Annotated in this window: 219 protein-coding genes, 13 pseudogenes, 1 riboswitch and 2 other annotated features (2 of these 235 running past the window's edge); of the genes and pseudogenes, 188 read left to right on the top strand and 44 right to left on the bottom strand. The window is 34.3% G+C overall.

From position 1 onward, the window contains the following. The 11 genes from BAQ46_RS19990 to BAQ46_RS19940 form a co-directional block, all read left to right on the top strand. A protein-coding gene (locus tag BAQ46_RS19990) for a VWA domain-containing protein (RefSeq protein WP_071742574.1) crosses the window boundary here: on the top strand, window positions 1-408 show its end. It extends 699 nt beyond the left edge of the window; the window shows 408 of its 1,107 coding nt (coding positions 700-1,107); its start codon lies beyond the left edge, outside the window; its stop codon occupies window positions 406-408. Then, window positions 384-2,021 carry an SWIM zinc finger family protein gene (locus tag BAQ46_RS19985; protein WP_061131151.1) on the top strand — a complete coding sequence of 546 codons (1,638 nt, stop codon included), beginning with the start codon at window positions 384-386 and terminating at the stop codon, window positions 2,019-2,021. The genes BAQ46_RS19990 and BAQ46_RS19985 overlap by 25 nt, the downstream gene beginning before the upstream one ends. Then, a complete protein-coding gene (locus BAQ46_RS19980; protein ID WP_061131152.1) occupies window positions 1,993-2,271 on the top strand; it encodes a hypothetical protein in 279 nt (92 codons plus the stop codon). The genes BAQ46_RS19985 and BAQ46_RS19980 overlap by 29 nt, the downstream gene beginning before the upstream one ends. Window positions 2,272-2,864: 593 nt before the next feature. Continuing rightward, window positions 2,865-3,602: a DUF975 family protein gene (locus BAQ46_RS19975; protein WP_002194960.1), complete on the top strand. Its 738-nt coding sequence runs from the start codon at window positions 2,865-2,867 to the stop codon at window positions 3,600-3,602. Between the two features lie 440 nt (window positions 3,603-4,042). Beyond that, window positions 4,043-5,218, top strand: coding sequence for a DUF4272 domain-containing protein (locus BAQ46_RS19970; RefSeq protein ID WP_061131154.1), 1,176 nt, complete (start codon window positions 4,043-4,045; stop codon window positions 5,216-5,218). Window positions 5,219-5,634: 416 nt separating this feature from the next. Further along, complete coding sequence (gene deoR / locus BAQ46_RS19965) at window positions 5,635-6,585, top strand: DNA-binding transcriptional repressor DeoR (protein ID WP_000356563.1); 951 nt, start codon at window positions 5,635-5,637, stop codon at window positions 6,583-6,585. Window positions 6,586-6,891: 306 nt separating this feature from the next. Then, a complete protein-coding gene (deoC, locus tag BAQ46_RS19960; protein ID WP_001017431.1) occupies window positions 6,892-7,563 on the top strand; it encodes a deoxyribose-phosphate aldolase in 672 nt (223 codons plus the stop codon). A 104-nt stretch (window positions 7,564-7,667) separates the two neighbouring features. Continuing rightward, complete coding sequence (locus BAQ46_RS19955) at window positions 7,668-8,849, top strand: NupC/NupG family nucleoside CNT transporter (RefSeq protein WP_000876184.1); 1,182 nt, start codon at window positions 7,668-7,670, stop codon at window positions 8,847-8,849. A gap of 36 nt (window positions 8,850-8,885) precedes the next feature. Continuing rightward, window positions 8,886-10,187 (top strand): pyrimidine-nucleoside phosphorylase, encoded by a 1,302-nt coding sequence (locus BAQ46_RS19950; RefSeq protein ID WP_071742572.1) that lies wholly within the window; start codon window positions 8,886-8,888, stop codon window positions 10,185-10,187. A 33-nt stretch (window positions 10,188-10,220) separates the two neighbouring features. Beyond that, window positions 10,221-10,616, top strand: coding sequence for a cytidine deaminase (locus BAQ46_RS19945; RefSeq protein ID WP_000358536.1), 396 nt, complete (start codon window positions 10,221-10,223; stop codon window positions 10,614-10,616). A 230-nt stretch (window positions 10,617-10,846) separates the two neighbouring features. Then, window positions 10,847-11,326 carry a CcdC family protein gene (locus BAQ46_RS19940; protein ID WP_000561052.1) on the top strand — a complete coding sequence of 160 codons (480 nt, stop codon included), beginning with the start codon at window positions 10,847-10,849 and terminating at the stop codon, window positions 11,324-11,326. 47 nt (window positions 11,327-11,373) lie between these two features. On the opposite strand, the gene BAQ46_RS19935 is transcribed toward BAQ46_RS19940, so the two are convergent. Then, window positions 11,374-11,604 carry a DUF896 domain-containing protein gene (locus BAQ46_RS19935; protein ID WP_000789783.1) on the bottom strand — a complete coding sequence of 77 codons (231 nt, stop codon included), beginning with the start codon at window positions 11,602-11,604 and terminating at the stop codon, window positions 11,374-11,376. A gap of 188 nt (window positions 11,605-11,792) precedes the next feature. On the opposite strand from BAQ46_RS19935, the gene BAQ46_RS19930 reads away from it, so the two are divergent. Further along, window positions 11,793-13,076, top strand: a complete 1,284-nt coding sequence (locus BAQ46_RS19930; RefSeq protein WP_071742570.1) for an aminopeptidase P family protein — start codon at window positions 11,793-11,795, stop codon at window positions 13,074-13,076. A gap of 97 nt (window positions 13,077-13,173) precedes the next feature. On the opposite strand, the gene BAQ46_RS19925 is transcribed toward BAQ46_RS19930, so the two are convergent. Both BAQ46_RS19925 and BAQ46_RS19920 read right to left on the bottom strand, forming a co-directional pair. Continuing rightward, window positions 13,174-13,809: a pentapeptide repeat-containing protein gene (locus tag BAQ46_RS19925; RefSeq protein WP_000687263.1), complete on the bottom strand. Its 636-nt coding sequence runs from the start codon at window positions 13,807-13,809 to the stop codon at window positions 13,174-13,176. 281 nt (window positions 13,810-14,090) lie between these two features. Then, window positions 14,091-14,636: a hypothetical protein gene (locus BAQ46_RS19920; RefSeq protein ID WP_000458505.1), complete on the bottom strand. Its 546-nt coding sequence runs from the start codon at window positions 14,634-14,636 to the stop codon at window positions 14,091-14,093. A gap of 321 nt (window positions 14,637-14,957) precedes the next feature. Here BAQ46_RS19920 and BAQ46_RS30155 point away from each other — a divergent pair. The 13 genes and pseudogenes from BAQ46_RS30155 to BAQ46_RS19870 form a co-directional block, all read left to right on the top strand. After that, window positions 14,958-15,104: pseudogene (locus tag BAQ46_RS30155) on the top strand (DNA topoisomerase); the annotation flags it as partial. Window positions 15,105-15,328: 224 nt separating this feature from the next. Continuing rightward, complete coding sequence (locus BAQ46_RS19915) at window positions 15,329-17,197, top strand: hypothetical protein (RefSeq protein WP_071742568.1); 1,869 nt, start codon at window positions 15,329-15,331, stop codon at window positions 17,195-17,197. Between the two features lie 15 nt (window positions 17,198-17,212). Beyond that, entirely contained in the window at window positions 17,213-19,918 is a 2,706-nt protein-coding gene (locus tag BAQ46_RS19910; protein ID WP_071742566.1) for a site-specific integrase, read from the top strand. Between the two features lie 3 nt (window positions 19,919-19,921). Then, window positions 19,922-22,372, top strand: a complete 2,451-nt coding sequence (locus BAQ46_RS19905; RefSeq protein WP_071742565.1) for a tyrosine-type recombinase/integrase — start codon at window positions 19,922-19,924, stop codon at window positions 22,370-22,372. After that, window positions 22,369-23,184 carry a hypothetical protein gene (locus BAQ46_RS19900; protein ID WP_071742563.1) on the top strand — a complete coding sequence of 272 codons (816 nt, stop codon included), beginning with the start codon at window positions 22,369-22,371 and terminating at the stop codon, window positions 23,182-23,184. Before BAQ46_RS19905 ends, BAQ46_RS19900 begins: the two co-directional genes overlap by 4 nt. Before the next feature lie 58 nt (window positions 23,185-23,242). Continuing rightward, the gene (locus BAQ46_RS30920) at window positions 23,243-23,929 is read left to right on the top strand and encodes a reverse transcriptase domain-containing protein (protein ID WP_186292110.1); all 687 of its coding nucleotides are present in this window, start codon (window positions 23,243-23,245) and stop codon (window positions 23,927-23,929) included. Further along, on the top strand, window positions 23,863-24,078 hold the full coding sequence (locus BAQ46_RS31715; protein WP_186292111.1) for a group II intron maturase-specific domain-containing protein: 216 nt from the start codon (window positions 23,863-23,865) through the stop codon (window positions 24,076-24,078). Before BAQ46_RS30920 ends, BAQ46_RS31715 begins: the two co-directional genes overlap by 67 nt. A gap of 49 nt (window positions 24,079-24,127) precedes the next feature. Then, window positions 24,128-24,448 (top strand): IS66 family insertion sequence element accessory protein TnpA, encoded by a 321-nt coding sequence (gene tnpA / locus BAQ46_RS19890; RefSeq protein ID WP_071742561.1) that lies wholly within the window; start codon window positions 24,128-24,130, stop codon window positions 24,446-24,448. Then, the gene (gene tnpB / locus BAQ46_RS19885; protein WP_071742559.1) at window positions 24,445-24,822 is read left to right on the top strand and encodes an IS66 family insertion sequence element accessory protein TnpB; all 378 of its coding nucleotides are present in this window, start codon (window positions 24,445-24,447) and stop codon (window positions 24,820-24,822) included. Before tnpA ends, tnpB begins: the two co-directional genes overlap by 4 nt. 52 nt (window positions 24,823-24,874) lie before the next feature. Beyond that, a pseudogene (locus BAQ46_RS30910) lies at window positions 24,875-25,027 on the top strand (IS66 family transposase); the annotation flags it as partial. A 254-nt stretch (window positions 25,028-25,281) separates the two neighbouring features. Then, window positions 25,282-26,622, top strand: coding sequence for a phospholipase D family protein (locus BAQ46_RS19880; RefSeq protein ID WP_071742557.1), 1,341 nt, complete (start codon window positions 25,282-25,284; stop codon window positions 26,620-26,622). A 140-nt stretch (window positions 26,623-26,762) separates the two neighbouring features. Further along, window positions 26,763-27,413, top strand: a complete 651-nt coding sequence (locus BAQ46_RS19875; protein WP_071742555.1) for a hypothetical protein — start codon at window positions 26,763-26,765, stop codon at window positions 27,411-27,413. A gap of 68 nt (window positions 27,414-27,481) precedes the next feature. Next, entirely contained in the window at window positions 27,482-28,627 is a 1,146-nt protein-coding gene (locus BAQ46_RS19870) for an AlbA family DNA-binding domain-containing protein (protein ID WP_071742553.1), read from the top strand. An 89-nt stretch (window positions 28,628-28,716) separates the two neighbouring features. Here the strand turns inward: BAQ46_RS19870 and BAQ46_RS19865 are convergent. Further along, window positions 28,717-29,268: pseudogene (locus tag BAQ46_RS19865) on the bottom strand (Tn3 family transposase); the annotation flags it as partial. Window positions 29,269-29,740: 472 nt separating this feature from the next. Between BAQ46_RS19865 and BAQ46_RS31120 the strand changes: the two are divergent. The 8 genes and pseudogenes from BAQ46_RS31120 to brxL all read left to right on the top strand — a co-directional run. Next, window positions 29,741-29,969 (top strand): annotated as a pseudogene (locus tag BAQ46_RS31120) (helix-turn-helix domain-containing protein); the annotation flags it as partial. 262 nt (window positions 29,970-30,231) lie between these two features. Continuing rightward, window positions 30,232-30,432: a helix-turn-helix domain-containing protein gene (locus BAQ46_RS19855; RefSeq protein ID WP_071742549.1), complete on the top strand. Its 201-nt coding sequence runs from the start codon at window positions 30,232-30,234 to the stop codon at window positions 30,430-30,432. After that, entirely contained in the window at window positions 30,432-31,232 is an 801-nt protein-coding gene (locus BAQ46_RS19850; RefSeq protein ID WP_071742547.1) for a BrxA family protein, read from the top strand. Before BAQ46_RS19855 ends, BAQ46_RS19850 begins: the two co-directional genes overlap by 1 nt. Next, window positions 31,216-31,764, top strand: coding sequence for a hypothetical protein (locus BAQ46_RS19845; protein WP_071742545.1), 549 nt, complete (start codon window positions 31,216-31,218; stop codon window positions 31,762-31,764). Before BAQ46_RS19850 ends, BAQ46_RS19845 begins: the two co-directional genes overlap by 17 nt. 11 nt (window positions 31,765-31,775) lie before the next feature. Further along, window positions 31,776-35,396: a BREX system P-loop protein BrxC gene (gene brxC / locus BAQ46_RS19840; RefSeq protein WP_071742543.1), complete on the top strand. Its 3,621-nt coding sequence runs from the start codon at window positions 31,776-31,778 to the stop codon at window positions 35,394-35,396. Between the two features lie 14 nt (window positions 35,397-35,410). Beyond that, on the top strand, window positions 35,411-39,109 hold the full coding sequence (gene pglX / locus BAQ46_RS19835) for a BREX-1 system adenine-specific DNA-methyltransferase PglX (RefSeq protein ID WP_071742541.1): 3,699 nt from the start codon (window positions 35,411-35,413) through the stop codon (window positions 39,107-39,109). A 12-nt stretch (window positions 39,110-39,121) separates the two neighbouring features. Further along, window positions 39,122-41,359, top strand: coding sequence for a PglZ domain-containing protein (locus BAQ46_RS19830; protein ID WP_071742539.1), 2,238 nt, complete (start codon window positions 39,122-39,124; stop codon window positions 41,357-41,359). 77 nt (window positions 41,360-41,436) lie between these two features. Then, entirely contained in the window at window positions 41,437-43,488 is a 2,052-nt protein-coding gene (brxL, locus tag BAQ46_RS19825) for a protease Lon-related BREX system protein BrxL (RefSeq protein ID WP_071742537.1), read from the top strand. A gap of 215 nt (window positions 43,489-43,703) precedes the next feature. Here the strand turns inward: brxL and BAQ46_RS19820 are convergent. Beyond that, window positions 43,704-43,961 (bottom strand): annotated as a pseudogene (locus tag BAQ46_RS19820) (IS4 family transposase); the annotation flags it as partial. Window positions 43,962-44,145: 184 nt separating this feature from the next. On the opposite strand from BAQ46_RS19820, the gene BAQ46_RS19815 reads away from it, so the two are divergent. The 9 genes and pseudogenes from BAQ46_RS19815 (at window position 44,146) to BAQ46_RS19775 (ending at window position 57,818) form a co-directional block, all read left to right on the top strand. Beyond that, the gene (locus tag BAQ46_RS19815; protein WP_071742535.1) at window positions 44,146-44,970 is read left to right on the top strand and encodes a bacteriochlorophyll 4-vinyl reductase; all 825 of its coding nucleotides are present in this window, start codon (window positions 44,146-44,148) and stop codon (window positions 44,968-44,970) included. Window positions 44,971-45,251: 281 nt separating this feature from the next. Further along, a complete protein-coding gene (locus BAQ46_RS19810) occupies window positions 45,252-45,830 on the top strand; it encodes a recombinase family protein (RefSeq protein WP_071742533.1) in 579 nt (192 codons plus the stop codon). A gap of 46 nt (window positions 45,831-45,876) precedes the next feature. Continuing rightward, complete coding sequence (locus BAQ46_RS19805; protein WP_071742531.1) at window positions 45,877-48,045, top strand: DNA topoisomerase III; 2,169 nt, start codon at window positions 45,877-45,879, stop codon at window positions 48,043-48,045. Between the two features lie 177 nt (window positions 48,046-48,222). Further along, window positions 48,223-48,900, top strand: coding sequence for a hypothetical protein (locus BAQ46_RS19800; RefSeq protein ID WP_131801184.1), 678 nt, complete (start codon window positions 48,223-48,225; stop codon window positions 48,898-48,900). A 163-nt stretch (window positions 48,901-49,063) separates the two neighbouring features. Next, on the top strand, window positions 49,064-50,797 hold the full coding sequence (locus BAQ46_RS19795) for an ATP-dependent nuclease (protein WP_071742527.1): 1,734 nt from the start codon (window positions 49,064-49,066) through the stop codon (window positions 50,795-50,797). Continuing rightward, entirely contained in the window at window positions 50,790-52,319 is a 1,530-nt protein-coding gene (locus BAQ46_RS19790; protein WP_071742525.1) for a UvrD-helicase domain-containing protein, read from the top strand. Before BAQ46_RS19795 ends, BAQ46_RS19790 begins: the two co-directional genes overlap by 8 nt. Before the next feature lie 394 nt (window positions 52,320-52,713). Beyond that, window positions 52,714-54,726 (top strand): annotated as a pseudogene (gene topB, locus BAQ46_RS19785) (DNA topoisomerase III); the annotation flags it as partial. Between the two features lie 268 nt (window positions 54,727-54,994). Then, window positions 54,995-56,242 (top strand): DUF4153 domain-containing protein, encoded by a 1,248-nt coding sequence (locus BAQ46_RS19780; protein ID WP_071742523.1) that lies wholly within the window; start codon window positions 54,995-54,997, stop codon window positions 56,240-56,242. 133 nt (window positions 56,243-56,375) lie between these two features. Further along, window positions 56,376-56,481, top strand: a riboswitch (SAM riboswitch). A 107-nt stretch (window positions 56,482-56,588) separates the two neighbouring features. Next, the gene (locus BAQ46_RS19775; protein ID WP_000389106.1) at window positions 56,589-57,818 is read left to right on the top strand and encodes an MFS transporter; all 1,230 of its coding nucleotides are present in this window, start codon (window positions 56,589-56,591) and stop codon (window positions 57,816-57,818) included. 55 nt (window positions 57,819-57,873) lie between these two features. Here the strand turns inward: BAQ46_RS19775 and BAQ46_RS19770 are convergent, their stop codons facing one another. Next, entirely contained in the window at window positions 57,874-58,839 is a 966-nt protein-coding gene (locus BAQ46_RS19770; protein WP_071742521.1) for an arsenic resistance protein, read from the bottom strand. Window positions 58,840-59,133: 294 nt separating this feature from the next. Between BAQ46_RS19770 and BAQ46_RS19765 the strand changes: the two genes are divergently transcribed. From BAQ46_RS19765 to BAQ46_RS19745, 5 genes and pseudogenes are all read left to right on the top strand, one after another. Then, window positions 59,134-59,826, top strand: a complete 693-nt coding sequence (locus BAQ46_RS19765) for an FMN-dependent NADH-azoreductase (protein WP_000522508.1) — start codon at window positions 59,134-59,136, stop codon at window positions 59,824-59,826. Between the two features lie 239 nt (window positions 59,827-60,065). Further along, window positions 60,066-61,424 carry a branched-chain amino acid transport system II carrier protein gene (gene brnQ / locus BAQ46_RS19760; protein WP_000182722.1) on the top strand — a complete coding sequence of 453 codons (1,359 nt, stop codon included), beginning with the start codon at window positions 60,066-60,068 and terminating at the stop codon, window positions 61,422-61,424. An 83-nt stretch (window positions 61,425-61,507) separates the two neighbouring features. After that, window positions 61,508-61,927 carry a VOC family protein gene (locus BAQ46_RS19755; RefSeq protein ID WP_000750841.1) on the top strand — a complete coding sequence of 140 codons (420 nt, stop codon included), beginning with the start codon at window positions 61,508-61,510 and terminating at the stop codon, window positions 61,925-61,927. A 329-nt stretch (window positions 61,928-62,256) separates the two neighbouring features. Continuing rightward, a pseudogene (locus BAQ46_RS19750) lies at window positions 62,257-63,905 on the top strand (copper resistance CopC/CopD family protein). A gap of 89 nt (window positions 63,906-63,994) precedes the next feature. Then, window positions 63,995-64,615 (top strand): YcnI family copper-binding membrane protein, encoded by a 621-nt coding sequence (locus tag BAQ46_RS19745; RefSeq protein WP_000821410.1) that lies wholly within the window; start codon window positions 63,995-63,997, stop codon window positions 64,613-64,615. Window positions 64,616-64,667: 52 nt separating this feature from the next. Here the strand turns inward: BAQ46_RS19745 and BAQ46_RS19740 are convergent, their stop codons facing one another. Continuing rightward, entirely contained in the window at window positions 64,668-65,573 is a 906-nt protein-coding gene (locus tag BAQ46_RS19740; protein ID WP_061131161.1) for a DMT family transporter, read from the bottom strand. A 97-nt stretch (window positions 65,574-65,670) separates the two neighbouring features. Between BAQ46_RS19740 and BAQ46_RS19735 the strand changes: the two genes are divergently transcribed. The 7 genes from BAQ46_RS19735 to BAQ46_RS19705 all read left to right on the top strand — a co-directional run bounded on the left by BAQ46_RS19735 (window position 65,671) and on the right by BAQ46_RS19705 (window position 71,645). Continuing rightward, on the top strand, window positions 65,671-66,540 hold the full coding sequence (locus BAQ46_RS19735) for a LysR family transcriptional regulator (protein WP_000156778.1): 870 nt from the start codon (window positions 65,671-65,673) through the stop codon (window positions 66,538-66,540). Between the two features lie 120 nt (window positions 66,541-66,660). Next, window positions 66,661-67,092, top strand: coding sequence for an Rrf2 family transcriptional regulator (locus tag BAQ46_RS19730; protein WP_000704088.1), 432 nt, complete (start codon window positions 66,661-66,663; stop codon window positions 67,090-67,092). A 71-nt stretch (window positions 67,093-67,163) separates the two neighbouring features. Further along, on the top strand, window positions 67,164-67,814 hold the full coding sequence (locus BAQ46_RS19725) for a DsbA family oxidoreductase (protein ID WP_000216672.1): 651 nt from the start codon (window positions 67,164-67,166) through the stop codon (window positions 67,812-67,814). Between the two features lie 57 nt (window positions 67,815-67,871). Further along, complete coding sequence (locus BAQ46_RS19720; RefSeq protein WP_061131162.1) at window positions 67,872-68,474, top strand: nitroreductase family protein; 603 nt, start codon at window positions 67,872-67,874, stop codon at window positions 68,472-68,474. Window positions 68,475-68,599: 125 nt separating this feature from the next. After that, entirely contained in the window at window positions 68,600-68,731 is a 132-nt protein-coding gene (locus tag BAQ46_RS31415; RefSeq protein WP_000997344.1) for a hypothetical protein, read from the top strand. A gap of 111 nt (window positions 68,732-68,842) precedes the next feature. Then, a complete protein-coding gene (locus tag BAQ46_RS19710) occupies window positions 68,843-70,453 on the top strand; it encodes an amidase family protein (protein ID WP_071742519.1) in 1,611 nt (536 codons plus the stop codon). A gap of 178 nt (window positions 70,454-70,631) precedes the next feature. After that, window positions 70,632-71,645, top strand: coding sequence for an AI-2E family transporter (locus BAQ46_RS19705; protein WP_001006585.1), 1,014 nt, complete (start codon window positions 70,632-70,634; stop codon window positions 71,643-71,645). Window positions 71,646-71,699: 54 nt separating this feature from the next. Here BAQ46_RS19705 and BAQ46_RS19700 read toward each other — a convergent pair whose 3' ends face one another. Beyond that, window positions 71,700-72,644, bottom strand: coding sequence for an L-lactate dehydrogenase (locus BAQ46_RS19700; protein WP_000715321.1), 945 nt, complete (start codon window positions 72,642-72,644; stop codon window positions 71,700-71,702). Between the two features lie 201 nt (window positions 72,645-72,845). Here BAQ46_RS19700 and BAQ46_RS19695 point away from each other — a divergent pair, with 201 nt between their 5' ends. The 7 genes from BAQ46_RS19695 (at window position 72,846) to BAQ46_RS19665 (ending at window position 80,319) form a co-directional block, all read left to right on the top strand. Then, window positions 72,846-74,282 (top strand): flavin monoamine oxidase family protein, encoded by a 1,437-nt coding sequence (locus BAQ46_RS19695; protein WP_061131163.1) that lies wholly within the window; start codon window positions 72,846-72,848, stop codon window positions 74,280-74,282. Between the two features lie 104 nt (window positions 74,283-74,386). Next, complete coding sequence (locus BAQ46_RS19690) at window positions 74,387-75,310, top strand: CobW family GTP-binding protein (RefSeq protein WP_061131164.1); 924 nt, start codon at window positions 74,387-74,389, stop codon at window positions 75,308-75,310. A gap of 262 nt (window positions 75,311-75,572) precedes the next feature. Further along, window positions 75,573-76,790, top strand: a complete 1,218-nt coding sequence (locus tag BAQ46_RS19685; RefSeq protein WP_000061991.1) for a substrate-binding domain-containing protein — start codon at window positions 75,573-75,575, stop codon at window positions 76,788-76,790. A 191-nt stretch (window positions 76,791-76,981) separates the two neighbouring features. Then, window positions 76,982-77,755: an ABC transporter ATP-binding protein gene (locus BAQ46_RS19680; protein WP_061131165.1), complete on the top strand. Its 774-nt coding sequence runs from the start codon at window positions 76,982-76,984 to the stop codon at window positions 77,753-77,755. Continuing rightward, window positions 77,733-78,434, top strand: coding sequence for a branched-chain amino acid ABC transporter ATP-binding protein (locus BAQ46_RS19675; RefSeq protein WP_001196686.1), 702 nt, complete (start codon window positions 77,733-77,735; stop codon window positions 78,432-78,434). The genes BAQ46_RS19680 and BAQ46_RS19675 overlap by 23 nt, the downstream gene beginning before the upstream one ends. A gap of 21 nt (window positions 78,435-78,455) precedes the next feature. Further along, complete coding sequence (locus BAQ46_RS19670; protein ID WP_071742517.1) at window positions 78,456-79,316, top strand: branched-chain amino acid ABC transporter permease; 861 nt, start codon at window positions 78,456-78,458, stop codon at window positions 79,314-79,316. Between the two features lie 49 nt (window positions 79,317-79,365). Then, entirely contained in the window at window positions 79,366-80,319 is a 954-nt protein-coding gene (locus tag BAQ46_RS19665) for a branched-chain amino acid ABC transporter permease (protein ID WP_061536843.1), read from the top strand. Window positions 80,320-80,417: 98 nt separating this feature from the next. On the opposite strand, the gene BAQ46_RS19660 is transcribed toward BAQ46_RS19665, so the two are convergent. Then, complete coding sequence (locus BAQ46_RS19660) at window positions 80,418-81,206, bottom strand: LysR family transcriptional regulator (protein WP_071742515.1); 789 nt, start codon at window positions 81,204-81,206, stop codon at window positions 80,418-80,420. Between the two features lie 120 nt (window positions 81,207-81,326). Between BAQ46_RS19660 and BAQ46_RS19655 the strand changes: the two genes are divergently transcribed. The 15 genes from BAQ46_RS19655 (at window position 81,327) to BAQ46_RS19585 (ending at window position 97,436) form a co-directional block, all read left to right on the top strand. Beyond that, the gene (locus BAQ46_RS19655; protein WP_061131167.1) at window positions 81,327-81,866 is read left to right on the top strand and encodes a DUF4865 family protein; all 540 of its coding nucleotides are present in this window, start codon (window positions 81,327-81,329) and stop codon (window positions 81,864-81,866) included. A gap of 41 nt (window positions 81,867-81,907) precedes the next feature. Further along, on the top strand, window positions 81,908-82,315 hold the full coding sequence (locus BAQ46_RS19650) for a tautomerase family protein (RefSeq protein WP_061131168.1): 408 nt from the start codon (window positions 81,908-81,910) through the stop codon (window positions 82,313-82,315). Window position 82,316: 1 nt separating this feature from the next. Continuing rightward, on the top strand, window positions 82,317-82,640 hold the full coding sequence (locus tag BAQ46_RS19645; RefSeq protein WP_000980847.1) for a carboxymuconolactone decarboxylase family protein: 324 nt from the start codon (window positions 82,317-82,319) through the stop codon (window positions 82,638-82,640). Window positions 82,641-82,793: 153 nt separating this feature from the next. Further along, window positions 82,794-83,237 carry a MarR family winged helix-turn-helix transcriptional regulator gene (locus BAQ46_RS19640; protein WP_001205518.1) on the top strand — a complete coding sequence of 148 codons (444 nt, stop codon included), beginning with the start codon at window positions 82,794-82,796 and terminating at the stop codon, window positions 83,235-83,237. 120 nt (window positions 83,238-83,357) lie between these two features. After that, a complete protein-coding gene (locus BAQ46_RS19635) occupies window positions 83,358-84,413 on the top strand; it encodes an LLM class flavin-dependent oxidoreductase (protein ID WP_061131169.1) in 1,056 nt (351 codons plus the stop codon). A gap of 600 nt (window positions 84,414-85,013) precedes the next feature. Next, window positions 85,014-86,417, top strand: a complete 1,404-nt coding sequence (gene cydA / locus BAQ46_RS19630; RefSeq protein ID WP_000448876.1) for a cytochrome ubiquinol oxidase subunit I — start codon at window positions 85,014-85,016, stop codon at window positions 86,415-86,417. After that, window positions 86,404-87,420 carry a cytochrome d ubiquinol oxidase subunit II gene (gene cydB / locus BAQ46_RS19625; protein WP_061131170.1) on the top strand — a complete coding sequence of 339 codons (1,017 nt, stop codon included), beginning with the start codon at window positions 86,404-86,406 and terminating at the stop codon, window positions 87,418-87,420. The genes cydA and cydB overlap by 14 nt, the downstream gene beginning before the upstream one ends. After that, window positions 87,420-89,135, top strand: a complete 1,716-nt coding sequence (cydD, locus tag BAQ46_RS19620) for a thiol reductant ABC exporter subunit CydD (RefSeq protein WP_000824083.1) — start codon at window positions 87,420-87,422, stop codon at window positions 89,133-89,135. The genes cydB and cydD overlap by 1 nt, the downstream gene beginning before the upstream one ends. Window positions 89,136-89,137: 2 nt before the next feature. Next, window positions 89,138-90,862: a thiol reductant ABC exporter subunit CydC gene (gene cydC, locus BAQ46_RS19615; protein ID WP_061131171.1), complete on the top strand. Its 1,725-nt coding sequence runs from the start codon at window positions 89,138-89,140 to the stop codon at window positions 90,860-90,862. Between the two features lie 161 nt (window positions 90,863-91,023). Then, on the top strand, window positions 91,024-92,172 hold the full coding sequence (locus BAQ46_RS19610; protein WP_061131172.1) for a hypothetical protein: 1,149 nt from the start codon (window positions 91,024-91,026) through the stop codon (window positions 92,170-92,172). Window positions 92,173-92,278: 106 nt separating this feature from the next. Then, the gene (locus tag BAQ46_RS19605; protein ID WP_048557530.1) at window positions 92,279-94,840 is read left to right on the top strand and encodes a glycosyltransferase; all 2,562 of its coding nucleotides are present in this window, start codon (window positions 92,279-92,281) and stop codon (window positions 94,838-94,840) included. 19 nt (window positions 94,841-94,859) lie between these two features. Next, a complete protein-coding gene (locus BAQ46_RS19600; RefSeq protein WP_071742514.1) occupies window positions 94,860-95,990 on the top strand; it encodes a DegT/DnrJ/EryC1/StrS aminotransferase family protein in 1,131 nt (376 codons plus the stop codon). After that, entirely contained in the window at window positions 95,983-96,549 is a 567-nt protein-coding gene (locus tag BAQ46_RS19595) for an acyltransferase (protein ID WP_001084169.1), read from the top strand. Before BAQ46_RS19600 ends, BAQ46_RS19595 begins: the two co-directional genes overlap by 8 nt. Before the next feature lie 128 nt (window positions 96,550-96,677). After that, complete coding sequence (locus BAQ46_RS19590; protein WP_000459104.1) at window positions 96,678-96,899, top strand: hypothetical protein; 222 nt, start codon at window positions 96,678-96,680, stop codon at window positions 96,897-96,899. A gap of 90 nt (window positions 96,900-96,989) precedes the next feature. Further along, window positions 96,990-97,436: a DUF6376 family protein gene (locus BAQ46_RS19585; RefSeq protein WP_071742511.1), complete on the top strand. Its 447-nt coding sequence runs from the start codon at window positions 96,990-96,992 to the stop codon at window positions 97,434-97,436. Between the two features lie 35 nt (window positions 97,437-97,471). On the opposite strand, the gene BAQ46_RS19580 is transcribed toward BAQ46_RS19585, so the two are convergent. From BAQ46_RS19580 to BAQ46_RS19570, 3 genes are all read right to left on the bottom strand, one after another. Continuing rightward, window positions 97,472-97,810 (bottom strand): EamA family transporter, encoded by a 339-nt coding sequence (locus BAQ46_RS19580; protein ID WP_001089868.1) that lies wholly within the window; start codon window positions 97,808-97,810, stop codon window positions 97,472-97,474. Continuing rightward, the gene (locus tag BAQ46_RS19575) at window positions 97,803-98,144 is read right to left on the bottom strand and encodes an EamA family transporter (RefSeq protein WP_000805123.1); all 342 of its coding nucleotides are present in this window, start codon (window positions 98,142-98,144) and stop codon (window positions 97,803-97,805) included. The genes BAQ46_RS19580 and BAQ46_RS19575 overlap by 8 nt, the downstream gene beginning before the upstream one ends. 143 nt (window positions 98,145-98,287) lie before the next feature. Further along, on the bottom strand, window positions 98,288-99,289 hold the full coding sequence (locus BAQ46_RS19570) for a S66 family peptidase (RefSeq protein ID WP_071742509.1): 1,002 nt from the start codon (window positions 99,287-99,289) through the stop codon (window positions 98,288-98,290). A gap of 205 nt (window positions 99,290-99,494) precedes the next feature. Here BAQ46_RS19570 and BAQ46_RS19565 point away from each other — a divergent pair, with 205 nt between their 5' ends. Together BAQ46_RS19565 and BAQ46_RS19560 are read left to right on the top strand one after the other, a co-directional pair. Continuing rightward, window positions 99,495-100,448 (top strand): D-alanyl-D-alanine carboxypeptidase family protein, encoded by a 954-nt coding sequence (locus BAQ46_RS19565; RefSeq protein ID WP_000825888.1) that lies wholly within the window; start codon window positions 99,495-99,497, stop codon window positions 100,446-100,448. A gap of 243 nt (window positions 100,449-100,691) precedes the next feature. Beyond that, on the top strand, window positions 100,692-101,294 hold the full coding sequence (locus BAQ46_RS19560) for a nitroreductase family protein (RefSeq protein WP_001993708.1): 603 nt from the start codon (window positions 100,692-100,694) through the stop codon (window positions 101,292-101,294). Between the two features lie 108 nt (window positions 101,295-101,402). Here the strand turns inward: BAQ46_RS19560 and BAQ46_RS19555 are convergent. After that, window positions 101,403-101,574, bottom strand: a pseudogene (locus BAQ46_RS19555) (DNA mismatch repair protein MutT). 677 nt (window positions 101,575-102,251) lie between these two features. On the opposite strand from BAQ46_RS19555, the gene entFM reads away from it, so the two are divergent. After that, window positions 102,252-103,532 carry an enterotoxin EntFM gene (gene entFM, locus BAQ46_RS19550; protein ID WP_000755553.1) on the top strand — a complete coding sequence of 427 codons (1,281 nt, stop codon included), beginning with the start codon at window positions 102,252-102,254 and terminating at the stop codon, window positions 103,530-103,532. A gap of 98 nt (window positions 103,533-103,630) precedes the next feature. Here entFM and BAQ46_RS19545 read toward each other — a convergent pair whose 3' ends face one another. After that, window positions 103,631-104,395, bottom strand: coding sequence for an alpha/beta fold hydrolase (locus BAQ46_RS19545; protein WP_061130948.1), 765 nt, complete (start codon window positions 104,393-104,395; stop codon window positions 103,631-103,633). Between the two features lie 239 nt (window positions 104,396-104,634). Between BAQ46_RS19545 and BAQ46_RS19540 the strand changes: the two genes are divergently transcribed. The 3 genes from BAQ46_RS19540 to hitS all read left to right on the top strand — a co-directional run bounded on the left by BAQ46_RS19540 (window position 104,635) and on the right by hitS (window position 108,231). Further along, complete coding sequence (locus BAQ46_RS19540; RefSeq protein ID WP_000453240.1) at window positions 104,635-106,395, top strand: ABC transporter ATP-binding protein; 1,761 nt, start codon at window positions 104,635-104,637, stop codon at window positions 106,393-106,395. Between the two features lie 88 nt (window positions 106,396-106,483). Then, window positions 106,484-107,161 (top strand): envelope stress response regulator transcription factor HitR, encoded by a 678-nt coding sequence (gene hitR / locus BAQ46_RS19535; protein ID WP_000937025.1) that lies wholly within the window; start codon window positions 106,484-106,486, stop codon window positions 107,159-107,161. Then, entirely contained in the window at window positions 107,158-108,231 is a 1,074-nt protein-coding gene (gene hitS / locus BAQ46_RS19530) for an envelope stress sensor histidine kinase HitS (protein WP_061130947.1), read from the top strand. The genes hitR and hitS overlap by 4 nt, the downstream gene beginning before the upstream one ends. 24 nt (window positions 108,232-108,255) lie before the next feature. Here hitS and BAQ46_RS19525 read toward each other — a convergent pair. Beyond that, a pseudogene (locus BAQ46_RS19525) lies at window positions 108,256-108,754 on the bottom strand (DUF3139 domain-containing protein). A gap of 254 nt (window positions 108,755-109,008) precedes the next feature. Between BAQ46_RS19525 and BAQ46_RS19520 the strand changes: the two are divergent. The 4 genes from BAQ46_RS19520 to BAQ46_RS19505 all read left to right on the top strand — a co-directional run bounded on the left by BAQ46_RS19520 (window position 109,009) and on the right by BAQ46_RS19505 (window position 112,322). Next, the gene (locus BAQ46_RS19520; protein WP_000818985.1) at window positions 109,009-109,728 is read left to right on the top strand and encodes a 3-ketoacyl-ACP reductase; all 720 of its coding nucleotides are present in this window, start codon (window positions 109,009-109,011) and stop codon (window positions 109,726-109,728) included. 362 nt (window positions 109,729-110,090) lie between these two features. Further along, entirely contained in the window at window positions 110,091-110,963 is an 873-nt protein-coding gene (locus BAQ46_RS19515; RefSeq protein WP_071742505.1) for an aminoglycoside 6-adenylyltransferase, read from the top strand. 117 nt (window positions 110,964-111,080) lie between these two features. Then, a complete protein-coding gene (locus tag BAQ46_RS19510) occupies window positions 111,081-111,908 on the top strand; it encodes a peptidoglycan-N-acetylglucosamine deacetylase (RefSeq protein ID WP_061130945.1) in 828 nt (275 codons plus the stop codon). Window positions 111,909-111,983: 75 nt separating this feature from the next. Further along, complete coding sequence (locus BAQ46_RS19505) at window positions 111,984-112,322, top strand: SdpI family protein (protein WP_000271090.1); 339 nt, start codon at window positions 111,984-111,986, stop codon at window positions 112,320-112,322. Between the two features lie 48 nt (window positions 112,323-112,370). Here BAQ46_RS19505 and BAQ46_RS19500 read toward each other — a convergent pair whose 3' ends face one another. Beyond that, entirely contained in the window at window positions 112,371-112,979 is a 609-nt protein-coding gene (locus BAQ46_RS19500; RefSeq protein ID WP_061130944.1) for an NUDIX hydrolase, read from the bottom strand. A gap of 83 nt (window positions 112,980-113,062) precedes the next feature. On the opposite strand from BAQ46_RS19500, the gene BAQ46_RS19495 reads away from it, so the two are divergent. The 14 genes and pseudogenes from BAQ46_RS19495 (at window position 113,063) to bcbE (ending at window position 127,472) form a co-directional block, all read left to right on the top strand. Beyond that, the gene (locus tag BAQ46_RS19495) at window positions 113,063-113,701 is read left to right on the top strand and encodes a pyridoxamine 5'-phosphate oxidase family protein (protein ID WP_061130943.1); all 639 of its coding nucleotides are present in this window, start codon (window positions 113,063-113,065) and stop codon (window positions 113,699-113,701) included. Between the two features lie 238 nt (window positions 113,702-113,939). Beyond that, window positions 113,940-114,171: a binding site (T-box leader), on the top strand. A gap of 114 nt (window positions 114,172-114,285) precedes the next feature. After that, window positions 114,286-114,517 (top strand) — a binding site (T-box leader). Window positions 114,518-114,671: 154 nt separating this feature from the next. Further along, on the top strand, window positions 114,672-115,967 hold the full coding sequence (locus tag BAQ46_RS19485) for a homoserine dehydrogenase (RefSeq protein WP_061130941.1): 1,296 nt from the start codon (window positions 114,672-114,674) through the stop codon (window positions 115,965-115,967). Beyond that, entirely contained in the window at window positions 115,960-117,018 is a 1,059-nt protein-coding gene (gene thrC, locus BAQ46_RS19480) for a threonine synthase (RefSeq protein WP_061130940.1), read from the top strand. The genes BAQ46_RS19485 and thrC overlap by 8 nt, the downstream gene beginning before the upstream one ends. Beyond that, window positions 117,015-117,908, top strand: a complete 894-nt coding sequence (gene thrB / locus BAQ46_RS19475) for a homoserine kinase (RefSeq protein WP_061130939.1) — start codon at window positions 117,015-117,017, stop codon at window positions 117,906-117,908. The genes thrC and thrB overlap by 4 nt, the downstream gene beginning before the upstream one ends. Before the next feature lie 113 nt (window positions 117,909-118,021). Beyond that, window positions 118,022-118,231 carry a DUF6366 family protein gene (locus BAQ46_RS19470; RefSeq protein ID WP_000711907.1) on the top strand — a complete coding sequence of 70 codons (210 nt, stop codon included), beginning with the start codon at window positions 118,022-118,024 and terminating at the stop codon, window positions 118,229-118,231. Between the two features lie 211 nt (window positions 118,232-118,442). Then, window positions 118,443-120,740, top strand: coding sequence for a glycoside hydrolase (locus BAQ46_RS19465; RefSeq protein WP_071742503.1), 2,298 nt, complete (start codon window positions 118,443-118,445; stop codon window positions 120,738-120,740). A gap of 205 nt (window positions 120,741-120,945) precedes the next feature. Further along, window positions 120,946-121,947: an LCP family protein gene (locus tag BAQ46_RS19460; protein WP_002163688.1), complete on the top strand. Its 1,002-nt coding sequence runs from the start codon at window positions 120,946-120,948 to the stop codon at window positions 121,945-121,947. 69 nt (window positions 121,948-122,016) lie between these two features. Beyond that, window positions 122,017-122,481: pseudogene (locus BAQ46_RS19455) on the top strand (sensor histidine kinase); the annotation flags it as partial. A gap of 101 nt (window positions 122,482-122,582) precedes the next feature. Next, window positions 122,583-123,404: a peptidoglycan-N-acetylglucosamine deacetylase gene (locus tag BAQ46_RS19450; protein ID WP_000409387.1), complete on the top strand. Its 822-nt coding sequence runs from the start codon at window positions 122,583-122,585 to the stop codon at window positions 123,402-123,404. 14 nt (window positions 123,405-123,418) lie between these two features. After that, window positions 123,419-124,075 (top strand): YkyA family protein, encoded by a 657-nt coding sequence (locus tag BAQ46_RS19445; RefSeq protein WP_000873557.1) that lies wholly within the window; start codon window positions 123,419-123,421, stop codon window positions 124,073-124,075. 159 nt (window positions 124,076-124,234) lie between these two features. Beyond that, window positions 124,235-124,915, top strand: a complete 681-nt coding sequence (locus tag BAQ46_RS19440) for an MgtC/SapB family protein (RefSeq protein ID WP_000119508.1) — start codon at window positions 124,235-124,237, stop codon at window positions 124,913-124,915. Between the two features lie 93 nt (window positions 124,916-125,008). Continuing rightward, window positions 125,009-125,533, top strand: coding sequence for a GNAT family N-acetyltransferase (locus BAQ46_RS19435; RefSeq protein ID WP_048556916.1), 525 nt, complete (start codon window positions 125,009-125,011; stop codon window positions 125,531-125,533). A 266-nt stretch (window positions 125,534-125,799) separates the two neighbouring features. Further along, window positions 125,800-126,006 carry an alpha/beta-type small acid-soluble spore protein gene (locus tag BAQ46_RS19430; RefSeq protein ID WP_000113545.1) on the top strand — a complete coding sequence of 69 codons (207 nt, stop codon included), beginning with the start codon at window positions 125,800-125,802 and terminating at the stop codon, window positions 126,004-126,006. 236 nt (window positions 126,007-126,242) lie between these two features. Continuing rightward, entirely contained in the window at window positions 126,243-127,472 is a 1,230-nt protein-coding gene (gene bcbE, locus BAQ46_RS19425) for a bacillibactin exporter BcbE (RefSeq protein ID WP_061130949.1), read from the top strand. A 53-nt stretch (window positions 127,473-127,525) separates the two neighbouring features. Here bcbE and BAQ46_RS19420 read toward each other — a convergent pair whose 3' ends face one another. Next, window positions 127,526-128,140, bottom strand: a complete 615-nt coding sequence (locus BAQ46_RS19420) for a LysE/ArgO family amino acid transporter (RefSeq protein ID WP_061130937.1) — start codon at window positions 128,138-128,140, stop codon at window positions 127,526-127,528. A gap of 150 nt (window positions 128,141-128,290) precedes the next feature. Between BAQ46_RS19420 and BAQ46_RS19415 the strand changes: the two genes are divergently transcribed. Then, window positions 128,291-128,458 carry a DUF3933 family protein gene (locus BAQ46_RS19415; RefSeq protein ID WP_061130936.1) on the top strand — a complete coding sequence of 56 codons (168 nt, stop codon included), beginning with the start codon at window positions 128,291-128,293 and terminating at the stop codon, window positions 128,456-128,458. Window positions 128,459-128,564: 106 nt separating this feature from the next. Here BAQ46_RS19415 and BAQ46_RS19410 read toward each other — a convergent pair whose 3' ends face one another. Beyond that, window positions 128,565-129,530, bottom strand: a complete 966-nt coding sequence (locus BAQ46_RS19410; protein WP_048556914.1) for a patatin-like phospholipase family protein — start codon at window positions 129,528-129,530, stop codon at window positions 128,565-128,567. Window positions 129,531-129,618: 88 nt separating this feature from the next. Continuing rightward, entirely contained in the window at window positions 129,619-129,765 is a 147-nt protein-coding gene (locus BAQ46_RS19405) for a YjcZ family sporulation protein (RefSeq protein ID WP_061130935.1), read from the bottom strand. Window positions 129,766-129,989: 224 nt separating this feature from the next. Between BAQ46_RS19405 and BAQ46_RS19400 the strand changes: the two genes are divergently transcribed. The 4 genes from BAQ46_RS19400 to BAQ46_RS19385 all read left to right on the top strand — a co-directional run bounded on the left by BAQ46_RS19400 (window position 129,990) and on the right by BAQ46_RS19385 (window position 132,842). Further along, window positions 129,990-130,742, top strand: coding sequence for a YwqG family protein (locus BAQ46_RS19400; RefSeq protein WP_071742501.1), 753 nt, complete (start codon window positions 129,990-129,992; stop codon window positions 130,740-130,742). Between the two features lie 145 nt (window positions 130,743-130,887). After that, window positions 130,888-132,048 carry a transglutaminase domain-containing protein gene (locus BAQ46_RS19395; RefSeq protein WP_061130933.1) on the top strand — a complete coding sequence of 387 codons (1,161 nt, stop codon included), beginning with the start codon at window positions 130,888-130,890 and terminating at the stop codon, window positions 132,046-132,048. A gap of 103 nt (window positions 132,049-132,151) precedes the next feature. After that, entirely contained in the window at window positions 132,152-132,349 is a 198-nt protein-coding gene (locus BAQ46_RS19390) for a DUF4083 domain-containing protein (protein ID WP_001048092.1), read from the top strand. Between the two features lie 31 nt (window positions 132,350-132,380). Further along, the gene (locus BAQ46_RS19385; RefSeq protein ID WP_000035005.1) at window positions 132,381-132,842 is read left to right on the top strand and encodes an NUDIX hydrolase; all 462 of its coding nucleotides are present in this window, start codon (window positions 132,381-132,383) and stop codon (window positions 132,840-132,842) included. 49 nt (window positions 132,843-132,891) lie between these two features. On the opposite strand, the gene nadE is transcribed toward BAQ46_RS19385, so the two are convergent. Further along, entirely contained in the window at window positions 132,892-133,710 is an 819-nt protein-coding gene (gene nadE / locus BAQ46_RS19380) for an NAD(+) synthase (RefSeq protein ID WP_061130932.1), read from the bottom strand. Between the two features lie 272 nt (window positions 133,711-133,982). Between nadE and BAQ46_RS19370 the strand changes: the two genes are divergently transcribed. The 3 genes from BAQ46_RS19370 to BAQ46_RS19360 all read left to right on the top strand — a co-directional run bounded on the left by BAQ46_RS19370 (window position 133,983) and on the right by BAQ46_RS19360 (window position 137,492). After that, a complete protein-coding gene (locus BAQ46_RS19370) occupies window positions 133,983-135,863 on the top strand; it encodes an FtsX-like permease family protein (protein ID WP_071742499.1) in 1,881 nt (626 codons plus the stop codon). Window positions 135,864-135,979: 116 nt separating this feature from the next. Beyond that, window positions 135,980-136,267 carry an AbrB/MazE/SpoVT family DNA-binding domain-containing protein gene (locus tag BAQ46_RS19365; protein WP_000648330.1) on the top strand — a complete coding sequence of 96 codons (288 nt, stop codon included), beginning with the start codon at window positions 135,980-135,982 and terminating at the stop codon, window positions 136,265-136,267. Between the two features lie 274 nt (window positions 136,268-136,541). Continuing rightward, window positions 136,542-137,492: a serine protease gene (locus BAQ46_RS19360; protein ID WP_001089039.1), complete on the top strand. Its 951-nt coding sequence runs from the start codon at window positions 136,542-136,544 to the stop codon at window positions 137,490-137,492. A gap of 40 nt (window positions 137,493-137,532) precedes the next feature. Here the strand turns inward: BAQ46_RS19360 and BAQ46_RS19355 are convergent, their stop codons facing one another. Beyond that, complete coding sequence (locus BAQ46_RS19355; protein WP_001259894.1) at window positions 137,533-137,841, bottom strand: ArsR/SmtB family transcription factor; 309 nt, start codon at window positions 137,839-137,841, stop codon at window positions 137,533-137,535. Window positions 137,842-137,948: 107 nt separating this feature from the next. On the opposite strand from BAQ46_RS19355, the gene BAQ46_RS19350 reads away from it, so the two are divergent. Together BAQ46_RS19350 and BAQ46_RS19345 are read left to right on the top strand one after the other, a co-directional pair. After that, window positions 137,949-138,884: an aldo/keto reductase gene (locus tag BAQ46_RS19350; RefSeq protein WP_071742497.1), complete on the top strand. Its 936-nt coding sequence runs from the start codon at window positions 137,949-137,951 to the stop codon at window positions 138,882-138,884. 49 nt (window positions 138,885-138,933) lie between these two features. Further along, entirely contained in the window at window positions 138,934-140,109 is a 1,176-nt protein-coding gene (locus BAQ46_RS19345; protein WP_046197614.1) for an MFS transporter, read from the top strand. Between the two features lie 186 nt (window positions 140,110-140,295). On the opposite strand, the gene BAQ46_RS19335 is transcribed toward BAQ46_RS19345, so the two are convergent. Continuing rightward, window positions 140,296-140,520 (bottom strand): hypothetical protein, encoded by a 225-nt coding sequence (locus BAQ46_RS19335; RefSeq protein WP_000162601.1) that lies wholly within the window; start codon window positions 140,518-140,520, stop codon window positions 140,296-140,298. Between the two features lie 84 nt (window positions 140,521-140,604). Next, window positions 140,605-140,952: a DUF4257 domain-containing protein gene (locus BAQ46_RS19330; protein WP_000426313.1), complete on the bottom strand. Its 348-nt coding sequence runs from the start codon at window positions 140,950-140,952 to the stop codon at window positions 140,605-140,607. A 197-nt stretch (window positions 140,953-141,149) separates the two neighbouring features. On the opposite strand from BAQ46_RS19330, the pseudogene BAQ46_RS19325 reads away from it, so the two are divergent. The 6 genes and pseudogenes from BAQ46_RS19325 to BAQ46_RS19300 all read left to right on the top strand — a co-directional run bounded on the left by BAQ46_RS19325 (window position 141,150) and on the right by BAQ46_RS19300 (window position 146,214). Further along, window positions 141,150-141,668, top strand: a pseudogene (locus BAQ46_RS19325) (DinB family protein). A 191-nt stretch (window positions 141,669-141,859) separates the two neighbouring features. Further along, entirely contained in the window at window positions 141,860-142,909 is a 1,050-nt protein-coding gene (rsgA, locus tag BAQ46_RS19320; protein ID WP_001073059.1) for a ribosome small subunit-dependent GTPase A, read from the top strand. A gap of 122 nt (window positions 142,910-143,031) precedes the next feature. Next, window positions 143,032-144,153: pseudogene (locus BAQ46_RS31710) on the top strand (cache domain-containing protein); the annotation flags it as partial. Then, window positions 144,148-145,095, top strand: a complete 948-nt coding sequence (locus BAQ46_RS31705) for a methyl-accepting chemotaxis protein (protein WP_428839391.1) — start codon at window positions 144,148-144,150, stop codon at window positions 145,093-145,095. The pseudogene BAQ46_RS31710 and the gene BAQ46_RS31705, both read left to right, overlap by 6 nt. Window positions 145,096-145,288: 193 nt before the next feature. Then, on the top strand, window positions 145,289-145,594 hold the full coding sequence (locus BAQ46_RS19305) for a hypothetical protein (RefSeq protein ID WP_000539566.1): 306 nt from the start codon (window positions 145,289-145,291) through the stop codon (window positions 145,592-145,594). Between the two features lie 251 nt (window positions 145,595-145,845). Further along, window positions 145,846-146,214: a DUF3979 family protein gene (locus tag BAQ46_RS19300; RefSeq protein ID WP_000965080.1), complete on the top strand. Its 369-nt coding sequence runs from the start codon at window positions 145,846-145,848 to the stop codon at window positions 146,212-146,214. Between the two features lie 38 nt (window positions 146,215-146,252). Here BAQ46_RS19300 and BAQ46_RS19295 read toward each other — a convergent pair whose 3' ends face one another. Continuing rightward, window positions 146,253-147,293 carry a YkvI family membrane protein gene (locus tag BAQ46_RS19295; RefSeq protein ID WP_001990330.1) on the bottom strand — a complete coding sequence of 347 codons (1,041 nt, stop codon included), beginning with the start codon at window positions 147,291-147,293 and terminating at the stop codon, window positions 146,253-146,255. A gap of 241 nt (window positions 147,294-147,534) precedes the next feature. On the opposite strand from BAQ46_RS19295, the gene BAQ46_RS19290 reads away from it, so the two are divergent. The 3 genes from BAQ46_RS19290 (at window position 147,535) to BAQ46_RS19280 (ending at window position 149,760) form a co-directional block, all read left to right on the top strand. Continuing rightward, the gene (locus BAQ46_RS19290) at window positions 147,535-147,978 is read left to right on the top strand and encodes a Dps family protein (protein WP_000105198.1); all 444 of its coding nucleotides are present in this window, start codon (window positions 147,535-147,537) and stop codon (window positions 147,976-147,978) included. Window positions 147,979-148,133: 155 nt separating this feature from the next. Beyond that, window positions 148,134-148,589: a DUF3939 domain-containing protein gene (locus BAQ46_RS19285; RefSeq protein ID WP_000488187.1), complete on the top strand. Its 456-nt coding sequence runs from the start codon at window positions 148,134-148,136 to the stop codon at window positions 148,587-148,589. Window positions 148,590-148,815: 226 nt separating this feature from the next. Beyond that, on the top strand, window positions 148,816-149,760 hold the full coding sequence (locus BAQ46_RS19280; protein ID WP_061130927.1) for an alpha/beta hydrolase: 945 nt from the start codon (window positions 148,816-148,818) through the stop codon (window positions 149,758-149,760). A gap of 45 nt (window positions 149,761-149,805) precedes the next feature. Here BAQ46_RS19280 and BAQ46_RS19275 read toward each other — a convergent pair whose 3' ends face one another. Further along, window positions 149,806-150,807, bottom strand: a complete 1,002-nt coding sequence (locus BAQ46_RS19275) for an LLM class flavin-dependent oxidoreductase (RefSeq protein WP_048556902.1) — start codon at window positions 150,805-150,807, stop codon at window positions 149,806-149,808. Between the two features lie 105 nt (window positions 150,808-150,912). Next, the gene (locus tag BAQ46_RS19270) at window positions 150,913-151,104 is read right to left on the bottom strand and encodes a DUF3896 domain-containing protein (protein ID WP_048556901.1); all 192 of its coding nucleotides are present in this window, start codon (window positions 151,102-151,104) and stop codon (window positions 150,913-150,915) included. A gap of 177 nt (window positions 151,105-151,281) precedes the next feature. Between BAQ46_RS19270 and BAQ46_RS19265 the strand changes: the two genes are divergently transcribed. Further along, on the top strand, window positions 151,282-152,754 hold the full coding sequence (locus BAQ46_RS19265; RefSeq protein WP_001168138.1) for a flavin monoamine oxidase family protein: 1,473 nt from the start codon (window positions 151,282-151,284) through the stop codon (window positions 152,752-152,754). A 75-nt stretch (window positions 152,755-152,829) separates the two neighbouring features. Further along, on the top strand, window positions 152,830-153,414 hold the full coding sequence (locus BAQ46_RS19260) for a GNAT family N-acetyltransferase (RefSeq protein ID WP_001068763.1): 585 nt from the start codon (window positions 152,830-152,832) through the stop codon (window positions 153,412-153,414). Between the two features lie 24 nt (window positions 153,415-153,438). Here BAQ46_RS19260 and BAQ46_RS19255 read toward each other — a convergent pair whose 3' ends face one another. After that, window positions 153,439-154,341 carry an aldo/keto reductase gene (locus tag BAQ46_RS19255; RefSeq protein ID WP_061130926.1) on the bottom strand — a complete coding sequence of 301 codons (903 nt, stop codon included), beginning with the start codon at window positions 154,339-154,341 and terminating at the stop codon, window positions 153,439-153,441. Between the two features lie 165 nt (window positions 154,342-154,506). Here BAQ46_RS19255 and BAQ46_RS19250 point away from each other — a divergent pair, with 165 nt between their 5' ends. Further along, the gene (locus BAQ46_RS19250) at window positions 154,507-155,457 is read left to right on the top strand and encodes a CobW family GTP-binding protein (RefSeq protein WP_000613439.1); all 951 of its coding nucleotides are present in this window, start codon (window positions 154,507-154,509) and stop codon (window positions 155,455-155,457) included. Window positions 155,458-155,553: 96 nt separating this feature from the next. Here the strand turns inward: BAQ46_RS19250 and BAQ46_RS19245 are convergent, their stop codons facing one another. Both BAQ46_RS19245 and BAQ46_RS19240 read right to left on the bottom strand, forming a co-directional pair. Further along, a complete protein-coding gene (locus BAQ46_RS19245; protein ID WP_048556899.1) occupies window positions 155,554-156,024 on the bottom strand; it encodes a GNAT family N-acetyltransferase in 471 nt (156 codons plus the stop codon). Between the two features lie 136 nt (window positions 156,025-156,160). Continuing rightward, window positions 156,161-157,111, bottom strand: a complete 951-nt coding sequence (locus tag BAQ46_RS19240) for a metal ABC transporter substrate-binding protein (RefSeq protein WP_061130925.1) — start codon at window positions 157,109-157,111, stop codon at window positions 156,161-156,163. A 267-nt stretch (window positions 157,112-157,378) separates the two neighbouring features. Between BAQ46_RS19240 and BAQ46_RS30740 the strand changes: the two genes are divergently transcribed. Both BAQ46_RS30740 and BAQ46_RS19230 read left to right on the top strand, forming a co-directional pair. Continuing rightward, window positions 157,379-157,528, top strand: coding sequence for a hypothetical protein (locus tag BAQ46_RS30740; protein ID WP_000540927.1), 150 nt, complete (start codon window positions 157,379-157,381; stop codon window positions 157,526-157,528). A gap of 115 nt (window positions 157,529-157,643) precedes the next feature. Continuing rightward, on the top strand, window positions 157,644-158,303 hold the full coding sequence (locus tag BAQ46_RS19230; protein ID WP_001042754.1) for an oxidoreductase: 660 nt from the start codon (window positions 157,644-157,646) through the stop codon (window positions 158,301-158,303). 29 nt (window positions 158,304-158,332) lie between these two features. Here the strand turns inward: BAQ46_RS19230 and namA are convergent, their stop codons facing one another. After that, on the bottom strand, window positions 158,333-159,370 hold the full coding sequence (namA, locus tag BAQ46_RS19225) for an NADPH dehydrogenase NamA (protein ID WP_071742491.1): 1,038 nt from the start codon (window positions 159,368-159,370) through the stop codon (window positions 158,333-158,335). A 133-nt stretch (window positions 159,371-159,503) separates the two neighbouring features. Here namA and BAQ46_RS19220 point away from each other — a divergent pair, with 133 nt between their 5' ends. The 6 genes from BAQ46_RS19220 (at window position 159,504) to BAQ46_RS19195 (ending at window position 164,370) form a co-directional block, all read left to right on the top strand. After that, window positions 159,504-159,956 carry a methylated-DNA--[protein]-cysteine S-methyltransferase gene (locus tag BAQ46_RS19220; RefSeq protein ID WP_000283894.1) on the top strand — a complete coding sequence of 151 codons (453 nt, stop codon included), beginning with the start codon at window positions 159,504-159,506 and terminating at the stop codon, window positions 159,954-159,956. A gap of 25 nt (window positions 159,957-159,981) precedes the next feature. Beyond that, a complete protein-coding gene (locus BAQ46_RS19215; RefSeq protein WP_002163686.1) occupies window positions 159,982-160,965 on the top strand; it encodes a DUF2628 domain-containing protein in 984 nt (327 codons plus the stop codon). Between the two features lie 83 nt (window positions 160,966-161,048). Further along, window positions 161,049-162,710: a peptide ABC transporter substrate-binding protein gene (locus BAQ46_RS19210; RefSeq protein ID WP_061535805.1), complete on the top strand. Its 1,662-nt coding sequence runs from the start codon at window positions 161,049-161,051 to the stop codon at window positions 162,708-162,710. 58 nt (window positions 162,711-162,768) lie between these two features. Beyond that, window positions 162,769-163,185, top strand: a complete 417-nt coding sequence (fosB, locus tag BAQ46_RS19205; RefSeq protein WP_000911692.1) for a FosBx1 family fosfomycin resistance bacillithiol transferase — start codon at window positions 162,769-162,771, stop codon at window positions 163,183-163,185. Between the two features lie 15 nt (window positions 163,186-163,200). Continuing rightward, window positions 163,201-163,746: a short-chain dehydrogenase gene (locus BAQ46_RS19200; protein ID WP_061535804.1), complete on the top strand. Its 546-nt coding sequence runs from the start codon at window positions 163,201-163,203 to the stop codon at window positions 163,744-163,746. A 12-nt stretch (window positions 163,747-163,758) separates the two neighbouring features. Beyond that, window positions 163,759-164,370: a phosphoserine phosphatase 1 gene (locus BAQ46_RS19195; protein WP_061535803.1), complete on the top strand. Its 612-nt coding sequence runs from the start codon at window positions 163,759-163,761 to the stop codon at window positions 164,368-164,370. A 55-nt stretch (window positions 164,371-164,425) separates the two neighbouring features. Here BAQ46_RS19195 and exsB read toward each other — a convergent pair whose 3' ends face one another. Continuing rightward, window positions 164,426-165,004, bottom strand: a complete 579-nt coding sequence (gene exsB / locus BAQ46_RS19190; RefSeq protein ID WP_000817501.1) for an exosporium protein ExsB — start codon at window positions 165,002-165,004, stop codon at window positions 164,426-164,428. Window positions 165,005-165,185: 181 nt separating this feature from the next. On the opposite strand from exsB, the gene cotH reads away from it, so the two are divergent. The 8 genes from cotH (at window position 165,186) to BAQ46_RS19150 (ending at window position 173,039) form a co-directional block, all read left to right on the top strand. After that, window positions 165,186-166,262, top strand: coding sequence for a spore coat protein CotH (gene cotH / locus BAQ46_RS19185; protein WP_048556892.1), 1,077 nt, complete (start codon window positions 165,186-165,188; stop codon window positions 166,260-166,262). Window positions 166,263-166,367: 105 nt separating this feature from the next. Further along, window positions 166,368-166,985, top strand: coding sequence for an NUDIX hydrolase N-terminal domain-containing protein (locus BAQ46_RS19180; RefSeq protein WP_000216914.1), 618 nt, complete (start codon window positions 166,368-166,370; stop codon window positions 166,983-166,985). Between the two features lie 104 nt (window positions 166,986-167,089). Beyond that, entirely contained in the window at window positions 167,090-167,692 is a 603-nt protein-coding gene (gene uptA, locus BAQ46_RS19175; RefSeq protein WP_000881208.1) for an undecaprenyl phosphate transporter UptA, read from the top strand. Window positions 167,693-167,788: 96 nt separating this feature from the next. Next, window positions 167,789-169,168, top strand: a complete 1,380-nt coding sequence (locus tag BAQ46_RS19170) for a putative polysaccharide biosynthesis protein (protein ID WP_000678837.1) — start codon at window positions 167,789-167,791, stop codon at window positions 169,166-169,168. Between the two features lie 335 nt (window positions 169,169-169,503). Then, window positions 169,504-170,445 carry a magnesium transporter CorA family protein gene (locus BAQ46_RS19165; protein WP_000932396.1) on the top strand — a complete coding sequence of 314 codons (942 nt, stop codon included), beginning with the start codon at window positions 169,504-169,506 and terminating at the stop codon, window positions 170,443-170,445. 198 nt (window positions 170,446-170,643) lie between these two features. Then, window positions 170,644-171,540, top strand: a complete 897-nt coding sequence (locus BAQ46_RS19160; protein WP_000418725.1) for a permease — start codon at window positions 170,644-170,646, stop codon at window positions 171,538-171,540. 3 nt (window positions 171,541-171,543) lie between these two features. Continuing rightward, on the top strand, window positions 171,544-172,413 hold the full coding sequence (locus BAQ46_RS19155; protein WP_000488037.1) for a TIGR03943 family putative permease subunit: 870 nt from the start codon (window positions 171,544-171,546) through the stop codon (window positions 172,411-172,413). Window positions 172,414-172,532: 119 nt separating this feature from the next. Continuing rightward, complete coding sequence (locus tag BAQ46_RS19150) at window positions 172,533-173,039, top strand: acyl-CoA thioesterase (RefSeq protein ID WP_000141167.1); 507 nt, start codon at window positions 172,533-172,535, stop codon at window positions 173,037-173,039. Between the two features lie 126 nt (window positions 173,040-173,165). Here the strand turns inward: BAQ46_RS19150 and BAQ46_RS19145 are convergent, their stop codons facing one another. Beyond that, window positions 173,166-173,252 carry a YjcZ family sporulation protein gene (locus BAQ46_RS19145; RefSeq protein ID WP_000505094.1) on the bottom strand — a complete coding sequence of 29 codons (87 nt, stop codon included), beginning with the start codon at window positions 173,250-173,252 and terminating at the stop codon, window positions 173,166-173,168. Between the two features lie 160 nt (window positions 173,253-173,412). On the opposite strand from BAQ46_RS19145, the gene cls reads away from it, so the two are divergent. The 4 genes from cls (at window position 173,413) to BAQ46_RS19125 (ending at window position 176,174) form a co-directional block, all read left to right on the top strand. Beyond that, the gene (gene cls / locus BAQ46_RS19140) at window positions 173,413-174,597 is read left to right on the top strand and encodes a cardiolipin synthase (RefSeq protein WP_071742489.1); all 1,185 of its coding nucleotides are present in this window, start codon (window positions 173,413-173,415) and stop codon (window positions 174,595-174,597) included. Window positions 174,598-174,627: 30 nt separating this feature from the next. Then, window positions 174,628-175,086 carry a spore coat protein gene (locus tag BAQ46_RS19135; RefSeq protein WP_000340560.1) on the top strand — a complete coding sequence of 153 codons (459 nt, stop codon included), beginning with the start codon at window positions 174,628-174,630 and terminating at the stop codon, window positions 175,084-175,086. A gap of 186 nt (window positions 175,087-175,272) precedes the next feature. Further along, the gene (locus BAQ46_RS19130; protein ID WP_001045960.1) at window positions 175,273-175,452 is read left to right on the top strand and encodes a hypothetical protein; all 180 of its coding nucleotides are present in this window, start codon (window positions 175,273-175,275) and stop codon (window positions 175,450-175,452) included. Between the two features lie 101 nt (window positions 175,453-175,553). Beyond that, window positions 175,554-176,174 carry an NAD(P)-dependent oxidoreductase gene (locus BAQ46_RS19125; RefSeq protein WP_000861632.1) on the top strand — a complete coding sequence of 207 codons (621 nt, stop codon included), beginning with the start codon at window positions 175,554-175,556 and terminating at the stop codon, window positions 176,172-176,174. 24 nt (window positions 176,175-176,198) lie between these two features. Here the strand turns inward: BAQ46_RS19125 and BAQ46_RS19120 are convergent, their stop codons facing one another. From BAQ46_RS19120 to BAQ46_RS19110, 3 genes are all read right to left on the bottom strand, one after another. Then, a complete protein-coding gene (locus BAQ46_RS19120) occupies window positions 176,199-176,681 on the bottom strand; it encodes a DUF456 domain-containing protein (protein WP_061130921.1) in 483 nt (160 codons plus the stop codon). 1 nt (window position 176,682) lies between these two features. Next, window positions 176,683-177,990 carry a hemolysin family protein gene (locus tag BAQ46_RS19115; protein WP_000353728.1) on the bottom strand — a complete coding sequence of 436 codons (1,308 nt, stop codon included), beginning with the start codon at window positions 177,988-177,990 and terminating at the stop codon, window positions 176,683-176,685. A gap of 208 nt (window positions 177,991-178,198) precedes the next feature. Next, window positions 178,199-179,068, bottom strand: coding sequence for a hypothetical protein (locus BAQ46_RS19110; RefSeq protein WP_000055301.1), 870 nt, complete (start codon window positions 179,066-179,068; stop codon window positions 178,199-178,201). A gap of 244 nt (window positions 179,069-179,312) precedes the next feature. Here BAQ46_RS19110 and cbpA point away from each other — a divergent pair, with 244 nt between their 5' ends. From cbpA to BAQ46_RS19090, 4 genes are all read left to right on the top strand, one after another. Then, window positions 179,313-179,960 (top strand): cyclic di-AMP binding protein CbpA, encoded by a 648-nt coding sequence (cbpA, locus tag BAQ46_RS19105; RefSeq protein WP_001220513.1) that lies wholly within the window; start codon window positions 179,313-179,315, stop codon window positions 179,958-179,960. A gap of 443 nt (window positions 179,961-180,403) precedes the next feature. After that, on the top strand, window positions 180,404-181,741 hold the full coding sequence (gene brnQ4, locus BAQ46_RS19100) for a branched-chain amino acid transport system II carrier protein BrnQ4 (RefSeq protein WP_415823762.1): 1,338 nt from the start codon (window positions 180,404-180,406) through the stop codon (window positions 181,739-181,741). A gap of 66 nt (window positions 181,742-181,807) precedes the next feature. Further along, window positions 181,808-182,137 carry a chaperone CsaA gene (gene csaA / locus BAQ46_RS19095; RefSeq protein ID WP_071742485.1) on the top strand — a complete coding sequence of 110 codons (330 nt, stop codon included), beginning with the start codon at window positions 181,808-181,810 and terminating at the stop codon, window positions 182,135-182,137. A 17-nt stretch (window positions 182,138-182,154) separates the two neighbouring features. Further along, window positions 182,155-182,682, top strand: a complete 528-nt coding sequence (locus tag BAQ46_RS19090) for a DUF1572 domain-containing protein (protein WP_061130920.1) — start codon at window positions 182,155-182,157, stop codon at window positions 182,680-182,682. Here BAQ46_RS19090 and BAQ46_RS19085 read toward each other — a convergent pair. Together BAQ46_RS19085 and BAQ46_RS19080 are read right to left on the bottom strand one after the other, a co-directional pair. After that, the gene (locus BAQ46_RS19085; RefSeq protein ID WP_002091944.1) at window positions 182,655-182,960 is read right to left on the bottom strand and encodes a hypothetical protein; all 306 of its coding nucleotides are present in this window, start codon (window positions 182,958-182,960) and stop codon (window positions 182,655-182,657) included. The two genes, BAQ46_RS19090 and BAQ46_RS19085, sit on opposite strands and share 28 nt — an antisense overlap. A gap of 1 nt (window position 182,961) precedes the next feature. Beyond that, on the bottom strand, window positions 182,962-183,261 hold the full coding sequence (locus tag BAQ46_RS19080; RefSeq protein ID WP_000770753.1) for a hypothetical protein: 300 nt from the start codon (window positions 183,259-183,261) through the stop codon (window positions 182,962-182,964). 88 nt (window positions 183,262-183,349) lie between these two features. Here BAQ46_RS19080 and spoIIP point away from each other — a divergent pair, with 88 nt between their 5' ends. The 5 genes from spoIIP (at window position 183,350) to BAQ46_RS19055 (ending at window position 188,114) form a co-directional block, all read left to right on the top strand. Next, complete coding sequence (gene spoIIP / locus BAQ46_RS19075) at window positions 183,350-184,504, top strand: stage II sporulation protein SpoIIP (protein ID WP_071742483.1); 1,155 nt, start codon at window positions 183,350-183,352, stop codon at window positions 184,502-184,504. A gap of 228 nt (window positions 184,505-184,732) precedes the next feature. Then, on the top strand, window positions 184,733-185,230 hold the full coding sequence (locus tag BAQ46_RS19070; protein ID WP_000617586.1) for a GNAT family N-acetyltransferase: 498 nt from the start codon (window positions 184,733-184,735) through the stop codon (window positions 185,228-185,230). A gap of 11 nt (window positions 185,231-185,241) precedes the next feature. Beyond that, window positions 185,242-185,982: a M15 family metallopeptidase gene (locus BAQ46_RS19065; protein ID WP_000747655.1), complete on the top strand. Its 741-nt coding sequence runs from the start codon at window positions 185,242-185,244 to the stop codon at window positions 185,980-185,982. Window positions 185,983-186,005: 23 nt separating this feature from the next. Further along, complete coding sequence (locus tag BAQ46_RS19060) at window positions 186,006-186,452, top strand: NUDIX hydrolase (RefSeq protein ID WP_071742481.1); 447 nt, start codon at window positions 186,006-186,008, stop codon at window positions 186,450-186,452. Window positions 186,453-186,638: 186 nt separating this feature from the next. Next, entirely contained in the window at window positions 186,639-188,114 is a 1,476-nt protein-coding gene (locus BAQ46_RS19055) for an amidase family protein (RefSeq protein ID WP_071742479.1), read from the top strand. Window positions 188,115-188,154: 40 nt separating this feature from the next. On the opposite strand, the gene BAQ46_RS19050 is transcribed toward BAQ46_RS19055, so the two are convergent. Next, window positions 188,155-189,372, bottom strand: a complete 1,218-nt coding sequence (locus BAQ46_RS19050) for an MFS transporter (protein WP_071742477.1) — start codon at window positions 189,370-189,372, stop codon at window positions 188,155-188,157. A 275-nt stretch (window positions 189,373-189,647) separates the two neighbouring features. Between BAQ46_RS19050 and BAQ46_RS19045 the strand changes: the two genes are divergently transcribed. The 16 genes from BAQ46_RS19045 to BAQ46_RS18970 all read left to right on the top strand — a co-directional run bounded on the left by BAQ46_RS19045 (window position 189,648) and on the right by BAQ46_RS18970 (window position 203,088). Further along, window positions 189,648-190,076 (top strand): NfeD family protein, encoded by a 429-nt coding sequence (locus BAQ46_RS19045; protein WP_000741991.1) that lies wholly within the window; start codon window positions 189,648-189,650, stop codon window positions 190,074-190,076. A gap of 2 nt (window positions 190,077-190,078) precedes the next feature. Then, window positions 190,079-191,047 carry an SPFH domain-containing protein gene (locus tag BAQ46_RS19040; RefSeq protein ID WP_000226261.1) on the top strand — a complete coding sequence of 323 codons (969 nt, stop codon included), beginning with the start codon at window positions 190,079-190,081 and terminating at the stop codon, window positions 191,045-191,047. Window positions 191,048-191,296: 249 nt separating this feature from the next. Further along, window positions 191,297-192,769 carry a 4-hydroxyphenylacetate 3-hydroxylase family protein gene (locus BAQ46_RS19035; RefSeq protein ID WP_071742475.1) on the top strand — a complete coding sequence of 491 codons (1,473 nt, stop codon included), beginning with the start codon at window positions 191,297-191,299 and terminating at the stop codon, window positions 192,767-192,769. A 149-nt stretch (window positions 192,770-192,918) separates the two neighbouring features. Then, a complete protein-coding gene (locus BAQ46_RS19030; protein ID WP_000561976.1) occupies window positions 192,919-193,665 on the top strand; it encodes an IclR family transcriptional regulator in 747 nt (248 codons plus the stop codon). A gap of 16 nt (window positions 193,666-193,681) precedes the next feature. Further along, a complete protein-coding gene (locus BAQ46_RS19025) occupies window positions 193,682-194,230 on the top strand; it encodes an FAD synthetase family protein (RefSeq protein ID WP_000022929.1) in 549 nt (182 codons plus the stop codon). A 29-nt stretch (window positions 194,231-194,259) separates the two neighbouring features. Then, window positions 194,260-194,799, top strand: a complete 540-nt coding sequence (gene nbaC, locus BAQ46_RS19020; protein WP_000047733.1) for a 3-hydroxyanthranilate 3,4-dioxygenase — start codon at window positions 194,260-194,262, stop codon at window positions 194,797-194,799. Then, on the top strand, window positions 194,784-195,821 hold the full coding sequence (locus BAQ46_RS19015; protein ID WP_071742473.1) for an amidohydrolase family protein: 1,038 nt from the start codon (window positions 194,784-194,786) through the stop codon (window positions 195,819-195,821). The genes nbaC and BAQ46_RS19015 overlap by 16 nt, the downstream gene beginning before the upstream one ends. Beyond that, complete coding sequence (locus BAQ46_RS19010; protein WP_001190048.1) at window positions 195,799-196,257, top strand: RidA family protein; 459 nt, start codon at window positions 195,799-195,801, stop codon at window positions 196,255-196,257. The genes BAQ46_RS19015 and BAQ46_RS19010 overlap by 23 nt, the downstream gene beginning before the upstream one ends. Window positions 196,258-196,269: 12 nt before the next feature. Continuing rightward, on the top strand, window positions 196,270-197,739 hold the full coding sequence (locus tag BAQ46_RS19005) for an aldehyde dehydrogenase (RefSeq protein ID WP_001031170.1): 1,470 nt from the start codon (window positions 196,270-196,272) through the stop codon (window positions 197,737-197,739). Window positions 197,740-197,869: 130 nt separating this feature from the next. Next, window positions 197,870-198,643, top strand: coding sequence for a 2-keto-4-pentenoate hydratase (locus BAQ46_RS19000; protein ID WP_071742471.1), 774 nt, complete (start codon window positions 197,870-197,872; stop codon window positions 198,641-198,643). A gap of 30 nt (window positions 198,644-198,673) precedes the next feature. Beyond that, a complete protein-coding gene (locus tag BAQ46_RS18995) occupies window positions 198,674-199,573 on the top strand; it encodes an acetaldehyde dehydrogenase (acetylating) (protein WP_071742469.1) in 900 nt (299 codons plus the stop codon). Then, window positions 199,560-200,585, top strand: coding sequence for a 4-hydroxy-2-oxovalerate aldolase (gene dmpG / locus BAQ46_RS18990; protein ID WP_071742468.1), 1,026 nt, complete (start codon window positions 199,560-199,562; stop codon window positions 200,583-200,585). The genes BAQ46_RS18995 and dmpG overlap by 14 nt, the downstream gene beginning before the upstream one ends. A 3-nt stretch (window positions 200,586-200,588) precedes the next feature. Continuing rightward, window positions 200,589-201,377, top strand: a complete 789-nt coding sequence (locus BAQ46_RS18985) for a 2-keto-4-pentenoate hydratase (protein ID WP_001229803.1) — start codon at window positions 200,589-200,591, stop codon at window positions 201,375-201,377. 15 nt (window positions 201,378-201,392) lie between these two features. Continuing rightward, window positions 201,393-201,593: a 4-oxalocrotonate tautomerase gene (locus BAQ46_RS18980; protein WP_254916606.1), complete on the top strand. Its 201-nt coding sequence runs from the start codon at window positions 201,393-201,395 to the stop codon at window positions 201,591-201,593. A gap of 121 nt (window positions 201,594-201,714) precedes the next feature. Continuing rightward, the gene (locus tag BAQ46_RS18975) at window positions 201,715-202,305 is read left to right on the top strand and encodes a histidine phosphatase family protein (protein WP_071742466.1); all 591 of its coding nucleotides are present in this window, start codon (window positions 201,715-201,717) and stop codon (window positions 202,303-202,305) included. Window positions 202,306-202,311: 6 nt separating this feature from the next. After that, window positions 202,312-203,088, top strand: a complete 777-nt coding sequence (locus BAQ46_RS18970; protein WP_071742464.1) for a Cof-type HAD-IIB family hydrolase — start codon at window positions 202,312-202,314, stop codon at window positions 203,086-203,088. A gap of 7 nt (window positions 203,089-203,095) precedes the next feature. On the opposite strand, the gene BAQ46_RS18965 is transcribed toward BAQ46_RS18970, so the two are convergent. After that, the gene (locus tag BAQ46_RS18965) at window positions 203,096-203,557 is read right to left on the bottom strand and encodes a DinB family protein (protein ID WP_071742463.1); all 462 of its coding nucleotides are present in this window, start codon (window positions 203,555-203,557) and stop codon (window positions 203,096-203,098) included. Between the two features lie 171 nt (window positions 203,558-203,728). Between BAQ46_RS18965 and alr the strand changes: the two genes are divergently transcribed. After that, window positions 203,729-204,904, top strand: a complete 1,176-nt coding sequence (gene alr, locus BAQ46_RS18960; RefSeq protein WP_071742699.1) for an alanine racemase — start codon at window positions 203,729-203,731, stop codon at window positions 204,902-204,904. Between the two features lie 21 nt (window positions 204,905-204,925). Here the strand turns inward: alr and BAQ46_RS18955 are convergent, their stop codons facing one another. Genes BAQ46_RS18955 through BAQ46_RS18945 form a run of 3 tightly spaced genes read right to left on the bottom strand, consistent with a single transcriptional unit; the run spans window position 204,926 to window position 207,421 of the window. Further along, the gene (locus BAQ46_RS18955) at window positions 204,926-205,639 is read right to left on the bottom strand and encodes a class I SAM-dependent DNA methyltransferase (protein WP_071742461.1); all 714 of its coding nucleotides are present in this window, start codon (window positions 205,637-205,639) and stop codon (window positions 204,926-204,928) included. After that, entirely contained in the window at window positions 205,632-206,519 is an 888-nt protein-coding gene (locus tag BAQ46_RS18950; RefSeq protein ID WP_071742457.1) for a GNAT family N-acetyltransferase, read from the bottom strand. The genes BAQ46_RS18955 and BAQ46_RS18950 overlap by 8 nt, the downstream gene beginning before the upstream one ends. A gap of 23 nt (window positions 206,520-206,542) precedes the next feature. Next, window positions 206,543-207,421 carry a nitrate reductase gene (locus BAQ46_RS18945; protein WP_071742455.1) on the bottom strand — a complete coding sequence of 293 codons (879 nt, stop codon included), beginning with the start codon at window positions 207,419-207,421 and terminating at the stop codon, window positions 206,543-206,545. A 385-nt stretch (window positions 207,422-207,806) separates the two neighbouring features. Between BAQ46_RS18945 and BAQ46_RS18940 the strand changes: the two genes are divergently transcribed. Together BAQ46_RS18940 and BAQ46_RS18935 are read left to right on the top strand one after the other, a co-directional pair. Next, window positions 207,807-209,015 carry a macrolide family glycosyltransferase gene (locus BAQ46_RS18940; RefSeq protein WP_071742453.1) on the top strand — a complete coding sequence of 403 codons (1,209 nt, stop codon included), beginning with the start codon at window positions 207,807-207,809 and terminating at the stop codon, window positions 209,013-209,015. 167 nt (window positions 209,016-209,182) lie between these two features. Next, window positions 209,183-210,028 (top strand): YitT family protein, encoded by an 846-nt coding sequence (locus BAQ46_RS18935; protein WP_000755132.1) that lies wholly within the window; start codon window positions 209,183-209,185, stop codon window positions 210,026-210,028. A 46-nt stretch (window positions 210,029-210,074) separates the two neighbouring features. Here BAQ46_RS18935 and pdxR read toward each other — a convergent pair whose 3' ends face one another. Next, complete coding sequence (gene pdxR, locus BAQ46_RS18930) at window positions 210,075-211,475, bottom strand: MocR-like pyridoxine biosynthesis transcription factor PdxR (protein WP_071742451.1); 1,401 nt, start codon at window positions 211,473-211,475, stop codon at window positions 210,075-210,077. A 130-nt stretch (window positions 211,476-211,605) separates the two neighbouring features. Between pdxR and BAQ46_RS18925 the strand changes: the two genes are divergently transcribed. Next, window positions 211,606-212,028, top strand: coding sequence for a GNAT family N-acetyltransferase (locus tag BAQ46_RS18925; protein WP_071742450.1), 423 nt, complete (start codon window positions 211,606-211,608; stop codon window positions 212,026-212,028). Window positions 212,029-212,175: 147 nt separating this feature from the next. Then, window positions 212,176-213,303, top strand: coding sequence for a metallophosphoesterase (locus BAQ46_RS18920; RefSeq protein ID WP_000411328.1), 1,128 nt, complete (start codon window positions 212,176-212,178; stop codon window positions 213,301-213,303). A gap of 29 nt (window positions 213,304-213,332) precedes the next feature. Here the strand turns inward: BAQ46_RS18920 and BAQ46_RS18915 are convergent, their stop codons facing one another. Then, window positions 213,333-213,950, bottom strand: a complete 618-nt coding sequence (locus BAQ46_RS18915) for a DUF1648 domain-containing protein (RefSeq protein WP_001065185.1) — start codon at window positions 213,948-213,950, stop codon at window positions 213,333-213,335. Window positions 213,951-214,086: 136 nt separating this feature from the next. Here BAQ46_RS18915 and BAQ46_RS18910 point away from each other — a divergent pair, with 136 nt between their 5' ends. The 16 genes and pseudogenes from BAQ46_RS18910 to BAQ46_RS18840 form a co-directional block, all read left to right on the top strand. Further along, the gene (locus BAQ46_RS18910) at window positions 214,087-214,644 is read left to right on the top strand and encodes a GNAT family N-acetyltransferase (RefSeq protein WP_061130910.1); all 558 of its coding nucleotides are present in this window, start codon (window positions 214,087-214,089) and stop codon (window positions 214,642-214,644) included. Then, window positions 214,623-214,736, top strand: a pseudogene (locus BAQ46_RS31115) (2'-5' RNA ligase family protein); the annotation flags it as partial. The gene BAQ46_RS18910 and the pseudogene BAQ46_RS31115, both read left to right, overlap by 22 nt. Then, window positions 214,733-215,218, top strand: coding sequence for a GNAT family N-acetyltransferase (locus BAQ46_RS18905; RefSeq protein WP_000222818.1), 486 nt, complete (start codon window positions 214,733-214,735; stop codon window positions 215,216-215,218). The pseudogene BAQ46_RS31115 and the gene BAQ46_RS18905, both read left to right, overlap by 4 nt. A gap of 12 nt (window positions 215,219-215,230) precedes the next feature. Further along, window positions 215,231-215,602: a cupin domain-containing protein gene (locus BAQ46_RS18900; protein ID WP_000688088.1), complete on the top strand. Its 372-nt coding sequence runs from the start codon at window positions 215,231-215,233 to the stop codon at window positions 215,600-215,602. Then, a complete protein-coding gene (locus BAQ46_RS18895) occupies window positions 215,599-216,027 on the top strand; it encodes a GNAT family N-acetyltransferase (RefSeq protein WP_000570295.1) in 429 nt (142 codons plus the stop codon). Before BAQ46_RS18900 ends, BAQ46_RS18895 begins: the two co-directional genes overlap by 4 nt. A gap of 31 nt (window positions 216,028-216,058) precedes the next feature. Then, window positions 216,059-216,940 carry a phosphotransferase family protein gene (locus tag BAQ46_RS18890; RefSeq protein WP_001990263.1) on the top strand — a complete coding sequence of 294 codons (882 nt, stop codon included), beginning with the start codon at window positions 216,059-216,061 and terminating at the stop codon, window positions 216,938-216,940. A gap of 322 nt (window positions 216,941-217,262) precedes the next feature. Beyond that, complete coding sequence (locus tag BAQ46_RS18885) at window positions 217,263-217,559, top strand: WXG100 family type VII secretion target (protein WP_000918605.1); 297 nt, start codon at window positions 217,263-217,265, stop codon at window positions 217,557-217,559. A 127-nt stretch (window positions 217,560-217,686) separates the two neighbouring features. After that, window positions 217,687-221,085: a type VII secretion protein EsaA gene (esaA, locus tag BAQ46_RS18880; protein WP_071742448.1), complete on the top strand. Its 3,399-nt coding sequence runs from the start codon at window positions 217,687-217,689 to the stop codon at window positions 221,083-221,085. Next, window positions 221,057-221,560: a type VII secretion protein EssA gene (gene essA / locus BAQ46_RS18875; protein WP_000595664.1), complete on the top strand. Its 504-nt coding sequence runs from the start codon at window positions 221,057-221,059 to the stop codon at window positions 221,558-221,560. Before esaA ends, essA begins: the two co-directional genes overlap by 29 nt. Before the next feature lie 4 nt (window positions 221,561-221,564). After that, on the top strand, window positions 221,565-221,816 hold the full coding sequence (locus BAQ46_RS18870) for an EsaB/YukD family protein (RefSeq protein ID WP_001007567.1): 252 nt from the start codon (window positions 221,565-221,567) through the stop codon (window positions 221,814-221,816). A 72-nt stretch (window positions 221,817-221,888) separates the two neighbouring features. Next, on the top strand, window positions 221,889-223,088 hold the full coding sequence (gene essB, locus BAQ46_RS18865; protein ID WP_071742446.1) for a type VII secretion protein EssB: 1,200 nt from the start codon (window positions 221,889-221,891) through the stop codon (window positions 223,086-223,088). A gap of 39 nt (window positions 223,089-223,127) precedes the next feature. Next, entirely contained in the window at window positions 223,128-227,639 is a 4,512-nt protein-coding gene (essC, locus tag BAQ46_RS18860; RefSeq protein WP_000436727.1) for a type VII secretion protein EssC, read from the top strand. Window positions 227,640-227,651: 12 nt separating this feature from the next. Then, window positions 227,652-228,074 (top strand): YwqH-like family protein, encoded by a 423-nt coding sequence (locus BAQ46_RS18855; protein WP_000510393.1) that lies wholly within the window; start codon window positions 227,652-227,654, stop codon window positions 228,072-228,074. A gap of 3 nt (window positions 228,075-228,077) precedes the next feature. After that, on the top strand, window positions 228,078-228,368 hold the full coding sequence (locus BAQ46_RS18850; RefSeq protein ID WP_000503889.1) for a TIGR04197 family type VII secretion effector: 291 nt from the start codon (window positions 228,078-228,080) through the stop codon (window positions 228,366-228,368). 40 nt (window positions 228,369-228,408) lie between these two features. After that, window positions 228,409-229,890 (top strand): T7SS effector LXG polymorphic toxin, encoded by a 1,482-nt coding sequence (locus tag BAQ46_RS18845; RefSeq protein WP_000360014.1) that lies wholly within the window; start codon window positions 228,409-228,411, stop codon window positions 229,888-229,890. A gap of 29 nt (window positions 229,891-229,919) precedes the next feature. Then, a protein-coding gene (locus BAQ46_RS18840; RefSeq protein WP_000267166.1) for a hypothetical protein crosses the window boundary here: on the top strand, window positions 229,920-230,686 show its 5' portion. Its footprint extends 16 nt past the window's final position; 767 of the gene's 783 nt are visible here — the first part of the coding sequence; it begins with the start codon at window positions 229,920-229,922; its stop codon lies beyond the right edge, outside the window.

Here is a 230,686-nt window from a genome sequence, read left to right as displayed (position 1 = left end):
AGCTTACCGACGATTAAGACAAATCTGTTCATCTTTGATACAGCTGTTGTTGATTTAACGGATCGTATTGATGATCCGGTGGAAACGCTTATGAGTGTACAGCTTGGTGGAGGAACCTATATTGCTCAGGCGCTGCGTTACGCAACGAATCAAATTGAGATACCTCATAAAACAATTGTCGTACTTGTAACGGATTTATATGAAGGCGGTAGTTACAATGAAATGTACCGAGAAGCGATGAAGATTGTAGAATCAGGGGCGAAGCTGATTGTGCTTACTTCTCTCGATCCGACTGCACAGCCTTTTTATGATAAAGAGGCAGCAAAAAAAATGGCGGCACTTGGTGCTCATGTAGCAGCATTAACACCAGGGAGGTTGGCGCAATGGATCGCAACAATCATTTCTTAAATGTTCTTTCCTCTATCGATGAAACATATTTAATTGCCATGTCCAACAAAGGAACATATAAGAGAGCCATGAAGGATTTGGCAGTTGTGAAAAATATCAAAATAGATTTAGAAGAGGATATAGCGCAAATACATCTTGATGATGAAACTACTGTAACGTTTACGGGAGATATACGCAGTTACTCCTGTACTTGTGAAGCGCGCTCGATTTGTAAGCATGTCATGATGGCTTTATTAGAAGCGAAGAAGATGTACGAAGGTGAAGAAAATATAAAAGTTGATTTCTCTGCCCTTTTGAATGTGGATGTTCGCAATATTGTCTCCGAAAAAATGTGGGCTGAAATGATGTTCCGCAAAACATTTCATCAAAAAATTGTTTTGGAAGAGGAGGGTGCTTTAATTGTCTCTTTTCCAGAAGAGTCTATAACGGTTCGTTTTCTGACAGCTGAGTCGGTAGCTGATGCAATTTGTACATGTAAAACAGAGGGAATATGCCGGCATAAGGTGGAAGCGATATATTGGTATCAAAAAGAAAGAGGAATTTCGCATGAAACGAAACAAGTGCAGTGTCTTATTATTGAGTCGGATAAGCTATCTATTTTCAAAGAGATGATTGAGCAAATTGTTCACTTGGGCTTAACACGTCTTACAGAAAAAACAATCTATGAAATAGAACAACTTTCTGTAAAAGCGCGCTCTTTGAAACTAGCAAAGTTAGAAAATTTATTTCGCAAGCTCGGGACTGATATTAGGCTATACCGAATGAAACATGCCTCTTTTCAAATGGCATCCTATCGGCAAACGCTGTCCGCGATTTATGAATACATTATGTTGTTAGAAAAGCATCGTCTGCAAGAGAGTCCGTATCGTTCGGAATATTATGAAGTACCACCGCTTACTTTGCATGCCTTTGGCGCAGCCGGCTGGCAAACGAAATCTGGTTATGTTGGTGTGACCTATTATTTCTATAATCGAGAACAGGAAAAGTGGATTACATACACACAGTCACGCCCCATGTTTTATGAAGGGAGCAACATAACTTCTGAAGATCTCCATGAACAGCAAGTTCCATGGGGGATTGCTGGGAAGGGAAACGAACTGTCTCGTTCATGTCTATGGTTGAAACATGCAAAGCTTAACGTCGATTTTCAATTGTCATCTAGCTCACAAACAGTAGGAGAAGCAGGAGGGAAAACAAATGTAACAGAGTGGCAATCGCTCTTTATAACCACATGGGAAGAACTACTAAAAAAAGTAAAAGCAAACAGGTTAGAGACATCTAAACAAGGAGTCTTTTGTATTGAATTTACTGAAATGGAAGAATGGAAGTTTCAAAAGAAAGAGCAAAAATGGATTATACCTCTTATTGATAAAAAGGGGGAAATATTACAACTGCAAATGATGAAACAACCAGAAAATGAGTGGACAATTCGACTTGTAAAAATATATTTGGACTCATTACATGTAAAGAGAATGCTAGTTCATCCTTATCAGGAAGGAACAAAGCTCGTAGTTACACCTATTATTTTATATACAGAAGTAGGAGAAATTATAAATATTACACTTAATGAAGGGGAAACATTTTATGATAGAGTTAGTGCACATAATCGATGAATTGGAACAAGCTCTAGATGAGATGCTTGTCTCAGGAGCAGGAACGATACCTCCTTCTTTTTTTCAAGATATAAAACGAAAATGCGAAAAGTACGGTCTTTCTTATGCAGCTACGCAACTACTTGTCATAGAGGAAGAACGAAACAAGGCCCGCTTTCTTCATAAAGAAGAAGCTGGGGAATTAACGGAAGCATTTTGTAAGTTGCAGGAATATATTCGAGTTGTAAAGGCTGAAATGCTACATTTATAAAGATGTGATTGAATGAGAACCCGTATTAACGGGCAATAAAATTCCTGCCTCAAGATTTAGAGAAGTGCTAGGAAGTTAGGTAGGAGAGGACCTGTCCGTAAAAGTCCGAATGTTTCAACTAATAATGAGTGGGGAATGAGGAATCCCCACTCATTACAGTTTCGCTTTATTCATCATATTAGCAGTGGAGAACAAGTAATCGGAATACCCAAGCATAGACACCCTGACTTTGAAGAAACTTTCTAAATACCTAATTCAGAGTGTTTTTGATCATTTCGAACTTAATTAAAGCCATTATAGAATGATTTCAGTTTGGTAATGGATTTTATGTAGCGAGTATATTCACTGTGTTTTTAAATAAATTACATGATTAATAGATTGAAAATAAATACACAAAAATTAGTCAAGTAGTGTTAGAAAAACATTAGAAGTACTGAATTTGATACTTACTTAAAAATAACACTTTTGAAATAGTTACACTATTCATTTGGATATCAATAGGGTTGTATATAATGTGAATATTGTTAAAATATTCCGTTATCCCTTATGTAAAAGTAGTTCACATAAAAGAAAAAATGGAAGGTAGGATTAAAATGATTAGTGGCTTAAAAAAAGCGGCCGTATCTTCATTAAAAGACAAATGGGGATTGGCGGTATTGTCATCGTTTCTTTATCATATTATTTCTAGAATTTGTATGTTAATTATAGGATTTCCCCTTTTGTTTCTTGGTATCTTATTAAGTGAAATAATGAATGCTAGTTATTCCATTACAGGAGACGAAAAGTTAAATGCAGCAGGCGCTTTTTCTTATTTACTTGTTTTTGTTGTTCTATTTATCTGTTTAGTAAGTGTGCAAGGCATTATGAATTATGGGTATCTTAAAGTTACATTGCGTTTAGCGAAACACGAATCTACAACAATTGGTGAGTTATTTGAAGGATTTCGAAAAAGTAATGTGTTTAGATCTATAAAGGTGACTACTTTAATGACTGTATACACACTTTTATGGAGTGTATTATTAATTGTACCGGGTATTATAAAGTTTATCTCTTATTCTATGGCTTATTATATTTTGTTAGATCATCCAGAATATACGGCGAGTGAAGCAATTAAAAAGAGTCAAGTACTGATGAAAGGACATAAATTAGATTTATTCCTACTATCGTTAAGTTTTATCGGATGGTTTATTTTAGGTGTTATCATCGGATTTTTCACATTTGGTATCCCGTTTCTTTGGATCTATCCATACTACATTACAACAGTATCGCATTTCTATTTGAAAATAGTGAATAAAGATACTGTTATGCAGGAAAAAAAGTTAACTATTTGACTTTAATTTTGATTCGAAATATTGTATGTATCTTGATTTTATGAAAAACACAAAGACTCTATTTTGAAAAAGAAGTGATTAAAATGGAGTTCTTTCTTGAAAAGTGGTGTAAAGATTTTATAAAAAAGTTTGATTGTTTTGTTATTTGTTATTTTACTGACGTCCCCGTAAATTTAAGTGAGCTTCTTCATAATTATAATAGTTGTAATAAAAAATGTTTTTTCGTTTTGGGTGTTATAAAACCGTTAAATCGATAGCATATGGCGGCGCTCCTAACTGGGTAGTATAATTATTTATATGGATAACTAAGACAATCAAACGGATCTTAGTTGAAGAATAAGCCACAATAAAAGGCTGTTTAATATATTAAATAGTTTATGTTCTTTTATTTTTAAAATTTAATAGCTAAGAAGAATATAAGAATTATAGGAGGGGGAAAATTGAGATTTTTTACGATATTTGCATCAAGGAATGATACAAGTGATATAGAAGGCTTCATTACTCAAGTTTTTCAAAATGGTTTCAAGGTTGAACGCAATAAAAATGAATATACGATTCAATCGAAAAGGCTATTTGGCAAAAATAAAATTATTATTCGGGTGGATTCTGAAGAATCATCTCCTAATTATTTTTCCAATAATATTCCTGGAATGATGCACATGTACAATCAAATCGAATTTCAAGAAGAACATCTTAAGAAGATGGTTTTGGCACAGATTTCTGTAATTAATACCATAATCGCTATAGAGACGAAGAAGGATTATAGTGATGAATACGTGGAGCTGTTTCTTAAATTACTTAATGAGGTGAATGGTATTGGTTTTATCCCTGATCGAACTCTAATCGGGAAGGATGGAAAAGTAATCGTATTTCCGGATGGATCCTCTGGTCCTTCAGAATTTACTCCTCAAGCATGTACGAACAAAGTAAGGGGACAGAGTAGTGCTTCTACCGATGGGGAGAAAAGAAAACAGAAATCTATAAGCTACCTGCAAGATAAAGGGATTCCATATATCGAAGGATTGCCTCAATTGCCTCCTTTGACAAGCATTCAGTTAAGAAGTCGAGAAGAGATTGCGAAGAGAGCAGTAGCTTTGCTGATTGTTATACAATATGCTTGTGATGTTGCTCAAGAAGGTGATTTGAAAACTTCCAAAGAGTTCGTCATGGAGCTGCTGAATCAATTTGATGTGGTTGAATCATTAACGATGCAGGAAAGGAATTTTCTAAATTCAGAGCAACCTGAAGAGAAAGAAGCGATACAGATTGCATGGCAGTATGAAGCTCAATGGGTTTTGCTTTGGTCAATAGGTCTCGTGAATACACTGGAATTTCCAAAAGAAATCTGTGACTGTCATTATGCAATTAAACTGGTTTCTGATTGCAGTTCTTTTAACGAATTTTTCGGAAAAACAAAATTGCGAAATGCAGAAGAGATTTTGGACGAGGCTGACCTCGTTTATCGGCTTCATTGGGCTTGTGTACATGATAGAATGAATGCGAGAGAATCAACTGCAGGTATGCAGGAAAGTATTGTTATTGAAAGAAGAAGGGGCTTGTTTTGGCTAATCAATTATAAAAATGAAGAGTGGGATTGCATCTCTATGGATACATAATTTATATTCTTTGTTCAGTAGAACTTTTGTATTTTATATAATAAAATTATTGCTTTATTCGTTCAATCTCTTACAGAAAAACGAACGGAAATTCCGTAAGTATGAGAAAAACAGTCTTTGATATCCTAGGCCTCATATACAACTTTTCTATGTTAAATAACTTGATTCTATCGTACATTTTTGAATGGGCTTATTATCGTTATTGCAGAAAATGCGTGAATTAAATGATAATCGATTTACATGTTTCACGCGTAACTATATTGAGTTAATAAATCTACACGATAATGTTTCATTTCATAAAGTAAGTGTAGTTGAAGTTCAGTTAGATAAAATTCGATAGTCGAAATTTCTTGCATAAAGCTGTATAATGCTTGTAACGAAAAGGAAATACAGGAAAGGATATGTAATGAGTTACTATGGATAAAGATAAACAACAATTAAGTGTTGAAGTTGCAAGATTATATTATCAATCAGATTATAGTCAGCAAGAAATTGCTAACAAATTAAATATTTCAAGACCGACAATTTCTAGACTATTAAAGTACGCGAAAGAAAAAGGATTTGTTCAAATTAGTATAGCCGATCCATTCGCTGATTTAGATAATGTCGGCAATTTACTGAAAGAAAAATATAACTTGTTAGAAGCACATGTTGTATTTTCCCCAGTGCCAGAATATGCAACGATTACAGAGTATATAAGTAAATATGCAGCTGAGTATATGGAAAAGACGGTTAAAAACGGTGATATCGTTGGTGTAAGCTGGGGAATGACGATGTATGAAATCGCTAGAAAAATCGTACCACAACATGTAAAAGGTGTAGAAGTTGTCCAGCTAAAAGGTGGTATTAGCCATTCGAGTGTAAATACATATGCAAATGAAACCATTGCATTATTTGCAGATGCTTTTCAAACGACGCCAAGAAATCTACCTCTTCCAGTTATATTTGATAATGCAGTGACAAAAGAATTAGTAGAGCAGGATCGACATATTCATCACATTATCGAAATGGGGAAACAAGCGAATATTGCAATTTTCACTGTAGGAACAGTGCGAGACGAAGCGCTATTATTCCGATTAGGTTATTTCGATAAGGATGAAACGAGTTTACTCAAAAAACAATCGGTCGGTGACATTTGTTCACGTTTCTTTGATGGAGACGGAAATATTAGTAGTGAAGAAATTAATAAGCGAACCATCGGAATTGAGTTAGAAGAACTAAAATTAAAGAAACGCTCTATTTTAGTTGCAGGTGGTAATAGAAAAATAAAAGCAATTGATGGTGCGTTACGTGGCGGATATGCAAATGTATTAATTATCGATCAGCATACGGCGAAAGAATTGTTACATTATCAAAAAGAAGATTAGAAATAAAAGGCTTTCTCAAGATATTAATCTTGAGAAAGCCTTTTATTTTGTTATGTATGAATTATGGGATTATTTTTGAATACAAATTGCCTTTTTTAAAATAATTATGGATATTGAGATACATACTACCATTGTTAATATAAAAAATTTGAATTTATATATGAAGTATTTCTTAGTTAGAATGCGCTTTATTTACTAGAAGGAAATTCCTTTTTAAAAAGAATGAACAAAATTTCAAAAGTATATTTACATTTGTTCAACTAAGAGTTAGAATGAAGTTGTTAAAAGATATGAGGAGTGAAGATAATGAATATTGCAAAGTTAATTGACCATACAATTTTAAAAGCTAATGCTACAAAAGAAGATGTTATGAAAGTAATCGAAGAAGCAAAGGAATATAAATTCGCTTCTGTTTGTATTAACCCAACATGGGTAAAGCTAGCTGCTGAAGAACTAGCTGGACATGATGTAGATGTTTGTACTGTAATCGGTTTCCCATTAGGAGCAAGCACGACTGAAACAAAAGCATTTGAAACAAAAGATGCTATCGCAAAAGGTGCAACTGAAGTTGACATGGTAATCAACGTAGGCGCTTTAAAAGATGGCGACGACGAACTTGTTGAAAAAGACATTTATGAAGTAGTACAAGCAGCAAAAGGAAAAGCTCTTGTAAAAGTAATCATTGAAACTTGTCTATTAACAGATGAAGAGAAAGTACGCGCTTGTGAATTATCAGTAAAAGCTGGTGCTGACTTCGTAAAAACTTCAACTGGATTCTCAACTGGCGGAGCAACTGCTGAAGATATCGCATTAATGCGTAAAACAGTAGGACCAAACGTTGGTGTAAAAGCATCTGGTGGTGTTCGTACACGTGAAGATGCAGACAAAATGGTAGCTGCTGGAGCTTCTCGTATTGGAGCAAGTGCTAGTGTTGCAATCGTATTAAATGATGCAAAAGGTGCTACAGATAACTACTAATCATTAGTGAAGTCAAGGGCAATAGATACACAAAGTAAAGTGTATCTATTGCTTTAACAATTGAAAGAAATGTAAGCGGATACGAACACGGGAGGAGACGGCTTATGAAATACTTAATCGGTGTTTTTGGCCTCGTATTGATTTTAGGTATCGCTTGGCTTGCTAGTAATGATAGAAAGAAAGTCAAATATCGTCCAATCATAACGATGGTTATATTACAATTCATTTTGGGGTTTCTATTATTAAATACAAGTGTAGGGAATATATTAATTAGCGGAATAGCAGATGGTTTTGGAGAGCTATTAAAATATGCCGCTGACGGTGTAAATTTCGTATTTGGTGGATTAGTAAATCAAAAAGAGTTTTCATTCTTTTTAAGTGTATTAATGCCAATCGTATTTATATCAGCTTTAATCGGTATTTTGCAACATATTAAAGTGTTACCTATTATTGTGAAATCTATCGGTCTAGCATTAAGTAAAGTAAATGGAATGGGGAAACTAGAATCATATAACGCTGTTGCTTCTGCGATTTTAGGACAATCTGAAGTGTTTATTTCAGTTAAGAAACAATTAGGATTATTGCCAGAGAAAAGAATGTACACATTATGTGCATCTGCAATGTCTACCGTTTCCATGTCTATCGTTGGATCGTATATGGTGTTATTAAAACCGCAATATGTTGTAACCGCTTTAGTGCTTAACTTATTCGGGGGCTTTATTATTGCTTCTATTATTAATCCTTATGAAGTTACTGATGAAGAAGATATGTTAGAAGTACAAGAAGAAGAAAAAAAGACTTTCTTTGAAGTATTAGGGGAATACATTATTGATGGATTTAAAGTTGCGATTACAGTAGCAGCTATGTTAATTGGTTTCGTTGCTCTTATCGCATTCATTAATGCAGTATTTAAAGGTGTAATCGGTATTTCATTCCAAGAAATTCTCGGTTATGCATTTGCACCATTTGCATTTATTATGGGTGTACCTTGGCATGAAGCAGTTAATGCCGGAAATATTATGGCAACAAAATTAGTATCAAATGAATTTGTCGCTATGACAGATTTAGCACAAGGAAACTTTAATTTCTCAGATAGAACGACAGCGATTATATCTGTATTCTTAGTTTCATTTGCAAACTTCTCTTCAATTGGAATTATTGCAGGGGCAGTTAAGAGCTTAAATGAAAAGCAAGGGAATGTAGTCGCAAGATTTGGTTTGAAATTACTTTTCGGTGCAACATTAGTAAGCTTCTTATCAGCAACAATCGTAGGCTTATTATTTTAATAGATTCATATCATATAAAAAGGAATGGTGATTGTAATGAGAATGGTAGATATTATTGCGAAAAAACGTGACGGCAAAGAATTAACAACTGAAGAAATCAAATTCTTTATTAATGGTTATACAGACGGAAGTATACCTGATTATCAAGTAAGTGCACTTGCAATGGCAATCTTCTTTAAAGATATGACAGATCGCGAACGTGCAGATTTAACGATGGCAATGGTGAAGTCTGGAGAAACAATCGACTTATCTGCAATTGAAGGAATTAAAGTAGACAAACATTCAACTGGTGGTGTTGGTGATACAACAACATTAGTATTAGGGCCATTAGTAGCTGCTTTAGATGTACCAGTAGCAAAAATGTCTGGTCGTGGTTTAGGACATACGGGCGGAACAATTGATAAATTAGAAGCAGTAGAAGGATTCCACGTTGAAATTACGAAAGAGCAGTTCATTGATATTGTAAACCGTGACAAAGTAGCTGTTATCGGACAAACAGGAAACTTAACACCTGCAGATAAAAAGATTTATGCATTACGTGATGTAACAGGAACTGTTAACTCAATTCCTCTAATTGCAAGTTCAATTATGAGTAAAAAAATTGCAGCTGGAGCTGACGCAATCGTACTTGATGTAAAAACAGGTGCTGGCGCGTTTATGAAAACAGAAGAAGATGCAAAAGAATTAGCACATGCAATGGTACGTATCGGAAATAATGTAGGACGTCAAACTATGGCTGTTATTTCAGACATGTCACAACCGCTTGGATTTGCGATTGGTAATGCACTAGAAGTGAAAGAAGCAATTGATACATTAAAAGGTGAAGGTCCAGAAGATTTAACAGAATTAGTACTCGTATTAGGAAGTCAGATGGTTGTACTTGCGAAAAAAGCTAATACATTAGAAGAAGCGCGTGAAATGTTAATTGAAGTGATGAAGAACGGAAAAGCAACTGAGAAGTTTAAAGAATTCTTAAGCAATCAAGGCGGAGATAGCTCGATTGTAGACAATCCAGAAAAAATGCCACAAGCGAAATATGTAATTGATGTACCTGCTAAAACTTCAGGTGTTATTTCTAACATCGTTGCTGATGAAATTGGTATCGCAGCTATGCTACTTGGTGCTGGTCGTGCAACAAAAGAAGATGAAATCGATTTAGCAGTAGGATTAATGTTACGTAAAAAAGTGGGCGATGCAGTAAAAGAAGGCGAGCCATTCGTAACGATTTATGCAAATCGCGAAAATGTAGAAGATGTAAAAGCTAAAATTTATGAGAACATTTCTATCGCTGAAACAGCAGTCGCTCCTAAATTAGTTCATACAGTTATTACTGACTAATCATAATTACACTTACTTTGAGGGGGAAATAATATGGATAAGAAAAAATATATTGAAGAAGCAAATAAGATGTTGTCGAAAGCATATATTCCGTATTCAAAATTTCCTGTTGGGGCAGCATTAGTTACGAAAGAAGGTAAAATCTATACTGGTTGTAATATAGAAAATGCTTCTTATGGTTTATGTAACTGTGCAGAAAGAACAGCAATCTTTAAAGCAGTATCAGAAGGTGAGCGCGACTTTAGTTACTTAGTTATTACAGGAGAAACGGACGGACCGATTTCACCGTGTGGTGCTTGTAGACAAGTAATTGCTGAATTCTGTGATCCGAAAATGCCTGTATTACTAACGAATGTAAAAGGCGATGAAAAAGAAGTGACTGTTGAGCAATTACTTCCAGGTGCTTTTACAAATGACGATTTAAAATAAGTTAAAAGCCATTTTGCAATATTAATTGCAAAATGGCTTTTTTGTTTGAAAATTGAATGTAATATTTTGTTCATATTCCGTTCATAAACTTTGCGTAAAATGATTGCAGCGAATATGGAAAGTTTACAGCAGGAGGGATATAATGAAGAAATTCTATAATGGTGCTTGTAGTTACTTATTAATTTATGATTTTGCTCAAAAAGTCATTTAAATAGATAGGAGTGGAAAGTATGATAGCACTTTTATCAAGTATTGTAGCAGTCTGTATGGCTGTTGGTGTCATGTTTCTTCGCTTTAAAGCAGCGAAAAAACCGGTAACGAAAAAGAAAATTATATTGCCCCCATTTTTTATGAGTACTGGTGCTATGATGTACTTCTTACCAGCGTTTCGGTTAACGTCATTAGAAATAGTAGAAGCAATTACTGTAGGACTTATTTTCTCTATATTCCTTATTAAAACAACGAAGTTTGAAATAAGAAATGAACAAATATATATGAAACCGTCAAAAGCATTTATATTTATTTTAGTTGGATTATTAGCAGTGCGAGTAGTAATGAAATCGTATTTAAGTCAATCGATTGACTTAGCAGAGTTAAGTGGAATGTTTTTTTTACTCGCTTTTGCAATGATTGTATCGTGGAGAATTGCTATGTATCGCTCGTATGCTAAATTAGAAAAAACAATAAAAAGAGCTGGAATTTCTAAATAGGAAATCCAGCTCTTTTTATGTTTTATTGAAATTCTTTTGCGCGGAACTCATTTGCTTAATTTTAAACGTATTTGAGCATCTTGTAATGCGGCTGGTGTCACGTTAAGACCATTTTGATCAACAATTTTTGTGTTTAATAAAATGGAATCTAAGCTTCCACGAAATGTTTGTGTATAGTTTTGACGTAGCATTTGTTGTTCTTGTTTTTCATCAACTGTTAATCCAGTTGCTTTTTCTTTTTTTGATAATTCGTTAATACGGAATAAAATGTTTTTCATTTGTTTCACCTCTAGTTTAATTTAATTACATTAGTTGCTTACTAATGTATAGTTATTGTAACGTGTAATTTTAATTATGTCAACACCATCAAAAAAGGTTAAAAATTGACGAAAAATTGTAACAATAATAAAATGAATTGATTAGATAATTATTTTTTAATCATACATAGAACGCTAGGGGGATTATTATGAAATCAACATTTTTTGCTCAAAATAGAGAACGATTAGTAAACACATTACCAGATGAATCGATTACAATTTTATTTGCTGGTCAAGCACCTCATATGTCAGCGGATGCACATTATAAGTTTGTGCCGAATCGGAATTTTTATTATGTAACAGGAATCGATGAACCAAATGTTATTTTTATGCTGAAAAAGTTTGGGAATTGTGTAGAAGAGACACTTTTCATTGAAAAATCAGATCCAGTAATGGAAAAATGGGTCGGTAAAACAGTTTCTAAAGAAGAAGCAGAGAAAATTTCTGGTATAAAGAAAGTTGTATATTTAGATAGTTTTGAGAAGACAATGTCAAATATACTCTTCACAGAAAATGTGAAGCATCTATATTTAGATTTAGAGCGTCGTGAGTGGAATGGTACAGAGACAAAAACGCTAGCATTTGCTAAACATGTAAGAGAACAATATCCACACGTAACAATTGGTAATGTATATCCGAATATTTGTGAATTGCGAGTGTTTAAAACAGAAGAAGAAATTGAAATTATGAAAGAAGCGATTGCTGTAACGAAAGACGGTATTTACAATGTACTTAAGCATGCAAAAACAGACATAATGGAATATGAATTAGAAGCTCAGTTTGATTTCACACTGAAGTCATCTGGCATTAAGCATCATGCGTTCAATACAATTTTGGCAAGTGGGAAAAATGCTACAGTTCTTCATTATGAAGATAATGATGCGCAAATTCAAAATGGTGATTTAGTATTACTAGATTTAGGCGCTCAAAAAGACTACTATAACGCTGATATTAGTTATACATTCCCGGCAAATGGAACATTCTCTAGTCGCCAAAAACAAATTTATAATATTGTATTAAAAGCATTAAAAGAAACAACAGAGATTATTAAGCCAGGCTTAAAGTTCGCTGCATTAAATGAGCATGCTAAAAAAGTACTTGCAGAAGGGTGTAAAGCGGTTGGTTTAATTCAAGAAGATGAAGAGTTATCAAAATATTATTATCATGGTGTCAGCCATTTCCTTGGTTTAGATACGCATGATGTAGGGACATACAAAGATAGAGTATTAGAAGAAGGCATGGTTATTACAATTGAACCTGGTCTTTATATTGAAGAAGAATCAATTGGCATTCGTATTGAAGATGATATTCTTGTAACGAAAGACGGACATGAAAACTTGTCAAAAGATATCATTAGAGAAGTTGAAGAGATTGAAGCGTTTATGAGTGTAAATAATGAACATGTCAAAGGAAAACAAGCTGTAGTTAAATAATAAGAAAGTCATCGCTAATTTATTTGAACTTTATCTCGAATCGTGGACAATTAAAAAATCCATGATTCGGGATAGGGTTCTTTTTATCTTCGAAATACTAATCTTTAATTATTAATCCTAATAAAGTCGCAAACTGAACAGCTTGATATGTAGATACTTTACATCCCCTTAAATCGCTCACTGAAACTGTCAGAGTATTAAAATTAGAAGAACTAATATCGATCCCCTTCAGTGATGTCTGGTCAAAATTAGCTTCGTCAAGGCTACATAATTGGAACTCAACTTTTTTTAGTTTACAGTCAAAAAAATCTGCACTATTTAATGAAGTTTCATTAAATACAATCTTTTCTAGTTTAGAATTTCCAAATGCAGCTAAGTTCAAAATAGAATTCTCAAATTTAACATTTCCTAAGCTAGATTCTGCAAAATTAACCCCGATTAATTTACTGTTTTTAAATTCGACTCTGTGAACAGAAGAATTGCTTAAATTAACATTTGATAAATCACAGTTTTCAAAACAAACATCTGTAATATCAATATTGCTAAAGTCTGTATTCGTGAACTTACAATTCTTTATCACGGCATCATATAATCGTACTCTATCCACAGATTCATTTTCGAAAGTGGAATCGATAATTTCACACATTTCTAGTGTAGGATCTTCTTCATAAAAAATATCTTGAAAATTTTTTGAAGATAACTCTGGTGAAATTTTTGGTCTATCAATTTTCATGGTATATCAATCCTCTTCTATTTGATATATAAGTGTAATTTAGGTTTAGTGAATCCCCGAAAGGAACATTAGTTCTTATTATACACAATCATACGTTTTTTTGTGAAGAGGATTTTGGCTACCTTTTTCTAATTTAATAATCACAGTGTTATTGTTTCTTAAGAAATAAAGCCCTAATAAATAAGAGAACTGCTAATACATTCGTTACAGAGAAATCCTCTTGCATACCTAAAAGTATCGCTTCTTCTAAGGTTTCTGATTTAATAATTTTGTTTTAAGTGTTAGTGCATATGTTGTTTATACTCGTGTGAAGTTGAAGGAGTAAAATCGGGGAATGTTATGAATACCGAAACAATAATTACAACACTAATTGAAAGCAATAACAAAAAGCATCGGTGGATCACAGTAGAAAACCTTTCTGATAAAATTTGAATTATAAATGACATAGTAATCGTTATAGTAAATAAAAGGCTGATAAACAGTATACTATGAGCTTGTTGCGCATTTAGCATTTCTGTAATCATTGCCCCCATCATACTTGCCATTACCCCAGAGAACATTCCTTCTAAAGCAGTATATAGATGAAAACGTAGACCAACTAAAAAGCCGATACAACCACTAATTAAAATCGCAAGCAAAGTAGAATATAGCAATTCTCCTTTAAATAGAATACCTAAATAAAAACCTATACTTAAACCGATACTCATACTAAAAGACATAATAAATACCATATACTCCATTAGGGTACCACTACGTTTCGAAATATATGATGTAATAATAATTGAGATACAGCAAAGCATTAAGGCAGTTAATGTATAAGCAAACATCATGATACCTCCCTGTCCTATCATTCACTTCATCATATGTTCATATAGAGAGTACTTATGCTTATTTATATCTGCATATTATCTGCACAATTTCATAAATGAAAGCAAGGTGGCGTTTGATTTTTTTACGTGTGAACATGTGAAAGAAAGTGTTATATAATGAGTTTCTATTGTGAAGCAATAAAGAATAAGCGTATAATATTATAGTTATCCCATTACTCGGGACAACCCGCGAATGATAAATAAGATTGTTGTTTTATCATCGCTTCTAAACAGATAGACAATGAAAGTAACAGTGGAATACAGATAGGGAGTTATAAAATGAAATTAATTATTGCCGAGAAACCAGATCAAGGTTTGGCTCTTGTTTCACAGTTTAAATATCGCCGGAAAGATGGATATTTAGAAGTAGAAGCGAATGAGTTATTTCCAAATGGAGCGTACTGTACATGGGCAATTGGTCATTTGATTAATACACTATTTTAAAAATAACAATAAAACTTAGACACTTATTATTAAGTTAGGATCTATCAGAATAGATAAAATGATAGGCCTTTATTTATTTGAAAATTAAATTTATTTTGATTATTGTTTTTTTATATGTTATGAATAGTAATGTGAATGAATTCTACGCTAACTTAATCTGGTGGAAGTTGGATATTAATAATGGAGGATAAGAGAAGAGGTATGACATGAAAGAGATTAATTACTTAAGAAAGAGTGCTAGGAAGGTTAATGGTATGTATTATGTAGAAAGCGGCCATGGGATAAATAAAACATTTCAAGAAGATGAAAATGGGGTGTGGATTATTTTTCATCCTAATCATTATATAGTTAAACCAGCACTAGATTATTTGAGGTATAGATTGAAGGGTGGGATAAGTAAGACACAATTAAAAAAAGAGACAGATGCTATATGTCACTATTACAATTATTGTAGATTATGCGGTGTAGATATAGAAAAGGAGTTAACTAATACAGCACTTAATGGATTTATAAAATATTTAAGTGTAATTCCCAAAAGGATGTTTAAGCGGGTACGTATTCATCCTTCTGAGATTGAATTTCTACCTATTCATCCTTATATTACTGATGATGAGAAAATAATAAAACAAATTTACAATGAGTGGTACAATGAATGGTTGTATTCAGAAGAAAAAGGAAATGTAAGTGCCTTATACAACCCACGTATTACAAAGTTTAAAGAAGACAAACAATTATGGAGTTTTAATATTAAATATATTGAAGCAACTGTAAAGTATGTACTAGAATATTTAAATTGGCTAAGTGCTACACAGGAATGGTGGCATAGATATAAAATAATTAACCCTGAGGTCACCCGAAGATCAATTGAGTATAATCCTCGAAGTAGAAAAGAATATGTAACTTGGGATGTTAATCATAGAATAAAAAAGATAGCCGATGTAGAAGATTCTATGGTAAATCAGAGAAGAAAGAGAGTTTTTTATGAAACAGAATTAAAAAGATTTTTTGAATCCTATATGTTACAAAGTCATTCACAAAGAAAATTATTTTTTATTTTCTTATTGTTATCTGGTGCTCGTGTATCAGAATGTCTTAATTTACTAATTAAAAATGTAAAAGTTTCAATTCCCCGAAAAAATAAGTATCAACCATTCTCTGAAGAAACTATAGTTCATTGGGAAGATATGTTTGATGAACCGCAGAATGATGAAGACATTGATATACTCCTTAATAAATATCTTAATTTCACACTACGTTTTGCTAAAAGATCACTTTATGAATCTGCTAGGAGAAAAAATAAGACGAAGACACCAAGGATTACAGTATTAAAGGATTATTTTTCTCTTCCAGATTTATTAGATATTAAGTGTAAGAGCATCTTTATTACACAGGAAGATATAGAGAAAACATTTGAAAAAGAGCTAATTTTAGAAAGTAGAGAAAAAGCCCCAGCAGAATTTATAAAAGATATAATGGTTTACCACTATGAACAGAAGCGTAAGGGAATCTCAATATTTGATCCAGAGTATTCGTCAATCTATAGTTATAGAATTCAGAAAATTAGAAAATTAATTGATCGATCTTGGTTAGGAAATTTAATAAGACAATATTTAATAGAGAGACATTTGTTATTTGAAAAACACATTAATAATCAAATAAATAGAGATTATTTTTTTATAAATTTAAAAAATAATAAATGTAATCCTATTGAACCACAAACTGTAGAAATTCATTGGTTTGATAAGATTTGTAGTTCTATTGAGCCTAAAATAGTAAGGGATTTATATATACCCAATCGAGTTTTGCAACATGCCAAAAAGAAAGGATTGAGTGTACATTCCTTTCGGCATACCTATATTTCAGCTCGGATAACATTAGAAACAAAAAGTTGTATATATAATGATGCATTAATGAAACGAGAAATTGGACATGTTCCTACATCCACTGTAGCAGCAACGACATATTTTTTCTCAAATGGTGAAGTAATTAAGGAAGCTCAAACTAAGCTTTTTAATTATATGCGAGAGAATATTAATGAAGTAATTTTTTATGAACAAAGTAAGAAAGATGAATAGGAAAGAGGTGAAAATATGTTATTTAAGGACATTAAAGATAAGTTGATAAAAGATAAAAAGGAAATATTGGATATGGCTACGGAAATGGGAGTCAATAAAGAAACTTTTTATAGAATACTGAGAATCCATACACCTATGATATATCAAGGGCAAAATGGCTGGATAGCTAATGGGGAAATGGAAGGTGATACTAATATAACTGTACTGTACTGGTTAGGAAAAAAGATATTGAAGCCAATTAGAAAGATACAGTGGGGAGTTTCAAATAATTTGATTTCCAGAGCAGAGGTTATTGAAATAATAAATCAGATAGAAAAATATAAGGGGGCAGATTATATAAAATTAAATGCTACTCATAAATACCGTATAGCTGTATATATAACAGAATGTTTAGATCATGTTTTAGATTCGTTACTAGTAACAAAGAAAATGGTGGAAGCTAGTATTAAGGGGAAGGATGATTTTAAACCGCACATGACAATGTGTATTAATACTATCGGATTTTGTATAGCTTTAAAACATAATATCAAAATTCAAATGAATACTTCTATTGGTACTTTTAAAAAATTTTATTATAATTCTATCACTACAACTACTAATAAAACGAAAAGTTTAAAAACATTAGATAGCTTAAATATCAATTGCTATGTAAAAGTTATACTATCTTACACTAAAAATACAGATTCAATTGAAAAAGAACTAATATCTTTAATTAATGAGAAAAAGAAATTTACGTTATTAAAACGTACGAATAATTTATATTATTTTGTCATTGTTCTCCTTCTAAATGCTGGAGGTGAAATTAGAAATGATTGGGAGAAAATAGAGTTTAAAGATCTTGATATAAGGAAGTTGTTGGGCATTAAACACTCTGAACTATCAAAAAATAATGACGTAGTAGCTTTGAATTATATATATTATCAAAAGTTGGGGATTGAAGGGGGATTACAAGGAATTAATTCTTATGATCAAGAAATTTTGCTATTAGAGGATGAAATAGTATATGTATTTAAATCGTATAAAAACTATTTGATTATGAACCGAAGAGGAATAAATGCATACCAAAAAGCTCAAGAATTATTGAAACATAAGCCTAAAGATCTTAAAAAAATTGAATACTTAACAGTTGGAAATTTAAAAAGATGGATTGATTGTTATCTAGAATATGCAACCGTTAAGGGGCTAAAAAAACAAACAGCATGGAGAAGAGTAAACTATTTTTGTACGATTTTGCAAGAATTAAAAACAACATTTGAAACGGGGGCTTTTTTACAATTGATTGTAAACTTCCCTTTTCAAAATCATGAAATTAGATCAGAGAACAAGACTTATCGTTGGAATAATAATCTAAATAGATCAGTGAATACTGCCGATCAAACATTGAATGTGATGGAATATAGTATTAAAAAGCAAGGAGATATGAATGAAGAAATAAGAAAGGGTACATTGAAACATGATATTGCTGAAGTAGATCAATTAGTAAGAGCTATTTATAACTATAACATTCAAGAAGAACCAGGAACTATCAAGTATTTTAATGAATTACAAATGACAACTATGCTAAGGGTTATTGCAGATAGCGGTGTTCGGGTTAGTGAGGTTATCAATGCCCCGTATGGTGCATTATCATACTTAAAAGAAGAGGATGTTCACATTTGTGTGCTGGGCTGGTCAAAGTTATTTGAAAGGTTTGGTGTCGTACCCATTGGAAAAGAAACGGCTAAAATGATAGAGAAATGTATGGAAATACGAAGAGAATATCAATATAGTCTAATAGCACTGCCGATTTTAGATAGGACAAAAGGAAAGATAAAGTCACAAGCTGAGTATGTTTTACAGTTTGTACATATACATCCAAGGCATAAGAAAGTAACGTATATTAGCGAACAAACCCTAACGAGACATCTAGATAAAATTTGTAAACAAGCTAATGTATCTCGACAACCTGGAGAGAGATTTCATGCTTTACGACATAGAAGTGCAGAGTATTTTTTCTTTTGTATGAGCTATTATGATTTTGAATATAGAGACGACTATGAATATAAAGAAATGGTAGTTAAGAGATTACTGAGGCATAGAAGTAATTTAATGACAAAGGAATATAATTGGTCTGCACTACTAGATTTATTAACAGAAGGTAAATTAATTTTTATGAAAAGTTTACCTGATGTTATGCGATATTCGAATGTAGATGCGAAAATGCATACACATTCGATAAAAGAAAAAATAAAAAGAGATTTGGAAGTGGACTTGACTAATCCAAATATTGATAAAGTGATTAAAGTGCTTACTTTACCTTATGGTATTATAGGTGATGATATCTTAGAGAAATTATCTAGTAATAAATCATTTAAAAACATCTTAGATTATTTACCACATGTAGATGGAAATAAAGGACTTGTTCCAGAGGGAGCAGCATATTTTGGTATGTGTATTAACTTTAGTTGCCCTAAATTGAAAGAAAATATTACGTGTGTAAGTTGTGCGGATCATATTTTACAAGACAAAGATGTTCCTATGATGATTGATGAAATTCTCAGATGTAATGAAACAATTCAAGGGATTTATAAACTACATTCTGGGGATATTCGAGCAATAGACCACTTAAAATCTTTACGCAGTAGAATTACTTCTTTATCAGAACGATTAACAAAAGAACTTAATTACACGCCAACTCAAATATTGGAAATGCTTGCAAAGAAAAGAAAAGGGGAGGTGTGAAAATTGGGGAAAGTCATAAAAAAGGAGTTTGTAAAATCAGAGCTTCCTAAACGTAAACGTTGTGCTGGATTACTAACGATTGAAGAGTATAAAATTCTAAGAAAACATTTTGGGTTTGTGTCTAGTTCATTTGTTCCAAATATTAATTTATGTTTTGAGTCATGGGTCAAAGATGGACTCATCAATCCATTAATACTAACTTCGGTTGAAAGTGAAACTATTATTTCTTCGTATTCAAAAGGAAAAAAGAAGTTGTTTTTGGATTATATTTTGTTAAATATGATTTTCGATAGAATTGATATAAATAGAGAGTTTATTGAAAAATACATATATACCGAAGGGTTTATTGGGGTGGGGAGGTTTGAAGCATTATGCTATCTGTACGACTTATTAAAGCCAAGTGAACTTCCTGATATTAATTATATTAAGGAAAACAAAAACAAATGGTTTATTATATCTATTGTAATCTTTTATAAGTGGGATGCATTAGATGAGGAGACTATCGTTGTACAACTACTTTATTATTACAGGCTTCATTCAAATCGAGCAAGAAATTTAGGGAAACGATTTAATGAATTCACACAGCTGTTTTACCCGGTTTTTAAGGAACATAACTTGATAAGTGAAAAAGATAACGTTATAGAGTATTTATCTAAAAGGTGGGCTAATAAACCTATTGATATAGTGGAAGATGTAAGGATTTTTTTTAATAATAAAATGGGGAGCTATACTAACACGGAATTTTATGATGTGTGTACGAAATTTATAGAAGAGTGTCTATTTAAAAAAATATATGATTCTAAGAAAATAAAAGTAAAAATCACTCATTGGTCTCAACTTACAAGGATTTGTGTTGAACACAACATTACAAAAATTAGTGAGGTAAATGTTCAACATAGAGACTTTTTTGCACTGGTGAATAGTTCTCAAGCGCATGGGAAATTTCAGTCTATAAGAGATATTTTAAAGTTCTATAATGATGTGTTGTTTGAAGGGTATGATAATCAAAAGATTATTTCTCTATTTTCTTCAAGTAAATTACCTAGAAAGCCCATAAATGTAAATCATACAGGAATTATGGAAACTGGAATTAAAGCTTTAATTTCTTCAGTAGGAAGTGAAATTATTCAGTCAAGATTAAATAGGTTTTCGAAAATGAAAGAATCTGAAAAAATACATTTTATACATGTACGTCTTATTTGGCTCATCATGTTAACTGGAGCAAGGGTTGGAGAAATATGTAATTTGAAGCTTGATGATGTAAAAAGATCATTTGATTATAAGGAACCTTATATTTTGATTAAAACCTTAAAAGGGAATAATGATAGAGCATTTGAATTACATAGGGGAGAAAAAATTGGAGAAAATCGTTATGAGTTTGATTTAATACATTTTGAGATAATCAAGGAATCAATAGAAGCTGCTGAAAATATGTATCATGGTTTAGAGATGAAGGATAGATTTTTATTTCCTAATAGAAAGAACGGGAAAACCGATAAGACTTCAGTTTATAACAGACTAATAGAAATTCAAATAAAAAATGGGATAGTGTGTGGTTCCCATTACGATATTTTGAATAGAGAGCTATATGAAGGAATGCCATACTTACAAAGGAATTTGAAAAAAAGAAAGGCTTTATTTGTTACACATGATCTTAGACACGCAAAGATAAATTGGTTATTATTACATGGTGGTCTAAATAAATATGAAATTCAAGATTATATAGGACATAGGAATATAAATAGTCAGGACGAGTATCAAAAATCGACAGCAATGATGTTCAAAGTAGCAAAAATGATGGAAGAACATAGTCATTATGGGGCAAAAAATGAATTAGTTACTTCTAATTATCAAGTGATTGATAAGGAAGTTAATAGAAAAGAGTATGTCCTCTTAAAAGATATTGATGAATACTTAAGTGAGTTTGAAAAAAGGCATGATCGGATAGAGATAAGAGATGCAGAGGCCTATATTGATAAAAATACAGCTTGTGAAGTAATTATTTCTTGTTCAGCAACTGGTATTTCGTGTTTAGGGTGTAAGGATTTTAGAGCTGGACAGTATAGTGAGGAAAAGATAGACAATATATCTAGGATATTAGTAGAGCAAATAAAAGCGATTGATTATCAAATCAATAATATCAATAGATTTAAACGGAGCATGATATCCAAAAGAGGTAAAGTGATTTTGGAAAATGCTCTATTAAGCCTTGTGAGTCGTTTTGAAAGTATTGAAGCAGCTAAAGGGATAACACTTATTTCGAATAAAACGGGTTTTGGTATGGAAGAAGCTCGGGCAGATAAATTTACTTATCATCTAATGCTCAAGCATAGACAGAGTGATTTAGATAAAGAAATTATAAAACATATTAAGGGATTAAAAAAGAATGGGGAATTTGAAGATATTAATCTTTTATTATATCGCTCAAAAATAAACAGGGTGGTGTTTAAATGAATAATAAAAATGATTTACTTCGGAGAGAAAAAGAAGAAGGGATTAGGGCTGCCATTCGCCATTTAGATGGAAAAGGAATTCTGAATATTTCTAATAAAATGATATCGGATACAACAAGAGACTTATTTCCAAATGATTCGAACAAGCAAATAGCTGTTAATACATTGTCAAAAAAAGAGTACTATAAGTCTAATCTTCAGAAATGGATTGAAGAAGAAAGTGGATTGAAACTCAAAAAAATGGAAGAGGTTCGTAAAAAAGCTCTAGAAATTCGTAAAAAATTAGTTATGCAAAATTATAAAAAGATCGAACAGTCTGTGGATGAGATTGTTGATTCAATAATAAAAGGAAATTTGAAATGTGAAAAAATGTCAAAAATATTTCTTACAGACTTACTAATAAAAAAGAAGGAACAAAAAGGATTTAAAATAAGTAAAGCTACTTTGTCGTTGGAGACTTACAATTCTATTTATGAACGTGCTGTAAAGCGTTTAAATACAAGTTCGCTATTAACTAATGCAGATGATTCTGAAGAGGTTGTCTCTGTTAAAGAGTTGGCACATTTAAGGAGAGAAAATAAAAGGTTAAAAAAAGTAAATAAAAATTTAATAAGTGGTTTATTTCATATTAATAATGAAGAGATAAATGATGCTTTTTTTTTAGTAGGTGATGGAAATACCTTAACACAAACAACCATTGATAAAGATTTATTATATAGTTATTTAAATTTGTTTAAAAAGAAATTGCCAAAAGATATTAATGCTTATAGTTTTATGAAGGAAATAGTAGAATATTGTAAAAAACAAAAGTGAAATTAGGAGCACGCTTTTTAAGCTAGGTATTCCAACTATTAGTGGTAGAATTGCCTAAATGGTAGTTCGTATGAATTTTGAGCCACTTGTTGAACCGATATTCTGTGCTGATTCTTATGGATATAGACCTAATCGCTCTGCCATTGATGCAGTGGGAATAACTCGAAAAAGATGTTGGGAAATGGCATGGTTAATTGAATTTGATATCAAAGGGTTATTTGACAACATTGACCACGAGCTGATGATGAAAGCTGTCCATAGGCACACTAACAATAATTGGATAATTCTCTATATTGAACGATTCTTAAAGGCTCCAATATTAATGCCTGACGGAACGATAAGAGAACGAAATTCTGGAACACCGCAAGGTGGTGTTATAAGCCCTGTACTTGCGAATCTCTTTTTACACTATGTATTTGACCGATGGATGGAAATAAAACATCCATCGAACCCTTGGGCAAGGTATGCCGATGATGCAGTGATACATTGTCAAACCAAAGAGGAAGCAGAAAGACTCTTAGAAAAGCTCCAAGGAAGAATGATGTCATGTGAGTTAGAGCTACATCCAGAAAAGACGAAAGTCGTCTACTGTAGAAGTGATAATTTTTCAAAACGACATGAGCATGAATCGTTTGGCTTTTTAGGCTACACATTTCGAAGGAGATGGGCCAAGAGTAAATATGGAACATTCTTGCAGTTAGTAAAAGTGCTGGACAAGACCTTAAAGATAAAATCCGCGAGATAAGAAAGTGGAATAAACTATACTCATTAGAGGAACTAGCAGACATTATGAATCCAATCTTACGTGGTTGGGCAAATTACTTTATAAAATTCTGTGCAAGTGAGGCAAGAAAGATACGTAAGCGTCAAATAATCCTCACCTGCCATTTGTAAATAGCCCATGAGATAATCTCCTTACATACTACATGTGGAGGTTTTTTTTATGGAAAAACATCTATTAGAAAAAGAATGGAAAGCTTATATTCAAGACTATAAAAACAGTGGGTTATCAAAAGTTGCTTGGTGTAAAAAACAGAACCTACCGGCTCATCGGCTTCATTATTGGTTGAAAAAATTATCACCTCAAACGGAAGATCAGAATAAAAATGAGCGTGTGAATTGGATTTCTATGAATGTCCCTTTCGTAGAAGAAAAAATACGTGCCACCATTCGAATTCATATGAAAGAAGCAACCATTGAACTGGATGTGCCCTTTACTCCACAGGTGCTCCTACAAGTGATGCAGACGGTGAAACAACAATGATATCAGAAGTAGCGATTGAAAAAGTATATCTTGCACAAGGGGCAACAGATTTACGTAAATCGATTGATGGGCTAGCGGCTATTGTAAAAGAAGAATTTGAGTTAGACCCCTTTTCTTCTTTTTTATTTGTTATTTGTTATTTGTTATTTGTTTTTTGTAATCGCTCACGCGATAAACTAAAAATTCTTGTTTGGGAACATTATGGTTTCTGGTTGCACTATCGCAGATTGGAAAAGAGAACGTTTTATTGGCCAACTGGGCATCCAAGTGTACCACTTACCATATCAAGACGACAATTGAGATGGCTTCTTGCTGGGTTTGCTTTTCAACAAAAACAAGGGCATCAAGCTGTACATGCGAGAACCATTCTATAAAAAATCATATATGAAAAAGGAATTTGAATGATTTTGTCGAATGGATTTATCTATGAAAACAACACCTTCACATTCAAGCCAACCCACAATTGAATCACTTCAAGTTCAAGTAGAGGAACTCACGGCAAAAGTGAGATGGTATGAAGAACAATTTCGTCTTAGCCAACAAAAACGGTTTGGTACGTCTAGCGAAAAAACACCTAATAATCAACTCTATTTGATTGAAAGGAAGCTCAAACATGTCAAGCCTACCGAGCGATATAAGCAGAGAGTTGAAAGAAGCAGGCCCATTCTGGACCTTTTTCAGCATGGCTTCATGAACAGAAAGATCGTATTTTACCAAAAAGTACACTAGGCAAAACCATCACTTATTGTTTGAATCAGTAGTAAAATACACTAAGTTAATATGATGATATTAAAGTAATTTTAGACACTATTTTTTGATAATGGAGTGGTTAAATGAGTACATACTTTTGGAGACAGCATACTTTTTGGGATGATATCGAATATGAAGTGGTGAAAAATAAGCCAAAAAAGATCGTCATTTCAAGTGCATATTTATCACCAACAGGTATTGAATATCTAAGGGAATTGTGCAAAGAGATTAATCTTAAAAGGGATGACATCATTGTCTACTGTAGTATTGATTTTAATGACACAAAGCCAGCTGACATCTTAGAAGTAATGTGCTCATTTTCCAAAGCCTTTTTGGTCGTGGATCCTTTTCTGCATAGTAAGATTTATGAATTTCATTGTGAAGATAATGTAGTCTTTTACCATGGTTCTGCGAACCTGACCGAAGGTGGTATCTCTCGCAACTTTGAATGCATGTCAAAAGATGTTTTAGAGCATTCGCCAATATGTGATTTCTGGGAGCATCTTTCAGTTAATTGTATTGAAGTAACTGAAGAAGTAATAGCTCTTTACCAATCACATCAAAAAACGCTTCCTTCAAAAATTCAAAAGAATAATGAAACACTTCAGAGAGATCTTGAAAATATCAAAGAAAAACAATACAAAATGAAAACATATCCTGATTTGAGTGGGTTTTATTTTGATGTTGATGATTATATTACTGTTTCAAAGGAATGGTATAAGGCTTCTAACTCTGCGTCAATTAAGAGAAGAAAAGTGATTCAAGATAAGTTGTTAGCCCTTCATAAAGAAATAGAACCGATGGTTAAAAAATGGGATTTGCACCCGCATTATCACAAGGATTATATTGCGAGTGGAATTATCCCCTCTGTCTTTAATCATTGGCGTGTAGGGGCAATATGGGTCAGATATGGCAAGCACAAGGGCGAGTTAAATCCTTATGGAAGTGTAGTGCGAAAAAATAGGAGGGGGAATAAAGATCCGATTGAACAATTCCACAAACATGCATGTTTTCAGATTTCCTTCGTTTCTAATGGAATTGATTTGGGGATGTTTCATGGCACGGCGCATGATGGAATTGATCGTTATCATGTCCGTGAAAAATGGAATGAAATTAAAGATGACATCTCTGGGAACTATAACAGCCTCGTTGGAAATAAACTTATATGGCATTTTTATGATGCTAAAAACGATACGTCTAAGTACCGCTTTGAAATAGATAAAGGGACCCCGAATGAGTTCCTTGACTTTTATAATAAATACGATGAAGATGGACTCGAAAGTTTTTGTATGTGCCATTTTGAATTAGATGATGAGAGAATTAAAACAAGAGGAAGCATCCTTAAAGAAGCAATGAAACTATATGAGGTATTGATGCCTTTATACAAAGCAATGACTTTTAGAATACCAAGTTCTATGCGATAAAATTTTTGGCCACTAAATATATAAGCCTACGTTATCTAGTTTACCTGGAACACAAATAAAAAAGGATACGATTACAAAGACTTTTTTATAATCCATAGATAACATAATTAAGCAATAAGCTCATTGGGGAGGGTAAGAAGATGGTCACGTATACAGTTTTAGAAACAATGCCAAGCCTTTCAAGTCCAGAAAAAGCAATTTCCTATAAGAACCAATGTATCAGTGAAGGCATGTTTGCTCATGTCTCATTAGATTGGGTTAAACCTTTAGCTGATTGGATTGGAGATAAAAAGTGTTTAGAGGTTTTAGCTGGAAGAGGTTTTTTGGCTAAAGCATTATCGGAACAAGGTGTTACAGTCATTGCTTCAGATGATTACTCTTTATTTGAGAGTGATGATTGCCAAGAAGCAGGGACGCGAAAAAAGTTGAACATAAGTAAGAATCTTAAGCCTGTCTTTGATATTAAAAAGGAAGACGCATTAACCGCCATAAGAAATTATGGTAAGGATAGTAGTGTCTTAATTATATCTTGGCCATACGAGGGGCCCATGGCTGCAGCAATTGTTGAAGAATTTTATAAGGTTGTGTCAGATCCAGATAATGCTGGGGTTATTTATATTGGTGAATTTGGGCGTGAATCCAGGACAGCTAACGATACTTTCTTTGAAATGATGGAATGGGAAGAGGATGATGATGATTTTGAAGAGGCATCATCAAACTACACTCCGTTTGTCTATAATAAAGATTCATTGAATCTTGGAATTTTAAATAAGGATTTTCGAAGAAGGTAGTCTTAGAGTTAGGGTGTTAATTGAAAAAAACCTGTAAATAGAATCTCACTGAAAAGAAGGGTTAAAAAATGAAAATTTTTAATAAATCACCTCAATCAATTCAGGAGGAAGATATACAAGAATTAATTGATGGAAAAGTTATTGAAAATAAAAGAATTGAATATAAAAAAGAGTTGCCAGGACAAGGAGATAAGGATAAAGTCGAATTTGGGCGTGATGTTTCTTCATTTGCGAATGCTTCTGGTGGTTATATTATTTATGGGGTAGAAACTAATGATTCCGGCGAACCTGTAGGGTTTAGTCCTCTGCAAGTGAATGTAGACCAAGAAATCCTAAGGCTAGAGTCTATGATAAGAAGTAAAATAGAACCAAGAATTCCAGGAGTAACTACGGTACCAATAAACGTAGAAAAAGACGTATTAATCGTAATCTATATTCCTAATAGTTGGATATCTCCACATGCAACGAAGCTCACAAACGAACGGTTTGAAATTTATTCTAGAACTTCAAACGGAAAATATCCACTTGATTATAATGAGATAAGATCAACATTTGTAGCTTCTGAAAGAACCTTTGATAGGATTAGGGGTTTTCGCACTTCGAGAATCGGAAACGTAATTGCAAATGAGATGCCAATAACTTTAGAGGATAACCCTAAAATTATTTTACATAGTGTACCAATTTCTGCATATAGCTCTAGTAATGTAGTTGACTTGTCGCTCCTTCCTGAAAATTCCGTATATTTGGAACCAATAGGAGGTGGTATATCAGACTTAAGATATAACTTCGATGGCTATGTTACTTACTATAATAATAGTAATAAAGTATGTAATGATTCATACTTACAGGTATTTAGAGATGGAAGTATTGAATCAGTAAATGCTTCTATAATAAAAAAAGACAAACAAAATTTTAGAATTAACACTATTGAAAGAGAACTTATCTCAACTGTACAGCGTTATATAGAAATTCATAAGTTATTACAAACTGAACTACCTTTCGTATTAATGGTAAGTTTAATTAATGTTAAAGGATTTACCATTAAAGACTCCAGTCCTATTGAGAGGGATTTTTTAATTGTTCCAGAAATTATTGTCGAGTCCTTTGATATAGATATATCTCAGACAATTAAACCGATCTTCGATACAATATGGAATGCGACTGGATGGGCGTATTCCGCGAATTACGAAAGTGGCCGTTGGATACCTAGTTAAGTTTGATTTATATACGGGGTACCGTCAGAGAAATGCGGATTTACAACGCTAAGCCCATTTTTCTGACGATTCCCCCGTTTTTAACAACGTTAAGAAAGTTTTAGTGGTCTTAAAGAATATAATGAGATCAATTTATCCGAATTAAAATGGTATTCTCCTAACAAATTAATATGTTCCCAGCCTAAAGGTGACATATGGTGTAATAAGTCCTCATTAAAACTACCTGTCCGTTTCTGATATTCAACTGCTTTTGTTAGATGTAGAGTATTCCAGATACTAATGGCATTGATAATTATATTTAAAGTACTGGCTCTTTGAAGCTGATGCTGTATGGTTCTTTCCCTAACCTCTCCTTGTTTTCCAAAGGAAATAGCTCTTGCCAGTCCATTCATGGCTTCTCCTTTATTCAATCCTCTTTGTATTTTTCTTCTCAGAGATTCATCCGAAATGTAATTAAGAATAAAGATCGTTTTTTCTATTGGCCCCATTTCTCGTAAGGCTGTAGCTAAGCTGTTTTGTCTTGAGTAAGAACCTAATTTCCCCATAATAAGGGATGCTGAGACTGTTCCTTCTCTTATTGAATGGGCTAATCGCAAAACATCCTCATAATTATCTTCAATGACCTTTGTATTGATTTGTCCAATGGATGCTACTCAATTCCATTGTTCTTTTGTATCTTACGATATAAGGGGTACCGCCAGCGTTCTAATATAAAAACCATGCTAAGAAAAAGAAGGCTTGATATAAAAGGGTTTCTAGCGTAACAAAAAGGATTGTGATAAATAATGTTACGAATTATTTTTGATACAGTATTTTGTTACAGCTAAATTGGCTAAATAAAGGCTAACGCTTCTTGAAACCAATGTTGTAACAAAAGCGTTCGTTTTTGATAATGTGATTAAGCCTTATTGCCGTTCTTGTTCCATTACTACACAGACCTCGTATTCCAAATGTGTTCCGTAAACAAAATCTAATGTATCCGATTTGAAAAGTTAACGGAAGATCTGTTCTGTAATGAATTTACACATGAATAATAGCCACTCAAAAAGTGACCGTCTTGTAACGAAGATCTTTATAAAAATCTCTCTTGTTTTGAGTGGCCCCAAAAAGAAGGAATTCTTTCCCTATCCCATTCAAGATCGTTCTGTGGCTGGTCGCGCGGCTGCAAGGGCAAGAGGACGGATTAGGTGGAAGGCCAGAAAAGTTAGACAACAAGGAATTAGAGATGTTTAGAACCCTTACAGCGAACGGAACACCTATTAAGGATATTGCGAAAATGTGGGGAATTTCTCGTACCATGGTTTATCGTTACTTAGAAAACAGAAGTAGGCAGAACTTGTGAAGAAACTCTGTCAATTCCGAGATAAAATTGATAATTGGACATAATCTATGAAGTACTGTAAGGCTTAAGATTGGTTGATCTCAGGAAAATAGGGTTAACATCAGTGTCATCGGCACTATTCGACAATAATTAACTTGATTTGGGTCTACAATCAGTTATATTATAAGGATATATTAGGGGGATTACGTTCGAATTCAGATGTACTTCACTCCTGGCATCTGGAGTTAATGCAATAACCTCATGAATAAGAGAGGACGAGACTATGGAAGAACGATGGCTTACAGTCGATGACATTTGCAAATATCTCAGTGTGAGCAACGAGACTGTTTACAAGTGGATCGAGCAACGGGAAATGCCAGGCCACCGGGTAGGACGCCGTTGGATGTTTAAACAAAACGAGGTAGATAAATGGGTTCGCTCTGGTGGTGCAGCTGACAACCCGAAAAGGATGAACAATAATTAATGGAAGATTTTAATAACACAAGAGAACTTGGCGTATATGATACCGCAATAAACGTTATTGGTGGGCTGAGGGATATAACGGTCATTTTCAAGGCCATAGATTCACATTTCAGTCAATCCGATTCACTAGAAGAACTCGTTAATCAGCGGAATGAATTTAATCTGCGTACTGAAAAAAGCCGAACAAGGATTGAACGCGAGATAAGAAAAGGATTTTTGCAGTTTAAGAACGAGGATCATCAGGAGCTCATTAAGGGGATTTTTAGCGAACGCGTGCCACTACGGGACAAAGAGTTGATTCTGGTTTGGCAGTTTGCTTTGAACAATAGATTATTTCGAGAAATCACATCAAGGGTTTTTGTGAAAACTTTTTACTCGGGACGCACCAGCATCTCCAAGGATGATATTGGCGCCTATCTAAAAGAATTTCTTCTGCAAAATGAATCACAGCAGATCAGTTGGTCAGAAAACACAATTAACACGCTTTCGACCAAATACCTCAATTTGATGAGTAAGTTCGGTTTTCTAAGCTCCGAGAGGGTAAAGTCATACAAGCATATACGTCCATCTTCGGAAGCGCAAGTGCTCTTTCTTTACTTTGCAAAATTATTCTCTCCTAGCACTAGTAATATCTTGACTAATGAGCTGCTTCCTATCAGCTTTATTTCTTCAGAAGATATTCAGAACCGGCTTAAAAAGCTCTCTTTGAAAGGCTTCTTTAATATGAATTTCAACGGTGTTGCTTTGAACATCGAATTAACCCAAAGCTATAAAGGAGTATGTGATGTCTTATATAACTGATCATCAACAAAAATTTACAGACTTGAAATTTCATATAGCAAACCAAGATCAGCTTCGGCGGCAGGCAAATGGCGGGAACAGTATCTTGTTCTCATACCCGCCTGATGAAGAACAGTTGTATATAGAAAAGTCGAAAGAACTATATACTGATAAGGCTGTATTTATTGATGTCAGCAAGCTACTGGTTCAATTCATTGATGAGGATGGTTGGGAATCATTTAAAGAGTATTATAGTGACTTTAAGAATACTCCCCACCTAATCTTTCGTTCTGATGATCCTACAATTGATCTATTTGACCTGATTGTTGGCGAAATTGAGAAAGCTTGTCAGAATGACAAGATTCCCATTCTAATAAGAACCGGTTGTCTCTTTGGTACAGGAATCGAGAATGTAAATATCATGGAGAATAAGACCGTTATGAATCTGCCTCATCCTCTTCTGATATTTTATCCATCAAAAATTGAGAATGACAACATTTACTTTTTGAACTTCAAACATGCATCAAAATATCGTTGCATGTTGGTGAAATGAGGAGACTGTTCATGACAAAAATAAACGAAATACTGACACTGGATCTTCAGGAAGATATAAAAAATGTGATCGATCTAGAGGATCGTTCCGAACTGGAAATCCAGCAGGAAATTGAATCTTATATTGTAACCGAAGGGATTGGTCGGCATCTTTACAATTTCACCAACCAATTTACCTCCAATATAAAAGAAACTGGGGTTTGGTTGTCCGGCTTCTATGGGTCAGGTAAATCCTACTTCGGCAAGATGTTGGGATATATCATCGACAATCCGATTATTAACGGAACACCTGCCAGAGAGCGATTTATCCCACGACTGAAAGGCGTGGCGGACGAAAGTCTAATTGAAAACTCTATCCACAATCTTGGAACAATCAACAGCAGAGTCGTTTTCCTTGACATAGCCAAACAGAACACAGACAAAGGCCTAGCATTCACTCTTTTTGCCAACTTACTGAAAAACCTCGGCTTCCGCGACGATATCTATGGCTATATGGAGTTTGATTTGTTTATCGATGGTAAACTCGATGAGTTCAAAAGTAAAGCCAAATCTCTCGAGGGCCAGGAATGGGATCAGTTGAAAACCAGCAATCGTATGGTTGCAAAGGTCATGCGGAAAGTGTTTGCTGAAATGGGTTATAGCGAAGCTGACTACGCCGAAACATATCAAGTTTACAGTTCCGCTATTGAGGATTTCTCTGCGAGCAAGTTTAAATCAGAGCTTGAGAAATACTTGAAGTACCGGCCGGAGGAGACTCTTGTCTTTATTTTTGATGAAGCCAGCGAAGCTATAAGCCAGAAGAAATTCACATTATTGGATCTGGAGGGGATTAGTGAAGCTTTTTCAAGTATCAGCAACAAAGTTTGGACCATCGCGATTGCTCAGGAAAAACTCGATGATGTCATTAACAATGCTAATGTGAATCGAAGTCAACTGACCAAGGTAACCGATCGTTTTAAGACCAAGATTCATCTTGAATCAACAGAAGTTGATGTCATCATCCGAAGCCGCCTGCTTCATAAAACAGAAGCCGGGCATCAGCAGCTCGTTAATTACCACAAGAAAAATGAAGGACTGGTATCGGATGCAACCAACTTGAAATCATCATTTCCGACTAAAACGGCAAATGCGGATGAGTTTGCAACCTACTATCCATTCCATAAGTATCAGTTCGACATTCTTCAGAAGTTTTTATTCAGCTCCAATGCGCTGGTAGCCACTCAGATCGCCGCTCGTGGAATGATCATTACAACTTTTGATATTCTTCGAAAACAGATGCGGGATAAGGAATTTTACAGTTTTACCCCGGGCTACGCCATATGTACCGAGGCACAAACAGCTCCTCCCATTGGACTGGTTAATAAATACGATACTGCAAGAAAGATACTAAAAGAACGTAGCAACATCATTGACGGTGAAAAGCTGCTGAAGACTATTCACCTTTTGGCTGATTCAGAAGTTATTTCACCAACAGTGGAGAATATTACAAAGAGCTACATTTCCGACATTACAACCTACTATGATGTGAAGCCGGTCGTAGAAGGGGCTCTCGAACTGCTGCTTGAAGCAAAAGTCCTGCTGCTTTCAAACAACAACTACAAGATCACTTCTGACCTTGAAGGCAAGCTCCTTGAAGAGATGAAGGAGTTTGATGTTGAGCTATTCAGCAAGAAACGGTCTTTGATTAACTACATCAAGGACTACAAGTTGTTTAACACGGTAGCCACCTTTAATGACGGCACAGACAGTTTCAAATTCAGCGTTCTTTCCGATCAGGATGACGAGCTAACCGGCTCAGGCAACAAGCATCTGAAATTGACAGTCTACAGCCTGTTTAACATCAGTCAAAACCGGCAGGATTTTATCGAGAACCTCAAGCTGGAAACCCAGTTTCAAAAGGATCTCATCACGCTGGTACCAAACAACAATGAGTTTAAGTTCATTGATAAACTAATTGGTGAAATCAGCCGCTACTCATACATGGAAGAAAAGTATTCCAATGAATCTGATCCAGCCAAGCGTCAAATTATTCGGGATTTTTCCATCATTCGCGAGGAAAAGGAAAAAGAGCTTCGGATAAAGATTGAGAAGGCATATTACAATGCCTCATTGATCTATATGTTCGACGAGCATCTGCTTAATGCAGACAGTTTCAAAGGCACGATCAGTGAAATTCAGCGTAAAATGATCAAGAATATTTACACAAAAAGACTTGCTTCCGGGCTTTCTGAAGGTCTGGTTCCTAAAATTTTCAGCAGCCGTAAAGAAGATCTAAGCCGACTGTTTTCTGGTGATGACTTCAGATTTTTCGATAGCCACGGTAATTTTACCGGTGATCACCTGAAGGTGGTTGAAGAGATCAATTTCAAGATCAAAAGTCGTTACGTAGATGGTCGCACACTGGAGTCAGATCTCTCTGGTGCGCCATGGGGATATTCATTTGGAACGATTGTAGCTACCTTGGTAGCCCTCTTTCGAGCCGGTCGCTTGTCTGTAAAATACAATGGTGACACATGGTTTTCTCATAAGCAGAACGGTATTCAGGACGCCTTTACCAATGCCACGAAATTTAGGTCTGCTTCATTCAAGTCCATTACGGTGACGTTGACGGCTGCTCAGAAAAATCTGGCCGTTCAACTACTGATGGACCTTGAAATTGAAGTCCATACCGGGCAAAAAGTTGACTGGAACACCACCGACTTCGATCTTGCCGACAGCATTCGGAACATGGCAGATCATTTTATTAAAGCACTGGCGACGCTGAACGATACGGTCGACGGATTCGAGTCACTGTTCCCGAATGTAGCCGACCAGAAACAGACCTTACTAAGTTTTACTGGGAAGATCACTGAAAGCAATTACATCGAAAGGGTTGAATTCTTCCTTACGAATAGCGATCAGTTCTCAGGCGCTATTCAGACCATACTGAAAGCGCAGAAATTCATCAAGAAGAACTTTTCCAAGGTCAGGGAGTTTAAGAGATTCATTGAAGAGGTTACGAGTGAACTCAAAAAAGCAGACCGATCCGAGAATATGATTAATGAAGCGAACGAAGAATTTGTTCGGCTCTATAAGCGGGACATGGTCAAGAACTTCGGCAACCTCCAGCAGCAGGTGCAGAATGTTAAAGACAGTTACTACAAGCTGATTAAAAACGCTGCTGCTAGAATGAGCCATGAGTATCAGCTTCTCAGTGGAAAAATAGATGACGCGTTTAGAACACTGAAGGGGTATCCAGCTGAGCTGAATGTGCATAACCAGAAGATGCTGGATGAGCTTAAGCGCTACTGCTCGGACAGGATCATCAAAGAACCGGTACTTGAATATTCCATTAGTTGTAAAAATTGTGGATACTCACTCTCGGATATCCTGAACTATACAGCACTCGCTCCTACCAAGGAGAACGAGTTGCTAATCATTCAAAGCAGTTTTGTTACAGAAGCACCCCTGCCGGAACCAGAAACCGGTGGAGATCAGTCTCCTGTACCCAAAAAACCGCGCAAAGTTCGTTTTCAGGTCACCAACAAGGTTATGACCGTCCAGGAATACAAATCACTCCTAACAACTCAACTGGCGTTATTGACCACTGCCAGACCTGATGAAGAGATCGAACTGGATATAGAAACTATATGATAGGATGTTGATATATGAAACTACCAGAACATGTAGATAAGCTCAGGGACCTCATTGAGGTGGCTTTTGATAAATATTTCGCCCGACTGGGTATTAGCAAGAACAAACAGTTAGACATTGAAAAACTTCCTTCAGAAGTTAGAACCAAACGAATGCGTTTCGAGGAGATGCTCGAAAATCATATTGGTGAAACCGGTAATTACGAACATGCACGGGGTAAGCTCATTGATGAGCTTACCTTTACACTGTTCAACCGTCTGGCTGCTGTTAAAGTTATGGAAGCTGCTGCGCTATTCCCACCAGTGCTGACCAAACAGCCAGAGCATGGCGACCGCTCATTTGGCCACAAGGCATGGCTGGAAATGAACCCACACATGCGTTCCGAAGAACTGGAAGGCATTCGTGAATACCTTAAACACGCCTTTAATGAGCTAGGAGAAACTCTTCCGCTTTACAGTAAAGCCTATCCGTATGCTTTGCTACCTGATGCCATCAGTCTCAATGAAATCATCGACACCTTTAATGCAGTGGAAAAGGACACTCAGGTGGGCAGTGATATTTGGCAAAGTGATGATATCCTTGGCTGGATGTATGAGAGCTATAACAATGTAAAGAAGAAGGCTCACAAAGACAGCGGCGCTAAAACTGAATACCATAAGGTTTCCCTGCAGTCTCAGGTTTATACACCTCGCTGGGTCGTGCAGTTTCTGGTGGAAAACTCTCTGGGGAAACTTTATCTAGAAATGTATCCGAATTCCGAGATCAAGGAACGTTACAAGATTGCCAACGCTCCCCAAACCCAGGAGCGCAAGCCCAAGCTGCTGCATGAATTAAAGGTGATAGACCCGGCATGCGGATCGGGAAATTTCCTTCTTTACGCCTTTGACTTTTTCTATGAACTCTATGTCGACCAGATCGAAAACTATGGAGCTGATTATGATGAAAAGGATATTCCTAAGCTGATAATTGAAAACAATCTGCACGGAATCGATCTGGATGACCGGGCGGTTCAACTAGCCCAGCTTGGCCTCTTTATCAAAGCAAAGAAAAAACGCAGAACGATTAGCGAACTCGCCTTTAATGTGGTCTCCTCGGACTTTTATCTGCCGGATTATGCGGAAGTAGAGCATATTTTTACTGAAGGAAATAAACTAGATAAAAACCAGCAAGAACTCATTTCAGATGTCTGGTCAGACCTGCAATATGCATATAAATTTGGTTCGCTTATTCGATTAGACGAAAAACTCAAATCCAGAATACATGATATTCAGAACGAGATCGATGCCGGTGAATATTCACTATTCACCACAGCCTTTATTGAGGAGGAAAAGATTTTCGCGGCCACTTTCTTCAGCAACCTTAAGACCGCTGTCGAGCAATATGCACAAGCTAAAGGAAGTACCTTCCTGACCAGCAAGACGCGGGATGCCATAACTTTTCTTGAATTGCTTACCACAGAATACGATGTGGCTACCGCCAACCCGCCATATACTGACAGTGCCGACTTTGGTCCTGAGTTAAAGAAGTTCATCGAAGTCAATTACAAAAAGCCATACAAGTTCCACACCAACCTGTACGCCGCTTTTATTAAGCGATGTTATGAGTTGGTAAATGAAAATGGCATGATTGCTATGATTAGTCCAAGAACTTTCATGTATATAAAAACATTTGAGTCTATCAGAGAGTACATTCTTTTAAAATCAAATGTAAATCTTTTAGCCGAACTTGAAATGGGAGGTGTGTTTGAATTTTCTAATGTCGCTATCGATGCCGTAATGTATGTGTTTGAAAAAGGATTTTCAGATTCAATTGGCGTCTACTTTGATCTTAAGGAATATCATAATTACACAAAAAAAGGTGATATATTCCAAAAAATATATAATAATTACATAAATGGAATACAGGATGAGCATGTTTATAGGCTAAACCAATCAAAACTAAAGATCATCAAGTCCTGGCCCTTCATTTACTGGATTTCCGATGAATTTCGGGAGAAGTTTGAAAATGTTTCTATTGATAAATTCTTTAAAGTATCTCAAGGAATGTCAGTATCCAACGGAGAAAGGTTTCTTAGATTCAACTGGGAATTGAATTCTAATGATATATTTAGAGGAGAGAGCTCCCAGAAAAGTGATTGGGCTCGTTTTCCAAAAGGTGGGCCCTTTAAAAAGTGGTCTGGCAATTTGTGGCTTTGTGTAAACTGGAAAAACGATGGCGCTGAGCTTAAATCCTTCAAGAAGGCAGTGTTAAGAAATCAGCAGTATTACTTTGTTGAAGGATTGACCTACAGCAGTAGCGGTTCTAAAGGCACAACTTTTCGGACGCTTCCATCAAGTGCTGTAATAAGCGGAGGCGGCCCTGGAATACATCAAATCGACACCAAATACTCTAACTTCTATTGCTTAGGCTATTTAAACTCGAAGTTGGTTTCATATATAATCAACTGTTTAAACCCTACTGTTAACACGACTCAGGGGGACTTAAATAGGATACCTTTACTCGACATTAGGCAAACGGCTATTAGCCACATAGAGTCCTTAGTCGAACGAAACATCCAAATTTCTGACCATCTGCTCAGTTATTCCATTATTGAGGATAACTACACAAGGTCGCCATTGTTTTTTAAACTAGATGATTTTAAGGCATCTATTAAATCATTTTTCTGGACAGAAAATCATTTGTTGGCTCAAAGCTTAATTAACGAAGCCATAATTGATGGAGAGATTCTATCAAACGTAACGCTACCTGACATTGACAAAGCCATGGTACTGGCCAAAGAAGGAGAAAGTATTGGTGGACTTCCGGTACTTGCTGAAGCCAGGGAAGTCTATCTTGCAGAAACAGAAGCGACCAAAGAATATCCATTGGATACGATCCGCGATTTCATCGAGTCACTCCCAACCAGAGAATTCACTGCCGAAGAGTGTGAGGAGATCGAAAGCGGCTTCCCAACCCTTTACCAGAAGAACAACGATCTAGAAGAGTTTTGCATTCGCCATCAGGTCAACCCTATTAATGTCTGGTACTGGTTCAAACAGAGTAATGTGATTCCGCAGCAGCGGATGCACACACTGGCGATTGAGTTTCTGGCTGATATGGTCCGGGAAATCCTTATGGAGGATGAAGACGGCATCGTCCCGCTGGTACCTAATGCTGGGGAAAAGGTATTGCTGGATCGTATTGAGGGGAAATTTCGCGAAAAAGGTTTCAGTACGGCCCAATACTCCAGTTTTGATACAGTCCTCGGCCGTTCAATCCATGAGTACTTGAATAAGTTTTTCTTCGCGGAGCTATCTGATCACTTGAACCTGTTTATGTATCTACCGAAGACACCGTTTATCTGGCATCTTTCTAGTGGGCCAGAACAAGGTTTTGATTGTTACATTATCATCTACAAATGGAGCCGTGACAAACTGCTGCGCCTGCGCTCGGTCTATATCGAGCATCGGGAACGCTCATTGGTTAATCGTCAAAGCGATTTAGCAGGTAATGAAAGTGCCGAAGCACAGAACGAAAAAGACCGCATCTTCAGACAGCTCAAAGAGATTGAAGCCTTCAAAGTTAAGATTGATGAACTGCTTGCTGAAGGATACTCGCCTGTTCTCGACGACGGTGTCGGCAAAAATATTGCTCCATTGCAAAAAAAGAGAATGATTCCTTATGAGGTACTCAATGCAGGTCAACTTAAAAAGTACCTTAATGCGGATTGGTAGGGAGAGCCGACTATGATTGACATATTGTTTAAAAATGATCTGCTGAATATTTACGACCGTCATTCGGTGGCGGTGTTCATTGATGAATCGGGCGACGCGGAGTTTTTACTAAAAACTGTCGAAGGTGAGTTTACCATCTATCAAACAAATTCCGAGTTGGAAGAACTGCATGTGAAATATCTCATCGAGAAAACACAGCCCAGTAATGAGAGGTTCCTCATTTATACTCGTTCGAAAAAAGATGAGCTAAAGTTCATCCGTGAATATTGCGAGACCTGCGGGTGTCTGGAAATCCGCTACTTGCAGAGCTACATCAAGGACAAGGTTCATCAGACCCTGAATCTAAATATCAATCTCAAAAAGGAAGAGCTGATTGCCGCCGCAAAAGTCAGCGTTGGTAAAGATCGAGCTTACTGGATAGATCTTAGTCATAAGGGTGCGGCAGAAATTTTTGACCTAAACAAAGAGCTTCTGCCTTTTGTTCATGATCCTGATACCTACTCAAAAGAAAAATACGATGCGCAACTTCGGGAAGCATTTTACCAAAAAGTCAATGAGCTGCTTGGACAGGATTATCTGCTTAAGCCTGCAACTACACTTGCTGGTGAAGTAGTAAAGGCCATGCTTGATGGTTTGGCTGAAGGAAACTGCAACAAGACGCTCCAGTCTGTTTATCAAAACTGGCTCGACTCAGTTTCCTACCGAGATTCGTTTAACGAGTATCTTGGCGGTTATACACTCTCGACAGAACTGGATATCTGGAAAGTCAGCATACATCATCCCTTCATTCAGGTGGATGAAAGATGGATGGCTGAAATCGGAAAAAACCTTTCAGATAAAGCTTCGATTCCAAATATCCTTGCCAAATTACGCCAGCGTAATCAGAGCAGACAGGCTCAGACGCTTGGTATTCTCTTTTGGAATGATGTGATTGCACTACTGGAGTTTGACTCCAAGGATATTACCTACCTGAGTTCGTTCAGCGAGTGTGTCGAGTTCTATAAAAAACATTTCTGCAAGCTGGATACTGCCATTCGCAATCTGTATGCAGAGTTCCTTAATAAAAAAGAGCTCCTCGAACCATTTCAGGAGCTCTACAAAGAGCATAGCTCTGTTTTTCTGGACAAATGGTTTGAACACTGGAGCGACTATAAAGAAAACCAGACCGGGATACTGCAGCGGATCATTGATGCAGCTGGCGGCTTGAAGACGGCCGTTATTGTTGGGGATGGCGTTGCCTATGAAATTGCTGAGCTGGTAGCCACCAAAGTTAAAGGACCAGTAAATCTCAAAAGGGATTCAATTCTTGCCGATATCCCTTCCGAGACCGAAAACAACATGAGCCGCATCTACATGGACAATGGCGTTACCGAAGCGGTTCAGAGTAACCGAGAGAAATATCTGGCAGTGCAGAATTCCAATGTAACAATCGACTTTATTCGCCTTGATGAGGTCAATGAAGAAGCCCGGTCGGGACAGTTTCTGATTTGCACTTATAAAGATATCGATGACATGGGTGAAAAGCTTCAACAGAAAGCTCTTAAGTATATCCCGGAAACCATCGACTTCTTCGCTGAAAAGATTTCACTCCTCCTGTCCAGCGGTTACGGAAAAGTTTACCTGATTACAGATCATGGTTTTGTTCTGACCGGACTGTTAAGTGAAGCGGATAAGATTTCAATATCTCCGAAAGGCGAGTTTGATAAGGCAGAACGCTATATCCGCACGGAAAGTAAACAAACAGACCTCACTCCCGCATTGGTTGAGGCTAAAAAGAGCTATAAGCAATTCGAGTATCTTTACTTTGCAAAGAACATCAATCCTTTCAAGACTCCTGGATTATACGGATTTTCGCATGGAGGTGTATCACCTCAGGAACTGGTAACTCCTTATTTCTGTTGGGAGCGTTCCGGAGCTTCTATCGCGTCGCTGCCTGTTAGCATTGAAAATAAAGGAGACTTAAAAGATGTCACCGGCGAATTGTTTTCAATCAAAATTCAGGCCGACAAAGGCGCTGGGGATCTGTTCTCTATGGAGAGAAAGGTTTATCTGGTCTTCTTTGCGAACAAAACGCAGGTGAACAGAAGCGATATATTCATCATTCAACGGAATGAGCGGATTACCAAAGAATATACGTTTGACGGCTATCCGGAAATAGAAGTCCACCTTCTGGATGCTGCCACGAAACAGCAGCTGGACCGAGCCGTTGTTAAACAAAATAAAGATAGAGATTTAGGCGGGCTTCTCTAACGATAAGGAACCGATTGGAAATATCAGCGATGGCTTGGTAAAGCAACACGAAAAAGTGCTTATGGGAGGCATCTGTTATGACAGTATTGAATGACTTAGACATAAAACTTTTAGAACACTTCAGGGGGTACGTGGTCAAGAAAGATCTTGTCCGCTCAGTAAAGGTTGGAGCCAATGTGCCGGTGTTTGTGCTTGAATACCTGATAGCCAACTCCTGCTCTACTGATGACGAAGAAAAGATCCGCACCGGCATGGAGAATGTGAAAAGGGTTCTCAGCGAGCATTATGTGAATCCTGAAGAGAGCTCATTGATTCATTCCAAGATTCGTGAGAATGGCCGCTACAAGATCATCGATAAGATCTCCGTGGAACTGGATTCCAAAAAGGATATCTACTGGGCGAAGCTACAAAACAGCAACATCAAAAATGGAAATATCAGCGATGACTTGGTAAAGCAGCATGAAAAGATGCTTATGGGAGGCATCTGGGCTATTGTCGATGTGGAGTATGATCCAAACATTAAAGTCGGACAGAATATTTTTCCGTTTGTCATTACAGAGATCAAGCCCATCCAGCTTTCCAGCTTTGATAATACTAAGATCATCAACAAACGCAAGGAGTTTACAAAGAGTGAGTGGCTCGACATCCTTTTGAGAAGCTGCGGCTATGAACCGAGTGCAGAAGGTGTCTCCGATCGAATCAAAATGCTATTGCTATCCAGATTACTCCCAATGGTTGAATCGAACTTCAATTTCATCGAGCTGGGACCACGTTCGACAGGTAAATCCTTTGTCTATAAGGAACTAACGCCTTATGCTGTGTTGATATCCGGTGGTCAGGGAACGGTAGCAAAACTCTTTGTCCATGGCTCAACCGGTAAGGTTGGGGCTGTGGGTCAATGGGATGCAATCTGCTTTGATGAGGCTACGGACAAAATCTTCAAGGAACGAGACGCTGTTCCTCTGATGAAAGACTACATGGAGTCAGGGTCTTTCTCCCGGGCCGGTGCCGGTGGTGAAATCACTGGAGTCGCTTCCATCATTCTTAACGGTAACATCAATCAGCCTGTCGAGACGGTCCTGCAGACCTCGCACCTGTTCAGTCCGCTTTCAGATGAGGTCAACAGCGATACGGCCTTTCTAGATCGTATCCATTTTTATCTTCCCGGTTGGGAAATGCTCAAATTTTCGCCAAAGCATTTCACATCCAACTTTGGGTTCAGTACGGATTACTTCTCTGAGGCTCTAAAATCATTGAGGCGGGTTACCTATACCGATGCACTCGAAAAATACTATTCACTTGGAGCTCATCTGAAACAGCGTGATACCAAACCGGTTAAGAAGACTGTTTCCGGCTTGATCAAGCTAATGCACCCGGATGGCGAATACACCAAAGAAGACATTAAGGAGTATCTGGAAATCGCTCTCGAGATGCGTCGACGTGTTAAAGAACAACTGAAGCGTATCGGGGGTATGGAGTTCTGGGATACCAATTTCTCTTACATTGATAAGGAAAGCCAAGAAGAGTTTTTTGTCGGTCTGCCCGAAGAAAAAGGGTCACACCTCATTGAGAACACTCCGCTTCCTCCGGGGGTTTGTTATACAAGTACCAGTGATGGTGAGAACGTAGCGCTGGTGAGGATTGAAACCGTCGCAATAGCAGGATCTGGAAAGTTGAATATTACCGGGGTCAACAACACGGCCGTGAAGGAGAATATCAAAAACACCTACCAGTACATAAAGGCTAATGAGAAAACGATCCTGAGTGACAAACATTCGCTGAAAAATTATGATATCACCATTCAGGCAACTAATCTTCTGGGTTCTGCAATCTCGTCGGGTATCGGATCAGCAGTCTATATCGCGATCGTATCGGCCCTTTACAAAAAGAACCTGAAGGCTGGCCTTGCAGTCCTTGGAAATATCTCTGTGGGAGGTGCCATAGAGAGAGTAATTAACTTTGCTGACAAGGTCACCATGCTATCTGAAAACGGGGCCAAGAGCGTGATCGTTCCGATGGATAACCTCAATGAGCTTTCAAACGTACCGCCAACAGTCCTTGGTAACACAGATGTGCCGTTCTACCAGAACAATCAGATGCTAATGCAAAAAGTGATTCTGTTGGACTGAATGATATAAATAAATTGGAGAGAAGTAGAGAATTAGGGGGCTGTGTAGCAACGGAACCGGATTTGAGAACAAGTATTAGGGGTCACATCACACATCCATCAACTTAAGGTATATTTTTATACAAAATGTGGTCTTTCCATATAGTTTTTATTATCTTTTATAGATTTTATAAAAGTGGGCATATCAAATAAACCCTGACGGGTTTCAATTTTTTACTATGCTACCTGATGAGTAGAAGTGGTATACTCATACACAACACTCAAAATATCAAAGACTGTCTTTTTCTCGTATCGATGAGATTTTCGTCCGTTACGCTGTAGGAGGTTAAACAGACGAAAGAGAACCTTTGATAATTCTTGGGTGTTTTTGTGTAATGCTTGGTAAAAAAGTAAAAAATAATCCTTAATTATGTACATCGCTTTATATTCATTTAGCTCTTTCTGTTTCTTACGTAACAGAAGTTCTAGCATTTTATTCCATTAAAGGGCCAGATTATTGAAGTAGATTATTTAACAGGGCAAGGAGCGGATAGGTCATTAGCAGATGACTTATCTGCTCTTTTTACGTTTTGTTCATTATATAAAAATAAGTAATGCATCTGCTTTTATTGTAAAATATATGTATATCTATGGTTCTTAATACAAGGAGAGATAAATAGTGGCAAATGAATTTGGAATGATTGAAGTTTTAATAACAAATGCAGTTAAGTTACCGGGAGTTAAAGTTAATAGAGATGAATTTTTAGCCAAAAATTTTTCTAAAAATGTATCCCAAAATCAATTAGCAGAAATAATTGAAAAAGGTCCAATAAACGCTAATATCGATAAAAAAATAATAAATAAAGTCGCAAAAAAGGTTATCTCTAATCGAACTATGAAAAGTTCTAGTGTCTCATTTGCTGCAGGTGTACCAGGAGGATTAGCAATGGCTGCTACAATACCAGCTGATACAGCACAGTTTTTTGGCATGGCATTAAGATTATCTCAAGAATTAGGTTATATTTATGGATATGAGGATTTCTGGGATGATGATGGATTAGATGTAGAAAAGGTAAACGGAGACTTGGTATTATTTTTAGGTGTTATGTTTGGAGTGGGAGGAGCAACAGCAACAATAAAAGTGTTGTCATCTCAATTATCTAAGGAAGCATTGAAAAAACTTCCGAATAAAGCTTTAATGAAGACATTTTATTACCCAATAATAAAAAAAATAGCAAGCTATATTGGAGTGAAAGTTACTAAGGACTCCTTTGCTAAAGGAATATCAAAAGTTATTCCAGTTGTTGGAGGTGTAGTCTCAGGAGGTCTAACATTTGCTTCTATGACGAAAATGGGGAATAGACTCTCAAAATCCCTAGAAGAAAATATGAATCTTTCTTCAGAAGATGTTAGAAAAAGCTTTGAGGAACTTAAAAAGAATAATCCAGAAATTATTGATGTAGATTTTGAAGAACTAGATAATTTTGATGAGATTAAAATATAAATATAATATAAAACCGCACTTACATTAGTTATGGAGAACTATATCATATTTGGATAAAGTTATTCAACAATCGGGCGCTTTAATGGAGCAACGAAAAAAGTCCAATTTTTCGATTTTATTGAGAAATTGGACTTTTTATATTTACTTATAGTGCAAAATAGCGTTTAAAAAGTGTGCAATTTATCTCTTAAATTCACATAAAGAAAACTAATGTCTAGATAGAATGTCTAGAAATTAAGTGCTAAAATAGTAATGTCAGAATTGCTTAGGGGAGGCTTTAAATGATTTTAGGTTATGCACGAGTAAGTTCTGAAAAACAAAGTTTAGCTCGGCAATTAAAGCAGTTACAAGAATATAAATGTGAAAAAATATATCGAGAAAAGACTAGCGGAACTACAGCAAATCGAATCGTGCTACAAAAAATGCTAGGAGAGCTCCAAGAAGGAGATATAATAGTAGTTACGGATTTAACACGTATTACGCGTAGTACCCAAGACTTATTCTCTTTGTTGGAGTTAATTAAAAATAAAGGTGTTATTTTAAAGAGTTTAAAGGATACATGGTTAGATATGTCCAGTGATAATCCCTATAGTACATTTTTATTAACAGTCATGGCAGGAGTTAATCAATTAGAGCGTGACTTAATAAATACGCGTCAAAAAGAAGGGATTGCTATCGCGAAAGAAAAAGGGAAATATCGTGGCCGTGTGAAAAAATATCACGAAAAAAATAAATCTCTTCTACATGCAATTGAGTTGTATAAACAGGGAGAAAAAACAGTAAAAGAGATATGTGATATAACTAAAATTGGAAGAGCTTCATTTTATCAATATTTGAGAAGTAATAATATTACAAGATGAAAATGTAAAAGAGATGTGCTCTAGGTTTAAATCAAAGGAGAAAGACATGAAATTAATAATCGCTGAAAAACCAGATCAAGGTGCTAAACTGGCAGCGCCTTTTTCGCATAAAAAAAGAAATGGGTATATTGAAATAGCTCCAAATGATGTATTTCCTAAAGGAGCATATTTAAGTTGGGCAGTTGGACATTTATGCGAATTGATTCCACCTGAGGAATATGATCCAAAGTGGAAAAAGTGGAGTTTAAATACTTTACCCATTATTCCGGAAAAATTTAATCATAGAGTTACAAAATCAAAATGGAAGCAATTTAACATAATAAAGGAATTAGTTCATCACAATGAAGTTAATGAAATTATAATAGCGGGAGACGCCGAAAGAGAAGGGGAAGCTATTATTAGGCTAACATTAATGTTGTGTAGAAATAATAAACCGATGAAGCGCTTATGGATATCTTCATTAACTCAAAATGCGGTTACAAATGGATTTGAAAATTTGTTAGATGAAAAAGAAACTAGAAATCTTTACTATGAAGCATATAGTCGTTCATGTGCAGATTGGCTCGTTGGTATGAATGCTTCACGTGCATATACACTTTTATTACAGCAAAAAGGTATTTCAGATGTGTTTTCAACAGGACGAGTTCAAACACCGACACTTGCTTTGATTGTTAAACGCGAAAAGGAAATTGAGAATTTTAAGTCTGAACCTTTTTGGGAGGTTAATGCCAAATTTAATATGGATGGTAAGGTCTATATGGGGAAATGGCATAAAGATAATGACTCGAGAATAAAAGAAGCAGCTATGGCTCATAAAATTGCACAATTTTGTAACGGAAAAGATGCCGAAGTTCACGAGCTTGAAAAAGAAAGAAAGGAATTTCAGCCACCATTTCTATTTAATCTCTCCTCACTACAAGCTGAGGCAAATAAAAGATTTAAATATTCGCCACAACAAACGTTAGATATTGCTCAAAAGTTGTATATTAAGGGGATTATTTCTTATCCTCGTTCAGATTCAAGTTTTGTGACCAAAGAAGAAGCATCAATGTTTCCGGATATTCTACAGAAAATAAGTAATATTGAGGCATATAGTGCATTCTTTCCATTACCGTTTTCTTCAATTATGGAAAATAAACGTTACGTAAATGAGAAAAAAGTAACAGATCATTACGCTATCATTCCAACTGAACAAGTAACGGATCCGTCAAGATTATCTGGAGAAGAGCAAAAAATATATGATTTAGTTATTAGACGATTACTTGCGGCACACTACGATAAAGCAATTTTTGATTATACGACAGTTAATACACTAGTTGACGGTAGAGCAACGTTTATATCTAAAGGGAAAGAAGAAATTCAATCTGGTTGGCGTAAAGTTATTTTTGGAAATAAGAAAGAAAAAAATAAAGACGAGGACGAACAAGATCTACCTTCGTTAGAAAAAGGAGAACAGGGTATTGTTCAGGAGGTAACAGTAAAAGAGGGAAAAACACAACCTCCTAAGCGATATACAGAAGGACAACTTATTACGTTAATGAAAACGGCAGGTAAATATTTAGATAATGAAGAGTTAACAAAGGTTTTAAATAAGACAGAGGGACTAGGCACAGAAGCAACTCGAGCTGGTATTATAGGCGTTTTAAAAGATCGTAAATATATTGAGGTTAAGAAGAACCAAGTATCAGCCACCGACAAGGGGAAACTCTTAATAGATGCCATTGGTGATAGTATTTTAGCTTCGCCAGAGATGACAGCCAAGTGGGAACAAAGATTAGATGAAATTGGAGATGGAATTGCATCTCCAAGTGTGTTTATGGAACAAACGAAAAAACTTACACTCAAACTTATTGATGATGCGAAAGAGCAAAGTGGAGGATGGGATTTTCAACAATTTGATCTTACGCAATTTCAAGGTAAACCAGGTTCAAAAAAGAAATCAGCAATGGGAACAAAAGTTGGGAAATGTAAAAAATGTGATGGAGATGTCGTTGACAAGTCTACTTTTTACGGATGCTCGAATTATTCTACAACAAAATGTGATTTTACAATTTCGAAAAAAATATTAGGAAAGACAATCTCACAGAAGAATATGAAAAAATTATTAAATGGTGAACAGACAGATTTAATTAAAGGATTTAAGAAAAGTGATAAAACATTCGATGCGAAGTTAGGATGGAAAGATGATAAAATTAATTTTGTGTTTGAGAAGTGAGAGAAGGGTTACAAGTATTTGTAACCCTTTTTTAGGAAGGTAAAGAAATAGCACGCTAACACAGCTTTAGAATAGAACACAAATTTTCCTTATGGTTGGTGGATTAAGTAAGGGATATTAAATTTATTGATATTTGTTTAGTTAGGATTTTTGAATTATATGAAGGGAATGAACGTTTTGAGTATAGAACAATTACGTGAAGATATTAGACATGATTTTAATTTTGAAATAAAGGTAGTAAGTATTGAAGAGGGTAATAATAATTATGGATTAAATGAAGATAGCCCAGCCCAATTAAGATACAACTATGAAAGTAATTTGTGGACAATAGTTTATTTAGAGATTTTAGGTGAAGAGGAAAGAATTGAGGCTGAATCCCATGAATTAGGACATCTTTTGTTTTTAAGAGAAGAGACCAAGATAGTTGGACTAGGTACTGATAAAGATGAGTTGTTATATTTGATTGGACAAATTAATAATTCATTACCACACAAATATATTATTGAAACTTTAGACGAAACTTATAATTTAACAAGCAATTTGCATGTTAAATTATTATCTAATTCCTTAAATTTCTTTCCAGTACGAATTGAGGAAAAATGTGGAGATAGAGATTATTTAAATGCGATAGGAATTAGATTGTTTGATATTAATCGAACGGTTGATAATAAAGAATTTATCATCGAACAAATTGCAGCTTTAAATAATCATGTTTTGATGGCGTTTACATATGCGAAAGAAATACTTTCTCGAATTTCACCACAAACATCGATTATTGAACAAAAAAAACTGATAAGAGATTTTATGGATAAATTACAATATAGGGAAGATGTAGATTACTATTTTTACGAATAAATTATGCTATATGAATATACTTAAGTAACCATATGCTTGCATCATAAAAATAAAAAAGATATTTGATAACTTGCTCATTGGTCTTTAATATTGGATAGCATTGAAACTAATAATATTGTAGATATGATTTTCATTTTTATAACTTGAAAGGAAGATGTTTTTAATGAAATTGAAAAGCTTAGAAGTAAAGAACTTTAGAAACTTTGAAGAAATAAAAGTGGGAATGTCTAACCAAAGTGTTATTTTTGGTATGAATGATGTAGGGAAAACTAATTTGTTATTTGCACTTAGATTTCTTCTAGACAGGGATATACGTAAAAATGGTTTTGTTAAATCCGATTTTCATTTGAGTGATACAACTAAAAAAATAGAGATTTTGTTAGAAATAGACATATCTGATTATGAGGATGAGGATACGAAGAAAATTGTTTCAAAAGTAAAAGGTGCTAGAACAACAGAAAATCTTGATACTTTTTATTTTAAATTAGAAGGAGAGTTTGAAGAAAAAGAGCTATTTGGTAATCCCATTTTGCTATGGGGAAATGATTTGAAGAATCTACAGATGATACCACAGAGAGGGGATTTTTCGGATCTAGATAGGGTATTTAAAGTTGTATATATAGATCCAACAATAGAATTGGATGGAATTTTTAAAAAGAATAGGAAGAATTTATTTGATGAAACAAATAAATCTGCAAAAGATATCCAATTATCCGATGATATACAAGAAAACATTAGGGAGTTAAATAGTAATATTAGCAATATGGAGATGATAAAAGCAGTAGAAAAAAATCTCACCAAAAATTACAGAGCGCTAAAAGATGAAGAAATTAATATTGAATTGAAATCTGAATTAGTTGTTAATGGTTTTCTAAATAATTTAGTTCCCTATATAAAAAGAGATGGTGATAAAAACTATTATCCTACATCTGGAGACGGAAGAAAGAAATTACTTGCATATTCTCTATTAAACCATCTGACTTTGCAAGAATATCAAGATAAAATTGTTATTTATCTTATTGAAGAACCTGAAAATAGTTTACATAGATCCATGCAAATTGCATTATCTAAACAACTTTTCTGTAATAAAGTATATGATTATTTTATTCTCTCTACTCATTCTCCAGAATTACTTTATGAAATGGATAATACAGAGCTTATTAGAATTAGTTTTATAGGAAAAGTTGAAGGTTATTCATATTTATATAATGTTAATGATGAGTATTCGAAAGTTAAAAAGAAATTAAACAAATCATTAGCAGAAGCGTTGTTCTCAGAGAGAGTGCTATTAATAGAGGGACTTTCTGAACAAATACTTTTTGAACGTATATTAAGTGATGTTAAACCTAATTATGAATTAGAAGGAGGATATTTATTAGTTGTAAATGGTATTGCTTTTAATACGTACATAGAAGTATTTAAGAAATTGGGAATTGAGTGTTTTGTAAAAACTGATAATGATTTGAAAGCAAAAACATCAGATAAGTCGATGCATGATTTAATTGGTCTAAATAGGTGTCTTGAAATTGTGGGTGAAGAGAAAAAAGAGGCAGTTCAAATAGTTTATACTGATGGAGCTACTAAGAAAGATAAAAAAATTCAACAAAATGAGGAAAAGAAGAAAATAACTAATGTTTATAAAAAAGAGATTGATTCATTGAAAGATAAAGGTATTTACTTATCTGGAATAGATTTAGAGCATGATTTACAGGAAGCATTAGGAGAGAGAATGTCGGAAATTTTAGGGAAAACAGACCCAATAAACTATCTTCAAAATAAAAAACTTTATAATATGGTGGAATTTGTTGAGAAGATGGAAGAAAAAGATTCAAAAACTATTTATAGTCATCCATTATTTTGGTGCTTAAAAAAAATGTGTGGTGAAAATGATGATTAATGATAGCGAAACAAGGGAGCGTATTTTATTAGATAACAACAGCTTAGTCATTTTGGCTAGTGCAGGATCTGGAAAAACCACAATAATGACAGAGAAAATAAGAAGAGATTTGAAGGCTGATAAAAGTCATTACACTGTTGCAGCAATAACATTTATGAGAAAGGCTGCAAAAGAGATAAGAAGTAAACTTGGGAAAGGCTATTCTAATGTTTTTGTGGGGACGAATGATTCTTTTGTGGAGAAAGAAATAATTTTTCCTTTTATTTATGACGTATATCCAGATGTAGGAAATTTTTCTGTGCGTTATGATCAGAATTTTAATTCGTATAGTGATGGTATTAAATTATTAAAAACGGAAAATATATTAGGTGTATATGGTACCGATGTGAGAAAAAAGAATTTCAAATTTGACCTTGCACTGGATGTGTTAACAAAATCTAAAGCAGCTGCACAGTATTTGAAGGCGAAATATTCTAAAGTGTTTATTGATGAGTATCAAGACAGCGACCAATCAATGCATAAACTCTTCATGTTTTTAATAGATGAGTTAAACATCAAGTTATTTATAGTAGGAGATGAAAAGCAATCAATTTATAAATGGAGAGGTGCTTACCCTCAGAATTTTATAAGTTTAGCAGCTAATGAAAAGTTTAATTATTACCAACTAACTAGGAATTTTAGAAGTCATATTGATATTCAAAATTTCGCGAATTCGCTAAATAAAAATACCTCAGAAAATATTGAGTTACAAGATGAAGTTCAGAGTGTTGTTCTAGTGAAACCAAATAATGAATTAACACGTGTTGATACTGTTATAAGGCTTATAGAATCTTCAGAAATTGATATTGAAAAGGAGATTACAGTAATAATAAATGTAAATACTGAGATAACAGATTTTGTAACTGAAATAAATAACCTCGGATATAATTTTTTATGTGTTCCTAAAACACCTATTGATGATTCATTTGTTAATGGGAACTTTCTTCACGAGTTAGCTTCTTATTATTTTAATGAAGATATTAATGAATATGATTTAATAGAGGCATTAATAGGAAACTATACAAATGATCAAATGAAAAAATTGAAAGATATACTAAAGGATTTTAAAGTTAATAAACACACTGATAAAATTTTAGAAGAAACAATTCTTGATTTGTACAATTTTTTTGAAGTCACGATTAATATAGAAGAGATTGGAGCTTTGACACAAACTTTAGAAAATGAGGAAAATAGTATAGCATTTAATAATGCTAAAATTAAACATAAGGTTATGACAGTATTTTCTTCAAAGGGTTTAGAGTTTGAGCAAGTGATTAGTTTTTCTTCATTTTATTTTGGGAAAAATCATTATGGATATTACGTTAAGAGATTTGAAGATCATTATGTTTGTATTACAAGAGCGAAAGAAAAATTTATTATGGTTAATGAAAGTGTTGACTATGGTTTAAACGTTAATGGACTGATAGAAGAGAATACAGGATTATCAATAATCAATCTAATGAAGGCGTATAAAATAGGCTAAAGTTTTTAAATTAAATTATATGTGAAGAAGAAAGAATAAGAAGTGTAACAAGAGTCGGTGCATTTCAGTTTTAATAATAAGTAAGTGTTCTTTATATTTTATAAGCATGTATAAACTATTTTTATGGGATAAAAGATAAAAAGCATATCTTTTGAGGAGCGTATATTGAAAAGGATAATTATAATTAAGAAATCCTTGTATATTAAAAGTATTATTTAAAGAAAAAATATTTAGTGAATATCATGGTTTTTATAACAATATTTATGTTTAGGATATTTAAGGTGTCTAATTTTAGTGATAGTTTAGTAGGGTAGGATATTCCTTATTTTCTGTTAGATATTGAAGTAATAAATTTTGCTATATAAAAGTTTTACAGAAAATAAAAATATATAATAGTGTATTTCACCTTGCGCAGTTATGTAATCCAGAACATTATCATGCAGAGTGGAAAAAATGGTCACTTAATACGTTACCGATGATTCCAGAGCGTTTTCAATTTGAAGTAACAAAATCAAAGTATAAACAATTTAACGTTGTGAAACAGCTGTTACATAATCCTCAGGTAACAGAAATTATTCACGCGGGCGATGCTGGGCGTGAAGGGGAATTAATTGTACGAAACATTATTAATCTTTGTAACGTACAAAAGCCGATGAAGCGTCTTTGGATTTCCTCTTTAACGAAGCAAGCTATTTACCAAGGATTTAAAAATTTGCTTGACGAATCAGATACAATCAATACGTACTATGAGGCGTATACAAGGTCATGTGCGGATTGGGTTGTTGGTATGAATGCATCGCGTGTGTTTAGTATTTTGTTAAAGAAAAAAGGAATGAATGATGTATTTTCAGCTGGTCGTGTACAAACACCGACACTCGCGTTAATCGTAAAGCGTGAAAAGGAAATAGAAAACTTTAAGTCAGAGCCGTTCTGGGAAGTGTTCGCAACCTTTAATATAGAAGGAAAGAAGTATGAGGGGAAATGGGAGAAGGATAGTGAATCCCGCTTAAAAGACCCTGATATGGCGAATAAAATTGCGGCATTTTGCCAAGGTAAAACGGCAGTAGTGAAGGAAATGAAAACGGAGCGTAAAGAATTTCAGCCGCCGCTTTTATTTAACTTATCATCACTGCAAGCAACGGCAAATAAAGCCTTTAAGTTTTCACCGAAAAAGACGCTTGATATAACGCAAGCACTATATCAAAAAGGGATTGTTTCTTATCCTCGTTCGGATTCCAACTATGTTACACAAGGTGAAGCGGCAACATTCCCTGATATTTTACAGAAGTTAAGTCAGTTTGATGAATATAAAGGTTTATTACCAGCTCCGGTTGAATCGATTATGAATAATAAGCGTTATGTGAATGAAAAGAAAGTAACAGATCACTACGCCATTATTCCGACAGAGCAAGTTACAAACCCAAGCAGATTATCAGGTGATGAAAAGAAAATTTACGATATGATCGTAAGAAGGCTTATTGCAGCTCATTATGAAGTTGCAATCTTTGACTATACAACAATTGTAACGCTTGTAGATGAACGTGCTGAATTCATTTCAAAAGGAAAACAGCAAATTCAAGAAGGCTGGCGTAAAGTTATTTTCCAAGACGATAAAGATGACGAAACCATTCTTCCAATTGTAGCTGAAGGTGAAGAAGGAAAAGTTGTAAAGGTGAAAGTGAAAGAGGGAAAAACACAACCACCGAAGCGTTATACAGAAGGACAACTTATTACGTTAATGAAAACAGCTGGTAAGTATTTAGAGAATGAAGAGCTTGAGAAAGTATTAAAGAAAACAGAAGGTTTAGGTACAGAAGCGACCCGTGCAGGTATTATTACGATGCTAAAAGACCGTAAATATATAGATGTGAAGAAGAACCAAGTGTATGCGACCGATAAAGGGAAAGTATTAATTACCGCAATCGGTGACAAAATACTAGCTTCACCAGAAATGACCGCAAAATGGGAGCAACGTCTTGCGGAAATTGGGGAAGGTACAGCATCACCAGCAACTTTTATGGAACAAACGAAAAAATTATCAGCTAAAATTATTGAAGATGCGGTTGAAATGTCTGAGAAGTGGGATTTCACTGGATTACATGTTGAATCGATTGAGCGAAAAGGATCGAAATTTACAACAGGTAAAAAGGTTGGTAGCTGTAAAAAATGTGATGGCGATGTAATTGATAAGTCAACGTTTTACGGCTGTTCTAATTACAACACGACACAATGTGACTTTACCATCTCGAAGAAGATATTAAGTAAAACAATTTCGCAAAAGAATATGACAAAGCTCTTAAAAGGTGAGAAAACCGATTTAATTAAAGGCTTTAAAAAGGGCGAGAAAACATTTGATGCGAAATTAGAGTGGAAAGATAATAAGATTAATTTTGTGTTTGAGAATTAAGTTGTTTTAACAAATAAAAATATGATAATTAAATTATATCCTATAGAATAGACGCTTAAAAAAGTCTATTCTATAGGATATTTTTTTTGAATAAGTAGTACTATATATTTTTATTTGAAATAAAATATACAATAAAAAAATCTTTATAATTGATAATTATTTATTGTAAAACAATAAATAATGTATTAAAATCATTATCATAATAAATCGGTGAGATGCTTTTTATAGAAAGGGAACAAAGCTGTTTTTTATTAGAGGAGGTAAAGCTATGAACGATCAAAATTTGATTATCGAAAATATGGATAACCCTCATGAGTTGGAGAGAATGTATAGAAAAGACCCGAAAGCTTTTAAAAAGTCATTCTCACAAGCATGGGATGAAAACTCTGATTCTCAGGTGCTAGCTGCCTGGTATGAAAGATTGCATTTCAAGGGAAAGACAAATGCAGAAAAAATATCACTGTTTCAAAAAGGTTTCTTATTTATGGGCATGTTAGCTATTCTAGCTGGGCTAAGCACTAGAATCATTTTCCACTTTGTAGAGCAGGAAGCAATTGCTCCAATTAACCTAGCTTTTGGTGTAATTCCCTTTATCGCTGCTTATTTTGTTTACAATAATACCCCGAAAAAAAGTATTATTTATTTCCTTGCAGCGTTGTTCCTAATTGCTGGGTTGTATCTTAATATGTTGCCATTAAATTATAAAGACAGCAGTATCCTTGCTTATTTACATCTTCCTATATTGTTATGGGTCTTATTGGGACTTGCATTTACAGGAAATGAATATTCAAAAGGTAATACAAGATTAGCTTATATTAAATTTAATTTAGAATATGGTCTTCTCTACGCGAGCATGGCAGTGAGTGGAATGATACTAGCAGTATTCACCATGCGATTATTTAGTTTTGTTGACTTGGATATAGGAGAGTTCTATTTTAGTAATGTTGTTTTATTTGGAGCTGCCGCTCTCGCTGTAGTGGCTGCATACTTAGTATCATTGAATCTTAAACTTGCTAAAAATATTACACCATACATATCTAAAATTTTTAGTCCACTTGTCTTGATTACGTTGCTAATCTATCTTATAACGGTTATATGGGTCGGGAAAAATCCTTTCTTGGACCGCAATTTCTTAATGGCCTTCAACGGAATACTCCTTGGCGTGTTGGCCGTTACCATATTTTCTATCGTTGAGAGTGATTCGGATGAGAAAAAGAACATTTCAGATTATATAAATTTTGCCTTAATTGTTCTGGCGCTTATTATTGACACTGTCGCTTTATCAGCCATTGTATTCAGACTTTCTTCTTACGGGATTACACCTAATAGACTTGCTGTTTTAGGGGTAAACATACTGATCTGGGCAAATTTAATTTGGATTATGTTTTCCTATATGCGGTTCTTGCAAAGCAAATCAGGACCGACAGCTATCCAAGATGCCGTTACGAAGTATTTACCAATTTATGGACTTTGGGCAGCTTTCGTTATATTTACGTTTCCTATCATTTTTAATTAGAAAGGTCTTGTTAACGTAACGACAAAATTGTTAAAAGAAGATGATAGATGTCATCTTCTTTTAACTGTATAAAAAAACATATTGAAATTATTTTGATGTAAAATATAATGAATTTAGATAATTAAATAAAAACTTCTTATTAAGAGAGGTGGAGGGACTGGCCCTTCGAAGCCTCAGCAACCTTATGTGATATAAAGGTGCTAAATCCTGTAGGATCTAAAATTCCTAATAGATAAGATGCGGTTATAAGTAAACCTTCTTCTTATTTTGAAGAAGGTTTTTTCTCATTTAAATAGAGGTTTTGAAAGGTGGTGAGGAAGAATTAAAGAAAATATACAAGAGGAAAATGGAGGATGCAGTGAATAATGAAATTGAGGATTTAAAAGAGAATAGCACAAGTATTTGGAGCAATAAAATTTTTTCGTATTTTTTCTTAGCAAGTTGCATTTCTTTAATAGGTAATTCTATGGTTACGCTCGTTTTACCGTTATGGGTAATGAAATTAACGAACTCTCCATTACTTGTTTCTGGAGTAAACGTTGCAATTGCGACGACGGCGATTTTATTTGCACCTGTAACAGGAACGTTAGCAGATCGAATGTCGAGAAGAAAGCTTATGATAATTGCGGATGTTATGAGATGTATCGTCATGATTTTAATTGCAGTTATAGCATTTTATAATAAAATGCTATACATTCCGTTACTAATTTTACTTATAATACGCTCAATTGGGAGTGCTTTATTTACTCCGGCTTCAAATGCAGCATTAGTAACATATGTGGAAGAAAAGCATGTTCAACAGGCGATTACGCTGAGGCAAATATCAATACAAACCATATCGGTAGCCATTCCTTTAATGGCTAGCTTTTTAATTAGTATTTTTAATTTTCATGGAGTATTTTTGTTAGATGCAATTACATTTTTTATATCATTTTTAATTTTAATGAAAATTAAATTTCCACGTGAATTAAAAGTAGAAAAGAAAAAGCCTTTTTACGAAGACTTTAAAGAGGGTTTCTCCATATTTAATAGTAATCAATCATTGAAAACATTGCTTATGAGCGCTGCGCTTATTAATTTACTTGGAGCGGCGTGTATGCTTTCGCTACAAGTAATAGTTGTTAGAGAAATGGACCTTTCTACGGGATGGTATAGTATAGTTTTTGCGGCATCACCGATAGGGATTTTAATAGGAGCATTTATTACGAAAAAGATTCGTACATATAAAACGATTACGACTGCTTTTATATTTACAGCTATTATGGGGGTTTTTAATGCTGCAATGGGTACGACGTTAAATCCGGTATTATTTTCAGTTTATTATTTTCTGTCAGGAATTGCATTTGGGGTAAGTAATATATATTTTGGAGTGTTGTATAGAAAGTTAATTCCAAATGAAGTGCAAGGAAGATTTTTTGGTTTTTTAAATTCGTTATTATTAGTATCAACCCCGGTTGGAATTGCAATAACGGGATATTCCTTAGAGTCAATTTCAGCTTCTATTGTATTTATTATAATTGGTATTATTACGTTTCTAGTTTCGGTTATTTCATTTGTAATGATAAATAAGAAATAAATGTTGTATGAGATTTTTCAAAAATAAAAAACGTCCTGCTATAGGACGTTTTTTATTATATATATTGCCGTCTTTTCTTAATAAGTAACAACACTTGTGAAACACAAGCAAGTACTGGCAGTTCAATTAACGGTCCAATAACGAGTGCAAGTGCAATAAGAGGCTCGTCAGGGAAAGCAGTCACAGCAATAGCAAGAGCAACAGGCGAGTTTCTTGCTAACGTTGTTAAATTTAGACTTACTGTATCTTTATAAGATAAACGCATAACGCGCCCGATAAATTGTCCTAGTACAAAATTAATGATGAAGAACAATAGAACAGGAATGAGTAATAATAAAACGACATTCATATTTTGTAGTAAATATTTACCTTGTGATGCAAACATCGCTACGATTGCTAAACTTAAAAATACAATTTGGGCAGAGCTGAAAAACGGAATGAGTTTATTCTCGAGCGTTTCAGCTTTTTTCAGTTTATTCATAATGAATTTTGTAGCGTGTGCAAGTAAAAATGGTAAGACGATTACGATAACAATACTTTCTACTAAAACAGAAACCGCTACAGTCTTCATAACACCAGCGAATAAAAATAAATAAATGGGAAGTAGTAGTACTTGCAAAATTAAATTTACTGGTAAAATCGCTGTAGAAAGTGCTACATTACCTTTTGCTATTTCAGTAAAGATTAAGTACCAATCTGTACATGGAGTAACCATTAGCATTATAAATCCAATCCACAGTGCTGGGTGATCTGAAAGAAATAGTGCTCCTAATCCCCAAGCGAGTAAAGGTGTCCATAAAAAGTTAATAGTAAGACTTGTTCCAGCAAATTTTAAATTGTGAAATCCGTTTTTTATTTCTTTTAATGGGATGCTGAGGAATAATCCATATAGCATGAAAAATAAAAAGGGAACAATAAATTTGTCTGAATACATATGTATAACATTAAATTGTCCAAGTATGATGCCGCATGTAACAGCAAAAAGAATAATAAAAGTTTGAATCTTTTCTATCGTGCTCATGAATGAATCCTTTCTAAATATGAATTTTCCTCTCTAATTTTATTATACAAGTAATAAGGCTGTAATTTGGTGTTCAATTGTATTTTAGTAAATGTTTTTAATTTGAGATTTATTTTTTTATTAAAAGTTACTTGACTAAAGTAAGTGACTATATTACAATCACTTACATAAGGTAATTAAATAACAAAAAGTTTTAATTAACTTTCCTTAAGGTATCAATTGGAACTTTTTATTAGAATAAGAATTTTTATGATGTTGAATAATGAATATGATAAGAAAGTTTAGGTGAAGAAAATGGGATTATTTAGCTCGTTATTTGGTAAAAAAGAAGAAAATCAAAAAGTAGAGGAGAATAAAACAATGTCAAAAGTATTATTTGTAAAAGCAAACGATCGCCCAGCGGAGCAAGCAGTTAGTTCAAAAATGTATGAAACATTTGTAAGTACTTATAAAGAAGCAAATCCGAATACAGAAATTACAGAGTTAGATTTATTTGCATTAGATCTTCCTTATTACGGAAATATTGCTATTTCAGGTGGATACAAACGTAGTCAAGGTATGGAATTAACAGCAGAAGAAGAGAAGGCAGTTGCTACAGTAGATCAATATTTAAATCAGTTTTTAGAAGCTGATAAAGTTGTATTTGCATTCCCATTATGGAACTTTACTGTACCAGCACCATTAATCACATATATTTCATATTTATCTCAAGCTGGAAAAACGTTTAAATATACAGCTAATGGTCCAGAAGGCTTAGCTGGTGGTAAAAAAGTAGTTGTGTTAGGTGCTCGTGGTTCAGATTACTCTTCAGAACAAATGGCTCCTATGGAAATGGCAGTTAATTACGTAACAACTGTACTTGGGTTCTGGGGAATTACAAATCCAGAAACTGTTGTAATTGAAGGACACAACCAATATCCAGATCGCTCACAACAAATTGTTGAAGAAGGTTTAGAGAACGTTAAGAAAGTAGCGGCGAAATTTTAATTAATTGATAGTAAAAATGGAAAAACCAACATGGATGACCATGTTGGTTTTTTAGTCTATTTCTATGTTAAAAAATGTATATTTATAAAATGAATGAAAAGTTTGAAAATAGTATTGCAAAATATTATATATCAAACTATAATGAGTTCAAGAATAGTTGATACTTAAGTTAAATATTCAGAAAATTCAATTAGTTAAAATTGGAAATGACATAGGTTATATTGAATGGAGGTTATATTATGACGAATAAAGTACCGTTTTCGTTCATAGTTGTTATTGGTTTAATGTTATTTGCACTATTTTTCGGGGCAGGAAATTTAATATTCCCAGCAATGCTTGGTCAATCGGCAGGAGAGAATGTTTGGATTGCTAATGCAGGATTTTTAGTAACAGGTGTAGGTTTACCGTTGCTAGGGGTATTAGCATTTGGAATTTCAGGTAAAGAAGATTTACAATCGTTAGCAAGTCGTGTACATCCAGTGTTCGGCATTGTATTTACGACAGTTTTATATTTAGCGATTGGTCCACTATTCGCTATTCCGAGAACAGGCAGCGTTTCTTATGAAATTGGTATGAAGCCTTTTGTACCAGAAGCTATGGGTTCTTCAGCACTCATTCTTTTTACAATTATATTCTTTAGCATTACTTGTTTTTTTTCGCTAAATCCCGCGAAAATTGTCGATATTGTAGGAAAAATCTTAACGCCAATTAAATTAACGTTTATTGGGATTTTAGTAGTATTTGCTTTTATTCATCCAATGGGAGAAATGCAAGCACCTGCAGAGGCATATACATCACATGCGTTCTTTAAAGGATTCCAAGAAGGTTACTTAACAATGGATACGTTGGCATCATTCGTATTCGGTATTATCATCATCAATGCGATTAAAGAAAAGGGCGCAAAAACAAAAAAAGACATTATGATTGTTTGTGCAAAAGCAACATTGATTGCTGCATCTATTTTAGCAATGATCTATTCAGCACTTTCATTTATGGGAGCTTCAAGTGTTGCAAAACTTGGTCATTTAGATAATGGTGGTGCAGTATTAGCAAAAGTTTCAAACTATTATTTTGGGTCATACGGCGGAATTATATTAGGGATTATGGTTACAGCAGCATGTTTAACGACTAGTGTAGGACTTGTTTCAGCGTGTTCTTCATTCTTCCATAAACTATTCCCGAATGTTTCGTATAAAAAGATAGCAATCATCTTATCAGTGTTCAGTGCAGTTGTTGCGAACGTAGGTTTAACGCAATTAATTGCAATTTCTGTTCCTGTATTAATCGCGATTTATCCATTAGCAATCGTCTTAATTTTCCTAACGCTCCTTCATCCATTGTTTAAAGGACGAGCAGAGGTGTATCAAGGTAGCTTATTAATTACATTTATTGTAAGTGTGTTCGATGGATTGAATGCAGCTGGTATGAAGTTAGCAGTAGTAAATGATTTTCTTACTAAAATACTTCCAATGCATGAAGTTGGGTTAGGGTGGATTTTACCAGCACTTATTGGCGGATTGATCGGGTATGTCATTAGCATTGTGAAAGCAAAAAATCAAGTTCAACCAGCAGCTAGTGTGGATAAGAAAATAGGTTAAATAAAAAAGTTATAGAACTTGTTTCTATAGCTTTTTTTGTTACTATTAATAATGAAAGAAAATAAAGTAGTAGGGGAAATAAAATGAAAAAAACAATTGATCATATCGGCATCGCAGTTCGAGATATAGATAGTACGATACGTTTTTATGAAAAAGTGTTGTCAGGAACTTTAATAGATCGTTACGTAAGTGAAGCGCCTGGTGTTGAAAGTGAAGTAGCCATTCTTGAAGTGGATGGAGATAGAATTGAATTGCTTGCGCCGACAAATAATACCACTTCACCAATTGCCCGATTTATAAAACAAAAAGGTAAAGGTGTTCATCATGTTGCATATCGAGTAGATGATTTAGATGTAGCTTTAGAGGAATTGAAAAAACAAGACATTCGAACGTTAGAGCATACGCTTCGAATGAATAAACACGGCAGAAGATTAATCTATCTTAACCCAGCGGATACAGAGGGAACAATTATAGAGTATTGTGATTATCCGGAAGAGAAGTAGAAGAAAGATATTTTTAAGAAGGTATTACGTAATAACGTAATACCTTTTTATTTATGCATTTCACACTTTCTTCACAAATGATTCACGATAACTTTTCCTCTTCAAGAACTTACATAAATATATTTTATGATATAATAACAATCGACTTTAAAAATGTAAGTTGTATCTATCAAGGTAGTTACTATTGTATTGGAAGTTTAGAGGTGAGAGAGAAATAAATAGTTATACTGTATAGAAGATTATATTTAATCAGGTTAATATTTCGTCCAAGAATCCAACTCGGGAAGTAAAAATAATGAAAATATAGCGATGAGGAAGAAAGAAGTGAAATGAGTGTGAAAGTAATGAAAAGGTTAGGGACATTGTTATTTATTGTATGTGTGCTTATCGTATTGATACCGAAAAGTGCATCTGCTCATGCATACGTTGTGAAATCAAACCCTACTGAAAATGAAACATTGAAGAAAGCACCGTCTGTTGTGAAAATCGAGTTCGATGAGGACATACAAGTTTCAAGTTTTAATACATTGTACGTGAGAGATACATCAGGTAAAAGGGTCGATTTAAAAGATGCTCATATTGATAAAAATAATAAAAAGCTATTAGAAGCCGGATTAAAAGAGAATCTCAAAAACGGTCTCTATTCTATTCAGTGGAAAGTAATTTCAGCTGATGGACATCCAATTCAAGGAGTTATTCCATTCCGTATTGGATTAGCGGAAGCTGGAGCAGATGATATACAAGTAGAAGAGGTGGGATATGTTCCGCAAATTGATATGATCATGGAACGTGGAATTTTATATACAAGTTTCTCACTATTTATAGGAGTGCTATTCTTTAATCTTATTATGTATAAAGGGAATGCAACCTCGGTTCGATCAAGGAGTAAGAACATAATATGGATTTCTTTATTAGGGATATTTATTAGCTTGTTATTCAATCTACCACTACAAGCGAAAATAAATGCGGATGTTTCATGGCTAGAAGCATTCAATCCTTTACTATTAAAAGAAACATTACAGCTTTCTGTCTTTGGTTATATATGGATTACTCAAATGACTCTTATTAGTTCGCTTATAATCGTTACGTATTTTGCGATGAGGCGTGAGAAGCTGTCGTCGTTTCAAGTATGGAGCGTTCCAATAGTATTGTTTATTGGTCTACTTGTTATGAAAGCATGTAATAGTCACGCATATGGTTTAAAGTTTAAAGAAATTGCTGTTGTTATGGATTTTTTACATTTATTCGCAGCTTCATTATGGATTGGTGGTTTATCGTCCATTATTCTTCTGTTACGTAATGAGGATAACAAGTGGAATATGTATTGGGATATGATTAAGCGTTTTTCACCGTGGGCAATATGTGCTGTCATTGTGATTTTAATAACAGGTCTTTTTAACAGTACATTTTTATTCCAACAATCCACTCGTTATTTGATACGAAGTATGGATTAGCTTTATTAGCAAAGATACTTTTATTCATTTTCATGGGGATATTAGGAATTATTCATTATGTGAAAGGGAAAATGAGAGCGGAGCAAGGATTAGGTGCTACGGTGAAAGTAGAGTTTATCATTGGAATTATCATTTTCGTAATCGTAGCTTTTATGACAAACGTACAAACACCACCGATGCCTCCTACTGGACCTTTTACAGAGAGTAAACAATTGGATAATGGATATGAAATGACGCTAAATGTAAGTCCTAATAGAGTAGGACAAAATATATTCCATATTACTTTAAAGGATGAGAACGGACAACCTGTTACTGATATGGAACAAATCATATTAACAACTCAATCGTTAGATATGAATATGGGAAAGGGATCATTTAAAGTTTCGGCAGTTTCACCGGGAGAATATGAAGCAGAAGGTATGTATATTAACATGACAGGCAACTGGAATATACAAGTACATGGATTAACGAAATCGCTTGATAGCTTCGATACGGATTATAAATTTATTGTAGGTGGCAGATAAAGTGAAACTTTAAGCAGCCCTCATCAATTGGGCTGCCCGGCGAATAGCGGGATAAAGAGTAGGTATAGATAAAAAGGAGCTAATTGAAAATGAAACGCATAAAAAAATTAGGAACAACAATGATCGCAACAGTAATTGCAATGGGAATTTTTTCGTTACCTGTTAGTGCGCACGTCACTGTGAAGCCAGCAACTTCTGACATCGGCTCTTGGGAGACTTACACGATAAAAGTACCAGTTGAAAAGAATGTAGCAACAACAAAAGTTACACTGAAAATACCGTCTGGTGTGGAATTCCAACAGTATGAACCAGTGCCAGGGTGGAAAATGGAAGAGCAAAAAGATAGTGCCGGAAAAGTGAAAACTGTAGTATGGGAAGCAACAGGAGAAGGGATTTTACCTGGCCAATTCCAGCGGTTTACTTTCGTCGCTAAAAATCCGGATAAAGAACAAAAAATAGCTTGGGATGCATATCAACAATATAAAGACGGAGAAATTGTTGAATGGACAGGCGATGAGAAAGCTGAAAAACCGCATTCACTTACTACAATTGCAAAAGGTACGTCATTAACAGGAGAACATGGTGAAGTATCTAATGTAGAAAAGAATGAAGGTACTAGTAATATGCAATTGATAGCAATTGTTTTATCTATTTTGGCGATTGTATCTTCGGTAGGTACGTGTGTTTTTATGGTACGTCGTAAAAAATAAGTAATAACGATAAGAAGGAGCCTACAATCAGTAGGCTCCTTCTTATGTTAATTTACTTCACTTCAACCCGCTGCCCTACAGCAAGTGTTTTCGGCTTTATATTTACGAAACAAATACTCACTACAATAAATAATAGTCCGATAAATAAGCTAATAGTAATGGCCTCATGTAAGAAAATTGAACTTACAATAATAGCGATTAGAGGAATGAGAAATGTATAAGCCCCAACTTTACTTGCTTCACCAGCTCCAACGAGTGTGAAGTATGCAAGCCACCCCATTGCAATAACAAAGAATGAAATAAAGAGTAGTACACTAACAAACGGCATACTCCAAGCGATACTAGACCAACTTTCAAACTCTGATCCACATCCAATTAAGCAAAGTCCGCCAATAATAAGTTGTAGTGTTACCATCCAAATGGAATTAACGCGGTGCCCAGTCTTCTTAATAAATACGGTTCCAAGTGCCCAGCCAATAGCGCATCCTATCGCGAGAAGAATCCCGATAATAGAAATATGTCCAGTTAAACTGCTTGAGCTAATAACACCTACGCCAATAAATCCGAGTATAAGCCCGAAAATTTTTAAACCGTACATTGATTCTTCAAGCCATATCCACGAGAAAATACCAAGTAAAACGGGTTGTAGAAATACGATGGCGGAAAATAGACCAGCGGGCATATATTGAAGGCCGACAGTTTGTAATCCGTAAAATATAATGATATTAAGTAAAGAAGAAATAACGTATAAATGCCAAGTTTCTTTTAAGTGTAACTCTTTGTATTTCGGTAATGCGAACAGGAGTAAAATGAATCCTCCAATTAAAGTTCGAACGCCTGCAAATAAAACGGGTGGTGTATAATGCAGGGCAAACTTAGATAAAGGCCAATTGATTCCCCACATGAAAACGAGAAAGGTAAGGATGATGGCCGTCTTAGTTCGAGAAAGCTGTGTCACTGTAAGACCTCCTTGATGTTATTCATTTCACTATGATATGATATCGACTGTAATAAATAAAATGAATCTTTTTTATGAGGAGTATAAGCGATTAGTTATGACCATTACACAACTACAAGTATTAATAAAAACTGTTGAGTTAGGTAGTTTTACGAAGGCTGCTCGGGTGTTAAATATGACGCAGCCAGCAGTAAGTCATGCGATTTCAAGTATTGAGTCAGAGTTAGGAGTTACGATTCTTATACGTGATAAACGACAAGGATTACTCGTTACGGATGTAGGAAACAGAATTCTTGTACATATTAGAGAGATTTTGAACGGTGTAGAGAAGATTGAACAAGAAGTTGCGATGGAGAAAGGACACGAAGTGGGGACGATTCGAATTGGGAGTTTTCCGAGTGCTTCTGCACATTTCTTACCGAAAATGATAAACCATTTTAAGGAGAAGTATCCGAACTTAGAAGTCGTTCTTTGTGAAGGAACGATTAAAGAAGTTGAAGATTGGTTAGTATCGAGGGTTGTTGATATAGGGATTGTTATTTTACCTAATAAAGAGATGGAGATTGTTCCATTAACGAAGGGGAAAATGGTTGTTATTTTAAGAGAGGATCATCCTCTTTGCAAGAAGGACGCTATTACAATTCGTGATTTGGAGAATGAACCGATCATATTATGTAAAGGCGGATACGAACCACCCATCATTGATATGTTTAAACAAGCCAACGTACCACTTCGGGCTGAGTATGTAATTTCGACAGTTACGACAGCTTTAAATATGATTCAAGAAGGATTAGGCATTGCAATATTAGCTGAATTATCTTTAACGAATTTACCAAAAAATGTGCAAACGAGAGAATTGGAACCGCAAGTATGGAGAGAAATTGCTTTAGCTGTTCCTTCATTAAAGGATTCTTCAATCGCTGTGCAGCTATTTATTGAAGAATTTCAGGCGCTATTTGCAGAATAAAAAGAGGTGTCTCGTATATTATAATGGGACACTTTTTAATTTACTTATAAAAAATATGTGAAAAGGATTGACTTATTTTTCGGTTGTAACTATAATGATTACATCGAGGTGGTGATTACGATGAAAATTAGTAGCCGCTTTTCCATAGCTGTTCATATTTTATCTATTTTGAAAAACAATCCATCTTCACTTTGTACTTCAGACTATATGGCTGAGAGTGTCAATACAAATCCAGTAGTCATTCGTAAAATGATGTCGTACTTGAAACAAGCTGGCTTTGTTTACGTAAATCGTGGACCGGGTGGCGCAGGTTTACTAAAGGATTTACATGAAATCACATTGTTAGATGTGTATCATGCAGTGAATGTAGTGGAAGAGGATAAATTATTTCACATTCATGAGCAACCGAATCCAGATTGTCCAATTGGGGCGAATATTCAAGCGGTGTTAGAAATTATTTTAATTCAAGCACAATCCGCAATGGAAGAAGTTTTGAGAAATATTACGATGGGGCAGCTGTTTGAAACTTTGCAAGAAAAAATGAATGCTTAAATCATATTTATATTTTTTTAATATTAATGTAACTTATATAGTTACAACTATAAAGGTAAGGTGTAAAAGTTATGACTGTAAAAATGAAAGTATACTCAGATTTTATATGTCCATTTTGTTTTTTAGCAAAAGGTCCATTAGATGAAGTAGCGAAAGAGAAAGATGTAGAAATTGAATGGATGCCATTTGAATTACGTCCAAGTCCATATTCAAAAATAGATCCATGGAATGAGCCAGAAAAATTAGGTTCATGGGATGCTTTCATTCTTCCGACAGCGAAGAAGTTAGGAATTGATATGCGTTTGCCACGTGTTTCTCCGCATCCATATACACATTTAGCTTTCGAAGGGTGTCAATTTGCGAAAGAACGTGGACTAGGTAATGAGTATCATCACCGCGTATTCACAGCATTTTTCCAAGAAGAGCAAAACATTGAAGATATTGATGTGTTAACAAAATTAGCGGTAGAAGTAGGACTTCCTGAGGCGGAATTTAAAGATGCTTTAGTAACTCGTAAATATAAGGAAAAGCATCAAGAAGCAATTCAGCACGCATATGATGAAGCGAATATTATGGCTGTTCCAACTGTCATGATTGGAGATGAAATCATTCAAGGGCTTGCTAGTAAAGAAACGCTACAAAGGGTCATTGATAAAGAAATTGAAAAGGATAAAACAAATTCATTTGAAGGTATGCAATGTAATACCGATGGATATTGCTAATTCGCTTGTTATGAAATAACAAAATAAATTATAAAACAAACATTTGGAGGAATTAAAATGTCAGCAACTACAACAAACTTAAAAGAAGCAATCGTGAACCGCCGTTCCATTCGTAAAGTAACAAAAAATGATGCAATTACGAAAGAAAGAATTGAAGAAGTGCTAAAAACAGCTTTACACGCACCAACATCTTTCAACATGCAAAGTGGTCGTATGGTTGTATTAATGGATGGGGAGCATGAAAAGTTTTGGGATATTGTGAAAGAAACATTAAGAGCCCGCGTACCAGCAGAAAACTTTGAAGCGACTGTTGAAAGACTAAAAGGTTTTCATGCAGGTGTAGGGACTGTACTATTCTTTGAAGATCAAGCAACTGTAGAAAAAATGCAAGAAAACGCACCATTATATAAAGATCAGTTCCCATTCTGGTCTCATCAAGGAAATGCAATGTTACAACATACTGTGTGGATGTTATTATCTGCTGAAGGAATTGGGGCGTCATTACAACATTACAACCCAATCGTAGATGCTGAAGTGAAAGAAACTTGGAACATTCCAGCAGAGTGGAGTTTAGTAGGTCAAATGCCATTTGGTGAACCAAACGAACAACCAGCAGAAAGAACGTTCTTGCCTACTGAAGATGTATTGAAATTTTATTAAGATATACAATATGTAACGAGAAGGAAGCTGTACTTAAAAACAGCTTCCTTTTTGTAGTGGTGTTAAAGTATGCGCATTTAGGGAAGAAATATAAGAAATAATCCGGTGAGAAGGGAATTAGAAAAATGAATGATGAGAAAAAATATACAGTGGTAGGTACTGATGTCGAGGAAGTAAAGCGTTTAAATAAAAATTCAGGGTTAACGTATAATCAAGTGAAAGAAATGTTAGCGAAGCAAATGCAAAAAAAGAAGTAATTAGATTGAAATCTTTCATTTTTTCATTTGGCATTTCGATTGGAGAGAGTTAAGTAAAAAGTAACTCTCTTTTTCGTATAACGAAGCACCTTATAGAGTGGAGGAAGCAACATGAAGAAATGGGTAAAGGGAACGCTGTCTATCGCTGGAGGCGTTGTCTTATTAGCGTGTGCCGGCGGATATTACATGTATAAAAATTATTTTCCAAAGGAACCTGAGCGTATTGTATATGATAAAGAAAGAGTGCTACAACCGATACATAATCAGCTTAAAGGAATTAATATAGAAAATGTAAAGATGAAAGAAAAAGAAGTCGTAAATGCGATTGTAGATGAGCTTCAAAAAATGATTGATGATGGAAAGTTGTCATATGAAGAATTAACGAGTATTTATCTCTTTAGAATACAAGAACATGATCAAAATGGAATAACATTAAATGCTGTTACAGAGATAAATCCTAATGCGATGGAAGAAGCAAGAAAGTTAGATCAAGAGCGAGGTAGAAACAAAAAGTCGAATTTATATGGTATTCCTGTCGTTGTAAAAGATAATGTACAGACGGAAAAAGTGATGCCGACTAGTGCAGGAACATATGTGTTAAAAGATTGGGTTGCAGATGAGGATGCGACGATTGTGAAAAAGTTGAAAGAAGAAGGTGCTTTTGTTTTAGGAAAAGCGAATATGTCTGAGTGGGCAAATTATTTATCCTTTACAATGCCTAGCGGATATAGCGGGAAAAAAGGACAAAATTTGAATCCGTATGGTCCGATTACGTTTGATACATCAGGATCAAGCTCTGGATCTGCTACAGTAGTTGCGGCAGATTTTGCACCGCTTGCAATCGGGACAGAAACGACTGGATCAATTGTAGCACCAGCGACGCAGCAATCAGTAGTTGGATTACGTCCATCACTAGGTATGGTGAGTAGATCAGGCATTATTCCGTTAGCTGAAACGCTTGATACAGCAGGGCCGATGGCAAGAACGGTAAAGGATGCGGCAACGTTATTTAACATAATGGTAAGTTATGATGAAAAAGATGCTATGACAGAAAAAATGAAAGATAAAGAAAGAATGGATTATACGAAGGACTTATCAATAGACGGTTTGAAAGGGAAAAAAGTAGGAGTACTATTTTCAATAGATCGACAAGATGACAATAGAAAAGAAGTAGCACAAAAGATAAGAAAAGACCTTCAAGATGCAGGTGCAATAGTGACTGATGATATTCAGTTAAACGCTGAGGGTGTAGATAATCTACAAACATTAGAATATGAATTCAAACATAATGTTAACGATTTTCTTTCAAAGCAAAAAAATGTACCGGTAAAATCGTTAGAAGAGATTATAGCGTTTAATAAAAAGGATAGTAATAGACGAATAAAATATGGACAAACATTAATTGAGGGATCTGAAAAATCTGCTACAACGAAAGATGAGTTTGAAAAAGTAGTGCAAACGAGTCAAAAAAATGCAAGAAAAGAGCTAGATAGATATTTAGTAGAAAAAGGTTTGGATGCTCTAGTTATGATTAATAACGATGAAGTTCTTCTATCCGCTGTAGCTGGTTATCCGGAATTAGCGGTTCCTGCTGGATATGATAAAAATGGAGAACCAATCGGTGTAGTGTTTGTAGGGAAACAGTTTGGTGAAAAAGAGCTTTTCAATATTGGATATGCGTATGAGCAGCAGTCTAAAAATAGAAAACCACCTAAATTGTAAAAGGTTAAACGAAAAAAAGAGCTCAACTGAAGTAAGTAGGTGGGCTAATATAAATAGAATCTAACAATATAAAAAGAAAAAAAGGATTCTTTCTAATTAGTAAGAAAGATTGTCTATAGAAGTTCATAAAATGTAATATATTCAATTTCCATCCATTGAAGGGGGAGGTTAAATCTTAATGAATGAAGTGAAAAATTTTTTTCGAAGTAGAGGGTTTCAACGGTTTCTCGTTTTAATAATAGTAGCGCTTGTATTATATGGATTAAAAAGTATGATCAACTTAATATTAATTACGTTTATACTGACATTTTTAATGGATCGATTTCAACGTTTTATTTCAAAAAAATTGAAAGTGAACCGGAAAATTGTTATCGCCTGTTTGTATATCATATTAGTTTCCTTTATTGGCACGACATTGTATAAATATTTACCTGTGTTAACGATACAAATTTCGCAATTGATTTATCAATTTAAATTGTTCTTTCAAAACCCGCCTGATAATGAAATCATTAAATATGCACTTTCGACAATTAACGGAATGGAAGTATCAAAGTATATAGAACAAGGTGTAGATGTCATCTATCAATCGATAGCAAATATAGGGAAGGTAAGTTTACAAATATTATTGTCTCTCATATTAAGCTTATTTTTCTTATTAGAGAAGGAGCGTATTATTACCTTTACTTCTAAATTTAAAGAGAGTAAGCTAAAGATTTTTTATGAGGAAATCGCATATTTTGGCGAAAGGTTTGCAAGATCGTTCGGTAAAGTAATTGAAGCACAGTTTTTAATTGCGGTTGTAAATTGTATTCTTACTGTTATTGCATTAATTGTTTTAGGATTTCCGCAGCTTCTCGTATTAGCTGTTATGATTTTTCTACTAGGGTTGATTCCAGTTGCAGGTGTGATTATTTCTTTATTTCCACTTAGTATCATTGCTTATAACGTAGGCGGAGTTATGTACGTTGTATACATACTTATTTTCATTACAGTCATCCATGCTCTTGAAAGTTATTTTTTAAACCCGAAGTTTATGTCTGCGAAAACGAATTTACCAATCTTTTATACATTTATAATTCTCATCTTTTCAGAACATTTCCTTGGAATATGGGGGCTTATTATCGGGATACCAATCTTTATCTTTTTCTTAGATGTACTTGATGTAAATAATGAGGAATCGATTAAAAAATAGAAAATAAAGTAAAAAGCAATCCGAAATAATTTGGATTGCTTTTTGCTATACATATTAAAGAACAGGAGCCATTGTTTCTTTCAACACTTGAACTGAGTGATCGAATTTTAATTCTTCGTCTTCACTTAATTCTACTTCTAAAATTTCACGAACCCCGCCGCGATTTAAAACAGCAGGTACACCAATATACACATCTTTTTGACCATATTGACCTTCTAAGTAAGCCGATACAGTTAATACACTATTTTCATCATTTAAAATCGCTTTAGTAACACGTAGAAGTGACATACCGATACCGTAGTAAGTTGCACCTTTTCGCTCAATAATATGGTAAGCTGCATCACGAACGTTTATGAAAATTTTGTCTAAATCTTCTTGATTATACGTGTTGTCTTTTTCAAGCAGTGTCTGTAGTTTTTGGATACCAACGGAAACGTGGCTCCAAACTGGAAGTTCAGTATCGCCATGTTCTCCGATAATATAGGCGTGAATGTTGTGTGGACCAATATCGAAGTACTCACCTAACATATAGCGGAAACGAGCAGAATCAAGCGTTGTACCAGAACCGATTACACGTTCTTTCGGTAAACCAGATTCTTTCCAAGTTACGTAAGTTAAAATATCTACAGGATTTGTTGCGATTAAGAAAATGCCATCAAACCCGCTATCCATAATACTGCGAACGATTTGTTTAAAGATTTTAGCGTTTTTCTCAACTAAATCTAAACGTGTTTCACCTGGCTTTTGTGGTAATCCAGCCGTAATGACTACAAGGTCAGCATCTTTACAATCTTCGTAGCTACCTTTCCATACTCTAGTTGGAGCTGGAGCAAATGGAACGGCATGACTTAAATCCATCGCTTCTCCTTCAGCTTTTGCTTCGTTTACATCAACTAAAACAAATTCTTCAGCTACAGCTTGGTTAATCATGCAGTAAGCATAACTACATCCAACTGCTCCTGTTCCGACTAATACAACACGGTTAATACCTTTTTTCATTTCAAAATTCCTCGCAATTTCATTGATTTTATTATGTAAGATAATACGTCTTACTTCTATAGATTCATATCTAGTTTATTACATTTTATAAAAGATATTCAAGTATTTGAAAATGTATCCGTGCAATTTCTTGCATAAAACATAGGAAGTAAGTTAACCGAATATAATGCAATAAAATCCTTTATTGAAGGGGAAAAGGCCATGATGCAGCCATTAACGATGGAAAGAATGCTCCATATTATTCATGTGGGGCTCGTTAAAACGAAGGAGCCAAAACAGATTATTATTGTTGGTGCAGGAATTTCAGGATTAGTTGCAGCATCGTTATTGAAAGAAGCAGGTCATAACATAACAATTTTAGAAGCGAATAATCGAATAGGCGGAAGAATATATACGATCCGTGAACCGTTTAGCAGAGGTTTATATTTTAATGCAGGACCAATGCGAATTCCTGATACACACAAGTTAACTTTAGCTTACATTCGTAAATTTAAATTACCGTTAAATCTTTTTATAAATAAAACCGCTTCAGATATTATTTATACGAATAATATTAAAACGAGATTAAGCATATTCGAAAAAAATCCAAGTATACTTGGATATCCTATTTTAGAGAGGGAAAAAGGTAAAACGGCAGAAGAGTTAATGTTAGAGGTATTAGAACCGATTCTAAATTATATTAAGAAAGATCCTAATAAGAATTGGAGTATTGTTGAGAAAAAGTATAAAGCATATTCGCTCGGCACATTTTTAACTGAATATTATTCAGACGGTGCAATAGATATGATTGGTGTACTTCTTGATATGGAAGCGTATATGGGAATGTCTTTAATTGAAGTATTACGAGAAATGGTCTTCTTTACTTCAACGACGAAATATTATGAAATAACGGGCGGGATGGATGCATTACCAAAAGCATTTTTATCGCAGTTAAATGAGAATATATTTATGCGGTATAAGGTTGAAAAAATTATACAAGAAAATAGCAAAGTGATGATGCAAGTAAACTATGAACAAACTATTGAGAGATTTATGGTTACAGGTGATGTTGCAATTGTTACGATCCCATTTTCAGCTTTACGTTTTGTTGAAATTCAGCCTTACAATCTATTCTCTTATTATAAAAGACGAGCAATTCGTGAATTAAATTATATTGCTGCAACTAAAATTGCGATAGAGTTTAAAAGTAGATTTTGGGAGAAAGCGGGACAGTGTGGAGGTAAATCTATTACAGATTTACCTATACGGTTTACATATTATCCGAGTTATGGCATTCATACACCAGGGGCAGCTATCGTTTTAGCGAGTTATACGTGGGCAGATGAGGCGTTAACATGGGATAGTTTACCGGATAGAGAACGCATTCGTTACGCATTAAAAAATTTAGCAGAAATATACGGTGATATCGTCTATAGTGAGTTTGTTACGGGAACATCTTTTAGCTGGAGTCAAAATCCGTATTCTTGCGGTGCATTTACAGCTTTTGAACCAGGTCAAGAGCTCGAGTTATTTCCGTATATTACACCACCATCTGGAAAAGTGCACTTTGCAGGAGAGCATACGACATTAACACATGGGTGGATGCAAGGAGCGATAGAATCTGGGATTAAAGTTGCTTATGAAGTAAACGAACAGTGAACATATATTTACAAATCACGACTCTTTTAATAAAATAATAAATATAAATCGTAATTATTACGCTTTGAATACGTTTTGAAATAAAGAAATGGATGGTCGATCAAATGAATAAAGTAGAAATTCATATATTAGGTGGCTTTTTAGGTAGCGGAAAATCAACATTATTACAAAATTTATTGTTAGCGGAGAAAAAGAAGAATAGAAAAGTTGCAGTGTTAATGAATGAAATTGGTGAATACTCAGTAGATACAGATATTATTGGAAAAGAGAATGTTTTAAGGGAACTTCTGAAAGGGTGTATTTGTTGTACGTTAAAAGAAGAGCTTGAAATACAATTACATTCGTTATATCAGCAAGAAAGACCAGATGTCATTTATATAGAAACGACAGGTGTTGCGCATCCAATTGAAGTGTTAGATGCATGTGTATCACCAATTTTAGCACCTTTCTTAGAAGTGAAATCAATAGTAGTCGTTTTAGATGCAGTAAGGTGGTTAAATCGAAGTATATTAAGTGCAAATGTGCAACAGCTACTGCATGAGCAAATGAAATTTGGTAGCCATATTTTAATTAATAAATCAGATTTACTAACATTTGCGGATAAGAACAAAGTAATTGAAGACGTGAAAGCAATAAATAATCATGCAAAATTGTTTGAAACAAAATATTGTAATATATCTTTAGAAGATATAGAAGAAGCTGAATTTATGAATGATGGGGAACATGAGACACTACATGTCAAACAGCATTTACATATACAAACGATGACATATCAATTTACGAAATCGATTGATCAAGACAATTTATATGAATGGCTTTTAAATTTACCAGATAGTATTTATCGTGTAAAAGGATTTGTGAAATTCCATGGAGATAAATACCCGCACCTATTCCAATATTCATTTGGGGTACCAACTTTACTGGAACAAGACTTCGGTTTCCCGACGAACTTGGTAGTGATAGGGGAAGGGCTAGATAAGAAACAATTGGCTGAAGGGTTAGAGAAAGTAGAACTTAACTCTAATTAAGGTGAAAAGACTAACTTAAAAATAAGTTAGTCTTTTTGTATGGTCATTACTGAAATGAAACAGTATTTTCAATTGGATTGCAGAATATATATTGATTGTATGTCCGTTTCCATTACATAGGAAGGTGATTATATATTTGTGCCGAATGTAGAGGGTACTACAAGAGTTTTCCATTATCTATTGAATTAGTTAGTCATGATTACGGACAGGGGATTTTGGCGTGTTTGATTCTATCAGAAAGTAAAGTATAGGGAGGATCACAATGTCGATGAAAAAACGTAAGTGGCTAAAGACGATGTTTACTGGTTGTGTTTTAGGTTCGTTATTAATAACAGCAGCTTGTTCAGGAAAGAAAACAAGTACAGAGGATGACAAGACGATTAAGGTAGGAGTCCTTGCTTCTATAACAGGACCGCTAGAATCGTATGGAAAACAAACAGTGAACGGATTTGAATTAGGGTTAGACTATGCAACTGGTGGAACTGGGAAAGTAGATGGGAAAAAGATTAAGTTTGTTGTAGAAGATACAGAAACGAAAGCGGATGTAGCAGTTAAAAAAGCTACGAAGTTATTAGAAGAAGAGAAAGTTGATTTTTTAGTTGGATCGTCTAGTTCAAGTGATACATTAGCGGTTTTACCATTAGCTGAAGAATATGAAAAGATTATGGTTGTAGAACCGGCAGTTGCGGATAGTATTACGGGGAAGAACTGGAATAAATATATTTTTAGAACTGGAAGAAGTTCCTCACAAGATGCGATTGCAGGAGCAGCAGCAATTGCGAAAAAAGATGTAAAGATTGCGACATTTGCCCCAGATAACGCTTTTGGTCGTGAAGGGATTGCTGCATTTAAAGCGGGTGCGAAAAAATTAGGTGCGAACATTGTGAATGAGCAATACGCGGATACAAATTCAACAGATTTTACAGCAAATATTCAAAATATCATTAGCTCAAAACCAGACTATTTATTTATCGTTTGGGCAGGGGCAAACTCACCTTGGAAACAGTTAAAAGATATGAATGTGGAAGCGCAAGGTATTAAAATTTCTACAGGTGCACCAGATATACCAGCATTAAAAACGATGGATGCATTAGTAGGAATGCAAGGTTTTTCTGTTTATTATCATACACTCCCGAAAAATAAGGTGAATGATTGGTTAGTGGAAGAACATAAAAAACGATTTAATGGTGCGGTACCAGATTTATTTACAGCAGGGGGAATGTCAGCGGCAATTTCAATTGTAGAAGCTTTAAAGAAAACAAAAGGTGATACAGATGTAGATACATTAATTAAGAAAATGGAAGGAATGGAATTTGATACGCCGAAAGGAAAGATGAAATTTAGAGAGAAGGATCATCAAGCGATGCAGACGCTGTATTCTATCACATTGAAAAAACAAGATGGTGTTGATTATCCGGTGCCAGTGTTAGAGCGAGAATTAACGATGAAAGAAACAGAACCACCAGTTCAAAATAAATAGACTGAATTTTCTGTTGATTTTGTATGAAGAGGGGCACATCCTCTTTATCCCGCTTTAATGGGTCGGGCTGCCCATTAAAGTCCGATTGGTGAGGGCTGATAATCAGTGGGGAATGAAGAAAACCCCCACTGATTAAAGTTTCACTTTATACGTATTTCTTTCATACTGAAAGCTTTAAAGGGAGGGATTTCGTGACACATTTGCTAGAAACGAAAAATCTTAGCGTATCTTTTGGGGAGCATCATGTTATTAAAGATGTGAATGTAACTGTACAAAAAGGAAAACTCATTTCTATTATCGGACCAAATGGTGCGGGTAAGACAACATTATTTAATTTACTAAGTGGACAGATTTCACCCACAACAGGTGAAGTGTATTTTAAAGGGCAAGATATTACAAAACTATCGATTTCAGATCGAACACGCTTAGGAATCGGTCGCTCTTTTCAGCTTACAAACATATTCCCAGAATTAACGGTACTTGAAAATGTCCGTTTAAGTGTTCAATCATTCGTACAAGATTACTATAGTTTTTTCCCGAGTCCAGCAAAATTAAAGCAACAAGTTGGAGAGGCGAGACGTTTCTTAAAAACAGTATTACTTCAGGAGAAAGAGCATGTATTAGCGAAAGATTTGGCACATGGAGAGAAAAGAAAGCTAGAACTTGCGATGTTATTAGCTTTAAAAACAGATGTGTTATTACTTGATGAGCCGACGGCAGGTATTTCGGTTGAGGAAGTCCCAGCTATACTACAAGTGATTGAAAATATTAAGAAACATCCAGAGAGTACAATTGTACTTATTGAACACAAAATGGATATGGTACTAGGTTTGTCAGACCATCTAATCGTTTTATTTCATGGAGAGTTATTGGCTGAAGGTTTACCCGAAGAAATTATGAAAGATGAGCGTGTACAAAGTGCTTATTTAGGGGGATTATATAGTGGCACTATTACAAGTGAATAATATAGAGACGTATTTAGATCAGTTTCATATTTTACAAGGGGTATCTCTTGCTGTTGAAAAAGGAACGATTACTGTACTGTTTGGAAGAAATGGGGCAGGGAAGACTACGACATTACGTTCGGTTATGGGATTTCATCATATCGCACATGGTGAAATTTATTACGATCGTACACAAGTAAATGGATTATCTACACATTTAATTTCAAGGAAAGGAATAGGGTATGTACCAGAAAATCAAGGTATTTTTCACGATCTGACAGTAGAAGAAACATTCGCTCTTGCTAGAGGTAAGGGTGAAGAAGCGGAAGAAAAAATAGAATGGATGCTTGAACTATTTCCAGATTTAAAGCAATTTTGGCACAAAAAAAGCGGACTCCTAAGCGGGGGACAAAAGCAAATGTTAGCAATTTCAAGAGCATTTATTAATAGCGATGGTTTACTACTTATTGATGAGCCGAGTAAAGGCTTGTCCCCCATTATGATAGAAAAATTAATGATAGCTATTTTGAAAATGAAGGAGAAAACAACAGTTTTACTCGTTGAACAAAATTTTATGATGGCTAGTCAAATTGGTGATTATTTTTATATTATGGATAACGGAAAAATTGTTCATAACGGTTTTATGCATGAATTAAAAGAGGATAAGGAAATGTGTCACAAATATTTAGGAATCTCTTAACATGAATCCGGGGTGAGAAGGATGGATGTGTTAATCAATTTATTTGTAAATGGGATTTCAACAGGGATGCTCATTTTTTTATTAGCGTCAGGTCTTTCGCTTATTTTCGGTTTAATGAGTGTTCTAAACTTCGCACATGGTGGTTTATTTGCGTGGGGAGCGTTTACAGGTGTTTGGCTATTTAATATGACAGGTAGTTACGTATTAGCTTTAATTGGAGCAATAGCTATGGGAATGTTCCTTGGATTTATTTTAGAAAGATTCCTTATTAGACCGGTATATGGAAATCATGTTCGACAGCTTCTTGTTACGCTTGGAGGAATGCTTGTACTTAGTGAATGTATTAAAGTATTTTGGGGACCAAATCCAATTGGGGCAAAGTTACCGTTATGGCTACAAGGAAGTTTTACGTTCGGAGGCGTTATATTAATTAAATATCGTCTATTCGTTATCATAATTGGGATTATCATATACATTGCATTATTATTATTGCTCAAAAAAACAAAGATAGGTCTTATGATACGCGCAGGCGTAATGGATAAAGAGATGGTTCAAGCGCTCGGTATTAACGTAAAAGCGATATTTTCTTTCGTCTTTTTATTAGGCGCAGGAATGGCAGCGTTGGGAGGCTTCTTATTAGCACCGTATTCAGGCGTTATTTTCGCCGAGATGGGTATGCAGTATGCGATTTTGGCTTTCATAGTAGTAATCATTGGAGGGTTAGGAAGCGTACAAGGTTCAGCAATGGCTTCTTTAATTGTCGGATTAGCTGGTGCTTTTACAGCGTATTTTATACCAGATTTATCACTTGCAATCAATATGTTAATGCTACTGTTTTTCTTAATCGTGAAGCCAAATGGACTTGTTGGTGAAAAGGGGTGAAATGGTGAACAGTACATCAAATCGAATTAAAGTATACTTCGGAGTATGTATGCTCATTTGTTTAAGTGTATTTCCATTCGTAAATGATTCACGGAGCTTGTTAATTTTGTTCACTCAAATCTTCATCTTTGCTATTTTTGCAATGAGTTTTGATGTATTGCTTGGATATACAGGAATTGTATCGTTCGGCCATTGTATGTTCTTTGGAATCGGAGCATATGGCGTAGCACTTTTATTTGATCGACAAGGAGTATCCATAACGAACTTTTTAATAGGGATAGTAGCTGCAATTATCATTTCAGCCATTGTTAGTTATATAATTGGTTTGCTTTCTTTACGGCTGAAAAGTCATTTTTATGCAATGTTAACACTTGCTATTTCACAGTTGTTTTTCGTACTTGCTGAAAAATGGCGTGGGCTCACTCACGGAGGAGATGGTTTTACATTTGGTGTACCAGACGTATTTCGTGATCGTTTTACGTTTTATTATGTAACACTTATATGTTTACTTATCATTTTTGTTCTGTTACGTCTTTTTACCAAATCTTCTATTGGAAAAGTATTAAAGGCAATTTCACAAAACGAGCAACGTGTTGAAGCATTAGGATATAAAGTTCTTCATTATAAAATTATTGCTAGCATTGTTGCAGGAGTAGTAGCTGCAATTAGCGGTGGTTTATTTGTTATTACACTGCGCTTTGTTAATACAACTGTATTTTCAATTGAAATGACATTAAATGCATTATTGATGACGATGATTGGAGGCGTTGGAACGTTAATTGGAGCCATTGCAGGAGCTGGAATTATTGAATCCCTAAAATATTATTTATCAGAACTAGCTACAGAGTATCCAATCTTTGAACGATGGACGATTATTCTTGGTGTATTGTACATTATCGTATTGCTAGTTTTCCCGAAAGGATTAGTTGGCACGGTTAAGGGTTTGAAGAATATGAAACGGAATAAGAAGGAGAAAAGTGCAGAAGTGGAGCAAAATGTGTGAAAAATCAATTGTATAGAATATGAAAATCCCTCTTTTAGATTCGGAAAGGAGGGATTTTTATTGCTGTATGTAAATTTAGTTCTTTTATAAATATTATATTAATTAAATAGTTCATCAGGGATTTGTTTGAAAGAATTTTGGTTCGTAAAGAAATGAACAGCTAATTTCTCAATTGGAACACCTTCAATTGGTACTAATTTATCATTTTTAATTGGTAAAAAGGCTATTCCTTTTCCGTCCTGAATAAACTCTTCTATAAGCGAATAAGAATCTAATTGTTGAAGTTGGCGCTGAGATAAATTATTTTCTTTTAGAAATTGTATCGTCTTATTTCTAAAAGGGCACTTTTTGTCATTACTAACGAAGAAGAGTTCCTTTGAATAGTCAATGGTACGTGTTTCTTTCATTTTCAATAAGCCTATAGAAATTGAAGTAGTAAATACTTTTTTAAAAGCTGCGTCGGGATCATCCTCGTAAGTAATGACCATATCAACTTTTTGTTGCTGCAGTAATTTTTGCAAATGACTACTATTTTCTACATATATTTGATAATTCCTGAAATTTTCTTTAATGCGCTTGCTTACATAATTAGTCAAAATAGATTGTGACGTTGCGATTATATAAGAAGACCCACTTGTTTTAATTTTATTTTTTGCTTCTTCTACTAGCGTTAATATTTGATTTGTGTAGTCTAATAAAATGTCACCAGAAGGTAATAAAGAAACGCCTTTGTTATCTCTATGTAGTAAAGGTGTTTCTAACTCTTGTTCTAATTTTTTAATACGCTCAGTTACGTTCGGTTGAACATACCCTAACTCTTTCGCAGCTTTACTAATAGAACCTTCGCTAGCCACAGTTTTGAATATAATAAGATCATTTATTTCCATTTATCACAGCCCCTTATACGATATCATTATAAATGATACCAAACATAATTTATACCTATTTTACGTTAGTCAATCATCGGTTTATCATTGTGTATATAAGATGGAAAGTGAGTGATAAACATGATTGGAATGCAATATAAGGTCATTTTGCCGAAAGATTATGATATGGAGATTATTAAGAAAAGGGTAAAGGATAATGGGTATAAAACGGATGGTTTTCAAGACTTGAATTTTAAAGCTTATTTAATTACTGAGGCAGATAAGGACGGAAATTTCTATAACTGTTATGCACCTTTATATATTTGGAATGGTCATGAAGGAATGAACAAATTTATCTTTGAAGGGTATTACGATAATATTTTACAATCTTTTGGATGGCAACAAATAAATATAGGTGTTCCATTAGTTGTTAATGTAAAGGGTGATTTTAAGAAATGTAGATATGTTGTTGAATATGAAGGAAGTATTTCTCAAAGTGAATCATTGAGTGGGATTCAATCTATCATTGTGGATCAAAAGGTAGAAAATTGTTTAGGAAATGTAATAGTATATAATCCAGATAAATGGGGATATAGTAAGTTTAATTTTTATGAAGAAAAGCCTGATATGGTAACGAATAAAGGTACTACAGTATATGAGATTTTGCACATTTCACAATGATATTTTGTTGAATGCTAAATTAAGTAAAGGGGTGAAAATATATGCCTTTTGTGAACGTTTATTATCATGAAAATATATTAAATGAAGAAGAATTGAAAAAGATAGGTGAATGTATTCATCTTTCATTAATTAAATATTTTAACATCCCTGAAAATGATTTTTTTGAAATGTTTTTACCTTATCAACAAAATCATTTTTTATATGATCCATATTATTTATTAGAAAGGGGAGAAAAGAGAACAGAGAATATGATTTATGTTTCTATTACATGTGGACCGGGAAGAACGATAAAACAGAAACGCGATCTGTATCAGTCAATATCTTTGAGGGTTTCTGAATGTTCTAGTATAAAAAGTGCAGACATTTTTATTACACTTAACGAGACAGCCGCTGAAAATTGGTCGTTTGGTCAAGGATTGGCGCAATTGGTAAAAGTGAAGGGGGAGTGAAATGATGAATGAATCCATTGAATATTGTATTCAAGAGAAAATGAGAGAAAAGGCACCTGCATTTGCTCATTATAGTGAAAAAATATTGTTCGAGGAAGTGTGGCGAGATGACACTTTAACATTAAGAGAAAGGAGTTTATGTACAGTGTCGGTATTAATCAGTCTTGGTAATACAGAACAATTACCATTTCATTTGCGACTGGCCAAACAAAATGGAATTAAAGAAAATGAAATGATTGCATTAATAACACATATGGCTTTTTATGTTGGTTGGCCCAAAGCAGTAGGCGCTTTACATATAGCAATGAATGATATGGAAAGTTAAGAATAACGATAAGAAAGAATTCATGTTTAAATGAATTCTTTCTTATCGTTATTTATGTAATACTTTAATGAGATATTTTTCACGTTTTCTCTTGCTTTTTTATCACTTGCGTAGTAAAGTGATAGTAAGATTCACGATAGGAAGTGATCAAACATGCGTGATAATACGATAGGATCATTAATATGGTTACGTTTAATACGATTTACGAACCAAAGTAATCAGATGTCAAATGAGTTTTTAAAACGTTTTGATTTAACAACTGCTCAATTTGATGTGCTTTTGCAAATACGTACGTATCAACCACTAACACAAATGGAGTTAGCTGAAAAGGTAACTGTTACACAAGGCGGTATTTCTCGAATGTTAACGCGTCTTGAAAAAGAAGGATATATTGTACGAAAACAAGATTGGAAAACGAAAACAATTAGTCTGACAGAGCAAGGGGAAGCTGCCTTAGAGAAAGCATTGCCAGAGCAACTTGCATTTCAATCATCGTTTTTTGATGACGTATTAAATGAAGAGGAACAGAAAATGTTATACGAGCTAATGACAAAGGTTCATAAGCATAGTGAAAAAAAAGAATTACCGCAAGAGTAATTTTTTTTACACTATCAATTGACTAATCAAGTGAAGTTATAGACAATAGGAAAATACATTTGACTTACAAACGTTTTTAAAAGAGAAACTAATAACACTTTATTAAAGGAGAGAGTAATGATGGAAAAATACCGTATGGATACAAGTAAAGGGATGGAGTTTGGATTATATTCGATTGGGGATCATGTTTTAAATCCGCATAATGGAGAGAAAATTAGTGCGGAACAAAGAATTCATGAATTAATTGAAACAGCTAAGTTAGCAGATGAAGCTGGACTTGATGTATTTGCTGTCGGTGAAAGTCATCAAACACACTTTACAACGCAAGCTCATACAGTTATTTTAGGAGCGATTGCGCAAGCAACGAAAAATATAAAAATTGCAAGTTCAGCAACGATAATAAGTACATCTGATCCGGTACGAGTATACGAGGACTTTGCTACACTTGATTTGATTTCTAATGGACGTGCAGAAATTGTGGCTGGTCGTGGATCTCGTATTGGGGGATATAGTTTACTTGGTTATGATGTGAATGATTATGAAGAGTTATTTGAAGAGAAGATGGATCTTTTATTAAAAATTAATAAAGAGGAACATGTAACATGGAATGGACAGTTCAGAGCACCGCTTGCGCATGCATCGGTTATTCCAAGAGCTAAAAATAATAACTTACCAATTTGGCGTGCAGTTGGTGGCCCACCAGCTAGTGCGATTAAAGCAGGACGTGCAGGTGTACCAATGATGATAACAACACTAGGTGGTCCAGCTATTAACTTTAAAGGATCAGTAGATGCTTACCGTGAGGCGGCTGCGCAAAGTGGATTTAATCCAGCGAGTTTGCCAGTTGCAACAACGAGTTTATTTTATACAGCGAAAAATTCACAAGATGCACTTAGTGAATACTACCCTCACATTAATGCTGGTATGCTTACGCTACGCGGTGGTGGGTATCCGAAACAACAATTTACAAATGCAATAGATTACCGTGACGCGTTAATGGTTGGTAGCCCACAACAAATTATTGAAAAAATGCTTTACCAATATGAATTGTTTGGGCAACAACGCTTTATGGCAGAAATTGATTTTGGTGGCGTACCATATGATAAAATTGAGAAAAATATCGAGCTAATTGCTACTGAAATTTTACCGGCTATTAGAAAACATACAGCAAAATAAATTAAAAAATACCGAGAGTCTAATGGATTCTCGGTATTTTTAATTTATTTTAGTTTGAAAAAATGACAAAAAAGTGAATTTTTAATCTGAAAAGAGGAGGTTATTTCCTATTTTTGAATAACAATATTTCATGTTTGAATTTTAGAAATACATTTTTCTCTTGACAAAAAAATAACGAAATTATCCATTGGTTAATAGGACATTTTTCCGTAGAAAAGTCAAGTGTATAAAGAGAGAAACGATTATTTTATTGATGCAAAGATAAGTCTCATATTAAAAAAACACATTTTATCGATGAGAAAAATCTAATTCAAAAAAATACCAAAAGACATATTTCAGACAAAATGATGTCAATAATACGTCAAAAATCAGCTGAATTTACTATGCAGGTATATTATACAATTCGATTAACGAATAAAACACTACAGAAATAGTGAAAAGGTAAAAAATAGCATTACAATAGTTTGAAAAACTGAAACTTCGTATTTTTCGACAATACATACAAAATGTTTTTGTCTTTTCGTATTTCTTAATAATTGAGCTTGATAAGATTGCTCAATTCACTTTTATTATAAAAACTATGAAGGAAGTGATTGTAGTATGGAAACGCTTGAATTGGCACGAATACAATTCGCATCAACAACGATTTTCCATTACTTTTTTGTTCCGCTGTCTATTGGTTTAGCTTTTATCATTGCGTTAATGCAAACGTTATATGTGGTAAAGGGACAAGAAATTTATAAGAAGATGACGAAGTTTTGGACACAAATATTCCTTGTTAACTTTGCGGTAGGTGTAGTAACTGGTATTTTACAAGAATTCCAGTTTGGTATGAACTGGTCAACCTATTCACGTTTCGTAGGTGATGTGTTTGGTCCATCACTTGCGATTGAAGGTTTATTAGCATTTTTCATTGAGTCTACATTTTTAGGTTTATGGGTATTCGGTGAGGATAAATTACCGAAGCGCATTCACCTTTTATGTATTTGGCTCCTTTCAATTGGAACAATGTTATCAGCATTTTGGATTTTAACTGCAAGTGCATTTATGCAATCGCCAGTAGGATATGAAATGGCAGCAGATGGACGTGCACAAATGAATGATTTCTTAGCAATTATTCAAAACCCACAATTATGGGTACAATTCCCGCATACCATTACAGCGGCAATTGCAACGGGTGCATTCTTTATTGCAGGTGTGAGTGCATGGAAAATAACGAAAGCCCAAGAAACGGAAGTGTTTAAAAAATCATTCCGCATTTCTATCATTGTTGGAACACTTACAACGGCGCTAGTATTATTCTTCGGTCATGCGCAAGCGCAACAATTAATCAAAACACACCCAATGAAAATGGCGGCTGCTGAAGCGTTATGGAATACGAGTGAAGATCCAGCGCCATTTACTGTATTTGCGAAAATTGATGCAGAGAAGAAAGAAAATTCGTTTGAAATTCAAATCCCTTATATGCTAAGCCTATTATCATTTGATAAATTTAGCGGTCAAGTAGAAGGGATGAATCAAATTCAAAAGCAATATGAAGAAAAATATGGGCCTGGAGATTATATTCCGCCAGTACACACGATGTTTTGGAGTTTTAGAGCGATGGTAATGAGTGGAACATTTATGCTTCTTCTAGGAGCGTACGGTTGGTTCTTATCCAAAAAGGACCGTTTAGCTGAAAAAACTTGGTATTTAAAATTAATGGTGTATGCAATTTCACTACCGTTTATCGGTAATACAGTAGGATGGATTATGACTGAAATGGGACGTCAGCCTTGGGTAGTCTTCGGTGTTATGAAAACGGAAGATGCTGTATCTCCAAATGTTACGTTCGGAGAAGTGTTATTCTCTTTAGTTTCATTCACATCACTATATTTAATTATAGGTGGAATTACCATTTACTTATTCGTTCGTATCATTAAAGGACATGAGAATAAGAAAGCGAAACAGGATTCTCAAAGCCATGATCCATTTGATAAGGAGGATGAGTATGTTATCTCTTAATGAGTTGTGGTTTATCATTATTGCAATTTTATTCGTAGGCTTCTTTGTACTTGAAGGTTTCGATTTCGGTGTAGGTATAGTTTCAAGGTTTTTAGGAGAAAACGATTTAGAGAAAAGGATTTACTTAAATACAATTGGCCCATTTTGGCATGCGAATGAAGTATGGCTTGTTTGTGCAGGTGGCGCTATGTTCGCAGCATTCCCGCACTGGTATGCAACTTTATTTAGTGGGTTTTACATTCCTTTTGTATTTATGCTTCTTGCTTTAATTATAAGAGGTGTTTCCTTTAAATTCCGTGCGAAAATAGACAATCATAAATGGAAAGGTTTTTGGGATTGGGGTATGTTTTTAGGAAGTTTATTACCACCTATCCTTTGGGGAGTTGCCATTGCTAACTTTATGGTAGGTATTCCAATTGATGAGACGAAAAATGCTGTAGGTGGATTCCTACAATTACTTCATCCCTTTGCATTACTTGGAGGAGTTATGTTCCTTCTGCTATGTATTGTTCACGGCTTGCAATTCCTTACAATACGTACAACTGGTAAGTTAAGAGAACGTGCACGTATTGCTGCACTGAAAATTGCACCACTTGCAATTATAGCGCTTCTTATTTTTGCTAGTGTAGGGTTATGGAAAACAGATATTTTCACTGGTCATGGTACAGAATGGATTATGGTTCCGATTGGAGCTTTTGTAGCATTATGTGTGTCAACATTATTAAATAAAAGAAGAAGAGATGGTTGGGCTTTCTTTATGACAAGTTTAACAATCATTTTACTAAGTGCGAGTGTGTTTGCCGGCATGTTCCCGCGCGTCTTAATTAGTTCGTTAGGGGCAATATACGATTTGACAATTTATAATGCAGCATCAGGAGATTATGCACTAAAACTGATGACGTATTTTTCAATTGCTATATTGCCATTTGTTTTGGGAAGTCAAATATGGAGTTTCTATGTGTTTAGACAACCTGTTAAGTCAGATAAAGATTTGGAGTACTAATGAAAAGAAAAAGAGGACTTCCATCGTATCCTGGTAGCCGAGTTTTATATGTAGTGCTAACAATCATTAGCATGTTAGAAGCTTTTAGTATTATTGCACAAACGGTGTTTTTAGCGCGAGCTATTACGTTTTTATTTCAGGGAGAAGCAGTGCAATCTATGTTAAATGAAACAGTTTATTTCGGAATCACGTTTGCAGTACGTCATTTGCTAGTTCGAATGTCACAAATATTAGTGGAACGTTTCGCTGAAAAAACAGGATCGCTACTGAGAAAACAATTAATAGAGGCGTATTTCACATTAGGTCCACGGTATGTTCAAACTGTTGGAACAGGTCATCTGGTTACCTTATCGATAGAGGGAATTGAGAAATTTAAAACATATATTGAATTAACAATTCCTAAAATGATTAGAAGTAGTATCGTACCAGGACTAATTGTACTATATGTTTTTACACTAGATATTGAGTCAGGAATCATTTTAGTTGTAACGATTCCTATCGTAATTATTTTTATGATCCTACTAGGATTAGCAGCGCAGAAAATGGCGGATAGCCAATATGAAACATATCGTGTTCTTTCTAATCATTTTGTAGATACGTTAAAAGGATTAGAAACATTAAAGTATTTAGGTCAAAGTAAACAACACGAAGGAAAGATTGAAAAAGTAAGTAAAAGATATAGAAAAGCAACGATGCGTACTTTGCGAGTTGCTTTTCTTTCTTCATTTGCATTAGATTTCTTTACGAGTTTATCAATTGCATTTGTAGCGGTCGGATTAGGGATACGTTTAATAGATGGAACAATTGTACTATTGCCAGCCCTTACGATTTTAATTTTAGCTCCGGAATACTTCTTGCCGATTAAACAAGTTGGAGCAAATTATCATGCTACGTTAGATGGACAACTTGCAATGGAGCAAATAGAAGAGATTTTACAGCGACAAAAAGAAATAGGGAAGAAAGAATCTAATGTAGACTTAATATGGAATTCAACTAGTAACTTGAAATTACAAGATGTAAAAGTAAAGAATGATGAATCTGAAAAAGCTATATTAGAGGAAATTGATTTTACTTGGAAAGGCACTGGCGCTATAGGTGTAATTGGTGAAAGTGGAGCAGGGAAATCAACGTTAATCGACGTATTAGCAGGGTTTTTAACTCCTTCAGCTGGAAAGATGATTGTAAATGGTGTGGAAATTGACGGGGCTACTCGTGAAGAGTGGCAAAAGAATATTGCTTATATTCCGCAGCAACCTTATATTTTCCCGCTTTCATTAAAAGATAACATTTGTTTCTATGAAACAAATACAACGGATGAAGAAGTGGAAAGAGTTATGAATGAAGTTGGTCTTCGTTCACTCGTTACATCGCTTCCAAATGGAATGTATGAAAGAATTGGAGAAGGTGGGCGTATGCTGAGTGGCGGACAAGAACAACGTGTCGCAATGGCGAGAGCCCTTTTAAGCAAAAAGCCAATTATTTTATTAGACGAGCCTACAGCACATCTTGATATTGAAACTGAATTTGAAATAAAGCAAGCGATGTTACGTCTGTTTGAAGGTAAGTTAGTATTTCTTGCAACACATCGTCTTCACTGGATGAAACAGATGGATCATATTCTTATTTTAAATAAAGGGAAAATGATAGAAAGCGGAACGTATGAAGAACTTGTAAAGAATGAAGCATTACATTTTCGCAGGAAAGAGAGGGGATAGAGATGAGTAACTGGATTAAACCGTATATACAGCAAAATAAAGGTAGAATGACTGTAACTATTTTCCTTGGTCTTCTTGGAGTTAGTTCAGGTGCGATGCTACTTTTCATTTCAGGTTATTTAATCTCTAAATCTGCTCTTAGACCAGAAAATGTAATGGCTGTATATGTTCCTATCGTTGCAACACGTGCGTTTAGTATAGGACAAGCGGTATTTCATTATGTAGAGCGTTTAGTTGGACACGATGTTGTATTACGCATATTAGAAAAGATGAGAACGAAACTATATGGGATAGTAGAACCACAGGCGTTATTTTTCCGTTCACGATTTCAAACGGGCGATATGTTAGGCGTATTATCCGAAGATATAGAGCATTTACAAAACCTATATTTACGTACAATATTTCCTAGCATATTAGCATTAGTTGTATATAGCATATTCGTACTTGTTATCGGTACATTTGACGTAGTGTTTGCACTTATTGCAGCATGTATGTTGGCTATTATCGTTTTTCTTCTTCCATTTATATCATTACTTTTAATGAAGAAACATCATGTTACTTTAAAGCAAGGAAGAAACCGTTTGTACCAAAAACTAACAGATGCTGTTTTTGGATTATCTGATTGGCAAGCAAGTGGTAGAAAAGATGAATTCATTGATAAGTATGTAGATCAAAATGCTCAGTTGTTAAAAACGGAAAAAAGAATGAAGCGCTGGAATCATATTCGGGACAGTATTATTCAATTAGTAGTGGGTATTGTAGTTATTTCAATGATTATATGGACTGGAAATGAGGCGGCGAGTGAACAGATTGCTCCTACCGTTATTGCGGCTTTCGTCTTAATGACGTTATCTGTCACAAACGCGTTAATTCCTCTGTCAGATGCTATCGATCGAATTCCATCATATGTAGAATCCGCTCATCGTCTCAATCAAGTAGAAGGTAATGGTGTTTTACAGGATGAAAAGGAATTACCTAGAGATAAAGATTATGTTGCACCAAAACATATAGACATTGAATTAAATCATGTATCGTATCGTTACCCAGATAGCAATGAATTTGTATTGAAAGACGTATCATTACAAATAAAAGCAGGAAAAAAAATCGCCATTTTAGGAAGAAGCGGAACTGGAAAATCTACTTTGTTAAAATTGTTAACAGGTGCACTAAGCCCATTACAGGGTGAAGTTTTATTGAATAGTGAACATGCTCACACGAATCTTTTATCAAAATATATTTCTGTATTGAATCAAAAGCCGCATTTATTCGATACGACAATTGGGAATAATGTGCGAATCGGCAAACCAGAGGCAACAGATGAAGAGATATGGAATGCTTTAGAGAAAGCACAATTAGCTTCGCATGTTGCTTCTCTTCCAGATAGATTACAAACAAAAATGCATGAGATGGGGAAAAGGTTTTCTGGCGGGGAAAGACAACGGGTTGCTTTTGCTAGAACGCTAATGCAAGAAGCACCAATCATTGTACTAGATGAACCTACAATCGGCTTAGATCCAAAGACAGAATTATCTTTAATAGAAACAATGTTTTCTGCAACGGAAGAAAAGACAGTAATTTGGATTACGCACCATCTTGTAGGAATTGAGCATGTTGATGAAGTTATCTTCCTTGATCGTGGTCAAATTGTGATGCAAGGAAGTCATGAACAACTTCTGAAAGAAAATGAGAAGTATCGAAAGCTTTATGAGTTAGATAAAGGAATATAGTTTGAATAAGTAATAATAGTGAAAATAGCTACGCCTAATGGTGGAGCTATTTTTTGTTTTGAAATAAATATTCTATTCTTTTTTTGATGGATGGCAAATGTATATGATCGTTACGAATGAAAAATGAATTTCATATTATACATATAATGGAGGGGATATACGTGAAGGAGCAGTATAAAATTATTGTTTTAAGTGATGAATTATCAAGGGAGAAGATTCAAAATACATTAGACAAAAATAAATGTAAAACAATCGTTCATCTTGTAGACGTTTCAGCTATTGTTCAAATAGAAAATTCTTTTCAATATATAGTCGTTTGGAGAATGGACGCAGAAAAACTTACAAATGAATTAATAAATAGGGGCGTGCAAAGTACAAAAATTATTAATTTAACAAAATACATGTATGAATGGAGGAATAAATTAATTTCTATCTATCAAATAAATCCGGATCTTATGTCTTTATACATTTCTATGAAAAAAGCAAAGGGTGATCCGACGTATGAATTGTTTGCGACGGGCTTGTCTTATCCGCATTGTGGCATAAGTACAGAGCTCCTCTCAAAAAAGTCAATAAAACTAACACTTCCATCGCAAGATTTATACTATGATTATTTAATAGCATCACAACTACTATCAAACAATCATTCCTTTCAATATTGTTTGATAGGAATAGCTTATTTCTCGTTTTACTTTGACATGTCGTTATCATCTGAATCATATAGAATTCACAAAGTATATTATCCATTGTTTCAAGACGGCCATCATACTGTAGTTCATTCTCCTCTATCCACTGATGGATTCTCACATCTAGATACCCCGAAACCACTTTTTTCTATTTTTAATTTGCATTTTGAATATATTTTATTAGACGAACTAACAGATGAATCATTGATATTGCCCTGGATAAATGCTGAATGGAATATCACTCCTCTTCACATTCCTTTTGAAGAACACGGAAAAATAAGAGCAGCTTCACATGCTAAATTGTCATATCCTCATACTTTAGTTGAAAATAAAACAATTTTTAAAACATATTTAGAATTACTTTTAAAACATGATATAAAACCACTAATTGTTGTATTCCCTGTTACTTCACATTATTTCAATTGTAGTAGTAAGAAATTAAAAGAAGATTTTTATAAAGTTATAAACGATTTTCAAGCTCAATATTCTTTTCAAATTATAGATTTATTTGATTCGCCATTATTTTGTGATGAAGATTTTTATGATAGTGATCATATGAATAAAAAAGGTGCAAATAAAATGTCCGTGTTATTAAATATGTTTATTCAGGAACGAAAAGTATGATATTTCGTTTCATTTCTGCATAAAAGTATATAGGCTCCATTCGGTTACAGTAATGTGATTTTTGTGTCGCGTATATAAATAATATGCGAAGAGGTGAGAGAGTAAAATGAGAACTCGTATTGAAAGAAATGAAGAGGTGGTAGATCAACTTCCGTTGGTAAGTGTATTAATTCCTACATATAATCGTCCTCGCTACTTTGAAGAGGCGTTACGTAGTGTGCTGGAACAAACGTACTCTAATATAGAAATTATAGTTGGAGATGATAGTACGAATGATGAAACAGAAAAGGTGTTACAAAAATACTTATGTGATCATTCAAATATTACTTATATAAAAAACAGGTCAACTCTTGGACAGTTTGAAAATGCTCTAATGTTATTTAATAAAGCGAGCGGTGAATATATAAATTTTTTAATGGACGATGATATCTTTCATGTGGATAAAATTGAAAAAATGATGAAGTATTTTTTCAATGATTTAGATAATGAAATTAAGCTTGTAACATCCCATCGTCAAGTAATTGATGAAAAAGGGAAAGAACTACGACATATTTATTCAACTGTCCGTTTATTTAAAGAGGATACGATTATAGAGGGAACAGAATTAGCAAATAGGGTAATTGTCGATCAAAAAAATTATATTGGAGAACCGACAACAGTTTTATTTCGTAAAAATGATTTACAAGAACCGTATGGGATTTTTGATAAGAGGAGGTATCTTTGTAACGTAGATATAGCTTCATGGTTATCTTTATTAAGTAAAGGAAAAGCGGTATATATAGCAGAGACACTGAGTTACTTTCGATTACATCCAGATCAACAGTTAAATGAATCTAATAAAATGATGGATGGATTAGAAGATTTTTCACATAGTATTATAGCTGGAGAAAAATATGGTTTCTTATCTAACGAAAAAGAGTTAGATGAAGCGATAACTAATTTTCTAGAATATGCAAGAAGGATAGTTCCATCATCAATATTATATACATTAGACTATTATCAAAAAATTAAAGAAAAGAAAATAAACATAGAAAAGAAAAAACAATATATAAATAATAATTCTCCTTTACCGAAAGTAAGTATACTTATTCCTGCGTACAATAGACCGTATTACTTGGAATTGGCGCTTAATAGTGCTCTGAATCAAACATATGAAAATATTGAAATTATTATTTCTGACGACAGTACAAATAATGAAGTCAATGCGATGATTCAACCGTATTTACGTGAATATGAGTGTATTACATATGTTAAAAATGAAACGCCGTTAGTTGCTGAAAACTTTAATAAGTGTATAGAACTTGCGAACGGGGATTATATAAACTTTTTATTAGATGATGACTTATTTCATCATGAAAAGATCGAGAGAATGATGAAATACTTTTTGACGTTAGAAAATATTTCATTTGTGACGTCTTATCGTGAACTAATTGATGAGAATGGAGAGATATTACCACCTTCAACATTAAATATGAAAATCGCGAAAGAAACTACGCTTTTTGAAGGAAAAGAATTAGGGAATTATATGTTAAAAAATTTGAAAAATGTAGTTGGTGAGCCGACAACTGTTTTGTTTAATCGGGAATTGTTTGAAGGGAAGTTTGGGTATTTTAAAGGGAAGGCTTATTCTGCTATTAATGACATTGCAACTTGGCTAGACATGATGAGGAAAGGAAAAGTAGTTTATATACAAGAACCTCTTAGTTATTTTAGACAACATAGTGGACAAAATCAAAAACAAATGCATTTTATTTTAATGACAATTGAAGAATGGATTGAATTAATTATTGATGCATATAATAGTGGGTTTTTAAGTTCTGAAAGAGATTATAAAGAGAGCTTATCCTATTGTTTAGAGAATGCGGGATTTATAGTTAAGGATGCAGTAAGAAATGGAGAACTAGATCAAATTTATAATGAAAAGATTAAAAAGGGGTTAAACAAACTAGTTGCCCATATGTTTGAGAAAGAATGTTGTTATTGTCAATATTGCAATCAACAATTTGAAAAATTTTCACCTTGGCCAGCACATTATGATTTTCCAAAATATAAATTTGAGATGTGGAATAAAGATACAGGGATATGTCCAGTTTGTAGTTCGATGGATCGTGAAAGATTGTATCGTGTGTACATTGAAACGGAAACGGACTTGTTAAGTAGAAAATATACTATGCTTCATATTGCACCTGAAGCGAATGTAAGAGATTGGTTTAACGAGTATAAAAATATTACGTATGTATGTGGGGATTTAGAGCCAAAGGATCCATTAATGAAGGAAATTGATGTTACAAGCATTACATATGATAGTAATACTTTTGATGTAATTTTATGTAGCCACGTATTAGAACATGTTCTTGATGATGGCAAAGCAATGCGAGAGTTATATAGGGTTCTAAAACCAGGTGGATGGGGAATTATTCAAGTACCCATCGTAATGAATGTGGATTCTATTATAGAGAATGAATTAATTGTAACTCCACAATTGAGGAAATTAGCTTTTGGTCAAGAAGATCATGTGAGAATTTATAATCAATCAGGGTTCATTCAACGATTAATGAATGCGGGATTTAAGGTGGAATTATATAACCTAGCTGAAAAACAAGGGATGAAAAGTGCTAGGAAATTTGGCTTATCTGAAACAGATATGCTCTATATTGTCCGAAAATGATAGGAAGGAATAGATAGATATGGAGAATATTCCTTTTTTACGTGCTTCAACTGTACCTGTAATTGAGTATTTGGATGAATTGAAGGAAATTGATACATCTCACATATATACGAATTACGGACCTATAAATCAACGTTTTGAACAAACAATTATGTCGGGATTTTTTCAGAACAGGGGAGCTGTTACAACAGTAGCAAACGCAACGTTAGGGTTAATGGCGGCCATTCAACTTAAGAAAAGAAAAAAAGGAAAATATGCTCTCATGCCTAGTTTTACATTCCCAGCGACTCCATTAGCAGCTATTTGGTGTGGATTGGAACCTTATTTTATTGATATTTCAATAGATGATTGGTATATGGATAAAACAGTACTTTTGGATAAGATTGAAGAATTAAAAGAAGAGGTTGCGATTGTTGTCCCGTACGCAACTTTTGGATCATGGATGAACTTAGAAGAATATGAAGAATTAGAGAAGAGGGGTGTTCCGGTTGTCGTAGATGCGGCACCGGGATTCGGATTGATGAATGGAAGTGTGCATTATGGACAGGATTTTAGTGGAATGATCGTATATAGTTTTCATGCAACAAAGCCTTTCGGAATTGGTGAAGGAGGGCTCATATATAGTAAAAATGAAGAAGATATACAACGTATTAAAAGAATGGGGAATTTCGGATTTGATACAAATCGTGAATGTACGATGATGGGGTTTAATTGTAAAATGTCTGAATATGCAGCCGCTATTGGGATTGCAACTATGAAAAAATGGGATGACAAATTAAAAGAACGCACCCGTATTTCTGAATGGTATAAACAATTGTTACAAAGTAATGGATTAATGAAAAAAGGGTGGCAACTCCAAAAGACAGAAGCAGTTATTCAGCAATTTATGCCTATTCTTTGTCCGGAAGAAGTTCGCAACAAACAAGTAATAGAAGACCTGAAAAAACAGAAAATAGAAGCTAGATTATACTTTTCGCCCTCTTGCCACCAACAAGTTCTTTTTAGAAACTATAAGTCTACAGATTTAACAAGAACGAATAAAATAGCAAAACGAATAGTAAGTTTGCCTTTATGGGAAGGAATGACGAAAGAAATAGTAGAACAAATTGTAAGATGTTTAGGTCAGAGGGCGGTGTTGGCAGATGAATAGTTTTTATAGTCAAGAAGAGCTAAAGAAAATTGGATTTTTATCAATTGGGAAGAATGTATTGATTAGTAAAAAAGCAAGTATATATAATCCAGGTGTTATATCAGTAGGTAATCATGTAAGGATTGATGATTTTTGCATTTTAAGTGGCAAAATTACAATTGGAAGTTATTCGCATATATCAGCGTATACAGCGTTATATGGAGGGGAAGTTGGGATTGAAATGCATGACTTTGCAAATATCTCAGCTAAAACAATCGTATATGCAGTACTAGATGATTTCAGTGGGAATACATTAATGGGACCAACTGTTCCGAGTCAATATAGGAATGTGAAAACAGAAAAAGTTATTTTAAAAAAACATGCGATTATTGGTGCTAATTCTATTATTTTTCCAAATGTAACTATAGGAGAAGGTACGGCAGTCGGTGCGATGAGTATGGTAAAAGAGAGTTTAGATGATTGGTATATTTATGCGGGAGTTCCCGTAAGAAAAGTAAAACCTCGTCAAAGAAAGATGCTAGAGTTAGAAATTGATTTTTTAAAAAACATTCATTCTTAACAAAAAGAAGGAATGTTTTTTATTTTTATGGTGCAGCATAGTGTGTATATAAACGTATTATGTTTTAAATTTTGCTGACCAAGGCAATACTGAGCCATAGTGAATGTAAAGTTGGAGGGCGAGCGTATATGTTTGATGAGGATGGGATTGTTTTAATTATGGAACCGGCTGATGAAAGAAATCTGAGGAGATTTATTTTTTCAGTACCAAAGTCAGTGTATGAAAAGAAGGGGCTTACATTACACTATGGAACAGCTATAGGACAAGGATATACGGATATAATTGAAGATATTATTAGCGTACATATAGAAGTAGATGTTGTAACAGTAATCGGGCATGTAAGAGGGTAAATAGCTATTTGAAAAAAGGTTATAAGTAATGTAGCTAGAAGTTAGGATAGAGAAACTTACAGACAATTATAAAGACGAAGGGAGCCTAAAATGAAAATAAAATCAATTTTAGTAGTATTTATAGTTACAATTGGCTTAATGGGATGTTCACTAGTAGAACAAGGAAAGAACTCCATAGATTATGCTCAAAAAGCGACAGACTATATAAATGAAATAAGTGCGTTTGCAAATGATGCACCAGCATTAGCTGAAAAGGCTGTTAATGATAGTGAAGCTCGAAAAGAATTAGAAGCGAAGCTTAGTGAAATTAAACAAGATATACCCGCTTTTAATGAATTAACACCGCCTGATGTAGCAAAGGATCTTCATCAGCAAATCGTCGGATATAACGAAAAGTTAAATACGTTAATTGATACGGCGATGACAAAGATAGAAGAAGGGAAAGTGAATGTAGAAGAGTTTAAAAACTCGGAGCTTATGCAGACGGTAGATCAAGTTCGAGATTTGAAAGAGAAGGTGCAAAATTTAGGTCAATAGTAAAAGGCTCCGTTTGTGATAAACGGAGCCTTTTACTATTGGATACAATAAACGATTACACCAACGATAATAATCATGTTGCCGATGAGTTTACGTTTCGTTATTTTTTCTCCTAGGAAATACCAACCGAAAATTAATATGATGATATAACTTAAGGATTCTAATGCTGATGCTTGTTTTAATGCCATGCCCTTCATGGCGATAACATTTAATCCAGCGTTAATTACAAATAAAGAGTAGCCGATAATAACATAAGGATTCACATATTCTTTTATTCTAGAATCGTATTGTTGCAAAGTAGCTTTTTTTAATAATATTTGTGAGTAATTAGCTAAAATTATCCCGAAAATAAATAATAACATATAACTATTCATCTTTTGTCACCACCACAATTCCGACGATAATAATAGCTGCACCAAGTAAATGATTCCACTGAATCGTATCTCCAAATAGAAATACTGACCAAAGCATTGACCATAGTATAATAATCCCGCGATGTGAATATGCTTTTGATATTTCGAAATGTTTAATTACTTGTTGCCATAAAATTGCATATCCAAATAAAAGTATAACTAGTCCGAAATAAGCCATAAAAAATGAGATGGAAGCAATGGGGAATTTAGCCGCCCATTTCATGTAAACCATAATGATAGAATATATCAAAAAAGCTACATGTAAAAATAAGTAATTTTTAATAGTTGGTTTCATTTATTCACTCTCTTTTGCATATAAATATATATTTATACCTAATTTTTCTAATGATAGATATTGGAACGTATTTAGTTTAATCTTTCACATTCCAAATTATATAGTATCATGGCTTTTATTGTAAAACAATAAAAGCCATGTATTCATTTTTTCCAAGGTTCTACAATATGTATCGTTTTATTTGTTGCATCCAATTCTACTTGAACACCGATAGGCATGGTAATCATTGGATGTGTATGACAACAATCGAAGTCGGCTAGAAAAGGAATTCTTTGATTTTGAAGTACTTCTAATAGTATTTCAAAAGGTTTTCGATTTGTACCACAATCATCAAATTGCTCATGCTTTCCAAGAATGATACCTGAAATTTTATCAAATACACCGTTAATTTTAAGGAATGAAAAGCTTCTTTCAATAGTAGCTGCATCTTTTGAACTGTCCTCAATAAAGAGAATATCGCCTTCTTGAATACATGGCATAAAAGAGCTGCCCAAAATTCCTTGTATTGTATTTAAGTTGCCGCCAATTATCCGTCCGGTAGCTTGTCCATTTGTTACAGAAATCCAATTATTTGGTCTAAGTTCTTTTTCTTTCGTTTTCTCTTCCCAATTAATAAATTCGTCTGACCAAAATAAAGGTTGTTTTATGTTGTATGGAAGCGCTTGATCATGCAGTAATGTTTCTACAAAATATTTGTATGTATCATCTACAAAAGGCTCAAATTCTCCAAAGGAGGGAACGAGTGCCGGGCCGTAAAATGTAGGGAGTCCTGTTTTTGCATAAATCCCTAGTAATAAAGCTGTTGCATCTGAATACCCAATCATTATTTTAGGGTTATTTAGAAAAGTATCATAATCAATATAAGGCAATAAGGAATTTGAATTCATGCCACCAATTGTTGACATGATACAAGAAACATTCGGGTTTCTTATTAAAGCATTTAGTTCCTCAGCACGCTCTTGTATACTACCCGAACGATAATAATCATATCGACCTGTTAGTGAACCTTCTAATATATGAAATCCTTTCTGTTGTAAGTAAGATTTCGCTCGTTCAAATCTTTTAGGAGAAGTGTAGGTTACTGGAGAAGAAGGGGAGTAAATCCCAATTGTATCTCCGTATTTTAATGATTTTGGAAGTGGCATTTGTATGAATCCCTTCTATTAATAGTTTTATTCATAAGGTTTATCATTGAATATTCTTATATTTCGGTATTGTTATTGTAACATGCATGCATTGAAATAATAATTGCTGTAGATGAATAAATATGCTTTTTACCTTGACGATATAAAGGGAAAGTTGTTATGGTTAAATGTGAGTGTATAAAAGGTTTGTTAAAGGAGTTTTGAAATGAAGCGGTTAAAATGGGGAAGGCTGACAGTCCTATTAGTCATTGTTTTAGGGATATGTTGGTTCTTATTCCAAGGAACTCAAAAGAGTGCAACAAGTATAGAGGGACAACCTTTACAAGTGGCAGAACTACCTAAAACAGGATTAGTTGAAAAAGTAGTCCCACCAAAGTACATACCACCGGAAATTGATGCAAAAGCAGCTATGATTATTGATGCGAGTAATGGAGATGTTATTTATCAACATAATGAAAATGAGGCTTTTGCGCCAGCAAGTATGTCTAAGATGATGACAGCATATCTTCTATTAGAAAATGTACATAATGGGAAAGTTCGCTGGGAAGATCCAGTGAAAATGAGTGCGAAAGCGGCACAAACAGAGGGAGCGAGAATCCCAGTACAAGTTAATGACACATTAACTGTTAAAGATTTATATCATGCATTAATGATTGAGTCAGCTAATAATTCAGCTGTGGCTTTAGCAGAACATATGGCAAAATCGGAGAAAGATTTCGTTCAGCTTATGGATGCAAAAGCGAAACAGTTCAAAATGTCGGAACATGCTAAATTTGCAAATGCTTCTGGATTACAAGAGCCCGATGGAAGTGAAACAAAAATGACGGCTGGTGATGTAGCAAACTTGGCGTATCATCTTATAAAAGATTACCCAGAAATATTAGAAGTGACTCACTTACGTCAAAGTCAGTTAGCATTTAATAATATTAATGTTATAAGTACAAATGATATGTTAAACAAAAATAATAAAGCTTTATATATAGAAGGAATAGACGGATTAAAAACAGGATTTACAGATAGCGCAGGGTATTGTTTTACGGGTACAGCAAAACAAGGTGATACTCGTATTATTACAGTTGTTATGGGAACAAAAGGTAAAACGAAGCGTTTTACAGAGACGAATAAGCTAATGTCTTATGCATTTGGCTTAGTTAATTAAGTGAAATACTGGGTTGGATCATCATATAAGAAAGGCAATTTGTTGTTACGTACTATCGGTAACAGCAAATTGCCTTTTATTTTTTAGCACTAATAAAGTAAAAAGGTAAAAAATGTGAGTGTTATTATTTGAGTTTATTATTGTTTGTTTATATTATAAAGTTAGAAACTTATTAATGATAAGTTTTGAGGGGCATATGATGTGTACATAGGAAAAAGCCTCAAATGAAAATTGGAGGGAATTATGATGGCAAAAGATTTTTACTCAGCGATTGAAGACAGAAGATCTATTTACGCAATTAGTAAAGAACAAGTAGTTTCGGATGAAAAAATTCAAGAAGTGATTTATCATGCTGTAAAACATACACCTTCAGCTTTTAACTCTCAGAGTGCTCGCGTTGTCGTCTTGCTTGGAGAACAACACGATAAGTTATGGGATATTACGAAAGAAACGTTACGAAAAATTGTACCTGAAAATAACTTCGCTTCTACGGAAGAAAAAATGAATGCATTTAAAAGTGGTTATGGAACAGTTCTATACTTCGAAGATAGTGAAGTGGTGGAAGAACTGCAAGAAAAATTCGCATTATACAAAGAGAACTTTCCAATTTGGTCTCAGCAATCCTCTGGAATGTTACAATTTGCAATTTGGACAGCTTTGGAAATTGAAGGGTTTGGTGCTACATTGCAACATTACAATCCATTAATTGATGAAGAAGTGAGAAAAGAATGGGGAGTTCCAGAAAATTGGAAGCTTATTGCGCAAATGCCGTTTGGTAAACCGGTTGTACCTGCAGGTGAAAAAGAATACCAGCCTTTAGAAAACCGTGTAAAAATTTATAAATAATGTAGGAACGAGTGGGGGAATTGTTTATCCTCCACTAATTATTATTTGAACCAATCGGGGTTTTACTACTTATAAAAAGGTGAACAGGGATACAACCTGTTCACCTTTTTATAAGTAGTAAGGATTTTTTTTGATAGGAATTTTTCATCTGATTTTTTAATTCGTTTTTACGTGTTTCAATAGTTGATATTTTTTGTAAGGTAATAATTGAAACGAATTGAAAAAAAGCATAGTACAGTTCTATATTTTTATTTATAGGATCATCTATTATGTTATTCATAAATATACCTCCCTTTTGATTCCACTATTTGCAAGCAATAAAACGCTCATCTTAAAATTCAATTGCTTTCCGTGTAGGGTAAATAAAATGTGTATAGATTAAGACGCTACTATATATATGATAATATAAATACCCTATAAATTCCATAGACAGTTAAAAATGGGTAGCGGAATGTGTACTTTCGTCAAATTAGAACAGAATTTTTGAAGTTAAATCTTACAAATCGTCAAATCTTTTAAAAGTGATAGATAGTATCAAAAATAGTTTTCTAAAAATATTATACTATTGATAAAAAAAGTGTTTTTTGTCATGATAAGAGTATGCTTCATGGGAGGAACTATACTAAGTAATACATTCTTTGCATTGTGTTAGATGAATAGAATTTTTCAAAGTGGATAGAAAAATATTTACTAAGATAATGAATGGTATGTCGAATTTTCAATGAAATACATAAGAAATATGAAAAAAGCATTGCAAAAAGAGTAAGTTTAATGGTAAAGTTCACATGAAGTTCACACGAATTTCACTTCGCTCATTTAAAATGAACTCTGTGTGAAAAATAAAACTCTTGTTAAAAAATGGAACTTAATGAATATTTTACTTTGATAATATTGTAAAGTATTAAGTTTATAAGTTTTTTTTAAGAGGATAGTAGGGAAAGGAAGTAAAGACAACTTATGAAAAAAGTAATTGCAGGTTTAGCAGTAGCTTCAGTAGCAGGTGTTGCAGTTCCAGGTATGGATTCTGCTCATGCACAAGTTTCAAACGAAGCGCTAAAAGAAATTAATGGACAAACTCAAACACAAACGACTGTAACTGAAACAAAAACTGTAGAAACAAAATCCGACTTAAAATACACAGTAACTGCTGATGTATTAAATGTTCGTTCAGGTGCTGGTACAGGACATAGCGTTATTTCTAAAGTAAAACAAGGTCAAGTACTACAAGTAATTGGACAAGAAAACGGTTGGTTCAAAGTAACTGTAAACGGTCAAACTGGTTATGTAAGTGGTGACTTCGTAACGACTGGTGGTAAAACAGGAACTACTGTTCAACAAGGAACTGGTACTTACACAGTAAACGTTTCTTCACTTAACGTACGTACAGGCCCAAGTACATCTCATACAGTATTAGGCTCTGTAAATAAAGGTAAAACAGTACAAGTTGTTGGTGAAGTACAAGATTGGTTTAAAATCAACTTCAATGGTGGAACTGGATACGTAAGCAAAGACTTCGTAACAAAAGGTGGTTCTGCTGTATCTAACCAAACACAACAACCAACTACAAACAACAATACTACTACAGTTCAAACTGGTGGTTCTTATGTTGTTAACACTGGTGCTTTAAAAGTACGTACAGGCCCAGCTACATACAACGCTGTAATCGGTGGTGTAACAAACGGTACAGTATTAAACGTTACTGGCGCTGAAAATGGTTGGTACAAAATTAACCATAACGGCCGTACAGGTTACGTAAGTGCAGACTTCGTTAAGTTTGTAAAAGGCGGAGTAAACAACGTTACAAATAACAATAACGTTACAAATAACGTTCAACAACCAGGTAAAGACGTACAAAAACCAACAACAGGTGGAGATACATCTTCAATCGCTGGATTCGCTAGATCTTTAAATGGTTCACCATACAGAACTGCTGGTACAACACCTGCTGGTTTTGACTGCAGTGGATTCATTCACTACGTATTAAATCAAACTGGTCATAAAGGTGCTCGTCAAACAGTTGCTGGATACTGGAGCTCTAAAACAAAAACTAGCAATCCACAACCAGGTGATTTAGTATACTTCCAAAATACTTATAAATCAGGTCCTTCTCACATGGGCGTTTACTTAGGAAACGGTCAGTTCATTAGTGCAGAAACTGATGCAACTGGTGTACGTATTAGTTCTGTAAGTAACTCTTACTGGAGCAAGCACCTATTAGGTTACACAAAAGCATACTAAGAAAAAGTAGTTTATATACTTTTTGTATAGAGAAAAGGCTTTCCAGGGAAACTTGGGAAGCCTTTTTATAGTTGAATAAACTGGGAGTGTAGTAGTTTTTACTGTAATTTCCCATTTAAAAATCGAGCGTATAGGTCATGAAAGTAGTTCGGACGAAACAAGTTAGCTGCATGTCCTGCAAGCGGTATTTCTGTATATAAAACGTTTGGAAGAATAGACTTTAAATCAAAAAGGCAAGATTTATAGAGATGATCATGTTCACCCATTACCCATAGAATAGGGTGGGGAAGTGATTTTAATTTAGATTTCAAATCGAATTCTAATCGATGTCGTAATGATTGGGCAATAATTGATGAATGTAATTGCAATCCGAAACGGTAATAAATATTTCTTGAAATGACTGCGAACGGATTTGCTTTTAGTATGCCACTTGGAAAAATGGTATTTGCGTATTGAGAGAGCCATTTAGAGTAATCGTCTCCTCGCTTCTCCCAAAACTTTTGAAATACGTTATATAAAAGGGAAGGGTTATTATAATGTCCACCAATATGACAAATGCTCAAAACTTTTTCTGGATGCATTTGTGCAAAAATGGTAGAGATATAACAGCCGTAGCTTAAAGCGCAAATATGAGCTTTTTGAATGCCTTCTTTTTCGTATAAATTCAATAATTGATCTACGAGACGCTGTAATGAAAATTCGATAGCTTCTCCTTTATCATCGCCGTGACCTAATAAGTCATAAGTAATAACGTTGTAAGAGGCGGAAAATCGTTTATGCTCTTTTTTGAAGGCACGACGATTGCCGACTAATCCATGAATAAAAATAATTGTTTCCTTTTCGGAATGTATATTTGTTTGCAAAAAGGATACTCCTTTCAATAACGGGAGATTTATATAGTATTGTAAATTGATTATTTATCATTCGCATAGAATAATATTTAGCACTAGGTAATAATATCAGATATTTATATCTGTTGTAAAGATGAGTTTTTATGTATATTTTGTAAAAATAGAAAAAGTGTGTTTACATTCAGTTTACATTCGTATTGTATTCTACTTTTAGAAAGAAAAGTTTGGTTTAACACGAGGAGATGACAGAAATGGAAGTTAAAAATGAAATGAAGAAAAAAGGGAGCTGGAGGCAGTTTTTACGCCTTATTCAAGATACAAATCCTCCGAAAGGGATATTAATTTTTGCGTTATTCATGAGTTTACTTTCTACAGGAGCGAGTTTATTTATTCCGATGTTAACAAAAGGATTAGTAGATAATTTTTCACTTTCGTCAATTAGTACAGGACAAATTGTTGGGCTAGTTGCCTTCTTTATTATGCAAACTATAGCTGCAGGATTATCTATATATTTATTAAATTATATAGGACAGAAGATTGTAGCTGGATTAAGAGAACGTTTGTGGAAAAAGGTACTTATATTGCCAGTATCTTATTATGATCAAAATAGAACAGGCGATACAATTAGCCGAATGACAAATGATACAGGTGTTGTGAAGACATTAATTTCTGAGCATTTGTCAAATTTATTAACAGGCGGTATTTCAATTGTCGGATCATTAATCGTATTATTTGTTTTAGATTGGAAAATGACACTTTTACTTTTAACGGTTATTCCATTATCAGTACTTATTTTAGTTCCACTTGGACGAAAAATGTATAAGATTTCAAAAGCACTTCAAGATGAAACGGCTTCTTTTACAAGTGTGCTAACGCAAGTATTATCAGAAATTCGTTTAGTAAAATCTTCGAACACAGAAAAAAGAGAATATGAAACTGGAAATAAAGGTATCGAAAAGTTATTGCAATTTGGTTTGAAAGAAGGGAAAGTGCAAGCGTTAATTTCACCAGTTATGTCGTTTGTTTTAATGGCATTGCTTGTTATTATCGTAGGGTATGGTGGGATGCGTGTTTCTAGCGGTGCATTAACTACAGGTGAACTTGTAGCGTTTATTTTATATTTAGTTCAAATTATAATGCCGATGAGTCAATTATCTATGTTCTTTACACAATTCCAAAAGGCAATTGGTGCAACGGAAAGAATTAATACAATTTTAGAATATGAAGTAGAAGATCATGAAACAGGTGTGAAAGTCACAAATGCTAAGCAGCCAATCGTTCTTGAAAATGTACATTTCGAGTATAACGAAGAAGAGCAAGTGTTAAAGAATATTGATTTCACAATTGAATCAGGAAAAGTAACAGCAATCGTAGGACCAAGTGGTAGCGGGAAAACGACGTTATTCTCATTGTTAGAACGTTTTTATGAGCCAACTAGCGGTGCTATTAAATTAGGGAAAGATACAATTACGAACTATTCGTTACAGTCATGGCGACGTCAAATTGGTTACGTTTCACAAGATAGTCCGTTAATCGATGGAACGATTCGGGATAATATTTGTTACGGCGTTGAGGGAGAAGTGACAGATGAAGAAATTGAAAAAGTAGCGGCGATGGCATATGTGGATGCATTTATTCATGATTTGCCAAATGGATATGCAACAGAAGTTGGAGAACGTGGTGTGAAACTTTCTGGAGGACAAAGACAGCGAATTGCCATTGCCCGAGCGTTACTTCGAAATCCACAAATTCTTATGTTAGATGAAGCAACTTCTAGTTTAGATAGTAAATCAGAGTCTGTCGTTCAAAAGGCATTAAATAACTTAATGAAAGGCAGAACAACGTTAGTTATTGCACATAGACTTTCTACTGTAGTAGATGCAGATAAAATTATCTTTATAGAAAAAGGGAATCTTACAGGTAGTGGTACACATGATGAATTGTTACGCACACATGACATGTATCGTGAATTTGCAACGCAACAATTGAAAATTAAAGAGGGCGTATTATAAAATGAATCATCAGTGGGGCTTATACTCCGCTGGTGATTCATTTTTAAAAGTTATATGAAAGATGCTACGTAGAAAGGAGAGGTTTTCTTTGCTACCAAAAATTTTAATAGTAGATGACGATCCGCATATTAGAGAACTTGTTTCTGTATTTTTAGAGCGGGAAGGATTTCAAACATATGAAGCAATTGATGGTCTAGATGCACTTCAAAAAATAGATGAAGTGAAAGTTGATATGGTTATTCTTGATATCATGATGCCGAATATGGATGGATTTGATGTATGTTTTGAATTAAGGAAATACTATGATATTCCGATTTTGATGTTAACTGCTAAAGGAGAAACGTCTCAAAAAGTAAAAGGATTTCATCTTGGAACGGATGATTATCTTGTAAAACCATTTGATCCGATAGAACTAGTAGTGAGAGTTAAGGCGTTATTGAAACGTTACCAAATTACAGTATCGCAATCAATTCAAGTTGGAAATGTACTGTTAAATCGTAAAACATTTGAAGTTACAATTGGTGAACAAACAGTTACGTTACCACTAAAAGAATTCGAATTGCTATTTACTTTAGGCTCTAAAGCGGGAAGAACTTGTTCGAGAGAGCAATTAATTGAAGATGTATGGGGATATGATTTTGAAGGAAATGAGCGAACATTAGATGTTCATATGAATCGGTTACGTGAGAAGTTCCAAGAAGAGAAATCGAGATTTAGTATTAAAACGATAAGAGGCTTAGGATATCGCTTAGAGGTAAGTAAATGAGAAGAAGAGAGCGAATGAGTAAATTCAAGATGCTAAAAGTAACGGGAGCGATAATAGCACTCTTTTCTTTTCTTACTATTATTTGGTCTACAGCATTTTATGTATCATCTAGTATATTGGATGCACTTGCAATACATTTATCTCCTTTTGTTACCTACCTCATTAGTGACATACTCAGTTTTATATTTATGATTCTTCTTTGGATATTAATTGCAGTATTAATGAGACCGAAGCGAGAGGCGATGATTTGGACTATTATTGAACCGATACAAAAAATTGCAAAAGGGGACTTCTCCGTCAAAATACGAAATGAAGAGAAATATGATGGAGAAATTGGTGTGCTCGTAAAAAGTATAAATGATATGACAGATGAACTAAATGCGATGGAGAAAATGCGCCAGGAATTTGTATCGAATGTTTCTCATGAAATACAGTCACCATTAACTTCTATAAAAGGATTTGCTAGAGCGCTACAAGATAACAATCTTTCCGAGGAAAAGAGAGAGCATTACCTTACCATTATTGAAACGGAAACGACGAGATTATCTAAACTAAGTCAAAATTTACTGAAGCTTACCCTTTTAGAGTCGGAAGAATATACACCAGAAAGAGTAACTTATCGATTAGATCAACAGTTAAAGCAAATTGTGTTAAATAGTGAACCGCTCTGGGCTGAAAAAGAAATTGAATTGGAACTTAATTTAGAGAAAGTGCACATTACTGCTGACCAAGAAAGTATGAGTCAAGTTTGGATTAATTTAATTCATAATAGTATTAAATTTACTCCAAGTGGTGGCACAATTACAATCCAGTTAAAAGAATATGAGAAAGTAGTGGAAGTACGTATTCGCGATTCGGGAATTGGGATATCTGAAGAACAGAAGCAACATATTTTTGAGCGCTTTTATAAAGCGGATTCTTCACGAAATCGTGCTTATGGAGGGAGTGGCTTAGGTTTGGCTATCGTAAAAAAAGTACTCGACCTTCATCAAGGAGAAATAAAAGTCGAGAGTGAGGAAGGCAGTGGTACGGAATTTATTGTACGTATTCCGAATCATGAAGAGAAATAGTGTTAGAAGGGGAACCTTCTAACACTATTTCTCTTTAAAAATACATTTCCCATTACTGCAACTATATTGATAAGCTTTTCCTTCATTATTCATCTTTTTTAAAGTCAACGTATGCTTCTGCATCGTTTTTATCATCATCTATATCAATGTAATGAACGTGTCGTATAGAATAATCCTTTTTTTCACTTAAACCTCTTTCTTGTAAGTTCGTATGAATCCCTTGTATTAGTTGATCGAACAGTGACCAATTTAAATTAAGATGCTCAAATGATTCAGTATGTCTTCCTAAAATGCCATTGTCTTGTATTATTTTTTTATTATTATCGTATGTATAAGAGTATGTAAAATAAGGTTCGTCTTTATATACTACTGTTGCATAATAGCCGATATTATAAAGGGAAGTATATTTTCCGGTTATGCTTTGTATTTCTTTTTGCTTATATCCTTTTATAGTATGGAGATATTCGTTAGTTTCTTTTTCTATTACTTTATAATATAGTGGATTACCAAATATAAAGTACATAGCCAAAAATATGCTAAATAGTCCGACTGCAGATAGTGACAAGAACCATTTTTTTTATACGCATATGCTCTCTTTTATGGAATTTATTTCTATTTTACATGAATTATGGAAAAAAGATGAGAATTATAAATAAGAACTTTCTATAGTTACCTACAAGTAACCTACGCACATGAAAGTGCATCATTGCCTTTTTACATAAACATAGATACAATTTTAATATAATACATAACTGAGATGATTAAGGAGTGTTATACTTGGCAGAATTATTACAAGGCAAAAATGCTTTAATTACAGGAGCAGGTAGAGGGATTGGTCGCGCTGTAGCGATCGCATTAGCGAAAGAGGGCGTAAATGTAGGTCTTTTAGCTCGCTCAGAAGAAAACTTAAAAGCTGTAGCGAAAGAAGTAGAAGCAGAAGGCGTAAAAGCTGTTATTGCGACTGCTGATGTTTCTTCATATGAAGAAGTGACTACTGCAATTGAGACGTTAAAAAACGGTTTAGGATCTATCGATATTTTAATTAATAACGCTGGTATTTCTAAGTTCGGTAAGTTTTTAGAACTAGACGTTGCTGATTGGGAAAAAATCATTCAAGTAAACTTAATGGGTGTATACTATGCAACTCGTGCAGCTTTACCAAGCATGATTGAACAACAATCTGGTGATATCATTAACATTTCATCTACAGCAGGACAAAAAGGTGCACCTGTAACAAGTGCATATAGTGCTTCTAAATTTGGTGTTCTTGGCTTAACAGAATCGTTAGCGATGGAAGTTCGTAAACATAACATTCGCGTAACAGCGTTAACTCCAAGTACAGTAGCAACAGACATGGCTGTAGATTTAGGATTAACTGACGGAAATCCTGATAAAGTAATGCAAGCAGAAGATATTGCAGAGTTTATCGTAGCGCAGCTGAAATTAAATAAACGTACATTTATTAAATCAGCAGGGCTTTGGTCTACTAATCCGTAAGGGATACATGTATAAACAAAAGAAGGGATATCTATTTTGTAATGAAGTAGATGTCCCTTCTTTATTTTTGGTATATAAGACAGAATTTTATGTATAATTGAAGGTGAATAGTAGAAAAGTATTGAAAGCGATGGTATTTCCATGAGTATGATTGAGAAGTGGACGGCTGTTGATCAATATATGAGTGTTGTATGAATACCGAAAGATTTTACATTTTCGTAAAAGAATACCGAAAGGAGATAAATAGAATGAAAAAGATGTTTGAAAAATTATAACTTGTATCGTATACAACGCAGTTAGCTCGTGGACCTCCTATATACATATCACTATATTTTATATAAAAAATTGGAGGTTGTGAGTAGATGAGAACAGAAAAAGAAATGATAGACTTAATTATGAATACAGCAAAAGAGGATGAAAGAATCCGAGCTGTCATCATGAATGGATCGCGTGTAAATCCACATGTGAAAAGAGATTGTTTTCAAGACTATGATATTATGTATGTTGTAAAAGATATACAATCCTTTACGTCTAATCATAATTGGATTCATAGATTTGGAGAAATAATGATTGTACAAATGCCGGAAGAAATGTCATTAGTTCCACCAGATGGAGACGGAAAGTTTCCGTATTTAATGCAGTTCATGGATGGGAATCGGATTGATTTAACACTAGTGCCAGTTGAATTAATAAATAATTTCGTTGGACAAGATAGTTTAAGTAAATTACTTCTCGATAAAGATAATTGTATAGAAGAATTCCCGCCAGCAAGCGATAAAGATTACTTAATAAAAAAGCCTACAGAAAAAGAGTTTTTAGGTTGCTGTAATGAGTTTTGGTGGTGTAGTACGAATGTGGCAAAAGGGTTATGGCGTGAGGAACTTTCTTATGCAAAAGGAATGCTTGATGGTCCAGTGCGGGATATGTTCATCGTAATGCTAGAATGGCATATTGGTATGAAAACAGACTTTACAGTTAATGCAGGAAAGTTTGGAAAGCATTTTGAGCAATATTTTGAAGGGGAAATGTGGGAGCAATTTAAAAGGACATTTTCTAATGCAGAATATGAAAACATATGGGAGTCATTCTTTGTCATGGGTGATTTATTTAGGGAAGTGGCGAATGAAATTGCTAACGCTTATGGATATTCGTACCCGCAAGGTGATGATGACAGAGTGACAAGTTATTTAAAACATGTGAAAGCTTTACCGAAAGATAGTACATCAATTTATTAATAATAGTCAGCAGTAAGACTGTCCAAATGACGGACAGTCTTATTTTTGTTTATGAATAACAATTTCTCTAACAAAGTGCAGATGAATCACATATGAAACTTTAGGGAGGTTTTTATTATGTATTATTTTTATTCACCAGAAGGGTTTGCTCCATATCAATGGGGGCTAGAACGAGATGTTTCGTATGCCTATATGCCATATAACTTATTTTATTACGGAGATTATATAAGAACATTGCCATACACATATATCCCTCAAAGCTATGAAGTACAAATGAAAGCAGATGAACGTGGATCGTGGACACCATTTTCTTGGGTCGAAAAATATGCGTACGCATTTTCAGGACCGTACAATAAAGCGGAAGTCGCACTTACATTTGATGATGGACCGGATTTAGAATTCACGCCAAAAATATTAGATAAGTTAAAACAACATAATGTAAAAGCGACTTTTTTCCTGCTTGGTGAAAATGCAGAAAAGTTTCCGAATGTCGTAAAGCGTATTGCGAATGAAGGGCATGTAATTGGTAATCATACGTATAGTCATCCTAATTTAGCGAAAGTAAATGAGGATGAGTACCGTAATCAAATTATAAAAACGGAAGAAATATTAAAACGTATAGCCGGCTATGCTCCTAAATTTATACGCCCGCCGTATGGTGAAATACTTGAAAATCAATTGCATTGGGCAACTGAGCAAAACTTTATGATTGTACAGTGGAGTGTGGATACAGTTGATTGGAAAGGTGTAAGTGCTGATACGATTACAAATAATGTGTTAGGGAACTCATTCCCTGGTAGTATCATACTTCAACATTCAACTCCAGGTGGACGCCTGCAAGGATCTGTAGAGGCGCTAGACAAAATGATTCCGCAGTTAAAAACGAAAGGGGCGCGCTTTGTAACGCTGCCAAGTATGTTCCAAACATCGAAAGAGCGGAAGTGAATGTGTTGTTAAATTGGAAAAAACAGGATTTTGTCGTATAATGAAGCTGTAGGTTGTTAGGAGGGAATATAATTGATGTATGCACTAATAAACATAGGAATGAGTATTTTAATAGGTATTATATTTATACTTGCGGCGATTGTCCTTCAAAAAAATCCACCGACCGATATTAATGCGGCATATGGTTATCGTACGAAACGATCTATGAAAAATAAAGAATTATGGGATGTAGGTAATAGGTATAGTGCAGAAGTGATGAAGCAAAACGGATTCATTATGATGTTAATTGGAAGTGTTGTTAGTATACTGTTTAGATATCCACATACAATGATAGCGATTATGGTGATTATGCTGTTATTAATCATTCGTTTATTTATACGAGTAGAGAGTAGATTAAAAATGCTTGAACAATAATGAAAAAATAGGACTTTATGCAATATAATGCTAGGAGTCCTATTTTATTTATAAACTATTATTTTCTAGTAAGTCTTTTCCTTGTTCAACAACAAATTCATAGTATGCAAGATCATATGGATAGATATCATCAAAAGTTATCGTTAGCGGTTTATTGCTCAAAACAGAAGTAGCTGTAAAAGATGAAATCTCTCTTTTTAATAGTTGTAGAAAAGAAGTTGCATGTACTTTCATCACATCATCTACTTCTTCACCTAGTGCGAATGGAAGTGGATCGATGACATTGTGAAAATACATATGGCAAAACTCGCGATCCGTAAGATTTGAAATTTCATAATCTATTGTAAAGATTCCTGTATATGCTAGATCAGTAGTTTGAAAGGAAAGCCCTAATTCTTCCTTAATTTCACGAAGGCCACCAATTTGTACATCTTCATCATGCATAATATGTCCAGCTGAAGTAATATCCCATATACATGGGGCTTCTTTTTTATTTTTAGAGCGTAATTGGAAATATAAGAACATATCTTCATCATCTTTTTCTACAAACCAACAATGAAATGTTTCGTGCCAATCACCGTCACGGTGCACTTCATCACGTAATTTCTTCCCAAGTGTATTTCTTTCAGAATCAAATATCGTTAACCACTCTGTCATTTTAGTTCCCCTTTCTGCAAATTTTATTATACAATATTTGTAATGAATTTTGGGAAAATAAAGAAAAAAAGGAGAGGGTATAAGTGGGTATAGAGAGGACGGAAATAAAATCGATTATTTCAACTGAGGTAGAATTACGGAAAATATTAGGGGAACCAAGTGAGCGAGCTTTGAAAAAGGTTATTTCATCATTAGACCACCATTGCGTAGATTTTCTGTCTAAATCTCCTTTTCTAGTATTATCTACAGCAAATAAATTAGGAGAGTGTGATGCTTCACCGAGAGGAGATGCACCTGGATTTGTTTACGTATTAAACCATAATAAAATTATCATTCCAGAAAGACCAGGCAACCGCCGTATAGACTCCATTTTGAATATTATTTCCAATCCACGTGTAGGATTAATCTTTTTTATCCCAGGCCTTGGGGAGACACTCAGAATAAATGGCCGAGCGTATATAACAAACGACGAAGAAATTTTGCAAGAAATGCAGGCAAATGGACGCAATCCGTTACTTGGAATTGTGGTTGAGGTAGAGGAATGCTATATTCATTGTGCAAAAGCTTTTATTCGTTCAAAAATGTGGGATCCGGAATCTTGGTTAAATAAAAAAGAGTTACCTTCAGCAGCAAAAATGTTGTTGGAGCATGCGAAAGTGAATACTTCAGAAGAGGATGTTGCACGTTCTTTAGAAGAAAGTTATAGGGAAAGATTGTATTAAGAAAATTACTTTTTAAATATAGTGTTGAGGTGTGAAACTCTAAACGTTTTAGAATGAGAATTTAATATCAATCTTGTTAGTTTATAAGTGATGAATACATGTGCAAGAGTAGAAATCTATATTAGATGATTTGTTATTTTAAAATAAAATGATTCGTATTTTTAAAAATAATGAACAAAAATAGGCTTGCTTTTTAAAAAGTTGATAACTATAATAAGTTAACAAATAGACATGAACGAAAAAAGTAACGATAAGGACACGGAATCATTTTTACGGTTTACAGAGAGGGAAGTCAAGGATGTGAGCTTCCTAACACGAGAAATGATTTTACCACCTTTGAACTTCAATAGTGAACGAGTAATCTAGTAATTATTGACGGAATCAGCCGTTATCTGAACTTGAGCAATCTAGAGAGAAATACGTCTGGATTGGAACAAGGGTGGAACCACGAAAACACATTCGTCCCTTTCCTAGGGATGAGTGTGTTTTTTTATAGTTTTAGAGATTGAAAATTAAAAATAATTAAAAAATAGTATTGATTTTGTTTTTTATGCGAGTATAATGAGTTAACAAATAAACATGAACGAAAAGTAACGATAAGGACACGGAATCATTTTTACGGTTTACAGAGAGGGAAGTCAAGGGTGTGAGCTTCCTAACACGAGAAATGATTTTACCACCTTTGAACTTCAATAGTGAACGAGTAATCTAGTAATTATTGACGGAATCAGCCGTTATCTGAACTTGAGCAATCTAGAGAGAAATACGTCTAGGTTGGAACAAGGGTGGAACCACGAAAACACATTCGTCCCTTTCCTAGGGATGAGTGTGTTTTTTTATTACTTTGAAAGGAGGTGCTGTAACATGAAACGATTTGTACGTACGGAAATAACCACCACCTGCATGATTGAAAAGCAGAGTAAGGTGATTGATAAAGATAAAAAATAAAATTGTAGGAGGAGATTAGAAGATGAATAATGTTGTTAATGTAGGGGTGTTAGGATTAGGTACGGTCGGAAGTGGTGTTGTCCATATTTTGAAAGAACATTATAAAAAAATTGCACTTGATACAGGGTATGAAGTGAAAGTGAAGACAGTCGCTGTACGTGATTTAGAAAAAGAACGTGATGTTTGTATTGATGGAATCGTAGTAACAAGTCATGTTGATGAAGTTCTAAATGATTCAAATATTGATATTGTAGTAGAGGTAATGGGCGGAATTGAAGAAGCGAAGCAGCATATTGTTAAAGCTTTACGAAATAAGAAACATGTCGTAACAGCAAATAAAGATTTAATGGCTGTATACGGTGTAGAACTTCTCCAACTGGCGAACGATAATGATTGTGATTTATGTTATGAGGCAAGTGTAGCGGGCGGTATTCCGGTGTTAAGAGGGTTAACAGACGGATTAGCATCAGATCAAATTGAAAAAATAATGGGGATTGTAAATGGTACAACAAATTACATGTTAACAAAGATGAGTCAAAATGGATGGTCGTATGAAGAGGCTTTACAGGAAGCACAAAAATTAGGTTTCGCAGAATCAGATCCGACAGCGGATGTAGATGGGCTAGATGCGGCGAGAAAGGTAGCGATTCTTGCAAACTTAGGTTTTTCGATGAATGTTTCTTTAGATGATGTGCAAGTAAGAGGGATTCGAAAGGTCGAAAAAGAAGATTTACAAATGGCTGAAAAGTTAGGGTTTACAATGAAATTAATTGGTAAAGCAGAGAAACAAGGATCAGCCATTCATTTAAGTGTAGAACCGACTCTTTTACCTAGTCATCATCCATTATCGAATGTAAATAATGAATTTAATGCAGTATATGTTCACGGGCAAGCGGTAGGAGAAGTAATGTTTTACGGACCTGGAGCTGGGAAGTTACCGACTGGTTCTGCTGTAGTAAGTGATATTATTTCAATCGTTAAAAATATGAATCAAGTTCAGAAAAATAAAAGTACGTTAAAAGAACCGGAACCGTATGAATTACAAGGGGATGAAGAAGTCGTTTCGAAATATTTCTTACGTATCTCATTACGAGATGAACCTGGGATGTTGCAAAAAATAACAGAATGTTTCGTTAATTATTCTGTAAGTTTAAAAGAAGTGATTCAATTACCTTTAAATCGTGAACTTGCAGAAGTCGTTGTTGTGACACATCAAACTTCAAAGTATCAATTCGAACGAGTTTTAGGAGCGATAGAAGATGTCGCAAGTGAAATAAACAGTTACTACATTATTGAGGAGGAAAAACAATATGTATAAAGGACTATTAAACCAATATGCTTCTTATTTACCGGTAAACGAAAACACACCTGATGTGAGCTTAATGGAAGGAAATACACCCCTTATTCCGTTATTAAATATATCAAAACAATTAGGAATTCAGTTATACGGTAAGTATGAAGGAGCGAATCCGACAGGTTCTTTTAAAGATCGTGGTATGGTAATGGCAGTTGCGAAGGCGAAAGAAGAAGGTTCAGAGGCCATTATTTGCGCATCGACAGGTAATACATCAGCATCGGCCGCAGCATACGCGGCACGTCTTGGAATGAAATGTATTATCGTAATCCCAGAAGGGAAAATTGCACATGGAAAATTAGCGCAAGCAGTTGCCTATGGTGCTGAAATTATTTCAATAGAAGGAAATTTTGATGATGCACTAAAGGCTGTAAGAAATATTGCTGCAGAAGAGCCAATCACATTAGTTAACTCGGTAAATCCTTATCGAATTGAAGGGCAAAAAACAGCAGCATTTGAAATTTGTGACCAATTGCAAAGTGCACCAGATGTTTTAGCGATTCCTGTTGGGAATGCTGGGAATATTACAGCGTACTGGAAGGGTTTCTGTGAATATGAGAAAGAAAAAGGATATAAGAAGCCAAGAATTCATGGATTTGAAGCGGAAGGAGCAGCTGCTATTGTAAAAGGGCATGTAATTGACGAGCCAGAAACAATTGCAACAGCGATTCGCATCGGTAACCCAGCAAGTTGGTCATATGCAGTAGAGGCTGCTGAGCAATCTCACGGTGAAATAGATATGGTATCAGATGAAGAAATTTTACATGCGTATAGATTATTAGCAAAATCGGAAGGGGTTTTCGCTGAGCCAGGATCAAATGCTTCATTAGCTGGCGTAATGAAACATGTTCAATCTGGAAAAATCAAAAAAGGAGAAACAGTTGTTGCAGTTTTAACTGGAAACGGCTTGAAAGATCCTGATATCGCAATCTCTTCTAATGCATTAGATATTGCAAGTGTTTCAAATAATATAGAACAAATTAAAGAGCATATTAAAGGGGTGATTATGTCGTGATACCATTAAGTATTCGTGTTCCTGCTAGTACAGCGAATGTTGGACCTGGATTCGATTCAGTAGGAATAGCTTTGTCATTATATTTACATGTAGTAGTTAAAGAAAAAGCTGATAAATGGCAAGTAATCCATTCCTTTGAAGATTCAATTCCGACAGACGATAAAAATTTAATTGTTAGCACGGCATGTAAAGTATGTCCTTCTTTATCACCCTATATAATAGAAGTTACTAGTAACATTCCGCTAACAAGAGGTCTAGGAAGTAGTGCATCAGCAATTGTAGCTGGGATAGAGCTTGCGAATCAACTCGGAAAATTGAACTTAACGACTGAGCAAAGAGTTCAAATTGCTACAAATTTTGAAGGTCATCCTGATAATGTTGCTGCTTCTATATTAGGAGGAACTGTAATCGGAGCACTTGATGGGAAGAATGTTTCGGTTGTAAGAATTGAAAGTAAGGAATTAGGTGTTATTTCTCTTATTCCAAATGAAGAGCTAAATACAGATGAAAGTCGATCTGTATTACCAGATGTATTCCCGTTTCATGAAGCTGTTAAGGCTAGTGCAATAAGTAATGTATTAGTAGCTGCTTTATGTCAAAAGAAATGGAAAGTTGTAGGCGAAATGATGGAAAGGGATCATTTTCACGAGCCGTATCGTTTAGAGCTTGTCCCGTTATTACCATCTATTCGTAAATGTGCAAAAGAATTCGGTTCATACGGTACAGCGCTTAGCGGTGCAGGACCATCTATTTTTATATTAACGCCGTATGAGAAACGTCAAGAAATTGCTGAGCAATTAGCGAGAGTATTTACGTCTATGAAAGTGTGTGAGCTAGAAATTGATCATAGAGGGATTACTGTAAATAAAGAAGAACATATTGGATTATAAAGAAAGCTAGTATCGCTAGCTTTCTTTATGTTGTAAATATGTTTGCATATAAAAGAAAAATATGAATGTATAATTTAGTAAAGAGTATATTAACTTGGAGGTGAACGGATCATATGAAGAAAGAGTTACCGGAAGAAAAAAGAGAACGTATAAGGCAAAGTGAATTGAAAAACAATTCTACCGGTTCTTTACATGATGGGCTCAACAGAGCTGAAACGGGTAGTCCAGTTGATATGGCGGGTGGTATGAATTGGAAAGGTACAGCGATAGTAATTTTAGTGCTAGTTTTAGCGTATATTATATACACTTATTTTTTTAGTTAAGAAATGCATGTTAAAGCTTTGAATGATTTGCTTTTATAATTAGTGAGGATGAAAAAACACGGTTATTGTAATATATATATTAAGCAGATTATAGTTGCCCATATATATTTATTTTTAATCCCAAAAATAGAGCTAGCATTATGCTGGTTCTATTTTTTTGCCACATTCCTGTAACAAAGCCTCTGTATATTCAGTGGTGGAGGTGCAGAAGATGAAAAAAATGATAGCAATATGTCTTCTTACAACGATGTCATTTTCGACTTTAGTCGGGTGTGATGTAAAAGGTAGCAATACTGTTCAAGAGTCTAAAATAAAGAAAGCAACGTATAAAGAATTTACTTATGATGTCAATCCAGAGACTTTCACGTTAATTGTAGAACATGATGGCGTAAAGGCACTGGCATCACAGCCCTTGCCGAAAATGAAGGTGTTGAATGTAAAAAAAGAAAAGGATCGTACATCTTGGGAATATCCAGATCAAAAAGTAAAAGTGAGTCTAGAGAAGAAAAAAGATCACTTAAATATTGAAGTAGAATCGACTGGTGCAGAAAGCTTTACTTGGCCGAAAGTACAAGCTGAAAATTATACACTTCCGTTATGGGAAGGGAAGCAAATTTCGAGTAATGATGAAAATTGGAAGAAGTTTTTAAAGGATGATGCATATTCATTTGCTGAATCATTTTCTATGAAGTTTTTCGCATTAAATGGTTTGAAATATTCAATTGTATATATCGCGAACAATATGTTTAATAATGAGGTGAAATTTCATTCGGATCCGAAAATCGGGTTTGATTTTATACATGAATTTCCGCGTATAAATAAAAATAAAACATATGGATTTCAAGTATATGTGACAAATAATGATGTAGTAAGTATTGCTAAACTGTATAAAGACAATATCGCTCGAAAAGGTGAATTTAAAACATTAAAAGAAAAGGCTAGAAAAAATAAAGAGATAGAAAAGCTTTACGGTGCAGCTCATTTTTATTTTTGGAATCAAAATGGCTTATCAGAAAGTAATGTAAATTGGCCAAAGCTAAGAGAGAAAATAAATAGCCCTTTGTTTAGCCATATAAAAGAGCTTATTCAAAAATATAGTTCAGAGCCTGGGGAATTGAATGTATTAGATCAAGTAAGTAAACAAGATTTCATTGATAAGTATCAAAAAAATGTTATTTTACGTTATATAAACGAAGTGTTATCAATGAAAGAATTTTATAAAGATGATATTTTTCAAAACGTTAATCAGGAAGCTAGTGTGCTATTAAAGAAAGGTGTAGGTCACTTAACGAATACAGAATTGTATAGCTTAAATAAGCATTTATTAAAGTCGCTACTTGGTGATGCGGTTGAAGAGGTAAGTAAATGGGGTAATGCAGATGGAACGGACATACTAAAGGAAATGAAAGAGGCAGGAATAGAAAAAGCGTGGATTGGTCTGCCAAACTGGGAACAAGGATTTATGCAACCTAATTTCGTGACAGAAGCTAAGGAAATGGGGTATTTAGTTGGTCCGTATGACTCATATCATTCCATTCACGAAAAAAGTGATAAAAATTGGAACACAGCATCCTTTAATGACCCATCATTATACGAAGAGGCTACTGTAACGAAGAAAAATGGAGAAAAGGTGCAAGGGGTTTTAGGTAGAGGGCGAAAATTAAATCCAACTTTATCTCTTCCTAGTGTAAAAGAACGAATGAACGATATATTACAAAATGGACCTAAATATAATTCATGGTTTATTGATTGTGATGCGACAGGTGAAATTTACGATGACTATTCAGCGAAACATATAACGACACAAGAGCAAGATTTAAAAGCACGTTTAAAACGAATGGACTACATTGCGCAAGAAAAGGGTATGGTCGTTGGTTCTGAAGGCGGAAATGATTTTGCTAGTAGTACGATTGCATTTGCTCATGGTATTGAAACGCCTGTAATTAAATGGGACGATGAAGATATGAGGAAAAATAAAACAAGTCCGTATTATGTAGGTGGATATTGGTCACCGAATCAAAATGTTCCAGAAAAATATGCGAAACAAGTACCGTTAAAAGAAGAGTATAAACAAGTATATTTAAATCCTGCATATTCAGTACCATTATATAAATTAGTATACAATGATTCTGTAATTACAACGCACCACTGGGAATGGGGAAGCTTGAAAGTAAAAGATGAGGTTAGAAACCGTATGTTATACGAATTATTGTATAACGTTCCTCCGTTGTACCATTTAGATAAAGTAGAGTGGAATAAGCATAAACAAGAAATTACGCAGCACCTGAAAGTTTGGAATGAAGTTCATGAAAAGGCAGTAAAAGAAGAAATGACGAACTTTGCATATTTGTCAGAAGATAAGTTAGTACAATCAGCTTCGTATGGAAAAAATATTGAAATTATTGTGAATTTCTCAAATGAAGAGATAGAAATACAAAAGACGAAAATAAAAGCAAAATCAGCTTTCATTATTAATAATGGAAAGCAAACTATGTATACACCAAACTAATAAAATTATAATATATGAATTTAAAAAATAATTTTATATAAATAGTGACTTGCCAAAAATAAGCACGAGAGTATAATGTGAAATGGAGTACATATTGGATTTGCGCAGTAACCTTACAAAATTGTAAGGTAATTGAAAGGAAATTCAATATGAAGGTTAATAGACTTGCATTATAATTGGGAAAGAGAAAGAGAGGCGAATGGATATGAGCTCTGAATTAGAACAGAATACGAGAAGCAGTAAAAAACGTTCTAAAAGAAAATCAATAAAATGGTTCATTATAATTCCATTGTTCTTACTTATTTTTGGTGGAGTAGGATATGGATCGTTAATATATAATAAAGCAAAAGCAGTAGTAAGTGATGCATATGCACAAATTGATAAATCATCGAAGCGTGATAAAGAAGTTGAACCTTTAAAGGATAACATTTCAATTCTAATTATGGGTGTTGATGGTAGTGAAATGAGAAAAAGCCAATACGGAGAAGCTGTTCGAACAGATGCACTTTTATTAGCAACAATTAATAAAGATGATAAATCAGTTAAATTAGTAAGTATTCCGCGTGATTCACGTGTATATATTCCATCTAGAAAGAAATTAGATAAAATTACACATGCACACGTATTTGGTGGTGTTGAAAGTACACGCGATACAGTGGAAAGATTTTTAAATGTTCCTGTTGATTATTATGTGAAGTTTAACTTTGAATCATTCGTACAAATTGTCGATTCACTTGGTGGTATTGATATTGATGTACCAGTTACTTTCACTGAACAAGATAGTAAAGACCAAGCAGGTATGATTCATTTAGAGAAAGGCTACCAACATTTAAATGGAGAACAAGCACTTGCGCTTGCAAGAACGCGTAAAATTGACAGTGATGCAATGCGTGGTCAAAGACAACAACTTGTAATTGAAGCAATTGCTAAAAAAGCGATGTCTGTTCAATCTATTAGCAAAATGGGCTCTTTACTTGATGCGGTTGATAAAAATATGAAAACGAACTTAACTTTCGATGATATGCTTGCTATTACGAAAAATATGGCAGGATCTAATTTGGAAATGGAAAAAATGCAAGTGGAAGGTACGGATAAACGTATCGGAGGCATTTATTATTACATTCCAAATGAAAAAAATGTGAAAGATATTTCGAAAAAATTAAATGAACATTTAGGTGTAACACCAAAGCCAGTTCGAAATGAATAATAAAAAAAGATTGGCCTTTGCCAATCTTTTTTTATCGAGATGGATTTGTAACTTTTCTGTAACGATTTTTTATACTTAAATCATTTCAATTTATATAAACAAAAGGTGCAATTATACGATATACTAGAGGAGAAGATTTGGCAATTAACTCCTAATGCTGAAGAGAAGCAAATGCAATTCATCAAAACTATAGAAAGAATCGAATTGATAGGAGATCGAAATAGACTAAAGCAAATTTTCTTGAATATTGTTTAAAATGCCATTAAATATTCACATAAAAATGGTAAAGTATATATTGAGGTGACTAAAAATAAAGGACAAGCAGTGATAAAGGTGAAAGACGAAGGGATTGGAATTGCTAAAGAGCATTTACTGTATATAGAACAGTCATTTTACCAGATTAATAATTATGCTACAGGTGCGGGTCTTGGTTTAGCCATCGTTAAAAAAATGGTGGAGCTTCATGGAGGTACAATAAATATTATAAGTAAAGAAGGAATAGGAACGACCATTTTGATAAAACTCCCATTATAATACATATATAGGTCTGTTTATATAGTGTAATAAAATAAATAGATGTATAATTATATTGGGTGATTTATATATAAGATTAATAGGGAGAGGAATTCGATAGAATGGAAAAAGCTTTTAAAATTAAACGAGTAGTATTCGTTTTAATAGCGATTGCAGCAGTAGCTATTGGGTATTTCATGTTTCAATCCATTACTTCACCAGCAAAGGCTGTTGCAAAACAAGAAAATGTAGTACAACTCGCAAGTGAACAACCGAAAGTAGAAATGAATAAAACGGCACCAAGTCGTTTTAATGGCAAGGAAAGAAAAGTTGCTTATCTTACATTTGATGATGGCCCGGGGAAATATACGGCTGAATTATTAAATACGTTAAAACAACATGATGCGAAGGCGACATTCTTTTTAATTGGAGCGAATGTAAAAGAGTTTCCAGATTTAGTGAAACGAGAAAATGCAGAAGGTCATTATGTAGGAATGCATAGTATGACGCATAATTTTGCAAAGTTATATAAAAATGGCGAGTATGTAAATGAGATGAAAGAAGATCAAAGCTTAATCGCCAATATTATTGGGAAATCACCTAAATTAACACGTCCACCATACGGTTCAATGCCTGGATTAAATGAAAGTCTTCGAAATAAAGTGGTAGAGGGCGGCTTTAAAGTGTGGGATTGGACAATTGATTCATTAGATTGGAAATATAATAAAATGCAAGTTGATGCAGCTGCAGCACAAATTGCTCAAAATGTATTAACAAATGCAACAAAACCACAAGAAGTCATTTTAATGCATGATATTCATCCGCAATCAGTTGCTGCTGTGCCAGCAATTTTAAAAGGGTTAAAAGAAAAGGGTTATGAGTTTGAAGCTTATCATGAAGAGAGTCACTTCCCAGTGAATTTCTGGCATGATAACCGTATGTAATGGAGGAATGAACGTTGAAGTATGGAAAAGTAGCAGTAGTTGGAGCACTATCAGTAGGACTATTAACAGGTTGTTTCGGTGAAAAACCAGAAGAAAACCTATATACAGCTTTTGAAACAGCGGCGACACAAGAGAAATCATTAGTTGATGAAGCGAAAAAATTAGAGAAGTTAGAGAAGGAAGGCCAAGAACTATATTCTCAAATTTTACAAGAAGGTAAAGATCATAATGACGCTGTTATGAAGAAAATAGAGCAGGCTACTGCCAATGTAGATAATCGTGAAAAAGCTTTGAAAAATGAGAAAGAAATGCTAGAAAAAGCTCAGAAAGAAACGAAATCTGTTCAAGGAAATATAGAGAAGCTTGAAGATAAAAAGTTACAAAAACAAGCGAAAGCAGTAGAAGAGTCGTATAAAAATCGTTATGATGCATTCCAAAAGATGAATGAAAATTATACGAAGGCGTTAGCGACCGAAAAAGAATTGTATGAAAAATTAAAAGTAAAAGAAACGAAATTAAAAGAGATTGGTGAAAAAGTTAAGGCTGTTAATGAATTAACTATGGAAGCACAAAAATCAAAAGAGCAATTTAACAATTTTACAAAAGAGTATAATGACAGTAAATTAGCATTCTACAAAGATGCAGAGATTAAGATTAAAGATAAGAAATAAAGAAGAGTTTTAAGCGTAATAAAAAGCCGGAGAAACATCGTCACAAATGTTTTTTCGGTTTTTTACGTTAAATGGATAGAAAAGACTGGAATTGATATCATAAAAGAGTTATAGTGAATTATTCCAAGGGAAACATTGTAAAGTAAGGAGACTGGAAATATGTCATATGAATTTTTACTCAAATTAGGTTTAGCACTCTTTTTAGGATTATTCATCGGGATAGATAGGCAGCTAAAGAATAAACCACTTGGTGTGAAAACAAGTATGGTTATTTCTGTAGCAAGTTGTTTAATTACGATGGTTTCAATTGAATCTGTACATGTATATTCTGTTCCAGGGCATACAAATATGGATCCCATGCGTTTAGCTGCTCAAATTGTGAGTGGAATTGGTTTTCTTGGAGCAGGTGTTATTTTACGAAGAAGTAATGACGTTATTTCTGGATTAACGACCGCCTCTATGGTGTGGGCTGCTTCAGCTTTAGGTATTGCGATTGGAGCAGGATTTTATTTACAAGCGACGGTTGCTATGATTTTAATTATTTTAGCAATTAATGTACTTCCGCAACTTGTGAAAATTGCAGGACCGTATTCATTAAGACAAAAGGACTTGTCTATTAAAATTACTGTAAAAGAGCATCATGAGTTAGATGGTATATTTAAGCAGATTAAAAATTTAGGAATGCATGTAAAACGCGTGAAGATTAAAGATATAGATAGTGGAGCATTTCAGCAATTGGAGATGGTTATTTTAGCTCCAGAAGATTTATATACAACTGAGTTATATAGCTCACTAAAAGAGATAGATCGTGTTGTTTCAGTTGAAGTGGAAAGTAGATAATTGTAACAAAAAAGAGTGAAGTGAATTCACTCTTTTTTGTTTGGATTTTTAAGGAAGTAAATTGATATAATGATGAGTAAACGAGGGGGAGAAATGATGGAAATACATATTAGAAGAGCGATAAAAGATGATATACCAGGTATAGCAAAGGTCCACGCTGATAGTTGGAAAACGACATATCAAGGCATATTCCCTAACGAGATTTTAGAAAATATAACATATGAGAAACGGGAAAAACAATGGGAAAACATTTTTCAAAAAGAAAGTAACCATCAATTTAGATTTGTAGCAGAGACGTTAAATGGAGAAATAGTTGGATTCATCGATGGAGGAGCAGAAAGAACTGGTACATATAATTGTGATGGAGAATTATATGCGATTTACCTTTTACAAGAGTATCAAGGCATGAAAATAGGACAAAAGTTATTTCAAGCTTTACTATCTGAATGTACAAACAATAATATGCAATCACTTTTAGTATGGGTTGTTACGAATAACCCTTCTAAAACGTTTTATGAAAAGTTTAATCCAGAAAAAATTGATACAAAATTTTTAGAAAGATTACAGGTGGAAGAGACAGCGTATTGTTGGAAAGATATTAATAATATTATTATGTAAAGTGTATGTTTGAAAGAGGTATACCAATTAAAGTATACCTTTTTTGTTTCACTCGAATGGTTTGGACATAATGCGAAAGATATATGAAAAGAAGAAATGAAAGTACTAACAAATAGAAATTTAGAAGTAGTAACTTCTTAGTATAAAATGATGTAAGAGTCTCTCATTGTAGAGACTCTTTTTTTAAAATATAAATAACCAAAAATTACCATGTATTTAAATTAAAATTTAACACAATTTATATATAAATAAGGAGGTGATTGGTAATGGCTAGAAATCGTAATTCTAATCAATTAGCATCACATGGAGCACAAGCGGCTTTAGATCAAATGAAATATGAAATTGCACAAGAGTTTGGTGTACAACTTGGCGCTGATACTTCTTCACGTGCAAACGGTTCTGTAGGCGGTGAAATTACAAAACGCCTTGTAGCGATGGCAGAACAACAACTTGGTGGCGGATATACTCGCTAATTGTAGAAGGTTATAGGAGAAAGGAAGGATTCTTCCTTTCTTTTTTTTTCAATTAATTGGTATGGATATATTGTGAACTGGATTCAAAGAATAGGAATAATACTATATTTTCCCCAATTTCTTTTGTTGTGAATGGGAAGTAGTAAAAATGTAATAGCCCTGGTGGAATGAAAAGTTACGTTCCAGCAGGGCTATTATATGGTAAGAAATATATGATGAAAGGTTTCGAAGCCAACATGTTAAAAAAAGAAAACTGTTGTTTGATTGCGCTTGCATCAGTTCCACTTGTTATGACATTAGGGAATTCAATGCTCATTCCAATTCTGCCGACTATTGAAAAGAAATTACATATTTCATCGTTTCAAGTATCCATGATTATTACCATTTATTCTATCGTAGCCATTCTACTTATACCGATTGCTGGTTATTTATCAGATAGATGGGGACGAAAGATGGTAATGGTTCCGAGTTTGCTGATTGCGGCTATAGGAGGAGCGATAACTGGTTGGGTATCTTGGAAAGTTGATAATCCCTACACTTGGATATTGATCGGTAGAGCGATTCAAGGTATTGGTGCTGCTGGTGCAATGCCAGTTGTTATACCGTGTGTTGGTGATTTATACAAAGATGAAAAACAAGTTAGTACAGGTTTAGGAATCATCGAAACATCCAATACATTTGGGAAAGTGTTGAGCCCTATTTTAGGGTCTGCTCTGGCTGCCATTGTATGGTTCTTGCCGTTTTGGGCGATTCCAGTTTTATGCGTAGTATCAATTGTTTTATTACTTGTTCTAGTAAAGGCAAAGAAACAAGAAGGAGAAGTACCACCGCTTAAAGAGTTTATAAAATCAATTCTTGCTACGTTTCGAGAAAAAGGAAGATGGTTAATTGCCATTTTTGCATTAGGTGCAATTATTATGCTTATTTTATTCGGAATTCTCTTTTATTTGTCAACTATATTGGAATCAAAGTATGACATTCATGGTATTTGGAAAGGGTGTGTACTTGCAATCCCGTTACTTGTACTGTCACTTAGTTCATATATGGCTGGCAAAAAAATTGGAGATAACCAAAATGTGATGAAGAAGTGTATTTACATTGGTTTTTTAATGGCTGCTGCATCAGTCATCATTCCTTTATTTATAAAAGGAATTTATTTACTACTCCTTTGTCTCGTTATTATGGGGGTAGGAATTGGTATGGCACTCCCATGTTTAGATGCTCTCATTACACAAGGAATTGAAAAGGAGCAAAGGGGGACGGTTACGTCATTTTATAGTTCTATGCGATTTATCGGTGTAGCAGCTGGACCACCTCTATACTCTTTTTTCATGAAAGGTGCTGACCATGAAGTGTTTTATGTAACAAGTATTCTCGCTGGGATTGGTGCTGCTATAGCAATCATTTGGATTAAACCAGCAAAAGATGCAAAGAACGTAAAAAAGAAACCAGAAACTACTTCATAATTTGTAAGAGAATTGCATGATGTTTTCAGTAACATGCAATTCTCTTTCGTTCATTAGGAATAAATAACTTGTTTTAACATATAAAGTGCGACACTCCATATGATGAGACCAGAAAATTTATTTAATAATACGATTGTCTTTCCGGTTGAGTCTAGCCTTTTTAGAAATTTCCCCGCTAAAGCTAAGCTTATAAACCAAATCCAAGAAACGATAATAGTTGCAAGTGTGAAAGCCCATTTTTCATTTCCTATGTATTGAATCGAATTTGTTCCAATTACACCGATTGTATCTAAAATTGCATGTGGATTTAATAATGAAACCGATGCAGCGAAAAGTATTTGTTTTTTTACTGGCATACTTTTTTCTTGTTTTACATCGTTGGAAGGGTTACTTCTCCAAATAACAAAGCCCATGTATAGGAGAAAGAAAAATCCAATTATATATAACGAGTTAGTTAGCCAAGAAAAAGTAAGGAGTACAAGGGAAACACCTTGTACCGCTATCAATATGAGTAACGTATCACATATAGAGGCAGTTAATACGACAGGGGCTGCCCTCCAAATATTTGGTTGGCTCGCACCTTGGTTAAAGACGAAAACATTTTGAACACCTAATGGAATGATAAGACCAAATGCAAGAATGATCCCATGAATAATTGCTTCACTCATCATATTTCCTCCTATTTAAATTTATTATGATAGTGTATATTGTATAGAAGAAATGAAAATTTGTATCCATATTCATACGCAACATTAGAAGAAATTGAAATAGGTATAAAAAAACTTGCACAACTAATGAAAAAGTAAGAGGAGAAAGTAATGAAACAATATGTAATTTGCCAAATTATCAATGGAGAAAAATATTTAGCTGCTTATGCGGAGACGAAGCAGGAAGCAATTGAAAAAGCAGAATTGTTAGGATTACGAAAGGGAAATCGATACACCGTTATTACTGCAGAGGAAGCAGAAGGGTTAACTTATCCTTAAACAACGTATAATAATGATACAGAAAGTAAATAAGCTTAGTAATATATTATATTACTAGGCTTATTTTTTGAAAGCGTTACGTGTTCTCGTATAAAAGATAATAATATTATGAGTCAAGTTGACGGAAATAACGATTTGATTTTCGATCCTGATTTCCGTTTCTATAGTTATCAATATATTGTCTGAAATTCCACGATTGTAAAAACTTATTTGCGGCGTTATAACCAGAATTGTATAGCCACTCTTTTTCTTCCATTGTTAACTCAAAGTTTGTACTAGTAATGGATCCTGTTGGGATTGTAATTGTTCTTGCTTTTGATTCCTTGTCTAAATGACGTAAATCATGGGCTTGCATCATTGTTTTAAAAAGTCCTTTGAACATGGAGATAGGCTCGTTGTAGTGGGCTGGGTCAGCTTGAATCTCATCTTTTACGAAATGAAACCCAAAAGTCGGCCAGCGGGGAGAGGTAGGGGAGTCGAAAATCCAAATTGGATAATTGCTTAAAATTCCTCCATCAACCATATAACAAGGCTGCTTCCATTTTGGGGTTCTCCATTTTACCGGTTCAAAAAAGAAGGGGATTGTACTACTCATTCGTACAGCTTTAGCAATAGAGAAGCGATAATTTAAAAATCCGTAGTTCGGTAAGTCATCAGGAAAGATAACCATTTTACCATTACTTATATCAGAAGCGATAATTTTAAGCTTATTTAAATCAGGTAAATCTGTAAATAAATGAACTCCTTTTTTTCGAAGTAATTCTTCAATCCATTCTTCTATAAAAATATTAGAGTAAATACCAAGAGTAGTCCATGCGCTTAATCCTTTCCCAATAAACGGGATTCTGTCAATAAAGGTTTTCTTCGTAAATTTATCATAATCAATATTTGTTATAATCGTTTTTAGCTCTGAGCAAGAGTATCCTGCTGCTAGGAGCGCAGCGATAATCGAACCAGCTGATGTTCCAGCTACACGTTCCCATTCATAGCCTTTTTCAGCTAACGCGCAAATTGCCCCTACATGCGCAATTCCGCGTACACCGCCTCCTTCAAAAACACCATCAATCTTCATAAAGTCATACTTCCTTTCACATAAAATATTTGAAAATGGCAAAAAAGCACGTATTATACGTGCTTTTTTACAATAGTTTTTAAATTTACTAGCAGCCTACAAAGCCGCCCCAACAGCTAGCTCCGATGATGATTAGAAGGATAAATAAAACGATTAATAAAGCGAAGCCTCCATAACCACATCCACCGCCGTAACCGCCGTAACCGTAACCGCCGCAACTATATCCGTAACCCATGTGGAATTCCTCCTTAAATTAAAAATAAAAATGAACGAGGGGAAAATGTACTGGAAGAAATAATGAACTATCGTGTTTGTAGGAACAATGTATACTATGCTTTTTTAAACTTGTTCGCGTATGAAGGAAGAGCCCGTTTTTTGGGAGGCTTGTTGTTTTTATAAAGAATGGAGTATAATTTTTGTGCGATGATACAAATAAGTATGTAAATATAAGGAGAATGTATGAATAAACAAATTGAAGTATTAATTGATAAATATGGGCTGACGCATTTAAAAGAGGAACTTATGAATACTGTATTTCCTTGTATAAAAGTTGTGCCAAAGCAGGAGGAAACAGTAGCGATAGGTAGTTCGAAAATGGGAGGGGTTCCTGACTTGCCATTTACATTTGAATATCCAACGCATAAAGGAAATACGTTACAGTTTATTGCACAATTTAATTTAAAGGATTTACAAAATGTTGGTATGGATCATAATCTTCCTAAGACAGGGATGTTATATTTTTTTAGCGTTGAAAATTACTTTGAAGCAGATGTGAATCCAACCGAAGCGGGACGTGTACTTTATTATGATGTTCCTGTTGAGCAATTACGGAGAGCGGATGAATTGCAAACGAATTATAACCAGTGTGCAACTACTTTTGAACTGACATATAAATTGCCAGAGCTTTTCATTGAAGATGAGAATGATTCAGATCGTTTCTTACAATTACTTGAAGAACTAATCCCAGATAACTACGATAACCATCAAATATTTGGTGAGCCATTTTCTGTACAAGATGAGGTATTGTACGAAACTGGACAGTATATGGAAATAGACCCGCAGCAAATGACGCTTTTATTCCAAATTGATTCAGATACTAAAAATTGTAATATGATGTGGGGAGATTTAGGGATGCTTTATTTCTGTATAGGAAATGAAGACTTGAAAAATCGACGTTTTGAAAATGCATGTTGTGTATTACAAACTTGTTAATGAAAAGGGTTGTTCTTGTAAAAAGAACAACCCTTTTACAATGTTAAATATGCATAATCTCATATGACCTATACGAAAAAGTATTGTATACTCTGAAACTATACGATACTTTTTCGTATAGTTATAGAATGTAAGGAGTGACATGATGGGAAAGACAAGTAAGTATGTGACAGCTGCCGCACTTTGTTCAACTATAGTAATGGGGGGCTTACACGCGTCATCTGTATCTTATGCAGCTACAAATCAAACTGTAGCGACATCGCAATCAGATACAAAGTTGTTAAATGATTTCAAAAAAGAATTAAAAAAACAGGTTGATAATCGAGAAGAAAATATTACAATCACATATAAAACAAAAGATAGAAATGCTAGAAATGTGATGGACCAATTGTACGGCGAGTTTAATAAAGTTGTAGATGCAGATGAGTATATAAAATATAATGTAGCGTCTACTAGATATTCCATTAAAGGGTTACCAGGAAACTATACGTTTACACTGCAAGTGAAGTACCGTGAATCGAAGGAGCAAACACAATATGTAAAATCTCAGGCAAAAGCGATTATCGGCTCGATTGTAAAACCAGGGATGGATGATCATGAGAAAGTAAAAGCTATTCATGATTACGTTGTAAAATATGTATCGTATGACACGTCGTATCAAGCATATACAGCATATGAAGCGTTAGCGAATCGCTCTGCTGTTTGCCAAGGATATACGTTATTAACATATGAATTACTAAAAGAAGCAGGTATCCAAAACCATATTGTAACAGGTACAGGAAATGGACAAGCTCACGCATGGAATTTAGTGAACATTGAAAACAAATGGTACCACCTTGATACTACATTCGATGATCCAGTGCCAGATAAAGCTGGACGTGTAACATATTCATATTTTAATATGTCTGACGAGCAGTTAAGTAAAGATCACGAATGGGATCGTAGCAAATATCCTGCAGCATCTACAAGCTACTTTAATGAATTAACAAACAAAATAAAAGTGGGTAGTTCAAAGACTGCGGCGTATGAACAAATGTTAAAAGAAACAAATTTAAAATATATGTCTACACAATACGGAGCAGAGAATTATAGTGAGTTTAAGAAGAAATTACAGCAACAATTTGCTTCTAAGCCAGAAAAGGTAGAAGTACGATATAAGCAGTCTATGGATGGGACGATGCAAGATATAAAGAAAGTATTAAATGAAATAAATTGGCCAAAAGGTGCAAAGCGTGTGTCTTATCAAGTAGCACCTTATAGTGCGATGGCAGATTATTCATTAGTGACAATTACATTTACGTATTAATCGGTGAAAGAGAGCATCTGTAAAGGATGCTCTTTTCCTTATGTATTACTACAAAAATCAGAATTATATGATAAAATGAAAGGAGGAAGGATGTGGAATCTAAATGAATTTGTTCGAGAGTGATATTTTTACATTGATATATACTTGTTTAGTAATCGGACTTATCGTTTTGTTTTTCCTATCATTTACTTTGTTCATTAAAAGAGTATTGCAAAGCAGTGCTGCAAAAAAACAACAAGTGATGCATATGAATCAGAAGCTAGATCGAATTATTGAATTGCTTGAAAAAGATAAGGAATAGCGATAAAAGAAGTATGAAAAGGGGAAAGAGAATGGCCAATTATATAAAAGAATTACGCGAAAAAGTAGGGCATGATTATGTTTTCTTAAACTTTGCCGGTGGTTTTGTATTTAATAAAGAAGGAGAAGTATTACTGCAAAAAAGAGGCGACTTTAACGCTTGGGGCTTTCCAGGGGGGGCAATGGAGATAGGAGAATCGGCTGCGGAAACTGCAATTCGAGAAATAAAAGAAGAAACCGGGTATGATGTAGAAATAAATGAACTTATTGGAGTGTATACAAAATATTTTCAATCATATCCAAATGGAGACAAGGCGCAGTCAATTGTGATGTGTTTTTCATGCTCAATAGTTGGAGGCGACAAAAAAGTAGATGGTGATGAAACGTTGGATTTGAAGTTTTTCCCGTTAGACGACATGCCACCGTTATTTTGTAAACAGCATGAAGATTGCCTGCAAGATTTATTGGAGAAAAGGGTAGGGGTATATCGTTAACATATAAAAAAAGAAGCTAAATGAGATTAGCTTCTTTTTTATGTTTTATTTATTTCCACCAATCATCAAACATTGATGCTGGTACTTGTCTTTTATGCTCACTCACTGTGTAACGTTTTTCAATCTTTTCTGCAACGTCAGCTGGAACTGCTTTACCTTCTAAGTAGTCATCAAGTTGATCATACGTAATACCTAACTCTGTTTCATCAGCTTGACCTGGTTTTTCATCTAATAAATCAGCTGTTGGCATTTTTAAGTAAAGTCGCTCGTCTGCACCTAATTCTTGTAATAGAGCGCGTCCTTGGCGTTTCGTTAATCCTGTTAATGGTAATAGGTCTGCACCACCATCTCCGAATTTTGTAAAGAATCCTGTTACAGCTTCTGCAGCGTGATCTGTTCCAATCACAAGTAGCCCTTGTTGACCACCGATTGCGTACTGCGTAACCATACGGATACGTGCTTTCACGTTACCTTTATTGAAATCTGTTAATGATTCACCTAATAAGTTTTCGTATTGATTTGAGAAAGTATCAACTGTTGAAGCGATATCAAATGCAACAGATTGATCAGCTTGAATAAATTGTAATGCTAATTGCGCATCATCTTCGTCTTTTTGCACTTTATAAGGAAGGCGCACGGCAATAAACGTTGCGTTACCACCTTCATTACGAATTTCCTCCACTGCAAGCTGAGCTAAACGTCCAGCTAATGTAGAGTCTTGTCCGCCACTAATTCCAAGTACAAATCCTTTCGCACCTGTTTTTTTTACATAATCTTTTAAGAAATCAACACGTTTACGGATTTCTGCTTTCGGATCAATTACAGGTTGGACGTGTAATGCTTTCATAATCTGTTCTTGCAATGTCATTATGTTTTCCTCCTATTCATATTAAAGCGGTAAATAAGTTTATATGTATATTGGTACATACTTCTATCCTTTATTATTTCGCAAAATTAACGAATATACAATAGGATGTGTGTATGAATATGAATGTAGTCATTATAATGAAACTGCATCGTTTAAGCAATTTTTTTTGAAACCTTTCAATAATGTAAGGTTTTTGTCATTTGAATCGATGGAAGGGATTTCCGTACTTTACTAATATAAGAACATAGTTAGTAGAAGGGCGGAGAAGTAATATGAATATTAGAGAACTCGCATATCGGAATGTGACGCGAAATAGACGAACATATTCAGCATATTTTTTAAGTAGTGCATTTGCTATTATGGCCTTTTTTGTTTATTCGTTTTTTGCGTTTCATCCGGCATTAAGTGCTGGAGAATTGGGACGATATGTGTTCGTAAGTATGTCTTTTGCACAGTCCATTATTTACTTATTTACATTTTTCTTTATTTTATATTCGATGGGAATGTTTTTAAAAACGAGAAAGCGTGAACTAGGAATTTTAATGATGTTAGGTATGACGAAATATCAATTAAAGCGTCTTATCTTTTTTGAAAATATTATGATTGGAATAGGGGCAATTATTTTTGGGATACTTGCTGGAATGCTATTTTCCGGAATATTACTATTTATAGCTCCAATGATATTAAAGTTAGATATTTCCTTACCTTATTACATTCCAATGAAAGCCATTGTTGTAACGAGTATTATGTTTTTCGTATTATTTATGATCATTTCATTGTTTAGTGCAGGAATGATTCGAAAAAATAAAATTATGAAATTGTTTAGAGGATCGGCAGAAGCGAAGCCGGAACCGAAAGCATCCATTATTTCTTCTATATTAGCAGTTATATTGCTTAGTGCCGGATATACAGGAGCGCTTATGTCACACGGTGCAATGGTATTTATCATGATGATTCCTGTTACAACGGTAGTCATTATTGGTACGTATTTGCTGTACAAGCAGTTGAGTGTTTTTATTATTAGACTATGTAAAAAAAGTAAACGTTTTTATTGGACACAGACAAATATTATTACGTTGTCAGATTTAGCTTACCGTATGAGAGATAACGCAAGAATGTTCTTTATTGTAACGATAATTTCAACTGTAGCATTTTCAGCAATAGGTACATTAGTTGGCTTTACATCAATGACAAAGGCGGTTATGGAGAGACCAATTGCGTTTCACTATCATTCTAAGCAAGGAAATAGTAATGAATCACAGCATTTGAAGATGATTGACGAAGGGTTAAAGAAACATAGTATAGCAGCTTCAAAAACTAATATTTCAACAAAGAAAACGGAGGAGCAGTCGTTAAGAAGCGCCACGTTTATAAAGGAATCAGACTATAAGGAATATGCGAAGTTAACAGGAGAACCCTTTCATGAGGGATCCAAAAAAGAAGTTTTATTTTTGGCAGTTGATATACCAGGACCACCGATGAAAGAAAGAAAAGAAATTACGTTGCCACATTTGAATGAACCTTTAAAAGTGAAAAAAATTAATACGTCTTCATTAAGTAAAATAATAAGAGGTAACGTTTATGTAATCTCTAACAAGCAGTATGATGCATTACAAGATGGATTTAAAGAGGAAAAAAATTATGTATACAAAACAGAGGGAACGAAAGATGAAATTGAGGTTGGGAAAGAACTAACGCATCAGATGAAACCTTATGAAGAACATGCAACGTTTAGTGCAGAAGAGTACGCACAAAACCAAAGTTTACAAATTGCAGGACCAATTCTATTTGTAGGTTTCTTTATCGGTATTGTATTTTTCGTATGTGCAGGAAGCTTCCTTTATTTCCGTTTGTTTTCTGATTTGGAGGATGATACTCGTTTGTTTGAAATGATTCGAAAAGTAGGTTTAACGAGTAGAGAATTATCGAAAGTAGTTACAATTCGATTGGCGCTTTTATTCTTTGTTCCAATAGGTGTTGCAACATTACACGGGGCAGTAGCGTTAACTGCACTCGGGCAGATGTTTGAGTACCCACTATTTAAAGAAAATACGATTGTATTAAGTATTTTCGTAGGAATTCAAGTTGTATATTTCTTACTGATTCGATCTCGTTATTTAAAACAATTGAAAGAGAGATTATATATTCGTTAAATGTGTTTTTTTAACTTGAGTACAAAATTTTCTAAAAAGAGGCAGGTATTACCAAAAAGTGATAAAATGGAAAAAGCGAGGTGAAAAAATTAATAAAAAGTAAGGGAGGAAGTAATATGAAAGCAACAGGAGTTATTCGAAAAGTAGACGAATTAGGACGAATTGTAATTCCTAAAGAATTACGTGATGTATTGGGAATACAAATTAAATCACCGCTTGAAATTTTCGTAGAAGAAGACAAAGTCATTTTACAAAAATATCAACCTTACAATGCTTGTCAAATAACAGGTGATGTTTCAAATCAAAACATATCATTAGCAAATGGAAACATTACTGTTAGTATAGATGGAGCGAAATATTTAATAAAAGAAATAGAGAAGTTTTTAAACAAGAGTGAGGCTTAGTCTTAATTTATATTATTTTAAAAATTTCATATCATTCTTGAAAGACAGTAAAAGGACCAATTTAGTGGTCCTTTTATTTTGGTTATTGGTTGTACCAATCGGATTTTTGATGTCTACAAATTACGAGATAAATAAAAGAGTAGTATAAATTTCGTAAGTCTTATTGAGAAATATTTTTAAGGAAGGAAAACGAAACAACTAAAACGAATGTTACATGTAAGCATTTTCAAAAGTGGTCTGAAATGAAAATAATATATTTTCAGGAGGGATTACGATGAACAGTAGTACAGCGAATAAACAAAAAGGTATACAATTGATTCCTTTTACAGTAGATAAGGTAGTTGAACAAGTAAATGAAATTCCACCAGGTGTACAACTCATTCATGCTCCGCAAGTATGGGAGAAGAGTGCAAAAGGAAAAGATATTGTTGTTGCCGTATTAGATACAGGGTGTGATATGAATCATATAGATTTAAAGGATCGTATTATCGGCGGAAGAAATTTCACGAAAGATTACGAAGGAGATCCAAATATTTATCTTGATAATAACGGACATGGTACTCATGTAGCTGGGACAATTGCAGCGACTGAAAATGGAGTTGGTGTTTTAGGAGTCGCACCGCTCGCTAAAATGTTAGTGTTAAAGGTTTTAGCAGGAGATGGTTCTGGAAGTTATGAGCAAATTATTGAGGCGATTCATTATGCTGTAAATTGGAGAGGGCCTAATAAAGAAAGAGTTAGAGTCATTTCCATGTCACTTGGTGGCCCGCAAGATGTTCCAGAATTACATGAAGCAATTCAAAATGCGGTAAAGCAAGATGTTCTCGTCGTATGTGCTGCTGGAAATAATGGAGATTGTAATGATAATACGGAGGAACTAGATTTCCCAGGTGCATACTCAGAAGTAATTGAAGTGGGTGCCGTCAATTTAGAGCGGAAAATCGCATGTTTTAGTAATTCAAATCAAGAAATTGATTTAGTGGCGCCAGGCGATGGAATATTATCTACGTATCCTGAGGGGAAATATGCGGTATTAAGTGGAACTTCTATGGCCACACCGCATGTCGCTGGAGCACTGGCATTGCTCATAAAGCAGTGTGAAAGGGAATATGGTAGAAAGTTATCAGAACCAGAAATATATGCACAACTTATTAAAAGAACTGTACCTTTAGGATATGAACGTACATCTGAAGGGAATGGTTTATTAGATTTATTAAAAGAATAGAAAATACTAAAAAACATTTCATATTCATATGAAATGTTTTTTAGTATGGTTCTGTTGCATGTATTATGACATCTAATAAACCGGGGAATCTAGCATTTAAGTCATCTTCACGAATTGAAATGAAACGTTGTGTGCCTTCAAGGCGTGTATACATAACACCAGATTCACGTAAAACTTTGAAATGGTGAGATAAAGTTGATTTCGCAATTGGAATATTTAACGCACCACAAGATTGTTCATTTTTCTCTAGTAGCATAGTTACAATTTGTAAACGAATTTGATCACTAAGTGCATATAAAATAGAAGAAAATTGAATTTCTTCTCGATTTGGATGATAGAGAGTACGCATTTTTTCACCTGCTTGTATAAGTTAATATATTTGCACTATAACATATAAAGTGGTATATTTCTATTGTTCGAATATATTCGAACAATAGAAATATAGGGGGAGAAAAAATGAAGTATACAAAATTGGAAAAGGCAGGACTACATATTTCAAAATTGGGGTTAGGAACAAACGCTGTAGGGGGACATAATTTATATGCTGATGTGAATGAGGAAGAAGGAAAACGATTAATAGAAGAAGCTATGGGGCAAGGGATTACCTTTATTGATACAGCAGATTCATACGGTTTCGGCAGATCAGAAGAATTGGTAGGGGAAGTATTGAAGGGAAAACGCCACGAAGCTGTACTTGCTACAAAAGGTGGAATACAACCGTTATTAAATGGAGAGGTTTATATGAATAATGAACCGAGCTATTTAAGAAAAGCTGTAGAAAATAGCTTAAGAAGATTACAAACTGATTATATTGATTTATATTATTTACATTTTACAAACCCAGAAACAAGTTACATAGATTCAATTGGAGAACTTACTCGCCTAAAAGAAGAAGGGAAAATTCGTTCAATTGGAATATCTAACGTAAACGTAGAGCAATTAAAAGAAGCAAATCAGTATGGGCACATAGATGTTGTACAATCACCGTATAATATGTTAGATCGTACTGCTGGGCAAGAACTTTTGCCATATTGTATAGAATCAGGTATTTCATTTATTCCTTACGGGCCTCTTGCTTTTGGGATACTAGGTGGTAAATATACAGAAGATTTCAAATTGAATAAAGGAGATTGGCGTCAAAGTGTAAATCTATTTGAAGAGAATACATATAAGAGCAACTTTAAGAAAGTTGAAAAGTTAAAAGACATAGCTAAAGAAAAGGATCTCGAATTATCGCATGTAGCTTTAGCGTGGTTATTAAACCAAAAAGGAATTGATACTGTTATTCCTGGTGGGAAACGAGCGGAGCAAATAAGAGAAAGTGTAAGAGCGGTGGAAGTTTCATTGAATGAAAATGTCATGAAAGAGATTGAATCTATTTTAGAAGATTAGTTGAAAGGAGGGATAATTCCCTCTTTTTATATAAAAGGAGAAGATTTAAATGAAAAGAGTACTAGCTGTATTCTTTACAATCATGTTTATGATCGGTACAGATACTTTCTTAATTTCACCACTGTTACCCACATTACAACAGGTGTATCATATTTCAACTGAGTTGTCAGGGTGGATGGTGAGTTCATATGCTTTGGGATATGCTGCATTTGCACTTATCGCTGGTCCTATATCAGATAGTTTAAACAGAAAAAAAGTGATGGTAATAGGGATGAGTTTTTTTGCGTTAAGTACGTTTTTATGTGGAATTGCACCGAGTTTTCTATGGATGTTAATATTGAGATTTTTAGCAGGTGTAAGTGCAGCCTTTGTATCTCCACAAGTGTGGGCATCTATTCCGCTCCTTATAGAGAAGGAACAAATTGTAAAGGCAATTGGGATTGCAACAGCAGGATTGTCACTCTCTCAAATTTTAGGACTGCCAGTTGGATCATATTTAGCAATGATACACTATACAACACCATTCTTCATCATTGGTATATTATCAGCACTACTTGTTATTCTTATTTATGCAGTATTACCAGAAATACAACCGGGTTATATAAATGGAAATAAAACAAATATCTTAAGGCGTTATAAACAATTACTTTCAGATTCTAAGGTTTCACTTTCTTTTTTTGCATATTTTGTTTTTCAAACTGGTAATTTTGCTGCATTTTCATTCTTCGGTGTGTGGCTGTCTATTCAATTTGGCTTGCAAATTCATGAAATAGGAACAGCTATGCTCGTATTAGGATTAGGAAATTTAACTGGTAATATTTTTGGACCTAGAATCGTAAATAAAATTGGTTATAACCTTTCATTCTATGGTGGAATTATATTTACAGCAGTTCTATATGCATTACTTCCTCATGTAAACAACATTATAATTGTGGAGTTATTATTTTTTGTTTTGTTTTTTGTGACAGGAATTTTGTTTGTATTAATGATGAGGCACTTACAAAACATATCTATCGTAGCAAGAGGAACAGGAGCGGCTCTAGCTAATGCTTCTATGTATATTGGTCAAATGATTGGAGCGGCAATGGCAGGAATGTTATTTGCAGCATCTCACAATTTTATATTTGTAGGTAGTTTTACTGCGTTATTATATATTTTAGCTTTATTTCTGTTTAGAAAAAGTGAAAGACTAACTGAGAATCGTGAAACAGGAATTGCGTCATAAAGTCTTTACAAATAAAAAAAGCCCAAAAATAAAAATCCCTATAGAGATAGGGATTCATATATCGGCATATAGCTCCTTGGAAAAGGATATACTGAGTATAACATATAGGACTACTTATAATTGTGAAATAGATGTGAAAGTAATGTGAAAAATAACATAATAAAAAGCACTGTTTTAGCTAATGAACTAAAACAGTGCTTTTCTCTTTGATTGAACAGTTGCTGCATTTTCATCATGTATGCCTGCATCTTTAATAATTCGTTGTTTAGCTTTATTTAATAGATGGTTTACTGCTTCTCCAAAATAGTTAGCTTCGCTTTTTGTGCGGGCTTCTCGTAAACATTTATAGTTTTCTAGCAGTTCCTCTTTTTCAGTGTCTGTTAAGAAATCTTCTATTTTCTTTTTTGTCATACGAAACACCCTTTCTTCTGACAAACGACGCAATAGAAAATATTTATTGTTTATTATAGCAATAATTTTCAAAAAAAGTATAGACTAACGTCGCAATAATTTGTCAATTTCTTGAATCTTCTCATCAGCTTTCCCGATTTGCGTATTTTTAGCCTGTTCGCCACCAAGAGCTTGATGTAGTAAAAAAGTCTGACCGGAAATAGCAGTCACAATGGATACTTTAATAATTTCTTTTATTAAGGTGACATCAAATAAAACGAGTCCAAGAAGTGCAGCTAGACTACCAGTGAAAATATCAGTCAAAAACCCAAAGTGAAAAAAAGTCTTCAAACGGCGTGGAAGCAATAACTTACCTTGGTTATTGATTAGATGGGAAACGAAACCGGTAATGCCACCAACGAGTATAGCAGTTAGCCATTGATACATTTCCATCGAATCCACTCCTTTTAGTGAATAAGATTCGATTATTTTATATTGATTCCTTTTAATATTTCATAGAAGCATATTGAGAAAGTTTGTTTGGTTTTTGTTCTATATTCAATTTAATTATATGAGAAAAATCTGATATATAGGAGTCTATTATACGAAGCAGTTATTCCTTAATATGAATGTAAAAAGGGTTGCGTGATATGAATATAGATTACCGAATAAGAAGTGTGGATGGTTATACAAAAAATATAGGGGAATTAGTAAGCATGCTGGAGCATACAAGGGCTGTAGCATTCCTGGAAATAAGAGATCTATCGGTTGAGTAATTAGATTTAATGATACCGAGTGGAGGGAATTCCATTGGAGCGTTACTAAAGCATATAGCAGCTATTGAAAAAGCACATCAGCTTATTTCATTTCAAGAGCGTGACTTTACAAAGGAAGAATTAGAAATATGGAAAGACGCACTGTATTTAGGCGAAGTGGGGAGAACAATCCGTGGTCATGAAATAAAGTATTATGTACAGCTTCTACAAAGTGTTCGAGAAGAATCACTGAAGTATTTGAGTGAACAAGATGATGCATGGCTAATGTCAGAAAGAAAGTGGCCTAACGGTGTAGCGCATAACCAGTACTATCTATGGTTTCATGTGCTAGAAGATGAGATTAATCACCGTGGACAAATTAGAATGATGAAAAATAAAATGTTTGAAAATTAAGTTAAATAAGGTAGCTTTTTAAATAAATATTCCATATAATGAGAGTAATTAAAATGAGAACGGGGTGATGTATTATGGCGAAAATAACTTATATGAATCATAAACCAAATACAAAGGTGGATGGAAAGGGCGAGACTATATAAGGGAGCGCACGATCCTTCCGCTTAGCTTAAACTAGGGAGGATATCAATTTGAATCAAAATATTTTAGAATCGTTCGGCTGGGATTCTTTTTTTGAGGAACAAGCTGTTGAGAACTTTGAAGTAGGACGAATTTTACTTGAGCATAAGCATATATATCGAATTATTTGTAATGATGGTGAATATATGGCAGAGCTGTCTGGAAAGTTTCGACATGAAGCAGTAACGAAGGGAGATTATCCAGCAGTTGGTGATTGGGTGTATATAAAGAAAATAGAGAATGAGAAGAAAGCAATTATTCATCGTATTTTTCCAAGGAGAAGCTCTTTTTCTAGACAAGAGGCTGGTACTCGAACGGAAGAACAAGTAATAGCAGCAAATGTAGATTATCTATTTTTAGTGAATGCACTTAATCATGATTTTAATGTAAGAAGAATGGAACGTTATTTACTATTAGCGTATGAAAGCGGTGCAATGCCTGTAATTGTTTTAACAAAGAGTAGCTTATGTGAGGACATAGAGCAGAAAATTGTTGAAACGGAAGCTGTGGCAATTGGTGTTCCAATCTTCGTCGTTGATAGTGTAGAGCATACCGGTATTGAATCGTTGCAGCAATTCGTTACTTCAGGAAAAACAATTGCTTTAGTCGGGTCATCAGGGGTTGGGAAATCTACTTTGTTAAATGCACTTATAGGAATTGAAGTAGCAAAAACGGGAGATATTCGTGAGGAAGATAGTAAAGGAAGGCATACGACAACTCATCGTGAATTGTTCCGATTACCGAGTGGTAGTTTAGTTATTGATACTCCGGGTATGAGGGAGCTGCAGCTTTGGGAAGGAAGCGATGCGATTCAAACAACATTTTCTGATATTGAAGAACTAGCAAATACATGCCGTTTTAGGGACTGTAAGCATGAAAATGAGCCAGGGTGTGCAGTGCATAAGGCAATTGATAACGGAATGATTACGATAAATCGATTGCAAAGCTATAAAAAATTACAAAGAGAACTAGCCTATTTTATGAGAAAACAAGATGCTGTTCTTGCAAGAGCAGAGCGTGATAAGTGGAAAAAGATTTCTAAACAGCATAAAAAAATGTAAAAAACCAAAGGTATATTCCTTTGGTTTTTTACATTTGTAAATTTTATAATAATATTATTCAAATATATAGACAAATAGAATTTATTTGTTTAAACTTTACAAAGTATTCATCATAATAGGTTATGAAAATAATAATTAGGGAATGGGAAATATTTATAATTCACAATATTTATCTTATAAAATTGAAAAGCAGGAGGTTTGTAATGGGTAGACTATTAAATTGGTTTCGTGATATGAAAGTAGCAAAAAAACTACTAATTTCATTTTTCGTCATTTTAATTGCAGCTGTCTCTATTATTGGAGGCATGTCTTATCAAACAGCTAAAAAGAATTTTGAATCACAAATTACGAGTAGTGCTCACGACAATATAAAAATATTAGATAATTTAATCAATCAAATGATTGAGGCAAAATTTAATGATATAAATAATTTTGCGCGAGTGATTCAAGGGAATATGTATCAAGGGGAAAATCAAGATGAATTAAGAAAGATGTTATCTCAATATATTAATTTAAATAAAGATGTTGAACAAGTATACGTTGCTGGAAATGATAAGAAATTTGTGCAAGAACCAAATATACAAATGGCAGCGGACTATGATCCAACAGAACGTTCTTGGTATAAAGATGCAGTGGCAAAACAAGGTGGTATTGTAATTACTGAGCCGTATAAGGCAAAAGGAAATGGACATATTGTCGTAACGATTGCAAAACAAGCAGAAGATAAAAACGGTGTTGTAGCGATAGATTTAAGTTTAGATAATTTATTAAAAACAACGAAGTTAATTAATATTGGTAAAAAGGGATATGCTTTCATTTTAGATGGGAAACAAAAAATAATTGCACATCCTCAAGAGAAGTCAGGAGAAAAAGCATCTGATTCTTGGGCCAAGAAAATTTATGAAGATAATCATGGTGCTTTTTCATATATGTATGACGGTAGCGAAAAACAAATGGTATTTGCTACAAATGTAAAAACAGGTTGGAAAATTAGTGGGACGATGTACTCAAATGAAGTAATTGAAGCTGCGCAGCCTGTATTTTATAATATGTTAATTGTTATGTTCATTTCATTAGTTATAGGAGGGGCACTTATTTATTTTGTGACACTTTCTATAACGAAGCCATTAAAAAGATTAGTTGTCACTTCTAAAGAAATAAGTGAGGGAGATCTAACGCAAACCATCGAAATTCATTCTAATGATGAAATTGGTCAACTTGCAAAAGGATTTAATGAGATGACTGATGCATTGCGAACATTAATCGGAAGAATTAATACTTCGGCTGGACATGTTGCAGCAGCATCAGAAGAGCTAACGGCAAGTGTAAGACAGGCGAGTGAAGCAACTGAGCAAATTACGATGGCAATGGACGAAATATCAAGCGGGGCAACAACACAAACGACAAGTGTAGAAAATGGTGCAATGTTACTATTTGATGTAACAGAAGGCATTCAGCATGTAGCAAATAGTTCATCATCAATTAGTACGGCTTCTGCTCATACTCGTGAAAAAGCAGAAAATGGTGGGAAATTAGTCGGAAAAACAGTAAATCAAATGCAGTCAATTGCAGAATCTGTTTCACAATCAGATGAGGTTATTCAGTTACTAAATAATAAATCAAAGCAAATTGGTGACATATTAGAAGTAATTCAAAATATTGCAGATCAAACAAATCTTCTAGCTTTGAATGCGGCAATTGAAGCTGCAAGAGCGGGAGAACACGGAAGAGGATTTGCAATTGTTGCTGATGAAGTACGTAAATTGGCGGAGAAGTCTAGCGTATCTTCTAGTGAAATAAGTAAATTAATATGTGAAATACAAGATGACATGAGTAAGACGGTAAAGTCTATGGGTCATGTAAATGAAGAAGTTCAATCTGGACTTGTTATTGCAAATGAAACGAAGCAAAACTTTACTGAGATTTTACAATCTACAAACGAAATTGCTGATCAAATTAAAACGATGGTTGAAACGGCTAACGGGATGTCAAAAGGTGCAAATGAAGTGTCTATTTCGGTAGGACAAATTGCAATGACAGCGCAGAATAATGCGACGAGTACTCAAAACGTTGCAGCATCAGCGGAAGAACAATTAGCTTCGATGGAGGAAATTGGTTCTGCAGCTGGTACGCTTTCTCAAATGGCTGAAGAGTTACAAGTATTAATTGAAAGATTTAAAGTTTAATAGAGAACAGACTACTCCAAGATAGCAGTATGCTATTGGAGTAGTCTGTTTTTTTGTAAAATTAAATAGAAATACACAATACTTTTATGAGGTTTAAATATATATTTTGTATAATATTTGTCGAAAAATAAAGGTATTTGTTAACTTTGTGTATAATTATAATCATATAGAATACAAATAAAAGGAGATTCGTATGGGAGTGTATTGGGGGACAAAAAGACATTCTTGGCTTAGTTATGTCTCATTTTGGTTAAGTATTTCATTTTTTATTGTTTTTCTCATTGAAGTGTTTATTTTTAAAACACTTTCAAATAGTTCAGTGCAAATTGTTAAATATTTTTATTTTATATTTGTACCAGTAAACATCTTTCTTAGTTTAAAGTTACTCTTTAAGAAGAATGAAAAGAAAGCATTACCTATTTTTAGTTTTATAGTATCATTATTATTTACAATTCTAATACTAGTATTAGCGTTAGCAGCTACTGGGAAATTCTTTTAAGGAGAGTGATGTAAATCACTCTCCTTTTTTGATGTGAGCAAATAATGATTGGGAATAGGTTTAAAATTTAAGGAGGATTAAGTAATAAAGTAAGCCACATAATAATGAAGACTGAATAAAGTGTTTTATATACTTATGAAGCAAATGAATACGGTTAGAACGTTGATATATGGTACAATACATATGGATAGTGATAGAGATAAAGAGTATATAAAATACTCATCGTTTTTTAGTAAGAGAGGGGTTATCTTATGCTATACGAGGATTTGATGACATTATTTCAAGCAGCTCCGAAAGAAGAAGGTAGAGGCGCTTGGAAATATATAATCCAGGAACGAAATGATAAATATGAAATTGTTAATGAAATGTTGAAAAATCAAATGAGTGTTGAATTGTATTTTAATGAATATGATGAGGTGAAAATCACTTTATATAAAGAGGGAATGCCTATTTCGACGATGCAAAGAATTGCGATTTCAAAAGTTGAATTAGACGAAGAGGAAGAAGGGATTCAATTCGTTTTAGAACGTATGCCTAGTCGAATGATTCGGTTGCAATTAAAGCCATATTTGGCACTCGAAATGGGGCCGTACTGGGAAGTATGTGATGATTGTGAGTAAATATATATATAAAAAGCATCCAATAACATGGATGCTTTTTATGTTTTTTGAAGTTGTTTAAAAGCAATAATCGGAAGTAAAATGATGCTAACCCACCCGATTACTGGATATAGAATATGGAGTAATTCACTGTAACCAACGTAACTAAAGCAATAACTTATTAGTAAAATGAAGAAAATAATATTGTTATTTTTCCAGCCAGTGATGGATTGCATTTGTTTTGTCATTCCGAACACATTGCCAACTAAAGTTGTGAATACTTCACCGAAAATGATAAGAACAAAGAAAAAGTGAAAAGTGGCATTGAATTTTCTTATGACTTCAGCCATTGGAATGTTATATTGATAAAATTGGTCGACTGATAAGATAGCTAAATGGCTACATAATAATATTAAAGAAAGTCCTGCCCCACCTAAAATACCGCCCCATAAAATGGCCTTTCGATCTTTTACTTCGCTGGCTAACGGGACGAGGACGCTTTGGGCGAGAGAAAGATTTAAGGCGACATATGTAATAGGACTAGTTATCCACTTCATATTCCAGCTTTCTGCAGGAATCGTGTTACTAATAGGAGTTGTACCGTGAAAAAACGTTGTAATAGCAAGTCCGATAATGAAAATCATCATAATAGGTACGACAAGTGTATTAACTTCAAAAACCCCTTGTAATCCGCGACTACCTATAATGAGACAGGCGATTACTGTAATGAAAATACCGAGTTGTCTTGGTAAACGAAGTTGCTCTTCAAATACCGCTCCAGCTCCTGATAACATAACGCTCGTTACACCAAATAATACGAGCAATAATAATGTGTTTACGACATTTCCAAATACATCCCCAAATAAATATTTGTTAAATTCTTGCGCTGAAAATGCACCGATTTGTGAGGAGAGTAACATCATTTTTGTACCGAGCCAAATAAAAAAAAATCCACTTATACATATACCAATTGTTCCATAAAAGCCATTCACTGTAAAAAATTCAACAATTTCTCGTCCAGTAGCAAATCCAGCTCCAACGACTGTTCCAATATAAGTAGCAGCGACTTTCTTTGCTACTTGCCATTGTTGATTGTCCATGTTATCCCTCTTTCTACTACGATGAGCTTGATTTACTATTATGCATATGTATGAGCTTGGACAATTAGACGTATGAAGTGTTTGAAAACATACATGAATTAATACATATTAGGGAAATATTAAAGGTGTTAAAACTTTGTTACATATAAGCTAATCGTTCGAAAGGATAGGAAATGTATGGTAACATGTAACTAGGTTATGAAAAGATAATCATTACAAAATGATAAGAGGAGTGGATTGTATGAGTACGAAAACAAATGTTGTTGAAGTATTAAACAAGCAGGTAGCAAACTGGAATGTGTTATATGTGAAATTACATAATTATCACTGGTATGTGACAGGACCACACTTCTTTACATTACATGAGAAATTTGAAGAGTTTTACAATGAAGCTGGAACGTATATTGATGAATTAGCAGAACGTATTTTAGCATTGGAAGGTAAGCCGTTAGCGACAATGAAAGAATATCTTGCAACATCTAGTGTGAATGAAGGGACAAGCAAGGAATCTGCAGAAGAAATGGTGCAAACATTAGTAAATGATTACTCAGCACTTATTCAAGAACTAAAAGAAGGCATGGAAGTTGCTGGTGAAGCTGGAGATGAAACATCAGCGGACATGTTGTTAGCAATTCATACAACATTAGAACAACATGTATGGATGCTAAGTGCGTTCTTAAAATAAAGTGAAACTTTAATCAGTGGGGGGCTTACTGCCCATTAAAGCGGGATAAATATAAGAATATAAAGAAAAAAGTCATTGAAAAATTCTTTCAATGACTTTTTTGTGATTTTTCAGTTTTCTTTTATGCTATAATATAGTAAAAAGGAGGCGATGCGATGTTTCGCTTTTTCAAAACTGGAAAAGAAGAGCGTGAAATTACGAAAGATGAATTGGAACAAGCGATGGCTAAGTTTCTAGAAAAGAATGCTAATATCGTTTATACAGTATTAGTAAATGATGATTATACAGTGAATTATGATTTGTTAAAGCCGTATTTACCTGCATTTCCAACAAACCATTTTCTTATTACGAAGGAAACGCTTGAGGTATTTGAACATACAGAAGAAAACTTAAACCTAGTGAAAGAAATTGATATTGTACAAAAGGCAGTAGATCAGTATGTAACAGAAAAAGAAATGTTTCCAATTGTAGAAGGTAGTGAAGATCGCCTCATATGCGGAATGAAACTAGGACCTTACTTAGATCGTATATTAAAAAGAGACTTATATATTTCAGAAAAACATTATTTAGTTTCAAGTAAACCAGATAGAAAAAAACAAAAGAGTGGGTAGATGTATTGAGAACAACAATAAATATATTGTTGTCTTTTTTTTGGTTGTAAAAATATTTATTTTTCAGTCTATTCAACTTTATACTAAATTTATTGGGTAAAGAGGAGTAATAATTGAGTATCATTTTAAGAATAAAGTTATTGTTAGCTTGAGTTATATAACGATTACAGAATGATATAAAGGTTTGAGACATAAATATTATAACAGGTTACGGGGGAGTAGATGTATGAAAAATGGTATGACTTACATTCAATTATTAAATGAAACGTTACATTGCTATGCAAGTAAAGGAAGTTTAGAAGCGTACACTTATATAATGGAGCATGCTAAAGGTATAGTAGGGAATGAGGCTCAAATATATAATTTTAAATATGCATTAGCGAGTGCAGCAGGACTTGAAGAAGAAGCGTTGCATTTAATGAAGGAAGCTATTATAGAAAAAGGTTTTTGGTATGGATATGAGTATTTAATTTCGGACGATGATTTAAAACCACTACATAGATTTGAAGGGTTTCATCAAATGGTTCAATTATGTAAAGAAAGAGAAGAGTTAGCAAAGAAAACAGAACGAGCAGATGTGAAATATATAGAAAGTAAGAAAAAAGAAAAACTATTTATTGCAATGCACGGTGATCAAGAAAATATAGGAATAATAGAACCATATTGGAAATCTGTTTTGGCACAAAATTATACGTTAGCTTTACCACAGTCTTCGAAAATCCAGTTTTCAGATGGGTTTGTATGGGATGATTTACATAGAGGGAAAGAAGAATTAAAAGAGCATTACGATAAGCTTATAGAGAACCGTACAGTAGAACATGTAATAATTGGCGGTTTTTCTGCTGGAGCAAGAGTAGCTCTATATACAATTTTACAAAAAGATATAGCTGTGGATGGGTTTATTTTTATGGCACCGTGGCTTCCAGAGGTTGAAGAATGGAATGAGTTGCTGGGAGTACTACAGGATAAACATATAAAGGGATATATAGTCTGCGGTGATCAAGATGAAGATTGTTTCGAAGGCACACAGCAATTTGTACAATTATTAAGGGATAAGAATATAGAACATAAGTATAAAATTATACCTAACTTAAATCATGATTATCCTATTCACTTTGAAGAGGTATTGAAAGAAGCTATTGAATATATAGGGAATGAAAACAATAAGTAGTAAGAAAAGGAGATGCATCATATGTGATGTATCTCCTTTTTAAAATTATAAATTAAAAGCATTTGCCAATAAGCGATAAGAATTCAATTTATCTTCAAATCGATGAGTAATAGTGACAATCATAAATTCTTCAGTATTGTACGCTTTGCTTAAGTTTATGATTTTTTCTTTTACAGAAGACGGATCGCCTACTATCATACGTTGACGATTTTCTTTTATACGGAATAAATCATACGTGCTATATGAATAATTTTGAGCAGTTTCGATAGAAGGAGTACCAGTTGTACGCTTTCCTTGTTCTAGTAATAAGATTGATAAATCTAAACTAGAAGCAATTTTTTCTGCCTCTTCATTTGTTTCTCCGCAAATAACAAAAATAGCGACGATTGATTTTGGTTTATCTCCTAAATAGGAAGGCTGGAATTGTTTTTGATAGGCCTCCATTACCTCGGGTCCACCGTATCCGTTAATGAACTGTGCGAATGCAAAGGAAGCACCTTGTTGTGCGGCAATCTTTGCACTCTCTCCGCTAGAGCCAAGCAACCACATGTCAGGAGATGTGGGAATTACAGGAGTAGCCTTTAAATTTGCATAATGATGGTTTTCTGGTACTTGATCATGTAAGTACATTGCAACATCTGCAATTTGCTCTGGATATTGATCAAGTGAGACCATTTTTCCTTCTTGAAGTGCGCGAGTTGCAATGGGCATACCACCAGGTGCTCTGCCGACACCAAGGTCAATACGATTTGGATAAAGCGCTTCTAAAACACGGAAATTCTCAGCAACTTTATACGGGCTATAGTGAGGTAACATAACACCACCCGAACCAACTCTCATACGCTCCGTTTTTGCTGCAATATGAGAAATAAGTATTTCTGGACTTGAACCAGCAAGGCTTACAGAATTGTGATGCTCTGATACCCAAAAGCGTGTATATCCGAGTTTTTCAACTTCTTGTGCAAGCGTAACTGTATGTGAAAAAGCTTGGGCTGCCGTACTACCATCTGAAATAGGGGATTGGTCTAATACACTTAATTTGATCATAGAATATACCTCTCAATCTTAATGTACATCCTATTATATATTTACTTACGAAAAATGCGTAATGAAATGCTCAAAATAAAAAGTGGATAAATTATATATCCACTTTTAATGTAAAAATCCTCGTTCATAATGATTCATTTCGACTACATTTAAAATATATTCGTAGTTATCAATCTCAAGTTTTATTTGTTCACGCTCTTTTTTAGATAGATGCATATTACTAAGTTTGTTGCATAGCTGTTGTTTCTTTTCTTCTAAATACTTTTTTGTAGCATTGTAGTCGTAAGTTGGTTTCATTTTTAACCACTCCTTATTTGCTGTTGCTATATTATACGAAGCGTGAAGAGATGTGAGAGCGATCTCTTATGTATTTTCAGTGAATATTCAACTTGCTCTGTTGTTATGTTTATGGAAATTTATGAATAAAATGCACTAAACGACTAATGCCCATTTGATGAAGTAAGGGGTGGAATTGTGCAGAAAGATATAATGTATAACACGGAGATGGATGAAACGTTAAAAATTATAAATAAAGGATTAAAGAAGACGACGAGTCCGAAGCAAATTATTGTAGTAGGGGCTGGCATGGCTGGATTAGTTTCGGCATCTTTATTAAAAGCTGCGGGACATGAAGTGAAGATTTTTGAGGCAAACAACCGGGTAGGTGGCCGCATAGAGACAGTTAGAATGGAAGATACCGGTTTATATTTGGATGTAGGGGCGATGAGAATTCCGTATTCGCATACATTAACGATGGCATATATAAGAAAATTTGGGCTACAGGTAGGCCCTTTTATTAATAGGAATGAGACTGATATTATTTACGTAAACGGCCGAAAAACGACATTAAAACAATATGAAAAAGAGCCAAGTATATTAAAGTATCCTGTGGAAATGAATGAAGTTGGGAAAACATCTGAGGAGCTATTATTGTTAGCGGTACAGCCTATTATAAATTTTATTAAAAAGAACCCAGAGAAAAATTGGGATGTTGTAGTAAATGATTTTGGCAGATACTCTACAGGACAATTTTTAAAGTATCACCCTTATCAATATAATACTTACTTTTCACCAGTAACAATTGAGATGATTGGCGTTTTGTTGGATTTAGAAGGTTTTTTAGAAAGGTCATTCGTTGAGACATTACGTTTTTTATACATTATGCAAGAGGAGAGCGGATTTTGTGAAATAATAGGCGGTAATGATAGATTGCCAAAATCTTTTTTACCACAATTAGAGGAAGATATTATATATAATCAAAAATTAATGAAGCTACATCAGCATGATAATGGTGTGACAGCTTTCTATCGAAACGAAGAAACGTTTGAATATAGTAGTATTACAGGGGACTTAGTTATTGTTACCATTCCGTTTTCGACAATGCGGTTTGTAGAAGTAGATCCATTTGATTCTATATCTCATGAGAAATGGAAAGCAATTCGTGAATTGCATTATATGCCAGCGACAAAAATAGGAATTCAATTTAAAAGTCGATTTTGGGAAGAACAAGGACAGTTAGGTGGCAGAATTATAACAGATTTGCCAATTCGTTACGCCTATTATCCAAGCTATGGAATTGGAGAGAAGGGACCAGCTATGATGCTAGGAAGCTATACATGGTCTTATGATGCGTTGTTATGGGATGGCTTATCAAAGGGTGACCGTATTTATTACACATTACAAAACTTAGCAACGATATTAGGTGGTCAAGTATATGATGAATTCTTATCAGGTATATCAAAAAGTTGGACGTTGGATCCATATGCACTTGGAGGGTTTGCTCTATTTCAGGCAGGTCAAGAATCAGAGTTGCAACCAGCGATTGTCAAACCAGAGGGAAGAATATTCTTTGCTGGAGACCATACAACGTTATATCACGGATGGATACAAGGGGCAATTGAATCTGGCGTTCGTGTTGCGGTAGATGTAAATGAATTAAATGTATAAAGTTCAGAAATTTCTTTACTGTATAGTTTGAGATGGATATTATTATATATAAAAGAATTATAGGGAGTGTTTACAGTGAATCCATTATTATTCGATTTTCCTTCTGAATTTTATACTGAAAGGCTATTGATTCGAATGCCGAAACCAGGTGATGGTAAAGCTGTATACGATGCCATTCAAGCTTCTATGAAAGAATTAAAACCATGGATGGTTTTTGCACAAAAAGAGCAAACAGAGGAAGAAGTAGAAGTGAGTATTAGAAAATCACATATTCAATTTTTACAGCGTGAGGACTTAAGATTACTAGTTTTTTCGAAAGAAACAGGCGAGTTTATCGCATCTAGCGGATTGCATCGCATTAATTGGGATATACCCCAATTTGAAATCGGGTATTGGATTGATTCGAGGTTTAGTGGAAAGGGCTATATGGTTGAGGCTGCAAAGGGGATAACAGATTATGCTTTTTCTGAACTGAAAGCAAACCGCGTAGAAATTCGTTGTGATTCTTTAAATAAGAAAAGTAGAGCGATCCCTGAGAAATTAGGTTTTAAATTAGAGGGTGTTTTAGAAAGTGCGAGTGTTGCAGTAGATGGAAATGGCTTAAGGGATATGTGTGTATTTGCGATGACTAGAAATACATATGAAAAAGAAGAGCTGTAGAGAAACGGCTCTTCTTTTTGTGTATTATGGTACAGGATGTCCGTTAGAGCTTTCGAAAATTGTAAACCATTGTTGACGGTCTAAGTTAACTTTTGTAGCAAGAGTGGCTGTTTTAACACGATCTAATTTACCAGAGCCGATGATTGGCAACATTTTAGCTGGATGTGCAAGTAACCAAGCATACATAACCGTATCGATACTAGAAACACCTAGCTCAGTAGCAACTTTTTGCACAGTTTCACGTACACGTACAGCACGTTCTGATTGACCAGTAAAGATTTCTCCGCCAGCAAGAGGTGACCAAATCATTGGATTGATTCGTTTTTCCTGACATAAATCAATTGTTCCCTTTTCAAAATGCTCAAGCTGCAGAGCTGATACTTCAATTTGGTTCGTAATAAGCGGGAAATCTAAGTATGAACTTAACATATTGAATTGGGAAGGTAAAAAGTTAGATACACCGAAATGACGAACTTTTCCTTCTTGTCTTAAGCGTGAGAACGCTTCTGCCACTTCATTTGGATCCATGAAAGGATCAGGACGATGGATAAGTAATACGTCAATATAATCTGTATGTAAATTTTTAAGTGAAGCTTCTGCACTTTGAATAATATGTTTTGCACTAGTGTTGTAGTGAGCAACATAACGCTCTGGAAATTTCGGTGATGGGGGAGCGATTCCACATTTTGTGATGATTTGCATGTTTTCACGTAAGGAAGGCTTTAGTTGTAATGCCTCTCCGAACAGTCCTTCACACGTATAACCGCCATAAATATCAGCATGATCAAAAGTAGTAATTCCCATATCCATACAATCTTCAATGAAAGAAAGTAATTCTTGTTTTGTCATATTCCATTCTGCTAAACGCCAAAAACCTTGAATCATACGAGAAAATTCGAGTGTTTCGGCCATTTGAACTCGTTCCATTATAAGTGCCCCCTTGATGAATGAATAATATTTTGAAAAGGCTTTCTTGCTACATATTATTATATAGTTACAGTGTCGTACATACAATAAATATGTTTTGCTACAAAAACGATTTTTTCTATATGCTATAATGTAGAAACATATAGCTATAAGGAGAGGTACAAAATGATTCCAGTAACAATATTAACTGGTTTTCTTGGATCAGGGAAAACGACATTATTAAATCGCATTTTATCAGAGAATCACGGTCAGAAATTGGCGGTGATCGTAAATGAAATCGGGCAAATTGGTATTGATAATCAGTTGATTATGAATGTTGAAGAAGAAATTATGGAAATGACAAACGGCTGTTTATGCTGTACTGTACGTGAGGATTTACTCGTTGCGTTAAAACAATTACTGGACGTAAAAGCAGAAGGGAAAATGGACTTTGATGGATTAGTAATTGAAACGACGGGTCTTGCAAATCCAGGTCCTATTATTCAAACATTCTTTTTAGATCCTGTTATTCAATCTGCATACCAAATTAATGGTGTTGTAACAGTAGTAGATAGTTATCATATACATAAACATTTTGAAAAAGGGCTAGAAGCAAAAGAACAAATTGCATTTGCTGATGTTGTATTAGTGAATAAGTTAGATTTAATTGAAGAGAGTGAAAAAGAAAATCTCTTACATGAATTGCAAGGAATAAACCCGACTGCAAAGTTAATTCAGTCGACTAATTGTGATGTGGATATTCCATCGTTACTACAAATTCAAACGTTTAAAACGAAAGATACGTTACAAATTTATCCTCATACAGAGCATAATCATTTAGAAGGTGTAAAATCGTTTGTACTACGCGAAGAGCGTCCGTTAGATTTACAAAAACTAAATGAGTGGATGTCAGCTGTCGTTCAAGAACTAGGAGAATATTTATATCGCTACAAAGGAATTTTATCGATTGATGGAGTGGATAAACGTATCGTTTTCCAAGGCGTACATACGTTATTTGCTGCTTCGTATGATAGAGAGTGGCAAGAGGGCGAAGATCGAGTAAGTGAAGTTGTTTTCATCGGAAAAGATATTAATAAAGAATGGTTCCAAGCACATTTCGAGGAGTGTGTGAAATAAGTCTGCGTTTATTGCAGGCTTATTTTTTGGACTTAACTAAGTGTTTTGTAGAAAAATACTAGATTGCCAAAAACGAAGGACTAAAAAAACCTGTTTTCACAGGTTTGTATGTTCATCTAAAAGTAACTCCATTACAACACCTACAACAGGGCCTTCATCATCAATATCGCCATTTAAACGGAAGCCAAATGACTCATATAATCCCATTGCAAGTTTGTTGTCTGGGTGTAAACTTAAATAAATTGTTTTACATTCAAATTTATTTTGTAAGAATTGAATAAGCAAGCGAAGGAAACGTTTTGCGTATCCTTTTCCTTGATATTGTTGGTCAATCATAAAGCGGTCTAACCATACGCTTTTACGTTTTTCACAATACCATCCATACATTGCATATCCTACAAGTGTTTCTCCATCATATAAACCTACTGACGTTCCGTTTCCCTCATATAATGATTCTGCTAAAGAAAACGCATTGCTTTCAATAAATTGCTGCTGGTCTTTTGTGACGTTTAAAGCAGCTACCGAACGCCAATTTTTTTCTGTTACTTCACAAATGTGAAGAGTCATAATTCCAACTCACCTTCTAAATTAATATAGCTTAAAAGCTAATATGGATAATTTTACTTGTTATTTTGGTCAAGTCAAGCAGAAACACATAAAAAAAGAAGCTGAATGTCGTATTCAGCTTCTTATCAAAAGTTGGTTAGTTAGTAGCTTCTTTCAATGTGTTTACGTTTTCTTCCATTAAAGTGAAGTAATCTTTATTATTTTTCGCATCGTCTTCAGAAATAGTAGCTAAGTGATTTAAGCGTAAAATCTTTGTACCTGTTTCTTTTTGAATAACGGATGCTACTTTTGGAGTAGAAAATGTTTCAAATAAAATATATTTTAGATTATGTTCTTTTACTGTTTTTGTAATGTCAGCAAGTTGTTTTTGAGATGGTTCATCAGAAGCTGAAATACCGGCGATAGCAATTTGTTTCAGGCCATAGCGTTGTTCCCAGTATCCATAAGCCGCATGAGAAACTAAAATATCTTTCGTTTTTGCATTCGCAACTGCTGCTTTAAATTGATCATCTAAATCAGTAAATTTTGTTTGAAGTGCTGCAAAGTTTTTTTCGAACTCTTGTTTATGGTCAGGTTGTAATGCTACAAGTGCATTTTTAATTTTTTCTGCTTGTTTCATTGCTAGAGTAGGGTCTAACCAAATGTGTGGGTCTTTATCGTGATGATGTTCATCCTCTTTATGGCCGTCTCCGTGATCATGATGCTCTTCTTCAGTAGAAGTACGTAGTTCAATACCTTTTGAAGCATTTACAATTTTAACATTTTCTTTTTGTAATGCTTTTTCCATTTTTTCAGCAAATGGTTCTAATTCAGCCCCGTTATAAACGAATAAATCGGCTTTTGCAACTTGTACTGTTTGTTTTTGACTTGGTTCAAATGTATGAGAATCTGCACCAGGTGGATAAATTGCTTCAACCGTTACATAGTCGCCACCAATTTTTTTGGCGAAATCAGCAAGAGGAAAAATAGTTGTATAAACAGTTAGCTTTCCATCTTTCTTGGCATTACCTTCTTTTGTATTTGAGCAGCCAGTAAAAATTAAAGTGAAAATAAGTAAGAATGAAAATATAGTCAATCTTTTAGGCATGAAGTTCTCCTCTTTTCTTTTTTTACGGATATATTTTCCCCAATTATAGAAGAAAAATATCATTTTAATACAAAACGGAATAATTACGTTTTAGTTTGCGAACTTAGTATAATACATCTTTTATAAAGTTGCAATAAATAATAATCATTCCGATTTGATTTTGTTATAAAGTTGTCAAATATAGGTGTGTTATTTTTGCGAATACATGCATATGTGACAACGCTGTGTTCATATATATGAAAGGAGGGTGTAGAGGGGGCTGAGTGTTTGGGTTACTTAATGGAAGCTATTTTATTGATATTAGCGGTAGTATTACCATTAGCCGTAGTCTTAATTTTTTTAAGAAGATTAATAAGTAATTTAGGAGATGCATCAACCGTAACAAAATTACGAGAGAAAGATGAGAAAAAAGAGTGAGTAAAGCACTATGCGTACGCATAGTGCTTTACTTGTGGTAAAATGAGAGAAGGAAACTCCTAAAAGTTGTATGTTACTAAAGGAGAGAAAAGTAAAATAAGAGGTATATGCATATATGAATAAGCGAACAGCGTTAGTACTTGGTGCAAGTGGTTTAGTTGGGCAAGAGATAACGCGTCTATTACTTGAATCAGATTACTACGATTCGGTTACTATTTTTGTAAGAGAACCAATGCAATGGCAACATGAAAAGTTACAGCAAAAGCAAGTAGATTATTTGGCATTAGAGGAATATAAAGAGTTCTTTGCTGTAGATGACGTATTTAGTTGTCTAGGAACAACAATCAAAAAAGCAAAAACGAAAGCTAATTTCAAAAAGGTAGATTATGAATATACGTTACGAGCGGCTTGTTTAGCTGAAAAACAAGGGGTGCAAAATTTCCTTGTTGTGTCCTCAATGGGAGCGAATCCTAAATCGTTTTTCTTTTATTCACAAGTGAAAGGAAGAATGGAAGAGGAATTGCAAAAGTTAGTAATCGGTGGTATTCACATTTTTAGGCCATCTTTATTAGTAGGAAATCGACAAGAATTTCGCTTTGGTGAAAGAATGGCGGAAAAATTATCTCGTATGATTCCTTTTATATTTAAAGGAGCCTTCAAAAAGTATAAACCAATTTCCGCTAAAGATGTGGCAAAAGGGATGTATATAACTGCATTGCGAGAAGAATCAGGTATCCACATTTATAATTCGAATGAAATTACAACGATAGAATAAATAAAACCGAGAAGAAAAGCTTCTCGGTTTTATTTATTTGTACTGATTTTCCCAGGCGCTCGCTCGTATTGATACGGTTCTTCTAATTCAAAGCCAAGTTCATTGGCGGCTATTCTTGGGAAGTAAGGATTGCGAAGTAACTCACGTCCGATAAAAATTAAATCTGCTGCGTTATTATTTAAAATTTGCTCTGCTTGTGCCCCGGTCGTAATCAATCCAACTGCACCAGTTGCAATGTTAGCATGCTCTTTAATATGTTTAGCATATTGTACTTGATACCCAGGGTAAACATCGATGCGCGCAGGTACAACAGCCCCAGAGCTACAATCGATTAAATCTACTCCTTGTTCTTTCATCCATTTTGTATATTGTACATAATCTTGAACTGTTAACCCGTCAGGATGATAATCATTTGCTGAAATACGAACAAATAGCGGTCCGTTCCAAACTTCATTTATCGATTCAATGATTTCGCGTAAGAAACGATATCGATTTTCAGGTGAACCACCATATTCATCAGTCCGCTTATTGGTAAGTGGAGAAAGAAATTCATTAATAAGATAACCGTGAGCACCGTGTATTTCAATAACGTCAAATCCAGCTTGTTTGGATCGTACTGCAGCTTGCTGAAAAGCTAATACAGTATCTTTAATTTGGTGTTTGCTCATTTCTATTGGCATTTTCATTGTTTCATTAAATGGAATGGCTGAAGGAGCTAACGCATTTGTTTCTAATTCTGCTTTTCTTCCAGCATGAGCGAGTTGAATGGCAGCTTTTGCACCATTATCGTGTATAAAAGTTGTCGCTTTATGTAAGCCTTCAATTAGACTGTCATCCCAAATGCCTAAGTCTTTATTTGAAATTCGACCTTCAGGTAACACGGCTGTTGCTTCAATCATAACTAAACCAACTTGACCAGCAGCTCTTGTTCCATAATGAATGAGATGGAAATTCGTTACTTGGCCATCCTCGTTTTTCGATGAATACATGCACATAGGTGACATAACAATCCGGTTTTTTAATGTAACGTCTTTAATTGTATAAGGTGAAAAAAGTTTGTAATTCATCCAATAGCCTCCTAGATTGAATTTTCTTACATTGTATCATTCTCGTTTTTGTTTCTCGAATAAAACGCTTATACGAAAAATTTTGTCTATTCGTGTTACAATAATGAATATGAATTGAATTGGAGGATGACATATGTACCAAGCTTATTATGAAAGTGAATTAGGCTTGCTAGAAATTACAGCGAACGATAAAGGAATTACGTCTGTTATATTTGTTGATGAGAGACAAGAAGAACATACAAATGAAATGATAGATCAATGTATAAATGAGCTCGATGAATATTTTAAGGGGAATAGAAAAGAGTTCACAGTCCCGTTGTCTCCTGAGGGAACAGCATTTCAAAAAAATGTATGGGATGCGCTCTATACGATTCCTTATGGCGTAAGTGCTTCATATTTAGATATTGCAGAGAAAGTCGGAAATACGAAAGCTGTACGAGCAATAGGAGGAGCAAATAGTCGCAATCCGATTTCAATAATCGTTCCATGTCATCGTGTAATAGGAAAGAGCGGGAAACTTGTTGGGTATGCGGGCGGTTTATGGAGGAAAGAGTGGTTATTAAAACATGAAGGTATTTTGAAATGACGTATGGATGGGAAGAGGGATTGTTTTGAAATGTATAAATTGTGGGCAACTTTGCGAGGGAAATCAGCTGAATTGTGAAAGTTGCCAGCGGACTTTGCATACTGAACAGAGTGAAGGAAGTTCGCTAATAGACAAGGAATTAGAAGTATATGTAGGGAGACAATATCCGTATTACAAAAGGAAATGGGAGCTTGAGGAAAAGCGGATTGCTAGGTGGAGCTGGAATGGTTGGGCAGCTATTTTCAATGTAGGTTGGCTCGGATATCGTAAGTATTATTTACCTGCAGCTTTATTTGTAGTGTTATTATTAGCGTGTGATGCGTTTTCTTATTATATGGGCTTCAACGTAGCATTGCCGATCATTAATATGGTGCCTCTTACGTTTCTATTACTCGTTTTTATTTTATTTGGAATGGCGATTTTTGCGAATGGATTATATTATCAATTTGCAGAAAGGCGTATATATCGAATAAAAGCAAGAGAAATTCAAGATGGATCGGTTGAAAAGTACCTCATTCGTGATAGTGGTGGAACGAGTAAAATGGGAGCAACAATTGTTACGATTTTAGCGGTTGCTAGTATTTTTATCAGCCATTTCTTTTTCCCGACTGATCGAGATATTATTCAAAAAGTTCGTACAAGCTCGCTATATGAATATCCATTCCTTTCAATTGGTGAATCGTTTGAAAATTATTTTAGAAATCCGGGTTGGGCATATTATCGTGGCACGGAAGGATTAGAATTGGTAGAGTTCCAAGGGGATAGTCCGGATATGTCGAAGAAAAAGGTTACGATCCAATTTGTTGTTGATTATAAATTGGGTGAGATTGAGCCATACTCACTTATGATTAATGGCGAATCTAAAAATGAGGAAGAATTTTTAAAGATAATGGACGAAATATTTAAAGTTCAAAATCCATTTGACATAGAGGATGGATTACAAGTAAAAGAAAAAGAAGTGGATAGTAGAGCTCTCTATCCGCTTCTTTTTTTGTATATACGAAAATAATATTTGAAATAATCTGAATCTTTTGTATAATAATATGTATTATACTGGCTTTCATTTATACATATAGATTGGGGGAAGGAACAATGAAGAGAAAGGTAACAACGATTGCTGCAGTTGCATTATCGACTAGTATATTAGTTGCGGGTTGCGGAAATGGGGAGAAGGCATCTACAACGAAGAAAGAAACAGGTAAGGGGGCAGCAGATAAGCAAGTATTAAACTTACTAGAAACAGCTGAAATTCCTTCAATGGATACGTCAAAATCAACAGACTCTGTATCATTCCGTGCCTTTGTAAATGCAATGGAAGGATTATATCGTTTAGATAAGGATAATAAACCAACTCCAGGTATGGCAAAAGACGTGAAAATTAGTGAAGATAAAAAGACATATACATTTGAATTACGTGATGCAAAATGGTCAAATGGTGATCCAGTTCGAGCGCAAGATTTTGTATATGCATGGCAACGTACATTAGATAAAGCAATGGCAGCTGAGTATGCATTTATTTTATTTGATGTAAAGAATGCACAGAAAGTAAATAAAGGAGAGTTACCGTTAGATCAATTAGGAGTGAAAGCGAAGGATGATAAAACTTTAGTAGTAGAATTAGAACAACCAGCACCATATTTCCTTGAGCTTACTTCATTCCCAACATTTTTCCCTTTAAATGAAAAATATGTGAAAGAACAAGGAGATAAATACGGATTAGAAGCAGATAAATTATTATATAATGGACCATTTACGATGAGTGAATGGAAACATGAAAGAAGTTATCAGTTAAAGAAAAACCCTAATTATTGGGATAAAGATACTGTGAAGTTAGAAGAAATTAATGTGAATATTGTGAAGGAAACAAGCACAGGAGTAAATTTATATGATAGTGATCAAGCTGATCGGGTTATTTTAACTTCTGAATTTGTTGATAAATATAAAAAGAATAAGCCAGATGAATTTAAAACGAAGTTAGATCCACGTATGTATTTCTTACGTTTTAACCAAAAAAATGCAACGTTTAAAAACCAAAAAGTTCGTGAAGCAATTGATCTAGCATATGATAAAAAAGGAATTGCAAATGTTATTTTAAATGATGGATCATTGCCAGCGTATTTCTTAGTACCTGAAAAATTTACGACAGGACCTGATGGGAAAGATTTCCGTACTGTAAATAAAAATTTCCGTGACAGTAAAGATAATGCAGCAAAAGCGAAAAAATTATGGGAAGAAGCGAAGAAAGAACTTGGTCAAGATACAATTACAGTCGAATTACTAAATGATGATAACGGTAGTCGTAAAAAAGTAGGAGACTTTATTAAAGAAGAGTTAGAGAAAAACTTACCTGGTATTAAAGTGAATTTAAAACAACAGCCATATAAGCAGAAGTTGGATTTAGAAAAGAAACTTGAATATGAATTCTCTTTATCTGCATGGAGTCCAGATTATCCAGATCCAATGACTTATATTGATATGTTTGTTACTGGAAGCTCATTTAATGAAATGGATTATTCTAATCCGAAGTATGATGAGTTAGTAGCGAAATCAAAAGGAGAACTATTAAAAGATGATAAAGCACGCTGGAATGCACTTGCAGAAGCGGAAAAAATCTTAATTGGTCAAGATGCTGCCATTTCTCCTACGTACCAACAAAGTACCGCATACTTAGAGAAACCATACGTAAAAGGTATTGCAAATCATACGTTTGGTGGGGACTTCAGTTATAAATGGGCATATATTACAAAAAAATAGTATAATAAAAGATGAGAGAATTTTCGCTCATCTTTTATTTGTATAGGAGGAATTAGAGTTGTTAAAAGGAATCAATCATCTTTGTTTTTCAGTATCTAATTTAGAAGATTCTATTACATTTTACGAAAAAGTATTGGAAGGAGAATTATTAGTTAGAGGAAGAAAACTTGCATATTTTAATATATGTGGAGTATGGATAGCGCTTAATGAAGAAATACATATTCCAAGAAATGAGATTCATCAATCTTATACACATATTGCGTTTTCTGTTGAACAGAAAGACTTTGAACGTCTACTGCAGCGATTAGAAGAAAACGATGTTCATATTTTACAAGGAAGAGAACGGGATGTAAGGGACTGTGAATCTATATATTTTGTTGATCCTGACGGCCACAAATTTGAGTTTCATTCAGGGACATTGCAAGACAGGCTTAATTATTATAGGGAAGATAAACCTCATATGACGTTTTATTAAGGGGGGCAAAGAAAGTTGCATGCGCTAGTAATTGGTGGAACAGGAATGCTAAAGAGGGTGTCTATGTGGCTTTGTGAGCAAGGGTTTCATGTTTCTATTATTGGAAGAGATGAAGTGAAATTAGAAAATGTTAAACGAGAGAGTGCTATACCAGAAAATATCACATGCCTTCCGTTAGATTATCATAATGATGACGATGTAAAGGTAGCTATTAAAAGCACAATTGAGCGGAATGGCCCAATAACATTAGTTGTCGCATGGATACACTCAAGTGCAAAAGATGCGTTATCACTTATTTGTAGAGAATTAGACTTGTCGCCTGAAACATACGAAGTTTTTCATATTTTAGGCAGTAAAGCGTCGAGAATAGCCTCACAAAAAATAGGTGGTACGCGATGTAGCTATCATAGAATAATTTTAGGTTTTATATTAGAAGATACATACGCAAGATGGCTTACTCATGAAGAAATATCGGATGGGGTAATAAAAGGAATTGAACGTAAATGTAATGAATGGATTGTAGGACGAGTAGAACCGTGGGAATTGCGGCCAACATGGTAAGGGGGAATTGAAGTGAAGACAACGGTATATGTAACAAGGCATGGTGAAACGGAATGGAATGTAGCGAAGCGAATGCAAGGACGGAAAAATTCTGCTTTAACTGAAAATGGTATACTGCAAGCTAAGCAATTAGGAGAGCGAATGAAAGATTTATCTATTCATGCAATCTATAGTAGTCCGAGTGAAAGAACCCTTCATACTGCAGAGTTAATAAAGGGAGAACGTGATATACCGATAATCGCGGATGAGCATTTCTATGAAATTAGCATGGGCATATGGGAAGGACAGACAATTGATGATATAGAAAGGCAATATCCAGACGACATACAGTTATTTTGGTATGAGCCACATCTTTTTCAGTCAACATCAGGAGAAAATTTTGAGGCTGTTCATAAAAGGGTAATTGAGGGGATGCAGATTCTTTTAGAAAAGCATAAAGGAGAAAGTATATTAATTGTCTCCCATGCGGCAGCAGCAAAATTACTTGTAGGACATTTTGCGGGTATTGAAATAGAAAATGTGTGGAATGATCCATTTATGCATAGTGCTAGTCTCAGTATAATAGAATTTGAAGATGGTAAAGGTGAAGTGAAGCAATTTGCAGATATAAGTCATTTTCAATAAAGCGGGATAAACGTAAAAAAGGCCGCAAAACGGCCTTTTTTTGTAGGCATAAAAACTAACAATTACGTTTTTTATACCAGAAGTGATCAAATTTCTTGTGTTTGCAAGATGGGAATTTATGTCCGCCTTTGCAATCATTCCATTTGTGTCCATCATCGTGACAGTCTTTACCATGATCGCATGAATCATCGCAAGAGCCACCGTGTCTATGCGGGAAGAATTCGCACTTTTTACAGAAACTTCGTTTAGTCCAGAAAAATTTCTTTTCAAAGCGTATGCATTTTGTAATGAATGTACAATGTTTTCTGCGAGTACGTTTTGTAACTAAAACGCATTCTTTTCTACGCGTCACTTTCGTAACGAACGTCCATTTTTGAACGCGTACACGAGTACATTTCGTAACAAATGTCCATTTTTTCACATGCGTACATTTTGTAACGAACGTACAATGTTTCACGCGAGTACATCTTGTTCTTGGACATTTACCCCCAGTTGTACATTTACATCCAGTTGTACAAGTATGATGAGTGAATTTATCATCATCGCATTCAAAAGTACTTGGATCTTGGTGTAAGAAATCCTCCATCCCAGCACTTTTGATTTCTTCAACCGCTTTTCTAATATCACGTTTCATAGAAATCCTCCTTATCATGTATTAAGTTGAAAAGGTATTCTTTTTCCTTAACAGGATATGTATGTAGGTATCTTTCTGAACAGGACAAGAGTGTAATTTTATATAAATAGATGATAGCGGATGTATGGACAAGGCGAGTTGCATACATTGAATGAAGAGAACTGAGAAGGGATGAGAAAACATGCTACCTTCATATGATTTTTTTATTCATCCAATGTACTTAGTGGAATTGAAAAAAGACATTTGGTCAGACAGTCCAGTACCAGCAAAATTAACTTATGGAAAAAAGAAGTATGATATTGATATCGTATACCGTGGTGCTCATATTCGTGAATTTGAGAAAAAATCTTATCATGTTATGTTTTATAAGCCTAAAAAATTTCAAGGTGCGAAAGAGATTCATTTAAATTCTGAGTTTATGGATCCGTCTCTCATACGAAATAAATTATCTTTAGACTTTTTTCATGATATTGGTGTACTTTCACCGAAATCACAACATGTGTTTATAAAAATTAATGGTCAAATTCAAGGTGTATATTTACAGTTAGAATCAGTTGACGAAAACTTTTTGAAAAATAGAGGATTACCGAGTGGTTCTATTTATTATGCGATAGATGATGATGCGAATTTTTCTTTAATGAGTGAGAGAGATAAAGATGTTAAGACCGAGCTCTTTGCGGGTTATGAATTTAAATACTCGAATGAAAATAGTGAAGAACAGCTGAGTGAATTTGTATTTCAAGCGAACGCTTTGTCGAGGGAATCTTATGAAAAAGAAATTGGGAAGTTTTTGCATGTTGATAAATATTTACGATGGTTAGCTGGCGTTATTTTTACACAAAACTTTGATGGTTTCGTTCATAACTATGCACTATATCATAATGATGAAACAAATTTATTTGAAGTAATACCGTGGGATTATGATGCGACTTGGGGGCGAGATGTACAAGGGAGACCACTTAATCATGAATATATTCGTATTCAAGGTTATAACACGTTAAGTGCAAGATTGTTAGATATACCTGTATTTAGAAAGCAATACCGAGGTATTTTGGAAGAAATATTAGAAGAACAATTTACCGTTTCATTTATGATGCCGAAAGTAGAAAGTTTGTGTGAGTCGATTCGTCCTTATTTACTACAAGATCCATATATGAAAGGAAAATTAGAAATATTTGATCAAGAAGCTGATATGATTGAGGAATATATAAATAAAAGAAGAAAGTATATACAAGATCATTTACATGAATTGGATTAATTTTGAAAGAGATTGGAACATTATCAATCTCTTTTTTTGTATAATAAAGAAGTATTGGTAGAATTGGCGTAATATATACTTAATAAAGGATGGAGATGTGGAAACATGACGGTAAAATGGATTGATTGGGTAAAACAAATACAATCTATAGCTCAAGCGGGTTTAACGTATTCTAAGGATGTGTATGATATAGAACGTTTCCAACAATTACGGGATATTTCCATTTCGATGATGTCACATTATACAAAGACAGATTGGGAAGTTGTAGAGAAGTTATTTGCAAGTGAGACAGGCTATCAAACACCTAAAGTCGATATAAGAGCAGTCGTTTTTCAAAATGAAAAGTTATTATTTGTGAAAGAAAAAAGTGATGGGAAATGGGCATTGCCAGGTGGATGGGCTGATATCGGTTATACGCCGACAGAAGTAGCAGCAAAAGAGGTTTTCGAAGAGACAGGTTATGAGGTAGATCATTTTAAGTTACTCGCTATATTTGATAAAGAAAAACATCAACCATCGCCTTCAGCAACGCATGTATATAAAATTTTTATTGGCTGTAAAATTATTGGCGGTGAAAAGAAAACTAGTATTGAAACAGATGATGTGGAGTTTTTTGGTGAAAATGAATTGCCTAATTTATCGATTGCTAGAAATACAGAAGAGCAAATTAAACAAATGTTTGCCTACATAAAAGAACCTCAGAAAGAAATAGTAATAGATTAATAATGCGTATGCCTGTGATATTGTCGGCATGAAGATATTGGCAGAATGCAACCTTTATGTAATAATGAGATGGTATGTGAAGAAAAAAGGAGATAGAAAATAAGATGTTAGCAAGCATAATAGATCAGTTATTGCAATTTTTTGCAAGTTTAGGTTACTTTGGAGTAGCGCTAGCTTTAATGATTGAAATTATCCCAAGTGAAATTGTACTTTCGTATGCTGGCTTTTTAGTCGCAGATGGTAAAATTAGCTTTGTCGGTGCAGTTATTGCTGGAACAATCGGTGGTACTTTAGCCCAAATCTTTTTATATTGGCTTGGATACTATGGTGGACGTCCAGTTGTAGAGAAATATGGGAAATATCTGCTTATTAATAAACACCATTTAGACATAGCAGAAAATTGGTTTAAGCGTTACGGAGCAGGAGTAATCTTTTCGGCACGTTTTATCCCAGTCGTACGTCATGCAATTTCTATTCCAGCAGGATTAGCTAAGATGCCATTAAAACTATTCACACTGTATACAGTAGTTGCGATTATTCCGTGGTCAATACTATTTATATATTTAGGTGAAAAGCTTGGTGGAAATTGGCGACATATTAAAGAGTATGCATCTGACTACACACATTACATAATTATAGGAGCGGTTCTCTTTGTTGCTCTATACTTCGGTTTAAAGTATTTCAAAAAGAAAAAAGCAGCGCGTTAAAGTCAATGATTTTTCATTGGCTTTTTTATTTGTTTTGGTTCTAAAAAAAAGGAGTTGTCCATAATGTGTAATAATAAAGCGTAGCGGAGGAATGTGATGAAAGGGTCACCGTTTATACGTGGAACGATATTTTTAACAATGGCAACGATGATATCTAAAATGTTAGGGTTTATATATGTTATACCATTTACAGCTATGGTCGGTACGAGTGGGTACGTTTTATACACGTATGCTTATCGTCCATATACAATTATGCTTAGCATTGCGACGATGGGACTACCACTTGCAGTTTCAAAGATGGTATCAAAATATGATCAATTAAATGATTATCATACGGTTAAGAGAGTGTTGAAAAGTGGAATTGTTTTTATGTTTATAATGGGAGTTATTTCGTGTTTTACGTTATATATGCTAGCTCCGCATTTGGCTAAACTTGTAATCGATGGAAATGATCAAACGGGGAATAGTGTAGCGGCGGTCACTACTAATATTCAAATTGTAAGTTTTGCGTTAATACTCGTACCAGTAATGAGTTTATTAAGGGGCTTTTTTCAAGGATTTCAATCGATGGGGCCTTCTGCTCTAAGTGTAGTTGTAGAGCAATTTTTTCGAGTCTTAACCATCTTGATAGGAAGCTTTGTCGTTTTATATGTTTTAAAAGCTTCTATCTCACTAGCTGTTGGTATTTCAACGTTCGGTGCTTTTATGGGAGCGATAGGTGGACTAACTGTTTTAAGTGCGTATTACATAAGGAGGAGAAAGCACTTAAAGAAAAAAGAAATGGCAAGTATACCGCAAACAACGAAATCTTTTTTTTCACTATATAAGGAGCTCTTTACATATTCAATACCATTTGTTGTGGTTGGTTTAGCAATTCCGTTGTATCAGACGATTGACACATTTACAATTAATAAATTACTTATACAAATAGGATATATGCAAGGAGAAGCGGAGAAGATTAATGCGATAATTGGACTTGTTCAGATGGTTGTACTTATCCCAGTTTCCGTTGCGACTGCTTTTAGTATGTCACTCGTACCTGAGATGACAAAAGCTTATACAGCAGGAAATGTGAAGTTACTGTACAAACATTTTACGAGGACGAATCTATTAGTAGTAGGTATTACGGTACCCGCGGCAATTGGAATGATGGTGTTAGCAAAACCAGTGTATACTCTTTTATTTGGTGCCGGAAATGATCCGGAGATGGGAAGCGTTATTTTACAGTATTACGCTCCTGCTTGTATACTATTTTCGCTTTTTACAGTAACGGCTGCAATGTTGCAAGGAATTAATCAACAACAGAAAACAGTGCTAGGGTTAGTGATTGGCATTATTGTGAAGATAGTTTTAAATATTGTATTGCTTCCGTATTTTGATTATGTAAGTTTTATTATTTCAACATACGCTGGTTATACGATTTCAGTTGGCTTTAACTTGTGGATGCTTTCTAAATATGTTATAAAGGCAACATAAGCTTTTTAAGGCAGAGAGCACTCTGTCTTTTTCTTTGTTTATCCCGCTTTAACGGGCAGTAAGATCCTCACCTCAAAATTCAGCGAAAGAAAAGAAGTTTGGTTGGGGGCGGGCTGCCCGTAAAAGCCCGATTGGTGAGGGCTGAAAATCAGTGGGGGGATGAAGCCCCCCACTGATTAAAGTTTCACTTTATAATATTTTTCTTATAAAAACGTTTTCAAAATAATTTTTCTATTGAAATTTAAACGTATGTTTCATATGCTGAGAATGGCGGTTCAAAAACTGTTATGTAAGAGAGGTAGATTCCTACATGTAAAAAGAATCGGGGTGATAGTATGTTAAATATTTATTTAACAGACCGAAACGGAAAACTACAAGAGGTTGAGGAAATGCAAAAGGGTTGCTGGATTAATGTACTTCATCCAACGGAAGAAGAAATTCAATATCTAGTACAAACTTTAAATGTGGACTTAGATTTCATTAAAGACCCTTTAGATGATGAAGAACGCTCTCGTATTGAAAAGGAAGACAATAATACTTTAATAATCGTGGATATTCCAACAGTTAGACATGATGAAGAAGGAAATTCGATTTATGACACGATTCCAATAGGTATGATTGTAATGCCAGATTGCTTTGTGACAATTTGTTTAGAAGAAAATCCAATTTTTGAACGTTTTATTAATCAACGTATTAAAGAATTTTATACGTTTAAAAAGACACGCTTTGCACTTCAGCTCTTATATACGATTTCTACTTACTATTTAAGATACTTAAAGCAAATTAACAGAAAGACAATCGATTTAGAGCATCAATTAAATCAGTCGATGAAAAATAAAGAGATTTTCACATTGCTAGGTCTTGAAAAAAGTTTAGTTTACTTTACAACATCATTGAAGGCGAATAAAATTGTAATTCAAAAATTAATGCGTAACAGTACATTTTTAAAAATGTATGAAGACGATCAAGATTTATTAGAAGATGTATTAATTGAAAATAAACAGGCTATTGAAATGGCGGAAATATATAGTCATATTCTAAGTGGAATGATGAATACTTTTAGCTCTGTTATATCGAATAATTTGAACAGTGTTATGAAACTGTTAACGTCTATTACAATCATTTTATCATTACCAACAATGGTCTCTAGTTTCTTCGGAATGAACGTAAAGGTTCCATTTGAAGGTGAGGCTCAAGGTTTTGTAATTGTACTCATAATATGTGCAACATTATCTTGCGCTTTAGCATTTGTATTTTGGAAGAAACGTTACTTTTAACGATAAGAAAGCTGCTCTAGCATAGTTGTGTAACTGCGCTAGAGCAGCTTTTTTGCTATGAAATCCCAAATTTTGAATAGAATATAACTTATAAAATGTAATGTATATGAAAGGGATGAATTCCGTATAAGTCTTGTCCAATCAATAAAATGGGGTTAAAATTACATATTGTTAATGAAAAGTTGGAGGAAATACATCATGGAATTGTTTCAATTACCGAAAGCATTCCTGCAAATGAATACAATCTTTATCTCCATATTGATCGAAGCACTTCCTTTTGTGCTCATTGGTGTATTTATTTCAGGATTCATTCAAATGTTTGTGACAGAAGATATGGTAGCAAAATGGATGCCGAAAAACCGATTTCTGTCTGTTTTAATGGCTACTTTTTTAGGGATGATGTTTCCAGGTTGTGAATGTGGAATCGTTCCGATTGTTAGGCGATTAATTGGAAAAGGGGTTCCGCCATATGCCGGGATTGCATTTATGTTAACTGGTCCAATTATTAATCCGGTCGTATTATTTGCAACATACGTTGCCTTTGGAAGTAGTATGCACATGGTATGGTATCGTTCTATTGTAGCGATTATCGTAGCAATCATTGTTGGAATTATATTATCATTTATGTTTAAAGAACATCAATTACGAGATGATCACTTCCCAGAAGTGAATCATAAGCGTCCATTACGTAAAAAAATGTGGGATGTATGTACGCATGCTGTTGAGGAATTTTTCTCGATGGGAAAATATTTAGTATTAGGTGCATTAATTGCAGCTGCAGTTCAAACGTTCGTACAAACTTCAACACTTCTTGCTATAGGACAAGGGCCGTTCTCTTCACCAGCTGTTATGATGGGACTTGCTTACATTTTATCACTTTGTTCAGAAGCAGATGCATTTATTGCTTCGTCATTCCAAAGTACATTTTCAACAGCATCACTTGTCGCGTTCCTCGTATATGGACCGATGGTGGATATTAAAAATATGTTTATGATGCTTGCGACATTTAAAACAAAATTTGTAATTGTCGTTACAGTTACAGTTACAGTTGTTGTTTATGCAAGCTCACTACTCATTTATGCGATGGGGTGGTAGGTTATGTTTCGAGCATATATATTATTAGGTTTTACAATCTTAATCGCGCAGCTTCATATTTCAGGTAATATTACGAAGTATATTAATATGAAGTATGCCTACTTATCAAAAACAGCAGCTATTATATTAGGTTTTTTAACTGTTGTTCAAATTATAATCGTTTTCCAAAAAGAACATCAAAAAGAAAGAGAACAGCATAATTGTGGTTGTGATCATAGCCATTGCGGGCATGATCATTCGAAAGATGAAAATACTTGGTGGAAAAAAGCATTTTCGTACACATTGTTTTGTTTTCCGATAGTCTCAGGTTTGTTTTTCCCGATTGCAACGTTAGATTCAGATATTGTTAAGGCAAAAGGGTTTCATTTTCCTGTTGCACAAGCAGAAAGTACAGATCCATTTATGAGAAGGCAATTTTTAAGACCTGATACGAGTATATATTACGGAAAAGAAGGATACCGTGGTGTAATGGAGAAAGGGAAGAAAGAGTTTGTAACAAAGGATAGTGTTACTTTAAATGATGAAAACTTCCTAAAAGGAATGGAGACGATTTACAATTACCCTGGTGAGTTTACTGGGAAAAAATTATCATTTAAAGGTTTTGTTTTCAAAGATGATTCTTCTAAAAAAGAACAATACTTCTTATTCCGTTTCGGTATTATACATTGTGTAGCGGATTCTGGTGTATATGGTATGTTAGTGAAAAAGCCAGAAGGTGTAGAATGGAAAAACGATGATTGGATTCAAATAGAGGGAGAAATTTCTACTGAATTTTATCAGCCGTTCCATGCGAACATTCCTGTTTTAGAAGTAACGAAATGGAATAAAGTTGAACAGCCAAAAGAACAATATGTATTTAGAGGAGCCGATTGATAACATCGGTTCTTTTTTATGGACTAAAAGTTCTGAATGTTGTTAATATTAAACGTGTAGTTCATTTAGTATAGCGATTATTGAGATATTAAGGATACATCATTAAAGGGGTGATAACAATGACAGAAGTAAAGGGGAAAACAGCCAATGAATCAAGGGTGTTCAAAACGAGCCGAGTATTTCCAACAGATTTAAATGATCATAACACGTTATTTGGTGGAAAGATATTAGCCGAGATGGATATGGTTGCTTCTATTTCAGCAACGAGGCATGCAAGAAAAGAATGTGTAACAGCCTCTATGGATTGGGTTGATTTCTTACATCCAGTTCGCTCTTCAGATTGTGTTAGTTATGAATCCTTTGTAATTTGGACGGGTAGAACGTCTATGGAAGTATTTGTGAAGGTAGTAGCGGAAGATTTAATTTCAGGTGAGAAGCGTATCGCAGCAACGTCTTTTGTTACTTTTGTTGCACTGAGTAAGGAAAATAATCCAGTTCCTGTGCCGCGAGTAATCCCTGAAACAGAAGAAGAGAAAGAATTACATCGCATTGCAGTGTTACGTGCAGAACAACGTCATATACGTAAGGCAGAGAGTAAGAAAGTAGCTACATTACTAACTTTTTGAATTGAATATTTAGTTGTTAAAAGTATTATAACAGAGCGAAATGTTCTTCATATGAAAAGCGGACACCTAAAAATAGGTGTCCGCTTTTATAGTTTTTCTATCCGCATATCATGTGACAATAACTACTTAGCAGAAGCAAGCAGCACCGACGATGATTAAGAGGATAAATAATACGACTAATAACGCGAATCCATTACCATGTGCGAAGCCCATTGTTATTTCCTCCTTTTATTTTAAGATACAACATACAATATGCAAATGAGCTATCGTTTGATATGGACATATATCATGCAATGACATATTTTCTTGAATGATATTGTATTAAAAAAGGGAAGATATAGAAATAACAGTAAGTGGAGAAAGGAAAATATCCATGAAACACTTTTTCGTTGTAATCCTTTGTGTAATAGGTGTATTCATTTGGATGAACATCGATGTGGAAATGGGGAAAAAAATGGCTAGTGAATATGAAGTAGGACAAGTTAGATTAGGTGAATTTCAACTGTATACGAACGGTGAAGAGTTATATACGAATTTATTTGAGGATATACGTAATGCGGAGAAGTACATATATATCCATTTTTATATTGTAGGTAAAGATGAAATAAGCAAAGAGTTTTTGCAGTTGCTCGAGAAAAAGGCATCTAGCGGAGTAGAAGTGAAATTGTCAGTCGATCGAATAGGTGGATATAAGCTGAAGAAAAAGGTAATTCGTCAACTACAAAGCAATGGTGTCCAGTTTACGTTTAGTAAAAAACCTAAATTGAAACATTTAGTCTATTCGTTGCATCAGCGAAATCATAGACGAATTGTTACGATAGACGGAAAAGTATCATATATCGGCGGCTTTAACATCGGAAAGGAATACCTTGGACAAGATCCGAAATTTGGCCAGTGGCGTGATTATCATGTGCGGGTTAAGGGGAATGGTGCCACGGATATGGAAAGAAAATTTGCTGCTGACTGGAAAGAAGATACGGGAGAAAAAATGCCTGTACATGAAAGTCTACCTGCAATTGGGAATGTAAAATATCAATATTTATTTTCAGATGGAAAAGGGTTATGGGAAAAATATGGAGCGTTTTTAAAGCAGGCTAAAAAGTCTTTAATTATTGCTACACCATATTTTGTACCAAGTAAAGAAATGATGAAAGAGTTAAAAGGTGCATTAAACCGCGGTGTCAATGTGAAAATTCTCGTACCATTTAAAAGTGATGCAGTATTGTTAAAACAAGCTGCCTATCCGTATTTGAGAGAGATGAACCATGCTGGAGCGGAGATCTATCAATATCGGAATGGTTTTTTTCACGGGAAAGTAACAATCATTGATGGAGAAATTGTTGATATAGGTACAGCGAATTTTGATAATAGAAGTTTTTATTTAAATTGTGAATCTAATTGTGTCGTATATGATAAAACAGTTGTTGCTGACGTATGGGATCGACTAAAAGAAGACTTCCATAAATCAAAAAGATTTTCGGAAGAAGATTTTGAGAAAATTAGTAAATGGGATTGGTTTTTAGCAAGAATAGCAAATGTTATAGCATCATATTTATAGCATATAGACAAAAAGTAGGGAGGCACTTTCATGGATTGTATGAAAGAATTGATGAGGTATAGTTATATGCTTATATATAAGGTTGGGGAGTATACAGGACAGGTAAGAGACGAAGAATTAAAGGAGCTATTACAGCATCATTTACCATATATGTTGCAAGCATATAATGAACAAGTGAACTTTCAAGAAGGAGAGAATGTACAGCATATAACTTGTGAACCAATTTCATTTCATTTTCATGAAATGGAAAAGGAAACTGATAGTAAATATACAGGTGATATGTATATTGCAACTTGTTATATTTCGCATTTGAAACGGTTAGCGTTAAAGTTTGCTCAAGTGGCAGTTGAAGTTGCAAATCCAGAATTTCGCTCGTTTTTAGAAAACTGCTTCCTGAAAATGAATCGTTATGCCTATAGTGTATGGCAATATGTCGTGAAGAAAGAGTATAAGATTAAACATGTATATGAAAATGAGAAATTTGCATAAGAGACTAAGGCGGAAAGATAGGCGCCTTAGTTTTTTACTTTTCGTAGAGAAAAATGAATATATGTACATATTTATTATCAGAAAATTTACAAACATTTACCGTTTATTTACTATTTTTCAATCTTTCCTTTAAAAATAGAGAGTAATATGGGATTGTACATATTCTATCAAAAGGAGGAAACGCAAATGAACAAATGGGTTAAATCATTAACTGCTATGGCACTTGCAAGTTCTTTATTAATGGTAGGTTGTAGTAAAGGTGAGGACAAGAAGAAAGAAGACGATACAACAACACAACAAGAGGATAAAAAGGATAAAGAAACAAGTGGAACTGAGAAGTCTACGGATTCTAAAGAAAAGAAATAATGTAATAATAGAGCTTCCTCTTTTATGTGAGGAAGCTTTTTTGTTGTAAATTGATTGAGATTATTGAAAAATAGAGAAAGAATGAAAGAGGAGGAAAACAAATGAAAGTATGTATATTGGGAGCAACAGGGCGAGTAGGTTCAAACATAATTAAATTAGCATTAAAAGATTCAGCAGAAGTGACTGCATTAGCGCGTGATTCAAGTAGGGTAGAAATAAATCATGAAAGATTACGAGTTATAGAAGGTAATGTATTAAATGAAAATGATATAAAGAAAGCGATAAAAGGAAGCGATATAGTAATTAGTGCACTTGGAACGGATCAAAATGGGACGTTAGCGAAGAGTATGCCACAAATAATAAAGAAAATGGAAGAAGAAGGAGTTCGTAAAATCATTACAATAGGAACAGCCGGTATTTTACAAGCAAGAACAAATCTAAATTTATATCGTTTTCAATCAACGGAATCAAAGAGAAAGTCGACAACAGCAGCAGAAGATCATTTAGCTGCATATAAGATACTTAGTAGTAGTAATTTATGCTGGACGGTCGTTTGTCCGACGCATTTAATTGACGGTGATGTGACAGGTATATATCGAACTGAAAAAGATGTATTACCAGAAGGAGGAGCAAAAATAACAGTTGGTGATACAGCGCAATTTACATGGAATCTGTGTAGTGAAAACAAATATGAGAATAGTCGAGTAGGTATTTCATATTAAAAAACCATCCCGAAATTGGGATGGTTAAAAGACGATATAACATACAAATATGATAATCATAATGATTTGGAGAATGGCTTTCGCTACTGTACTGCTTAAAAAACCAACTACAGTAGCAACTCCTACTAGAAAAGCGTCTTTTGGCGTTTTTTTATGCATTAATTCGGTTATAAATACCGCTAAGAACGGTATGATAATAAGTCCGAATGGTGGGAAGAAGAAAGATCCGGCAATGATCGAAATCATTCCGACACGTTCGCCCCATTTAGAACTACCGTATTTCTTCAAGAAATATCCATTTGCAATAAAATCAGCAACGAAAATGAATAGTGTGAAAATAGCTTGAATAATCCAAAAAGAAATCGTTAGTTCTCCGCCATTTATACCAAAATGGTAAATGAAATATCCAGCCCAGACAGCTAGGATGCCCGGGATAATAGGATAAATAAAAGCTAGAAATGAAATAATGAAACAGGCAATGATACAGATTGTTAAGAAAACAGTCACTTTATAACTCCTTTTGTATATCTAATTTATGTACAGCAATTTTTTTGACTTGATGTCCATCAAGTTCTAATGCCTTAAATTGAAAACCGGCATATTCGATGGAGTAGCCAGCTTCAATATTTACGTCAACTGCTTGCGATAATAGCCAGCCTCCAATTGTATCTAAGTCGCTCTCATCAATATGTAAGCCAAACATATCATTTACTTCAGAAATAAGTACTTTTCCATCTAGAACAGTAAGTTTAGGCGTACGTTTTTCAATCATGGGTGATTCATCTGCATCAAACTCATCTTGAATTTCTCCAATGATTTCTTCAAGAATATCTTCCATTGTTAAAAGTCCAGCAGTACCACCATATTCATCCATAACGATTGCCATCTGAACGCGATTCTTTTGTAGATGTACTAGTGTTTTACGAATTGGAACAGTTTCAAATACAGTTAGTACTGGATGTATGTAAGATTCAAGTGGCTTATGAATGCCTTTCGTTTGATCGTGAAATACTTCTTTCGTATTGATCATACCGATAATATCATCTTTATCTTTTTCGATGATAGGGTAGCGTGTATACTTTTCAGTTGCGACGATATCCATATTTTCTTCTAACGTATTTTCAGTAGATAAGCAAATCATTTCTGTACGAGGGACCATAATTTCTTTCGCAACTCGGTCGTCAAATTCAAAAATATTATTTACATATTTATATTCGGTTTGATTTATTTCGCCGCTTTTGAAACTTTCACCTAAAATGAGTCGTAGTTCCTCTTCAGAATGGGCAAGTTCATTTTCTTTCGCAGGTTCTAAACCGAGTAGTTTTGTGAAAAAGATAGCAGTACTATTAAGTAACCAAATGAATGGGTACATAATTTTATCAAATAAAATAAGTGGTCGTGCAAACTTAAGCGTAATCGCCTCTGCTTTTTGAATTGCGAATGACTTTGGAACTAATTCACCTAATACAACATGGAAAAATGTAATCACACTAAAAGCAATAATAAATGATAAAGTATTTGCCATTGTTCCAGTAATATTAATCTTTTCAAAGAGCGGTCGTAGTAAATGTTCCACAGTCGGTTCACCAAGCCAACCAAGCCCTAAAGAAGTAATTGTAATCCCGAGCTGACAAGCTGATAAATAAACATCTAAATTAGAAATGACACTTCTTGCAGCTAAAGCTTGTTTATTGCCTTCGTTTGCAAGCTGGTCAATTCGACTTTTTCGTACTTTTACAACAGCAAATTCTGATGCAACGAAAAAGCCGGAAATAAGGATAAGAACAAAGATGAGAAAAATATTTAATATGTCCAAGTGTATTCTCTATTCCGTCGTTTGGAATAAAGATGTCACCTCCTGCAATTATGTTATACTTTTATAATAAATCCAAATGAAAAGAATAGTCAAAGAAAAAGGGTAAATATTGGTATGTTTCTGCAATGGTTTTTGAATTTGCTGTTATTTTGTCCGCTATACAAAAGGAATAACCCTCTACTTTCAGATTCTAGAGGGTTATTTTAAATTAAGGTTTTGGAATACTTCTCGTTAAAGCGTATGATTGTTGTTTAAAGTGGTTTGTCGTCCATAGCGTTTGAAGGAATGAGAGTATACAATACGGGATATACAAAAGTAATAAGCTAATTGTAACAATAATAGGTGCATTTCCGCCGAATTGAACGATAAATTGCAATAGTCCACTTGCGTGAAAAACGCATTCCATAAAAACGAATGAAAGAATAATGGAACCTAAAATAGATTTATGATTCGAAGTAAGCGCTAAAAACAATGTATCTACAAGGAAAGAAGCTTGTTTTATTTCATATTCATTTGTATTACTTAAGAAAGGAATCCATTTTTTTATTGCTTGCATAACGATAATCATGGAAGTACTACAAACGATGATAAAAGATGAGTAGTAAGGAATCTTTATAAATTTTGTGATGTATAGGAGTAGTAATAAGACTGCGCATTGTAATAATACAGTACATAAAGAATAAGGAATCCATCTTAATAAAGAAGCGAACTTTTTAACCGATTGAGGTGCTTTAAAAAATAAATGGCCAATCCCTAAGCTGATGAAGAATCCGATTGCAAGAGTAAAGGTAAAACGAACAATCGATAAAAAATATATTTCCCACATGTAAGGGAATAACGGTGTTGATTGATTAGCAGTATGTACCATCTCATTTGCTGAGAAAAAGATAGATTCGTGCATCCAATCAATCTTTGGAATTGTCATCGAAGAAAGTTGTGCGAAGTTATGGAAAATGCTTATAAAGCCGGTGATGTATGAGTATTTATGTGTAATGAATAAAGTTGGAATAGGACTAATGATAAATATAATGAGAACACCAACGATAAATTTATATATATGTGAGCGCAATAAAGACATGTAATCACCTACTCTTTGAATATTCAGAAAATTCTTATTCTTATTTTAGCTTTTTTCGGAGTAAGTTACAATATATTTTTCTTAAAGAAGTTTAGTATTGTAGTGGATAGAATTGAATGAAACGTGAATAAATTATGACAAGAAAATGAATAATTTTCAGAAAAATAAAATAAATTATTTATTTTTTTCTGAAAATATAATATAGTTATGGCACAGAAAGTATTTTAACATAAGGAGGCTGTTTATGAGGATTAAAGGGAATTATGTGCCGAAAAGGGAAGTTTTATTTTGCTCAAGTTCAATTACAGTAGGGGAAGCGCTAGAGCATTTAAATAAAACTGGTTATCGTTGTGTACCAGTTTTAGATGAAAAAAAAGAGAAATATTTAGGGAATATATATAAAGTAGATATTTTAGAATATAAAGGTTCACTGGAAGAGAGTGTATTAAAACTATTAAACGATAAAGAAGGATATGTCAGAGAAGATTCTTCGTTCTTTAAAGTATTTTTTACAATAAAAAAATTACCTTATTTATCAGTAGTTGATGAAAAAGGAGTCTTTCTTGGGATTTTAACGCATAAAAAAGTTTTTGAGCTATTAGAAGATGCTTGGGGCGTTCATTCTAGTAAATATTCTGTCATGATTGGGACACAAGATTATAATGGGGCTATTCAAAAATTATCGACAGTATTAAAAAAATATACAGGTATCCAAAGTTTAATGACTTTTGATAATGACGCCTTATTAGTTCGTAGAATTATGTTTACATTAGGAGAAGAGTTTAACGATGGTGAATTAGAGACGTTATTGAAAGATTTAGAAGATCACGGATTTAGAGTGGTGTATGTGGAAGAGATGAAAAATCCACGTGAAGTTGAAACGATAGAATAATATGCAAAAGCCGTCTAATTATGTTGGATGGCTTTTGTTATGTTACGTGTATAAAATTATTTGAAAATAACGATAGGATAATAAGTGAGTTTGAAACAATATTTGTGCAAAAGAATAAAAAATGTAGATAATTTTGATTTTCAAAAAAGTCAATTTGAAAATATGTTTTTATTTTTCAACTAAATATGTTACTATATGTGTGATAAAAACAAAGAGGTCTGACAACTATACTCCGCGCAATACCACTCTGATGATTTAAAAATTCAAAAAAATCAAAAATCAAAAATTAATAATTAGAGTAAAAATAAGGGGACTGGAGAAATTATGGAGAAAGACACTGCTTTGTAAGGGGCATATTTTATCAGCTTGAACAGAGAGGAGGATGCATAGCATATTGTGAAAATAGAGATAAACAATGAAAAAGTGCTATGCAAATGAAAAGCATGAAGGGACGTTTAAGGCCAGGTGATACGGTAGCAATTGGTTTAATGTTATTTGCACTATTTTTAGGAGCAGGAAATTTAATTTTTCCACCAGTTTTAGGGCAACAAGCTGGAGAGAATGTTTGGGTTGCTACAATTGGATTCCTTGTAACGGGAGTCGGATTACCCCTATTAGCTGTAACAGCTGTCGCGTTTGTAGAGGGGGGCTTGAAAGCGCTATCTTCTAGAGTTCACCCTATATTTGCGTTTGTTTTCCCATTAATTAGTTATTTAGCGATTGGACCTTTTTTCGCGATTCCGCGTACGGGAGCCGTTTCATTTGAAATGGGTATGAAGCCATTTTTATCAGAGGCATTAGTTTCCGAATGGTACATGCTATTTCTTTTCACTATAATTTTCTTCGGAATAACTTGGTATTTATCTTTAAATCCATCAAAATTAGTGGATTGGTTCGGGAAATTTCTTACACCATTGTTAGTATTAATTGTTGCTGTAATTGTCGGAAAGGCAATTGTTGATCCGATTGGAGAACCAGCTGCACCGCTAGAGGCATACAAGGAAAATGCTTTCTTTGGTGGATTTATTCAAGGATATTTAACGATGGACGCAATTAGTGCGCTTGTATTTGGAATTGTAGTTGTACAAGTTATCCGCTCTAAAGGAATAAAAGAGAGTAATCAAATTGCAAAAATAACAGTAGTATCAGGTATTATCGCTGTACTTGGTTTAACGTTAATCTATTTATCACTTGCTTATCTTGGTTCAACAAGTACATCACTTGGGGTATCAGAGAATGGTGGACTTATTTTAACGAATGTTGTAAATGAGTTATATGGAACAAGTGGTAAAATTTTATTAGGACTTGTTATTGTACTTGCTTGTTTAACAACTTCTGTTGGATTAACATCAGCCTGTGCTGGCTTCTTTACAAACTTATTCCCAAAACTTTCGCATAAAACGATTGTAACAATGGTATGTGTATTTAGTTTAATTGTATCTAACCTAGGTTTAACACAATTAATCGCAGTTACTTTACCAGTGTTAATGATTATTTATCCAGTTGCAATCGTATTAATCGTACTTTCTTACTTCCATAAATGGATTGGGAAGCGTAATACCATTTATATTGGAGCTATTTTAGGTGCATTGTTAATTAGTTTCTTTAACGGTTTAGAAAGTGCGAATATTAAAATTGACGCGATTTCTAACGTACTACAAATGTTACCATTATATAAAGAAGGAATAGGATGGTTAATCCCATCATGTATTGGCGGGATCCTCGGTTTCTTCTTCTATAAATCAAATGAATCAAGTGAATTACAAAAGAAAGGTGCTTAGGCGCCTTTCTTTTTTTAAAGGGGATTTTTTTGTTTTGTCTAAGTAATAAATGAAAGGAGTGATAAAATGGCTAATTTTGAAGATTTTTTAACTTTGGATTTACGGATTGGGACTGTAACACATGCAGAGGAATTTAAAGAAGCGAGAGTTCCAGCGATTAAACTAGAAATTGATTTTGGAGAGCTTGGAATGAAGCAGTCAAGTGCTCAAATTACGAAGAGATATAACCCAGAAGATTTAATCGGTCAGCAAATCGTTGCTGTTGTAAATTTTCCCCCAAAGCGTGTAGTGGGATTTAAATCAGAAGTACTTGTTTTAGGAGGAGTACCTGAAGCGGGTGATGTCGTATTACTGCAGCCTAATATGGAATTACCAAATGGAACAAAAATTAGTTAATGTAAAGGCGGGGGAACATGGATATTGGACGCGAATACGTACAGTGTGCCATTTCGAATTTTGAAGCAACAAAGAAACAAGGGGAACGGGTGCTTTCACAATTATCATATGAACAGATTGAATGGTCTTCTCATGAAGTAACAAATAGCATAGCAATTATAATTAAGCATCTGCACGGTAATATGCGTTCTAGATGGACGGATTTTTTAACATCTGACGGTGAAAAAATAGATCGTAACCGAGATGCTGAATTTGAAGGTGGTTATTCTTCTAAGAAAGAGGTATTCGCAGCATGGAATGAAGGTTGGGAATATGTTTTTAAAACGATGAATGCACTAACGTCAGAACATTTATTGCAGACGGTATATATTCGCGGTGAAGCACATACTGTCATGCAAGCAATTGAAAGACAAATTTCTCATTATGCTTTGCATATTGGACAAATGATTTACATTGGTAAAATGTTAAAAGAAAATGAGTGGGAATGTTTAAGTATTCCTAGAGGAAAGTCTAACTTTCATTTAGAGAAAAAACGTTCAACATAATAATAGGAAAGAAACCGATATAAAATTGGAAGTAAGAAAACAAGCCAAATGATAGATGGCTCTACAGTCATAAGAATGCTACCAACAATCAGCCCATATATAATAAGAAAGAAATTAATAAGTGTATTCACAGGGATAAATCGTGAGATAAAAACTTGCTGTCGTTTAAAACAATCACTATGAAATACATAAAAGCGGAAGTACCATGTGGTAGTAATAAGATCTTTCTTTCGCGTAATTCTTTTTTTGCATGTATGACAGATGAACGGTGGTTGCATTTCATTGCGCTCCATTTTCTATATTTGTAATAATGTAGGACAAAAGTAGGTACAAAGTGTATATCCCTATATACGCTCCTGATATAAGAAAAAATGGATTTAGTAAAATCCCATGAATACTTGTCATAAAAACTAAGTCTTGTATTAAAACATCATATATATGAATAGAAATGATTGTACCGAGTACATAAAGTGCTAGATATGCTGAAATATGTAACACAACACGGATGGTAGGATGCTTAGCAAGCCAATAAAAAATAAATGATAGTACAACGGGGAGTGTTCCTATTAGTAGTTTCAATTCATTTCACCTCATTAACAATATAGCCTGAATTTAGACGGTCTATTCTCTAGAGCTTGTACATAACTTGAAATAGAGAGGTGATAGTATGAATCGAGGCTTTTTTTATGTGAAATTCACGAGTGTACGTAAGTTAGTATTATTTATTATTGCTACAGTACTGGCGACTTTTTTTCTTATTAGTATGATGGTAACTTCTATGAAAGAGACAAAGTCAACGTATTTATATAATTGGTTAAATGAGTTATCAATGAATGGTTACATGTACGTTCTTGGGAAAGAGAATCATTATTTTACACAGGAATATAGAAATTTAAATCAAGATTTTTCAATATCTTCGTTTCTCTTTTCTATGGCTACGAATATTCGTTTTAACGATGTACGCAGTTTTGTCGGCAAAGAGCTACCTGGTTTCGGTAAGTACGATACAGAAATTGTTATTGCGGGTGAAGGAACAAATTATTCTAACTTGCCTATAGAGTCGAGCGTTCCACTTGAAGAAGTAGTAAAAGAACGGACTGGAGAAGGTGGACAGGCTCAAAAGCCGGATACGAATAAAGAGAAAAAGCAACCAGCTCAAACGACAGGAAAACGACAAGTTGCATTTATTTATCATTCGCATAGCTGGGAATCTTATTTGCCATTATTGAATTTAACAAATGATCCAAATCCGAATAAAGCCACAAGTTCCGTAACGAATATTTCAATAGTCGGCGACCGATTTCGTGAACAATTAGCAAATGAAGGAATCAGAGCAACTAACGACAAGACTGATGTTGGTCAAAAGTTGATTAGTAAAGGGTTAAATAGTAATAGTTCATATAAAATGTCACGGGAAATTGTACAAGAAGCAATGGCCGGCAATAAAGAATTACAATACTTCTTTGATTTACATCGTGATAGTGCTCGGAAAAATGTCACGACAAAAATAATCGGTGATAAATCATATGCGAAGCTTGCGTTTGTAGTAGGGAAAGGTAACAAAAACTATGAAAAAAACTTGCAATTAGCAACGGCTTTACATGAGACGATTAGTAAGAAATATCCAGGCGTTAGTCGTGGTGTCATTCAAAAAGGATTCCAAACAGGAAATGGTGTCTACAATCAAGATTTGTCAGGACAAGCGATATTAATTGAAGTTGGTGGCGTAGATAATACAGAGGAAGAACTAAATCGATCGATTGATGCGCTAGCTAAAGCGTTTGGTGAATATTTCTGGCAGGCAGAAAAAGTGAATGGATAAAGTGAAACAGAAATGAATGCGAGAGTCTGAAAAAACGTGAGTGTAATGTAAAGCTTGCGTTTTTTGTAATTAATGATGCGTCACAGAATAGACATAATTTGTCGATGTTATAGTAAGATCGAAATTTGTCAAATTATACTGGGAGATTTACAAAGGGATTTTCGGGAAAGTAGAGAAAATCTTTTTACAAGGAAAGCTTTTTATTATGAAATTGGTAGGGTGATTGAAGTGATTAGGGAAATCAAAGTAGAAGATGCAGCATCATTTTTGCAATTAAGTAAGCAATTAGATGAAGAAACAAAATTTATGTTGTATGAACCAGGAGAAAGGAAATTCACAGCCGAGCAACAAGAGCAAATGATTCAGCGTTTTGTAGAAAATAAATATGCAACAATATTGGTAGCAGTTGAAGAAGAGAGAATAGTAGGGTTTATTTTAGTGAATGGAAATCATATTCAAAGAAAGAGACATGTAGCAAGTATTGTAATTGGGATTTTGCAAGAGTATAGCGGGCGAGGTATTGGGACTAGATTGTTTAAAGAGGTCGAGAAGTGGGCAAGATTACATGATGTATGGCGTTTAGAATTAACGGTAATGGCCCACAATACAAGAGCTCAGGCACTATATAAAAAAGCTGGATTTGAGAAAGAAGGTGTCAAAAGAGCTGCTCTTATTATCGATGGAGAGAACATCGATGAGTATGAAATGGCCAAATTATTAAAATAAGAGGTCGTTATATGAAAAAAAGATGGATACTACTTGGTATCGTAGCGGCGATACTCATTGTTGGAGTAGCGGGAATCAATTATAAAATGTATAAGGATAAGCAAGCGCGCGAGGTGAATGTAAATAACATATTTCCGAAAGCGAAAGAAACGATTGCGAATATGGATGGAGATATTGCGGTAATTAGTAATCCGAATTCAATGCTTGTGCTTGTGAATAAAAGTAGGCGTTTACCAGACGGGTATAGACCGCCAGATTTAGTTATTCCGAAAGTGCGCTATTCTAGTGAAGGTGATCAAGAAAAGAAAAAAATGAGGAAAGAGGCGGCCGGTGCGCTTGAGGAAATGTTTCAGCAAGCGGATAAGGAGCGTGTTTTCTTATTTGCAGTCTCTGGATTTAGATCTTTTGATCGGCAAAAAGCGTTAAATACAATGTATAAAAAACAAGATGGAGAAGCCAAAACGGCAATGTCGAGTGCAGTTCCTGGAACGAGTGAACATCAAACAGGACTAGCTATGGATATCACATCACAATCTGCTAAGTTTCAGTTAGAGACAATTTTTGGTGAAACGAAAGAAGGGCAGTGGCTTTCTGAAAATGCCCATAAATTTGGTTTTGTCATTCGATATACAAAAGAGAAAGAATCGATTACGGGCTATCGATTTGAACCATGGCACGTGAGGTATGTGGGAAATCCACAAGCTACATATTTATATGAAAATCAACTGACACTTGAAGAAGTAGCGCAGTGAACAATTGAGGGGAGAGAAGGATTATGACGGTGTTATATAAGAAGAAAGTACACGCATATGTGACAAGAGAAAAAGAAGGAGCTATGCAACTGCTTGTTTTTAAACATCGTGATACACCTGAAGCTGGTATACAAGTGCCAGGGGGAACAGTTGACGAAGGGGAAACGCTAAAAGCAGCGATTTTACGTGAAGTACAAGAAGAGTCTGGGTTACGTCATTTATGCATAGAACGATTCCTAGCTGATTACATCATACATGTGAGAGAAAAAAAGGAATATGAAAAACGCCATTTCTTTCACGTAACATTACTAACAGATGTAAAAGATCGTTGGGAACATATTGTAAGTGCCGGTGAGGAAGATGAAGGCTTAGTATTTTGCTACGAATGGATTGATATTGCGAAATACCCTGAATTAGCAGGGAAACAAGGTGAGTTTTTACATTTGTTAGATGAAGTATACGCACAGTAATAAAAGAGTCTGAAACGTAAATTCATTCGTTTCAGACTCTTTTTATTTTTCAGGAAATAAAAGGGTTTTATATTAGTGAGTTGAATTCTATTAAAGGAATTGAAGTTGTATATGCAAGGGGCGGAGAAAATGAAAAAGTAATAGAGTCATGTTATTAATAAAAGGACTTATAGAAGGAGAATGAAAATGGAGATGCAGTTCAATGCACTATTACAAAAAGAATTAACAATTTATGATATACAAGCAATGATGGAAGCTGGGCAATTAACTTCAAAAGAATTAGTTATGTATTACCTTCATAGAATCGCAAAGTATGATCAAGACGGACCGAAAATCAATTCTATTTTAGAAATCAATCCAGACGCCATCTTTATTGCTGAAGCGTTAGATTATGAAAGAAAGATTAAAGGTAAAAGAGGTCCATTACACGGTATACCGGTTTTACTTAAGGATAATATTGAAACGAATGACTCTATGCATACAAGTGCAGGTACAATTGCGCTAGAACAACATATAAGTAGTGAAGATGCATTTCTCGTTACGAAGCTGCGAGAAGCAGGAGCAGTGATAATAGGGAAAACAAATATGACAGAATTAGCAAATGCAATGTCATTTGAAATGTGGGCTGGATATAGTGCAAGAGGTGGGCAAACAATAAACCCTTACGGTACGGGTGAGGATGATATGTTTGTTGGTGGCTCAAGTACAGGATCTGCCATAGCAGTTGCTGCTAACTTTACAGTAATATCGGTTGGAACAGAAACGGATGGTTCTATTTTGAGTCCAGCTGTTCAAAACTCTGTAGTCGGTATTAAACCGACTGTTGGTTTAATTAGTCGTAGAGGTATTATTCCATTTACGTATTCGCAAGATACAGCGGGGCCATTTGCTAGAACAGTAACAGATGCTGCTATTTTGCTAGGGAGTTTAACAGGGATAGATGAGAAAGATGTAGCTACTCGTAAAAGTGAAGGGATAGCAGAACATGATTATACAAAGTATTTGGATGTTAACGGTTTAAATGGAACAAAGATTGGTGTATATAACAACGCACCAAAAGATTATTATAAATCTGGTGAGTATGATGAGAATTTGTTTAAGGAAACAATTGAAGTATTACGTAGTAAGGGTGCGACAGTAGTAGAGGATATTAATATTCCGTCTTTTCATAGAGAATGGAGCTGGGGTGTATCGCTTTATGAATTAAAGCATAGTTTAGATAACTATCTTTCGAAATTGCCTTCTACTATACCAGTGCATTCTATTTCAGAGTTAATGGAGTTTAATGAAAACATAGCAGAAAGAGCTCTGAGATATGGACAAACTAAGTTAGAAAGAAGAAAAGATTTTCCTAATACGTTAAGAAATCCACAATATTTAAATGCAAGATTAGAAGATATATATTTTTCACAAGAACAAGGCATTGATTTTGCACTGGAAAAATATAATCTTGATGCGATTCTGTTTCCTTCTTATATAGGCTCCACTATATGTGCGAAAGCAGGTTATCCGTCTATAGCAATACCTGCGGGATATATGGATAACGGGAGACCATTTGGAATTACGCTTGCAAGCACTGCTTTTCATGAGGGGACTTTAATTAAACTCGCATACGCTTTTGAACAAGCGACAAAGCATCGGAAATCTCCTAACTTATCATAAATAAATAGGGCAGGAAATCCTGTCCTATTTATTTTGTTCATTAAAGTGACATGTTTTTTTGCTTTGTCTTATCATATTTTAATAAGTTAAATGATAAACAAGCAGAGCACAATATAAGGATTGAAGCGAGAATATAGATCGTACGAACACCGAACAAATCGGTAATAATGCCAACACTCAGCATAGAAAGGCCAGAAGCTGTTGAGAGAAGAGTGCCGTGAGCTGTATACATCTTTGATAATAAAGATGGAGCGACGCTGGATTGTAAAACAGTTGTTTGAGAAATATCTCTAATTTGGTAACATGGGCCCATTAGAATGCATAGGAACAGCGCAATGAATCCGCTACTTGTTATACCATATAAAAATGTAAGAATACTAAACAGAAGAGAGCCTATCGCCATAGAGCGTATTAAATTGTTTTGAATGTATGTACTCATTTTCCACGCTAATAGACCGCCAATTAATGTCCCAACATAATAACTTGTATTAATAAATCCCCACCATTCTTCTCCTTTATGAAGGACAGTTGTTACATAAGCCATCGTAATAGCACCGATCCATATCGTCCCTGCAAAAGTTTCAATTAAGTCCATACATGTAACAGTACGGAGAGAAGGGTTTTGAAATAAGAGCTTCCAACCTTCCAATAAAGTATCACCTTTTGAAGAAGAAGGCTCTATTACTCGTTCAGTATGTATGGATCGTAAGGAAATATGTAATGCAACACATCCAAAAATCATCAATATGTTATTCATCATAAGTGTAGTAGTAGCGCCGACGAGAAGAACAATAATACTTGTAAATGAATAAGCAGCGGCTTGTGCAATTTGTGTGGAAAAGGAAAAAATACTATTTACTTTTACTAATTTTTCTTTCGGTGTAAGGCGCGGAAGAATACCGTATAGTAATGGAGCGCTCCAGCCGCTACACAATGAAATGAAAAAGATGAAAATGAATAGTGTTACAATGCTTGTGGAAACGATCGGGAATAATATCATGAATAAAAATAATAGAGCAGTTTTTATCCATTGCAGTGTAAAAAGTAATGAATAAGATGAAAAACGATTCATTATAAGTGGTGCAGATGTATTTGCTATAAGATTAGTTATGACTTGTAATAATGGAAAAAGAGCAGTTAATGTAGCTGATTTCGTTGTGATATACATATGAGTTGTAATAATCATTATGTATACGATGTCAGCGAGAGTAATGCATATTTTCGATCCTAAATAGTAAGTCAATGAACGTTGTTGCAATAAGAACACCACCTTCCAAAAAAGTAATATTTCAGTAGTTAGAATAATTATAATTTGGAAATTAAATTTTCGAAAGAATTTAATTTTTTGTCACTTTTTGAAAGGGATTTTCATGTATAATGAAGAATATATTAATATAGTATTTTAATAATACTCATTGTAACAGTGAAAATGTACAATAGCTTGTAGTAAGCGCCCACGTATGAGAAAGGGCGGATAAACCATTCTTTTCTTCATATACATATAGAAAATGAGAAAGAAAGTGAGGGTTGCAAATGGCTGCTTGGGTAATTTGGTTTATAATAGCTGGTATTTTATTTATTGCGGAAATGCTGTCGATTACATTTTACATGCTTTGGCTTGGAATTGGAGCTGTTGTCGGAGGTCTTATTGCTTTGTTTGTTCCTGAAGCACTACTGTTACAAGTTGTTGCTGGTGCAATTGTAAGTTTAACATTGACTTTCTTTACGAAAAGAATATCAAAAAACTTTCGGGAAGCAAAAGGTTTTACTGATACAGTAGATATGCTTGCAGGTAAAAAAGGGATTGTTATGCAAGCGATTACAAATGAGGCGAACGGCATTGTGAAAGTGGATGGAGATACTTGGACAGCTATTGCAGATGATCCAATTGATGCCGGAGAAAAAGTTATTGTTATAAAGAGGCATAGTACTATATTACAAGTAAAAAAGGAGAGTGAATAAATATGGTAGCATTAACGTTAACGATTATTTTTGCACTAATTGTTGTTACATTTATCGCATTAACAATTAAAATTATTCCACAGCAAAAAGTTGGAGTCGTTGAAAGATTTGGTAAGTTTCAGCGGGTTATGCAGCCGGGATTAAATTTATTAATTCCGATTGTGGATCGCGTTCGCGTATATCACGACTTGCGTATTCAACAAACGAATGTACCACCGCAGAAGGTAATTACGAAAGATAATGTACAAGTGGAAATTGATACGATTATTTTCTATCAAGTCGTTGAGCCTGAACTTGCGACATATGGTATTTCGAACTATGAATACGGTGTACGTAACATTACTTCAGCAACGATGCGTCAAATCATTGGTAAAATGGAACTGGATGAAACGTTATCTGGTCGTGAAAAAATTTCAACAGAAATTCGCTTAGCACTTGATGAAGCTACAGAAAAATGGGGCGTTCGCATTGAACGTGTTGAAGTTGTCGATATTAATCCGCCGAAAGATGTGCAAGCATCAATGGAAAAACAAATGAAAGCAGAGCGTAATAAACGTGCGATCATATTAGAAGCTGAAGCTGCAAAACAAGATAAAGTCCTTCGTGCTGAAGGAGAAAAGCAAAGTAAAATCTTAATGGCTGAAGGGGATAAAGAAGCACGTATTCGAGAAGCAGAAGGTATTAAAGAAGCAAAAGAATTAGAAGCGCAAGGGGAAGCAAGAGCGATTGAGGAAATTGCAAAAGCAGAACAAAATCGAATTGAATTACTTCGCGAGGCGAATTTAGATGAACGTATACTTGCTTACAAATCATTTGAATCATTAGCTGAAGTTGCGAAAGGGCCAGCAAATAAAGTCTTTATTCCATCTAATGCAATTGAAACACTTGGTACTCTCGGGGCAATTGGTGAAATCTTTAAAGAAAAACAAGCGAAGAAACTGCCTTTAAATAATACAGAAAAAGAACAATAAGAGTGAAAAAGAGAAATGGGATGCCATTTCTCTTTTTATTTTTTATCATTTTTTAATTTATAAATTAAATGAGTAAGGGACGGGGGACCGTTCCTTACTCATTTACACTAAAAAATTTTTAAGATTTCATAATATGAAATAAAGGAGAATCTGTAAGAAATAGAATTGATATAATGATTGAAAATTCAGTCATCTGGTAAAATTTCTAAACTTTTTAGTATATTATTATTGGAAATTGGAGGGGAAAGAATGGCAATTAGAACAGGGGAACAGTATATTGAAGGGTTGCGAAAAAGAAATCCTGAAATTTGGATTGGAGGAAGAAAAGTAACGGATGTAGTAAATGAAGATGTTTTTCGTGAACCAATTATACAAATTGCGAACTTATATGATATGCAGCACAATCCAGAATATCAAGATAAGATTACTCATATATGCGAAGAGACAGGAGAAAGGGTATCAAATGCATTTTTAGTACCGAGAAATTATGATGATTTAAAAGTACGCCGCGAATTATTTGAAGTGTGGGCAAAAGCCACTTATGGTTTAATGGGTAGAACACCTGATTTTTTAAATGTAACGGTTACTTCAATGGCAAGTAATTCGTGGTTTTTTGAGAAGTTTAATCCAGAATGGGGAGCGAATATAAAAAATTATTATAAACATATAAGGGATAATGATTTGTTTTTAACACACGCAATTATTAATCCGCAAAATGATCGGAGTAAGGCCTCCCATCAACAAGAAGATGAAACAATGCATTTAGGGGTAGTAAGTGAAACAGCGGAAGGAATGTATGTTAGTGGTGCTAAAATGTTAGCGACACTGGCGCCGATTACGGATGAGGTAATAATATATTCCTATCCAAGTTTTAAGCCAGGTGATGAACGTCATGCAATTTCTTTTGCAGTTCCAATTGACGCACCAGGTCTAAGAATTCTATGTCGTGAGCCAATGCAAGATGGAAAACGATCTTTATTTGATCATCCACTCGCATCAAGGTTTGAGGAAATGGATGCATTACTAGTATTTCATAATGTGTTTATCCCGTGGGATAAAGTATTTATTTATCAAAGTGTGGAAGCTGGGAATCAATTGTATCCTAAAACCGGAATTGGTCATCAACCAGCACATCAATCTGGGGTAAGAGGGTTAGTAAAACTATCTTTTGCAGCTGAAGTAGCTATGAAATTAGCAGATTCGATTGGAGTAGATGGTTTTTTAAATGTACAAAACCAGCTAGCAGAGCTTATGCAAGATGTTGAAACGATACGTGCTCTCCTGCAAGTAGCTGAATATGAGTATGAAACGAATTCATATGGAGAAGTTATTCCTGCGAGGTTACCGCTTGATACGATACGCAGTTTATTACCTAAGATGTATCCGCGGGCTATTGAGATTATTCAAACTATAGGTGCGGGTGGATTATTAATGTCACCGACAGGTGCTGATTTTATGAACCCCGAGATTCATGATGATATGCAAAAGTATTATATCGGGCGTGAAGGAGTATCCTCTGAGGAACGGGTTCGTTTGTTTAAATTAGCATGGGACTTATGTGGTGAGGCTTTTGGACAACGGTTATTACAATATGAGCGTTATTATTCTGGAGATCCGGTGCGTAAAATGGGAATGTTTTATAATGCGTACAAAAAACAACAAACTTTTTCACTTGTGAACAATGCGTTGCAATCGAGTTCATCTGAAGGGGCCTTAAGTTAAATAAAAATGTTTGCGCTTACATTTTTGTTTGGAAAAGGAAGGAGCAATAGATAATAGAAAGAATTTTACTGTTAGGATGTAATTCTTCTTATATTTTTAACAATATCTAGAACGTGAGAACTGTAACTGGAATAGGGGAGGTATATGATTTGATCGCTTCCATCAGTAAAATTTGCAAAATTCTAAATTGTTTCACAAGTGATGAGCCTGTGCTAGGTAATTCGGAAATAGCGGAAAAGCTAAATATGAATGCAAGTACGGTTCACCATCTTGTTCGTACGTTGTGTGCAGAAGGAATGCTCATACAAGATGAGCAAAGAAAATATAGATTAGGTTGGAAATTGTTAGAGTGGGGAAATCAAGTCATGTTTCAGCAAGAGATATATAGTGGAGCGATTCCGCTTGTTGAAGAGCTAGTAAGAAATTTTAGTGGTACTGTGCATATCGGTATGTTTGACCGTGGTGATGTTGTATTTATATTGAAAGTTTCATCGAAGGAGTCCGTTCAAATTTCAACACATGTTGGATCAAGAGAACCTGCATATTGTACAAGCACAGGGAAAGTGCTGCTTTCATTTCATTCATCACCCTTAGAATATACTTCAGAAAAAGGGCTTTTACGACGAGCACCCAATACCATTACATGTGTCAAACAATTCCAAACAGAGTTACAGAAAATTCGTAAGCAAGGTTATTCAATTAGTGATAACGAAAATGAGCATGGACTGTATGGAATTGCAGCTCCTATTCGATCTTATACTGGGAGAACTATTGCGGCACTTAATATTGTTGGACCTATATCGTATATGCAAGGAAGTAACCGTGAAATCATAATTCAAAGTGTGATGAATACGGCAAATTTGATTTCAAAGGAATTTGGTTATTTGGAAATTTAACTTTAGAAGAAAAGAGATGAGTATCATTTATATACATGAGCAGTGTATACCTGAATTAACGGAATCTATTGTTTCAATTGGAGCATTTGATGGTGTGCATAAAGGTCATCAAGCCGTAATTAAAAATGCGGTTGAGAAGGCAAAAGCATTAAAGATAACAAATGTTGTGTACACATTTGATCCACCACCACGCTCATATTTTCAAGGAGCGCAAGTATTAACGACTATTGATGAGAAAGTGAAACGTATTCAAAACCTTGGTGTTGAACATGTGATTGTAATTCGGTTTGATGAGTCTTATATAACAAAAAGTGCGAGTTGCTTTATTCAAGATATAAAAAGGTTAAGCCCTGTAGAAATTTTTATTGGTCAAGATTTTAGGTTTGGAAAAAATCGTGAGGGAAATATTGAGCTACTAAGAGAACAATTCAACCTTTCTATAGTGAAAGATGTTTGCTGTGATGAAGGTGAGCGAATATCTTCAACGAGAATTAGAGATTATATCTATCATGGGGATTTGCAAAAGTCTAGTTCTTTACTCGGTTGGTCTTTTAAAACGATATAAATAAAAAGGAATTATAAGGAGGAAATAGTATGTCTAAAACATTGCAATCTTTTAATTTACTAAAATGGATTGATGAGAATAAGGAGTTATTGAAGCCACCAGTAAATAACAAAGTTATTTGGCAAGATTCAGAGTTTATCGCCATGATATTAGGTGGTCCAAATAGAAGACGTGATTTCCATGTAGATCCTTCAGATGAATTTTTCTATCAAATTAAAGGTGAATGTTATGTGGAATGTATTACAGAAGAAGGGAAGCGGGAAGTCGTCACAGTAAAAGAAGGGGATGTATTTATGCTCCCAGCTATGGTACCGCATTCACCACATCGCGTTGCTAACACATATGGGCTCGTAATTGAAAGAAAACGTAGCCAAGGAGAACTTGAGGATTTCGTTTGGTTCTGTGATGAGTGTAATCATGAAATGCATCGTGTACGCGTCCAATTAAGTGATATTGAAAAACAAGTAAAAGAAGCAATTCATAGTTTTAATTCAAATAAAGAAATTCGAGCGTGTAAAAACTGCGGTCATATTATGCCAGAGGAAGTGGAGGAATGGAAGTGCGAATAGATTTTCATACACATATTATTCCTGAAACTTTTCCAGATTTTGAAGAGAAGTTTGGTGGCGGTCGTTGGCCGATATTAAATCGGACTTGTACATGTGGTGCAAGTATTATGGTTGGAGGTAAAAATTTTCGAGACGTGACAGACCAAGTATGGTGTCCTAAGAAAAGAATTGAAGATATGGATCGTGAAGGTGTTGATATTCAAGTTCTATCACCAATCCCCGTTACATTTTCGTATTGGGCAAAACCAGAGGAAGCCGAAAGTATGGCACGTATTCAAAATGATTTTATTGCAGAAACAGTTTTAGCATATCCAAATCGTTTTGTAGGGTTAGGAACGGTTCCGATGCAAGATGGAGAAACTGCGATTCGTGAAATGGAGCGTTGTATAACGGAATTAAATTTACATGGTATTGAAATTGGTACAAACGTAAATGGAAAAAATTTAGATGACCCATCGTTTATTGAATTTTTTCGAATGGCTGAAAAATGGCAAGTTCCGATTTTTATTCATCCATGGGAAACATTAGGGCGTGATAGAATGCCACATCATAATTTTATGTATACAGTTGGGATGCCGAGTGAAACGGCACTTGCGGCAGCTACATTAGTATGGAGTGGAATAATGGAGAAGTTTCCACTGCTAAAGGTTTGTTTTGCGCATGGCGGCGGCTCTTTCCCATATATTTTGCCAAGGTTAGATCAAGGCTGGAAAGTATGGCCGCATTTACGATTGACTACGCATCCTCCTAGTTATTATGCAAAGAAATTTTATTTTGATTCTTTAAATTATGATCCTATTAATTTGAAATATATGATTGAAAGGTTTGGGCATGAAAAGATTTTCATGGGTTCAGATTATCCATTTTTATTGCGAGAAGTTGATCCGGGTAAAGTGATTGATGAAACAGCCAGTTTATCAGAGGAACAAAAAGCAGCAATGCTTGGGGGAAATGCTGCGGAATTTTTAAATATTGATATAAAAAAACGAGGTGTAGCATATGCAGAGAGTACAAACACCTGAGGATAAACTAAGTGAGTTGGGAATTACACTACCAGCTATTCGCCCGGCAGTTGGAAATTATGTTAGTTGTGTAAGAGTAGGTAACTTATTATTTACTGCTGGACAAGGTGTAGATGAGTATCACGGGAAATTAGGAAAAGATATTTCAATTGATGAAGGGTATAAAGCGGCAAGGCAATCGATGTTGAATTTGTTAAGTGTTGTGAGAAATGAACTAGGTGATTTAAATAAGGTAAAACGAATTGTAAAAATACTTGGTTTTGTAAATAGTACGGAAGACTTTATTAATCAGCCAAAAGTAATGAACGGTGCATCGGATGTATTAGTAGATATATTTGGAGAAAAGGGGAAACATGCTCGCTCAGCAGTCGGTATGGCTCAGTTACCTAATAATACAACAATTGAAATTGAGATGGTTTTAGAAATTGAGGAGTAGGAGGTAAAGAAGGTGAACAAAGAATTATTAGCGGACAAACTGAAAGTGAAAGATGCGAAATTGTTTATTGATGGACAGTATGTGGATTCTGTATGTGGTGAAACGTTTGATACGTTCAATCCAGCAACGAATAGAAAGCTTGCATCTATTGCAAAGGCAAATGAAGAGGACACCAAAAGAGCAATTGATGTGGCAGAACGTACATTTAAAAGCGGTATTTGGAGTAAAATGCCTGTGGAAGAGCGATCAAATATTTTATGCAAAATGTCGGATTTGATTATGGAAAGAGTGGATGAGCTAGCTTATATAGAAACTCTGGATGTGGGAAAGCCAATTAAAGAAAGTAAAGGATTCGATATACCACGTTCGGCTCATAATTTTCGCTTCTTTGCTGAAATGGCTAAATATATGGTGCACGAGCACTATGACAAACATAATTTTATGTCATATGCAAAGTATGCTCCTGCGGGAGTGACAAGTTTAATCATTCCTTGGAATTTGCCATTTATGCAAATGACATGGAAAGCATCAGCGGCACTTGCTTCTGGTAATACTGTAGTTGTCAAACCGGCCTCTTATACTCCATTAAGTGCAGTTATGCTTGGTGAAATTGCAAATGATGCAGGACTACCACCAGGTGTACTTAATATTATTACAGGTCCGGGAAATACTGTTGGGACAAAAATGACAACACATCCAGCTGTTAGAAGAATTTCATTTGTTGGAGAAAGTAATACAGGCAAGACAATTATGCGTAATGCATCAGAGAACTTAATACCTGTTTCATTAGAACTAGGAGGTAAATCAGCGAATATCGTATTTGAAGATGCGGATTTAGATGAAGCAGTACAAGGCTCAATTGAAGCTATTTATCGGAATCAAGGAGAAATTTGTTTAGCTGGTTCAAGATTACTAGTGCAAGAAAGTGTATATGAACAGTTTTTAGAGAAATTTGTAGAGGCTGTAAAAAGAATAAAAGTTGGAGATCCTCTTTCTGAAGAGACAGATATGGGAGCGCTTGTATCAAAATCTCATTTAGAAACAGTTAATCGTTATGTAGAAATAGGAACTTCAGAAGGGGCAAAATTAGCCTATGGTGGAAAAAGAGTAGAGAGTCTAGTAGAAGGAAACTTTTATGAACCTACTATTCTATATGATGTTGATAACAGTATGCGTGTAGCGCAGGAAGAGATATTTGGTCCAGTTCTAGTTGTTATTCCATTTAAAACGGAGGAGGATGCAATTCGCATTGCGAATGATTCCATTTATGGACTAGCTGGAGTTGTTTGGACAAATAATCTTAGACGAGCACAACGAGTGGTTTCACAAATTGATTCAGGTTTACTATGGATTAATTGCTGGTATGTCCGAGATTTACGTACGCCATTTGGCGGTTCGAAGGCAAGTGGAATTGGTAGAGAAGGTGGACGTCATAGTTTCGAATTTTATACGGAAGCTAAAACGGTAACGATGAAATTATAAGGATAATATTTTAACTTAATTACAAAGAGCCCTCATTTAATGTTTATGAAAATAAGTCGATGGGTGGGGGCTAGTTACAATGTAGTGGATTGGACATATATATAAATTTTTAAAAATGAGGTGAGAGCAATTGTTAATTAAAGAATTAGCTGATGAACTATTACAGGCTGAAGATTCACGTGTAGGAATACCTCCTTTTACTGAGAGATATGCTAATTTATCTATTGAGGATGCATATAATATTCAACTTGAAGTAGTAGAAAGAAAGTTGGAGAAAGGGCGTTATGTAATCGGAAAGAAAGTTGGACTTACGAGTGTTGCGATGCAGCAGACGCTTGGGGTAAATGAACCAGATTATGGACATTTGTTAGATGACATGAAAATAGAAAATGGAAGTACAATCTCAATAAGTTCTTTTGTAGCTCCGAAAATAGAAGCAGAAATAGGATTTGTTTTAGAGAAAGATTTAAAAGGGCCTAATATTACATATATTGATGTACTGATGGCAACGAAGTATGTTGTACCTACACTTGAAATAATTGATAGTCGTATTTCCGATTGGAAAATAAAATTGGTCGATACAGTAGCGGATAATGGCTCGTCAGCAAAAGTTGTAATTGGGAACAGATTTTCTAGCATCGATAAAGTAGATTTACGTACAACTGGAATGACACTTTATAAAAATAATAGTTTAATTGCCACGGGGGCTGGTGCTGCTGCATTAGGGCATCCTGCACAAGCTATTGCTTGGTTAGCTAATAAAATACATGAATTTAATATTGAATTAAAAGCAGGAGAGTTAATTTTACCAGGGGCGTTATCTGGTGCAGTCTCAGTGAATAGTAAAGATAGCATTCAAGCTGACTTCGGTTCACTAGGATCGGTTTCAGTTACATTCATATAGGTTAAAATGTTATGAAAAGGTGGGATAGATGTGCAGAAAGTAAAGGCGGCCATAATTGGATCAGGTAATATTGGTACGGATTTAATGTATAAATTAAGAAAAAGTGAAGTCATAGACCTCAATGCCATGATTGGAATAGATGTAGAATCGGATGGTTTAAAGAGGGCGAAAGAAGCCGGATACGAGGTTTTTGATAATGGAATACAGGCGATTATTGATAATCCCAGTTTAGCTGATATTGTATTTGATGCAACTTCAGCTAAAGCACATAGGTATCATGCGAAAACGTTAGAAGAGCTTGAAAAAATAGTAATTGACTTAACACCGGCTGCATATGGGCCATTTGTTTGTCCTGCTATTCGAAATAATAATTTTTTAGATAAGAAAAACGTTAATATGATTACGTGCGGGGGACAAGCAACAATCCCGATTGTTCATGCTATTAATGAGGTGGCGAATGTTACATATGCAGAAATCGTTGCTACAATTTCCAGTTTAAGTGCAGGTCCAGGTACAAGAGCAAATATTGATGAATTTACAATTACGACAAAGCGTGGAATTGAAGAAGTTGGTGGGGCTGATAAGGGGAAGGCGATAATTATATTAAACCCTGCAGAGCCACCTATATTAATGAGAGATACGATTTATTGTGAAGTTAAGGATATGGATGAGGTTTCTATCTATGAAGCAATTCATAAAATGGTAGAACGGGTTAGGACGTATGTTCCTGCTTACTCTTTGAAACAAGAACCAATGTTTGATGGGAATCGTGTAACTGTATTTTTAGAAGTTGAAGGAGCTGGAGATTATTTTCCTCCTTATGCCGGTAATTTAGATATTATGACAGCTGCAGCATTAAAAGTAGGTGAAGAATTTGCAACGCAAATCATTTCAGAGAAGAAAAGAGGTGTAATGAATGAGGCGAAATAGTGAAAGACCAGTCAGAATAACGGAAGTTTGTTTACGTGATGGAAGTCATGTAATGAAACATCAATTTACAGAAGAGCAAGTTCGATCTGTAACAAGGGCATTAGATGAGGCAGGTATGCATTATATCGAAGTGAGCCATGGAGATGGTTTAGGTGGCTCTACTTTACAATATGGGAAGTCATTAGTTAATGAAATGAAGCTCATTGAAGCTGCGGTAGATGAGTGTAAGAAAGCTCAAATAGCTGTCTTGTTAATTCCTGGTATTGGAACGATTCATGAATTAAAGCAAGCTGCAAATATTGGTGCGAAACTAGTTCGTGTAGCAACACATGTAACAGAAGCGGATGTTTCCGCTCAGCATATTCAATTTGCGCGTGAGTTAGGTATGGAAGTGTGCGGTTTTTTAATGATGGCACATTCTGCATCGGTTGAAAAGTTAGTAGAACAAGCAAAGCTTATGGAAAGTTATGGTGCAGAAGCAGTTTATGTAACAGATTCTGCAGGAGCTTTATTGCCTCATGAAGTACGTGAACGTATCCGTGCTTTGCGTCAATCTTTAAATATTGAAATTGGTTTCCATGGTCATAATAATCTTTCGGTTGCAGTAGCAAATACAATTACTGCAATTGAAGAAGGAGCGACACGTATTGATGGAAGTGTACGATGTCTTGGCGCAGGAGCTGGAAATGCCCAAACAGAAGTATTGCTCGCTGTTTTGGATCGTATGGGATATAAGCTAGATATAGATTTATATAAGATGATGGATGTCGCAGAGGAGATAGTTGCCCCTTTATTACCAGTACCACAAGAAATTCAAAAAAGTAGTCTAGTAATGGGATATGCAGGGGTATACTCTAGTTTTTTATTACATGCTGAAAGGGCGGCACAACGCTTTAAGGTAGACACACGTGATATTTTAATAGAACTGGGGAAAAGAAAAGTAGTTGGAGGACAAGAGGATATGATTTTAGATGTAGCTGCAGAATTAGCAAAGATAAAAATGGAGGTGTAACATATGGCTTTAGTGAAAGGGGCAGATTTAGAAATTATTGACTATTTACTTCAAGCTGAAAAGGAAAGAAAAGAAGTAGTAAAAGTAACGGATAAGCATCCTGATTTAACAGTAGAGGATGCTTATAAACTGCAAAAACGTTTAATTGAACAAAAAATGAGCGAAGGTTCTAAAAGAGTTGGTGTGAAACTTGGATTAACGAGTAAGGCAAAACAACAAATGATGGGGATTGATGAAGCGATTTACGGATATTTGTTGCATGATATGCTTGCATTCGAATGGGAGCCATTGCAATATGAAACGTTGATTCATCCGAAAGTAGAGCCAGAGATTGCTTTTTTAATAGGTGAGGATTTACAAGGAACGAATGTGACAGCTGATGATGTATTAAAGGCAACAAAATATGTTGCGCCAGCTTTAGAGGTGATTGATAGTAGATATTTGAATTTTAAATTTACATTACCTGATGTAATAGCAGATAATTGTTCCTCTTCAAAATTTTTGTTAGGAAGCAAATGGATTGATGTTAAGAATATAGATTTAGCAAATGTAGGAATGGTTATGTCAAAGAACGGTAAGATTGCTACGACTGGGACAGGAGCAGCTGTGCTGGGACATCCAGCAGAGGCAATCGCTTGGGCGGTAAATAAACTTGATTTACAAAATGAAGGATTAAAAAAAGGTGATATTGTATTAAGTGGAGCATTATCTGAAGCGATTGCATTTAAATCTGGAGATTCTATCATTGCACAATTTGATGATTTGGGAAGTGTAGCGATGTTTTGTGAATAAATAGTAAAGCGAGAGATAAAAATGCCCATTATACAAATTCAAATAATAGAAGGTAGAAAGCAAGAGCAAATTCAAAATCTAATATTTGATGTTACAGAAGTAGTCGCGAAAAACTTGGATGTAGATGTTGGACGAGTCCGTGTTTTAGTGAATGAAATCCCAAGTTCGCATTGGGGAGTAGGAGGAAAGTCTAAAGAGTGTTTAAAAGAAATTTAGTTAGTAATAAAAGCAATTTTCATTCTCTTATGAATGGGGGTTGCTTTTGTTGTTTTGAAAATTTCTAATAATATGTTAAAATTTATTCTTGGTTTTAAGGAGAAAAGGGGAGTGAAGAAACATGCAAATACTACTAATACGCCACGGAGAATCAGAAGCTGATATTTTAAACGTACATGAAGGACGAGCTGACTTTGAATTAACAGAAAAGGGAAGAGAGCAGGTGCAAAGACTTGTACAGAAAGTGAAAGCAGATTTCCCGCCAGATTTCATTTGGGCAAGTACATTAAAACGGGCTCGCGAAACAGGTGAAATGTTAGCAGAGGGAATTGGGTGTCCAATTCAATTAGAAGAGGAATTAATGGAGTTCAATAATGGAGTGCAAGCAGGTCTTTCATTTGAAGAAGCAAAGAAATATCCCGAGCCACAGTTTCTTCATGATCGATTTGAAAATGGGGAGTCATTTATTGAGTTTCGAATGAGAATAGAAGGCATCTTTTCTAAAATCGTGACAGAGAATACGTATGACCGAATTGCAATTGTTGCACATGGTGGTGTAATAAATAGTCTATTACGTGCGTTTTTCAAAATGCCCATTTCAATGGATTATTATTTTAAAATGGGAGATACGGGAATAAGCTTAATTGAAATGGATGGCGAACAAAAAACAGTACATTTCATTAATGATACGAATCATTTGGACGGGATGTAAAGATCTATGTACAAAGTAGTATTTTTTGATGTTGACGGTACGCTTTTAAGCGAAATTGATAGAAGTATGCATGAGAGCACAAAAGAAGCAATACAAAGATTAATAGAAAAAGGGATTCACGTAGTTGTTACTACAGGGAGACCATATAGCTTATGTTCGCAATTTAAAGAGCTGGGCATACATACAATTATTTCTGCAAATGGTGCACATATTAAGTGTGAGGAAACGGTTCTACATAAATCAGTACTTTCAAGTGAAATCGTTCATGATATCTCAGAGTTTGCAGAATTACATGGTCACGGTATTTCTTATTTTACCGAGGATTTTGCAATGAACGGAATAGCTTCGGATAATGAGCGTGTAATGCAAGCGCTTAGCGAGACGTTGAATTTAGAGAAGTATCCAGAAAAAAGCAGGGATTTGTCAGAAGAAATCTATTGTTTATGTCTGTATGCAGATGAAATAGAAGCTCAAAAATTTTTTGAAAGATATCCAGCACTTACGTTTGAACGTTTTCACGGTTATGTTATGAATGTGTTGGAAGATAATAAAGTATCGAAGGTAACTGCAATTCAAAAGGTATTAGAGCACCTAAACATTTGCAAATCAGAAGCCATTGCTTTTGGTGACGGTAGCAATGATATTGAGATGTTAGAGTATGTAGGATTAGGTATTGCGATGGGGAATGGCGGAGAAGAGTTAAAAACAAGAGCTGATTTCGTTACAAAGAAGGCGAGTGAAGGTGGTATTTTATTTGCCTTAGAAAAGCATTATGTCGTCTAACGTACCTTTATTGAAATAAAGGTACGTTAGGATCTTTAATGTGCTCGCATAATAAAATATGTATTTGTCCACGATGATGATAAAAGTGTGCAACAATTTCAAGTAACCATTCAAACCGAGAATAAGAAACACCCCAATAGGCAGTCATAACTGCCGCTAATTCTTCATGGGAATAGGAAAGAAATGTTTTAGAGAGAAGGTTGTATCCTTCAAGCATTATTTGTTGCATGTACGCAATTGTTTCTGGTGTATGTTCTAAATAAAAGGTACGTAACTCTTTTTCCGTACTACCATTTAAAATGAGTAAATCAGCATGGCAAATAAGAGAAAGATGTGCACACATTTCAAATAATGATCGCTTCGAGTGAATTGGTTGTATTTTTAATTCGTCTTCTTTATATCGGTTAAGCATTTGAATAGAAGTATCAACAGCAACTTTAAGTTGATGCAATGCAGATTGTACAAACATTGTAATTCTCCTCTTCTACGTATATAATAGTTTCTTGAGGGTATTATATCGTACTCAAAATTCCGAAAATTCTAGTAGTTTGACTAGCATATTGAAAAGTATTATATTGTAAAAGGTCATATGAAACGTGAAATAGAATGGAATGCAATTATTGAGTTAGGAGTTAGACCAATGAGTTTGAAATATGGAAGAGATACAATTGTTGAAGTTGACTTAAATGCAGTAAAACATAATGTAAAAGAATTTAAAAAAAGAGTGAATGATGAAAATATTGCAATGATGGCTGCTGTAAAAGCGAATGGGTATGGTCATGGGGCAGTTGAAGTTGCGAAAGCTGCTATTGAAGCAGGAATAAATCAGCTTGCAGTTGCATTTGTAGATGAAGCGATAGAGTTAAGAGAAGCAGGAATTAACGTGCCGATTTTAATTTTAGGCTATACGTCAGTAGCATCTGCGGAAGAAGCAATTCAATATGATGTAATGATGACTGTTTATAGAAGTGAAGATTTACAAGGTATAAATGAAATCGCAAACCGTCTACAAAAGAAGGCGCAGATTCAGGTGAAAATTGATACAGGAATGAGTCGCATTGGTTTACAGGAAGAAGAGGTTAAACCATTTTTAGAGGAATTAAAACGTATGGAGTATGTAGAGGTAGTAGGAATGTTTACACATTACTCTACGGCAGATGAAATCGATAAATCATATACGAATATGCAAACAAGTTTATTTGAGAAAGCTGTCAATACAGCAAAAGAATTAGGAATTCATATCCCATATATTCATAGTTCAAATAGTGCAGGATCAATGGAGCTTAGCAATACATTTCAAAATATGATTCGTGTAGGTATTGGAATTTATGGAATGTATCCTTCAAAAGAGGTAGATCATTCAGTTGTTTCTCTGCAGCCTGCGTTGTCGTTAAAATCAAAAGTAGCTCATATTAAGCATGCAAAGAAAAATCGCGGTGTAAGTTATGGGAATACGTATGTAACGACTGGTGAAGAATGGATTGCCACTATACCGATTGGTTATGCGGATGGCTATAACCGTCAGTTATCTAATAAAGGGTATGCATTAATAAATGGAGTTCGAGTACCTGTTATTGGTCGTGTTTGTATGGATCAGCTCATGTTAGACGTTTCAAAAGCAATGCCAGTACAAGTGGGAGACGAAGTAGTATTCTACGGTAAACAAGGCGAAGAAAATATTGCAGTAGAAGAAATAGCGGATATGTTAGGTACAATTAACTATGAAGTTACATGTATGTTAGACAGAAGAATTCCACGTGTATATAAAGAAAATAATGAAACGACTGCTATTGTAAATATACTAAGAAAAAACTGAATCGTTATGATTCAGTTTTTTTTATTTTTGACAAATGAAAAATGCTCTGTTTGTACCGTGTGATTGAATGTCCTTAAAACCTACGGATTCTAGCGAAGAAATTATTTCTTCATTGGAATAACAAGCTTCTTCAAAAGAAAAGTCACTTCTTGTCCAATTATTATCTATGTCATGTTGAAATAGTATAAAGTTCATGACTGCTTTTTTATTGTCATTATCATATGTAGAATCGATTGTACAAACATATTCCGTTTCTGAAATGTGAAAGGAAGCGCTCCAGTTTTCTAGAAAACCTTTTTCCATATTCATATCAAATACGAATGTACCTTCACTATGTAATATAGAATAAACATTACGAAAAACACTTTTTAATTCATCTAATTTTAAAATATGGTTTAAGCTATCGCCAGTAGAGATAACATATTGAAATTGCTCATTTATATTGAAATAGCGAGCATCATCGACGATAAAGGCTGCGTCTGGAGCGTTTTGACGTGCGTATTCAATCATTTGAGCAGAACCATCTATACCAGTTACTACAAAATGATTCTCAATTAATTTCTTAGTAAGGTGACCAGTCCCGCAGCAAAGATCTAAAATATGAGAATGTGGTGGTGCATATTGTAAAATGAGTTTTTCCAAAAGTAGATAGGAGTGTTCAGCATAATGCCCCCAATGTTTATTATAAATGGATGCGAAAATATCATAATCAGAATAAATTAGTTTTTTAGACACATGCATTCACCTCGAAATTCATTACATTATAATAATCATACTTCGCTTTCATTTCAAAACCACATTGTGTATACAATTTTAAAGCATGGTTATTTTTCGTTTCGACGTCTAATTTAATTGTTGAAACTCCTTTTGTAATAAGGGTATGTATCATGGACGTAAGAATATCTTTACCGTATCCTTTCCCTTGATAAGAAGGGTGAACGGCGAATCCTGATAGTGTAGTAGATTGGTCTTCTTTAGAAACTGTAATTGTTCCTATCACTTTTTCATCGATAAGAGCACTGTAAACTTGATGGGAAGATGAATCCATCATCTTTTGTAACCATGTAGCGGTGTTTTCTACTGAATCTCCAAACGCTTTACTAGAAATTTCAATCAGATCAAGCAGTGATTTTGAAGATGCAAGAGTAAGTTGTATAGCATTCTTCGTTCTTTTTTGCGCTTCATTTGCTTTGAACTCCATACTATATTCACTATATAAATAAGGCAGCTTCATATGTATTGCAAATGCTTTCCCAGAAGCAGACTCCCCATTCATAATAAGAAGAGCTTCGTCTGCCTCTCTTAAACGTATTTCTTTCATTGCGGTTTGTAAAAGAGTAGTACCTATATATTGTTTCCTATAGTTCGGATGAACAAAGCCTATTAACTCAAGTTTGGTAGGTCTTTCAAAGTCATACATACTTAATGCACCGACTAATTGAGTATCGTCATAGAGTAAAAAGTCATGTATCTCTTCTTTATTACGAGCAGTTAAAAAGTTTACATGTAAATCTGACCAGTAATCAATTTGATCGTGTTGCCCGCAAATATGAGCTAAATCTTTCATTTGTTGTATTTCACATTCTGTTAAAGAACACTTTTTCTGAATTTCCATTTCATAACCCCTCACCTTCGAATTTAAAAATAGGATGGGTGACTTAGCCATTTTTCTAATTCCACACTGCCCTGAACAGATAATAAACGGTACAAATATCGATAAGGACGTCTACATTCTACAAGATTAGGAATAGGCATGATGGTTTCATAACCTTGTTTAAAAGCATGAGCTTCCTTTTCTGTAAATACATATTCTAAGCCGATAAAATCAAATTCTCGGGGAGCAACTGCATAAGCTTCTGTATCTACTAAACCTGTAATAGTTGTACCATCTGATAAAAACTGAGTAGGGTCCATATCAATTAAAACGAGCGTAGATTCCTTTGGTACCGGTAAGGAAGAAAGTTGTTGTTCAAAAGTAGGAAATGCGTTACGGATGCTCGCATTATTGGAATAAAACCTATTTACAAGTTCTTTACTGACTTTTAATATGTGAGACTTACATTCTTCTAGTGGAACTTGGAAAGTACCTGATGGATTTCCTATAAACTTTGCTTGAAACGAATGAATTTCTGCTAGTCCTTTTCCAAGGCTGAATAAAATTGAATCAGATTGTCCGACAAAGGATTGCAGCGTACTTCCTGTTAGTTTTTCGACACTAACATACTTCCGGCCATTTAAAACATGTTTTTGCAAAATAGTGGGGATGGGCAAGTTAGTATGCTTTTTCAATAATTCGTGTATATGCTCTAAATGATGTACGTTCCTTGGATCGATTCCAAAAAGGTTTTTACATCCCCACCAAAAATCATTATTTGGTTCTTCAGTCATTTTTGAGGAACGAACAATAACTTCTTCAAATGCTGTTTTAACAAGAAACACATCGCTTGCATGTTCTTCATAACCTGGGTGTAAAGTTTGAATAGATAAAATAGGTGAAGCGAATAGTTGTTGTAGCATGAAATCGCTCCTTTTTCTGTCAATTCGATAAATTCATTATATAACAGAATGTGTACGAATTGGATAATGATAGGGACAACATAGAACTTAAATAAATTTACGGTGAGAAATCAGTGTGAAAATTATATTTTTCTACTTTTGTGTGAATTATCAAAATAATTTTTCGGATGATAAATCTGTAAAAATACAAAATATAAATCTCATATTTTTCAGTAAATGAAGAACTAAGCACACTTTCAATAGGGGTATAAAGTAGGTTATGAAAAATATTTCTCAATAATAAAATGAAGAGAAAAATGTGAAGAAATAGAATAGATTCCTTTATAATAGTTTTAAATTAATTAATATAATTAATTATTAATAATATTAGATAGGAGAGGATATGATGGCAAACGTACTCGTAATAAATTTCCCTGGAGAAGGTCATATAAATCCGACTTTAGCTATTGTAAGTGAGTTAATTCGGCGAGGGGAGACAGTTGTTTCGTATTGTATTGAAGATTTTAGAAAGAAGATTGAAGCAACAGGTGCACAATTCCGAGAGTTTGAGAATTTTCTCTCTCAAATTAATATTATGGAGCGAGTAAATGAAGGTGGGAGTCCTTTGACGATGCTGTCTCATATGATGGAAGCATCAGAACGTATTGTTACTCAAATTGTAGAAGAAACAAAAGGGGAAAAGTACGATTATTTGATATATGATAATCATTTTCCAGTAGGACGTATTATAGCCAATGTTTTAAAATTACCTAGTGTTTCTTCTTGTACAACGTTTGCTTTTAATCAGTACATTACTTTTAACGATGAACATGAATCAAGAGAAGTAGATGAAATGAATCCATTGTATCAATCTTGTTTAGCGGGAATGGAAAAATGGAATAAGCAGTATGGAATGAAGTGTACTAGTATGTATGATATTATGAACCATCCTGGTGATATTACGATTGTGTATACTTCAAAAGAATATCAGCCGCGTTCAGATGTATTTGATGAATCATATAAGTTTGTCGGTCCATCAATTGCTACTCGAAAAGAAGTAGGTAGCTTTCCTATTGAACATTTAAAAGATGAAAAAGTGATTTTCATTTCTATGGGAACAGTTTTTAATGAACAACCTGAGCTATATGAAAAATGTTTTGAAGCTTTTAAAGATGTAGAAGAGACAGTCGTATTAGTTGTTGGTAAGAAGATAAATATAAGTCAAATTGAAAACATTCCGGATAACTTTAAGTTGTATAATTATGTGCCACAGTTAGAAGTATTACAGCATGCTGATGTATTCGTGACACACGGTGGTATGAATAGTTCGAGTGAAGCACTATATTACGGTGTCCCGTTAGTTGTAATTCCGGTAACAGGAGATCAGCCTTTAGTTGCGAAACGAGTAAATGAAGTAGGGGCTGGAATAAGGCTAAATCGTAAAGAACTCACTTCTGAATTGTTACGAGAGTCTGTAAAGAAAGTGATGAATGATGTAACGTTTAAGGAAAATAGTCGTAAAGTTGGAGAGTCACTTCGAAAGGCTGGTGGATATAAAAGGGCAGTTGATGAAATATTTAAAATGAAAATGAATTCGTACTTGAAACTTAAATAAATGTTTGAGGCACACTTACTACAATGGGTAAGTGTGTTTCAATAAAAAATTACATAAAAATCACTATAAAGGTGAAACTTTTGTGTATATAAACTGATATCTTTGTATTAGTAGAGAAATTACGTTAAAATAATACTAAGAAAATATATAAGTTTTGGGGGTAATGAATGAAGAAAGTATTTGAATACGTATTATTAACAATTGGCTCAATTATTGTAGCAGGTTCATTAGAGCTTATTTTAGCGCCTAATGGATTAGTAGATGGCGGGGTAACAGCCATTGCTATTATGGCGAATAAAGTTGCAGGATTGCCGCTTTATGGAGTGTTCTTGGGGATTAATATCCCGATTTTATTATTTACTGCAAAAGTAATGGGAAAGAAGTTCTTTATCCGTACGTCCTATGCAAATGTTGTGACAACACTCGGATTGATTTATTTGAAACCATTTCCAGCAATTACAACTTCTGAATTGTTAATTGTTCTTTATGGAGGAGTTCTATTTGGTGTTGGTGTAGGAATTGTAGTAAAAATGGGCGGAGCAATTGATGGATCAGAAATGTTAGCTGTTTGGATGAATAAACATTTTAAAGTGCCGATTAGTACATTTTTACTTGCTGTAAATGCGGTTATTTTCATCTTTGTTGCCATTTTGTTTTCAATTGAACAAGCGATGTTCTCATTAGCAATTTTCTATATTGTTACGAAGATGATTGATTTCATATTAGATGGCATTAATCAAGGAAAGAGCGTTATGATTATTTCTGGTAAAAATAAAGAAATAGGCGATCTACTTATGAAAGAATTGCAATTATCCGTTACGTATCTACATGGAGAAGGTGGTTTTTTAGGAGAACATAAGAGAATCATTTATTGTATTACAAACCGTTTCATTTATCCGAAAATGAAAGATCTCGTTCTCTCTGTAGATCCAACTGCTATTATTGAAGCTTCCTATTCAACAGAAACAACTGGTGTCAAACGTCCGGGAAGGGCAATGAGATCAGAAAAATAGTGCATAAAAATAGCTCCACGTAAGTATAACTTGCGTGGAGCTATTTTTATTTAGGGAACCACGCTTTTTTCAGTAATTTGACAACAGTTTCAATACATTCCTCTCGAATACTGCCAAAACCGAGCAATACATATGACTCCTCCCTTACATTATAAACAGAATCGTATGTGGAGAGAGGGTATAACTTAATACGTTCTTTTGCAGCTGCATGAATAAGTTCTTGTTCATTCATCCCGTTATGAACGTGAAGTACAATATGAAGCCCGGATTGTTCACCGAGTATATGCACGTTATTTCCCATTTCGCTTTTAATAGATTTAATTAAAGAAATATGTTTTCTTTTATATAATGTACGACTTCGGTTAATATGACGTTCCCAATCACCACTTTGAATAAAGGTAGCAAAGGTAAGTTGTTGCATTGTAGAAACCGTTTGTTTAAACATACCACCAAGTTCTTTATAGACTTTTAAAAGATGAGGTGGTAAAACGATATATCCCATTCGTAAAGAAGGTAAAAAAGATTTCGAGAAAGTTCCCATATAAATAACACGTTCATTTGAATCTAGCCCTTGTAAAGAAGGAATAGGTTTTCCTATATAGCGAAATTCCCCGTCGTAATCATCTTCAATAATATAACCATTACAATCATTCGCCCATTTTAATAACTCGAGTCTTCTAGATAATGGCATAATGATTCCGAGTGGAAATTGATGAGATGGAGTGACATATGCCACATTGGAACCGGATTCACGTAAAGCGGAAATATGAATCCCTTTATCGTCTAAAGGGATCGGGTGAACAGGAAGGCCACAACTTTGAATCATAGCAGGTATACGGTGAAATCCAGGATTTTCGATTCCGTATTCTTTTTTTGAACCAAGTAGTTGAAGGAGTAGCCAAAGAAGAGGCTGCGTACCTGCTCCAATAATAATTTGATCAGGTGAAGAATGTACCCCGCGAGCATGATATAAATACTTTGAAATATGTTCTCGTAGAACGAGCTCACCTTGTGGATCTTCTTTAGCAAATAATTCATTTTCATACTGAAATAAAGTTTCGTGTAACGCTCTTTTCCAGTTTGTTATGGGAAAAGCTTTTTGATCAATAAGTCCTTGACTACAATCATAATCATATTGTTCTTTTTCTTTATTGTTAGTACTGCTTGACGCAATTTGTTGTTTCTTTTGAATGACATCAATATCTACTTCCGCAACAAAAATCCCGCGTTTCGGTTTGCTTTCTACGTAACCTTCAGCTAGTAATTGTTGATAAGCGGATTCAACTGTAATACGACTCACATTAAGTTGCATAGCTAAATTTCTGTGAGAAGGAAGACGTGTACCGGCACGTAGTGATCCATGAGAGATTTCTCGTTTCATATATTCGTAAATTTGTAAGTAAATAGGTGTTTTATTTTGTAACACTAATGGGATAGTCAGATCCATTTGTAGACGCTCCTTTTTATACTGGCCTTATAAAAAAGAATAGAACTGTCACTTAAGTTAAGGGCAGTTACTTTCTATAATGATGATATAACATTTAGAAAATTTTATAAATAGTAAGGGGAGAATCATAATGAATATTAAAGAAGTAGTAACAGAAGCTGATTTACATGAAGTATTTCCCGTATTACAGCAATTACGAACAAAACTTTCAAGAGAAGAAGCAAGTTCTTTATTTCAAAAAATGAAAGAAGAAAATTATAAACTATTTTCGCTGCGTAACGAAGAGAATGAAGTTGTTAGTCTAGCTGGTGTAGCAATTTGTACGAATTTTTATAATGAGAAACATGTTTATGTATATGACCTTGTAACCGCGGAAGCTCATAGATCAAAAGGGTATGGTAATGTTCTGCTGTCATATGTAGAAAAATGGGGGAAAGAAGAAGGGGGCAGTTCTATCGTACTTACATCTGCATTTCCAAGAATTGATGCACATCGTTTTTATGAAAGAGAGGGCTTTAATAAGGTAAGTTATTCTTTTTATAAAGAGTTATAATACTAAGTAGGTTCCGTGTGTAAAAATATATGGAACCTATTTTCTTTTTCAGTTTTGAGCTAGGGATAGGTCTAGCGATATGATTTGTCGAATATTAGAAATTTAAAATGGAATCTTGAATTTAGAGAATGTTAGGGGCGTTTATACTTGGAAAAAATAAAGAAATTATCTATACCAAATGATGTAAGAGTCATCATTATTTCTGATATTCATGGAGAATTAGACCTTTTTAAGGAACTACTACATAAAGTTAATTTTCAAGATGAAGATTATTTAATTATTAATGGCGATCTTTGTGAGAAAGGAAGAAATAGTATTGGCGTCGTAAACTATGTGATGGATCTAGTAGTTAGTAAGCCAAATGTGTATGTAATAGAAGGGAATTGTGAAGTTGTAGTTGAAGCACTTGTAAATGAAAATCCTGCTTTAATAAATTATTTGTGTACGCGAAAAAATACAATTTTTAATGAATGGCTAGCGCAATTGAATATTAACGTTCATAAAGAAAGTGATATCCGTGAATTGAAAACAAAATTAATGAGCCATTTCTCAAAAGAAATAAAGTGGCTAACAGAATTACCAACAGCGATTGAAACGGAGGATTATATCTTTGTACATGCTGGCCTTGAAGATAGAGAAGATTGGAAAGAGACAGAACGAAAAAATGCGATAGCAATGCCGGAGTTTTTCAATCAATCACATAAAGCAAATAAGTATGTAGTTGTCGGTCATTGGCCTGTTGTAAACTATTCAGAGAAGGCACCATCTAACAATCCTGTTATTGATAAGGAAAAAAAGATTATTGCAATTGACGGTGGAAATACGATTAAAGAGGCAGGACAATTAAATGCATTTATCATTCAGAGGACAAGTGCAAGTGATAAGTTTTCTTATACATATGTAGACTATTTTCCAGAATATGAAGTAATAGCAGATTTTCATGCCGATGCAACAATGCAGGGCGGGGTTACCTATCCACATTATTACATAGAGCCTATGGAGAAGAAGCAAGATTACACAATATGCAGGCAAAGGGAAACGAATACATTACTTTATGTGAAAGATGAATATATTAAGCAACTTGATTCAGGTGAATACACAGTGAAAACGGATATATCTTGTGCGCAAATAAGCGTAAAAAAAGGGGATATTGTTTCTCTCATTGATGGTAGCTGCTCAGGATATGATTTAATTAAAAAAGATGGAGTAGAAGGCTGGATAGAGAAAGGGATTTTAGTTGAGATAGAAAAGACGAAAAAGAAAATATTTAGCTGAAATAGGAGGGATGTAACCTCCTATTTTTTTTAAGAAGTAGATTGCTTGCTATCTTTAATAAGTAAATAAATCGTACTCGGTAAAATGACAAGCGTCATTCCTAAAATAATTGTTAGTATAGCATAACCTCTATAAGGAGTAGAAACGATAAATGGAAGCCCCGCTAGTAAAATACCTGCTATTATCATTGAAATACTACAAATATTTGAAGCTCTTTTTTCGAGGTGCTTATCATTCCATTCCAATGAAACAGTTGATTCAGTCGTATCAATTTTGGAACTGAAATAACCTATTAATATAAATAAAAGCCCTAATCCTAAAAATATAAAATGATCAAGAGGAAGTGAAAAGCCAAGAGCGATAAGGGCAATGACAATATCGACAAAAAATAAGAATAGTAAAATAGTATTGCCGATCCAAAGGAGAAATTTCTGATTACTCGCTGCTTTAGATAAAGCTAAAAATAAAAAGAATACGAAAGAACATATAATTATATTTACGATAACAAAAGTAGCTTTATCCATTGTTGATGTAGGCGTTCCATTGAAGTCCCATTTCGTAACAATATTTGATGGTAAGAAGAAATAGAGAATAATATTTGTCGTAACAATAGTGAGAAATAAAGTAATACTAAATCGATTATTCATTGAATCACCAGCTTTCTACATGAATAATTGGTATCTTATAACAAAATTATACAATATAATAAACGATATCTGTTTTGATTTTTCAGAAAAAACATTATAATTATATATGAAATAAAGAGAAGTGTAGGAGGAAATTATGAAAAGCGTAATCATAAAAGGGGATAGAGTAACAATTCGTACAATTGAAGAATCAGATATAAAAACATTATGGAATCTCGTGTTTAAAGAAGAAAATCCAGAATGGAAAAAATGGGATGCACCGTATTTTCCGTTTTCGATGCAAGAATACTCAGCCTATAAGGAAAAGATGCAAACTCGTTTAAAAGAAGAACCGCTATCCAATTTAATTATAGAACATAACGGTCAAGTTATAGGGACGGTCGGATTTTATTGGGAGTATAAACCGACGCGTTGGTTGGAGATGGGAATTGTCATTTATAATCCGGCTTACTGGAATGGCGGTTACGGTACAGAAGCGTTAACGTTATATCGGGATTTACTATTTGAAAAGATGGAGATTGGTAGAGTAGGGCTCACGACTTGGTCTGGTAATGAACGTATGATGAAAGTAGCGGAGAAAATAGGAATGAGCTTAGAAGGTAGAATGCGAAAATGCCGTTATTATAACGGAACGTACTATGACTCTATTCGAATGGGAATGATTCGTGAAGAATGGGAAGCGTTGAAAAATTAAAATTAATTAAGGTGGATTATGAAAATGGTTCTGCCATTTCTTCTAGTATATTAGCAGAATATAATGTAAAGAGAATGGAGACATCGAGATGACATATGTAATTAGAGAAATGAAGCAAGAAGATATTCATGCTGTACAATCAGTAGCGAAAATAGCTTGGCATGATACATATGAAGGCATTATTCCGGGAGAGATTCAAGACAGTTTTTTAGACGAGGCTTATTCTGACGAAAAAATGAAATATCGTCTTGAGAATACACATTTATTCGTTGCAGAAGAAGAGGGAGAAGTAATTGGCTTTGCAAATTTTTCACCTGTTAGACTGCAAAACGAAGCAGAATTAGGCGCGATTTATTTGTTACCAGATCAACAAGGGAAAGGGATAGGAAGTGCTTTATTACAAAAAGGGTTAACGGTATTAAAAGGAATTCGGAAACTATACATTCATGTAGAAGCAGCGAATGAAAAAGGAAAACGTTTTTATAAAGCGAAAGGTTTTGCGCAATTAGAGGAATTTGAAGAAGATTTTGAAGGACATATGATGCAGACAGTAAGGATGGTTTTATACATATAAGGAGGACTAGAAGTGAAGATTTTTGATTTTAGTGAAAAAGTAGGAAAGCAAATTACAGCATTTCAATCTAATTTCATAATGTCGAAAATAGTAAACCATCAAGGGAATATACATATCGGTGCTATGCATTTAAAAGAGAATGGAATAATTGGATATCATGAAGCAGTTGTATCGCAACTGCTTCTTATTGTGGACGGAGAAGGATATGTATGCGGAGCAGATAAAGAAAAAGTGAAGGTGAAGGCGGGACAGGCTGTGTTTTGGGAGAAGGGCGAATTTCATGAGACAAGTACAGAGCATGGATTAATGGCAATTGTTATGGAAGCGGAGGATCTTGAACGAGCGATATTAATGCCTATTAAAGAGGAGAGTTGTGAAAAATGATAGAAAAGGCAAACCGGAAAGAAACGGACGAAATAATACAATATGCAGCTCAATCGCTTTTTGAAGGTACGAGAGGAAATTGTCGGTTAAATACAGAGAAAGCGATTGAAATTACAAGGCCGATTGTAGAAAAAGGAGCGTATTATTTAGTCGTTAAAGAAGAAAACAATGTAATGGGATGGATATTGATAGGGGAAAATACGGACTATTTTTCTCATGACAAACTAGGGTTTATATACGAATTGTATGTTTTTCCAGAGTACCGCGGGAAAGGGTTATCAAGAAAATTAATGGAGGCTGGTATTAAGGAATTACAAAAGAATTATTCAGAAATTCGTTTGAATGTATTTGCTGGGAATTTTGCAAAAGAGATGTACGAAGAGTTTGGTTTTGTTGAAAGACAGGTAATTATGACTTTGAAGTGAGAAAAATATTGTGAGTGGGAGGAGGGAAAGAATGAGAAAAGAAAATGAGTATATTTCGTATTTACAAAGAGTATATCCAGAATTAAAAATAAGATCCGCTTATATAAATGAAATAGGCCAAAATAATGATGTATTAATTGTAAATGATAATATAGTATTTCGGTTTCCGAAATATGAAAAAGGTATTCAGCAACTGCGAATAGAAACGCAGTTGCTAGAGAAAATAAGACCCTTCATTACGCTTCAAATTCCCAACCCGAGTTATCAAGGGTTTCAAGATGAAGTACCAGGGAAAGTATTTGCAGGATATGAAATGATTGAAGGAGACCCATTTTGGAAAAATATCTTTACGGGAATAAATGAAGAGAAACAATTACAGAAACTTGCGTGCACATTGGCGGGATTTTTAAAAGAGTTGCATGAAATTCCGTTATCTACATTTGAAGGTATTATGCAATATGATAGTGCTGATATGTATTCAGAAATAAATAGTTTATATAGTCAATTGAAAGATTATGTTTATCCATACATGAGAGAAGAGGCAAAAAAAGAAGTTTCATTATCTTTTGAAACGTATTTAAATGAAGAGAGTCATTTTAATTTTACACCCAGTCTTATTCATGGGGATTTTGGTATGACAAATATTTTATATAGTGCAACAAAACAGGATATTTCTGGAGTCATAGATTTTGGTGGTGCAAGTATTGGAGATCCTGCTTATGATTTTGCTGGGATATTAGCTGGCTATGGAGAGGGGTTTTTACAATTCTTTTCAGCTTATTATCCCAATTTGGAAGAAGTAAAGGAAAGAATATATTTTTATAAAAGTACATTTGCGCTTCAGGAAGCGTTATTTGGGGTGATTAATAATGACAAGGAAGCTTTTGAAGCTGGAATAGCACAATTTGCTTAAAAATTTGATTGGTGAGAAAGAACAGTCAGTGGAGATGGGAAAATCATGATTTAGTAAACAATTTATTGTTGAAATTAAAAATGGATAAGTTCTTAAAGATATATAAAATAAAAGGTTTTCTTTAAATTTATAGTCGCTTTATAGAGTATGCCTCAAAAATGATGAATTGGAATTATATAATATAATGTTATTATAATAAAAGAGAAAATTTGGAAAAATATCATTTTTTTGTTTAGAAATTTTTAAATTATTGATATAATCAATTTGTAGAATTGATTATTGGTTAATTTTACTATTTTTAAATTTTAAGGGGGATTTAATAATGGCAGGACAAATTCGCATGTCACCAGAGGAGCTTAAATCGAAAGCGACTCGATATGGACAAAGTGCAAATCAAATTGAGGACATTTTACGTCAATTACAAAACTTACAAAATGAATTAAGAGGAGAATGGGAAGGTCGTGCTTTCGAAGGCTTTGATCAACAGTTCAATCAATTAAAGCCAAAAGTACAAAACTTCGCACAGCTATTACAAGAAATTAATATGCAGCTTAATAAAACTGCAGAAGCTGTTGCAAGACATGACGAAGATCTTTCTCGTAATTTCGGTCTACAATAAGACAGATAAAAAAGAAATATATAATTTAGCCATGCAACTATAGGTTGTATGGCTAAATTACTTTAAAACTAGAGTAAGATACGAAGTCTTTAACTTAATAGACTCGCAGTTGCAGGAGTGATAAGTAGTGAAAAAGTTCAAGTGGAGCATCTTGTTGTTTATTATTTTAGCTCTTGTGTTATCAACAGGGATCTCCTATTTAGCGTTAAACCAAAATGTTAAAAAAGCAAATGAGAACACCACGCCCAAAATGACAGTTGCATTGGTAAATGAAGATCAAGGTACTGTATTTGAAGGGAATAAAATAGCGTTTGGAGATCAATTTGTAAAAAATGTAAATAAAAACACGAAACAAGAATGGTACGTAGTGAGTCGTGGTGTAGCAGAAAGTGGTTTGAAAAATAATAATTACAATATGATGATTGTAATACCTAACGATTTTTCAAGAAAAGCTGTTGCGATTGATTCAGAACTTCCAGAGAAATTAACATTAAATTACAAAGTAAATGCAACTGGAAATAAAGATTTGAAAGCTGAGGCAGAAAATACAGCCTCTGCTATCTTAGAGGATTTTAATAAGCAAATCATCGATGTTTATTTTGCAAGTATTATCGGTAAGTTACAAGGTGCACAAGATAATATAGGTAAAATAATTGAAAAAGGAACCGCTCAAACAACTATGTACAAAAAAGATGTACATAGTCCTTTGGCAAATTATACAAATCAATTTAAAACGGTACAAGATTACACTGGTATTTCTGTTAATAGTTTTAAAGGATTCCAAGATGTTTTAAAAGGGTTTGGTCAAGCTTTAGATGAAGGTAATAAATCTAATAATACGTATTTAGAAGGATTTAATAACTTTCAAAAAATGCAAACTGATAATAATCTGTTAGCGAATAACTTTACAAATCAATTTAATCAGTATATGAGTGATATGAATTCAGGCGATGTATTAAAGCAGTTAAGCGCATTGGAATCCGCAAATAAAATTATCGCAAATCAATTTACGCTTTCAGAGAAAGATCCTAGTATTTTAGCTGATGCTTCAGCAATACAGAAGTATTTAACAGATGTAAAAAAACAAGTGTCAGAATATGATACAGAACTTGCAGGGAAATTAGAGAGTGACATTCAAGCAACAATCCTAAAACGATTACAAAAGTCTATATCAAATGATGGACAACATGAAGTAGTTATAAATTCGTTAATGAAACAACCAGATCTTCGTATTAAACAACAAATTGAAAATTTAATTGCGAAGTTGCCTAGTTTGAACATGGAAGAAATCGTTCAAAGTGATTTGCCGGATGTAACGAAATTACAACTGAAAAACGTAATCCAATTTACGAATAAATATAATAAAGAAAATAACTTTTATTATGACCCTGTAAATAAAATATCTTTAGGGAATTCAATTAAAGAAATAAAAGAAAGCTTATCTAAAGATGGAATTATATTCAACGATACAGCGAAAGTAATTGGAATGGATTCTTCGCAAACTATGAATATAACTATTCCTAGTGGCTTTGAGTTATATGGTAGTACAGATTCACTATTAATTGATGGTGTGGACCGTACAAGTGAATTCTTGCAAAACGGAGCAGTTGCAATATCAGCACGTAATGAGGGAGATTTGAAAATTAGCCTTCATGTGAAGTTAGTAGATCCAAGTATGAATATAGATGTTTTCTCTCCAGTAACGTGGGAATGGAAATTGAATGGTAATTACGAGAAAGAAACCAGTACCGGAAAAGAAGAACCTAAAAAAGAAGAACCAAATAAAGAGAATGAAGGAACAAAAACAGAAAATAGCAAGGTAGAAAATGTAGTTAATCAAACGCAGTATGGAATCATGCCGCTAGTAAACACTGTTAAAAAGCCTATCATTCAAAAGACAGAACAGAATAATAATAACACCGGAGGAAACCCAGAAGGCGGAACGGGAACAGATAACGGAAACGGAGGAAACCCAGGAGGCGGAACGGGGACAGATAACGGAAACGGAGGAAACCCAAATCAAGGTGGTGGCTCAACAGTTATTGAACGTACAAATAATTATATTGTACATCAAAAAACTGAGAAGTTAACAGATAATACATCTAATGTATTAATTAAAGAAGCAGTCGAGACCGTTCAAAGTTATCAAGGTTTAATGAGTCTTTATCAAATGTATTATGGTATTGATTTAAGAACGAATGATGTGGGGCCTAAGCTTGAAGAGGGAAGTTTAGATGCGATTGCTACTGATCATTCATTGTACTATATGTTAAATAAGCAAAGTGTAATTGATTTAATTTCAAATCTTGTATCAGCTAGTATTACGAGTGAAGTAAAACAAGATATGATTGGTTTAAAACAAAAAATGGACTCTTACCAACAGCTCATTACTAGTGCAGATCAAAATTCAATGCTACTAGCAGAGAAATTAAATGAAACGATGCAACAAGCAACTAGTATGAATCAAAATTTAGGTGAATATTTAAAAGGTTTAGCGAAATGGCGTGAGAGTAGCTTAAAGTTAGCTGAAGAACAACAAGTATTAACGACTAATAATGCAGGTGAACAAACAGCTGTACTATCATTAGACTCTGGTATTAAATCTTTAACGATGCAAACGCAGTCATTAGTAGAGAGTTCGAAGCATAGTTTAGCGACATCAGATGATGTATATAAAACATTTGATCAAATTAATGGACAAGCAAAAGAAATTCAAGAAAGCGGAACGACAATTGTTTCAAAAGCAGATTCTTTATTAAATGATTTTACGAAGAAAATGGAAGATGACAAAGCATTCTCGAAAAACTTTACGAAGATTTTGGCAAATAGTCGTATTGGAGATCGTCAAAATGAAATGCTATATGAGTTTTTAGCTAGTCCAGTTCAGAAACAAAATGATGGGGTAATTGTAGCAGGTAATGCTTTTACACCGTACTTAATCGTATTAACTTGTTTCATTGTTGCGCTATTTACAGCATACGCAATTGCCAATCAAGAAAAGAAACGAACGCAATCAGATCATTTTGAAGAGAGATTCTCTTTAATTGATATGAATGTACCAACTACAGTAGTAGCATTTGGAATATCGATTGTGGAAGGAATCAGTATAGGAATCATTTCAGGCCGTCTTTTAAAATTCGGTCAGGATCAAAGTTTACTATGGATTGCGTTTATCACATTTATTATGATGGCGTTTGTACTAGTTTCAACATACTTACTGCGACAAATAAAAATGGTAGGAATGTTTATCTTATTAGTATTTTTAAGTATGTATCTATTTTTAACTGAAGCAGTTGGAAGTAAAGTAGATCAAATGTCTTCTGTAGGTAAAATGCGTCAATTTTCACCACTTCAATATATAGAAGGTTTTTTAAATGATTTTATTAGCGGTAAAGATACTGGAAAAGTTATTTTTATCGTATTGTTTGTAATTGCCATTATAGGATTAGCTAGTAATCTATTTGTATGGCACAAGAAATGGGAGGAAAAAGAAGTAAATGATCAAACAATGGAGCATAGTGGTTAAGTTATCATTTATTTGTTTCCTTTTACTGTTTGTCGCGCTACCGATAAGGAGCGCGGCCGACAGTTATCTTGGTGATGATGGAAAGATTCAGTTTAAAGTAGATCGCTTTGAAGATAAAGACCAAGAAAAAAATAAAAAGGAACATAAGGAAACGGAATTAGATAAAGCATCAATTGAATTATTTAATAAAGATATAGAAGAAGAAATTCAAAAAAAGAAAAAGAAAGAACAAAAAGAGATGGAATCTTTAAGAGATTCTCTTTTTATAAAACAAAAAGAGAATAATAGTGTTAAAGATACGAAAAATAGTTTGTTTAGCAGTGAATACATTGTGAGAAAAAGTGCAGATGAAGTAGCAAGTAATGAAACAATGAATGCAGAGCCAATTAGTATAACAGTAATATTATTATTTGGCGGCGGCATTATACTTATTTGTATCGGTATTTATACGGTTCTTCGTAAAAGTTGGAGGTAAAGCGATGGCAATACAAACACATATAAATGTGACAGTAGATTTTAATAAATGGAATGGAAATACATATGATTTGCGTATTCCGAATCATCAATCCATTAAATATTTATTGAAAAACTTATTAGATACGCTAAAGATTGATAATCATGAAGGTTCACATTTTGTAATGAAAGTGAAAAATAAGTCAATTGTTTTAACAGATAACGATCGTTTAATTGATCACCAAATAACAGATGGCGATATTTTACAAATTTTATAAAGAATATTTCTTACTTTTAGTTATTTGAAAATAAGTTATTACGGGTATAAAGAAAAGGAGAAGAGGATAAACATGACGGAAAAAATAATTCAAATTGATGCAATGAACTATCAATTTCAAATAGAAAAAGAAAATTGGAAATTGGAGATGACCAAATCTCAAACACGTATAAAAGACTTCCGTCAATTCGATATAATTACGGGCGTATCATCTGAATTCGTGCCATTAACGATAGAAGAAACGGATGATATGTTTACGTTTGTATTTCAAGTGGATAAAAAATTATATAAGTGGGACGATCTTAGCCGTTTTGGAAGAAATGAGAAATTAAGACTACTTCGGAATGTTGCGCAGTTTCGTAAATATTTAAATAAGCGAATCACGTTCTTTTTACATCCAGACAATATAGTTTTTAATGCGAATTTAATACCAAGTATTATACATAGAGGAATTCGAGATATTGTTCCACCAACCCCGTTATTAGAAGAGCAATTTTTAACACAATATAAGTGTTTAATTATTGCTTTATTCTCCCAAAAACATAACTTTGATGATTTGTATGCTGGGTTACTAAAAGATGCAAAAGAAACAACATTTGAACAGACCGTTGCTCAAATGGAAAGCCTAGATGCATTACTGCAGTTTCTTGATGACAGCTTTGAGAAGGAACAAACAAAAACAGAAAAAAATATGCAGTTAGTACCTAAAAAAAGCTATAAATCGTTTAAATACTTAGCTTTTTCCTTCATAGCGGCGACAGTTATTTTAGCTGCTCCTTTAATATATTTCACTTTTATAAAACTTCCTTATCAAAATAAATTATTAGAAGCAAATGCGGGTTTCATAGCAACTGATTATGACAAAGTCATTACGCAGTTAAGTGAAGAGGAATTTGAATCATTACCGATTGCATCTAAATATGAGTTAGCATTTGCATACATTACAGCTGAAAAATTAGGTGAAGATCAAAAGAAAGCGATTATGAAAAACATTAGTTTGAAAAGTGATGAAAAGTATTTGCTGTATTGGATGTATAACGGAAAAGGTAATTTTGATAAATCATTAGATTTAGCTAAAACACTTGATGATCCTCAGCTTATTATGTACGGCCTTGTTAAACAAATTGAATCATTGAAAAATAATCCGGATTTATCAGGAGAAGAGCGTGATCAAAAATTAAAAACATATGAGCAACAATTAGATGAATATAAAAAGAAATATGGCAATTCATCAAGTGATAAAAATTTGTCGGACACAGAGAAAAAAGAGTAAGCACTTGATGAGACAGTTGAAAAGGAGCAGTGAACAGGCATGGAGCAACTATTAGTATTGACTTATGGAGACAAAATATATAAGTGCACATTACATCCAAATGAGCAATCAATAGTGTCGATTGGAAAAGAGTGGACAAATGATATTACGAATCCAAGTTTAGAACAAGAAATAGAATTAACGTGGAATAATGAAGTAAATGCTTGGATGGTACAAAATCAATTAATAGAATTCAATAAGGAATTTGAGATTGGAAAAACTAAAGATGTGAGCTTGAAAATCTTTATCTCTATTATCGGCACAACTAAAGTGTTTGATATCGGAACGAAACATTCTCTTACAATTAGTCAAAACAGTTATGATGATATTTCTATTATTGGGACAAATGTAGATTTAATGCTATCTCGTGAAACGTTGTACGATTCTTTTAAAGTGAATGTATATGACGGGGATGTATTTCATAATTATACGAAGCTAAAAGATAGCGTTATGTTAGAAGCGGGAGACGTATTATATTTTGATGGTGTTTTAGTAGAAATAGGCAATGAAGACATTCAAGTACTTTCTTCAGAAGAGAACGTGAAATCTACGTTACCTATTTTAGTAGAATCAGAAACAAATTATCAAAGTGGTTATCCAGATTATCATCGTTCACCGCGTATTATTTACCGTGAACCAGAAGAGAAAATGACAATTGCAAAACCTTCAAGTATGCCGTCAAAACCGACTGAACATTTGGCAAGAATTATTGCACCTTCTCTTGTCATGATTGTCGTAACCGTATTACTTGCTATCTTTATGAAATATGGGATGTTTATTATTGCATCGATTGCGATGACATTAGTAACAATTATTGTTTCTGTCACATCATATATAAAAAATTTAAAGCAATATAAAATTGACATTGTTGAACGTGATAAAAGTTATAGAGCGTATATAAAACAAAAAACGAAAGACTTACATGCAGAAAGTGAAAAACAGCGCCATGCATTACATTATCATTATCCAAATGTTGAAGTGATACGTAATATGGCTATGCAAGTAAATCCACGTATTTATGAAAAAACAATGTTACATCATGATTTCTTAACATTTAGCGTTGGGACAGGACAAGCTAATACGAGTTTTGAAATCCAATTTAATGAAGAAGAATTTAGTCAAACGAAAGATGAGTTAATTGATATAGCGCGTGAACTAAGACAGCGTTATCTTACTTTGGAAGATGTACCTGTTGTAACAGATTTGATAAATGGACCGGTTGGCTATATTGGACAACGCTCTTTAGTGCTAGAACAATTACAATTATTAGTTGTACAAACCGCGTTATTCCATAGTTATTATGACTTGCAGTTTATTACTATTTTTCCTGAAGAGGAAAAAGAAAAATGGAATTGGATGCGCTGGTTACCACATGGAAGTGTTCGCGATATAAATGTACGTGGATTTGTATACCATGACCGTAGCCGTGATCAAGTGTTAAATAGTTTGTATCAAATATTGAAAGAACGAAAATTAAAACTAGATGAAAAAAGTTCAACGAATGAAAAAATGTACTTTGCACCGCACTATGTTGTTCTCATTACAGATGAAAAACTAATACTAGATCATGTTGTTATGGAATTCTTTAATGATGATCCAAGTCAATTAGGTGTATCACTTGTATTTGTACAAGATGTTATGCAAAGTTTACCAGAGCACGTGAAAACGGTAATTGATATAAGAGATGCAAAACAAGGGAACATCATCTTAGAACAAGGAGAGCTTGTAAACCGTCAATTTAAACTCAATCACGTACCGAAAGGGTTCAATTTAGAAGACATTTCACGAGCATTAGCACCTTTAAATCATTTGCAAAACTTAAAAAATAGTATCCCAGAAAGTGTAACATTTTTAGAGATGTACGGTGTTGAGAAAGTAAAAGAACTAAATATCACAAGTCGCTGGGAGAAAAATGCAGCGCATAAATCTTTAGCTGTACCACTTGGATTACGTGGTAAAGAAGATATCGTAAACTTAAACTTACACGAAAAAGCACACGGACCACACGGGTTAATAGCAGGTACAACAGGTTCAGGTAAATCGGAAATTATACAATCGTACATTTTATCTCTAGCAGTTAATTTCCATCCGTACGAAGTAGCCTTTTTATTAATTGACTATAAAGGTGGCGGTATGGCGAATTTATTCAAAAACTTACCGCATTTATTAGGAACAATTACGAACTTAGATGGAGCACAAAGTATGAGAGCGCTCGCATCAATTAAAGCTGAATTACAAAAAAGACAACGATTATTTGGGGAAAATGATGTAAACCATATTAATCAGTATCAAAAACTGTATAAAGAAGGCTTAGTAAGTGAACCGATGCCACATCTATTTTTAATTAGTGATGAATTCGCGGAACTGAAGTCAGAACAACCAGAGTTTATGAAAGAGTTAGTTTCAACAGCGCGTATCGGTCGTTCGCTCGGAATCCATTTAATATTAGCTACGCAAAAACCGAGTGGTGTTGTAGATGATCAAATTTGGAGTAACTCGAAATTCAAACTAGCATTAAAAGTTCAAAATACGTCAGATAGTAATGAAATTTTAAAAACACCAGATGCTGCTGAAATTACATTACCAGGACGTGCTTACTTACAAGTTGGGAATAATGAAATATATGAACTATTCCAATCAGCTTGGAGTGGAGCAGACTATGTAGAAAACAAAGAAGATAAAGAACATTTAGACGCAACGATATATGCAATAAATGATCTAGGACAATATGAAATATTAAGCGAAGACTTAAGTGGACTTGGTAGTAGTAAAGAAGTAATAAGCGTACCATCTGAACTGGATGCTGTTATTGACTACATTCACGATTACGCAGAAATAAATGAAATTGAAGCGTTAGCTAGACCGTGGTTACCACCACTTCCAGAAAGCGTATATTTACAAGACTTACATGCAATTCAGTTCAAAGAAGCATGGACGAAAGAAAAGAAACCATTACAAGCAACAGTTGGTCTACTAGATCAGCCTGAATTACAATCACAAACACCATTAACATTAGATATTAGTAAAGACGGACACGTAGCGGTATTCTCAAGCCCAGGCTACGGAAAATCAACATTCTTACAATCAGTCATTATGGATGTAGCTCGTCAGCATAGTCCGGAGCATTTGCATGTGTATTTATTAGACTTCGGAACGAACGGTTTAATGCCATTAAAACCATTACCGCATGTGGCAGACATCATTACATTAGATCAAGTTGAAAAATGCGAGAAGTTTCTTCGTCGCATAGAAGACCTATTAAAAGATAGAAAGCAATTGCTAAGTAAATATGGCGTTGCGAGTCTTGAAATGTATGAGAGAGCTAGTAAAGAAGTATTACCAACAATATTAATTACGTTAGATAACTATGATGCTGTTAGAGAAGCTGGATTTGTCGAAGACTTTGAACGCATTATTGCACAAATTGTACGTGAAGGGGCAGCGGTAGGAATTCATTTAATGCTTACGGCTACACGTCAAAATGCATTGAGAGTACAAGTAAATACAAATATTAAATTACAAATTGCTCTATATATGATAGATGAGGCGGAATCTAGAGCTATTGTAGGAAGAACAGAGTTGAAAATTGAAGAATTAGCAGGACGTGGTTTAGTTAAAATTGACGAACCAACAATCTTCCAAACAGCTTTACCGACAAGTGGAGAAGACGTACTTACTCGAATTGAAAATATACAAGCTGAAGGAAAAGAGATGGATTCCTTCTGGAATGGAGAAAGACCGAAAGCAATTCCTATGGTACCTGAAGTGCTGGAATACAAAGAGTTTATTGCATGGCCAGAAACAAGAAAAATTATTGAAGCAGGCAAACTAACATTTGGTGTAGAAACAGAAAGCGTTACACCTCTCGAATTAGATTTAACGGAAGCGTCTAATATTGTTGTAGGGGGAATCAAGAAAGATGAAGTTGAAAATGTAGTTCATCAATTCCTTCAACAGTTAGCTGAAAGTGGACACTTTGACCTAGGCTTAATCGATACAAGAACACGCAATTTCTCAAACTATAGAGAGAGCGCTGCTTTATATGTAGCTGAAAAAACAGGAATTGAGAAAACGATTAAACAAGTTACAAATGCTTACAAATCGAGAGAAGCGGCGTTTAAAGAGGAGCAGGAAGCATCAAGTGAAACAGTGAACCCGGCAGAATTTATTAAGAAATTTAAGCCGATTGTAATCGTAATTGCAGATGTAAATGATATTTTAAGTAATTTAGAAGATAGCGATATATATAGTTTAGCGGAATTAATAACAAATGGTGCATTTATGGGCATCCACTTCGTAATTGGCTGTGATGTTGATTCAATTGACAGTCGATACGACTTAGTTTCAAAAACAATAAAAACACAATCTCATGTTATTTTACTTAGAAAATCATCAGGCCAAATGGTCTTCGATGTATCTAATAAAGATTTAAGTAGTACAAAATTAAATCCATTTGAAGGGTATTTTGTTGAAAATCGTTTTGCTACTAGAATTAAAGTGCCAACTATATAAGGGGGGATTTGCATGGGGATAGCAGAATTAAATAGTCAAAAATCTGGTTTATTAAGTAGTATAAGTCATCAACAAGGGCAATTGGCTGAATTACAAATGAAATTACGAAGGGTAATAACTGCTAAGGGGAAATTTGTAAGTAATCTTGAAGCAATTAAACAAAATCAAGAGCAGTTTAAGTCTTTAGAAATAAACGAGAGTAGTTGGAAAGGGCAAAGAGCAACTACTTTTAAAGAAACATATGAACAACAAGTCATTTCGAATTTAGGGAAGTTTATCGGAGAACTGGGAAGAGTGCAAGAAGACATCGATCAAGCCATACAGCGGCTTGAAAGAGAAATCGCTGCATGTGAGTCAAGTATTGCTTCTTTAAGTAGAAGTGTTTCAATGGTTGACGCTAGTATTCAAGTAGAAGTACAGAAAGTGGGGAAATGATAAATGGGGGAAATTAAATTAAATAAAGGGGTATTTGATGCGAAAGTAAGTGATTTGAAAAGTGGTGCTAGTGATTTAGGGAAGACTAAATTTAATGGTATGCAGTTACATCGTACGAATTTAAGTAAACTGAAAAAATATTGTGAAGCGATTGAAAAACTTTCTCAGAAAGTTCAGCGATATGAGAAATTGTTAGAAAATGATATAAGTAGAGTACAAGAAATTGGAGCGAAAATGGTAGAGAAAGATGCAAAACTTGGGCAAGAACTAAAAGTTGGTATACAGCAGCACTAGAAAAACATTCTACGTAAAAATGAAATAAGGGGAGAGAAACGTGGATAAAAATATTGAATTACAAGAAGTAAACGAATTACAAAAAAGATTTCAAACAAGTGCTGACGAACTAAATCAATATTTTGAAACTTTATTAGGGAAAATAGATGATTTGAACCAACTTAATTCTTTTCAAGGGAAAGCAGCAGATGAAATAAAGAGGTATTTTTCTAGAGTACATGGTACTACGATTGCTGGATTTCAAATTGCAGCGGAAGAGCTGAAAAATGAATTTCAAAAAGCAATAGAGAGTTTTAATAGTACAGTTGATAGTGATAGTGACACAAAGATTTATGGGAACTATTTAGATAATGTAAAGAAAAAAATTAATGGATACAGCAATGAATTTGATCGCTCTAATGAAGAAGCAAAACAAACTATATCGACTATAGCAGACATTGTCCCAACTCAGTATCCATCATCTTCAGGCATATCTGAAGGAATCCAAAAAAGTCAAAAGGAAGTTAGTGATACACTAGAAAAATTAGAAACGTATAATAGTCAGCAAAATGAACTTCAACATTTTAATGAAATGTTAAGTTCATTAGACAAGGGAATGAAAGAAATACAAGCAGCCAATGGAGATTTTTCTAGTAAGATAGTCGAAAAAATTATGGCTGGTGGATGGAATGGAAACTTAATAAATGGTATTTCTGAGAGCATGACGACGTTTGATATTCGACAAAAGGGTGGTAAATTTTTGGTGGCCGCTTTTGCTCGTATGTATTATGCAAAAAAGAACTATGATTTAAGTGTTTTATTTGATTCTAATGGTCGAAAAGGAAAAGGAAAGTTTACACTATCAACACGTCAAAAAGAAGATTTAGTGGAAGTGTATAAATTACTTAAGATGGATAGCAGTGATGATAGTATATTTCGTTATATAAAAAATGGACTTAAATTGGATGGTGTAGAAAATTCGAGAATTACGAATGAACAAGTAAGAAAAGCAAGAAAAGGAATTTATAAATTACCGGAATTTCAAGATTTTCAAAAGTTCCAACAGGATTGGAGTAAAAAAGGGTTACCCACTGCAATTAAAGAAAGAGGATGGAGTTCGTTTAAAACGGAGTATGTAAAAGGGTTAAAAGATTTACATCCTGGGCAATGGAAAGAAGCGTTTAAAGAACTTGGAAATACTGGTAAGTTTTTGAAGGGAGCAGCCATATTTGGAGCGGTTGTGTCAGTTGGAAATAACATTGCTGAAGCTCAAAAAGATGGATGGCAATTACATGATGTAGCGGATATAGCAACAGATTCAGCAGTAGATATTGGAGCAACTGCCGGGGCGGCTGCAGCTGGTGCTGTAGCGGGATCGTTTTTCCTTCCGCCTATTGGAACTGTTGTAGGAGCTGGCGTTGGGGTAGTTATTACGGTAGGATTAAATACGAAAACGAGTATATTTGGGGGAGACAGTGCAATTGATGCTACTAAAAAAGGAGTAAAAAAAATAACAACAAAACTTAGGGATCTATTTTGGTAATTCGGCTACAAGAAAGGTGCAGATAGAGTATGTGGAACATAAAAGAAGAAGAGTTAGAGGAATTTAGAAAAACATGCAGAAGGCGTTTAAGTCCTGAAGGTGCGACGGGATTTATGCTAGGAACAATAATTATCGATTCATTAATGATGCTATTTATTATAGGAGCATTGGTGAAGTTTGGTTGGGGTTTTTATACTACTATGTTTGAAAAAACACTGGTTAGTATTGAACTTGTGTTGTATGGCTTGCAGATAATTTTTCTAATACTATATTCCTTTCCAAAAGCACGTTATAAATTTCAAAAGTTACAAACGCTCGTTGTATTATTATATGCATTTCAATTAGGAACAATTACATTTACAATGTTAGTTCTTCCTGGAATGACTGACTATTCAATTGATCGAATGACTTTAATTTGTGTAGGGTTATTATTTATAGGAGCAGTAATATTTCATATTGTGACAACAATTGATACGTTTAAGCAAGCAAGTGAAGGTGCGTTTAGCATGGATGAGAGGTCTCGTTCATTTTTTAGTGAAACAAAAGGAAGAATGATAAAAGGTAGCATGATATATATATCAGTTCTTCTTATAATCATTTATTTTCATAATGATTATAACTTTAATACATTAATTTTATATGTAGTAGGGACAATTTTAATGTATGCAGTGGCCATAGGTGCAGCTGAATTCCAACTTTTAGTGTACTGTAGATTCAAATTTAAATCATTTAATATGACATGGGAAGAGAATGAGAGAGAACGACAGAAATTTAGAAAATATAATAAAAAAAACAA

The organism is Bacillus paranthracis (assembly GCF_001883995.1).
Classification (GTDB): domain Bacteria; phylum Bacillota; class Bacilli; order Bacillales; family Bacillaceae_G; genus Bacillus_A; species Bacillus_A paranthracis.
Note: the sequence above shows the minus strand (reverse complement) of the source record. Positions and strands in the feature narration are given on the sequence as shown.

Excerpts from the sequence above, each read along its gene's own strand:
- BAQ46_RS19160 (WP_000418725.1), top strand. The coding sequence starts at position 170,644 with ATGGAATTGTTTCAATTACCGAAAGCATTCCTGCAAATGAATACAATC.
- cydB (WP_061131170.1), top strand. The coding sequence starts at position 86,404 with ATGTTATCTCTTAATGAGTTGTGGTTTATCATTATTGCAATTTTATTC.
- BAQ46_RS19125 (WP_000861632.1), top strand. The coding sequence starts at position 175,554 with ATGAAAGTATGTATATTGGGAGCAACAGGGCGAGTAGGTTCAAACATA.
- BAQ46_RS19695 (WP_061131163.1), top strand. The coding sequence starts at position 72,846 with ATGATGCAGCCATTAACGATGGAAAGAATGCTCCATATTATTCATGTG.
- dmpG (WP_071742468.1), top strand. The coding sequence starts at position 199,560 with ATGAGGCGAAATAGTGAAAGACCAGTCAGAATAACGGAAGTTTGTTTA.
- BAQ46_RS19605 (WP_048557530.1), top strand. The coding sequence starts at position 92,279 with ATGAGAACTCGTATTGAAAGAAATGAAGAGGTGGTAGATCAACTTCCG.
- BAQ46_RS19830 (WP_071742539.1), top strand. The coding sequence starts at position 39,122 with ATGATTGACATATTGTTTAAAAATGATCTGCTGAATATTTACGACCGT.
- BAQ46_RS19730 (WP_000704088.1), top strand. The coding sequence starts at position 66,661 with ATGAAAATTAGTAGCCGCTTTTCCATAGCTGTTCATATTTTATCTATT.
- BAQ46_RS19950 (WP_071742572.1), top strand. The coding sequence starts at position 8,886 with ATGAGAATGGTAGATATTATTGCGAAAAAACGTGACGGCAAAGAATTA.
- BAQ46_RS19390 (WP_001048092.1), top strand. The coding sequence starts at position 132,152 with ATGAATTTGTTCGAGAGTGATATTTTTACATTGATATATACTTGTTTA.
- BAQ46_RS19420 (WP_061130937.1), bottom strand. The coding sequence starts at position 128,140 with ATGAGTGAAGCAATTATTCATGGGATCATTCTTGCATTTGGTCTTATC.
- BAQ46_RS18890 (WP_001990263.1), top strand. The coding sequence starts at position 216,059 with ATGAGAAAAGAAAATGAGTATATTTCGTATTTACAAAGAGTATATCCA.
- BAQ46_RS19585 (WP_071742511.1), top strand. The coding sequence starts at position 96,990 with ATGAAAATAAAATCAATTTTAGTAGTATTTATAGTTACAATTGGCTTA.
- BAQ46_RS19010 (WP_001190048.1), top strand. The coding sequence starts at position 195,799 with ATGCAGAGAGTACAAACACCTGAGGATAAACTAAGTGAGTTGGGAATT.
- BAQ46_RS19770 (WP_071742521.1), bottom strand. The coding sequence starts at position 58,839 with ATGAGCACGATAGAAAAGATTCAAACTTTTATTATTCTTTTTGCTGTT.
- uptA (WP_000881208.1), top strand. The coding sequence starts at position 167,090 with ATGTTAGCAAGCATAATAGATCAGTTATTGCAATTTTTTGCAAGTTTA.
- BAQ46_RS19720 (WP_061131162.1), top strand. The coding sequence starts at position 67,872 with ATGTCAGCAACTACAACAAACTTAAAAGAAGCAATCGTGAACCGCCGT.
- BAQ46_RS18910 (WP_061130910.1), top strand. The coding sequence starts at position 214,087 with ATGAAAAGCGTAATCATAAAAGGGGATAGAGTAACAATTCGTACAATT.
- BAQ46_RS19985 (WP_061131151.1), top strand. The coding sequence starts at position 384 with ATGGATCGCAACAATCATTTCTTAAATGTTCTTTCCTCTATCGATGAA.
- BAQ46_RS19755 (WP_000750841.1), top strand. The coding sequence starts at position 61,508 with ATGAAAAAAACAATTGATCATATCGGCATCGCAGTTCGAGATATAGAT.
- BAQ46_RS19285 (WP_000488187.1), top strand. The coding sequence starts at position 148,134 with ATGTTTCGCTTTTTCAAAACTGGAAAAGAAGAGCGTGAAATTACGAAA.
- BAQ46_RS19035 (WP_071742475.1), top strand. The coding sequence starts at position 191,297 with ATGGCAATTAGAACAGGGGAACAGTATATTGAAGGGTTGCGAAAAAGA.
- BAQ46_RS19450 (WP_000409387.1), top strand. The coding sequence starts at position 122,583 with ATGGAAAAAGCTTTTAAAATTAAACGAGTAGTATTCGTTTTAATAGCG.
- BAQ46_RS19240 (WP_061130925.1), bottom strand. The coding sequence starts at position 157,111 with ATGCCTAAAAGATTGACTATATTTTCATTCTTACTTATTTTCACTTTA.
- BAQ46_RS18950 (WP_071742457.1), bottom strand. The coding sequence starts at position 206,519 with ATGGAAATTCAGAAAAAGTGTTCTTTAACAGAATGTGAAATACAACAA.
- BAQ46_RS18925 (WP_071742450.1), top strand. The coding sequence starts at position 211,606 with ATGAATATTAAAGAAGTAGTAACAGAAGCTGATTTACATGAAGTATTT.
- bcbE (WP_061130949.1), top strand. The coding sequence starts at position 126,243 with ATGTTAAAAAAAGAAAACTGTTGTTTGATTGCGCTTGCATCAGTTCCA.
- BAQ46_RS19955 (WP_000876184.1), top strand. The coding sequence starts at position 7,668 with ATGAAATACTTAATCGGTGTTTTTGGCCTCGTATTGATTTTAGGTATC.
- BAQ46_RS19435 (WP_048556916.1), top strand. The coding sequence starts at position 125,009 with ATGATGGAAATACATATTAGAAGAGCGATAAAAGATGATATACCAGGT.
- BAQ46_RS18915 (WP_001065185.1), bottom strand. The coding sequence starts at position 213,950 with ATGAATAATCGATTTAGTATTACTTTATTTCTCACTATTGTTACGACA.
- BAQ46_RS19600 (WP_071742514.1), top strand. The coding sequence starts at position 94,860 with ATGGAGAATATTCCTTTTTTACGTGCTTCAACTGTACCTGTAATTGAG.
- BAQ46_RS18885 (WP_000918605.1), top strand. The coding sequence starts at position 217,263 with ATGGCAGGACAAATTCGCATGTCACCAGAGGAGCTTAAATCGAAAGCG.
- BAQ46_RS19515 (WP_071742505.1), top strand. The coding sequence starts at position 110,091 with ATGAGAACAGAAAAAGAAATGATAGACTTAATTATGAATACAGCAAAA.
- cotH (WP_048556892.1), top strand. The coding sequence starts at position 165,186 with ATGCTACCTTCATATGATTTTTTTATTCATCCAATGTACTTAGTGGAA.
- essC (WP_000436727.1), top strand. The coding sequence starts at position 223,128 with ATGGAGCAACTATTAGTATTGACTTATGGAGACAAAATATATAAGTGC.
- cbpA (WP_001220513.1), top strand. The coding sequence starts at position 179,313 with ATGAGGATTAAAGGGAATTATGTGCCGAAAAGGGAAGTTTTATTTTGC.
- BAQ46_RS19565 (WP_000825888.1), top strand. The coding sequence starts at position 99,495 with ATGAAGCGGTTAAAATGGGGAAGGCTGACAGTCCTATTAGTCATTGTT.
- BAQ46_RS19920 (WP_000458505.1), bottom strand. The coding sequence starts at position 14,636 with ATGTTTGCTTATACATTAACTGCCTTAATGCTTTGCTGTATCTCAATT.
- BAQ46_RS19400 (WP_071742501.1), top strand. The coding sequence starts at position 129,990 with ATGAATAAACAAATTGAAGTATTAATTGATAAATATGGGCTGACGCAT.
- BAQ46_RS19780 (WP_071742523.1), top strand. The coding sequence starts at position 54,995 with ATGAACGATCAAAATTTGATTATCGAAAATATGGATAACCCTCATGAG.
- BAQ46_RS19915 (WP_071742568.1), top strand. The coding sequence starts at position 15,329 with ATGAAAGAGATTAATTACTTAAGAAAGAGTGCTAGGAAGGTTAATGGT.
- BAQ46_RS19045 (WP_000741991.1), top strand. The coding sequence starts at position 189,648 with ATGGCTGCTTGGGTAATTTGGTTTATAATAGCTGGTATTTTATTTATT.
- BAQ46_RS19710 (WP_071742519.1), top strand. The coding sequence starts at position 68,843 with ATGAAGAAATGGGTAAAGGGAACGCTGTCTATCGCTGGAGGCGTTGTC.
- BAQ46_RS19335 (WP_000162601.1), bottom strand. The coding sequence starts at position 140,520 with ATGACAAAAAAGAAAATAGAAGATTTCTTAACAGACACTGAAAAAGAG.
- tnpA (WP_071742561.1), top strand. The coding sequence starts at position 24,128 with ATGGAAAAACATCTATTAGAAAAAGAATGGAAAGCTTATATTCAAGAC.
- BAQ46_RS19145 (WP_000505094.1), bottom strand. The coding sequence starts at position 173,252 with ATGGGCTTCGCACATGGTAATGGATTCGCGTTATTAGTCGTATTATTT.
- BAQ46_RS19180 (WP_000216914.1), top strand. The coding sequence starts at position 166,368 with ATGACGGTAAAATGGATTGATTGGGTAAAACAAATACAATCTATAGCT.
- BAQ46_RS19210 (WP_061535805.1), top strand. The coding sequence starts at position 161,049 with ATGAAGAGAAAGGTAACAACGATTGCTGCAGTTGCATTATCGACTAGT.
- BAQ46_RS19975 (WP_002194960.1), top strand. The coding sequence starts at position 2,865 with ATGATTAGTGGCTTAAAAAAAGCGGCCGTATCTTCATTAAAAGACAAA.
- BAQ46_RS19130 (WP_001045960.1), top strand. The coding sequence starts at position 175,273 with ATGAACAAATGGGTTAAATCATTAACTGCTATGGCACTTGCAAGTTCT.
- nadE (WP_061130932.1), bottom strand. The coding sequence starts at position 133,710 with ATGACATTGCAAGAACAGATTATGAAAGCATTACACGTCCAACCTGTA.
- BAQ46_RS19870 (WP_071742553.1), top strand. The coding sequence starts at position 27,482 with ATGAAAATTTTTAATAAATCACCTCAATCAATTCAGGAGGAAGATATA.
- BAQ46_RS19790 (WP_071742525.1), top strand. The coding sequence starts at position 50,790 with ATGATTAATGATAGCGAAACAAGGGAGCGTATTTTATTAGATAACAAC.
- BAQ46_RS19880 (WP_071742557.1), top strand. The coding sequence starts at position 25,282 with ATGAGTACATACTTTTGGAGACAGCATACTTTTTGGGATGATATCGAA.
- BAQ46_RS19875 (WP_071742555.1), top strand. The coding sequence starts at position 26,763 with ATGGTCACGTATACAGTTTTAGAAACAATGCCAAGCCTTTCAAGTCCA.
- BAQ46_RS19775 (WP_000389106.1), top strand. The coding sequence starts at position 56,589 with ATGGAGGATGCAGTGAATAATGAAATTGAGGATTTAAAAGAGAATAGC.
- BAQ46_RS19165 (WP_000932396.1), top strand. The coding sequence starts at position 169,504 with ATGTTAAATATTTATTTAACAGACCGAAACGGAAAACTACAAGAGGTT.
- BAQ46_RS19155 (WP_000488037.1), top strand. The coding sequence starts at position 171,544 with ATGTTTCGAGCATATATATTATTAGGTTTTACAATCTTAATCGCGCAG.
- BAQ46_RS19220 (WP_000283894.1), top strand. The coding sequence starts at position 159,504 with ATGTACCAAGCTTATTATGAAAGTGAATTAGGCTTGCTAGAAATTACA.
- BAQ46_RS19110 (WP_000055301.1), bottom strand. The coding sequence starts at position 179,068 with ATGTCTTTATTGCGCTCACATATATATAAATTTATCGTTGGTGTTCTC.
- cydA (WP_000448876.1), top strand. The coding sequence starts at position 85,014 with ATGGAAACGCTTGAATTGGCACGAATACAATTCGCATCAACAACGATT.
- BAQ46_RS19705 (WP_001006585.1), top strand. The coding sequence starts at position 70,632 with ATGAATGAAGTGAAAAATTTTTTTCGAAGTAGAGGGTTTCAACGGTTT.
- BAQ46_RS19855 (WP_071742549.1), top strand. The coding sequence starts at position 30,232 with ATGGAAGAACGATGGCTTACAGTCGATGACATTTGCAAATATCTCAGT.
- tnpB (WP_071742559.1), top strand. The coding sequence starts at position 24,445 with ATGATATCAGAAGTAGCGATTGAAAAAGTATATCTTGCACAAGGGGCA.
- brxL (WP_071742537.1), top strand. The coding sequence starts at position 41,437 with ATGACAGTATTGAATGACTTAGACATAAAACTTTTAGAACACTTCAGG.
- BAQ46_RS19690 (WP_061131164.1), top strand. The coding sequence starts at position 74,387 with ATGAATAAAGTAGAAATTCATATATTAGGTGGCTTTTTAGGTAGCGGA.
- BAQ46_RS19040 (WP_000226261.1), top strand. The coding sequence starts at position 190,079 with ATGGTAGCATTAACGTTAACGATTATTTTTGCACTAATTGTTGTTACA.
- BAQ46_RS19795 (WP_071742527.1), top strand. The coding sequence starts at position 49,064 with ATGAAATTGAAAAGCTTAGAAGTAAAGAACTTTAGAAACTTTGAAGAA.
- BAQ46_RS19365 (WP_000648330.1), top strand. The coding sequence starts at position 135,980 with ATGAAAGCAACAGGAGTTATTCGAAAAGTAGACGAATTAGGACGAATT.
- BAQ46_RS19980 (WP_061131152.1), top strand. The coding sequence starts at position 1,993 with ATGATAGAGTTAGTGCACATAATCGATGAATTGGAACAAGCTCTAGAT.
- BAQ46_RS19510 (WP_061130945.1), top strand. The coding sequence starts at position 111,081 with ATGTATTATTTTTATTCACCAGAAGGGTTTGCTCCATATCAATGGGGG.
- BAQ46_RS19345 (WP_046197614.1), top strand. The coding sequence starts at position 138,934 with ATGAAAAGAGTACTAGCTGTATTCTTTACAATCATGTTTATGATCGGT.
- BAQ46_RS19465 (WP_071742503.1), top strand. The coding sequence starts at position 118,443 with ATGAAAAAAATGATAGCAATATGTCTTCTTACAACGATGTCATTTTCG.
- BAQ46_RS19170 (WP_000678837.1), top strand. The coding sequence starts at position 167,789 with ATGAAAGGGTCACCGTTTATACGTGGAACGATATTTTTAACAATGGCA.
- BAQ46_RS19405 (WP_061130935.1), bottom strand. The coding sequence starts at position 129,765 with ATGGGTTACGGATATAGTTGCGGCGGTTACGGTTACGGCGGTTACGGC.
- essA (WP_000595664.1), top strand. The coding sequence starts at position 221,057 with ATGATCAAACAATGGAGCATAGTGGTTAAGTTATCATTTATTTGTTTC.
- BAQ46_RS19295 (WP_001990330.1), bottom strand. The coding sequence starts at position 147,293 with ATGGACAATCAACAATGGCAAGTAGCAAAGAAAGTCGCTGCTACTTAT.
- BAQ46_RS19570 (WP_071742509.1), bottom strand. The coding sequence starts at position 99,289 with ATGCCACTTCCAAAATCATTAAAATACGGAGATACAATTGGGATTTAC.
- BAQ46_RS19540 (WP_000453240.1), top strand. The coding sequence starts at position 104,635 with ATGGAAGTTAAAAATGAAATGAAGAAAAAAGGGAGCTGGAGGCAGTTT.
- BAQ46_RS18905 (WP_000222818.1), top strand. The coding sequence starts at position 214,733 with ATGACATATGTAATTAGAGAAATGAAGCAAGAAGATATTCATGCTGTA.
- BAQ46_RS19290 (WP_000105198.1), top strand. The coding sequence starts at position 147,535 with ATGAGTACGAAAACAAATGTTGTTGAAGTATTAAACAAGCAGGTAGCA.
- BAQ46_RS19655 (WP_061131167.1), top strand. The coding sequence starts at position 81,327 with ATGATTGGAATGCAATATAAGGTCATTTTGCCGAAAGATTATGATATG.
- BAQ46_RS19735 (WP_000156778.1), top strand. The coding sequence starts at position 65,671 with ATGACCATTACACAACTACAAGTATTAATAAAAACTGTTGAGTTAGGT.
- BAQ46_RS19500 (WP_061130944.1), bottom strand. The coding sequence starts at position 112,979 with ATGACAGAGTGGTTAACGATATTTGATTCTGAAAGAAATACACTTGGG.
- BAQ46_RS19300 (WP_000965080.1), top strand. The coding sequence starts at position 145,846 with ATGCTATACGAGGATTTGATGACATTATTTCAAGCAGCTCCGAAAGAA.
- essB (WP_071742446.1), top strand. The coding sequence starts at position 221,889 with ATGACGGAAAAAATAATTCAAATTGATGCAATGAACTATCAATTTCAA.
- BAQ46_RS19850 (WP_071742547.1), top strand. The coding sequence starts at position 30,432 with ATGGAAGATTTTAATAACACAAGAGAACTTGGCGTATATGATACCGCA.
- BAQ46_RS18970 (WP_071742464.1), top strand. The coding sequence starts at position 202,312 with ATGTACAAAGTAGTATTTTTTGATGTTGACGGTACGCTTTTAAGCGAA.
- csaA (WP_071742485.1), top strand. The coding sequence starts at position 181,808 with ATGGCTAATTTTGAAGATTTTTTAACTTTGGATTTACGGATTGGGACT.
- BAQ46_RS19415 (WP_061130936.1), top strand. The coding sequence starts at position 128,291 with ATGAAACAATATGTAATTTGCCAAATTATCAATGGAGAAAAATATTTA.
- BAQ46_RS30920 (WP_186292110.1), top strand. The coding sequence starts at position 23,243 with ATGGTAGTTCGTATGAATTTTGAGCCACTTGTTGAACCGATATTCTGT.
- BAQ46_RS31415 (WP_000997344.1), top strand. The coding sequence starts at position 68,600 with ATGAATGATGAGAAAAAATATACAGTGGTAGGTACTGATGTCGAGGAA.
- BAQ46_RS19660 (WP_071742515.1), bottom strand. The coding sequence starts at position 81,206 with ATGGAAATAAATGATCTTATTATATTCAAAACTGTGGCTAGCGAAGGT.
- BAQ46_RS19060 (WP_071742481.1), top strand. The coding sequence starts at position 186,006 with ATGACGGTGTTATATAAGAAGAAAGTACACGCATATGTGACAAGAGAA.
- BAQ46_RS19635 (WP_061131169.1), top strand. The coding sequence starts at position 83,358 with ATGGAAAAATACCGTATGGATACAAGTAAAGGGATGGAGTTTGGATTA.
- BAQ46_RS19395 (WP_061130933.1), top strand. The coding sequence starts at position 130,888 with ATGGGAAAGACAAGTAAGTATGTGACAGCTGCCGCACTTTGTTCAACT.
- BAQ46_RS19090 (WP_061130920.1), top strand. The coding sequence starts at position 182,155 with ATGGATATTGGACGCGAATACGTACAGTGTGCCATTTCGAATTTTGAA.
- namA (WP_071742491.1), bottom strand. The coding sequence starts at position 159,370 with ATGAATTACAAACTTTTTTCACCTTATACAATTAAAGACGTTACATTA.
- BAQ46_RS18895 (WP_000570295.1), top strand. The coding sequence starts at position 215,599 with ATGATAGAAAAGGCAAACCGGAAAGAAACGGACGAAATAATACAATAT.
- BAQ46_RS19355 (WP_001259894.1), bottom strand. The coding sequence starts at position 137,841 with ATGCGTACTCTCTATCATCCAAATCGAGAAGAAATTCAATTTTCTTCT.
- BAQ46_RS31705 (WP_428839391.1), top strand. The coding sequence starts at position 144,148 with ATGACTGATGCATTGCGAACATTAATCGGAAGAATTAATACTTCGGCT.
- BAQ46_RS19275 (WP_048556902.1), bottom strand. The coding sequence starts at position 150,807 with ATGATCAAATTAAGTGTATTAGACCAATCCCCTATTTCAGATGGTAGT.
- BAQ46_RS19470 (WP_000711907.1), top strand. The coding sequence starts at position 118,022 with ATGAAGAAAGAGTTACCGGAAGAAAAAAGAGAACGTATAAGGCAAAGT.
- BAQ46_RS19360 (WP_001089039.1), top strand. The coding sequence starts at position 136,542 with ATGAACAGTAGTACAGCGAATAAACAAAAAGGTATACAATTGATTCCT.
- BAQ46_RS19250 (WP_000613439.1), top strand. The coding sequence starts at position 154,507 with ATGATTCCAGTAACAATATTAACTGGTTTTCTTGGATCAGGGAAAACG.
- BAQ46_RS18935 (WP_000755132.1), top strand. The coding sequence starts at position 209,183 with ATGAAGAAAGTATTTGAATACGTATTATTAACAATTGGCTCAATTATT.
- BAQ46_RS18985 (WP_001229803.1), top strand. The coding sequence starts at position 200,589 with ATGGCTTTAGTGAAAGGGGCAGATTTAGAAATTATTGACTATTTACTT.
- BAQ46_RS19945 (WP_000358536.1), top strand. The coding sequence starts at position 10,221 with ATGGATAAGAAAAAATATATTGAAGAAGCAAATAAGATGTTGTCGAAA.
- nbaC (WP_000047733.1), top strand. The coding sequence starts at position 194,260 with ATGTCTAAAACATTGCAATCTTTTAATTTACTAAAATGGATTGATGAG.
- BAQ46_RS19055 (WP_071742479.1), top strand. The coding sequence starts at position 186,639 with ATGGAGATGCAGTTCAATGCACTATTACAAAAAGAATTAACAATTTAT.
- BAQ46_RS19935 (WP_000789783.1), bottom strand. The coding sequence starts at position 11,604 with ATGAAAAACATTTTATTCCGTATTAACGAATTATCAAAAAAAGAAAAA.
- BAQ46_RS19025 (WP_000022929.1), top strand. The coding sequence starts at position 193,682 with ATGAGTATCATTTATATACATGAGCAGTGTATACCTGAATTAACGGAA.
- BAQ46_RS18945 (WP_071742455.1), bottom strand. The coding sequence starts at position 207,421 with ATGCTACAACAACTATTCGCTTCACCTATTTTATCTATTCAAACTTTA.
- BAQ46_RS18975 (WP_071742466.1), top strand. The coding sequence starts at position 201,715 with ATGCAAATACTACTAATACGCCACGGAGAATCAGAAGCTGATATTTTA.
- cls (WP_071742489.1), top strand. The coding sequence starts at position 173,413 with ATGAAACACTTTTTCGTTGTAATCCTTTGTGTAATAGGTGTATTCATT.
- BAQ46_RS19460 (WP_002163688.1), top strand. The coding sequence starts at position 120,946 with ATGAGCTCTGAATTAGAACAGAATACGAGAAGCAGTAAAAAACGTTCT.
- BAQ46_RS19590 (WP_000459104.1), top strand. The coding sequence starts at position 96,678 with ATGTTTGATGAGGATGGGATTGTTTTAATTATGGAACCGGCTGATGAA.
- BAQ46_RS19930 (WP_071742570.1), top strand. The coding sequence starts at position 11,793 with ATGAAATCAACATTTTTTGCTCAAAATAGAGAACGATTAGTAAACACA.
- brxC (WP_071742543.1), top strand. The coding sequence starts at position 31,776 with ATGACAAAAATAAACGAAATACTGACACTGGATCTTCAGGAAGATATA.
- BAQ46_RS19665 (WP_061536843.1), top strand. The coding sequence starts at position 79,366 with ATGCTCATTTGTTTAAGTGTATTTCCATTCGTAAATGATTCACGGAGC.
- BAQ46_RS19595 (WP_001084169.1), top strand. The coding sequence starts at position 95,983 with ATGAATAGTTTTTATAGTCAAGAAGAGCTAAAGAAAATTGGATTTTTA.
- BAQ46_RS19925 (WP_000687263.1), bottom strand. The coding sequence starts at position 13,809 with ATGAAAATTGATAGACCAAAAATTTCACCAGAGTTATCTTCAAAAAAT.
- BAQ46_RS19280 (WP_061130927.1), top strand. The coding sequence starts at position 148,816 with ATGAAAAATGGTATGACTTACATTCAATTATTAAATGAAACGTTACAT.
- thrC (WP_061130940.1), top strand. The coding sequence starts at position 115,960 with ATGTATAAAGGACTATTAAACCAATATGCTTCTTATTTACCGGTAAAC.
- exsB (WP_000817501.1), bottom strand. The coding sequence starts at position 165,004 with ATGAAACGTGATATTAGAAAAGCGGTTGAAGAAATCAAAAGTGCTGGG.
- BAQ46_RS19575 (WP_000805123.1), bottom strand. The coding sequence starts at position 98,144 with ATGAAACCAACTATTAAAAATTACTTATTTTTACATGTAGCTTTTTTG.
- BAQ46_RS19505 (WP_000271090.1), top strand. The coding sequence starts at position 111,984 with ATGTATGCACTAATAAACATAGGAATGAGTATTTTAATAGGTATTATA.
- BAQ46_RS19845 (WP_071742545.1), top strand. The coding sequence starts at position 31,216 with ATGTCTTATATAACTGATCATCAACAAAAATTTACAGACTTGAAATTT.
- BAQ46_RS19650 (WP_061131168.1), top strand. The coding sequence starts at position 81,908 with ATGCCTTTTGTGAACGTTTATTATCATGAAAATATATTAAATGAAGAA.
- alr (WP_071742699.1), top strand. The coding sequence starts at position 203,729 with ATGAGTTTGAAATATGGAAGAGATACAATTGTTGAAGTTGACTTAAAT.
- BAQ46_RS19900 (WP_071742563.1), top strand. The coding sequence starts at position 22,369 with ATGAATAATAAAAATGATTTACTTCGGAGAGAAAAAGAAGAAGGGATT.
- BAQ46_RS19255 (WP_061130926.1), bottom strand. The coding sequence starts at position 154,341 with ATGGAACGAGTTCAAATGGCCGAAACACTCGAATTTTCTCGTATGATT.
- BAQ46_RS18850 (WP_000503889.1), top strand. The coding sequence starts at position 228,078 with ATGGGGGAAATTAAATTAAATAAAGGGGTATTTGATGCGAAAGTAAGT.
- brnQ (WP_000182722.1), top strand. The coding sequence starts at position 60,066 with ATGACGAATAAAGTACCGTTTTCGTTCATAGTTGTTATTGGTTTAATG.
- pdxR (WP_071742451.1), bottom strand. The coding sequence starts at position 211,475 with ATGGATCTGACTATCCCATTAGTGTTACAAAATAAAACACCTATTTAC.
- pglX (WP_071742541.1), top strand. The coding sequence starts at position 35,411 with ATGAAACTACCAGAACATGTAGATAAGCTCAGGGACCTCATTGAGGTG.
- deoR (WP_000356563.1), top strand. The coding sequence starts at position 5,635 with ATGGATAAAGATAAACAACAATTAAGTGTTGAAGTTGCAAGATTATAT.
- BAQ46_RS19685 (WP_000061991.1), top strand. The coding sequence starts at position 75,573 with ATGTCGATGAAAAAACGTAAGTGGCTAAAGACGATGTTTACTGGTTGT.
- BAQ46_RS19485 (WP_061130941.1), top strand. The coding sequence starts at position 114,672 with ATGAATAATGTTGTTAATGTAGGGGTGTTAGGATTAGGTACGGTCGGA.
- BAQ46_RS19015 (WP_071742473.1), top strand. The coding sequence starts at position 194,784 with ATGGAAGTGCGAATAGATTTTCATACACATATTATTCCTGAAACTTTT.
- BAQ46_RS19580 (WP_001089868.1), bottom strand. The coding sequence starts at position 97,810 with ATGAATAGTTATATGTTATTATTTATTTTCGGGATAATTTTAGCTAAT.
- BAQ46_RS18965 (WP_071742463.1), bottom strand. The coding sequence starts at position 203,557 with ATGTTTGTACAATCTGCATTGCATCAACTTAAAGTTGCTGTTGATACT.
- BAQ46_RS19765 (WP_000522508.1), top strand. The coding sequence starts at position 59,134 with ATGGGATTATTTAGCTCGTTATTTGGTAAAAAAGAAGAAAATCAAAAA.
- BAQ46_RS19940 (WP_000561052.1), top strand. The coding sequence starts at position 10,847 with ATGATAGCACTTTTATCAAGTATTGTAGCAGTCTGTATGGCTGTTGGT.
- BAQ46_RS19910 (WP_071742566.1), top strand. The coding sequence starts at position 17,213 with ATGTTATTTAAGGACATTAAAGATAAGTTGATAAAAGATAAAAAGGAA.
- BAQ46_RS18940 (WP_071742453.1), top strand. The coding sequence starts at position 207,807 with ATGGCAAACGTACTCGTAATAAATTTCCCTGGAGAAGGTCATATAAAT.
- BAQ46_RS19700 (WP_000715321.1), bottom strand. The coding sequence starts at position 72,644 with ATGAAAAAAGGTATTAACCGTGTTGTATTAGTCGGAACAGGAGCAGTT.
- BAQ46_RS19150 (WP_000141167.1), top strand. The coding sequence starts at position 172,533 with ATGACAGAAGTAAAGGGGAAAACAGCCAATGAATCAAGGGTGTTCAAA.
- brnQ4 (WP_415823762.1), top strand. The coding sequence starts at position 180,404 with ATGAAGGGACGTTTAAGGCCAGGTGATACGGTAGCAATTGGTTTAATG.
- BAQ46_RS19350 (WP_071742497.1), top strand. The coding sequence starts at position 137,949 with ATGAAGTATACAAAATTGGAAAAGGCAGGACTACATATTTCAAAATTG.
- BAQ46_RS19560 (WP_001993708.1), top strand. The coding sequence starts at position 100,692 with ATGATGGCAAAAGATTTTTACTCAGCGATTGAAGACAGAAGATCTATT.
- BAQ46_RS19270 (WP_048556901.1), bottom strand. The coding sequence starts at position 151,104 with ATGAAACCAACTTACGACTACAATGCTACAAAAAAGTATTTAGAAGAA.
- BAQ46_RS19245 (WP_048556899.1), bottom strand. The coding sequence starts at position 156,024 with ATGACTCTTCACATTTGTGAAGTAACAGAAAAAAATTGGCGTTCGGTA.
- BAQ46_RS19430 (WP_000113545.1), top strand. The coding sequence starts at position 125,800 with ATGGCTAGAAATCGTAATTCTAATCAATTAGCATCACATGGAGCACAA.
- spoIIP (WP_071742483.1), top strand. The coding sequence starts at position 183,350 with ATGAATCGAGGCTTTTTTTATGTGAAATTCACGAGTGTACGTAAGTTA.
- BAQ46_RS19330 (WP_000426313.1), bottom strand. The coding sequence starts at position 140,952 with ATGGAAATGTATCAATGGCTAACTGCTATACTCGTTGGTGGCATTACC.
- entFM (WP_000755553.1), top strand. The coding sequence starts at position 102,252 with ATGAAAAAAGTAATTGCAGGTTTAGCAGTAGCTTCAGTAGCAGGTGTT.
- BAQ46_RS19135 (WP_000340560.1), top strand. The coding sequence starts at position 174,628 with ATGGATTGTATGAAAGAATTGATGAGGTATAGTTATATGCTTATATAT.
- BAQ46_RS19410 (WP_048556914.1), bottom strand. The coding sequence starts at position 129,530 with ATGAAGATTGATGGTGTTTTTGAAGGAGGCGGTGTACGCGGAATTGCG.
- deoC (WP_001017431.1), top strand. The coding sequence starts at position 6,892 with ATGAATATTGCAAAGTTAATTGACCATACAATTTTAAAAGCTAATGCT.
- cydD (WP_000824083.1), top strand. The coding sequence starts at position 87,420 with ATGAAAAGAAAAAGAGGACTTCCATCGTATCCTGGTAGCCGAGTTTTA.
- BAQ46_RS19745 (WP_000821410.1), top strand. The coding sequence starts at position 63,995 with ATGAAACGCATAAAAAAATTAGGAACAACAATGATCGCAACAGTAATT.
- BAQ46_RS19085 (WP_002091944.1), bottom strand. The coding sequence starts at position 182,960 with ATGCAACCACCGTTCATCTGTCATACATGCAAAAAAAGAATTACGCGA.
- BAQ46_RS19440 (WP_000119508.1), top strand. The coding sequence starts at position 124,235 with ATGTCATATGAATTTTTACTCAAATTAGGTTTAGCACTCTTTTTAGGA.
- BAQ46_RS19670 (WP_071742517.1), top strand. The coding sequence starts at position 78,456 with ATGGATGTGTTAATCAATTTATTTGTAAATGGGATTTCAACAGGGATG.
- BAQ46_RS19640 (WP_001205518.1), top strand. The coding sequence starts at position 82,794 with ATGCGTGATAATACGATAGGATCATTAATATGGTTACGTTTAATACGA.
- BAQ46_RS19385 (WP_000035005.1), top strand. The coding sequence starts at position 132,381 with ATGGCCAATTATATAAAAGAATTACGCGAAAAAGTAGGGCATGATTAT.
- BAQ46_RS19230 (WP_001042754.1), top strand. The coding sequence starts at position 157,644 with ATGAATAAGCGAACAGCGTTAGTACTTGGTGCAAGTGGTTTAGTTGGG.
- BAQ46_RS19305 (WP_000539566.1), top strand. The coding sequence starts at position 145,289 with ATGGGAGTGTATTGGGGGACAAAAAGACATTCTTGGCTTAGTTATGTC.
- BAQ46_RS19725 (WP_000216672.1), top strand. The coding sequence starts at position 67,164 with ATGACTGTAAAAATGAAAGTATACTCAGATTTTATATGTCCATTTTGT.
- BAQ46_RS19805 (WP_071742531.1), top strand. The coding sequence starts at position 45,877 with ATGAAATTAATAATCGCTGAAAAACCAGATCAAGGTGCTAAACTGGCA.
- BAQ46_RS19645 (WP_000980847.1), top strand. The coding sequence starts at position 82,317 with ATGATGAATGAATCCATTGAATATTGTATTCAAGAGAAAATGAGAGAA.
- BAQ46_RS19370 (WP_071742499.1), top strand. The coding sequence starts at position 133,983 with ATGAATATTAGAGAACTCGCATATCGGAATGTGACGCGAAATAGACGA.
- cydC (WP_061131171.1), top strand. The coding sequence starts at position 89,138 with ATGAGTAACTGGATTAAACCGTATATACAGCAAAATAAAGGTAGAATG.
- BAQ46_RS18855 (WP_000510393.1), top strand. The coding sequence starts at position 227,652 with ATGGGGATAGCAGAATTAAATAGTCAAAAATCTGGTTTATTAAGTAGT.
- hitS (WP_061130947.1), top strand. The coding sequence starts at position 107,158 with ATGAGAAGAAGAGAGCGAATGAGTAAATTCAAGATGCTAAAAGTAACG.
- BAQ46_RS18870 (WP_001007567.1), top strand. The coding sequence starts at position 221,565 with ATGGCAATACAAACACATATAAATGTGACAGTAGATTTTAATAAATGG.
- BAQ46_RS19065 (WP_000747655.1), top strand. The coding sequence starts at position 185,242 with ATGAAAAAAAGATGGATACTACTTGGTATCGTAGCGGCGATACTCATT.
- BAQ46_RS19810 (WP_071742533.1), top strand. The coding sequence starts at position 45,252 with ATGATTTTAGGTTATGCACGAGTAAGTTCTGAAAAACAAAGTTTAGCT.